The 228,789-nt window shown below is 64.8% G+C and carries 212 protein-coding genes, 1 tRNA gene, 2 pseudogenes and 1 riboswitch (2 of these 216 only partly in view); of the genes and pseudogenes, 113 read left to right on the forward strand and 102 right to left on the reverse strand.

Annotated features, from left to right (window positions below; translation table 11 throughout):
• Together JQ507_01555 and JQ507_01560 are read left to right on the forward strand one after the other, a co-directional pair.
• On the forward strand, positions 1–857 hold the 3' end of the coding sequence (locus tag JQ507_01555; GenBank protein ID QRI70257.1) for an acyl-CoA dehydrogenase family protein. Its footprint begins 925 nt before the window's first position; only the last 857 of its 1,782 coding nucleotides appear in the window; its start codon lies beyond the left edge, outside the window; it ends in the stop codon at positions 855–857.
• A 195-nt stretch (positions 858–1,052) separates the two neighbouring features.
• A complete protein-coding gene (locus JQ507_01560; GenBank protein QRI70258.1) occupies positions 1,053–2,141 on the forward strand; it encodes a Zn-dependent alcohol dehydrogenase in 1,089 nt (362 codons plus the stop codon).
• 139 nt (positions 2,142–2,280) lie between these two features.
• On the opposite strand, the gene JQ507_01565 is transcribed toward JQ507_01560, so the two are convergent.
• The 4 genes and pseudogenes from JQ507_01565 to JQ507_01580 form a co-directional block, all read right to left on the reverse strand.
• The gene (locus JQ507_01565; protein QRI70259.1) at positions 2,281–2,634 is read right to left on the reverse strand and encodes a nuclear transport factor 2 family protein; all 354 of its coding nucleotides are present in this window, start codon (positions 2,632–2,634) and stop codon (positions 2,281–2,283) included.
• 124 nt (positions 2,635–2,758) lie between these two features.
• Positions 2,759–4,231, reverse strand: coding sequence for an amidase (locus JQ507_01570; GenBank protein QRI70260.1), 1,473 nt, complete (start codon positions 4,229–4,231; stop codon positions 2,759–2,761).
• Positions 4,232–4,394: 163 nt separating this feature from the next.
• Positions 4,395–5,183, reverse strand: a pseudogene (locus JQ507_01575) (hypothetical protein).
• Between the two features lie 95 nt (positions 5,184–5,278).
• Positions 5,279–6,250 carry a rubrerythrin gene (locus JQ507_01580; GenBank protein QRI70261.1) on the reverse strand — a complete coding sequence of 324 codons (972 nt, stop codon included), beginning with the start codon at positions 6,248–6,250 and terminating at the stop codon, positions 5,279–5,281.
• A gap of 166 nt (positions 6,251–6,416) precedes the next feature.
• Here JQ507_01580 and JQ507_01585 point away from each other — a divergent pair, with 166 nt between their 5' ends.
• The gene (locus JQ507_01585) at positions 6,417–7,139 is read left to right on the forward strand and encodes a hypothetical protein (protein QRI70262.1); all 723 of its coding nucleotides are present in this window, start codon (positions 6,417–6,419) and stop codon (positions 7,137–7,139) included.
• A gap of 83 nt (positions 7,140–7,222) precedes the next feature.
• Here the strand turns inward: JQ507_01585 and JQ507_01590 are convergent, their stop codons facing one another.
• Both JQ507_01590 and JQ507_01595 read right to left on the reverse strand, forming a co-directional pair.
• Positions 7,223–7,600: a hypothetical protein gene (locus tag JQ507_01590; GenBank protein ID QRI70263.1), complete on the reverse strand. Its 378-nt coding sequence runs from the start codon at positions 7,598–7,600 to the stop codon at positions 7,223–7,225.
• 106 nt (positions 7,601–7,706) lie between these two features.
• Positions 7,707–8,855, reverse strand: coding sequence for an alpha/beta hydrolase (locus JQ507_01595; GenBank protein ID QRI70264.1), 1,149 nt, complete (start codon positions 8,853–8,855; stop codon positions 7,707–7,709).
• Between the two features lie 103 nt (positions 8,856–8,958).
• On the opposite strand from JQ507_01595, the gene JQ507_01600 reads away from it, so the two are divergent.
• Positions 8,959–9,465 carry a hypothetical protein gene (locus tag JQ507_01600; GenBank protein QRI70265.1) on the forward strand — a complete coding sequence of 169 codons (507 nt, stop codon included), beginning with the start codon at positions 8,959–8,961 and terminating at the stop codon, positions 9,463–9,465.
• Between the two features lie 230 nt (positions 9,466–9,695).
• Here JQ507_01600 and JQ507_01605 read toward each other — a convergent pair whose 3' ends face one another.
• Positions 9,696–11,240 (reverse strand): acyl-CoA synthetase, encoded by a 1,545-nt coding sequence (locus JQ507_01605; protein ID QRI70266.1) that lies wholly within the window; start codon positions 11,238–11,240, stop codon positions 9,696–9,698.
• A 171-nt stretch (positions 11,241–11,411) separates the two neighbouring features.
• Positions 11,412–12,584 (reverse strand): acetyl-CoA C-acetyltransferase, encoded by a 1,173-nt coding sequence (locus JQ507_01610; protein QRI70267.1) that lies wholly within the window; start codon positions 12,582–12,584, stop codon positions 11,412–11,414.
• 175 nt (positions 12,585–12,759) lie between these two features.
• Between JQ507_01610 and JQ507_01615 the strand changes: the two genes are divergently transcribed.
• From JQ507_01615 to JQ507_01655, 9 genes are all read left to right on the forward strand, one after another.
• Positions 12,760–13,425, forward strand: coding sequence for a TetR family transcriptional regulator (locus JQ507_01615; GenBank protein ID QRI70268.1), 666 nt, complete (start codon positions 12,760–12,762; stop codon positions 13,423–13,425).
• 46 nt (positions 13,426–13,471) lie between these two features.
• The gene (locus JQ507_01620) at positions 13,472–14,230 is read left to right on the forward strand and encodes an SDR family NAD(P)-dependent oxidoreductase (protein ID QRI70269.1); all 759 of its coding nucleotides are present in this window, start codon (positions 13,472–13,474) and stop codon (positions 14,228–14,230) included.
• A gap of 187 nt (positions 14,231–14,417) precedes the next feature.
• Positions 14,418–15,224 (forward strand): enoyl-CoA hydratase/isomerase family protein, encoded by an 807-nt coding sequence (locus JQ507_01625; protein ID QRI70270.1) that lies wholly within the window; start codon positions 14,418–14,420, stop codon positions 15,222–15,224.
• A gap of 41 nt (positions 15,225–15,265) precedes the next feature.
• Positions 15,266–17,134 carry an AMP-binding protein gene (locus tag JQ507_01630; GenBank protein ID QRI70271.1) on the forward strand — a complete coding sequence of 623 codons (1,869 nt, stop codon included), beginning with the start codon at positions 15,266–15,268 and terminating at the stop codon, positions 17,132–17,134.
• Positions 17,135–17,294: 160 nt separating this feature from the next.
• On the forward strand, positions 17,295–18,422 hold the full coding sequence (locus JQ507_01635) for an acyl-CoA/acyl-ACP dehydrogenase (protein QRI70272.1): 1,128 nt from the start codon (positions 17,295–17,297) through the stop codon (positions 18,420–18,422).
• A 12-nt stretch (positions 18,423–18,434) separates the two neighbouring features.
• Positions 18,435–19,682, forward strand: a complete 1,248-nt coding sequence (locus JQ507_01640) for an acyl-CoA dehydrogenase (protein ID QRI70273.1) — start codon at positions 18,435–18,437, stop codon at positions 19,680–19,682.
• A 29-nt stretch (positions 19,683–19,711) separates the two neighbouring features.
• The gene (locus JQ507_01645; protein QRI70274.1) at positions 19,712–20,956 is read left to right on the forward strand and encodes an acyl-CoA dehydrogenase; all 1,245 of its coding nucleotides are present in this window, start codon (positions 19,712–19,714) and stop codon (positions 20,954–20,956) included.
• A 2-nt stretch (positions 20,957–20,958) separates the two neighbouring features.
• Positions 20,959–21,672 carry a nitroreductase gene (locus JQ507_01650; protein QRI70275.1) on the forward strand — a complete coding sequence of 238 codons (714 nt, stop codon included), beginning with the start codon at positions 20,959–20,961 and terminating at the stop codon, positions 21,670–21,672.
• A gap of 70 nt (positions 21,673–21,742) precedes the next feature.
• On the forward strand, positions 21,743–22,153 hold the full coding sequence (locus tag JQ507_01655; protein QRI70276.1) for a hypothetical protein: 411 nt from the start codon (positions 21,743–21,745) through the stop codon (positions 22,151–22,153).
• Here JQ507_01655 and JQ507_01660 read toward each other — a convergent pair.
• Positions 22,150–23,151: a YafY family transcriptional regulator gene (locus JQ507_01660; protein ID QRI70277.1), complete on the reverse strand. Its 1,002-nt coding sequence runs from the start codon at positions 23,149–23,151 to the stop codon at positions 22,150–22,152. The genes JQ507_01655 and JQ507_01660 overlap by 4 nt on opposite strands.
• Before the next feature lie 82 nt (positions 23,152–23,233).
• Here JQ507_01660 and JQ507_01665 point away from each other — a divergent pair, with 82 nt between their 5' ends.
• The 3 genes from JQ507_01665 (at position 23,234) to JQ507_01675 (ending at position 25,894) form a co-directional block, all read left to right on the forward strand.
• The gene (locus tag JQ507_01665; GenBank protein ID QRI70278.1) at positions 23,234–23,887 is read left to right on the forward strand and encodes a glutathione S-transferase family protein; all 654 of its coding nucleotides are present in this window, start codon (positions 23,234–23,236) and stop codon (positions 23,885–23,887) included.
• Between the two features lie 14 nt (positions 23,888–23,901).
• Positions 23,902–24,336 carry a hypothetical protein gene (locus tag JQ507_01670; protein ID QRI70279.1) on the forward strand — a complete coding sequence of 145 codons (435 nt, stop codon included), beginning with the start codon at positions 23,902–23,904 and terminating at the stop codon, positions 24,334–24,336.
• 229 nt (positions 24,337–24,565) lie between these two features.
• Positions 24,566–25,894 (forward strand): IS1182 family transposase, encoded by a 1,329-nt coding sequence (locus tag JQ507_01675; protein QRI70280.1) that lies wholly within the window; start codon positions 24,566–24,568, stop codon positions 25,892–25,894.
• Between the two features lie 128 nt (positions 25,895–26,022).
• On the opposite strand, the gene JQ507_01680 is transcribed toward JQ507_01675, so the two are convergent.
• Positions 26,023–26,808 carry an enoyl-CoA hydratase/isomerase family protein gene (locus JQ507_01680; GenBank protein QRI70281.1) on the reverse strand — a complete coding sequence of 262 codons (786 nt, stop codon included), beginning with the start codon at positions 26,806–26,808 and terminating at the stop codon, positions 26,023–26,025.
• Positions 26,809–26,819: 11 nt separating this feature from the next.
• A complete protein-coding gene (locus tag JQ507_01685; GenBank protein ID QRI70282.1) occupies positions 26,820–27,932 on the reverse strand; it encodes an ion transporter in 1,113 nt (370 codons plus the stop codon).
• Positions 27,933–28,259: 327 nt separating this feature from the next.
• On the opposite strand from JQ507_01685, the gene JQ507_01690 reads away from it, so the two are divergent.
• Together JQ507_01690 and JQ507_01695 are read left to right on the forward strand one after the other, a co-directional pair.
• A complete protein-coding gene (locus tag JQ507_01690) occupies positions 28,260–28,928 on the forward strand; it encodes a cyclic nucleotide-binding domain-containing protein (GenBank protein QRI70283.1) in 669 nt (222 codons plus the stop codon).
• Positions 28,925–29,836, forward strand: coding sequence for a hypothetical protein (locus tag JQ507_01695; protein QRI70284.1), 912 nt, complete (start codon positions 28,925–28,927; stop codon positions 29,834–29,836). Before JQ507_01690 ends, JQ507_01695 begins: the two co-directional genes overlap by 4 nt.
• Before the next feature lie 13 nt (positions 29,837–29,849).
• Here the strand turns inward: JQ507_01695 and JQ507_01700 are convergent, their stop codons facing one another.
• Positions 29,850–30,065, reverse strand: a complete 216-nt coding sequence (locus tag JQ507_01700) for a hypothetical protein (protein ID QRI70285.1) — start codon at positions 30,063–30,065, stop codon at positions 29,850–29,852.
• A gap of 31 nt (positions 30,066–30,096) precedes the next feature.
• Complete coding sequence (locus JQ507_01705; GenBank protein ID QRI70286.1) at positions 30,097–30,288, reverse strand: hypothetical protein; 192 nt, start codon at positions 30,286–30,288, stop codon at positions 30,097–30,099.
• A gap of 397 nt (positions 30,289–30,685) precedes the next feature.
• On the opposite strand from JQ507_01705, the gene JQ507_01710 reads away from it, so the two are divergent.
• The 3 genes from JQ507_01710 (at position 30,686) to JQ507_01720 (ending at position 32,487) form a co-directional block, all read left to right on the forward strand.
• Positions 30,686–31,048 (forward strand): PRC-barrel domain-containing protein, encoded by a 363-nt coding sequence (locus tag JQ507_01710; protein QRI70287.1) that lies wholly within the window; start codon positions 30,686–30,688, stop codon positions 31,046–31,048.
• 251 nt (positions 31,049–31,299) lie between these two features.
• A complete protein-coding gene (locus JQ507_01715) occupies positions 31,300–32,061 on the forward strand; it encodes a Crp/Fnr family transcriptional regulator (GenBank protein ID QRI70288.1) in 762 nt (253 codons plus the stop codon).
• A gap of 168 nt (positions 32,062–32,229) precedes the next feature.
• The gene (locus tag JQ507_01720; protein QRI73137.1) at positions 32,230–32,487 is read left to right on the forward strand and encodes a hypothetical protein; all 258 of its coding nucleotides are present in this window, start codon (positions 32,230–32,232) and stop codon (positions 32,485–32,487) included.
• Positions 32,488–32,942: 455 nt separating this feature from the next.
• Here JQ507_01720 and JQ507_01725 read toward each other — a convergent pair whose 3' ends face one another.
• The gene (locus tag JQ507_01725; protein QRI70289.1) at positions 32,943–33,170 is read right to left on the reverse strand and encodes a hypothetical protein; all 228 of its coding nucleotides are present in this window, start codon (positions 33,168–33,170) and stop codon (positions 32,943–32,945) included.
• 413 nt (positions 33,171–33,583) lie between these two features.
• On the opposite strand from JQ507_01725, the gene JQ507_01730 reads away from it, so the two are divergent.
• On the forward strand, positions 33,584–33,937 hold the full coding sequence (locus JQ507_01730; GenBank protein QRI70290.1) for a DUF3307 domain-containing protein: 354 nt from the start codon (positions 33,584–33,586) through the stop codon (positions 33,935–33,937).
• A 247-nt stretch (positions 33,938–34,184) separates the two neighbouring features.
• Complete coding sequence (locus tag JQ507_01735; GenBank protein QRI70291.1) at positions 34,185–34,592, forward strand: hypothetical protein; 408 nt, start codon at positions 34,185–34,187, stop codon at positions 34,590–34,592.
• A 7-nt stretch (positions 34,593–34,599) separates the two neighbouring features.
• Here the strand turns inward: JQ507_01735 and JQ507_01740 are convergent, their stop codons facing one another.
• Complete coding sequence (locus JQ507_01740) at positions 34,600–34,935, reverse strand: YkgJ family cysteine cluster protein (GenBank protein QRI70292.1); 336 nt, start codon at positions 34,933–34,935, stop codon at positions 34,600–34,602.
• Positions 34,935–35,633: a YafY family transcriptional regulator gene (locus JQ507_01745; protein QRI70293.1), complete on the reverse strand. Its 699-nt coding sequence runs from the start codon at positions 35,631–35,633 to the stop codon at positions 34,935–34,937. Before JQ507_01745 ends, JQ507_01740 begins: the two co-directional genes overlap by 1 nt.
• A 168-nt stretch (positions 35,634–35,801) precedes the next feature.
• On the opposite strand from JQ507_01745, the gene JQ507_01750 reads away from it, so the two are divergent.
• Together JQ507_01750 and JQ507_01755 are read left to right on the forward strand one after the other, a co-directional pair.
• The gene (locus tag JQ507_01750; GenBank protein QRI70294.1) at positions 35,802–36,035 is read left to right on the forward strand and encodes a hypothetical protein; all 234 of its coding nucleotides are present in this window, start codon (positions 35,802–35,804) and stop codon (positions 36,033–36,035) included.
• Positions 36,036–36,099: 64 nt separating this feature from the next.
• Positions 36,100–36,831, forward strand: a complete 732-nt coding sequence (locus JQ507_01755) for a glutathione S-transferase family protein (GenBank protein ID QRI70295.1) — start codon at positions 36,100–36,102, stop codon at positions 36,829–36,831.
• Here the strand turns inward: JQ507_01755 and JQ507_01760 are convergent.
• Positions 36,828–37,460, reverse strand: coding sequence for a pyridoxamine 5'-phosphate oxidase family protein (locus tag JQ507_01760; protein QRI70296.1), 633 nt, complete (start codon positions 37,458–37,460; stop codon positions 36,828–36,830). The genes JQ507_01755 and JQ507_01760 overlap by 4 nt on opposite strands.
• 105 nt (positions 37,461–37,565) lie before the next feature.
• Between JQ507_01760 and JQ507_01765 the strand changes: the two genes are divergently transcribed.
• On the forward strand, positions 37,566–38,459 hold the full coding sequence (locus JQ507_01765; GenBank protein ID QRI70297.1) for a LysR family transcriptional regulator: 894 nt from the start codon (positions 37,566–37,568) through the stop codon (positions 38,457–38,459).
• Here the strand turns inward: JQ507_01765 and JQ507_01770 are convergent.
• Both JQ507_01770 and pobA read right to left on the reverse strand, forming a co-directional pair.
• Positions 38,456–38,899, reverse strand: coding sequence for a PaaI family thioesterase (locus tag JQ507_01770; GenBank protein ID QRI70298.1), 444 nt, complete (start codon positions 38,897–38,899; stop codon positions 38,456–38,458). The genes JQ507_01765 and JQ507_01770 overlap by 4 nt on opposite strands.
• A gap of 287 nt (positions 38,900–39,186) precedes the next feature.
• Positions 39,187–40,356: a 4-hydroxybenzoate 3-monooxygenase gene (gene pobA / locus JQ507_01775; protein ID QRI70299.1), complete on the reverse strand. Its 1,170-nt coding sequence runs from the start codon at positions 40,354–40,356 to the stop codon at positions 39,187–39,189.
• Between the two features lie 269 nt (positions 40,357–40,625).
• Here pobA and JQ507_01780 point away from each other — a divergent pair, with 269 nt between their 5' ends.
• The 12 genes from JQ507_01780 to JQ507_01835 all read left to right on the forward strand — a co-directional run bounded on the left by JQ507_01780 (position 40,626) and on the right by JQ507_01835 (position 54,500).
• Entirely contained in the window at positions 40,626–41,651 is a 1,026-nt protein-coding gene (locus JQ507_01780; GenBank protein QRI70300.1) for a TRAP transporter substrate-binding protein, read from the forward strand.
• Positions 41,652–41,877: 226 nt separating this feature from the next.
• Entirely contained in the window at positions 41,878–42,387 is a 510-nt protein-coding gene (locus JQ507_01785) for a TRAP transporter small permease (GenBank protein ID QRI73138.1), read from the forward strand.
• A gap of 18 nt (positions 42,388–42,405) precedes the next feature.
• Positions 42,406–43,710 carry a TRAP transporter permease gene (locus tag JQ507_01790; protein QRI73139.1) on the forward strand — a complete coding sequence of 435 codons (1,305 nt, stop codon included), beginning with the start codon at positions 42,406–42,408 and terminating at the stop codon, positions 43,708–43,710.
• 4 nt (positions 43,711–43,714) lie between these two features.
• Positions 43,715–44,176, forward strand: coding sequence for a DUF3237 domain-containing protein (locus tag JQ507_01795; GenBank protein QRI70301.1), 462 nt, complete (start codon positions 43,715–43,717; stop codon positions 44,174–44,176).
• Positions 44,177–44,477: 301 nt separating this feature from the next.
• Positions 44,478–45,272: a crotonase/enoyl-CoA hydratase family protein gene (locus JQ507_01800; GenBank protein ID QRI70302.1), complete on the forward strand. Its 795-nt coding sequence runs from the start codon at positions 44,478–44,480 to the stop codon at positions 45,270–45,272.
• Positions 45,269–47,137 (forward strand): feruloyl-CoA synthase, encoded by a 1,869-nt coding sequence (locus JQ507_01805; protein QRI70303.1) that lies wholly within the window; start codon positions 45,269–45,271, stop codon positions 47,135–47,137. The genes JQ507_01800 and JQ507_01805 overlap by 4 nt, the downstream gene beginning before the upstream one ends.
• A gap of 22 nt (positions 47,138–47,159) precedes the next feature.
• Positions 47,160–47,921 carry an SDR family NAD(P)-dependent oxidoreductase gene (locus JQ507_01810; protein ID QRI70304.1) on the forward strand — a complete coding sequence of 254 codons (762 nt, stop codon included), beginning with the start codon at positions 47,160–47,162 and terminating at the stop codon, positions 47,919–47,921.
• A gap of 61 nt (positions 47,922–47,982) precedes the next feature.
• Positions 47,983–48,402, forward strand: a complete 420-nt coding sequence (locus JQ507_01815; GenBank protein ID QRI70305.1) for an acyl-CoA thioesterase — start codon at positions 47,983–47,985, stop codon at positions 48,400–48,402.
• A gap of 145 nt (positions 48,403–48,547) precedes the next feature.
• Positions 48,548–49,699 (forward strand): ABC transporter substrate-binding protein, encoded by a 1,152-nt coding sequence (locus tag JQ507_01820; protein ID QRI70306.1) that lies wholly within the window; start codon positions 48,548–48,550, stop codon positions 49,697–49,699.
• Positions 49,700–50,153: 454 nt separating this feature from the next.
• Positions 50,154–52,739 carry a hypothetical protein gene (locus tag JQ507_01825; protein ID QRI70307.1) on the forward strand — a complete coding sequence of 862 codons (2,586 nt, stop codon included), beginning with the start codon at positions 50,154–50,156 and terminating at the stop codon, positions 52,737–52,739.
• Entirely contained in the window at positions 52,736–53,188 is a 453-nt protein-coding gene (locus JQ507_01830) for a response regulator (protein QRI70308.1), read from the forward strand. Before JQ507_01825 ends, JQ507_01830 begins: the two co-directional genes overlap by 4 nt.
• The gene (locus JQ507_01835; GenBank protein QRI70309.1) at positions 53,181–54,500 is read left to right on the forward strand and encodes a hypothetical protein; all 1,320 of its coding nucleotides are present in this window, start codon (positions 53,181–53,183) and stop codon (positions 54,498–54,500) included. Before JQ507_01830 ends, JQ507_01835 begins: the two co-directional genes overlap by 8 nt.
• Positions 54,501–54,557: 57 nt before the next feature.
• Here the strand turns inward: JQ507_01835 and JQ507_01840 are convergent, their stop codons facing one another.
• The 3 genes from JQ507_01840 to JQ507_01850 are packed head-to-tail and all read right to left on the reverse strand — an operon-like array spanning position 54,558 to position 58,089.
• A complete protein-coding gene (locus JQ507_01840; protein QRI70310.1) occupies positions 54,558–55,277 on the reverse strand; it encodes an ABC transporter ATP-binding protein in 720 nt (239 codons plus the stop codon).
• Positions 55,274–57,043: a branched-chain amino acid ABC transporter ATP-binding protein/permease gene (locus JQ507_01845; GenBank protein ID QRI70311.1), complete on the reverse strand. Its 1,770-nt coding sequence runs from the start codon at positions 57,041–57,043 to the stop codon at positions 55,274–55,276. The genes JQ507_01840 and JQ507_01845 overlap by 4 nt, the downstream gene beginning before the upstream one ends.
• 5 nt (positions 57,044–57,048) lie before the next feature.
• Positions 57,049–58,089 carry a branched-chain amino acid ABC transporter permease gene (locus tag JQ507_01850; protein ID QRI70312.1) on the reverse strand — a complete coding sequence of 347 codons (1,041 nt, stop codon included), beginning with the start codon at positions 58,087–58,089 and terminating at the stop codon, positions 57,049–57,051.
• A 178-nt stretch (positions 58,090–58,267) separates the two neighbouring features.
• Between JQ507_01850 and JQ507_01855 the strand changes: the two genes are divergently transcribed.
• Positions 58,268–58,786, forward strand: coding sequence for a MarR family transcriptional regulator (locus JQ507_01855; protein ID QRI70313.1), 519 nt, complete (start codon positions 58,268–58,270; stop codon positions 58,784–58,786).
• Between the two features lie 115 nt (positions 58,787–58,901).
• Here JQ507_01855 and JQ507_01860 read toward each other — a convergent pair whose 3' ends face one another.
• The 11 genes from JQ507_01860 to JQ507_01910 all read right to left on the reverse strand — a co-directional run bounded on the left by JQ507_01860 (position 58,902) and on the right by JQ507_01910 (position 71,466).
• A complete protein-coding gene (locus tag JQ507_01860) occupies positions 58,902–60,185 on the reverse strand; it encodes a glycerate kinase (GenBank protein ID QRI70314.1) in 1,284 nt (427 codons plus the stop codon).
• Between the two features lie 22 nt (positions 60,186–60,207).
• Entirely contained in the window at positions 60,208–61,440 is a 1,233-nt protein-coding gene (locus JQ507_01865) for an ABC transporter substrate-binding protein (protein QRI70315.1), read from the reverse strand.
• 227 nt (positions 61,441–61,667) lie between these two features.
• The gene (locus tag JQ507_01870) at positions 61,668–62,894 is read right to left on the reverse strand and encodes an ABC transporter substrate-binding protein (GenBank protein QRI70316.1); all 1,227 of its coding nucleotides are present in this window, start codon (positions 62,892–62,894) and stop codon (positions 61,668–61,670) included.
• 158 nt (positions 62,895–63,052) lie between these two features.
• On the reverse strand, positions 63,053–64,279 hold the full coding sequence (locus tag JQ507_01875; protein ID QRI70317.1) for an ABC transporter substrate-binding protein: 1,227 nt from the start codon (positions 64,277–64,279) through the stop codon (positions 63,053–63,055).
• 228 nt (positions 64,280–64,507) lie between these two features.
• Entirely contained in the window at positions 64,508–65,734 is a 1,227-nt protein-coding gene (locus JQ507_01880; GenBank protein ID QRI70318.1) for an ABC transporter substrate-binding protein, read from the reverse strand.
• Positions 65,735–65,852: 118 nt separating this feature from the next.
• Complete coding sequence (locus JQ507_01885) at positions 65,853–67,082, reverse strand: ABC transporter substrate-binding protein (GenBank protein ID QRI70319.1); 1,230 nt, start codon at positions 67,080–67,082, stop codon at positions 65,853–65,855.
• 29 nt (positions 67,083–67,111) lie between these two features.
• Positions 67,112–68,128, reverse strand: coding sequence for a branched-chain amino acid ABC transporter permease (locus tag JQ507_01890; GenBank protein ID QRI70320.1), 1,017 nt, complete (start codon positions 68,126–68,128; stop codon positions 67,112–67,114).
• Positions 68,129–68,130: 2 nt separating this feature from the next.
• Positions 68,131–69,009 (reverse strand): branched-chain amino acid ABC transporter permease, encoded by an 879-nt coding sequence (locus tag JQ507_01895; GenBank protein ID QRI70321.1) that lies wholly within the window; start codon positions 69,007–69,009, stop codon positions 68,131–68,133.
• 13 nt (positions 69,010–69,022) lie between these two features.
• On the reverse strand, positions 69,023–69,736 hold the full coding sequence (locus JQ507_01900; protein QRI70322.1) for an ABC transporter ATP-binding protein: 714 nt from the start codon (positions 69,734–69,736) through the stop codon (positions 69,023–69,025).
• Positions 69,733–70,530 (reverse strand): ABC transporter ATP-binding protein, encoded by a 798-nt coding sequence (locus JQ507_01905; protein ID QRI70323.1) that lies wholly within the window; start codon positions 70,528–70,530, stop codon positions 69,733–69,735. Before JQ507_01905 ends, JQ507_01900 begins: the two co-directional genes overlap by 4 nt.
• A gap of 69 nt (positions 70,531–70,599) precedes the next feature.
• Complete coding sequence (locus JQ507_01910) at positions 70,600–71,466, reverse strand: IclR family transcriptional regulator (GenBank protein ID QRI70324.1); 867 nt, start codon at positions 71,464–71,466, stop codon at positions 70,600–70,602.
• Positions 71,467–71,646: 180 nt separating this feature from the next.
• Here JQ507_01910 and JQ507_01915 point away from each other — a divergent pair, with 180 nt between their 5' ends.
• The 5 genes from JQ507_01915 to JQ507_01935 all read left to right on the forward strand — a co-directional run bounded on the left by JQ507_01915 (position 71,647) and on the right by JQ507_01935 (position 79,041).
• A complete protein-coding gene (locus JQ507_01915) occupies positions 71,647–73,743 on the forward strand; it encodes an enoyl-CoA hydratase/isomerase family protein (GenBank protein QRI70325.1) in 2,097 nt (698 codons plus the stop codon).
• 175 nt (positions 73,744–73,918) lie between these two features.
• Positions 73,919–75,589: a dicarboxylate--CoA ligase PimA gene (pimA, locus tag JQ507_01920; GenBank protein QRI70326.1), complete on the forward strand. Its 1,671-nt coding sequence runs from the start codon at positions 73,919–73,921 to the stop codon at positions 75,587–75,589.
• Between the two features lie 10 nt (positions 75,590–75,599).
• Positions 75,600–76,790: a pimeloyl-CoA dehydrogenase large subunit gene (pimC, locus tag JQ507_01925; GenBank protein QRI70327.1), complete on the forward strand. Its 1,191-nt coding sequence runs from the start codon at positions 75,600–75,602 to the stop codon at positions 76,788–76,790.
• Positions 76,791–76,985: 195 nt separating this feature from the next.
• Positions 76,986–78,131: a pimeloyl-CoA dehydrogenase small subunit gene (pimD, locus tag JQ507_01930; protein ID QRI70328.1), complete on the forward strand. Its 1,146-nt coding sequence runs from the start codon at positions 76,986–76,988 to the stop codon at positions 78,129–78,131.
• Positions 78,132–78,267: 136 nt separating this feature from the next.
• A complete protein-coding gene (locus tag JQ507_01935) occupies positions 78,268–79,041 on the forward strand; it encodes an SDR family oxidoreductase (GenBank protein ID QRI70329.1) in 774 nt (257 codons plus the stop codon).
• 182 nt (positions 79,042–79,223) lie between these two features.
• Here JQ507_01935 and JQ507_01940 read toward each other — a convergent pair whose 3' ends face one another.
• On the reverse strand, positions 79,224–80,417 hold the full coding sequence (locus tag JQ507_01940) for an O-succinylhomoserine sulfhydrylase (protein QRI70330.1): 1,194 nt from the start codon (positions 80,415–80,417) through the stop codon (positions 79,224–79,226).
• 76 nt (positions 80,418–80,493) lie between these two features.
• Positions 80,494–80,573: riboswitch (SAM riboswitch) on the reverse strand.
• 133 nt (positions 80,574–80,706) lie between these two features.
• On the opposite strand from JQ507_01940, the gene JQ507_01945 reads away from it, so the two are divergent.
• On the forward strand, positions 80,707–81,813 hold the full coding sequence (locus tag JQ507_01945) for a 2'-deoxycytidine 5'-triphosphate deaminase (protein QRI70331.1): 1,107 nt from the start codon (positions 80,707–80,709) through the stop codon (positions 81,811–81,813).
• Between the two features lie 66 nt (positions 81,814–81,879).
• Here JQ507_01945 and JQ507_01950 read toward each other — a convergent pair whose 3' ends face one another.
• Positions 81,880–82,794 (reverse strand): LysR family transcriptional regulator, encoded by a 915-nt coding sequence (locus JQ507_01950; GenBank protein QRI70332.1) that lies wholly within the window; start codon positions 82,792–82,794, stop codon positions 81,880–81,882.
• Between the two features lie 129 nt (positions 82,795–82,923).
• On the opposite strand from JQ507_01950, the gene JQ507_01955 reads away from it, so the two are divergent.
• From JQ507_01955 to JQ507_01970, 4 genes are all read left to right on the forward strand, one after another.
• On the forward strand, positions 82,924–83,475 hold the full coding sequence (locus JQ507_01955; protein ID QRI73140.1) for a peroxidase-related enzyme: 552 nt from the start codon (positions 82,924–82,926) through the stop codon (positions 83,473–83,475).
• 87 nt (positions 83,476–83,562) lie between these two features.
• A complete protein-coding gene (locus JQ507_01960; protein QRI70333.1) occupies positions 83,563–84,036 on the forward strand; it encodes a nuclear transport factor 2 family protein in 474 nt (157 codons plus the stop codon).
• A 200-nt stretch (positions 84,037–84,236) separates the two neighbouring features.
• Positions 84,237–85,289: a hypothetical protein gene (locus JQ507_01965; protein ID QRI70334.1), complete on the forward strand. Its 1,053-nt coding sequence runs from the start codon at positions 84,237–84,239 to the stop codon at positions 85,287–85,289.
• Positions 85,290–85,419: 130 nt separating this feature from the next.
• A complete protein-coding gene (locus JQ507_01970) occupies positions 85,420–86,862 on the forward strand; it encodes an MATE family efflux transporter (protein QRI70335.1) in 1,443 nt (480 codons plus the stop codon).
• 230 nt (positions 86,863–87,092) lie between these two features.
• Here JQ507_01970 and JQ507_01975 read toward each other — a convergent pair whose 3' ends face one another.
• Genes JQ507_01975 through JQ507_01990 form a run of 4 tightly spaced genes read right to left on the reverse strand, consistent with a single transcriptional unit; the run spans position 87,093 to position 89,381 of the window.
• The gene (locus tag JQ507_01975) at positions 87,093–87,509 is read right to left on the reverse strand and encodes an SRPBCC family protein (GenBank protein QRI70336.1); all 417 of its coding nucleotides are present in this window, start codon (positions 87,507–87,509) and stop codon (positions 87,093–87,095) included.
• A 28-nt stretch (positions 87,510–87,537) separates the two neighbouring features.
• Positions 87,538–87,897, reverse strand: a complete 360-nt coding sequence (locus JQ507_01980) for a VOC family protein (GenBank protein QRI70337.1) — start codon at positions 87,895–87,897, stop codon at positions 87,538–87,540.
• 56 nt (positions 87,898–87,953) lie between these two features.
• A complete protein-coding gene (locus JQ507_01985) occupies positions 87,954–88,793 on the reverse strand; it encodes a helix-turn-helix transcriptional regulator (GenBank protein ID QRI70338.1) in 840 nt (279 codons plus the stop codon).
• Positions 88,794–88,802: 9 nt separating this feature from the next.
• Positions 88,803–89,381 carry a methylated-DNA--[protein]-cysteine S-methyltransferase gene (locus JQ507_01990; GenBank protein ID QRI70339.1) on the reverse strand — a complete coding sequence of 193 codons (579 nt, stop codon included), beginning with the start codon at positions 89,379–89,381 and terminating at the stop codon, positions 88,803–88,805.
• Between the two features lie 169 nt (positions 89,382–89,550).
• On the opposite strand from JQ507_01990, the gene JQ507_01995 reads away from it, so the two are divergent.
• From JQ507_01995 to JQ507_02005, 3 genes are all read left to right on the forward strand, one after another.
• Positions 89,551–91,101, forward strand: a complete 1,551-nt coding sequence (locus JQ507_01995) for a 4-amino-4-deoxy-L-arabinose transferase (GenBank protein ID QRI70340.1) — start codon at positions 89,551–89,553, stop codon at positions 91,099–91,101.
• Between the two features lie 109 nt (positions 91,102–91,210).
• A tRNA-Gly gene (locus JQ507_02000) sits at positions 91,211–91,284 on the forward strand.
• Between the two features lie 96 nt (positions 91,285–91,380).
• Positions 91,381–91,611, forward strand: a complete 231-nt coding sequence (locus JQ507_02005; protein QRI70341.1) for a DUF3551 domain-containing protein — start codon at positions 91,381–91,383, stop codon at positions 91,609–91,611.
• A gap of 277 nt (positions 91,612–91,888) precedes the next feature.
• Here JQ507_02005 and JQ507_02010 read toward each other — a convergent pair whose 3' ends face one another.
• Positions 91,889–92,908, reverse strand: a complete 1,020-nt coding sequence (locus JQ507_02010) for an LLM class flavin-dependent oxidoreductase (GenBank protein ID QRI70342.1) — start codon at positions 92,906–92,908, stop codon at positions 91,889–91,891.
• Between the two features lie 288 nt (positions 92,909–93,196).
• On the opposite strand from JQ507_02010, the gene JQ507_02015 reads away from it, so the two are divergent.
• The 4 genes from JQ507_02015 (at position 93,197) to JQ507_02030 (ending at position 96,775) form a co-directional block, all read left to right on the forward strand.
• Positions 93,197–94,363 (forward strand): NADH:flavin oxidoreductase/NADH oxidase, encoded by a 1,167-nt coding sequence (locus JQ507_02015; protein ID QRI70343.1) that lies wholly within the window; start codon positions 93,197–93,199, stop codon positions 94,361–94,363.
• Between the two features lie 36 nt (positions 94,364–94,399).
• A complete protein-coding gene (locus tag JQ507_02020; protein QRI70344.1) occupies positions 94,400–95,329 on the forward strand; it encodes a dihydrodipicolinate synthase family protein in 930 nt (309 codons plus the stop codon).
• A 142-nt stretch (positions 95,330–95,471) separates the two neighbouring features.
• Entirely contained in the window at positions 95,472–96,575 is a 1,104-nt protein-coding gene (locus tag JQ507_02025) for a hypothetical protein (GenBank protein QRI70345.1), read from the forward strand.
• A complete protein-coding gene (locus JQ507_02030; protein ID QRI70346.1) occupies positions 96,575–96,775 on the forward strand; it encodes a hypothetical protein in 201 nt (66 codons plus the stop codon). The genes JQ507_02025 and JQ507_02030 overlap by 1 nt, the downstream gene beginning before the upstream one ends.
• 218 nt (positions 96,776–96,993) lie before the next feature.
• On the opposite strand, the gene JQ507_02035 is transcribed toward JQ507_02030, so the two are convergent.
• The 9 genes and pseudogenes from JQ507_02035 to JQ507_02075 form a co-directional block, all read right to left on the reverse strand.
• On the reverse strand, positions 96,994–98,226 hold the full coding sequence (locus tag JQ507_02035) for a DUF445 domain-containing protein (protein ID QRI70347.1): 1,233 nt from the start codon (positions 98,224–98,226) through the stop codon (positions 96,994–96,996).
• A 30-nt stretch (positions 98,227–98,256) separates the two neighbouring features.
• A complete protein-coding gene (locus tag JQ507_02040; protein ID QRI70348.1) occupies positions 98,257–99,096 on the reverse strand; it encodes an EcsC family protein in 840 nt (279 codons plus the stop codon).
• The gene (locus JQ507_02045) at positions 99,093–101,210 is read right to left on the reverse strand and encodes a heavy metal translocating P-type ATPase (protein ID QRI70349.1); all 2,118 of its coding nucleotides are present in this window, start codon (positions 101,208–101,210) and stop codon (positions 99,093–99,095) included. The genes JQ507_02040 and JQ507_02045 overlap by 4 nt, the downstream gene beginning before the upstream one ends.
• 25 nt (positions 101,211–101,235) lie before the next feature.
• Positions 101,236–101,793, reverse strand: coding sequence for a hypothetical protein (locus tag JQ507_02050; protein ID QRI70350.1), 558 nt, complete (start codon positions 101,791–101,793; stop codon positions 101,236–101,238).
• 134 nt (positions 101,794–101,927) lie between these two features.
• On the reverse strand, positions 101,928–102,323 hold the full coding sequence (locus JQ507_02055; protein ID QRI70351.1) for a DUF5132 domain-containing protein: 396 nt from the start codon (positions 102,321–102,323) through the stop codon (positions 101,928–101,930).
• 246 nt (positions 102,324–102,569) lie between these two features.
• Positions 102,570–103,739 (reverse strand): cytochrome P450, encoded by a 1,170-nt coding sequence (locus JQ507_02060; GenBank protein QRI70352.1) that lies wholly within the window; start codon positions 103,737–103,739, stop codon positions 102,570–102,572.
• A 250-nt stretch (positions 103,740–103,989) separates the two neighbouring features.
• Complete coding sequence (locus tag JQ507_02065) at positions 103,990–104,787, reverse strand: helix-turn-helix transcriptional regulator (GenBank protein QRI70353.1); 798 nt, start codon at positions 104,785–104,787, stop codon at positions 103,990–103,992.
• 204 nt (positions 104,788–104,991) lie between these two features.
• Complete coding sequence (locus JQ507_02070; protein ID QRI70354.1) at positions 104,992–105,354, reverse strand: nuclear transport factor 2 family protein; 363 nt, start codon at positions 105,352–105,354, stop codon at positions 104,992–104,994.
• A 110-nt stretch (positions 105,355–105,464) separates the two neighbouring features.
• Positions 105,465–106,374: pseudogene (locus JQ507_02075) on the reverse strand (LysR family transcriptional regulator).
• A gap of 106 nt (positions 106,375–106,480) precedes the next feature.
• On the opposite strand from JQ507_02075, the gene JQ507_02080 reads away from it, so the two are divergent.
• Complete coding sequence (locus JQ507_02080) at positions 106,481–107,548, forward strand: aromatic ring-hydroxylating dioxygenase subunit alpha (protein QRI70355.1); 1,068 nt, start codon at positions 106,481–106,483, stop codon at positions 107,546–107,548.
• 275 nt (positions 107,549–107,823) lie between these two features.
• The gene (locus JQ507_02085; GenBank protein ID QRI73141.1) at positions 107,824–108,891 is read left to right on the forward strand and encodes an alpha/beta fold hydrolase; all 1,068 of its coding nucleotides are present in this window, start codon (positions 107,824–107,826) and stop codon (positions 108,889–108,891) included.
• Between the two features lie 85 nt (positions 108,892–108,976).
• Here the strand turns inward: JQ507_02085 and JQ507_02090 are convergent, their stop codons facing one another.
• Positions 108,977–109,327 carry a RidA family protein gene (locus JQ507_02090; protein QRI70356.1) on the reverse strand — a complete coding sequence of 117 codons (351 nt, stop codon included), beginning with the start codon at positions 109,325–109,327 and terminating at the stop codon, positions 108,977–108,979.
• 128 nt (positions 109,328–109,455) lie between these two features.
• Complete coding sequence (locus JQ507_02095; GenBank protein QRI70357.1) at positions 109,456–110,901, reverse strand: CDGSH iron-sulfur domain-containing protein; 1,446 nt, start codon at positions 110,899–110,901, stop codon at positions 109,456–109,458.
• Between the two features lie 105 nt (positions 110,902–111,006).
• Here JQ507_02095 and JQ507_02100 point away from each other — a divergent pair, with 105 nt between their 5' ends.
• The gene (locus JQ507_02100) at positions 111,007–111,354 is read left to right on the forward strand and encodes a helix-turn-helix transcriptional regulator (GenBank protein QRI70358.1); all 348 of its coding nucleotides are present in this window, start codon (positions 111,007–111,009) and stop codon (positions 111,352–111,354) included.
• Positions 111,355–111,530: 176 nt separating this feature from the next.
• Here JQ507_02100 and JQ507_02105 read toward each other — a convergent pair whose 3' ends face one another.
• Entirely contained in the window at positions 111,531–113,189 is a 1,659-nt protein-coding gene (locus tag JQ507_02105; protein QRI70359.1) for an FAD-binding dehydrogenase, read from the reverse strand.
• A 274-nt stretch (positions 113,190–113,463) separates the two neighbouring features.
• Between JQ507_02105 and JQ507_02110 the strand changes: the two genes are divergently transcribed.
• The 6 genes from JQ507_02110 (at position 113,464) to JQ507_02135 (ending at position 118,700) form a co-directional block, all read left to right on the forward strand.
• Complete coding sequence (locus tag JQ507_02110; protein ID QRI70360.1) at positions 113,464–113,931, forward strand: hypothetical protein; 468 nt, start codon at positions 113,464–113,466, stop codon at positions 113,929–113,931.
• A gap of 149 nt (positions 113,932–114,080) precedes the next feature.
• Positions 114,081–114,269, forward strand: a complete 189-nt coding sequence (locus tag JQ507_02115; GenBank protein QRI70361.1) for a hypothetical protein — start codon at positions 114,081–114,083, stop codon at positions 114,267–114,269.
• Between the two features lie 18 nt (positions 114,270–114,287).
• Entirely contained in the window at positions 114,288–114,878 is a 591-nt protein-coding gene (locus tag JQ507_02120) for an SCO family protein (GenBank protein QRI70362.1), read from the forward strand.
• A gap of 92 nt (positions 114,879–114,970) precedes the next feature.
• Entirely contained in the window at positions 114,971–115,996 is a 1,026-nt protein-coding gene (locus JQ507_02125; GenBank protein ID QRI70363.1) for a transporter substrate-binding domain-containing protein, read from the forward strand.
• A gap of 117 nt (positions 115,997–116,113) precedes the next feature.
• A complete protein-coding gene (locus JQ507_02130) occupies positions 116,114–117,754 on the forward strand; it encodes a lysine--tRNA ligase (protein ID QRI70364.1) in 1,641 nt (546 codons plus the stop codon).
• A 160-nt stretch (positions 117,755–117,914) separates the two neighbouring features.
• Positions 117,915–118,700, forward strand: coding sequence for a class II aldolase/adducin family protein (locus tag JQ507_02135; protein QRI70365.1), 786 nt, complete (start codon positions 117,915–117,917; stop codon positions 118,698–118,700).
• A 166-nt stretch (positions 118,701–118,866) separates the two neighbouring features.
• Here the strand turns inward: JQ507_02135 and JQ507_02140 are convergent, their stop codons facing one another.
• Complete coding sequence (locus JQ507_02140; protein QRI70366.1) at positions 118,867–119,520, reverse strand: helix-turn-helix transcriptional regulator; 654 nt, start codon at positions 119,518–119,520, stop codon at positions 118,867–118,869.
• Positions 119,521–119,719: 199 nt separating this feature from the next.
• Between JQ507_02140 and JQ507_02145 the strand changes: the two genes are divergently transcribed.
• Both JQ507_02145 and JQ507_02150 read left to right on the forward strand, forming a co-directional pair.
• Entirely contained in the window at positions 119,720–120,064 is a 345-nt protein-coding gene (locus JQ507_02145) for a DUF952 domain-containing protein (GenBank protein QRI70367.1), read from the forward strand.
• Complete coding sequence (locus JQ507_02150) at positions 120,061–121,158, forward strand: quinone-dependent dihydroorotate dehydrogenase (protein ID QRI70368.1); 1,098 nt, start codon at positions 120,061–120,063, stop codon at positions 121,156–121,158. The genes JQ507_02145 and JQ507_02150 overlap by 4 nt, the downstream gene beginning before the upstream one ends.
• On the opposite strand, the gene JQ507_02155 is transcribed toward JQ507_02150, so the two are convergent.
• From JQ507_02155 to JQ507_02175, 5 genes are all read right to left on the reverse strand, one after another.
• On the reverse strand, positions 121,130–122,473 hold the full coding sequence (locus JQ507_02155; GenBank protein QRI70369.1) for an MATE family efflux transporter: 1,344 nt from the start codon (positions 122,471–122,473) through the stop codon (positions 121,130–121,132). The genes JQ507_02150 and JQ507_02155 overlap by 29 nt on opposite strands.
• Positions 122,474–122,593: 120 nt before the next feature.
• Positions 122,594–123,328: an MBL fold metallo-hydrolase gene (locus JQ507_02160; GenBank protein QRI70370.1), complete on the reverse strand. Its 735-nt coding sequence runs from the start codon at positions 123,326–123,328 to the stop codon at positions 122,594–122,596.
• A 22-nt stretch (positions 123,329–123,350) separates the two neighbouring features.
• Complete coding sequence (locus JQ507_02165; protein QRI70371.1) at positions 123,351–123,659, reverse strand: hypothetical protein; 309 nt, start codon at positions 123,657–123,659, stop codon at positions 123,351–123,353.
• A gap of 99 nt (positions 123,660–123,758) precedes the next feature.
• Positions 123,759–125,615 (reverse strand): cisplatin damage response ATP-dependent DNA ligase, encoded by a 1,857-nt coding sequence (locus JQ507_02170; GenBank protein ID QRI70372.1) that lies wholly within the window; start codon positions 125,613–125,615, stop codon positions 123,759–123,761.
• Positions 125,612–126,676 (reverse strand): ligase-associated DNA damage response exonuclease, encoded by a 1,065-nt coding sequence (locus JQ507_02175; protein ID QRI70373.1) that lies wholly within the window; start codon positions 126,674–126,676, stop codon positions 125,612–125,614. The genes JQ507_02170 and JQ507_02175 overlap by 4 nt, the downstream gene beginning before the upstream one ends.
• 137 nt (positions 126,677–126,813) lie before the next feature.
• Between JQ507_02175 and JQ507_02180 the strand changes: the two genes are divergently transcribed.
• From JQ507_02180 to pdeM, 4 genes are all read left to right on the forward strand, one after another.
• Positions 126,814–127,740, forward strand: a complete 927-nt coding sequence (locus JQ507_02180; protein QRI70374.1) for a methyltransferase domain-containing protein — start codon at positions 126,814–126,816, stop codon at positions 127,738–127,740.
• A gap of 288 nt (positions 127,741–128,028) precedes the next feature.
• Positions 128,029–129,255: an ABC transporter substrate-binding protein gene (locus JQ507_02185; protein QRI70375.1), complete on the forward strand. Its 1,227-nt coding sequence runs from the start codon at positions 128,029–128,031 to the stop codon at positions 129,253–129,255.
• A gap of 255 nt (positions 129,256–129,510) precedes the next feature.
• Positions 129,511–132,174, forward strand: a complete 2,664-nt coding sequence (locus JQ507_02190) for a ligase-associated DNA damage response DEXH box helicase (GenBank protein QRI73142.1) — start codon at positions 129,511–129,513, stop codon at positions 132,172–132,174.
• A gap of 63 nt (positions 132,175–132,237) precedes the next feature.
• Positions 132,238–132,909: a ligase-associated DNA damage response endonuclease PdeM gene (gene pdeM / locus JQ507_02195; GenBank protein ID QRI70376.1), complete on the forward strand. Its 672-nt coding sequence runs from the start codon at positions 132,238–132,240 to the stop codon at positions 132,907–132,909.
• A gap of 121 nt (positions 132,910–133,030) precedes the next feature.
• Here pdeM and JQ507_02200 read toward each other — a convergent pair whose 3' ends face one another.
• Positions 133,031–133,894, reverse strand: coding sequence for a LysR family transcriptional regulator (locus tag JQ507_02200; GenBank protein QRI73143.1), 864 nt, complete (start codon positions 133,892–133,894; stop codon positions 133,031–133,033).
• Between the two features lie 107 nt (positions 133,895–134,001).
• Between JQ507_02200 and JQ507_02205 the strand changes: the two genes are divergently transcribed.
• Positions 134,002–134,946 carry a DMT family transporter gene (locus JQ507_02205; protein ID QRI70377.1) on the forward strand — a complete coding sequence of 315 codons (945 nt, stop codon included), beginning with the start codon at positions 134,002–134,004 and terminating at the stop codon, positions 134,944–134,946.
• 65 nt (positions 134,947–135,011) lie between these two features.
• Complete coding sequence (locus JQ507_02210) at positions 135,012–136,343, forward strand: divalent metal cation transporter (protein QRI70378.1); 1,332 nt, start codon at positions 135,012–135,014, stop codon at positions 136,341–136,343.
• Here JQ507_02210 and JQ507_02215 read toward each other — a convergent pair.
• From JQ507_02215 to JQ507_02240, 6 genes are all read right to left on the reverse strand, one after another.
• On the reverse strand, positions 136,340–136,774 hold the full coding sequence (locus JQ507_02215) for an Lrp/AsnC ligand binding domain-containing protein (protein QRI70379.1): 435 nt from the start codon (positions 136,772–136,774) through the stop codon (positions 136,340–136,342). The two genes, JQ507_02210 and JQ507_02215, sit on opposite strands and share 4 nt — an antisense overlap.
• A 63-nt stretch (positions 136,775–136,837) precedes the next feature.
• The gene (locus tag JQ507_02220; GenBank protein QRI70380.1) at positions 136,838–137,620 is read right to left on the reverse strand and encodes a TIGR02186 family protein; all 783 of its coding nucleotides are present in this window, start codon (positions 137,618–137,620) and stop codon (positions 136,838–136,840) included.
• Positions 137,617–138,546: a sulfite exporter TauE/SafE family protein gene (locus tag JQ507_02225; GenBank protein ID QRI70381.1), complete on the reverse strand. Its 930-nt coding sequence runs from the start codon at positions 138,544–138,546 to the stop codon at positions 137,617–137,619. Before JQ507_02225 ends, JQ507_02220 begins: the two co-directional genes overlap by 4 nt.
• Before the next feature lie 267 nt (positions 138,547–138,813).
• Positions 138,814–139,662 carry a hypothetical protein gene (locus JQ507_02230; GenBank protein QRI70382.1) on the reverse strand — a complete coding sequence of 283 codons (849 nt, stop codon included), beginning with the start codon at positions 139,660–139,662 and terminating at the stop codon, positions 138,814–138,816.
• A 104-nt stretch (positions 139,663–139,766) separates the two neighbouring features.
• On the reverse strand, positions 139,767–143,321 hold the full coding sequence (locus tag JQ507_02235) for an SEL1-like repeat protein (GenBank protein ID QRI70383.1): 3,555 nt from the start codon (positions 143,319–143,321) through the stop codon (positions 139,767–139,769).
• 275 nt (positions 143,322–143,596) lie between these two features.
• A complete protein-coding gene (locus JQ507_02240; GenBank protein ID QRI70384.1) occupies positions 143,597–144,184 on the reverse strand; it encodes a PadR family transcriptional regulator in 588 nt (195 codons plus the stop codon).
• 162 nt (positions 144,185–144,346) lie between these two features.
• Here JQ507_02240 and JQ507_02245 point away from each other — a divergent pair, with 162 nt between their 5' ends.
• From JQ507_02245 to JQ507_02260, 4 genes are all read left to right on the forward strand, one after another.
• Complete coding sequence (locus JQ507_02245) at positions 144,347–144,763, forward strand: nuclear transport factor 2 family protein (protein ID QRI70385.1); 417 nt, start codon at positions 144,347–144,349, stop codon at positions 144,761–144,763.
• Positions 144,764–144,871: 108 nt separating this feature from the next.
• Positions 144,872–146,659, forward strand: coding sequence for an acyl-CoA dehydrogenase C-terminal domain-containing protein (locus JQ507_02250; protein QRI70386.1), 1,788 nt, complete (start codon positions 144,872–144,874; stop codon positions 146,657–146,659).
• A 73-nt stretch (positions 146,660–146,732) separates the two neighbouring features.
• Positions 146,733–147,941 carry an acetyl-CoA C-acetyltransferase gene (locus JQ507_02255; protein QRI70387.1) on the forward strand — a complete coding sequence of 403 codons (1,209 nt, stop codon included), beginning with the start codon at positions 146,733–146,735 and terminating at the stop codon, positions 147,939–147,941.
• 19 nt (positions 147,942–147,960) lie between these two features.
• The gene (locus JQ507_02260) at positions 147,961–150,174 is read left to right on the forward strand and encodes an enoyl-CoA hydratase/isomerase family protein (GenBank protein QRI70388.1); all 2,214 of its coding nucleotides are present in this window, start codon (positions 147,961–147,963) and stop codon (positions 150,172–150,174) included.
• A gap of 302 nt (positions 150,175–150,476) precedes the next feature.
• Here the strand turns inward: JQ507_02260 and JQ507_02265 are convergent, their stop codons facing one another.
• The 5 genes from JQ507_02265 to gstA all read right to left on the reverse strand — a co-directional run bounded on the left by JQ507_02265 (position 150,477) and on the right by gstA (position 156,085).
• The gene (locus JQ507_02265; GenBank protein QRI70389.1) at positions 150,477–150,704 is read right to left on the reverse strand and encodes a hypothetical protein; all 228 of its coding nucleotides are present in this window, start codon (positions 150,702–150,704) and stop codon (positions 150,477–150,479) included.
• A gap of 251 nt (positions 150,705–150,955) precedes the next feature.
• Positions 150,956–152,248: an HlyD family type I secretion periplasmic adaptor subunit gene (locus tag JQ507_02270; GenBank protein ID QRI70390.1), complete on the reverse strand. Its 1,293-nt coding sequence runs from the start codon at positions 152,246–152,248 to the stop codon at positions 150,956–150,958.
• Complete coding sequence (locus JQ507_02275) at positions 152,241–154,001, reverse strand: type I secretion system permease/ATPase (GenBank protein QRI70391.1); 1,761 nt, start codon at positions 153,999–154,001, stop codon at positions 152,241–152,243. The genes JQ507_02270 and JQ507_02275 overlap by 8 nt, the downstream gene beginning before the upstream one ends.
• 98 nt (positions 154,002–154,099) lie before the next feature.
• The gene (locus tag JQ507_02280) at positions 154,100–155,245 is read right to left on the reverse strand and encodes a hypothetical protein (GenBank protein ID QRI70392.1); all 1,146 of its coding nucleotides are present in this window, start codon (positions 155,243–155,245) and stop codon (positions 154,100–154,102) included.
• 222 nt (positions 155,246–155,467) lie between these two features.
• Positions 155,468–156,085 (reverse strand): glutathione transferase GstA, encoded by a 618-nt coding sequence (gene gstA, locus JQ507_02285; GenBank protein QRI70393.1) that lies wholly within the window; start codon positions 156,083–156,085, stop codon positions 155,468–155,470.
• A gap of 129 nt (positions 156,086–156,214) precedes the next feature.
• On the opposite strand from gstA, the gene JQ507_02290 reads away from it, so the two are divergent.
• The 3 genes from JQ507_02290 (at position 156,215) to JQ507_02300 (ending at position 158,883) form a co-directional block, all read left to right on the forward strand.
• Complete coding sequence (locus JQ507_02290) at positions 156,215–156,721, forward strand: winged helix-turn-helix transcriptional regulator (GenBank protein ID QRI70394.1); 507 nt, start codon at positions 156,215–156,217, stop codon at positions 156,719–156,721.
• A gap of 93 nt (positions 156,722–156,814) precedes the next feature.
• Positions 156,815–158,185, forward strand: a complete 1,371-nt coding sequence (locus JQ507_02295; protein QRI70395.1) for a glutamate--cysteine ligase — start codon at positions 156,815–156,817, stop codon at positions 158,183–158,185.
• A 179-nt stretch (positions 158,186–158,364) separates the two neighbouring features.
• Positions 158,365–158,883, forward strand: coding sequence for a PAN domain-containing protein (locus JQ507_02300; protein ID QRI70396.1), 519 nt, complete (start codon positions 158,365–158,367; stop codon positions 158,881–158,883).
• Between the two features lie 51 nt (positions 158,884–158,934).
• Here the strand turns inward: JQ507_02300 and JQ507_02305 are convergent, their stop codons facing one another.
• From JQ507_02305 to JQ507_02330, 6 genes are all read right to left on the reverse strand, one after another.
• Positions 158,935–159,501 carry a nucleotidyltransferase family protein gene (locus JQ507_02305; protein QRI70397.1) on the reverse strand — a complete coding sequence of 189 codons (567 nt, stop codon included), beginning with the start codon at positions 159,499–159,501 and terminating at the stop codon, positions 158,935–158,937.
• Positions 159,498–159,845 carry an MmcQ/YjbR family DNA-binding protein gene (locus tag JQ507_02310; GenBank protein ID QRI70398.1) on the reverse strand — a complete coding sequence of 116 codons (348 nt, stop codon included), beginning with the start codon at positions 159,843–159,845 and terminating at the stop codon, positions 159,498–159,500. The genes JQ507_02305 and JQ507_02310 overlap by 4 nt, the downstream gene beginning before the upstream one ends.
• A 10-nt stretch (positions 159,846–159,855) precedes the next feature.
• On the reverse strand, positions 159,856–160,626 hold the full coding sequence (lepB, locus tag JQ507_02315; GenBank protein ID QRI70399.1) for a signal peptidase I: 771 nt from the start codon (positions 160,624–160,626) through the stop codon (positions 159,856–159,858).
• Positions 160,626–162,050 carry a metalloprotease TldD gene (gene tldD, locus JQ507_02320; protein QRI70400.1) on the reverse strand — a complete coding sequence of 475 codons (1,425 nt, stop codon included), beginning with the start codon at positions 162,048–162,050 and terminating at the stop codon, positions 160,626–160,628. Before tldD ends, lepB begins: the two co-directional genes overlap by 1 nt.
• A 2-nt stretch (positions 162,051–162,052) precedes the next feature.
• Positions 162,053–162,517: a hypothetical protein gene (locus JQ507_02325; GenBank protein ID QRI70401.1), complete on the reverse strand. Its 465-nt coding sequence runs from the start codon at positions 162,515–162,517 to the stop codon at positions 162,053–162,055.
• Between the two features lie 75 nt (positions 162,518–162,592).
• The gene (locus tag JQ507_02330) at positions 162,593–163,066 is read right to left on the reverse strand and encodes an invasion associated locus B family protein (protein ID QRI73144.1); all 474 of its coding nucleotides are present in this window, start codon (positions 163,064–163,066) and stop codon (positions 162,593–162,595) included.
• A gap of 530 nt (positions 163,067–163,596) precedes the next feature.
• Here JQ507_02330 and coxB point away from each other — a divergent pair.
• From coxB to JQ507_02370, 8 genes are all read left to right on the forward strand, one after another.
• Positions 163,597–164,436: a cytochrome c oxidase subunit II gene (gene coxB, locus JQ507_02335; GenBank protein QRI70402.1), complete on the forward strand. Its 840-nt coding sequence runs from the start codon at positions 163,597–163,599 to the stop codon at positions 164,434–164,436.
• 81 nt (positions 164,437–164,517) lie between these two features.
• On the forward strand, positions 164,518–166,137 hold the full coding sequence (gene ctaD / locus JQ507_02340) for a cytochrome c oxidase subunit I (GenBank protein ID QRI70403.1): 1,620 nt from the start codon (positions 164,518–164,520) through the stop codon (positions 166,135–166,137).
• Between the two features lie 64 nt (positions 166,138–166,201).
• Entirely contained in the window at positions 166,202–167,140 is a 939-nt protein-coding gene (locus tag JQ507_02345; protein QRI70404.1) for a protoheme IX farnesyltransferase, read from the forward strand.
• Between the two features lie 38 nt (positions 167,141–167,178).
• Entirely contained in the window at positions 167,179–167,343 is a 165-nt protein-coding gene (locus tag JQ507_02350) for a CoxF protein (protein QRI70405.1), read from the forward strand.
• A gap of 5 nt (positions 167,344–167,348) precedes the next feature.
• Positions 167,349–167,987: a cytochrome c oxidase assembly protein gene (locus tag JQ507_02355; GenBank protein QRI70406.1), complete on the forward strand. Its 639-nt coding sequence runs from the start codon at positions 167,349–167,351 to the stop codon at positions 167,985–167,987.
• Positions 167,988–168,093: 106 nt separating this feature from the next.
• Complete coding sequence (locus JQ507_02360; protein ID QRI70407.1) at positions 168,094–168,990, forward strand: cytochrome c oxidase subunit 3; 897 nt, start codon at positions 168,094–168,096, stop codon at positions 168,988–168,990.
• 64 nt (positions 168,991–169,054) lie between these two features.
• Positions 169,055–169,441: a DUF983 domain-containing protein gene (locus JQ507_02365; GenBank protein QRI70408.1), complete on the forward strand. Its 387-nt coding sequence runs from the start codon at positions 169,055–169,057 to the stop codon at positions 169,439–169,441.
• The gene (locus JQ507_02370; GenBank protein ID QRI70409.1) at positions 169,438–170,199 is read left to right on the forward strand and encodes an SURF1 family protein; all 762 of its coding nucleotides are present in this window, start codon (positions 169,438–169,440) and stop codon (positions 170,197–170,199) included. Before JQ507_02365 ends, JQ507_02370 begins: the two co-directional genes overlap by 4 nt.
• Positions 170,200–170,208: 9 nt before the next feature.
• Here the strand turns inward: JQ507_02370 and JQ507_02375 are convergent, their stop codons facing one another.
• The 3 genes from JQ507_02375 to JQ507_02385 are packed head-to-tail and all read right to left on the reverse strand — an operon-like array spanning position 170,209 to position 175,054.
• A complete protein-coding gene (locus JQ507_02375; protein ID QRI70410.1) occupies positions 170,209–173,328 on the reverse strand; it encodes an efflux RND transporter permease subunit in 3,120 nt (1,039 codons plus the stop codon).
• A complete protein-coding gene (locus tag JQ507_02380; GenBank protein QRI73145.1) occupies positions 173,325–174,515 on the reverse strand; it encodes an efflux RND transporter periplasmic adaptor subunit in 1,191 nt (396 codons plus the stop codon). The genes JQ507_02375 and JQ507_02380 overlap by 4 nt, the downstream gene beginning before the upstream one ends.
• 2 nt (positions 174,516–174,517) lie before the next feature.
• Positions 174,518–175,054 carry a hypothetical protein gene (locus JQ507_02385; protein ID QRI73146.1) on the reverse strand — a complete coding sequence of 179 codons (537 nt, stop codon included), beginning with the start codon at positions 175,052–175,054 and terminating at the stop codon, positions 174,518–174,520.
• Between the two features lie 140 nt (positions 175,055–175,194).
• Here JQ507_02385 and JQ507_02390 point away from each other — a divergent pair, with 140 nt between their 5' ends.
• Positions 175,195–176,094 carry a LysR family transcriptional regulator gene (locus JQ507_02390; GenBank protein QRI70411.1) on the forward strand — a complete coding sequence of 300 codons (900 nt, stop codon included), beginning with the start codon at positions 175,195–175,197 and terminating at the stop codon, positions 176,092–176,094.
• A gap of 24 nt (positions 176,095–176,118) precedes the next feature.
• Here the strand turns inward: JQ507_02390 and JQ507_02395 are convergent, their stop codons facing one another.
• Together JQ507_02395 and JQ507_02400 are read right to left on the reverse strand one after the other, a co-directional pair.
• Complete coding sequence (locus tag JQ507_02395; protein QRI70412.1) at positions 176,119–177,708, reverse strand: DHA2 family efflux MFS transporter permease subunit; 1,590 nt, start codon at positions 177,706–177,708, stop codon at positions 176,119–176,121.
• Positions 177,709–177,723: 15 nt separating this feature from the next.
• Positions 177,724–178,974 (reverse strand): HlyD family secretion protein, encoded by a 1,251-nt coding sequence (locus JQ507_02400; protein ID QRI73147.1) that lies wholly within the window; start codon positions 178,972–178,974, stop codon positions 177,724–177,726.
• Between the two features lie 223 nt (positions 178,975–179,197).
• Between JQ507_02400 and JQ507_02405 the strand changes: the two genes are divergently transcribed.
• Both JQ507_02405 and JQ507_02410 read left to right on the forward strand, forming a co-directional pair.
• Positions 179,198–179,947, forward strand: coding sequence for a TetR/AcrR family transcriptional regulator (locus JQ507_02405; GenBank protein ID QRI70413.1), 750 nt, complete (start codon positions 179,198–179,200; stop codon positions 179,945–179,947).
• A 174-nt stretch (positions 179,948–180,121) separates the two neighbouring features.
• On the forward strand, positions 180,122–180,940 hold the full coding sequence (locus JQ507_02410; GenBank protein ID QRI70414.1) for a porin family protein: 819 nt from the start codon (positions 180,122–180,124) through the stop codon (positions 180,938–180,940).
• A 98-nt stretch (positions 180,941–181,038) separates the two neighbouring features.
• On the opposite strand, the gene JQ507_02415 is transcribed toward JQ507_02410, so the two are convergent.
• Positions 181,039–181,755, reverse strand: a complete 717-nt coding sequence (locus tag JQ507_02415; GenBank protein ID QRI70415.1) for a dihydrofolate reductase family protein — start codon at positions 181,753–181,755, stop codon at positions 181,039–181,041.
• A gap of 294 nt (positions 181,756–182,049) precedes the next feature.
• Here JQ507_02415 and JQ507_02420 point away from each other — a divergent pair, with 294 nt between their 5' ends.
• Entirely contained in the window at positions 182,050–183,117 is a 1,068-nt protein-coding gene (locus tag JQ507_02420; protein ID QRI70416.1) for a Cj0069 family protein, read from the forward strand.
• Positions 183,118–183,133: 16 nt separating this feature from the next.
• Here the strand turns inward: JQ507_02420 and maiA are convergent, their stop codons facing one another.
• The 3 genes from maiA to metF all read right to left on the reverse strand — a co-directional run bounded on the left by maiA (position 183,134) and on the right by metF (position 188,731).
• Complete coding sequence (gene maiA, locus JQ507_02425) at positions 183,134–183,793, reverse strand: maleylacetoacetate isomerase (protein ID QRI70417.1); 660 nt, start codon at positions 183,791–183,793, stop codon at positions 183,134–183,136.
• Positions 183,794–183,958: 165 nt separating this feature from the next.
• Complete coding sequence (metH, locus tag JQ507_02430; GenBank protein QRI70418.1) at positions 183,959–187,813, reverse strand: methionine synthase; 3,855 nt, start codon at positions 187,811–187,813, stop codon at positions 183,959–183,961.
• 3 nt (positions 187,814–187,816) lie between these two features.
• On the reverse strand, positions 187,817–188,731 hold the full coding sequence (metF, locus tag JQ507_02435) for a methylenetetrahydrofolate reductase [NAD(P)H] (protein ID QRI70419.1): 915 nt from the start codon (positions 188,729–188,731) through the stop codon (positions 187,817–187,819).
• Positions 188,732–189,119: 388 nt separating this feature from the next.
• Here metF and JQ507_02440 point away from each other — a divergent pair, with 388 nt between their 5' ends.
• Positions 189,120–190,142 carry an LLM class flavin-dependent oxidoreductase gene (locus tag JQ507_02440; protein ID QRI70420.1) on the forward strand — a complete coding sequence of 341 codons (1,023 nt, stop codon included), beginning with the start codon at positions 189,120–189,122 and terminating at the stop codon, positions 190,140–190,142.
• A 146-nt stretch (positions 190,143–190,288) separates the two neighbouring features.
• Here the strand turns inward: JQ507_02440 and JQ507_02445 are convergent, their stop codons facing one another.
• Complete coding sequence (locus JQ507_02445; protein ID QRI70421.1) at positions 190,289–191,149, reverse strand: prephenate dehydratase; 861 nt, start codon at positions 191,147–191,149, stop codon at positions 190,289–190,291.
• Between the two features lie 21 nt (positions 191,150–191,170).
• The gene (locus tag JQ507_02450; GenBank protein ID QRI70422.1) at positions 191,171–191,911 is read right to left on the reverse strand and encodes a 3-deoxy-manno-octulosonate cytidylyltransferase; all 741 of its coding nucleotides are present in this window, start codon (positions 191,909–191,911) and stop codon (positions 191,171–191,173) included.
• Between the two features lie 201 nt (positions 191,912–192,112).
• On the opposite strand from JQ507_02450, the gene JQ507_02455 reads away from it, so the two are divergent.
• The 6 genes from JQ507_02455 to JQ507_02480 all read left to right on the forward strand — a co-directional run bounded on the left by JQ507_02455 (position 192,113) and on the right by JQ507_02480 (position 200,596).
• On the forward strand, positions 192,113–192,661 hold the full coding sequence (locus JQ507_02455; protein QRI70423.1) for a cytochrome c family protein: 549 nt from the start codon (positions 192,113–192,115) through the stop codon (positions 192,659–192,661).
• Between the two features lie 223 nt (positions 192,662–192,884).
• The gene (locus JQ507_02460; GenBank protein QRI70424.1) at positions 192,885–194,783 is read left to right on the forward strand and encodes an ABC transporter substrate-binding protein; all 1,899 of its coding nucleotides are present in this window, start codon (positions 192,885–192,887) and stop codon (positions 194,781–194,783) included.
• Between the two features lie 12 nt (positions 194,784–194,795).
• The gene (locus JQ507_02465; GenBank protein ID QRI70425.1) at positions 194,796–196,667 is read left to right on the forward strand and encodes an ABC transporter substrate-binding protein; all 1,872 of its coding nucleotides are present in this window, start codon (positions 194,796–194,798) and stop codon (positions 196,665–196,667) included.
• Positions 196,668–196,670: 3 nt separating this feature from the next.
• Entirely contained in the window at positions 196,671–197,783 is a 1,113-nt protein-coding gene (locus JQ507_02470; protein QRI70426.1) for a microcin C ABC transporter permease YejB, read from the forward strand.
• Positions 197,783–198,967 carry an ABC transporter permease gene (locus JQ507_02475; protein ID QRI70427.1) on the forward strand — a complete coding sequence of 395 codons (1,185 nt, stop codon included), beginning with the start codon at positions 197,783–197,785 and terminating at the stop codon, positions 198,965–198,967. The genes JQ507_02470 and JQ507_02475 overlap by 1 nt, the downstream gene beginning before the upstream one ends.
• Before the next feature lie 3 nt (positions 198,968–198,970).
• Positions 198,971–200,596: an ABC transporter ATP-binding protein gene (locus JQ507_02480; GenBank protein ID QRI70428.1), complete on the forward strand. Its 1,626-nt coding sequence runs from the start codon at positions 198,971–198,973 to the stop codon at positions 200,594–200,596.
• Positions 200,597–200,711: 115 nt separating this feature from the next.
• On the opposite strand, the gene JQ507_02485 is transcribed toward JQ507_02480, so the two are convergent.
• Positions 200,712–201,554, reverse strand: coding sequence for a C40 family peptidase (locus JQ507_02485; protein QRI70429.1), 843 nt, complete (start codon positions 201,552–201,554; stop codon positions 200,712–200,714).
• Entirely contained in the window at positions 201,547–202,926 is a 1,380-nt protein-coding gene (locus JQ507_02490; protein QRI70430.1) for a leucyl aminopeptidase family protein, read from the reverse strand. The genes JQ507_02485 and JQ507_02490 overlap by 8 nt, the downstream gene beginning before the upstream one ends.
• Before the next feature lie 207 nt (positions 202,927–203,133).
• Here JQ507_02490 and JQ507_02495 point away from each other — a divergent pair, with 207 nt between their 5' ends.
• Entirely contained in the window at positions 203,134–203,940 is an 807-nt protein-coding gene (locus JQ507_02495) for a tetratricopeptide repeat protein (GenBank protein ID QRI70431.1), read from the forward strand.
• A 90-nt stretch (positions 203,941–204,030) separates the two neighbouring features.
• Here the strand turns inward: JQ507_02495 and JQ507_02500 are convergent, their stop codons facing one another.
• From JQ507_02500 to JQ507_02540, 9 genes are all read right to left on the reverse strand, one after another.
• Positions 204,031–205,005, reverse strand: a complete 975-nt coding sequence (locus JQ507_02500; GenBank protein QRI70432.1) for a type II secretion system F family protein — start codon at positions 205,003–205,005, stop codon at positions 204,031–204,033.
• Positions 205,006–205,014: 9 nt separating this feature from the next.
• Positions 205,015–205,992 carry a type II secretion system F family protein gene (locus JQ507_02505; GenBank protein QRI70433.1) on the reverse strand — a complete coding sequence of 326 codons (978 nt, stop codon included), beginning with the start codon at positions 205,990–205,992 and terminating at the stop codon, positions 205,015–205,017.
• A gap of 11 nt (positions 205,993–206,003) precedes the next feature.
• Entirely contained in the window at positions 206,004–207,467 is a 1,464-nt protein-coding gene (locus JQ507_02510) for a CpaF family protein (protein ID QRI70434.1), read from the reverse strand.
• A 24-nt stretch (positions 207,468–207,491) separates the two neighbouring features.
• Positions 207,492–208,760, reverse strand: coding sequence for an AAA family ATPase (locus JQ507_02515; GenBank protein QRI70435.1), 1,269 nt, complete (start codon positions 208,758–208,760; stop codon positions 207,492–207,494).
• Entirely contained in the window at positions 208,757–209,509 is a 753-nt protein-coding gene (locus tag JQ507_02520) for a CpaD family pilus assembly protein (GenBank protein QRI70436.1), read from the reverse strand. Before JQ507_02520 ends, JQ507_02515 begins: the two co-directional genes overlap by 4 nt.
• Before the next feature lie 8 nt (positions 209,510–209,517).
• The gene (locus tag JQ507_02525) at positions 209,518–210,987 is read right to left on the reverse strand and encodes a type II and III secretion system protein family protein (protein QRI73148.1); all 1,470 of its coding nucleotides are present in this window, start codon (positions 210,985–210,987) and stop codon (positions 209,518–209,520) included.
• Positions 210,988–211,004: 17 nt separating this feature from the next.
• A complete protein-coding gene (cpaB, locus tag JQ507_02530) occupies positions 211,005–211,799 on the reverse strand; it encodes a Flp pilus assembly protein CpaB (protein ID QRI70437.1) in 795 nt (264 codons plus the stop codon).
• Positions 211,800–211,926: 127 nt separating this feature from the next.
• Positions 211,927–212,451: a prepilin peptidase gene (locus JQ507_02535; protein QRI70438.1), complete on the reverse strand. Its 525-nt coding sequence runs from the start codon at positions 212,449–212,451 to the stop codon at positions 211,927–211,929.
• A 172-nt stretch (positions 212,452–212,623) separates the two neighbouring features.
• A complete protein-coding gene (locus JQ507_02540) occupies positions 212,624–212,788 on the reverse strand; it encodes a Flp family type IVb pilin (GenBank protein ID QRI70439.1) in 165 nt (54 codons plus the stop codon).
• Between the two features lie 279 nt (positions 212,789–213,067).
• On the opposite strand from JQ507_02540, the gene JQ507_02545 reads away from it, so the two are divergent.
• Together JQ507_02545 and JQ507_02550 are read left to right on the forward strand one after the other, a co-directional pair.
• The gene (locus tag JQ507_02545; GenBank protein QRI70440.1) at positions 213,068–213,898 is read left to right on the forward strand and encodes a sterol desaturase family protein; all 831 of its coding nucleotides are present in this window, start codon (positions 213,068–213,070) and stop codon (positions 213,896–213,898) included.
• 24 nt (positions 213,899–213,922) lie between these two features.
• Positions 213,923–215,368, forward strand: a complete 1,446-nt coding sequence (locus JQ507_02550) for a hypothetical protein (GenBank protein ID QRI70441.1) — start codon at positions 213,923–213,925, stop codon at positions 215,366–215,368.
• A 43-nt stretch (positions 215,369–215,411) separates the two neighbouring features.
• On the opposite strand, the gene JQ507_02555 is transcribed toward JQ507_02550, so the two are convergent.
• Positions 215,412–216,629 (reverse strand): phosphatase PAP2 family protein, encoded by a 1,218-nt coding sequence (locus tag JQ507_02555; GenBank protein QRI70442.1) that lies wholly within the window; start codon positions 216,627–216,629, stop codon positions 215,412–215,414.
• Positions 216,630–216,750: 121 nt separating this feature from the next.
• Between JQ507_02555 and JQ507_02560 the strand changes: the two genes are divergently transcribed.
• The 3 genes from JQ507_02560 (at position 216,751) to JQ507_02570 (ending at position 218,645) form a co-directional block, all read left to right on the forward strand.
• A complete protein-coding gene (locus JQ507_02560; GenBank protein QRI70443.1) occupies positions 216,751–217,254 on the forward strand; it encodes a pilus assembly protein N-terminal domain-containing protein in 504 nt (167 codons plus the stop codon).
• Positions 217,255–217,437: 183 nt separating this feature from the next.
• Positions 217,438–218,007, forward strand: coding sequence for a pilus assembly protein (locus JQ507_02565; protein QRI70444.1), 570 nt, complete (start codon positions 217,438–217,440; stop codon positions 218,005–218,007).
• Between the two features lie 8 nt (positions 218,008–218,015).
• Positions 218,016–218,645 (forward strand): pilus assembly protein, encoded by a 630-nt coding sequence (locus JQ507_02570; protein QRI73149.1) that lies wholly within the window; start codon positions 218,016–218,018, stop codon positions 218,643–218,645.
• A 277-nt stretch (positions 218,646–218,922) separates the two neighbouring features.
• Here JQ507_02570 and JQ507_02575 read toward each other — a convergent pair whose 3' ends face one another.
• The 3 genes from JQ507_02575 to JQ507_02585 all read right to left on the reverse strand — a co-directional run bounded on the left by JQ507_02575 (position 218,923) and on the right by JQ507_02585 (position 221,140).
• Positions 218,923–219,135 carry a cold-shock protein gene (locus tag JQ507_02575; protein QRI70445.1) on the reverse strand — a complete coding sequence of 71 codons (213 nt, stop codon included), beginning with the start codon at positions 219,133–219,135 and terminating at the stop codon, positions 218,923–218,925.
• A 268-nt stretch (positions 219,136–219,403) separates the two neighbouring features.
• On the reverse strand, positions 219,404–219,697 hold the full coding sequence (gene infA, locus JQ507_02580; GenBank protein QRI70446.1) for a translation initiation factor IF-1: 294 nt from the start codon (positions 219,695–219,697) through the stop codon (positions 219,404–219,406).
• 24 nt (positions 219,698–219,721) lie between these two features.
• Entirely contained in the window at positions 219,722–221,140 is a 1,419-nt protein-coding gene (locus tag JQ507_02585; GenBank protein QRI70447.1) for a DEAD/DEAH box helicase, read from the reverse strand.
• 534 nt (positions 221,141–221,674) lie between these two features.
• Here JQ507_02585 and urtA point away from each other — a divergent pair.
• From urtA to JQ507_02625, 8 genes are all read left to right on the forward strand, one after another.
• The gene (gene urtA, locus JQ507_02590) at positions 221,675–223,003 is read left to right on the forward strand and encodes an urea ABC transporter substrate-binding protein (protein QRI70448.1); all 1,329 of its coding nucleotides are present in this window, start codon (positions 221,675–221,677) and stop codon (positions 223,001–223,003) included.
• 153 nt (positions 223,004–223,156) lie between these two features.
• Positions 223,157–224,713: an urea ABC transporter permease subunit UrtB gene (gene urtB / locus JQ507_02595; protein QRI73150.1), complete on the forward strand. Its 1,557-nt coding sequence runs from the start codon at positions 223,157–223,159 to the stop codon at positions 224,711–224,713.
• Positions 224,710–225,879, forward strand: a complete 1,170-nt coding sequence (gene urtC, locus JQ507_02600; protein QRI70449.1) for an urea ABC transporter permease subunit UrtC — start codon at positions 224,710–224,712, stop codon at positions 225,877–225,879. Before urtB ends, urtC begins: the two co-directional genes overlap by 4 nt.
• 4 nt (positions 225,880–225,883) lie before the next feature.
• Entirely contained in the window at positions 225,884–226,645 is a 762-nt protein-coding gene (gene urtD / locus JQ507_02605) for an urea ABC transporter ATP-binding protein UrtD (GenBank protein ID QRI70450.1), read from the forward strand.
• Positions 226,646–226,648: 3 nt separating this feature from the next.
• On the forward strand, positions 226,649–227,344 hold the full coding sequence (gene urtE, locus JQ507_02610; GenBank protein QRI70451.1) for an urea ABC transporter ATP-binding subunit UrtE: 696 nt from the start codon (positions 226,649–226,651) through the stop codon (positions 227,342–227,344).
• Positions 227,345–227,394: 50 nt separating this feature from the next.
• Positions 227,395–228,231, forward strand: coding sequence for an urease accessory protein UreD (locus JQ507_02615; GenBank protein QRI70452.1), 837 nt, complete (start codon positions 227,395–227,397; stop codon positions 228,229–228,231).
• 46 nt (positions 228,232–228,277) lie between these two features.
• Positions 228,278–228,580 (forward strand): urease subunit gamma, encoded by a 303-nt coding sequence (locus tag JQ507_02620; GenBank protein ID QRI70453.1) that lies wholly within the window; start codon positions 228,278–228,280, stop codon positions 228,578–228,580.
• A 9-nt stretch (positions 228,581–228,589) separates the two neighbouring features.
• A protein-coding gene (locus tag JQ507_02625; protein QRI70454.1) for an urease subunit beta crosses the window boundary here: on the forward strand, positions 228,590–228,789 show its 5' portion. It continues 106 nt past the right edge of the window; 200 of the gene's 306 nt are visible here — the first part of the coding sequence; its start codon is at positions 228,590–228,592; its stop codon lies beyond the right edge, outside the window.

Raw genomic sequence — 228,789 nt, forward strand, 5'->3', positions numbered from 1 at the left:
ACTCGTCGCGACTGTCCAACGGCGTGAAATCGACCGCGCTGATGCGCCGTGCCTGGCACGACGCCATCACGGTGGCGCGGGGCCGCGTGGTGTTCGGCCAGCGTATCATCGATCTGCCGCTGGCGCGGCGTCAACTGATGAAGATCATGCTGCCGACCGAGCAGGCGCTGTCGATGAGCTTCCTCACCGCCGATGCGCTCGATCGTGCCGAGGCCGGCAGCCAGGACGCCGCGGCGCTGCTCCGCGTCCTGACCCCGACGTTGAAATTCCGCGCCACCCGCGATGCCCGAAAGGTCTGCGGCGATGCGATGGAGATGCGCGGCGGCATCGGCTACATCGAGGAATTCGTCACCCCGCGGTTGCTGCGCGATGCGCATCTCGGCTCGATCTGGGAGGGCACCGGCAACATCGTCGCGATCGATGCGCTGAAGCGCGCGGTCGGGCGCCATGGCGCCGACAATGCGCTCGCCGCCGATCTGCATGCGCGGCTCGACGACAGTCCCAACGTGCCGCAAGCCTGGCGCAATCGGCTGCGTGAGCTCAGCGATCGCGCGATCGGATTTGCGCGCGAAGTGGCTGGCCGCATCGACAACGAGGGCGACGCACGGCGCGCGACGAGCCTGCTCTATCATGTCGCGAGCGCGGTGGCGCTGGCCTGGGAAGGCGGTCGCATCCACGAGATGCGCGGCGATGCGCGACGGCTGTTGCTGTCGCGGATGGTGGTCGATCACCGCGTGATGCCGGGCGATCCGTTCCGGCTTGCGGAAAATACCGTTCAGCGCAGGATGACCGAGCATCTGCTCGGCGATCGCGCCATCGGCATGGCCGAGGTTGGCGAATTGCTTGTCGCAGCGTAGGCTCGCCGTGGTCGTTCGCGTAGTCTCACTTCTCCCAAAGGGAGCGGTCGGATCGCGCCTGCGATCCGGGTGAGGGGTTGCAATCTATCGATAGACCTGAACCCCTCCCCCGGACCGCATCTTCGATGCGCTCCGACCTCTCCCTTTGGGAGAGGTGGAGAGCGTACCCAACAAGAAACATGAGAGGAAATTCCGATGAAGGCCGCCGTCCTGCATGAAGTCAATCAGCCGCTGGTGATCGAGGATGTCAGCGTGCCCAATCCGGGGCCGCGCGAGGTCCTGATCCGCACCGCGGTCGCGGGGCTCTGTCATTCCGACCTGCATTTCATGGAAGGCCTTTATCCGCATCCGCTGCCTGCCGTGCTCGGCCATGAATCGGCCGGCGTGGTCGAGAAGGTCGGCTCCGACGTCAACTACGTGAAGCCCGGCGATCACGTCGTGACCTGCCTCTCGGTGTTCTGCGGCACCTGCGACAATTGCACCACCGGCCGCACCGTGCTGTGCACCGACACCACGGTGAAGATGCTGCCCGGCGCCTCCAACCGGCTGTCCTGGGGCCGGAAGGAGAAGCTCAACCAGTTCCTCAATCTGTCGTCGTTCGCCGAGCAGATGCTGGTGCACGAGAACGCCATCGTGAAGATCAAGAAGGAGATGCCGCTCGATCTCGCCGCGCTGATCGGCTGCGGCGTCATCACCGGTTACGGCGCCGTCGTGAACACCGCGAAGGTGACCGCCGGCGAAACCGTGGCCGTGATCGGCTGCGGCGGCGTCGGCATGGCCGCGATCAACGGCGCGCAAATCGCCGGCGCCGGCCGCATCATCGCGATCGACACCAATCCGGCCAAGCTGCAACTCGCGACCAAGTTAGGGGCTACCGACATCGTCGACCCGGCCCGCGGCGACGTGGTGCAGCAGGTGCGCGAACTCACCGGCGGCGGCGTGCAGCACTCCTTCGAGGTGCTCGGCCGCAAGGACACCGCCGAGCAGGCCTTCGCCATGCTGGCCGCGGGCGGCACCGCGACCATCGTCGGCATGATTCCGTTCGGCCAGAAGATCGAGCTGCACGGTTTCGACTTCCTGCGCGAGCGCCGCATCCAGGGCTCCTCGATGGGCTCGAACCACTTCCGCGTCGACATGCCGCGCCTGGTCGATTTCTACATGCGCGGCAGACTGCATCTGGAGGATTGGATCTCGGCCAAGCTGAAGCTCTCCGAGATCAACGAGGGTTTTGCCAACATGAAAGCCGGCAAGACGCTGCGCAGCGTGATCATGTTCGATAGCTGAGGTCGTCGTCCCGGCGAAAGCCGGGACCCATACGCCGCGACTTCGCTTCGGGCTCGTAATTGGACGACTTTCTTTGCTAACCACAAGCAACAGTGGTCCCGGCCTTCGCCGGGACGACAGTTGAGATTAGCGTCCGCCTTTACCGCGCCACATGCGCGGACACCGCGAGCCATTTCCCGTTCTGCCGCGCCCAGCAGTCGGTGTAGCGGCCATAGGCCTGCTCGCCGTCGGCGTCGAGATAGCTGGTCCGCGCGTGGATGATGGCGAAGTCGCCGAGGATGCGGATCTTGACGTCCTCGGCCTTCAGGCCCTTGATCTTCACCGGGATCGCGGTCTGCTTCAGGAAGGCGGCGCGGTCGACCAGGCTCTTGTCGGGATTGGTGCAGTAGAAATCCTGCGCCAGGATTTCATCGAAGCGCTTGACGTCGCAGTTCTGGACGGAATCGACGTAGTCCTTGTTGAGTTTCGTCAGCTCTTCGAGGTCGTTGCTCATTGGTTTTCCTCCCGTTTCGCTCCATCGTCATTGCGAGGAGCGCAAGCGACGAAGCAATCCATCGCTCCGCACACGTGGATATATGGATTGCTTCGCTTCGCTCGCAATGACGATGCGGCAGCTCTCAATCGTCGAACGCCTTCGGCGGCACGAAGCCGCCGAACTCGCGCTCGATCAGCTCGGCGAGCTTCAGCGGCGTGCGGTCTTCCAGCATGGGGCCGACGATCTGCACGCCGATCGGCAATCCGTCGGGGGCAAAGCCGGTCGGGATCGCGGTGGAGGGCAGGCCGGGCAGGGTCGCGATGCCGGGCCAGGCGAGCTGGTCGGTGTAGACGTGCGGCTCGCCATCGATCAGGATCTTGCGCTGCTCCTGATCGGGCGAATGATCGTGCGGATAGGCCGGCGTCGGCATGATCGGGCAGATCACCGCGTCGAATGATTTGAACAGCTCGCGCCATTGCGCGCGCAGCCGGGCTCGGCTGCCGTCGGCGATCACCCAGTCACGGTGGCTGAGCGCGATGCCGCGCAGCCGTTCGGCCTGCAGGCTGGTATTGCTGGCCGGCAGCGCAGCCGCCGCAGCGCAGGCCCCGGCATAGACCTCCGGCGGGAAGGTCGCGCCCAGGAACGACAGCAGGATCCGCATATAGAGCCGCGAGGAGGCGGCGAAGTCCGGCAGCAGCGGGCTCGCGCGCGACACTTTGGCGCCGGCCTTGTCGAGGTTGCTGGCGAGCTTGTCGATGCTGCCGCGGATCACCTTGTCGGTCGGCAGCACCGGATCGCTGTCGATCACCAGGATGCGGAAATCCTTCAAGGCGGTGTGGCGCGCCGCCGGCAGGTCCAGCCGGTAGGCCTTGCCGGCTTCAAGCGGATCGGGGCCCGCCATCACGTCGAGCACCAGCGCGAGGTCGGCCGCGCCGCGCGCCATCGGGCCGATCACGGACAGGTCGCGATCGAACGGCAGTGGCGGCAGCGGCGGCGGGGTGTGGCCGCGCGACGGCAGCAGCGCGAAGGTCGGCTTGTGCGCATAGATGCCGCAGTGGAAGCCGGGCACGCGCAGCGAGCCGCCGATGTCGGAGCCGAGTGACAGCGCGCCGTAGCCTGCGGCAAGCGCCGCCGACGATCCGCCGGAGGAGCCGCCCGGCGTGCGGCCGAGGTCGTAAGGGTTGTTGGTGGTGCCGTAGATCTCGTTGTAGCTCTGCCAGTCGGCGAGCCCGACCGGCACGTTGGTCTTGCCGAGGATCACGCCGCCGGCGTCTTTCACCCGCTGAATCGAGAGCGCGTCCTCGGTCGGAACGAAGTCCTTCTGCGGCAGGAAGCCCCAGGTCGTCGGCAATCCCGCGACGTTGAAGGATTCCTTCACCGTCATGGGGATGCCGAGCAGCGGCCGGTGCTCGCCGCGCGCGATCGCGGCGTCGGCAGCGCGGGCGGCAGCGAGGCCGCGCTCGAAATCGCGCACGCAGACCGCGTTGACCTTGCCGTCATGACGCTCGATGCGGCCGATCGCATCCTCGGCGAGCTCGACGGCGGAGACCTGCTTGTTGCGCAGCGCCTCCGACAGTTCGACGGCGGTCTTGAAACTCCATTGCGATTTGGCCACGGCGTGCTCCCTGATTTTGCGGCGATCATGCGCAGAATGGAGCAGCCGGGCAAGACCGGCTTGATCGCAATTGCGCTACTCGGCAACGTCGACGTCACACATCGCCTGATGCGAACGTGATCACCGGATTCGACGTGATGATGCCGAAGAGGCCGACGCGGATCTAATAGGGCGTGCTGCGCGCCGACAGATGCGCCATTGGATTGATGGCCCCGCTCGCGCTGGCGCGGTCGCTGTCCTGCTTGGTCCCTGGCACCGGGAAGGCATATCCGATGATGGTCTTGATGACGAAACGATCGGATGCCCGTGTCAGGCCGTAGCCGACGCCGAAGTCGATGTCGACATCGCCCACTTTGAAGTCGGTCACCGCGAATAAGGTGTGCTGCTGCTCGGCAAGCGGGCTGAAGTTGCCGATCTTGCCGAAATCGGCGTAATATTCCAGGCCGACATACACATCGTCCTTGATCTTGCGCGCTACGCGCGCGGCGGGCGCGAAATCGGCTTCGCCATATCTGCCGAAGCCGACGTCGACGATCGGGTTGACGATGAATTCATAGTCCGCATTGCGCACGCCGATGATCGGCCGGATCTCGAGGCCCCAGCGGGTCTGCGCGAATTTCGGCATCTCGTAGCTGAGCTCGAAGTTGATGCCGTAGAACAGATTGCGCTTGTCGGCGTTGGGCGAGACGAACAGCGTGCGCAGCTTGAAGGCATCGGACAGGAACTGCCGGTCCTGCACGGCAAACGGCAGATAGAGCCCGAGCTCCCACCAGTCGGTCATGCCATAGGCGAACTCCGGCGTGCCGTTGAGGCTGTGGTTGGACGGAAAGCCGCCGGGGAAAGGCGGGTCTTTCTGCCCGATGCCGACATAGTTGAGATGCTGCTGGATGGTGAACTGGCCGACTGCCGCGATGCCGGCGTTATAGACTTGGATCTCGTCGGTTGCCTGCGCGCGAGTGCCCCATCCGAGCAGCGCAGTAGCAAGCACGGCGCTGGCCAGGTGTCGGCGTTGACGGTCATACCGCATCTCTGCCTCCGATCAGTTTGCTACGCCGCACCGATCAATATGCCGACCGCGAGCACGATCGCGCCGCCCAGCACGATCTGGAACACCGCCTGCAGGAACGGCGTGTCCATGTAGCGCGAGCGGATGAAGGCGATCGCCCACAACTCGAAGAACACCACGATCCCGGCAATCGCGGTCGCGATCCAGAACGCGTTCGGCCAGGCATCGGGCACGAGATAGGGAATGGTGTGGCCGAGGCCGCCGAGCGTCGTCATCAATCCGCAGGTGATGCCGCGCAGCCAGGGCGAGCCGCGGCCGGTCAGCGAGCCGTCGTCGGACAATGCTTCGGCAAAGCCCATGCTGATGCCGGCGCCGATCGAGGCGGCGAGGCCGACCAGGAAGGTCTGCCAATTATGATGCGTGGCGAAGGCGGCGGCGAACAGCGGCGCCAAGGTCGAGACCGAGCCGTCCATCAATCCGGCAAGCCCCGGCTGCACATATTGCAGCACGAACATCCGCCGCCGGGTGCGGTCTTCCTCGGCGCGCACGTCGGGCTTGAGGATGTCGCCGGTCAGGCGGACCGCGAGTTTCTCATGGCTCTTTTCCTCCTCAGCGAGATCGCCGAGCAGGCGGCGCACGCCGGTATCCTCAGCCTTCTCGGCCGCCTTGGCGTAGAATCGCTCAGCCTCGAGCTCCATGGTTTCGACCTCCTTGCGGATGGTGTCGAGCGGTAGGTTCTTGGTCAGCCAGATCGGGCGCCGACGCAGGAAGCCTTTGACGTCGTCCCGCCGGATCGGCGGCAGATGCGGACCGAAGCGCTGTTCGTAGGTTTCCAGCAGCCGATGGCGATGGCCGCGCTCCTCTTCAGCCATTTCCTCGAATATCTTTGCGGTATCCGGATAGCGTTCGGCAAGATCCTCGGCGAAGCTCATATAGATTCGGCTGTCCTCCTCCTCGGAGGCAATCGCGACCGCAAGCACCTCGCGCTCGGTCAGATCGGCGAAATTCTTCACGGCAACGCCTTCTTCACTAAGTTTAGAATTAGAATAATTCTAATATTAGCTAAGCCGGCTCGGGTCAATCCGAACACCGTGTCGTCGTACTGTTTGTGATCACGATAACGGGAACCGGGCGATCCCACGCCCGTTCGAGTTCCAGTTGTTACGACCGGGGGATGACATGGATACCGTCAAATATCGCCTAAACGACGCGCGGCTGGCACCGCGACGGACCAAGCTCGAGATTCCTGGCTGGGCGGGCGCTCGCGAACCGCGCACCGACGGCTCACGCGAGCAGGTCTGGCATTGCGTACCGTTCTCGGAGGGGGCGCAGTACGGGATCGAGCTGTTCTACCCCTACGATTTCGAGCTGCGCGTCACCACGCAGGACGGGCGGTTGCGCCTCGATGCGGATTGGGGCGAGCCGCCGGACAGTGGGGTGCAGTGGCCACCCTTCCGGGATTTCGGCACCACTTTCTACACCTACCAGATCCTGCTCGACCTCAAGGTCGAACGCGGCATGGCGGTGCGCACCGAGCCGCATCCGCGTTTCTACACCGACCGCACCGACACCGTGCCGATCGCCGTTCCGGCGCTGATCCGCAACTGGTGGCCGATGATGTTCTTCTGCGTGTTCAAGGCGCCGGCGGAAGGACGCACCCACATCTTCCGCCCGAACGAGCCGTTCGCGCAGATCATCGTGATTCCGGAGGAGGCGGATTTCCAGCTCGAGCCGATGGGCGAAGAGGAGGCCGCGGAGCGCGAATTGCAGGCGCGCCGCATCTACAGCAATCGGCCCAAACTGGCTGCCGGCACCGAATGGACCTCGTCGACCGACACGGTGTTCGACGGCACCTATCGCCATCTCCACCGCGCCGCAAAGGAAAAGGCGCGCGGCACTTGAGCGGTCGCCGCCGTCATCGACCCACAAAATAGCAACGGGGCCCGCAGGGCCCCGTTGCCGCATCGTAAATGGCCTGCGGCCGCTCAGTAATCGCGCCGGTAGAAGCTGTGGTGATGATGGTGGTGGTGATGATGGTGATGGTAGCGCCGATAGCGCGGCACCACGATGACGGGAGGACCGTAGCCACGATCATAGCCGCGATAGTAGCCATGGTGGTGGTGATGGTGATGATGGTGGTGATGATAGAACTGCGCGAGTTGGACGTCCTCGCGCACCGGAGGAGGCGCAGCCTCGTCCAGAGCCTGCAGCTTTGCCGAGGCGTTAGTGATCGGCTCCAGCAGTTCTGCGTACGAGCTCGCTTGCAGCACGTCGGTCGGCGCGGGTGCCGGCGCAGCTTGGGCGGCCCCGAGCGCGCCCAGGGATGCGACCGCTCCCAACAATCCGGCAATCTTCTTTTCCATAGTCCTCCTCCAAATCGGTCCGCCGGACAAAACCGGCCGACTGCAACGCCAGGTTCCATGGAATGTTCCCGGAAATTTCCGGAACATATCCCCTAGCGCACGCGGTCTATTGCGCTGCACGCGCGAGGAACTGCAGCAGCAGCCGGCTCACTTCGTCCGGCTGTTCCTGCTGCACCCAGTGGCCTGCACCGTCGACCAGATGGCAGCCGATCATTTTGGTGCAGGCTTTCGTTTGCATCGCCTCGAATACGCCGGGCCGCTGATAGGTGCCCCAATCCTGCTTGCCGGAGATGAAGGCGGATGGTTGGTCGATGCTGCGGCCGCTCCAGGTTTGCAATTCCGCCGTGAATGCGCCTGATGTGCCGCAGCGATACCATTGCAGCCCGCCCTGGAATCCGGTGCGCTGATATTCCGCGCTGTAATAGGCAAGCTCGCGATCCGGCAGCCAGGTGTTGGCGGCGATCGCTTCGCGCGACGGCATCTCCTCGGCGACCGTCGCAGCCATGTCCTTGGCGAGATCCATCACGTAATAGGTCGGCAGTTTCGCCAGTTCGCCTGCGGACCAGGAATGCAATGGATACGGCGTGTTGTCTTTCCAGTCCGCGCTCTTGTGATGGTAGTAAGCGCGCAGGAAGTCGTGCACACCCTGCGGCGCGCGATGCATGTCGTCATTGGCCGGTCGTGTCGAATAGTACCATTGGTAATGTTTGCGCGGCCGCGGCAGCGCGGCGAGCTCGCGATGCACGGGGTCGTCAGTCGCGGGCTTCGCGGGTTCATTGGCGGTGTTGAACGGCAGCGACGGCGGACCCGAGAACGGTGCGCTCATCATCACCACGGTGCGGAACACGTCGGGGCGGATCAGCGCGCACCACGCCGCGACCGACGAGCCGAAATCGTGCCCGATCACGGCATCGACATGCGTGTAGCCGAACGCCGCGACCAGCCCGAGCGCGTCGCGCACCAGGTTGGGCAGGCGGAAGGCGGCGAGGTCGCCGTCATAATCCGCGCTCCAGCCCGTCGTGCGGCCATAGCCGCGCTGGTCCGGCGCGATGACGTGATAGCCGGCCGCGGCAAGCTTCGGCATCACCTTGCGCCAGGAAAACGCCAGCTCCGGAAAGCCGTGCAGCAGCAACAGGCAGGGCCGGCCCGACGTCTCGAAGCCGGCTTCGAGCACATGCATGCGCAGGCCGTTGATCCCGTCGACATAGCGCGAGCGGATGGTGGAGGGCAGCGGGACGTCGGAGAGGGCTTCCATCTGAGTTCACCTGTTGGGCATCGCCGTACAACCAGCGCATTTGGCTGTATGCTGGCAGTCGTTGTCGTGACGATAGCAACTTTGCCCAGGGGATGCCTACCGCATGCGCCACGCGAGGATTGCAGAGCTGCCCGGCTGGATGGTGCGTCTCGGTCTGACCATCATCGCCGCGAGCTTCGTGCTGATATCGGCCGTGCGCGCCGCCGACATCAAGCAACTTACCGAAAAACTGCCGCGTGCCTATATCGGCGAGTTCCTGTGGGACGGCGACACCACGGTGCAGAACGTCGTCGTTACCCTCGACAAGGTCAACGCTCTGAACGAGCAGAATGCGGAAGCGCGCGGCTGCGGCTCATATGAAGTTGGTCGTCACGTAACCAAGATCGGGGTGCGGATGTTCATCCGGCTGTCCGACCTCGAGGTCGAGATCTTCGAGCAATCGCCGGACGACGGCGGGGCGTTCGAGACCGACGGCAGCCATCGCGGCAAGCTGTCGGATGATTTGCAGCAGATCGACGCGCAGTGGACCACCACGGCGTCAGGCAAGCACGGCCAGCTGCATCTGCGTGCCGCGGCCTCTGCCGCCTGCGAGCCGGCGGCGGAGTTGTAGGCCGCCGGTTTGGGCGCAAGCGGCGTCCCGCGTGCGCTCTTCATCCTCCCCTGGAGGACGGCACGGATCAGTTGCACTATTTCGGAATATTGGAAATATCTCCCTGAGTTGCCCGACGTGTCAAGCTGTGTTGTCAAACGCCCGGCAGCCGCCAGCTCCTTTGCATGGGGTTGTTTTTCGATATTTTGGCCGCGCGCGGCGGCGGGGCCCTCCGGACGGGCGAGCCGCGGTTACGTCCTGGCAGGCGCCTTCGGCCAATAGCGGTCGCGCAGATGGCGCTTCACCAGCTTGCCGGTCGGCGTGCGCGGCAGCTCCTGCTCGAAGTCGATGCTCTTCGGGCATTTGATCGGCGACAGGTGCTGCCGGCAGAACGCGATCAGCTCGGCCTCGAGCGCCTTGCCGGCCTTGCCGATGTCATGCGGCTGCACCACGGCCTTGACCTCCTCGCCCATCTCCTCGTTCGGCACGCCGAACACCGCCACGTCGGACACCGCGGGATGTGTGATCAGCACGTCCTCGGTTTCCTGCGGATAGATGTTCACGCCGCCGGAGATGATCATGTAGCTCTTGCGGTCGGTCAGATAGAGGAAGCCTTCTTCATCCAGGTAGCCGACGTCGCCGAGCGTCGACCAGCCCTTGGCGTTGTAGGCCTTCTTCGTCTTCTCGGGATCATTGTGATAGCTGAACACGGGCGCGTCGGCGAAATAGACTTGGCCGATCTGCCCCGTGGGCGCCTCCTCCTCATTCTCGTCGAGGATCTTGACCTTGCCGACCACGGCACGGCCGACCGTGCCGCGATGGGTCAGCCATTGCTGCGAGGTCGAGACCGTGACGCCGTTGCCTTCGGAGCCGGCGTAATACTCGATCAGGATCGGTCCCCACCACTCGATCATCTTGGCCTTCACGTCGACCGGACAGGGCGCCGCGGCGTGGATCGCGCCCTTCAGCGAGGAGACGTTGTAGCGGGCGCGCACCTCGTCGGGCAGCTTCAGCATGCGCACGAACATGGTCGGCACCAGCTGCGACTGCGTCACCTTGTGCTTCTCGACCTGCTTCAGGAATTCCTCGGCGTCGAAATGCTCCATGATGACGGAGGTGCCGCCCAGCACCGTCGCCATCATGTTGAAGCGCAAGGGAGCCGCATGATAGAGCGGCGCCGGCGACAGATAAATGGAGTCGGCATTCATGCCGCACATGTCGGCGGTGAGAATCCGCAGGAACGGGTTCGGCACGTCGATCCGGTTGCCTTCGAATTCCTTCTTGATGCCCTTGGGCCGGCCGGTGGTGCCGGAGGAATACAGCATGTCGTAGCCCGCGACCTCGTCGGCAACCGGCGTGGTCGGCTGCGCGGCGGCCTCCTTGTCATAGGAGCGGAAGCCCGCTGCAGGCTCGTCCATCATATAGAACAGCGGTTCGCCGGGTTCGCCCTTGATCAGGCCCTTCACCTTGTCGGCACACTGCGGCGTGGTGATGAACACCTTGGCGCCGCAGTCTTTAATGATGTAGGCGATCTCCTCTTCCGTCAGGTAGCGGCTGATCGCCGTGTAATAGAGGCCCGAGCGCTGCGCGGCCCAGCAGATCTCCATGAAGGCGAGGCGGTTCTCCATCAGGAGCGCGATGTGGTCGCCCGCCTTCAGGCCGAGCGAACGGAACAGATGCGCGCCCTGGTTCGAGAGTTCGTCGAGCTCGCGATAGGTGATGGCTTTGCCTGACGCCGCCATCTGGTAGGCGATCTTGTCCGGATGGTTGCGCGCGTGGATGGAGGGATGGGTCATTGATACTCGCAAAAAACAAGGTGGTCGTCCCGGCGAAAGCCGGGACCCATAACCACCGATCTAAATTGTAGAAACGAGCTGGGGCTCCAGCCGCCGTAACCACGCACATTTGTGGTTATGGGTCCCGGCTTTCGCCGGGACGACACCATCAACGTGGAATCGCTCTGCCTCTTACAGCCGCTCGACGATCGTCACGTTGGCCATGCCGCCGCCTTCGCACATGGTCTGCAGGCCGTAGCGCTTGTTGCGCTGCTTCAGCGCATGCAGCAGCGTGGTCATCAGCTTGGTGCCGCTGCCGCCGAGCGGATGGCCGAGTGCGATCGCGCCGCCATTGACGTTGAGGCGGGCCGGATCGGCGCCGGTGGTCTTCAGCCAAGCGGTCGGCACCGAGGCGAAGGCCTCGTTGACCTCGAACAGGTCGATGTCGTCGATTGACATGCCCGCCTTTTGCAGCGCGCGCTGGGTCGCCGGCAGCGGCGCTTCCAGCATGATCACGGGATCGCCGCCCATCATGGTGAGATGGTGGATGCGCGCCATCGGCTTGACGCCGAGCGCCTTGAGGCCCTTCTCGTTGACGACCATCACGCCGGAGGCGCCGTCGCAGATCTGGCTGGCGCTGGCCGCGGTCAGCTTGCCGTTCTCGGCGATCAGCTTGACGCCCTTGATGCCGTCGAGGCTGACGTCGAAGCGGATGCCTTCGTCGATATGGTGGGTATCGGTCGAGCCGTCGGCGCGGGTAATCTTCACCGGCACGATCTCGTCCTTGAAGTGGCCGGCCTGCGTGGCCGCGATCGCGCGCTGGTGGCTGTTGTAGGAATATTCGTCGAGCTCATCCTTCGACAGCCCGTACTTCTCGGCCATCATCTCCGCGCCGGTGAACTGGCTGAAGACGATGTTGGGATACTTCGCCTCGATGCCCGGGCTCTTGTAGTGGCCGAAGCCGTTCTTGGCGGGCAGCGAGGAGGCGAGCCCCATCGGCACGCGGGTCATCGATTCCACGCCGGCCGCGATCACGCAGTCCATGGTGCCCGACATCACCGCCTGGGCCGCGAAGTGCAGCGCCTGCTGCGAGGAGCCGCACTGGCGGTCGATCGAGGTCGCGGGCACGCTCTCCGGCAGCTTCGAGGCCATCACCGCATTGCGCGCGATGTTGGTGGATTGCTCGCCGGTCTGCATCACGCAGCCCATGATGACGTCCTCGACCTGCGCAGGGTCGACGCCGGTGCGGTCGACCAAGGCATTGAGCACGGTCGCGGCCAGATCGGCCGGATGCCAGCCGGCGAGGCGCCCTCCCTTGCGGCCGCCTGCGGTGCGAGCGGCGGCGACGATATATGCCTCGGCCATGTCTGATCTCCCTGAGGTTTCTGGATTGGGTGGTCTTTAAAGTTGGGCCGGATTTAAGGGGCGGCTCAGCATTTAGTCAATCAATCAATTAACTCTTGAGTGCCGCCCCGCCATGGGCTTATGTGCGGCCTCGATTTACCGTCGTGTCCAGACACCAAGCGGGACCAGAGCGCAGTTGAATACCAGCGTACCGACGAAACTCGCCGCGGGCAGAAACGCCACTGCCGACAAGCTATTGGTCGCAGCCAGCGAGCTGATGATCGAACGCGCCTCGATCGAGGTCTCGCTGTCCGACATCGCCCAGAAGTCGGGCGTCAACGCTGCGCTGGTGAAATATCATTTCGGCAACAAGGACGGGCTGTTGCTGGCGCTATTGGCGCGCGACGCCGCCACCGAGATATCGCAGCTCGAATATTTGCTGGCGCAGCCGATCACGCCGTCGGAGAAATTGCGCCTGCATATCGGCGGCATCATCCGCGCCTATCACCAGTTCCCCTATATGAACCGGCTGATCCATTATCTGCTGCACGAGAGCTCGCCCTCTGCCGCGGACGAGGTGTCGAAATTCTTCGTCGCGCCGCTGCTGGATTTTCACCGCCGGCTGCTCGCAGAAGGCATCAAGGCCGGCCAATTCCGCAAGATCGATCCGGTGCTGTTCTACACCAGCCTGATCGGTGCCTGCGATCACCTGTTCTTCGGCCGCCACGCGATGTCGCGCGCGGTCGGCGTCGGTCCGGTCACCGACGAGGTCTGCCGCGAATACATCAAGCACATGGAAGCCTTGATCTTCGGCGGCGTGCTCAATCCCGACAAGGAAACGGCAGCGGTCGCCGCCGGATAAAAAAGTTCAAGTCTAGAGAAGAAACGCCCAAGGAAAGGTTGTTCTCATGCAGTTGAAAGACGTTGCCGTTCTCATCACCGGCGGTGGTTCCGGCCTCGGCGCCGCCACCGCGCGCGCCATGGCTGCCAAGGGCGCCAGGATCGGCGTGATCGACCAGAACAAGGAAAACGCCGAGAAGGTCGCTGCCGAAGTGAAGGGCGTCGCCCTGCACGCCGACGTCACCGACGAGGAAGCGATCAAGGCGGCGATCGCCAAGGCCGAGGCCGCGCACGGCATCGCGCGGGTCTTGATGAACTGCGCCGGCATCGGCGGCTCGCAGCGCATTATCGGCAAGGACGGAACGTACCCGCTGGCGAAATTCGTCCGCATCATCAACGTCAATCTGATCGGCACCTTCAACGTGCTGCGCCTGTTCGCCGAGCGCCTCGCCACCGCCGAGACGATCGGCGAGGAGCGCGGCGTCGTGATCAACACCGCGTCGGTTGCGGCCTATGAAGGCCAGATCGGCCAGATCGCCTATTCGGCCTCGAAGGGCGGCGTCGTCGGCCTCACGCTGCCGGCTGCGCGCGACCTCGCCAGCCTGAAGATCCGCGTCAACACCATCGCGCCCGGCCTGTTCCTGACGCCGCTGCTGATGGGTCTCAACGAAGAAGCGCGCAAGAGCCTCGGCGCCCAGGTGCCGCACCCGGCCCGCCTCGGCGATGCCTCGGAGTACGGCAACCTCGCGGTCCACATCGTCGAGAACCCGATGCTCAACGGCGAGACCATCCGTCTCGACGGCGCCATCCGCATGGCGCCGCGCTAGCGCGGGCTGCGCTCTCTTACCCTCCCCCCCTTGCCGGGGAGGGCGGCAGCGAAGGCTGCCGGGAGAGGGGTTCTCTCCGCGGCCACCCCTTTCCGTAGTGAGCATGCGGCATGGCCGCATATGCCCTCTCCCGCAAGGGGAGAGGGCGCATCGATTGTCACCGTATCCGCAGATGCAGGAGTGACGCGTGTCTCAACCGCTGCTGATCGAACATCGCGATGGAACAGATTGGGTCACGCTCAATCGTCCCGAGAGCCTCAACGCGCTCGATCCCTCGCTGATCGATGCGCTCAATGTCTATTTCCAGGGCCTGCAGCGCAATCGCGACACCCGCGTCGTGGTGCTGAAGGGTGCCGGCGCGAACTTTTGCGCCGGGCTCGACCTCAAGCACGCGATGGCGCGGCGCGGCGGCCAGACCGAGCCGCCGAGCGTCGCTGACTCCCTGGACTCGCAGCGCCGCATCGCCGACATCGTGATGCTGATGCGGCGCGCTCCGCAGCCGATCATCGCACTGGTGCAGGGCGCGGCTGCCGGCGGCGGCTTCGCGCTGGCGCTCGCGGCCGACATCCGCATCGCGGCGAAGAACGCGCGCATGAACTGCGCCTTCATCAAGCTCGGGCTCGGCGGCTGCGACATCGGCACCAGCTATTTCCTGCCGCGCCTCGTCGGCGTGTCAGTCGCCTCCGAATTGATCCTGACCGGGCGCTTCATCAATGCCGATCGCGCGCTTGCCGTCGGCCTCGTATCTGAAGTGGTCGAGCCCACCGATCTCGACGCTGCCGCCAATCCTTACGTCGATGCGATGATGACGGCCTCGCCGGTTGGCCTGCGCCTCTCGAAGGAATGCATCAACATGAGCGTCGATGCCGGCTCGATCGAGGCCGTGATTGCGATGGAGGATCGCAATCAGGTGCTGTGCAGCCGCTCGGAAGATTTTCAGGAAGGCATCAGGGCCTTCCTTGAGAAACGAAAGCCTGTCTATATCAGGCGCTGAGAACAGATCCTCAAAAGGACAAGAATTCCGGGAGACGCAAAATGGATGGAGACGCGGCGATGCTGACGAAACCCGCCTTCCGCAAGGTGGATTGGCTCGCGCGTGACATCGCGGTCGAACGGCGCGACGACGGCACCGTCGTCCTGAAGTCGCGGATTCCGCTCCAGGCTTATGAGACGCACATCCCGGCCTATCTCGCCAAATGGGCGGCGCAGGCCCCGGAGCGCATCTGGCTCGCGCAGCGCGGCGGCCCGGACCGGCGGTGGCGCAAGGTCTCCTATGGCGAAGCCAAGCGCACCGTCGATGCGCTGACCCAAGGCCTGCTCAATCTCGGCATTGCCGACGGCCGCCCCGTCGCGATCCTCTCGGGCAATTCGATCGAGCACGCGCTGATGACGCAGGCGGCGATGCAGGCGCGGCTGCCGGCCGCGCCGGTGTCGCCGGCCTATTCGCTGATGAGCCAGGATCATCTCAAGCTCAAATACCTGTTCAACCTGATCAAGCCTGCCGTCGTGATGGTGCAGGATGGCCCGAGCTTCGAGAAGGCGCTCAGGGCGATCGACCTCGCCGGCATCACCGTCGTCCACGTGCTGCGGCCCTGCGAGGGCATCAAGAGCGTGGCCTTTGCCGAGCTCGCGGCAACGAAGGTCACGGCTGATGTGGGCAATTCGATCGCGAAGATCACGCCCGAGACCGTCGGCAAGCTGCTGTTCACCTCGGGCTCGACCGGCATGCCGAAGGCCGTCATCAACACCCAGCAGATGATGTGCGCCAACGCGGCGATGATGATGCAGGTGCGCCCGCGCGAAGCCAACGGCCCGATCCCGACCGTGCTCGACTGGATGCCGTGGAATCACACCATGGGCGGCAACGCTGCGTTCAATCCGGTGCTGGTCGATGGCGGCACGCTCTATATCGATGACGGCCGGCCGATGCCGGGCCAACTCGAGGAGACCATCAGGAATCTGCGCGAGGTGTCGCCGACCTATTACGCCAACGTGCCGGCCGGCTATGCCGCCCTCGCGGCTGCGATGGAGAAGGACGAGGCGCTGTGCGAGAGTTTCTTCAAGAATCTCTCGATCATGGCCTATGGCGGCGCCCGGCTGCCCGACGATCTCTATGACCGCATGCAGGCACTGGCGGTGAAGACCACGGGTGAGCGCATCGTATTCTACACCGGTTGGGGTTCGACCGAGACCGCGCCGACCTCGACCGGCACCTATTGGGACACCGAGCGCGTCGGCTTGATCGGCCTGCCGTTCCCCGGCGTCGAGCTGAAGATGGTGCCGTGCGGCTCGAAATACGAGTTGCGGCTGCGCGGCGTCAATGTCACGCCGGGCTATTTCGGCCAGCCCGATCTCACGGCGAAGATGTTCGACGAGGAAGGCTTCTATTGCATCGGCGATGCCGGCGTGTTCGTGGACCCCACGGATCCGCTGCAAGGCATCATCTTCGCGGGCCGCGTGGTCGAGGACTTCAAGCTGACGACCGGCACTTTCGTCCATGTCGGCTCGCTGCGCACCGATGCGATCGCGGCCGCGACGCCGGTCGTGCATGACGCGCTGGTGGCGGGGCAGGATCGCGAATTCATCGGCCTGTTGTGCTGGCCGAACCTGCATGCCTGCCGCCAGCTCGTCGGCAATGCGGACGCGAGCTATGAGGACGTGATCCGGCATCCGGCCGTGATCGCCTGTCTCGAAAAGGGCTTGCAGGCCCACAACGCGTCCACCACCGGCAGCAGCATGCGGATCGCGCGCGCGATGCTGATGGTCGAGCCGCCATCGATCGACGGCAACGAGCTCACCGACAAGGGCTACATCAACCAGCGTGCCGGCCTCGAGCGCCGTGCCGAACTGGTCGAGAAGCTCTATGCCGAGCAGCCCTGCGGCGAGGTGATCGTGCTGTGCTGAAGCCCTCGCTCTCTCCATTCGTCATTCCGGGATGCGCCGAAGGCGCAGGCCCGGAATCCATCGTGCCGCACGGTCTGCGGTTCCATGGATTCCGGGCTCGCGCTTCGCGCGCCCCGGAATGACGGCCAATTGAAACGACAAGAACCAAGAAGGTAGCGCCATGAATTTCGATTTCTCCGACGAACAGAAGCAGATGCGCGACGAGGCGCGGAAATTCCTCAGCGAACAGTGCCCGCCGAAGGCCGTGCGCGAGGTGCTCGATGGCAAGGCGCCCTACGACAAGTCGCTGTGGAAGGGCCTCGCCGAGATGGGTTTCCTCGGTATCGCGATCCCTGAGCAGTTCGGCGGTGCGGGCGCCGGCCATCTCGAGCTCTGCGTGATTGCGGAGGAGATGGGTCGCGCGCTGGCGCCGGTGCCGTTCTCCTCGACCGTCTATCTCGCCGCCGAAGCGCTGCTGATCGCGGGCAGCGACGCACAGAAGCAGAAGTGGCTGCCGAAGATCGCCTCGGGCGATGCGATCGGCACGCTGGCGCTGTTCGAGGGCAAGGGCAATCCGTCGCCGAAGGCGGTCAAGGTCACGGCCAATGGCGGCGTGCTCAACGGCGTCAAGAAGCCGGTCGCGGACGGCGCGATCGCCGACTTCGCCGTGGTCGCCGCGCGCACCGGCTCCAGCGGCCGCGAGTCCGATATTTCCCTGTTCATCGTCGATCTCAAGGCCGCCGGCGTCGAGGTAAAGTCGCTGACCAACATCGATCTCACCCGTGGCCAGGCCGAGATCACCTTCAGGAATGCCAAGGCTGAACCGCTCGGCGCCGCCGGCGAGGGCTGGAGCGTCATCACCCAGGTGCTCGATCGTGCGGCCGTGCTGACGGCGTTTGAGCAGGTCGGCGGCGCCGACCGCGCGCTGGAAATGGGCCGCGACTACGCGCTCGACCGTATCGCGTTCGGCCGTCCGATCGGCTCGTTCCAGGCGGTCAAGCACATGCTGGCCGACATGTATGTCTCGGCGACGCTGGCGCGCTCGAACTGCTATTACGGCGCCTGGGCACTTTCGACCAACGCCGGCGAGTTGCCGGAGGCAGCGGCCGCCGCGCGCATCAGCGCGACGCAGGCGTTCCAGCACTGCGCCAAGAACAACATCCAGGTTCACGGCGGCATGGGCTTCACCTGGGAGTTCGACTGCCACATGTACTATCGCCGCGCCAATGCGGTGGCGCTCGGTCTCGGCAGCCTGTCCTATTGGGAAGACGCGCTGATCGATCGCATGCGCAAGAAGAACGCGGCGTAAGCGGGGACCGTCATGAATTTCGACGACACCCCGCAGGAGGCCGCATTCCGCGCCGAGGCGAAAGCCTGGATCGGAGCCAATGCGCCGAAGCAATATGAGGACGAACTGCGCAAGGCCTCGCTCGGCCGCGTTGCGCTCAAGGGCGCCAACATTCTCGAGGTCGCAAAAGCATGGCAGAAGAAGAAGGCCGATGCCGGCTGGGCCTGCCTGCACTGGCCGAAGGAGTATGGTGGCCGCGGCGCCTCGCCGATCGAGCGCGTGATCTGGCAGCAGGAAGAGGGACCGTTCGGCCGCCTCAGCTCGATGTTCATCATCGGCCATGGCATGTGCGGTCCGACCATGATGGCGTTCGCCGGCGAGGAGCAGAAACGCAAATACCTGCCGCCGCTCGCCTCCGGCGAGAAGATCTGGTGCCAGCTGTTCTCGGAGCCCGCCGGCGGCTCCGACGTTGCGGGCCTTCGGACCCGCGCCGAGAAGCACGGCGACGAATGGGTGATCAACGGCCAGAAGATCTGGACCTCGGGCGCGCATTATTCCGACTACGGCATCCTGCTGACCCGCACCGATCCAACGGTCGCGAAGCACAAGGGCCTCACCATGTTCTTCCTGGACATGAAGAGCCCGGGTGTCGAGATCAGGCCGATCAAGCAGGCGAGCGGGGCGTCGGACTTCAACGAAGTCTATTTCACCGACGTGCGCATTCCGGACTCGCAGCGGCTCGGCAACGTCAATGACGGCTGGAACGTGTCGCTGACCACGCTGATGAACGAGCGCATGTCGATCGGCGCCGGCGTGGCCACCGGCTTCCCCGAGCTGTTCGATTTCTGCAACAGCCTGATGCTGGAGGATGGCCCCGCGATCGAGAACCGCGCGGTCCGCTCCAAGCTTGCGAACTGGGCGGTGAAGGCGAGCGGGCTGAAATACACCAGCATGCGGGCGATCTCCGCGCTGTCACGCGGTGAGCGTCCGGGACCGGAGAACTCGATCGGGAAGCTGGTCGCCGGCTCGATGATCCAGGATGTCGCGACCTACGCTCTCGACCTGCAGGGCGCCGCCGGCGCCTTGAGCGGGCACGAGGATGCCGAGGTTGCCGGCAAATTCCAGGCCATGCTGCTGCGCGCGCCGGGCACCCGCGTCGAGGGCGGCACCGACGAGATCATGCGCAACATCATAGCCGAACGCGTGCTGGGCCTGCCCGGTGATATCCGGGTCGACAAGGATGTTCCCTTCAACAAGATCCCGACCAAGGGCCGCGCCTGATCGCGCGTGAAATCAAAAAGAGGTTCGCCATGAATTTCGATGACACGCCGCAGGAAGCCGAGTTCCGCGCCATTGCGCGCAAGTGGATCGCCGCCAACGCACCGAAGGAGTTCGAAGAAGAGCTCTCGAAGTCGTCGCTCGGCCGCATCAGGCTGGCCAAGCACGACATGGTCGAGGTCGGCAAGGCCTGGCAGAAGAAGAAGGCGGAAGGCGGCTGGGCCTGCCTGCACTGGCCGAAGGAATATGGCGGCCGTGGCGCCACCCCGATCGAGCGCGTGATCTGGCAGCAGGAAGAAGGCGTCTATGGCAAATTGACCCAGCCGTTCCAGATCGGCGAGGGCATGTGCGGGCCGACCGTGATGGCCTGGGGCAGCGAGGAGGCCAAGCGCCGCTATCTGCCGAAGCTCGCTGCGGGCGAGGAGATCTGGTGCCAGCTGTTCTCCGAGCCGTCGGCCGGCTCCGACGTCGCGGGACTTCGGACACGCGCCGAGAAGAAGGGCGACAGCTGGGTGGTCAACGGCCAGAAGATCTGGACCTCGGGTGCGCATTACTCCGACTACGGCCTGTTGATCGCGCGCACCGATCCGAATGTGCCCAAGCACAAGGGCCTCACGATGTTCTTCCTCGACATGAAGAGCCCGGGCGTCGAAGTGCGGCCGATCAAGCAGGCCAACGGCATGCAGGAATTCAACGAGGTCTATTTCACCGACGTCGTAATCCCGGACAGCCAGCGGCTTGGTGCGGTCGGCGAGGGCTGGAGCGTGTCGCTGACCACGCTGATGAATGAGCGCATGTCGATCGGCGCGCGGCTTGCGACCGGCGTGCCCGAGATGTTCGAGTTCTGCTCCAATCTGATGCTGGAAGATGGCCTTGCGATCGACGATCCGGCGGTGCGCTCGAAGCTGGCGAGCTGGGCGGTGAAGGCGAGCGGGCTGAAATACACCAGCTACCGCGCGATCTCGGCGCTGTCGAAGGGCGAGCGGCCAGGTCCGGAAAACTCCATCGGCAAGCTCGTCTCCGGCCTGATGCTGCAGGACATCGCGACCTATGCGATGGACCTCGAAGGCGCGGCGGGCAGCCTCACCGGCACCGATGAGGAGCAGGCCAACGGCCAGTTCCAGCAGATGCTGCTGTCATCGCCCTCGATGCGCATCGCCGGCGGCACCGATGAGATCCTGCGCAACATCATCGCCGAGCGCGTGCTGGGTCTGCCCGGCGACATCCGGGTCGACAAGGACGTGCCCTACAACAAGATCCCGACCAAGGGACGCTGAGCATGGATGCGAAAACACCCGGCGCGCGTTATGCGACCGAAGACCGCATCGGCGCGCTCGAGGAACTGCTCAACGAGCGCTACTCGGTGCGCGCATTCCTGCCGCGTGATGTGCCGCGCAACGTTATCGAAAACATCCTGACGACCGCGCAGCGCACCGCGTCCTGGTGCAACAGCCAGCCCTGGCAGGTACTGATCGTCTCGGGCGAGGCCAAGGAGCGGTTCCGCAAGGCGATCTATGCCGAGGCCTCGCGCGGTCTCGGCGAGGACTACGACTTCACGCCGCCGCGCGAATATGTCGGCGTGTATCTGGAACGCCGCCGCGAAAGCGGCTTCCAGCTCTACAACACGCTGGGTATCGCGCGCGGCGACAGAGCCGCCTATGCCAAACAGGCGCTGGAGAATTACAATTTCTTCGGCGCGCCGCACATTGCCGTGATCCACACCAACGAGCCGCTCGGCATCTATGGCGCGATTGACTGCGGCGGCTATGTCTCGAACTTCATGCTGGCCGCGCAGGCGCTCGGGCTCGGCACCATCCCGCAGGCCGCGCTCGCGCGCCATTCCGGCCTGATCCGCCGCCATTTCAGCCTGCCTGACGATCGCCGCGTGGTCTGCGGCATCTCGTTCGGCTATGCGGATCACGCACACAAGGTGAACAGCTACCGCACGTCACGCGCAACTGTGGCTGATACTGTCACATTCGTTGATGTATAGTTTCCTCAAGGCGGGACGTATCTTCCCGCCGAGGACAAGAAGAAGCGACAAGAAAAAGCCAATAAGAAAAATGGCGAACAACGCCGCTCCGACGCCGGCTGAGATCAGCTGGCAACTGCACCGGTTGCCTGCGCTCGGGCGCGATGCGTTCATCGCCGCTCATTATCTGGGACAGCCCGTTGCCTGGAAGACCCGCTTCTTCGACGCGATCGACTGGGGCGCGGGTTCGGTGCTGCAATTCAGCTTCCTGCAACGCGGCTGGCACCACCATGCGCGGCTCGACAATCCGATCTATGCCTATATCGACATCGAGCAACATCCGGAAACACGCGGCCTGCGCCGCGGTCGTCGGATCGATCTCCAGGGCACAATCAAGGGGATCGATTTCGTGACCGGGATTACGCTCGAGCTGGACAAGTTCGAGATTCTGCCGGTCAATTTCCTCGACCGCTTCGTGATCAGCTCCGACAGCCGCTATTAGCCCTTGCGTCCCGCCACGCGGCGCAGCGGCGCGTCGGCATAACGCGCGGCCATCGCGCCGATGAGTTCGGCCATCTTCCCGCGCAGCTCGTCGGGCGCGATCACCTCGGCCTCGGCGCCGAGCCGCAGCAGCTCGCTCGCGGCATGCCACACCGTCTTGCCGACCGGCATGGTGGCGATGTGCCAGCCGTCGGCGTCGGTACTGCCGACAAGCCGCATCCGCGCCTTCACGTAAGGATGCGCCAGCGCGTCGAACAGCTTCAGCCCGAGCGGCGACAGCCGCACCGTGGCCTCGTTCGGGTGCAACTCGGCCTCGAGCCGCTCGATCGAGGCACGCCAATACGTAGCGAGGTCGAAGTCCGCCGGCCGCGCGAACGGCGTGTCCAGAACAGTGCAATCCAGCACCCGCGCGACGCGGTAGGTGCGCGCATTGCCGTCGACGAGGCCCGCGAGATACCAGCTGCCGCCCTTCAGCACGAGGCCGAGCGGCGCCGCGCGCCGCCGCTTCTCGGCCTTCCAGCTCTGGTAGCGGATCTCGATCAGGTTCTCGCTCAGCACCGCGCCGGCAATCGCGCGCAGATGCTTCGGCTCCTCGGTCTCGCCGAACCAGTTGGGCGCGTCGAGGTGAAAGCGTTGCTGCAATCGGTTCGCGTTGGGGCGCAAATGTTCCGGCAGCGCCGCCATCAGCTTGGTCTGTGCCGCCATCATCGCGGCATCGAGGCCGAGCGCTGCGGCGGGCCCCGGAAGCCCGGCCATGAACAGCGCCTCGGCCTCGCCCTGCGACAGGCCATTGAGCCGCACGCGATAGCCGTCGAGCAGCCGATAGCCGCCCTCGGCGCCGCGATCGGCATAGACGGGCACGCCGGCGGCGGCGAGCGCATCGATGTCGCGATAGATCGTGCGCACCGAAACCTCGCAGGCTTCCGCCAGCTCGGGCGCGGTGACCTGTCCCCGCGCCTGCAGGGTGGTGAGGATGGAAAACAGCCGGCTCGCGCGCATGGCGAAATCATACCTGACACAAGATGTCAGGTATAGGTAGACATAAGGGGGCCATCCCCCGACGGCGCAAGGAGACCTGCCCATGACCACCGCTGCCCCCACCGATCGCGTCACGCTGTATTACTCGCCGCAGACCCGGGCCACCGGCGCCCGCGTGCTGCTGGAGGAACTTGGCGCGCCCTACGATCTGCACATCCTCAACATAAAGGCGGCTGAGCAGCGCAAGGCCGCCTACCTTGCGATCAATCCGCTCGGCAAGGTGCCGGCGATCCGCCACGGCGACGCGCTGGTGACCGAGCAGGTCGCGATCTTCATCTATCTCGCCGATCTGTTTCCGCAGGCCGGCCTGACGCCGGCGCTGAACGACCCGCGCCGCGGTCCCTATCTGCGCTGGATCGCCTACTACGGCTCCTCATTCGAGCCGGCCGTGATCGACCATTTCATGAAGCGCGCTCCGGCGCCTATCACGCAATCGCCCTATGCCGATTACGACACCATGCTGGCCGCACTCGAGGCGCAGCTCGCCAAGGGGCCTTATCTGTTCGGCGAAGAGATCACGGCGGCCGACATCCTTTGGGGCATCGCGTTCAACTGGACCATGATGTTCGGCATCGTGCCGAAAAGGGACGTGTTCGTCCGCTATGCCGAACGCATCGCCGCGCGTCCGGCGTTCCAGCGGATTGCGAAGGCCGACGACGAGTTGGCGGCGCAGCATGCCGCGGCCGCCGGCGTGTGATACGGATCGTGGCGATGGCGAAAGTCCTGCACAGCACCAACTGCTTCAACACCCTGATCCGCGTCGCGGAGGATTGCCCGGCGCAGCGCGGCGAGGAGCCGCAGCTGCGCGGCGGCCAGCCGACGGTCGCCGTGCTGCAATATCGGATGCTCGCCGGCGCGCCCTACAAATACACCTCCGACGATGTGGTGTTCGTCACATCGTCGGCCGGCCGCGCGCTTGATCCAAAGGCCGCGAAGAAGGAACGCAACGCGGCACGCGAGACGTTCTTCTCGCGCGGCCAGGCCTGCATGCGCGCCTCGCCGCTCGGCAAGCGTTTCGGCTGGGGTGTCCACGCCGACGACGAAGGCCGCATCGCGATCTACGCCGTCGACAGCCAGCGCTACCAGGCGTTGGCGCGCGACCCTGAGATCGCACAGACGCGCGCGATGCGGAGCAAGCGGGCGTGAGGGGATTCAGCGAAAGATCGTGCCGAATAGCATACTGTCAGCTCCGTCATCCTGAGGAGCGCGTAGCGCGTCTCGAAGGATGCACGGCCACAGTGGGGCCGTCGACCCTTCGAGACGCCGCTCCGCGGCTCCTCAGAGCGTGTGAATTTTTGTGGCTTGGGCGAAAGATGTAGCGGGAGGGATGGGGGATGTGATTCCCTGCAATCGCTGAATTGCGGGAGAGCGGGAGATGGCTGAAGACCAGCTGTTTGGAGAACTGCCGGAGCAGCCGAAGCCGCAAACTGATGCGGCGCCAGCGGGTTTGCCGCGTCTGCGCGAGCCGCAGCGCGATCAGATTGAACTGCGGGCGGTGGATATCGATAGCCTGATCGGGGAAGATCATCCGGCGCGGGTGATCTGGTGCTATGTCGACGGGCTCGAGCTGCGCGAGCTTGAAGATCGGATCAAGGCGCGGGGCGAGAGGCCGGGTCATCCGGCGACGTCGCCACGGCTTTTGCTGGCACTGTGGCTCTATGCGACCAGCGACGGGGTAGGAAGCGCTCGCGCCCTGGAGCGGCTGTGCGAGAGCCACGATGTCTATCGCTGGCTGTGTGGCGGGGTCTCGGTGAACTACCATACGCTGGCGGACTTCCGGGTCGGATGCGCCGATCTGCTCGATCGGCTGCTCGCCGAACATCTTGCGGCCTTGGCGGAGGTGGGCCTGGTCGACCTCAGCAAGCTGGCGCAGGACGGCGTGCGGATCCGGGCGAGCGCCGGGGCCGCCTCGTTCCGGCGAGAACAGACACTCGATCACCATTTGGAGACCGCGCAGACGATCGTGGCGGAGCTCAAACGCGAGGTCGAGGCGCGCTCCGATGCCAGCAACCAGCGCATCAAGGCGGCCAAGGAGCGAGCGGCGCGTGAGCGCACCGAACGCCTGAAGGCAGCGCAGGCCGCGCTCGCCGAGATCAAGCGGCAGCGCCAGGCGCGCGAAGACAAGCGCAACAACGGCAAGACGCCGAAGGAGCCGCGCGCCTCTACGACGGACCCCGACGCCCGCGTCATGAAGATGGCCGACGGCGGCTTCCGGCCAGGATACAATGTGCAGGTGGCGAGCGCGGCCGGCGAGCAGATCGTGGCCGGGCTCGACGTGACCAATATTGGTTCCGATCGCGGCCTCATGCAGCCAATGCTAGATCGCTTGCGCGCGCGGACCGGCCGCCTTCCGGGCCGCCATCTCGTTGATGGCGGCTTTGGCAGTGCCGAGGACATCGAGTGGGCGCATGATCAAGGGGTTGAGGTCTATTGTCCGCCCACGCAATCCAAGCACGGTACCGATCCCTACCTGCCGCGGCGCGGCGACGGCCCGGGCGTGTTGGCTTGGCGGGCACGGATGGCAAGCGAGCCGGGCAAGGCCCAGTACAAGCTCCGATCGATCTGCGAGTGCATCCACGCTCGATGGCGCAACTGGGGCCTGCGGCAACTCACCGTACGCGGCCTTGAAAAGGTCCGTGCCGTCGCGCTCTGGTTCGCCCTCACCAACAACGTCTTACAAGGGCATCGGCTCTACAGCGCTTAAACACCACATCGGCCACCCGGCCGCAGCTGCGCAAAAAACCAAACCCACCCGACCTACAGACGTAAAAGGCAAAACCCGAAAGCTTCACAAGCTGTCAGGGTGACGGTAGTTAGAGCGCGGGAGGTCAACTAAAACCTCGGCGCCCTCTTCTCGGCGAACGCCTTGATGCCTTCCTTGATCTCGTCGCCGCGCATGCTGTCGCGATGGCGCTGGTCGGCGTCGGCTTCGTCGAGCTGGCCGCGGGCGAATTCGTTGATCGCGCGCTTCATGCCGGCCATCGCCTTCGGCGCATTGCCGGCCAGGATCGTCGCCAGCCGGTCGACCTCCTCGTCGAGCACGTCGGGCGGCACCATTGCGGTGAGGTAGCCGATGCGCAGCATCTCCGGCGCCGTGATCTTCTGCGCGGTCAAGAACAGCATCTTGGCATTGTCGACGCCGAGCCGCGTGACGTAGCGCCGGATGCCGCTCTTGTAATAGTGCAGCCCGAGCCGCGCCGCCGGCATGAACATCTCGGCGGTATCGACGCCGATGCGAAAGTCGCAGGCGAGCGCAAGGTCGGTCGAGCCGCCATAGACGCCGCCATTGAGCCGGCAGATCGTCGGCACAGCGAGGTCCTCGAGCCGGTCGACCACGACCTCGAAGGCCGAACCCGCGCTCTGCTGCTCGTTGGCGCTCACCGCGCGCTCGGCCACCGAGTTGAGATCGTAGCCAGCGGAGAATGCGCGGCCGGTTCCGGTCAGCACCAGCACCCGGATCGCGGGATCGGCCTCGATCCGGTCGAACAGGCGGACGAGCTCGCCGAGATCCTCGGCCTGCAGGCGGTTGAGATGCTTCGGCCGGTTGAGACGGATCGTGGCGCGCGCGCCGGCAATCTCGAGCACGGGTCCGCTGGCGGTGTCGGCCGCGTCAGCCATCTTGGTCTCCATCATTGGTTCTCACGTTCGCGCCGCTTCGCCTCGGCGTCGATGGTCTCGGCGAGATCGGGATGCCTTGCCATCAACAGGCGGAAATCGACCAGGTCAAGCACCAACAGCCTCGTCACCTTGCTGGTCGAGACGCTGGCGCCGCGCTTGGCATTGCCGAGCAGCGCCATCTCGCCGAAGAACGCGCCTTCGCCGAGCTTGACCTTGCGTCCGGGCAGGTCGACCTCGACCTCGCCGGCGCCGACGAAATACATGCAGTCGCCATTGGTGTCCTTGCGGATGATCATGGTGCGCGGCGGCAAGTCGATGGTGCGCAGCACCTGGGTGACGTCGGCGATCGCGGCCGGGCCGAGATGCGCGAAGAACGGCACCTTGCTGACGGTCTCCCAGGTTCTCAGGAAGTTGTCGCGGCGGGTTTCGGCGGCAAAGCCGGTCGCCAGAATGCCGGTCCACAGCCCGAACACGCCGAGGCCCGAGATCATCACCATGGCGGCGACGATCCGGCCGAGCGGGGTGATCGGCACCACGTCGCCATAGCCGGTCGTGGTCAGCGTCACCACCGCCCACCACAGCGCCGCCGGCACGCTGCCGAAGGTCTGCGGCTGGACGTCCCGCTCCAGGAAGTATTCGGCGACCGAGGCCAGGAACACCACCATCAGGAAGATCACGAGCACGCTGAGCAGCGGGCCGGACTCCACCACCAGCACGCGGCGGAGCTGGCGCAGGCCGGGAATGCCGGGCACCACCTTGAGCACCCAGAGCACGCCGAGCAGCCATGCGGTTTTCGACGCGATGCCGCAGAGCAGCGCCAGCGGCACCGCCAGCGCGCCGATCGCATCGACCACGCCGGCGCTGGACAGCGCGTAGAACCAAAGCTTGTCCTGCCGCCGCATATGGCGCAGCCGCACCAGCCATTCGAATATGAAATAGGCAAGGCAGGCCCACAGCAGCGCGTCGACCCAGTGCGGGGCCGCGTCATAGGCCGGCTCGACCGTCAGCAGCGTCATCATGGCGACACCGACCATGACCGCGACATAGGCCACCGTGGTCATGTTGCGGCCGGCGGTGGCGGAAACGAAGCGCGTCAAGGCCGGAAGGACGAGCGGCTTGGACATCGGAACGGAGCTTGCCTGTCGCTGAACTGCTGGAATCGAGGCCCAGCGCGTGGCCGGGCCGAGCGCACAACGTGCCTCTCCCGGCCGAGGCCGTCAACGCGCCGGCTGCGGCGGCCTGATCGTGGCGAAGAGGCCGGCAGGTTGGGCGAATGGCCTAACCATGTTGGCCCGATTTTGCGCCCGCGAATGTGAGAAATCAGACAAATCGTCGCTTTTTCCCCGTATATCAGGGATGCTGGCCGCCGACGCGAGGGCAGGCAACCTCGGCAGGAATGAAGCGACTAATAAGGCGATCTTGTTCACTTCTTGAGAATTGGTTGGTTTCCGATGGATACCTCACATCTCGCGGAGCACGCCGGCGCCGCCGGCAGCTTCTTCGCATCGATCTTCGTGGTCGCCACGCTGTCGATGCGGACCATGATCCCGTTGCGCGTCTTCGCCATCCTGACCAACATCATCCTGATCGCGACCGCGATCCCGACCCACAATTACGCGACCCTGATCCTGCATTCCGTGCTGCTGCCGATGAACACCTACCGCCTGCACCAGATGCTGCAACTGGTCCGCAATGTGAAGAGGTCGGTCAACAGCGATTTGTCGATGGACTGGCTGCGGCCATTCACGACGGAGCGCAAATGCACTGCCGGCGAAGTCCTGTTCTACAAGGACGAGAAGGCCGACAGCATGTTCTATATCACCAGCGGCCGCTTCCGCCTGGTCGAGTCCGGCATCGAGTTGCCGGTCGGCGCCATCGTCGGCGAGTTCGGCATGCTGTCGCCGTCGAACACGCGAACCCAGACGCTGGAATGCGTCGAAGCCGGCGTGGTGCTGTCGGTGACCTACGATCAGGTCGAGCAGCTTTACGTCCAGAATCCGGCGTTCGGCTTCTACTTCCTGCGCCTGGCCTCTGCCCGCCTGTTCCAGAATATCTCGACGCTCGAGCAGCAGCTCGCGCAGCACACCACGCCGAAGGTCGCGGAGCCTAAGCCTGCATGAGCCCGGTGACCAGTTCTGGAGGCGCCGCAGTGCCGGATGACGACAGTCTGCTGGCCTCGCTCCGCTACCTGTTTGCCGACATCATCGGCGACGAGGACGAGGGGCCGCCGGTGCTGCCCGACGCCTGCCCGGATCATCTCGGGCCTGTTGTCACCGAGGCCATCCATCTGTTGATCGCCTATCAGAGCACGAGCTATGCCCAGCTCTATATCGACCGGCTCAATCGCTTCGTCGGCCGCCGCGGCGTCGACGACGCCCTGCTCGGCGACATCGCCCGCCTGATGGCGGAGCGCATGGCCTATGAGGATGCTATCCGGATCGCGCAGCTCAAGCTCGGCGAAGCCCATGCGGCGGGCGGCCTCGCCGCGCGCTCGGCCGACGACGTCAAGAAGCTCCGCCTTGACGAGTTGATCGACGCTTTGCCGGAGATGGTCGCCGATCCGATCCTTGCCGTGCTCGATCAGTTCGGCTGGCGGCGCCGCCGGGTCTCGATCCGCTTCAGCGCCAACAATCGCTTCAGCGTTCGCCGGCTCAGGATCGAGGCGGGCCTGAAGCGCTGGCGGCTGTTCTCGGGGCGCTACGCCAAGGAGCGGCTCTGGGTCGAGCGCTGGCTGCACATGATCGACCGCAGCCTGACCAAGCAGCCGGGCGCGGCTCGGGCGGTCGTGCAGACCGCGACCATGATCCAGGGCTACGGCGATCCCTATCGCCAGGGCATCGCGGACTGGCACCTGATCATCGACGGGCTCGTCAAGCCGACCTTCGATGGCGCGCTCGCGCTTCCCGACCTCGCCGGCGCCATCGCCGAGGCCCGCGCCGCCATCATGCCCGACCCGCGGCAAGCGGCGCTGAAGCGCAAGATCGCGGAGATTCGCGCGCGGGTGCCGGTAGCGTCCCAGGTGATCTAGCGCGCCAGCCGGTCTATGTTATTGCGACGACCTTGGCCAGCGCCTGCTGCCCGGCTTCGGTCAGCTCGGGGAGCGTCGTCCTGCCGCTCTTGGCGCACTTGATGATGTATCTGGCAACGCGCCTGCGGGTGGCATGTTCCTCGCCATGGAGCGCATCGGCGCAGACCTGGTCGAGCGCGAAGTTCATGGCGGCAAGCGTATGTGAGTCAAACCGTTCCTCGATCGTCATAGCTGTCCTGTCGGTCCTCTTCGAGGCGCCGCTATTTGCGGAGTGTCAGCCATTCGCTGACTTCCATCACGGTCTCGGTTTGCCTGGCTCTCTTCATCAGCGTTTCGCGTTCCCGTCCCGGTGGCAGCTTGCGCGCTGCAATGCGCGAATCTTCGGCGAATTTTTGCAGGCGGTCCTCCAACGATCCGGGAGGCCGCGACCTGTTACGCTTCTTTTTGATCATGCTGCCTCCGACGTGAGACCAAAAGCTTAGGCAGGTGCCAAATTCGCGTCGTTAACCCATGACATTCGACAATTGAAAAAATTGCGATCTCCAGTCTCGCAAGAGCAGGCCGAGGGATCGCAAGGGCGGCCCGGGCATCGCAAACGCGATGCTGAGACCACAGGAACGATCTTCGGCGTCATGCGTAACACCATTGTGTTCGCTGCCTTGCTCCCCGAAAGGTGGCGAAACGCTCCGGTGACGGGCCCCGGCGAATTGTATCGCCGGGGCCCGCATATCGTCTCAAATTCAATGACGCTCGCCGAATGGCGCTTTCGCTGGGCAGCAACTGCGGCAATGCGGCAGGAACGATCCTCTCGGACCGTCGTTGGCGCCGGGAGATCACAGGAGAAGTGACATGGCGATGGATGAAAAAGAGCTCGGAAACCTGATCGGCAGCGACAAGGTCGAGGGTACCGCGGTCTATGGATCGGATGAGCGCAAGATCGGCTCGATCGAGCGCGTGATGATCGACAAGAAGAGTGGCCGGGTGTCCTATGCCGTGCTCGGCTTCGGCGGCATTCTCGGCCTCGGCAACGACCACTATCCGCTGCCCTGGCAATCGCTCAAATACGACACGAAGCTTGGTGGCTATGTCACCGGCGTGACCGAGAGCCAGCTGCGCGGCGCGCCGAAATACGGCAGCGAACGGGACTGGAATTGGGCCGACATCGGCACCACCCGGGCTGTGAACGACTACTACGGTGTGCCGCTCGTCTGAGCGACGACGGCTTGCAGGGCTGGCTCTTTGTAAGGCTTGTTGCAAGGCTTGCCTGTTGCAAGGCTTTTGAAACGCCGACGGCGGCGATGCCCTGATAGTAACTGAACTGTACGGCGCTTGAGGACAGTAACCGTCGAGTCCTCCGGCGTCTGTACACTAGTGAACATACGTCAATAGCTGTGCAATGTAACATACGTTATTGAAAACGGCTTGGCGGTTACCCGATTAAGCATGCGGGGAGACCAATGTCGTTGGCATCGCTAGTCCGTAAATTGGAGCAGTTCGTAAGGCTTTCGCCGGTCGATCACGTCATTCTCAATCGTGCATCGACTGAGCGGGTCCGGCATTTTGCACCGCGCGTCGATATCGTCCGTGAAGGCGAGAAACCGAAGGATGTCCACCTGATCCTGTCCGGTTGGGCCTGTCGCTACAAGCAGCTCGAGGACGGAAGGCGCCAGGTGGTGTCGTTCTTCCTGCCCGGCGACATTTGCGACGTGAACGTCTTCATCCTGCGCGAGATGGATCATTCGATCGGCACCATCACCGCGGTGTCGATCGCGGATCTCTCGCGCGAGTTCTTCGACAAGGTCGCGGCCGGGCATCCGCGCATCGTCACCGCGTTCTGGTGGGAAACCCTGGTCAATGCGGCGATCCAGCGCGAATGGACCATGAGCCTCGGCCAGCGCACGGCGCTGGAGCGGATCGCTCATCTGCTCTGCGAGATCTGGCTGCGGCTGCGTCTTGCCGGTTTGACCCAGGGCGACAGCTGCGACTTCCCGTTGACGCAGGGCGACCTCGCCGACGCCACTGGACTCTCCAAGGTCCATGTCAATCGGACGCTACAGGAGCTGCGCGCCGACGGGCTGATCGTGCTCAAGGGCAAGACCCTGTCCGTCCCCAATCTCGACCGGCTGATGCGCGCAGGCCTGTTCAATCCGAACTATCTGCATATGGATCACGAAGGGCGGCAGCTCGACGCCGTCGGCACGCAATCGGACGCCGCTGCGGGATGACCGGCGCGCCCCCTCGGAGAGGCGCAACGCTTGGTCCTCCATGGATGCAAGCAGGACCGGGCGCACAGCGGTTCGCATGAGCGCGTTGCTGTCGTCGTCCGCTTAGAAACGATTTCCCTGTGCTTCGCGTTATTGACCATTGTCGCCGACAATGATGGAGGCGATTGGATGGTGCGCTATTTCTTCGATATCAGAGATGGCACTGGGCTCTATCCGGATGAAGAGGGGCTTGAGTTTGAGGATCAACGGGCCGCAGAACTGGAGGCCGCCCGTACTCTGGGCGAACTGGCCCGAGACCTTGCGTCACTGGACGACCGGCATGATTTTGCGATCGAAGTGCGGACCGAAGGCGGCCCCGTCTTCAAGGTCGTCTTCGTTTTCGAGGCAACCCATCTGAGACAACAAGGCAGCCTCAACTGGAGGTGATCACCTCACCGGGCGCCGCTGGCCGGTCGGAGCGGACTCGATTTTTGGCTGGGCGCGGTATGGTGCCGGCGGCGGTGCGTGTGGCGCACGCAATGTCGCGTCATTGTTGGGCTTGGTGATTGCCGGCGTCGCCGGATTGGCTGGCTCCGCTTCGACCGGAGCGGCGCAAAGTGTTGTAGCAAGAAATCCGAGCGCAATCTTCTTACCCATCGTCGATCCCTCCGCCAGGCAACCAGCCGCATGGGAGCGCCCAAGCGTGGCGGAGGTGAGACCAAGGCTTGCGGCGATCGCGCCGGAGTGTCTCGTTTCGTCGCGGATTCCATACATGAACCAGCCGACCAACGACCCCGGCACCGGAGGTTGGCGGCACCAGGGTCGCTACTCCCGATGCGCTTGGGGGCTGATGTCGGGAGCTATGAGTCGACTCCCGCTGTTCCGCTTCGTTCCAGACGGCGTCAGCCAATTCCTGATCGCGAGCGCGGATCAGTTGGCGCCCGCAAAGTGAAATCGCGAGCGGGTGATTCGACGCGGCGATGCACCGCGCCGCGCAGGATCGCCTCGGTGACCGCGCTGAGCAGCAGTGTCAGCAGGGTGAAGGTGATGATCTGCGCGCGGTTGCTCTTGGCGACCGGAGGGCGAGGCCGCGGCTGCATCGGCGAAGGCGCGGGGGCTTCGGCGCTCATGGTTGACTACCTGGCTGATCACCCGTCCGGAACGGTGTGTTGCCGCCGCGGCGCTGCCCGGTGAATCCGTAAATGACTATAAAAGAAAGAAAATTTCCTGTGCCGCCGACGGTATACCTCCGTGGGGGAATGCAATCCCCCCAACCGGCCGCCACCTTGGTCCGGCTGACCTGCGCCGCGATGGCGCATGACCATCGCCACTATCGAGGCCTGAACCCGGATGTGATTTTCGCGGGGCCGCAGGTGCATTCCGCCGCCGGAGATGTCATAAATGAGACAAGCTTCGGTTTGCGGAATTGTGCTGACGGCCTGACCCGGATTTCTTGCAATCACATTCATCGAAGTAAAAGGGCGTCAGCTTGTTGTTTCCTGCCATGTCATCGTCGGTGTCGGTTGGTGCCCTGGTGGGATGGATGTTGCTTCTCACCGCAAAGCACATCATCGCCGACTTCATGCTGCAGAACGCCTGGATGGCGATCGGCAAGGACCAGAAGACCGGCTGGGCCATGCCGCTGCTCGCGCATTGCCTGGTCCACCTTGCGGTCGCGCTGGCACTGATCCTGGTGGTGGCGCCGCGGTTCTGGTACGTCGCCTTCGTCGACTTCGTGATCCACATCATCGTCGATCGCTGCAAAGGCATCTGCGCCTCGCATTTCGGCGTGACGCTGGAATCGCACCATCCCTGGTTCTGGACCCTGATCGGGGTCGACCAGGCGCTGCATCACCTCACCGGCTTCGCGCTGTCGATCTACATGGCCGCGAACTGAGCGACTCGCGACGCCGCCTCCCACAGCCCTGACCACGACCCTCCCGCCGAAGCCCGTTCCGACGGGATCCTGGTTTTGACGCGTTTTCTTGACGCGAACCGGTATTCCCTTCGCTTGAAGACGCTTTTGGCCGGGGCGGATGTGATTCGCGTGCAACGGGCAAGCCTCTTCGGCGACGACCGGAGGCCGTGGTTAACCTTTCGTTAGAGGATTGCGCGGCATCTTCCCGATCGAGGGGGATTTGCAAATGTTTTCAAGCCGCGACGCCTTCGAGAACGATGCCTGCCCGGTTGCCGACGACCTGCTCGGCCAGATGTATCGCGCCAATCCGAACGGGCTTTCGTTGCTGGTCGCTAATGTCGCGCCCGATGTCCGGGCGAGGCTGGCGCTGTTCTGCTATCGGCGCAGCCATCTGCACGCACTCGCGGTGGCGATTGCGTCGAGCTGCAGCGAGTGGGAGCTGGTCAATTCCGGCGGCCGTGTCGGGTCGACGCTGTACGCGCTGTCGCGCGAGCCGGTCCGTGCCGCGGCCGTTTCGCATGGCGGCCGCAAGCCGATCACGCTGTCGACCAAGCCGCTGTCGAGCTTCGCGCCGGTTGTCGATGACGAGCTCGACGACGAGGACGTCAGCGAGACGGTGACTGTGACGGCCTAAGCCGCGCTCAATCCGGCTGCGCGCTCGCGATGAGCGGCAGCCCGTGCCGGCGCCGCGCCATCGCGCATTCCGCGTCGCCCGGCTGGCAGGTCCGGCACACGTCCGGCCGCACCGCATAGACCACGCAGCGCGTTGCCTCTCCGATCTTCCCCGACAGCGCCGAGCAGCGATCGCCCTCGCAGCGCATCCCTGATTGTCGTGCGTTGACGAATTGCGCCGGGATCAGGTCGAGTTGCGTGTCGTCCTCGATCGTGAAGCGCGGCCAGTTCTCCGAATAGCTGCAACAGGCGCCGCAGGACTGGCACGGGCTGTTGCCGGCCGCATCGATTGCGTCGTCGGCCATCAGGTGTCCCTCGGTGCTTCCCACACCAGGCTGCGTCGCCAGCGCGCCCTGAGCAGATCGCGCCGCTCCGGATACTTCTCGTCGTGGTAAACAGCGGTGACCACGCGGTCGGTGCGGAAGCTGCGGAAATCCTTGCGCAGCTCGCACCAGGCGGCAAGCAGCCGCACCGCCTCGTGATAGCCGACTGCGATCGGCCAGATCGTACGCTCGCTGTCGCGGCCGTGCTCGTCGCGATAGTTCAGCGTGATCTTCTTGCCCTCGTGGATCTGGCTGCGGGTCCTGACCATGTCGATGCGGTCGGGCTCCCGGTTCCAGGCGGAGCGGGCGCGGCTCGCCGGCTCCAGCACGAACGGCCGCAGCCGGTCGGGCACGGTCTCGGCAATCTTGGCCATCAGGTCCTCGGCGGCGCGCGCCAGCGCCGGATCGGCGTGGCCGATCACCCATTGCGCGCCGAGCACGCAGGCCTCGATCTCGTCGGGTGTCAGCATCAACGGCGGCAGGTCAAAACCCTTCTCCAGGATGTAGCCCATGCCGGCCTCGCCGCGGATCGGCACCCGCTGCTCGATCAGGCTGGCGATATCGCGATAGATGGTCCGCTTCGAGGTCTCGAGCTCGGCTGCGATCGCGTCCGCAGTCAAAGGCTTACGGGTGCGGCGGAGCACCTGGATGATCTGAAACAGCCGGTCGGCGCGTCTCATGGCAACTCTCTTGGCAATTCTCTTCAGCGTCTTGACGACCGTCTTGACGCATCTCGCGGTGTCTCGACGCGTCGGCTTTTCTGCGTCCCGTCCGGCTGCTGCTGACAGCATGTTGGCAGCAGGTGGGGGCTATATCAGGACAACACCTCAAGTGAAGGGAATTTGTCCATGGCGAATCTTGATGAACTCGGTTTCCGGCAAGCGCAGAGCTTCGCGCTGGAACAGCTGGTCACGGTCTACTCCACCTCCGGCGACCTGCGTTGGGCCCTGGTCGCGCTGATCGCACAGTCTGTCAGCACGGTCTGGTCCTACGGGCGGGCACGGCTGGTCAAGCGGGTTCGCGAGGCGGTTCGCCGCCTCGCACCCGCAACCCCGCTCGGCAGTGAATGCCACTACTGCTGACACCATGCTGGCAGCAGGGGACAGCTAGCCTCAATTCACGACTACAGGCGATCGGGAGCTTCATATGATTACGCTTTTTGGCTTTGGCACGGGCTTCGGTCTGCCGGAAATCAGTCCTTTCGTGACCAAGACCGAGGTCCAGCTCAAGATGGCCGGGCTTGCCTACACCAAGGAGAAGGCGATGCCGCCGGCCTCTCCGAAGGGCCAGCTGCCGTTCATTTCCGACGACGGCGAGACGATCGCCGATTCGACCTTCATCCGCGCCCATATCGAGGGCAAATACGGTTTCGATTTCGACGCGCCGCTGAGCCTGCAGGCGCGCGCTCAGGCCTGGGCCTTCGAGCGCATGATCGAGCATCACGTCTACTGGGCGCTGGTCGGCGCGCGCTGGGTCGACGATACCAATTTCGCCAAGGGGCCCGCGCATTTCTTCGACGGAGCGCCCGATCACATGCGCGACAAGCTGCGCGAGGACGCCCAGTTCCGGGTGGCCGAGAACTATCTGTTGAGCGGGCTCGGCCGCCACGGGCCCGACGAGGACGTCGACCTCGCGATGCGCTCGCTGTTTGCGCTGTCCGTGCAGCTCGGCGACAAGCCTTATCTGATGGGCAACGCGCCCTGCGGCACGGATGCCACTGCGTTCGGCGCGCTGGCGGGGATCCTGACGCCGTTCTTCGATTCGCCGCTGCGCGAGCGCACCGAGAAGTTCGACAATCTCACCGCCTATGTCGCCCGCATGATGCAGCAGTACTATCCGGAGTTCGCCTGGGCGCCGCTGCAGCAGCAGGCAGCTTAGCTGGCAGCAGGGGCGGGCTGGCCCTTCAATGCGGCGAGCTCCGCCTCGAGTTCGGCAATACGCTGGTCGCGTGAGGCGAGGGCTTGCGCCACGTCGGCCGCGTCGAACTTCTGCGGAATGTGCTGCGGGCAGTTGCTGTCCCACGCCGTGACCTTGAACAGGATCACCTGCTCAGGGCGCGCGCGATAGCCTTGGGGCATCAGCGAACGCGTCAGCGCCGGATCGTCTTCGACCACGCGCGCCTCGCCCCAGATCTTGACGCGCTGCCGGTGCGCATAATTCATCACGAAGATGTACGCCTTCGGGTTCTCCGAGAGATTGCCCTGCGTGATGAACTGCCGGTTGCCGCTGTAGTCGGCGAACGCGATGGTGTGCTTGTCGAGCACCTTGATGAAGCCCTTCGGTCCGCCACGGTGCTGGATATAGGGCTGACCGTCGGCTGATGCGGTCGCGAAGTAGAAGCTGTTGGTGTTGGCGAGGAGGGCCGCGAGGTTCTCGTCGATCTCGGTCTGCCAGCCGCCATGCGCCTCGACCTCGGCATAGGTGTCGCGCGAGCCCTTGCGGGTCTGGATCGCCTTGACCGCCGGGGTGAAGGCGACGTCGCTGGGATAGGTGTCAGCATCAAACATCTGGGCCTCCCGAAACGGCTGTCCTACCCGTACAAATGGGCGTTTCCGGATCGCAAGCAATCTTGTGAATTGACACTTCACTATTGCCGATTATGCAATAGTTCCATGGACCGGATCGATGCCATGCAGGCCTTCGTCGCGGTGGCGGACCTCGAGGGGTTTGCTCCCGCTGCCCGCAAGCTCGGTCTGTCGCCATCCGCCATCACCCGGCTGATCGCGGCACTGGAGGAGCGGCTGGGCGCGCGGCTGCTGCAGCGGACGACGCGGCAGGTGACGCTGACCGACGCCGGCTCGCGCTATCTGGAGCGGGCGCGGCGGATCCTCGCCGACGTCGAGGAGGCGGAGGACGCGGTGGAGAGCGAGCGCACTCGCCCCGAAGGCCGCCTGGTGATCTCCGCCCCGTTCGGCTTCGGGCGGCTGCATGTCAGTCCGGTCGTCTCCGCCTACCTGAAGCGCTATCCCGAGGTCGGCGTCGACCTGCGGCTGTCGGACCGCCGCATCAACCTCGTCGAGGATGGCGTCGACCTCGCGGTCAGGCTCGGGCACCTGCCGGATTCGACCCTGGTGGCGCGGCATGTCGGCCAGATGCGCCGCATCGTGGTGGCCTCGCACGGCTATCTCAAGCTCCGCGGCGAGCCGAAGCGGCCGGCGGACTTGACCTCCCATGACACCATCCAGTTCGGCGCCATGACCGCAACGCCCGACTGGCGCTTTGTGGAGGACGGCCAGGAGATCCGCATCACGCCGACGCCGCGCTTCACCAGCAACAGTTCGGATTCCGCCATCCAGTTCGCCGAGCAGGACGGCGGGCTGACCCGGGTGATGGCCTACCAGGCCGCCGAATCACTGAAGGCGAAGCGGGTCCGAATCGTGCTCGCCGCGTTCGAGCAGCCGCCGGTACCGATCCATGTCGTCTATCCGACATCCCGCCTGTTGTCGGCGAAGGTGCGGACCTTCATCGATCTCGTCACCGAGATCACCGACTGGCGCTTCAGCTAGCTCACCGGCGGCTTCTTCGGCACCACGCGGAACGTGCCGCTGGCGCGCGCGATCGTGACGCCGTCGGCCTTGATCAGGCTCTGCGCGAAGCAGATCGTGCTGCCGGTCTTGATCACGTCGCTCTCGATCGCGAGCCACTGCCCGATATTGGCCGAGCCGACGAAATCGACCGTGAGCGAGATCGTCACATATGAGGTGGTCCAGCCGGTCGCCTGGCCGCAGCTATAGCCCATCGCGTTGTCGGAAAGTGCCGCGATCAGCCCGCCATGGATCAGGCCGCGGCCGTTGGTGTGCGGCCGGGCCAGCCGCAGGCCGATGATGACGGATCGCTCGGTCTTTTTCTGGTAGAGCGGCTCCCAGGGCTCGGTGAGGGGGCTCTTGCGGAACAGCGGCTCGAAGCCGTCAGGAATGTCGGGGGCGATTTGTGTATCGGTGGTCATCTCAAATCTCGCTTATGACGTTGGATTGACGCCATTGAACGCGATGTCGAGGACGGTTTCACCGCCTACAAAGTTTTAAACGGGATTCACGTGGGTGTTTGAATGCGGCGCTGGCCTGTTGCCACGTCTTCAGCTGTCATCGCCCGCGAAAGCGGGCGATCCAGTATCCCAGAGACCGCACGGCATGAATCGAGAAGGCGCGGCGTACTGGATACCCCGCATACGCGGGGTATGACGGCCGAGATTGCGGAGAGGATGCTGTTTGACAAAAGCATCCGCGAGCACCCCTAGAACGGCAGCCCCACATAATTCTCCGACAGCGAGGTCGACGCCGCCTTCGAGCTGACGAGGTAGTCGAGCTCGGCGATCTGGATGCGCGCGGCGAATTCGCCTTCGTCGGGGAATTTATGCAGCATCGAGGTCATCCACCAGGAGAAGCGCACCGCCTTCCAGACCCGCGCCAGCGCCCTCGCCGAATAACCGTTGAGGCCGGCGGAGGATTTCTCGTCGTAAAATTCGCGCAGCGCCTGCGACAGATAATGCACGTCGCTGGCCGCAAGGTTCAGGCCCTTGGCGCCGGTCGGCGGCACGATATGCGAGGCGTCGCCTGCGAGGAACATCCGGCCGAACCGCATCGGTTCAGCGACGAAGCTGCGCAGCGGCGCGATGCTCTTCTCGATCGAGGGGCCGGTGATGATCTCGTCGGCCGCCTTCTGGTCGAGCCGCCGCTTTAACTCATCCCAGAACCGCTCGTCGGACCACTGGTCGACATGATCGTCGAGCGGGCACTGCACGTAGTAGCGGCTGCGGTGGGTCGAGCGCATCGTGCACAGCGCAAAGCCGCGCTCGTGCTTGTTGTAGATCAGCTCCGGCGAAACCGGCGGCGTCTCGGAGAGGATGCCGAGCCAGCCGAACGGATACACCCGCTCATAGCTGGTGATGGCCGAGGCCGGCACGCTGGCGCGGCTGATGCCGTGGAAGCCGTCGCAGCCGGCGATGAAATCGCAGGCGATTTCGTGGCTGACGCCGTCCTTGACGTAGCTGACGCGCGGACGATCGGTGCCGAAGTCGTGCGGCTTGACGTCGGCGGCGGAGTACACCGTGGTCAGGCCGGCCGCCTTGCGGGCATTCATCAGATCGAGCGTGACCTCGGTCTGGCCGTAGATGGTCACGGTCTTGCCGGTCGCCGCATGCATGTCGATGCGGTGCCGCGCGCCGCCGAACGCCAGCTCGACGCCGTGATGGACCAGGCCTTCCTGGCGCAGCCGGGCGCCGGCGCCGACGCGCTCGAGCAGTGACACCGTGCCTTCCTCGAGCAGGCCGGCGCGAATCCGGCCCAGCACGTAGTCCGGGGTCTGCCGCTCGAGAATGACGTTGTCTACGCCGAAAGTATGAAGTAGTTGCCCAAGCAACAGTCCGGCCGGACCTGCGCCTATGATTGCTACTTTTGTCCGCAATACCTGCTCCTCCCGATCGGATAGGCTTGAGTCGGGCGCCCCGCGCCGGGGGCTCACCGTCAACTTGCCTTGGCAACTATATCATATAACAGGTTTGGCAAGGTCGATTTGCCGCGGACAGCTTTCGCCGCAGCGCAAGATGCCGGAGGGCCGGGTGCGACGAGGCGTCCGCCCCGCGGATTTCGGCTTGAATATCTACGTGAATTAGATAACATGTTAAGTAATGAGACCGGGCACAAAGCCCGCCGTCCTGGAGAGGAGGAGACGTGATGAGGAGAAGTTTGTCGGCGCTGCTGATGGCAGCCGCCATCGTGCCGGCCGCAGCAGCCCCTGCCCTGGCGCAGGACAAGACCGTCAATCTCAAGGTGTCGCTCTGGGTGCCGCCGGCGCATCCGCTGGTGCCGGCGACGCAGGCCTGGGCCGCCGACATCGAGAAGGCATCGGGCGGCACCATCAAGGTCACCGTGTTTCCGTCCGAGCAGCTCGGCAAGGCGTTCGACCATTACGACATGGCGCGCGACGGCATTGCCGACGTCACCTACGTCAATCCCGGCTATCAGCCCGGCCGCTTCCCGATCGCGGCCGCGGGCCAGCTGCCGTTCGTATTCTCGGACGGCAAGAAGGGCACCCTGGCGCTGAACGAGTGGTACCACAAATACGCGGCCACCGAGATGAAGGATACCAAGCTCTGCTTCGCCTTCATCCACGATCCGGGCGCGCTGCACGGCAAGAAGAAGATCGTGCTGCCGGGCGACCTCTCCGGCGTCAAGGTGCGGCCGGCGCAGAGCACGATCGGCGAGATGGTGAAGATGTTCGGCGGCACCAATGTGCAGGCCTCCGCGCCGGAATCGCGCGACGCGATCGAGCGCGGCGTGGCCGACGAGATCACCTTCCCGTGGGGCTCGATCTTCCTGTTCGGCATCGACAAGGTCGTGAAGTACCACATGGACGTGCCGCTCTACACGACGGTTTTCACCTACAACATGAACCTCGCCAAATACAATGCGATGTCGGATGCCCAGAAGAAGGTGATCGACGACCACTGCTCGCCGGAATGGGCTTCCAAGGTCACCGATCCCTGGACCGATTTCGAAGCCAACGGCCGCACCAAGATGAAGGCGCTGCAAGGCCATGAGGTCTATCCGCTGACCCCTGATCAGCTCGCCGAATGGAAGAAGGCGGTCAAGCCGCTGCGCGACAGCTGGGCCGAGGCGGTGAAGAAGGCCGGCGGCGATGCCGAGAAGGTCGAGGCCGATCTGCAGGCCACGCTGAAGAAGTACGAGGCGGGGATCTAGGCGACTTCGTCATTCCGGGATGCGCCGCTTGGCGCAGGCCGCAGATGCGCATCGGGGAATCCATACTCACTGTGGTGGTTATGGATTCCGGGTTCGCGACTTTGTCGCGCCCCTCAGGTGCGCAATTGCGCACCGAGAATGACGAGCCACGGGAAGCGAAGATCAAATCATGGCCGCGAATTCCGAAGTCACCCAAGACGGCGCGATCACCGGTCCACCCGAGCCGGTGCGCAAGAATTTCATGGATCGTTTCATCGATTCGATCGAATGGGTGGCGGCCTTCTTCGTCGGCGTCGTCGCGCTCAACACCTTCACCGCGGTGTTCATGCGCAAGTTCTTCGCGGTGACGATCCCGGACTATTACAATTTCGGCCAGTTCCTGCTCGGCATCCTGATCTTCTGGGGCATTGCGGCGACGAGCTATCGCGGCACCCACATCACGGTGGATCTGGTCTGGGCCAATGCCTCGCCGCGTTACCAGCGCTGGATCGACATCTTCGCGACCCTGGTGCTGCTGTTCGTGGTGTCGGTGCAGACCTACACGCTGGTCGACAAGGTGATCGATACCAGGAACAGCCATATCGTGACGATGGACCTCGGCGTCCCGGTCTGGCCGTTCTTCCTGGTGTCGTGGATCGGCGACGTCTCCGCGGTGCTGCTGATCGCGATCCGCACCTACCGCCTGATCTTCCACCCGGAAGATATCCATGATGCCAAGATCAAGACCGCGGAGTAGACGGTAATGAGTCTCGACCTGAGTCCCGAGGCCGTCGCCGTCATCGGCTTTGTCAGCCTGTTCGTGCTGATGCTGCTCCGTGTTCCCGTCGGCATGGCGATGGGCCTCGTCGGCATCACTGGCTTTGGCTATCTCACCGGCTTTGCTCCCGCGCTGAAACTGGTCGGCCAGACCACGATGCGCACGGTGACCGACTATTCCTTCGGCGTGATCCCGATGTTCTTGTTGATGGGCGCTTTCGTGTCCGTCTCGGGCATCAGCCGCGAGCTGTTCCGCGCCGCCAACACCTTTGTCGGCCATTGGAAGGGCGGGCTGGGCATCGCGACCATTGCGGCCTGCGGCGGCTTCGCCGCGATCTCGGGCTCGTCGGTCGCCACCGCCGCCACCTTTTCAGCGGTCGCCTATCCCGAGATGCGCCGCTTCGGCTATCCGCAATCGTTCGCCACCGGCGTGATCGCGGTCGGCGGCACGCTGGGGGCGATGCTGCCACCGTCGACCGTGCTCGCGGTGTACGGCATCATCACCCAGCAGGATATCGGCAAGCTGTTCATCGCCGGCGTCGTGCCGGGCCTGCTCGCGATCCTGATGCACATGGTCACGATCGGCATCATCGGCGTGACGCGGCCGGGCTTCCTGCCGGCGGGCAAGAAGGCGTCGTGGCACGAGCGCCTGGTGGCGCTGCGCGACGTCTGGTCGCCGCTGCTGCTGTTCCTGTTCGTGATCGGCGGCCTCTATGGCGGCTTCTTCGTCCCGACCGAAGCCGGCGCGGTCGGCGCGGTCGGCGCCTTCATCATCGGCCTCCTCCGTGGCAAGCTCACCAAGGACGGCATCCTGCAATCGCTGCTGCAGGCGACCCGCACCGCGGCAGCGGTGTTCACCGTGCTGATTGGCGCGCTCTGCTTCGGCTATTTCCTCACCATCACCCAGACGCCGCAGCACGTCACCGAATTCCTCACCGGGCTCGGCATCGGGCCCTATGGCGTGCTGGCGCTGATCCTGTTGATGTATCTGGTGCTCGGCTGCCTGATGGACGCGATGGCGATGGTGATCCTTACCGTTCCGATCGTGTTTCCGGTGGTCACCGCGCTCGGCTTCGATCCGATCTGGTTCGGCATCATCATCGTGATGACGGTCGAGCTCGGGTTGATCCATCCGCCGGTCGGCATGAACGTGTTCGTGATCAAGAGCGTGATCAAGGACGTCAACATGTCGACGATCTTCGTCGGCGTGCTGCCGTTCGTGATCACCGACCTGATCCGGCTGGTGATCCTGATCCTGTTCCCGCTGCTCGCGACCTGGCTGCCGCAACGCATGATAGGTTAGACGGATGAGCCCAGAACTCCGCACCAGGTACGTCTTCACCATCACCGCAGCGATCGCCGAGGTGACGTCCGCCGGCGATATCGGCACCGGCGTCCGCCGCATCATTCCGATCATCGGCGGCGAGGTGAAAGGCGAGCGGATCAACGGCAAGGTGCTGCCCTTCGGCGCCGACTTCCAGATCATCCGGCCGAGCGAGCTGATCGAGCTGGAGGCGAAATACGCCTTCGAGACCGACGACGGCGCCGTCGTCTATGTCGAGAACAAGGGCATCCGGTTCGGGCCGGTCGAACTCTTGCACAAGCTCAAGCGCGGCGAGCCTGTCGATCCCAAGCTGATCTATTTCCGCACCGTGCCGAAATTCGAGACCGGCGCCGAGAAGTACCGCTGGCTGATGGAGCACATCTTCATAGGCTCCGCCGCCCGCCACGCCGACCGCGTCGTGATCGACGTGCACCAGGTGCTGTGAAGCTCCGGGCGGGCTCTGTTCGCCCGCACGAGCTGAAGAGCAAAGCTCGGACAGTTCACGGCGCAAAATGCGGGAGCATCAGTCACAGCTGGTGCAACACATCCCGCGTCGTCCTGGCGAAAGCCAGGACCCATTGCCCCAAATCTCAATTGTGCGCGACGTCGAGGCCACGATCCCGTTCATCATCAAATGCGGTGGTTATGGGTCCTGGCTTTCGCCAGGACGACGATCATGAACCCATATTGACTCCTGCGATGATAATTATAAAATATAACTATTCTGAACGGGAAACAATAACGCCATGGGAAACGCTGCCGACGCGGGTGACGCCGCGCTGCTCAGGATCGAGACGCGGGGGGCGGTGCTGACGGTCGGGCTCAATCGGCCCGCCAAGCGCAATGCGCTGAACGACGGCATCATCCTGGCGCTGCGGGACTGCTTTTCCGCCATCCCGGAAGAAATCGGCGCGGTGGTGATCCATGGCGTCGGCGATCATTTCTCGTCCGGCCTTGACCTCTCCGAACTGACCGAGCGCGACGCCACCGAGGGGCTGGTGCATTCCCAGATGTGGCACCGCGTATTCGACCGCATCCAGTATTGCCGCGTACCTGTGATCGCCGCGCTGAAGGGCGCTGTCATCGGCGGCGGGCTGGAGCTGGCCTGCGCCGCGCATATCCGCGTCGCCGAGCCGTCGGCCTATTTCGCGCTGCCCGAGGGCCAGCGCGGTATCTTCGTCGGCGGCGGCGGATCGGTGCGGCTGCCGCGCCTGATCGGCGTGCCCAGGATGGCCGACATGATGTTGACCGGACGGGTCTATTCGGCGACCGAGGGCTCAGCCTACGGCTTCTCGCAATATCTCACCGAAGCCGAGGGCGCGTTGCCCAAGGCGCTGGAGCTTGCCGAGCGCGTCGCCGCAAATGCGCCGCTGACCAACTTCGCGGTGTTGCAGGCGCTGCCGATGATCGCCGAGGCCAATCCGCAGACCGGCCTGCTGATGGAATCGCTGATGGCGACGGTGGCGCAGAGCGACAAGGAAGCCAAGAAGCGGATCCGCGCCTTCCTGGATCGCAAGACTGCCAAGGTGAAGCCGACATGAGCGCCACGATGTCTGCATCAGCAGCGAGTGTGCATCCGTTGCGCCCGATCTCGTTCGGCAATCCCGCCGTCACCGTCGAGCGCCGCGACGACGGCACGATCTATCTTCGTCCCAAGCTGAAGCTCGCCGACTTTCCGGTACGCCTCACCGACCGGCTGCATCACTGGGCGAACGCTGAGCCGAACCGCGTGTTCATGGCGGAGCGCGCCGGTAGCGACTGGCGGCGAATCAGCTACGCGCAGCTGTTCGAGGCCACACGGCGCATCGCCTCCGCGCTGATCGCGCGCGGATTGTCGGCAGAACGGCCGATCGTGATACTGTCGGGCAATTCGATCGATCACGCGCTGATCGCGCTCGGCGCGCTCTATGCCGGCATTCCGTTCTGTCCGGTCTCGCCGGCCTATTCGCTGGTGTCGCGCGACTACGGCAAGCTCGGTTACGTCATCAAGCTGCTGACGCCCGGTCTGGTCTTCGTCGATGACGCCGACAAATTCGCCGACGCGTTGCGCGCCAACGTGGCGCCCGAGGTCGAGATCGCGGCAAGCCGCGGCGCGGTGCCCGGCCGCGAGGTGACACGGCTCGCCGATCTGATGGCGACGCCGGAAGACGGCCGCCTCGACGCGATCCATGCGGCCGTCGGTCCGGACACGATCGCGAAATTCCTGCTGACGTCGGGTTCGACCGGCAACCCGAAGGCCGTGATCAATACCCAGCGGATGATCTGCGCCAACCAGGTGATGCTGCGCGAGACGCTGGCGTTCCTGAAGGACGAGCCGCCTGTGATCGTCGACTGGCTGCCATGGAATCACACCTTCGGCGGCAACCACAATGTCGGGCTGACGCTCTATAACGGCGGTTCGATGTATCTCGATGAGGGCAAGCCGATGCCCGGCGGCATCGAGGAGACCGTGCGAAACCTGCGCGAGATCTCGCCGACGGTCTATTTCAACGTACCCAAGGGCTATGAATCGCTGCTGCCCTATCTGCGTGACGACGCCGACTTGCGGTCGAAATTCTTCCACCGGCTCCACGCCATGTTCTTTTCCGGCGCCGCGCTGTCGCCGTTCGTCTGGAACAGCCTCGATGCGCTCGCCGTGCAGGAGAAGGGCTATCGCGTCCCCATGCTGACCGGGCTCGGCGCCACCGAGACCTCGCCGTTCTTCATGTCGGTACGTCCCGACACCAGCCGCTCCGGCCATGTCGGGCTTCCGGTGTCGGGCAATGACGCGAAGCTGGTGCCCAACAACGGCAAGCTCGAGGTCCGCGCCAGGGGCCCGAACGTGACGCCCGGCTACTGGCGGCAGCCCGAGTTGACCGCCAAGGCGTTCGACGAGGAAGGCTTCTACAAGTTCGGCGATGCGTTGAAGCCCGCCAACCCCGGCGATCTCGATGCCGGGTTCGATTTCGACGGCCGTATCGCCGAGGATTTCAAACTGGCGAGCGGCACCTGGGTCAGCGTCGGGCCGTTGCGGGCGCGCTTCGTCGGCATCTGCGCGCCGCTGGTCCGCGACGTCGTGATCGCGGGGATCAACCGCGACGAACTCACGGCGATCGTGATCCTCGATCTCGATGGCTGCCGCCTGATCAATCCGGCGCTTGCCTCTGGCGACATCGCGGCCGCAGCCAACGATCCGCTGGTGCGCGCTGCCTTCCGCGAGCGCTTCGCGCGTGTGCTTGCAAGCGCCACCGGCTCGTCGAACCGGATCGCGCGGGCAATCCTGCTCGACGCGCCGCTGTCGATCGATCGTGGCGAGGTCACCGACAAGGGCTCAATCAACCAGCGCGCGGTGCTTGAGCATCGCACCGACATCATCGATGCGCTCTATGCACCGGTGCCGCCGGCATCGGTGATCACGTCAATCTGATTCTCGAAGAGAGGAGAATGCCATGCAGTTGAAGGACCAGGCCGCCATCGTCACCGGCGGCGCATCGGGATTGGGCGCTGCGACGGCGCGGCGGCTGGCCGCGCAAGGCGCCAAGGTTGCGGTCTGCGATCTCAACGCCAAGCTCGCCGAGAGCGTCGCGGCGGAGATCGGCGGCATTTCCGTTGTCTGCGACGTCGCGGATGCCGCGGCAGCAGAAGCAGCGGTCGCGGCCGCCGCCAAGGCGCACGGTCCCGCGCGTGTGCTGGTGAATTGCGCCGGCATCGGCGTTGCAAAGCGCGTGATCGGCCGCGAAGGCCCGATGGCGCTTGCCGACTTCGACAAGGTGATCAAGGTCAATCTGATCGGCTCCTTCAACATGCTGCGGCTCGCGACCGCCGAGATGTCGAAGCTCGAACCGCTCGCGACCGGCGAGCGCGGCGTCGTGATCTCGACCGCCTCGGTCGCGGCCTATGACGGCCAGATCGGGCAGGCGGCCTATTCCGCCTCCAAGGGCGGTATCGTCGCGATGACGCTGCCGATCGCGCGCGAGCTCGCTCAGTTCGGCATCCGCGTGCTGACCATCGCGCCCGGCCTGTTCATGACGCCGTTGCTGGCCGGCCTGCCGCAGGAAGCCCAGGACTCGCTCGCTGCCGCGATCCCGTTCCCGCGCCGGCTCGGCCAGGCCGACGAGTTCGCTTCGCTGGCGCTGCACATGATCGACAATCCCTATCTGAACGGCGAAGTGGTGCGGCTCGATGCCGCGCTCCGGATGGCGCCGCGCTGACGCATGATCCGGAAGAGCGTGAACGCTCTTCCGGATCGCCATGCTCGATCGAGGAAAAACCATGTTCGTCAACCGGCGTGACGTGCAGATCCAGTGGGGCGATTGCGACCCCGCCAACATCGTTTACTACCCGCGCTACTTCGCGATGTTCGACGATTCGACCTCGATCATGTTCGAGGCCGCCGGCTGCTCGAAACAGGACCTGGTCCACAAATACGGTCTGGTCGGCATTCCCATGGTCGATACGCGGGCGAAATTCCACATCCCGTCGACCCATGGCGACTGGATCACCATCGAGAGCCGGATCGAGAGCATCAAGCGCTCGAGCTTCGAGGTGGTGCACCGCGTGTTCAAGGGCGAGCGGCTTGCGATCGAGGCATTCGAAACCAGGGTGCTGGTCGGCCGCCACCCGGACGATCCGGCCAAGCTCAAATCGGCACCGTTTCCGCAGGAGATCATCGACCGCTTCATGAAGGGCTGACTCGCGGTCTCTCATGACTCGACTTTCGGAGCATGATCCTCCCGGAAAACCGGTTTCCACTTTTCCGGATCATGCTCTAAAGAAGGGGCTGAATTGGCCCGCAAAACCGGTTTAAACCCAAAAACATATCCGCAGGGAGGAATGAATGAGGAAAGCCACTCTTGCCGCAGCAGTGCTCGCAGCAGGTTTTATGCTGCCGGGCATGACCGCGCAGGCGCAGACCAATGAAATCACCATCGGCATCTCGATCTCGACCACCGGCCCCGCCGCGGCGCTCGGCATCCCCGAGCGCAACGCGCTGGATTTCGTGCCGAAGGAGATCGGCGGCGTGCCGCTGAAGCTGATCGTGCTCGACGACGCCGGCGATCCGACGGCTGCCACCACAAATACCCGGCGCTTCGTCACCGAGTCCAAGGCCGACATCATCATGGGCTCCTGCATCACGCCGACGACGATCGCGGTGTCGACGGTCGCCAACGAGGCCGGCATCCCGCATTTCGGCCTCGCGCCGTTCCCGATCAACGACGCCCGCGCGAAATGGTCGGTCGACCTGCCGCAGTCGATTCCGATCATGGGCAAAGTGCTCTACGAGCACATGAAGGCGCACAACATCAAGACCGTCGGCTATATCGGCTATTCGGATTCCTACGGCGACCTCTGGGTCAACGACTTCAAGGCGCAGGCCGTGCCGATGGGCCTGACCATGACCGACGAGGAGCGCTTCGCGCGTCCGGATACGTCGGTCGCGGGCCAGGTGCTGAAGCTCGTCGCTGCCAACCCCGACGCCATCCTGGTCGGCGCCTCCGGTACCGCCGCAGCGCTGCCGCAGACCGCGCTGCGCGAGCGCGGCTACAAGGGCCTGATCTACCAGACCCACGGCGCCGCCACGATGGACTTCATCCGTATCGCTGGTGCCTCCGCGGAAGGCGTCATCATGTCGGCCGGCCCGATCATGTCGCCGGAGACCCAGCCCGACAGCGCGCTGACCAAGAAGCCGGGCCTTGCGCTGAACACGGCCTACGAAGCCAAGTACGGCGCCAACAGCCGCAGCCAGTTCGCCGGTCACTCCTACGATGCGTTCCAGGTGCTGAACCGCATCATCCCGGTGGCGCTGAAGACCGCCAAGCCCGGCACGGTGGAATTCCGCGAGGCGATCCGCCAGGCGCTGATCTCCGAGAAGGAGATCGTCGCGTCCCAGGGCGTCTACAACTGGACCGAAAAGGACCGCTACGGCCTCGACGACCGCTCGCGCATCCTGCTGACGGTCAAGGACGGCAAATACGTCCCGGCGCTGTGAGCCGGCCGCGATCTGCGAAACGAAAAGCCGGTCCCGATCCGGGGCCGGCTTTTTCTGCAGGCAGGATTGTAGCTGAGCGGGTGAGCGCGGGCGGTAGCTAACAGGCCGTCCAAAGCGCGCCGGAAGTTGGGTTGAGGTAAACGCCTTGCTATGTTGACTACCTTAGATAGATCGAATTAGATCGCATAATTTTGACGAGTTCTAGTCCGGTTTGATCATGATTGTTGTTAGGTCGGAATTTCGGGTAGTCCGGGGATTTTTGAACAGACTTGCGGTGTTCTGTCCGGGCGCGCCTCTCAACGGAGACCCTCCGGCACCCGAATCGATCGCGGCGAATTTCTACGCCAGGCAGGGGAGCGGCCCGAGACGCTCAGCTTCGCTTGGCATCGACTTGTCTGACGTTGAAATAATCAGTCTTGGCCTCCGCCTGAGACTACAATTAGATCAACACAGATTGTTCGACCATCTGAAAGGTACGTCAAAATTTGAAATACTTCGTGTGCTCGCATTGGGCGAACAGTTTTGCGGGGACCCTATTGATCGTCGGCAACTTGAAGCTCTCGACGATATCGACTACTCCATCGTAAATTCGCTTCTCCTCTCGAATATCGTTCGATCACCTGGCTACTCCAGACTGTCAGGGTTTCTGCTTCGTAAGATCGATCATCATTTAGATAGAGCGATCACTTCGAGCATTGACGACTGTACATCGCTCTCGGCCGCGATGAGCTCCTTTGGCTTAAGCACCGAGTTGCAATCGCTAGCTCAGCTAAGCGATGCTTTCTACGCTCTGAAGCAACTCAAGTGGCCGCTGTTCGGGTCCGACCTATTGGTGCTTTTGCAGGCGCTATCTGATTCAACTTGGTCCCTGAGCCTCAAGCAGCTAGAAATTTTGGTCCCTATTGCAGGGGTGTGGAGACTCAAGACCATTGTGAGTCGGCTGATCGTATTGAGGTCTGTGAACAACTTCAGCGGTGAAAGTGAATACTTTAAGCGTCACTCGGATGAGGTGTTGATCGAGTCAAAGCTGCCCAACCATTTGAAAGCCTACATTGCGCGGGGGTTAAGCGACGGAGATTTCTTCAGGAGAGCCAAGCGCTATATTACAGATCCAATAGAAGGATCTATCGTATTCTCACTTCAATTCTATTCGTATTTGGAAAGACAAGAATTCAACAAGCTTCTAATTTTGGTCCGGGATCAATATGAGCGTGATCCTGCTTCGCTGGCCTTCATAAACTGGGATATGTTTCATGAGCTAGCGCCCGTAGGCTGGGGACAGCAGTACTTACTGAACATCTTGTTGTCGGTGATTCTACTTTCTCCACAGATCATATCTCGGTTCGAGAGCGTCGAGTTTAGCTACGGAGAAGGCTTCGTTACTAACCAGCTGATCAACTACGTAAATTATCTCAAATCCCATAATCAAGGACTTGCCCAGTTCGCGCGTAGTATCTCCAATATGAGAGAGAAAGCGCGAGGCGTTGTAGCTGCTTTCGTTCTTCAGAAGAGCGTCATTGAAGTTTACGCTTACGCATTTCGGGACAAGCCAGTCGGTTCGAAGCTGAACATACCAATGGCTGATCTGGAGGTTTGTCATGCGCGAATGCGCTTGGCTTACCTCTTCCGCGAAAGCGAGACGCTGCCGGCCGACTATTGTGATCGGATAATCGCGGAGGAATCGGCCTTTCGAAAAATGTACCGATTTCAAGCAGTGTTTCGGAGCAGTCGGATTCGAATTGATTGGAAATATCTAGAGATGGAAATTGCCGATACGATTGATGCGGATTTCGGCTTCTTGTTCAGAACGATTCGTGTCGTCGGAGCGCCTGCGACAGGCTCAACGGCCGATATCATGGCGACGATCATCGCTCAACGTGTCTGTGAACTTACTCTATTCGAATCAGCAACAAGCCTAGAGAGGGCGCTCAGCAATAATTTAAGGCACGGCGTCGTGATACCTCGTTTTCTGAAGGTTTTTACGGATGCAATATCAAATCAGACTTCGTCGAAACCGCTCAGCGGGCAAACAAACCGGGCGTGGTATGAGGCAACTTTCGCTCTTGGGGGGAGTCGGCTTTTCAAGCTCGAAGATGAGATAATTTCACTCATCGGCGACTACCAAGAGGAATGGCTGAAGGTAAATCGAGATGGACGCTTCTATCAGGAATTGGTTCAAGCTGTTGCTACTCTTATTATCAAACACATTGCGAAGGGGCACAACTTCCGCTTCGACGATCTCGTCGGCCAACTGATCGAGCTTCAAAAGCGAGCAATTTCCGACATCTTGGGGGCCTCACGCAATCACCTGGTCGGAGAGATTAGGCCTCTTATCGAGAAGCTCGTTGGTGTGGCTAACGTCGACATCAGGCCGCTGAATGATATCGGCTCGAGTGAGTTTTTGGACAGCCTAACTATCAATCTGCACAACGCTTTCAATCAGGTTTCTGGATGGATCTCTCTCGTCGATTTCGAAGAAAGTAGATTGATCGAATTTGAGATAGGAGACCTTATCGACGAAGAGTCCAACACCTTCATTATCTCGGACCGATCAAAGGCTAGGATTAAGTTTGAGTGCGTCGATCGGCGTAGCAATCGCCCGATTCGCATTAAAGATATCAAGGTGTCGGGAAGAGCATTCGAACTGTTCGATCAAATCATTCACAATGGCCTTTCGAATGCGCGCAAGAGAAGCGTGCTTAGAAATGATACCGAGATTCTGATTAGAGTGACGCGGGATGTATCAGATTTAACTATCTGGATAGGAAACAACTTTGCGAAGGGGCAACTGGGCGCAATGCGAAAGCATCAAGCTCGAGCCAAAAAAATTGTCACGCGCGCCACTAGACCGCGGAAGTCGAAGGGCAAAAGACGAGTGAATAGCTACAAGGAGGGAGGGTATGGCTTTCTCAAGGTGATCGATGCTTGTGAACGGTTGCTTAAAGTTCCTCCCGTTTTTAACTTTCCGATCATTAGCGCCGAGGATGGCCAATTCATTGTCGAGATTAAGCTGCCCGGCGCCGAGGCTCTTTTGGTATGAGGCACGTTCTGATCGTTGAGGACAATGTTCTGAAGGAGGCCCGGATAAGGGATGTCCTCAGCTTGATTCCAGAGATTGAGTTCACTGTCTGTAGGTCGGTTAAGGCTGCATATCCGTTGCTTGAGGTGCAGCAATGGAATCTCATTTTGCTGGATATGAGCTTTCAAGTTAGTCCTGACAGCGGCACCGAGATTAAGAAGAAGCCATTGGCTGGCCGGCAGATACTCCAGTTTATGCGAGCTCGTAATTTGATGCTCCCGGTTATCGTCGTTACTCAACACGCGTCATTCTCAGAGGGACAGACTGTCATTGCAAGTATCAAGGATTTGGACACGAAGCTTCGACGTTATTTTCCGGGAATCTACCAAGCAACTGTCTACGTCGATCTAGCTACGGACGGCTGGCACGATGAGTTAATTAGCTATTCTAAGAGAGCGATCTATGGCTAGTAGGTTCAACATCCTAGTCATCGAGGATGCACACGAGAAAAGCGATGCGATTCGCCTTGGATTGCTCGATCGGGTTTCCGAGCCTGAGTTGACGATAGAGCTAGTGTCGAATTTGGTTGAGGCTCTGAAGCTCTTAGAGGTTAACTACTACGACTTGGTCATATTGGATATACTCATCCCGGCAACCGACCGTGGCTCTCCGCGAACTGAAAACTCGAGAGCGATCATTGAACAGCTCGCGTCTGGTAGCCTGGTCATGCCCGCTTGTGTCGTTGGGCTCACTGCGTACGAACAGGAGTATCAAGCTGAGCTTCGGTACTATGCGGAGAATCTATTTTCGATAGAGCAGTTTAGGCCTGACAGCGATGATTGGCTCAAAAGCATCGTCAGTAAGATCAAATTCATCGCAAAATGGAAGGCGGCTTATGGCCGAGCTCATAGTGCGAGTTATGACTATGACGTGGTCTTAGTTACGGCTCGTTTTCAGAATGAGTACAAGCCGATTGTGGATAGCATTCAATGGGCCAGCGGACCCAACGATGACATTCAGCTCTTTCGAGATAGGCGTCTCAAAACGGGGGCAATTCGGTTTGGAGAGCGTGTTTTGCGGGCTGCTGTGTATTGCATTGAGGGAATGGGGTTGGCGCCCGCCGCGGCTGTGGCCGAGCAGCTTATTGGTCAACTTAGACCGAAGCTTCTGGTTATGTTGGGCATGTGCTGCGGCTTTAGGCAGGAAAAGTGTCAAAATCGGAGTGCGTTGGGGGATGTTATCGTGGCTCGGCAGGCTGCATGCTGGGATGAGGGAAAGTACGGGGAGTTGGCTGAGGAAGGGTTCTTCTTTAACCGAGCGCTGCCGGTATCTGTTGATGGTCATCTGGACCGCCTAATTTCCTCACTGTTGGAGTCGGAAGGAGAAATCTTCAGATCTGCGGTTAGCGAGGTGTGGAACGAACGAGGGTCAAAGAATCTAAGAAAGAAATTTAAGGCGGACGTGGGTGACTATCCCGATGTGAAGTACGGACTATTGCTTTCTGGTAGTAGCGTCGTGGCGCACGACGTGAAGGGGGACGAGATAATCAACCGCTTCCCGAATGCTCTCGGGCTCGAGATGGAAATATTCGGCTTCTTCAAGGCCATAGAATTAGCGGTGGGTGCTAAGCCTGCAATGATGGCTGTAAAGGGCGTTGCTGACTTTGGTGATGGATCCAAGCACAAGCTATTTCAGCCACTAGCTAGTAGGCTTTCGTACTGTGTGGCGAGCGAGATCATCTCCAACTACTTTAATAGGATTGACGGGCAGTCCAAAAAGTAGGTATCGAACGGCTCGTTCCATGCTCCATGCCATCCGCAAATAGCTCTAAATCGCGCTTTAGCCTTCGTGCTGGAAGCCGAGATAGCTCGCGGCGACGCCCTTGTTGGCGGCGATGTCCTTTGCGGAGCCTGACAGCACGAACTCGCCGAGCTCCATCACATAGGCGCGGTCGGCGATCTGCAGCGCGGCCTGGGCGTTCTGCTCGACCAAGAGCACGGAGACGCCGGCTGCGCGGAGCTCGCCGACGATGCGGAAGATGTCGGCGACGATGATCGGGGCGAGGCCGAGGCTCGGCTCGTCCAACATCAGGAGTTTCGGCGCGCCCATCAGCGCACGGCCCATCGCGAGCATCTGCTGCTCGCCGCCGGATAGCGTGCCGGCAAGTTGCTTGCGGCGTTCCTTGAGCCGCGGAAACAGCGTGTAGACCCGCTCCAGCGAGGTGGCAGCGACGCCCTTCGCGATCCGGAACGCGCCGAGCTCCAGATTGTCCTCGACATTCATGGTGCCGAACAATTCGCGATGCTCCGGCACGAGGCTCAGGCCGGTTGCGACGCGGTCCTCGATATCCAGCGGCGCCATGTCGACGCCGGCGAAGGTGGTGCGGCCCCTCAGCGGCAGCACGCCCATGATGGCGTTGAGCAGCGTGGTCTTGCCGGCGCCGTTGGCGCCGATGATGGTGACGATCTCGTTGCCCGCGACCTCGAGCGAGACGCCGCGCACCGCCTCGACCTTGCCGTAGGAAATGTGGACGTCGGTGACCGACAGCAGCGCGGTCATGCGGCGGCTCCGAGATAGGCCTTGATCACGTCGGGATTGCGCTTGATCGTGGCCGGCGTGCCCTCGGCGATCTTGGTGCCGAAATCGAGCACCACGATGCGGTCGGCGAGATCCATCACGAAACCCATGTCGTGCTCGACCAGCAGCACCGACATGCCGCCGTCGCGCAACTGCCGGAGCAGCGCGGCCAGCCGCTGCTTCTCCATGTGGCGCAGTCCGGCGGCCGGCTCGTCGAGCAGCAGCAGCATCGGATCGACGCACAGCGCACGCGCGATCTCGACGATGCGCTGCTGGCCGAGCGACAGCGAACCCGCGAGCTGATCGATCTGGTCGGACAGCCCGACGCGCGCGATCTGCCGTGCGGCTTCCGCCAGCAGTTTCGCCTCGTCAGCGCGATCGAGCCGCAGCATGCTGGAGATCGCGCCGGAATTGCCGCGCAGATGCGCGCCGATCGCGACGTTCTCCAGCACGGTCATGTCGGGCACCAGCTTGACGTGCTGGAAGGTGCGTGCGACGCCGAGCTTGACCACTTCCTGTGGCGGCGCGTTCGCGACTTCGTTGCCGAGCACGGCGATCTTGCCACTGGTCGCGGTCAGCACGCCGGTGATCAGGTTGAAGGTCGTGCTCTTGCCGGCGCCGTTGGGGCCGATCAGCGCGACGATCTCGCGGGCGTTGACGTCGAACGAGACGTCGTTCACCGCGAGCACGCCGCCGAACTGCTTGCGTGCTTTATCGATATGCAGCAGCACCGGGGACGTTCCGGGCGCGCGCTCACGATGCTCCAATTTAACTGAAGTATCCGGCGTCTTGCGTCCCGGCTTGAACGGCAGCTTCGACATGAGCCAGGGCCAAACGCCCTGCGGCGCCAGTTGCAACAGGAGCACGAGCATGATGCCGAACACGATGGTCTCGAGCTGGCTCTGGCCGCCGAAGATGTAGGGCAGGTAACTCTGCAGCACCTCCTTCAGGATCACGACGATGGCGGCGCCGAGCACGCCGCCCCAGACGTAACCGGCGCCGCCGACCACGGCGATGAACAGATACTCGATGCCGGCCTGTGCGCCGAACGGCGTCGGGTTGGCGGCGCGTTGGAAATGCGCATAGAGCCAGCCGGACAGGCCGGCCAGAACAGCGGCATAGATGAACACCAGCAGCTTGGCGCGCGGCGTCTGCACGCCGAACGCTTCGGCCGCGACATGGCCGCGCCGCAACGCGCGGATGGCGCGCCCGGTGCGGGAGTCCAACAGGTTCATGGTGAGCAGCGCGGCGAGCAGCACCGCGATCCAGATCGCGTAGTAGATCGTATCCGGGCTCAGCATCTTGAACGCGCCGATCGAGAGCGGTGGAATGCCGGAGATGCCGTCGTTGCGGCCGAGGAATTCGAGTTTGCTGAACAGATAGAACAGGCCGATGCCCCAGGCGATGGTGCCGAGCGGCAGATAATGGCCTGACAGCCGCACCGTGACGAGGCCGAGCAGCACCGCGGCGATGCCGCTGACCACAAGCGAGGCGGGCAGCGTCAGCCACGGCGAGACGCCGTAGGCGGTGGTCAGCACCGCCGTGGTGTAGGCGCCGAAGCCGCAGAACGCGGCCTGTCCGAACGAGGTGAGACCGCCGACGCCGGTGAGCAGCACCAGCCCCATCGCGACCAGCGAGGCGAGGCCGATATTGTCGAGCAGCACGATCCAGAACGGCGGGATGCCCGGCAGCAGCGGGATCACCGCCAGCACGAGCGCGAAGATGATGAGAGGCAGCCGCTGCGCCATCGCGCTCAATCCTTCTCTTCTTCGACCTGGGGCGCCGCGAGCGAGCGCAGCACCAGGACGGGAAGGATCAGCGTGAACACGATGACTTCCTTGAAGTTGCTGGCGTAGAACGACGAGAAGGCCTCGACGATGCCGACCACGATGGCCGCGACCGCCGTGAGGGGATAGCTGACCAGGCCGCCGATGATGGCGGCGATGAAGCCCTTCAGGCCGATCAGGAAGCCGGTGTCGTAATAGAGCGTGGTGATCGGCACGATCAGGATGCCGGAGATCGCGCCGATGACGGAAGCGAGCAGGAATGCGATCTGGCCCGACAGCGTGGTGCGGATGCCGACCAGGCGGGCGCCGAGGCGATTGACCGCGGTGGCGCGCAGCGCCTTGCCGGTCTTGGTGTAGCCGAAGAACAGCCACAGCGCGATGATGAAGCCGACCGTCAGGCCATAGACCGCAAGGCTTTGTCCGGTGAAGCGCAGCGGACCCGCGGTCACCGCGGCATTCGACAGCGCCGGGCCGCGCAGGCCTTCGGCGCCGAAGAACACGAGGCCCAGGCCTTGCAGCGCCAGGTGGCAGCCGACCGAGGCGATCAGCAGCACCAGCACCGAGGTGTGCGCGATCGGCTGGAACGCGATGCGGTAGAGGAACAGCCCGATCGCCGCCACGATCAGCAGCGCCAGCGCGATGTTGACGGCGATCGGCGTGTGCGGACCGACCAGCGCATAGACGAGGCCGAGCAGCGCCATGGGAAAGGCGATGTTGAGCGCGACCGAGCGGATCACCAGCCGCGCATGCAGCGCCCTGCGGGCGAAGAACAGGTCGAGGGCAAAAGCGACCAAGCCCATCGCGACCGCAAGGCGCGCGGTGCCGGGCACCTGGCCGGTCGCCAGCATGGCGTAGCTCAGCGCGCCATAGGTGACGAATTCGCCCTGCGGGATCAGGATCACCCGCGTCACCGCGAACACCAGCACCAGGGCGAGCCCCAGCAGTGCGTAGATCGCGCCATTGGTGATGCCGTCCTGCAGCAGGAACAGCATGATCGTCGTGTTCAAGGCCGAGCGCTCCCCCTCAAGCGTCGGGCCGCCGCAGCCGGCTGTGCCGGTCCGGTCGGCCGATATCGGCTGTTGATAGCCGCCGATATTAGATATAGCGGATAACAATTATTAGATATAATCTCAAGGTCCCCGAGCGTCCCGCGGGGTTTTGTACCGGGATTGCGAGCCTGGAGCGATGACTGTTTCAAAGACCGCCTCCGATGCCGTCCGTTCGTCGCGCGCCCTGCGCCGGGAACCGGTCGATCCTGCCGGGGACGACAGCATGCTGCAACTGGGCGAACTGTCCGGGTTGCTCGGCTATTCGCTCAAACGCGCGCAGCTCAAGGTGTTCGAGGACTTCCTGCGCTGCGTCGCGCCGCTGCAGCTGACGCCGGCGCAGTTCTCGGTGCTGCTGCTGCTCGACAAGAATCCGGGCCGCAACCAGACCGAGATCGCCAACACGCTCGGCATCCTCAGGCCGAATTTCGTCGCGATGCTCGACGCGCTGGAGAGCCGCGACCTTTGCGCGCGGATGCGCTCGACCAACGACCGCCGCTCCCACATCCTGGTCCTGACCGACAAGGGCCGCGCGGTGCTGGCGCGCGCCAAGAAGCTGGTCGGCAACAAGCACGAGGCGCGGCTGATCGAGGTGCTTGGCCCGGCCAACCACGCCGCGCTGCTGGAGATGCTGGCGAAGCTGGCGCAGGAGTTTTGAGGTCTCGTCATTCCGGGGCTCGCGAAGCGAGAGCCCGGAATCCATTGCGCCGCAGGCGTCGTGGCTGAATGGATTCCGGGCTCAGCCCTTCGGGCTGCCCCGGAATGACGGTGAACTAATCCACCAGGATCACGCGCACATCGTTGACGTTGGTCAGCGTCGGCCCGGTCAGCAGCAAATCGCCGGTCTGCGCGAAGAAGCCGGTGGCGTCGTTGTTCTCGAGATAGGTCTTGGGATCGAGGCCGATCGCTTTCATCTTCGCAAACGTCACCTGGTCGATCACGGCCCCGGCCGGGTCGGTCGCGCTGCCGGCGCCGCCGTCGGCGCCGTCGGTGTCGGCGGCGAGCGCCGCGATGCCGGGCGTGTCCTTGAGCAGGCCGGCGAGCGCCAGCGCATATTCCTGGTTGGGTCCGCCGCGGCCGTTGCCGCGCACGGTCACCGTGAGCTCGCCGCCGGAGACGATCGCAACGCGCTTGCCCTCGCTGCGCGCCTTCAATGCAAGCCTCGCATGTTCGGCCGCGACCTCGCGGGCCTCGCCTTCGAGATCGGCGCCGAGCGCGATGGTCTCGTAGCCGGCGTCCTGCGCGACCTTCACCGCGGCGTCGATCGAGGCCTTCGGCTTCGCCAGCAATTCGAACGTCGCCCGCGCAAAGGCGGGATCGCCGGGCTTGCAGCTCTCGTTGCTGGGATCGTCGAGCGCGCGGCGCACCGCGTCATCGACGGAGAGATTGTATTTGGCGACCAGCGCGCGGGCATCCGCCAGCGTGGTCGGATCCGGCACTGTCGGCCCCGAGGCGATCGCGGAGGGGTCGTCATGCGGCACGTCCGAAATCGCCAGCGTGACGATCTCGGCGGCGCGCTGGCCGGCGCGCGCCAGCCGTCCGCCCTTGATCCGCGACAGATGCTTGCGGACGATGTTCATCTCGCCGATCGGCGCGCCGGAGCGCAGCAGCGCGCGGTTGACCTGCTGCTTCTGGGCAAAGCTCACCCCCGCGACCGGCGCGATCCAGTTCGCCGAGCCACCGCCGGTCAAGAGCACCAGCAGCAGATCGTCGGGTGTGGCTTCCGCCGCCAGCCGCAGCGTATCGTCGGCCGCGCGCAGGCCGGCTTCATCGGGCACCGGGTGGCCGGCCTCGACCACCTTGATGCGGCGGGTCGGCACGCCATGGCCGTGGCGGGTGGTGGCGATGCCGACCAGCCGCGACGGTTCGAGGCCGAGCGTGTCGAGATAGTGCCGTTCCGCCGCGGCGGCCATGGCGCCGGCGCCCTTGCCTGCGGCAAGGCAGATCACGCGGCCTTTCGGCGCCGGCCGCAGCCGCGACGCCAGCACGACATCGGGATGTGCAGCCGCCACTGCGGCATCGAAGATCGAACGCAGGAAGGGACGACGGTCGGTCATGGCTATGCCTTTGTGAGACGGATCAGTTGCCGCCAATTTCGCCGCTGATGACGTCGCCGAACAACTGCCAGCGCTCGCCCTTGAACTGCATCAGCTGCAATTGCTCGATCGGCTGGAAGTCGTTGGGCCCGGTCGACAGCGTCACGCCGGGCAGCAGGCCGCCTTGCGGAAACTGCTTCAGGCTCGCCGCCTGCTTCATCACATTGGCGCGGGTGAGGTCGTCCCCGCAGCGGCGCAGCACCTCGACCATCGTGGTCGCCATGTTGTAGCCGGTCATCGCCGAGGCATCGGCGCGATTGGTGTCGGGCAAATATTTGGCGAGCAGTTCGTCGAACGCCTTCATGCCGGCGTCGTCTTTCCACTGCGGATCGCTGGCGTCCTTGGCGTAGGCCGCCGAGATGACGCCCTGCGCATTGTCGAGCCCGGCCGGACGCATCACCGTCGCGGTGGAGGCCGAGACGTTGGAGACGATCGTCACCGGCTTCCAGTTCATCTCGCCGAGCTTCTTGATCGCCTGGGCGCCGAATTTCGGCGTGGTGAAGAAGATGATGACATCCGGACTGGAGGATTTCAGCCGCACCACGTGGGAATCGATGGTCGGCTCGGCGACCTCGTAGCTCTCCTTGGCGACGATCCGCGCGGGATCGCTGGCGAAGCCGTCTTCCAGGCCCTTGAGGTAGTCCTTGCCCATGTCGTCGTTCTGGTAGAGCACCGCGACCTTGGCGGCGGGTTTCTCCTTGAGCAGATATTTCGCGTAGATCCGCGACTCGCTCTGGTAGCTCGGCAGCCAGCCCATGGTCCAAGGGAAGGTCTTCGGATCGTTCCACTTGGTGGCGCCGGTGGCGACGAACAGCTGCGGCACCTTCTTGGCGTTGAGATATTTCTGGATCGCGGTGTTGGAGGCGGTGCCGAGCGTGCCGAACAGGAACAGCACCTCGTCGCTCTCGACCAGCTTGCGGGCCTGCTCGACGGCCTTCGGCGGCGAATAGGCGTCGTCATAGGAGATGAAGTTGATCTTGCGGCCGTTGATGCCGCCGTCGTCGTTGACCTTCTTGAACACCGCCGTCATCGCCTTGCCGACCACGCCATAGGCCGATGCCGGGCCGCTATAGGGCACGATGTTGCCGATCTTGATCTCGGTATCGCTCGCTCCGGTGTCGTATTTCTTCTGCGCCAGGGCGGCGCTGCCGCTTGTCGCGAGCAGGGCCAGGCCGAAAACGGCGGTTGCGGCACGGTGAAGGACGGGCGTGGACAATTTGCGGATCTCCTGTTCTTGCGCGCCCGGCGGGAGGCGCTCGGCTTCTTGTTGGCTCTGCCGTACCTAGAGCACGATGAGATTTGGTTGAATAGCGTATCGTCCGCTGAAGTGTAAACGGCCCGTGTCCTTCGGTTTTCCGGATAGAGCGATAGCAAACGAAAGGCAAAGAAAAACCCCTGCGATCGGGTCGCAGGGGGCAGATTTTTCACGATGCGGGAAAGTTCTCAGCCGCCGACGTCGGCGCTGATGACCTCGCCGAACAGTTCCCATTTGTCGCCCTTGAACTTCATCAGCTGCAACTGGCTGATCGGGGCGAAATCATTCGCGGCGGTATTGATCTTGATACCGGGCAGCAGCACTTCGGTGCGGAAGTCCTGCAGGCTCGCGGCCTGCTTCATGATGTTCTCGCGCGTCAGATTGTCGCCGCACTGCTTGAGCACCTGGACCAGGGTCTGCGCCACGCCGAAGCCGACCACGGTGCCGCCGTCGAGCTTGTCGCCCTCGGGGAAGTCCTTGGCCATGAAGGCGTAGAATTCCTTCATGCCGGGATCATTGTCCCATTGCTTGTCGGAAGCGTCCTTCAGATAGGCGGCGGAGATGATGTCCTGCGCGTTCTCGAAGCCGGCCGGCTTGATCACGCTGCCGACCGAGGCCGACACGTTGTTGAGGAAGTGGGTCGGCTTCCAGCCGATCTCGGCGACCTTCTTGATCGCCTGCGCCGCGAATTTCGGCGTCGCGATGTCGATGAATACGTCGGCGTTGCTGGCTTTCAGCTTGACGATGTTGCTGTCGATGGTCGGCTGGGAGGTCTCAAAGCTCTCCTCGGCAACGATCATGCTGGCGGCCTTCTGGCCGAGCCCGTCCTTCAGACCCTTCAGATAGTCCTTGCCGTAATCGTCGTTCTGGTAAAGCACCGCGATCTTGGCGTTCGGCATGTTCTTCAGGATGTACTTGGCGTAGATCTGGGTCTCGCTCTGGTAGTTGGGCTGCCAGCCCATGGTCCAGGGGAAGTCCTTCGGATCGTTCCACTTGGTGGCGCCGGTGGCGACGAACAGCTGCGGCACCTTCTTGGAGTTCATGTATTTCTGGATTGCCGAGTTCGACGGCGTGCCGAGCGAGTTGAAGATCAGCAGCACCTCGTCGCTTTCGACCAGCTTTCGGGCCTGCTCCACGGCCTTCGGCGGCGAGTAGGCGTCGTCATAGGAGATGAAGTTGATCTTGCGGCCGTTGATGCCGCCGGCGTCGTTGATCTTCTTGAAGTAGGCGGCCTCGGTGCGGCCGATGATGCCATAGGCGGAGGCGGGTCCGCTGTAGGGCATGATGTTGCCGATCTTGATCTCGGTATCGCTGGCGCCGGTGTCGTATTTCTTCTGGGCCAGCGCAGCGCTGCCGGATGTCGCGACGAGCGCGAGCGCGGCCCCAAGGACCGCAAATCTTGTGGTAGCGGACATCGATGTCTCTCTCCCTGTTGTCAGACGAATGTGTCGCGGCCCCCTGTTTCGAGAGCTCTGTTGTTATCAGGTGAAATTACCACCATACCCGGCTGGTCTCAATGAAAAGCCCCCGCGACAACGTCGCAGGGGCCGCGTCTTTAGTCGACAATTGCGGGTCAACCGCCGACATCGCCGCTCAAAATTTCACCAAAGCGATCCCAGGTCTCGCCCTTGAAGCGCATCAGTTGCAGTTGCGAAAGCGGCGCGAAGTCGGTTGCCGAGGTGTTGACCTTGATACCCGGCAATAAGCCGTCGAGCTCGAGGTCACGCAGGTTGGCGGCCTGCTTCATGATGTTCTGGCGCGTCAGATTGTCGCCGCACGCCCGCAGCACGTGCTCGAGGCCCTGCGCGACGGTGTAGGCGTACATCACGGACGCGTCGGCGCGGTTTGCTTCGGGATAGTACTTATCCAGGAATTGGTTCCAGGCGATCATTCCCTTGTCGGTCTTCCACTGCGGATCGGTCGGATCCTTGAGGTATTGCGACGAGACGATGCCCTGGGCGGCCTCGAAGCCCGCCGGCTTGATCACGCTGCCGATCGATGACGAGACGTTGTTGAGGAAGTGCAGCGGATGCCAGTCGAGCTCGGCGTTCTTCTTGATCGCCTGCGCCGCGAATTTCGGCGTCGTGATGTTGAAGAACACGTCGGCGCCGGAGGCCTTGAGCCTGACGATGTGGGAATCGATGGTCGGCTCCGTCACCTCATAGCTGTCCTCGGCGACGATCATCGACGCCGCCTTGGCGCCGAGCCCGTCCTTGAATCCCTTCAGATAGTCCTTGCCGTAATCGTCGTTCTGGTAGAGCACCGCGATCCTGGCGTCCGGCTTGTTCTTCAGAATGTACTTCGCATAGATGATCGACTCGCTCTGATAGTTGGGTTGCCAGCCCATCGTCCAGGGATATTCCTTCGGGTCGTTCCATTTGGTGGCGCCGGTGGCGACGAACAGTTGCGGCACCTTCTTCTGGTTCATGTATTTCTGGATCGCCGAGTTCGGCGGCGTGCCGAGCGAATTGAAGATCATCAGCACCTCGTCGCTCTCGACCAGCTTGCGCGCCTGCTCGACGGTCTTCGGCGGCGTGTAGGCGTCGTCGTAGCTGATGAAGGTGATCTTGCGGCCGTTGATGCCGCCCTCGGCATTGATCTTGCGGAAATAGGCGTCCTCGGTCTTGCCGATCACGCCATAGGCGGAAGCTGCTCCGCTATAGGGCATGATGTTGCCGATCTTGATTTCGGTGTCGGTGGCGCCGGTGTCGTAGTTCTTCTGGGCAAGCGCCGTGCTGCCGGATGCGGAGACGAGCGCGAACGCAACGGCGAATGCCGCCAGATGTCGTGTTGCAGACATGCGGGTTCTCTCCCTGATAGCAGATGATGTGTCGCGGCCCTCTGTTTCGAGGGCTCGTTATTGTCGGTGGAAACTATCATCTTACCGGGGGTGTCTCAATGACAAGCCCCCGCGGCGAGGCCGCGGAAGCTGCATCTTTAGTCGACAATATCGGGAGCTGACTTCTTCCCGGGTGCGCCGCAGAGATTGCGGTGAGTTCACCAAACGTCGTTGAGTTGAGTGCGACGATCAGTTGCTCAGATTGCTCGAAATGATGTCGCCGAACAGCTCCCACTTCTCGCCCTTGAATCGCATCAAGCGCAATTGCTTGATCGGCGCGAAGTCGGTGGCGGAGGTGTTGATGCTGATGCCCGGCAGCACCGTGTCGGGCACGTAGTCCTTCATGCTGGCGGCCTGCTTCATGACATTGGCGCGGGTCAGATCGTCGCCGCACATCTCCAGCACCTTCACCATGGTCTGTGCCGCGGCGTAACCGTAGGAGGTGGCGCCGTCGAGCTTGTTGGCCTCGGGATAGTCCTTCTTGAGGAAGGCGAGGAATTTCTCCATGCCGGGATCCTTGTCCCATTGCGGATCGGCGCCGTCCTTGAGATAGGACGCCGACAGGATGCCCTGCGAGTTCTCGAAGCCGGCCGGCTGCATCACGCCGCCGACCGAAGCGGAGACGTTGGCCACGATCTGCAACGGCGTCCACGCGATTTCGGCAGCCTTCTTGATCGCCTGCGCCGCGAATTTCGGTGACGTGACGCTGACGAACGTATCGGCGCCGGCGGCCTTCAGCTTGACGATATGATTGTCGATCGTGGGTTCGGAAGTTTCGTAAGCTTCCTCGGCGACGATCATCGAGGCCTTGCCGCCGAAAGCGTCCTTCAGGCCCTTGAGGTAGTCTTTGCCGAAATCGTCATTCTGGTAGAGCACGGCAACCTTGGCATCAGGCTTGTGCTTCATGATGTACTTTGCGTAGACCCGCGCCTCGTCCTGGTAGGACGGCTGCCAGCCCATGGTCCATGGATAGTTCTTGGGGTCATTCCACTTGGAGGCGCCGGAGGCGATGAACAGCTGCGGCACCTGCTTCTCGTTCATATACTTTCGAACCGCGGCGTTGCTCGCGGTGCCGACCGAGCCGAACACCAGCAGCACCTCGTCGTCCTCGATCAGCTTGCGGGCTTGCTCCACGGTCTTGGCCGGCGAGTAGCCGTCGTCATAGGAGATGAACGTGATCTTGCGGCCGCGGATGCCGCCGGCCTGGTTGATCATCTTGAAGTAGGCCGCCTCGGTCCTGCCGATCACCCCATAGGCCGAGGCCGGACCGCTGTAGGGCACGGTGTTGCCGATCCTGATCTCGGTGTCGCTGGCTCCGGTGTCGTAGGCCTTCTGCGCCAGCGCGACATTGCAGCTCGTCAGGATCAGAGCGAATGCGGACAACAGCGCCGTCAGGGACGGACGTGCGGCAGTCATGGTTTCCCCACCTCGGGTTCTTGGTTTGCGGTATTCAATACCATCGGAGCAGGGCGTCAACAAAAAGCCCCCGCGACTGATATCGCGGAGGCCCGTTGTTTATTCCCGCAGTGCAACGTCACTCGGAGGGAACGTCGCCGGAAATAATCTCGCCGAACAGTTCCCACTTCTGCCCCTTGAAGCGCTGCATCTGCAGCTGGGCGATCGGGGCGAAGTCGGTGGCCGAGGTGTTGATCTTGACGCCGGGCAGCAGGGTGTCGGGCGTGAAGTCTTTCAGGCTGGCGGCCTGCTTCATGACGTTGGCGCGGGTCAGATCGTCGCCGCACATTTCGAGCACCTTGGCGAGCGTCTGCGCGGCGCCGTAGCCGTAGACGTAGCCGCCGTCGGTCTTGTCGGCGCCCGGCATGTATTTGTCGAGAAACTCGGCCCACTTCTTCATGTTCGGATCGTTGGCCCATTGCGGATCGGCACCGTCCTTGGCATAGGCCGCCGACAGCACGCCCTGGGCGTTGTCGAAGCCGGCCGGCTGCATCACGCTGCCGACCGAGGCCGACACGTTGGTGATGATCTGCAGCGGCTTCCAGCCGAGCTCGGCGGTCTTCTTGATGGTCTGCGCGCCGAATTTCGGCGTCGTGTAGATCAGCAGCACGTCCGGATTGGCGGCCTTGATCTTGACGATGTGGCTGTCGATCGACGGCTCGGAGATCTCGTAGCTCTCCTCCATGATGATGCTCGTGGCGCCCTTGGCGCCAAAGCCGTCTTTGGTGCCCTTGAGGTAGTCTTTGCCGAAATCGTCGTTCTGATAGAGGATCGCGACCTTGGCGTCGGGCTTCTCCTTCATCAGCCACTTGGCGTAGATCTGCGCTTCGCTCTGGTAGCTAGGCTGCCAGCCCATGGTCCACGGGAAGTTCTTCGGGTCGTTCCACTTGGTGGCGCCGGTGGCGACGAACAGCTGCGGGATCTTCTTGGAGTTCAGGTACTTCTGGATCGCGGTGTTGGACGGCGTGCCGAGCGGATTGAACACCAGCAGCACCTCGTCGCTCTCGACCAGCTTGCGCACCTGCTCGACCGCCTTGGGCGGCGAATAGGCGTCGTCATAGCTGACGAAATTGACCTTGCGGCCGTTGATGCCGCCGCGGTCGTTGATCATCTTGAAATAGGCTTCTTCGGTCTTGCCGATCACGCCGTAGGCGGAGGCCGGTCCCGAATAGGGGATGATGTTGCCGATCTTGATCTCGGTATCGCTTGCGCCGGTGTCGTATTTCTTCTGGGCGAATGCGGCGGTGGACGTCACGGCGACAGCCGTGATCGCCGCGGAAATCGCGGCGATCCGAACGGTAGAAAGCATAATGTCTCCTGGTTTGGTTCTAAAGATTCTTAGTTCTTCTTGAGCTTTGCGGCCAGTTGCTGGGCAACGATCGCAACCTGCCTGGCGCCGTGCGGCACGAGGAAGATGACGAGGAACAGCAGCACGCCGAACACCGCGCCGGAGAGGCCCTTGGAAATGCCTTCGGCGATGTTGGGCACGAAGATGATGAAGGCGGAGCCGACGATCGAGCCGGGCAGCCAGCCGACGCCGCCGACCACCATGCCGAGGAACAGCGAGATCGCGAGCTGGATGGTGTAGCCGTCCGGCGCCACGAACTGCACCGCGATGGCGCCGAGACCGCCGGCGACGCCGGTGATGCCGGCCGAGACGCCGAATGCCAGCGTCTTGTACAGCGCGACGTCGACGCCCATTGCGGAGGCCGCGATCTCGTTGTCGCGGATCGCCATGAAGGCGCGGCCCGAGCGCGAGCGCAGCAGGTTCACCGAGGCGACATAGATCGCGATCGAGACCACCAGAGTGAAGTAGTAGAGCCACATGTCCTGCGACATCGGCAGGCCGAACGGCGCGTCCGGCTTGGTCACCACGAGGCCCTGCACGCCGCCGGTCCAGTGCTCGAAATAGCCGAGCTTGAGCAGCTGCGGCATCGCGGTCGCGAGCGCGAAGGTCGCAAGCGCCAGGTAGACGCCGGAAAGCCGTAGCGCCGGCTGGCCGAACAGGAAGCCGAAGCCGAAGCAGACGATGCCGGCGATCGGCAGCGTGAGGGCATAGTTCATGCCCGCATGCTCCATCAGGATCGCCGAGGTATAGGCGCCAACGGCGTAGAACGCGCTCTGGCCGAGCGAGAACTGGCCGCTGCCGCCGGTCAGGATGTTGAGCGCCATCACCGCCAGCGCGTAGATCAGAAGCATCGTCATCTGGAAGATGATGAAGTTCTTCACGAACAGCGGAATGATGATCAGCGCGGCGAGCACGGCGAGCGAGGTGCCATAGCCGAGCGTCATGGCACGCTTGGGCACGGCCTCGACGGCGGGGGCTTCTGTGACGATTTCTTCAGCGGCGCTCATGATCAAACTCGCTTGACGATGGCGCGGCCGAACAGGCCTGCCGGTTTCACGACCAGGACGACGATGATCAGCGCAAGCGCGATCGGAAGTTTCAGCTCATTGCCGACACCGGGGATATAGGTGCCGACCAGGTTCTCGAAGATGCCGACCAGGAAGCCGCCCATCACGGCGCCGAATGGCGAGGTCAGGCCGCCGAGCACGGCTGCGGCAAAGCCGTAGATCAGCACGCCGAGCATCATGTTCGGCTCGAGGAACACCACCGGGGCGATCATCATGCCGGCGATCGAGCCGATCGCGGACGCCATGCCCCAGCCGAGCGCGATCATCCACGAGGTGTTGATGCCGACGAGGCGGGCCGATTCAGGCAGCGAGGCGGCGGCGCGCATTGCAAGGCCGACCCGGGTGAAGCGGAAGAAGAAGAACAGCAGGAGCAGCATCAACAGCGTGATGCCGATCATGCCGGCCTGGTGGGTCGAGATCAGCTGGCTGCCGAGGAACGGCGAGGAGCCGAACGGCGTCGGATATTGCTTGATGGTGAAGTCCCAGATCAGGCCGGCGACCGAGTTGATGATCGCATACAGCGCGATGAACCCGGCGACGTTGGTCAGGATCGGCGCCTTCGCCAGCGGCTTGAACAGCAGCCGCTCGATGACGATGCCGGCGGCGAATGAAAAGGCGACCGTGAGTACGAAGGCGCCCCAGTAGGGCACGCCCCATTGCATCAGCTGCCAGGACACGAAGGTCGAGAACATCGCCATTTCGCCCTGGGCGAAATTCAGATGGTCGATGGCCTGGTAGATCATCACGACCGCAAGCGCCATGCATGCATAGATCGCGCCGGTGGCGATGCCGGCCAGGACCTGGTTGGCAAAAAGCTCCATTGAGCCAGCTCCCTCAGTAGCCGAGATAGGATTTGCGGACGTCTTCGTTGTTCGCGATGTCCTTGGCATTGCCCGACATCACGATCCGTCCGGTTTCGATCACATAGGCCTGGTCGGCGAGCTCGAGCGCGAGCTGCGCGTTCTGCTCGACCACCAGGATGGTCACCTTCTCTTCTCGATTGATCTTGCCGAGGATGCGGAACAGGTCGCGCACGATCAGCGGTGCGAGGCCGAACGACGGCTCGTCGAGCAGCATCAGGCGCGGCCGCAGCATCAGCGCGCGCGCCACCGCGAGCATCTGCTGCTCGCCGCCGGACAGCGTGCCGGCCTGCTGGGTGTAGCGCTGCTTCAGCACCGGGAAGTGCTCGTACATCCGCTCGATGTCGGAGCCGATCGCCTTGGTGTCGGAGCGGCTGATGGCCCCTAACTGCAAATTCTCCTCCACCGTCATGTTGGTGAAGGTGCCGCGGCCCTGCGGCACATGGGCGATGCCGAGGCGGACCACGTTTTCAGTGGAACGAGTGCCGATCGGCTTGCCCTCGAATTCGATCGCGCCGGTCGAGCGCACCATGTTGCAGATCGCCCGCAGCGTGGTGGTCTTGCCGGCGCCGTTGGCGCCGAGCAGCGTGGTCAGCGAACCCTCGTTGAGCGAGAAGCTGAGGCCGTGCAGGGCCTGGACCTGGCCGTAATAGGCGCGCAGGTCCTTGACGTTGAGCATCGTGGTCATTGGTCCTTGCTCCCCAGATAGGCCTTGATGACGTCGGGGTCGGCCTGGACCTGGGCCGGCGTGCCTTCGGCCAGCTTGCGGCCGAAATTGAGCGCGACGACGTGGTCGGCGATCGACATCACGAGACCCATGTGATGCTCGACCAGCAACACCGTAATTTTACGGTCATCGCGGATTTTGCGGATCAGATCGCCGAGCACGTAGACTTCCTCGTGATTGAGGCCGCCGGCCGGCTCGTCGAGCAGCAGGATCTTGGGGTCTGCGGCCAAAGCGCGCGCCAGTTCGACGCGCTTCTGGGTGCCGAACGGCAGTCCCGAGACCACGGTGTGGGCGACGCTCTCGAGATCGAGATAGCCCAGGATGTCGTGCACCTTCTTGTTCATGTCGTTCTCGCCGCGGCGGACCCAGGCAAGGCGCAGCGAGTCGCTGACGATGTCGCTCGAGGTGCGCGCATGCGCGCCGACGCGCACATTGTCGATCACGGATAGGTTGGGAAACAGCGCGACGTTCTGGAAGGTGCGGCCGATGCCGATCTCGGCGATCCGGTGCGGCGGCCGCGACAGGATGCTCTTGCCTTCCATCAGGATGTCGCCGGACGACGGCTGATAGAGCCGCGACAGGCAATTGAACAGCGTCGTCTTGCCGGCGCCGTTCGGCCCGATCAGTCCGAGGATCTGCCCATGGCGCATGTCGAACGACACGCCATTCAGTGCGATGATGCCGCCGAACACGACGCTGACGTCGCGAACCGCGAGCAAGGGATCATTCCCCTGCGCGAGCTGTGCCTGCGTCATCTCGTCTCGCCCGCCGTCTTCGAGCGGTGCGAGCGGTCCTGCGATGCGTTTCGCTGGACGTGATGGAGGCTATCTGATCCCCTCGGCCAAACGTGCAACTTTCCCTCCTACTCTGGTCTTTTTGCGTTCTTCTTTTTTGGATTGCGGCGCCATTCCACCGAGCGCCTGCTCGATGTTCCTTACCATCGCGACAAGACGAGGTCCAATGTCGTTGAGCAATCTGTCTTCCGTGAAGCGGAATGCCGGCGCGCCGCAATTGAAGGCGTAAGGACCGGTTCCGTCGTTCAATCTCAATGCAACGCCGACCGCGGCGACGTCGTTCTGCCAGTCGCCGGTCGACATGGTGAAGCCGTGCTTCGCCACCGTCTCGCCGGAACGCTCGATGCCGTCACGCATCTTGGCCCAGCGGCTGCCATAGTGATCCCGCAGCTCGCGCAATAATGCCGCACGATCGTCGGGTGGCAATGCCCAAATATAGGCACGTCCCATCGCGGTGGTTGCGATCGGCACCCGCGAGCCGACGTCGAGTTGCACGCCGAGCGCCAGGCCGTTTCGGCTCTGGCCGAAATAGATCATGCTGTGACGGTCGCGGCCGCCGACGGCGACGGCGCCGCCGGTCGCGCGCATCACTTCTTCTCGATAGGGTTCGGACAAATGCCGAACGCCGAGATTGGCGAGCGCGGCGTAGCCGAGCGCCATCGCCGACGGCGCGAGCTGATACTTCTCGAATTTCGGTACAGGTGTAAGGTATCCCAGCTTGGTCAGCGTGTAGGTCAGCCGGGAGATGGTTGGCTTCGGTAACTTGGTGCGGGCAGCAATCTCCTGATTGCCGAGCAGGCCGTCATTGGGTTGAAATGCGCGCAGGACGTCCAGTCCGCGGGAAAGCGCGACGACGAAATTGCGATCGGTCGCTGCTTTCTTGCTGGCGCGCTTCATGCCGATCCTTGTCCTGCCCTTGTCATGCTCGTTGACAAGGCTCGTGCTTCAAAATAACCCTCCGTGTCAAGATGTGGAATTAAATTTCGCAGTGCGAAATTGGTCTAATCGCAGCGGCTCGACGCAAGTCGTTCAGCTACTCAACGCAAGTTCAAGAACAAGCATCCAGGGAGAGTCCCGGTGAGTGAAGTCGTCAAGCTCGAACGTCATGACAATATTGCCGTCGTCACGGTTAACAGTCCGCCGGTGAATGCGCTCAGCGCCGCGGTGCGCGGTGGCATCTTCGATTGCGTCAAGGCTGCGATCGATGACGCGCAGGTCCAGGGCATCGTGCTGACCTGCGGCGGCCGTACCTTCATCGCCGGCGCCGACATCACCGAATTCGGCAAGCCGCCGAAGCCGCCCGGCCTCGCCGAAGTGCTGAGCCTGATGGAAAGCTCGCCGAAGCCGATCGTTGCCGCGATCCACGGCACCGCGCTCGGCGGCGGCCTCGAGGTCGCGCTGGCCTGCCACTATCGCGTCGCCACCAAGGACGCCAAGCTCGGCCTGCCCGAGGTGAAGCTCGGCCTGCTGCCGGGCGCCGGCGGCACCCAGCGCCTGCCGCGCGCGGTCGGCCCGGAGCTTGCGGTCAAGATGATCGTCGGCGGCGATCCGATCAGCGCCGATGCGGCGCTCAAGGCCGGCCTGATCGAGGAGATCGTGGAAGGTCCGGCCTCGGGTGGTGAGGCATTTGCGCGCAAGGTGGTCGCCGAGAAGCGTCCGCTGCGCAAGCTGCGCGATGACGACTCCAAGCTTGCCGCGGCCAAGGCCGACCGCTCGATCTTCACCAATGCGGTCGCTGCGTTGACCAAGAAGTCGCGCGGCCTCGAGGCGCCGTTCGCCGCTGCCGACGCCGTGGGCGCCGCGATCGACCTGCCGTTCGAGGAAGGTCTGAAGAAGGAGCGCGAGGGCTTCCTCAAGCTGATGAACGGCGAGCAGTCCAAGGCGCAGCGCTACGCGTTCTTCGCCGAGCGCGAAGCCGCCAAGATCTCCGGTGTCCCCGAAGGCACCAAGGGCCGCAACGTGGCGCGCGTCGCCATCCTCGGCGCCGGCACCATGGGTGGCGGCATCGCGATGTCGTTCGCCAATGCCGGCATCCCGGTCACCCTGATCGAGACCGGCGAGGAGCAGCTCAAGCGCGGCATGGGCATCATGCAGAAGAACTACGAGGCGACCGCCGCGCGTGGCGGCATCCCGGCGGATGCGCCCGCCAAGCGCATGGCGCTGATCAACGGTGTCGTCGGCATCGAGAACGTCGGCGACGCCGACCTCGTGATCGAGGCCGTGTTCGAGACCATGGCGGTCAAGAAGGAAGTGTTCGGCAAGCTCGATCAGTACGCCAAGCCGGGCGCGGTGCTGGCCTCCAACACCTCCTATCTCAACATCGACGAGATCGCGCAGTCGACCAAGCGGCCGCAGGACGTGCTCGGCATGCACTTCTTCTCGCCGGCCAACGTCATGAAGCTGTGCGAGATCGTCCGCGCCGACAAGACCGCGCCGGACGCGCTGGTGACCGCGGTGTCGATCGCCCGCAAGATCGCCAAGGTGCCGGCCGTGGTCGGCGTCTGCGACGGCTTCGTCGGCAACCGCATGCTGGCGCAGCGCGGCAAGCAGTCCGAGAAGCTGTTGTTCGAAGGCGCGCTGCCGCAGCAGGTCGACGCCGTCGTCACCAAGTTCGGCATGCCGATGGGCCCGTTCGCGATGGGCGATCTCGCCGGCCTCGATATCGGCTGGCGCTCGCGCAAGGATCGCGGCATCAAGTCGGAGATTGCCGACGCGCTGTGCGAGGCCGGCCGGTTCGGCCAGAAGACCGGCAAGGGCTACTACAAGTACGAGCCGGGCTCGCGCGCGGCGCTGCCCGATCCGGAGGTCGAGAAGCTGATCGACGAGACGCTGGCGCGCCTCGGCCGCAAGAAGCGCGTCGTCACCGACGACGAGATCCTCGAACGGATGATGTACCCGATGATCAACGAGGGCGCGAAGATCCTCGCCGAAGGCATCGCGGCGCGTCCGTCCGACATCGACGTGGTCTGGCTCTATGGCTATGGCTGGCCGATCTATCGCGGCGGCCCGATGTTTTGGGCCGACAGCGTCGGCCTCAAGCACATCGCCGATCGCCTGGCGTTCTATGCCAAGGAGACCAACGATCCCTCGCTCGAGCCGGCGCCGCTGCTCAGGAAGCTTGCGGACGAAGGCAAGACCTTCGCCTCGCTCGCCGCCGCGTCGAAGGCGGCGTGATCCGCTTTCTGGCCAAGGACTCGCTGGTAGGGTTCCCTCCCCCCTTGCGGGGGAGGGTTAGGGAGAGGGGTAGCCGCGTCGGGACTGCCCGTGTGGTACCCCTTCCCCCAACCCCTCCCCGCAAGGGGGAGGGGAGCCCGCGCAGCGGGGTCACCTCACAGATGCAAGACCTTTCATGACCTATCCCGGCGAACAATATTATCCTTCTGGCGTGAAGTGGAGCGACGAGATCACGCGCGGCACGCTGCCCGACCTGCTCTCCAACGCTGCCGCCGAGTTCGGTGTGCGCCCGGTGCTCGAATTCCGCGACCGGCAGATCAGCTATAGCGAACTTGAGTCCCTGGTCGAGACCGCCGCCGCCGCCTTCTTGCGGGCCGGCTACGGCAAGGGCACCTCGGTCGCGCTGTTCCTCGGCAATTCGCCCGATCATCCGATCAATTTCTTCGGCGCGCTGAAGGCCGGCGCCCGAATCGTGCATCTGTCGCCGCTCGACGGCGAGATCGCGCTGTCGCACAAGCTCTCCGATTCCGGTGCGCGCGTGCTGGTTACCAGCAATCTCTCGGCGCTGTTGCCGACCGCGCTGAAGTTTCTCGACAAAGGCCTGCTCGATCGTCTGATCGTCTGCGAGGACGACAATTGGGGCAAGGTCGGCACACAGCAGACCGCGCTGCCCGACAATCCCAAGATCATCACGCACCGCCAGTTCATCGAGGGCGTGACCAAGCCGTCGCAATGGCCCGCGGTCGATGTCGAGGACGTCGCGCTGCTGCAATATACCGGCGGCACCACCGGCCTGCCGAAGGGCGCCATGCTCAGCCACGGCAATCTCACCGCGGCGGTGTCGATCTACGACGTCTGGGGCAGGCCCGGGCGGCTCGAACGCAATGCGATTGAGCGCGTGATCTGCGTGCTGCCGCTGTTTCACATCTATGCGCTGACCGTCGTGCTGCTGTCAGTGATCCGGCGCGGCCATCTGATCTCGCTGCATCAGCGCTTCGACGTCGAGGCCGTGATGCGGGACATCGAGGTCAAGCGCGCGACGGTGTTTCCCGGCGTGCCGACGATGTGGATCGCGATCGCCTCGCTGCCTGATCTCGACAAGCGCGATCTCTCCTCGCTGGTGGTCGCGGGCTCCGGCGGCGCGCCGCTGCCGGTCGAGGTCGCCAAGATATTCGAGCGCCGCGTCGGCATGAAGCTGAAGAGCGGCTGGGGCATGACCGAGACCTGCTCGCCCGGCACCGGCCATCCCAAGGAAGGACCGGAGAAGCCGGGCTCGATCGGGCTGATGCTGCCCGGCATCGAGATGGACGTGGTGTCGCTGGAGGATTCCACGAAGGTGATGCCGGTCGGCGAGGTCGGCGAAATCCGCATCCGCGGCCCGAACGTCACCAAGGGCTACTGGAACAGGCCAGCGGAGACCGCGGAGGCTTTCGTCGGCGACCGCTTCCTCACCGGCGACATCGGCTACATGGACGCCGACGGCTATTTCTATCTGGTCGACCGCAAGAAGGACATGATCATCTCCGGCGGCTTCAACGTCTATCCGCAGATGATCGAGCAGGCGATCTACACCCATCCTGCCGTGCAGGAGGTGATCGTGATCGGCATTCCCGACGATTACCGCGGCGAAGCGGCCAAAGCCTTCATCAAGCTGCGCGACGGCGAGAAAGCGTTCACGATCGACGAGTTGCGCGCCTTCCTCACCGGCAAGTTGGGCAAGCACGAATTGCCGGCGGCGGTCGAATTCGTCGCCGAACTGCCGCGCACCCCGGTTGGAAAACTGTCGCGTCACGAATTGCGCCAGCAACAGCCCAAGACATCGCAAGCCAAATCAGTCGTTCAATAAGGAGGATCCGATGGATCTCGCTTTCACCAAGGAAGAGATAGCGTTTCGCGAGGAGGTACGGGAGTTCTTCAAGAACAACGTGCCGCCGGAGACAAGGCGCAAGCTGCAGGAAGGCCGTCATCTGTCGAAGGACGAGATGGTCACCTGGTGGCGCATCCTCAACAAGAAGGGCTGGGGCGTCACCCACTGGCCGAAGGAATTTGGCGGCACCGGCTGGACCACCGTGCAGCACTACATCTTCAACGAGGAACTGCAGTCCTATCCCGCGCCGCAGCCGCTCGCCTTCGGCGTCAGCATGGTCGGCCCTGTCATCTACACCTTCGGCAATGAGAAGCAGAAGAAGGAATATTTGCCGCGCATCGCCAATGTCGACGACTGGTGGTGCCAGGGCTTCTCGGAGCCGGGCTCGGGTTCGGACCTCGCTTCACTGAAGACCACGGCCGAGCGCCGTGGCGACAAGTGGATCATCAACGGCCAGAAGACCTGGACCACGCTCGCCCAGCACGCCGACATGATCTTCTGTCTCTGCCGCACCGACAAGAACGCGAAGAAGCAGATGGGCATCTCCTTCATCGTGTTCAGCATGAAGTCGAAGGGCGTCACCGTGCGTCCGATCCAGACCATCGACGGCGGCCACGAGGTCAACGAGGTGTTCTTCGACGACGTCGAGGTTCCCTACGAGAACCTGATCGGCGAGGAGAACAAGGGCTGGGATTACGCCAAATTCCTGCTCGGCAATGAGCGCACCGGCATCGCCCGGGTCGGCGTCTCGAAGGAGCGGCTGCGTCGCATCCGCGCGCTGGCCTCCAAGGTCGAGTCCGGCGGCCGTCCTGTGATCGAGGATCCGGCGTTCCGCGAGAAGCTCACCGCCTGCGAGATCGAGCTGAAGGCGCTCGAGCTGACCCAGCTCCGCGTCGTCGCCGACGAGGGCAAGCACGGCAAGGGCAAGCCCAATCCGGCATCCTCGGTGCTCAAGATCAAGGGCTCCGAAATCCAGCAGACCACCACCGAGTTGCTGATGGAGATCATCGGCCCGTTCGCCGCGCCCTATGACGAGCACGGCGATGCCGGTTCGAACGAGAGCATGGATTGGACCGCGCAGATCGCGCCGAGCTACTTCAACAACCGCAAGGTTTCGATCTACGGCGGCTCCAACGAGATCCAGCGCAACATCATCAGCAAGGCGGTGCTGGGGCTTTGATTTCTCTTCTCCCTCGCCCCGCTCTTGCGGGGAGAGGGTTGGGGTGAGGGGCCTCTCTCCGTGCAGGGAATGCCGAGAGACCTGTACCCCCTCACCCGGATCGCATCTGACGATGCGATCCGACCTCTCCCCGCAAGCGGGGCGAGGTGAAGAGACCCCGGCTTGAACAACGATCAGTTAGTTAAGGGAACGAACATGGATTTTGATCTGTCCGAGGAGCAGCGGCTTCTCAAGGAAAGCGTCGACGGGTTGCTGGCGGATGCCTACGACTTCGATGCGCGCAAGAAGTACATGAAGGAGAAGGGCGGCTGGAGCAAAGCGCTCTGGGGCAAGCTCGCCGAGCAGGGCCTGCTGGGTCTGCCCTTCGCCGAGACCGACGGCGGCTTCGGCGCCGGTGCGGTCGAGACCATGATCGTGATGGAAGCGCTCGGCAAGGCGCTGGTGGTCGAGCCCTATCTCGCGACCGTCGTCGTCGCCGGCGGCTTCCTGCGCCATGGCGGCTCGGCCGAGCAGAAGGCCAAGTACATCCCGGGCATCATCGACGGCAGCAAGACCTTCGGCTTTGCCCAGCTCGAGAAGAACTCGCGCTACGACCTGTTCGACGTCGTGACCACGGCGAAGAAGAAGGGCGACGGCTGGGTGATCGACGGCGAGAAGTTCGTCGTGCTCAACGGCGAGAACGCCGACACGCTGATCGTCACTGCGCGCACCAAGGGCGGCCAGCGCGACAAGGCCGGCATCGGCGTGTTCCTGGTCCCGGCGGATGCCAAGGGCATCACCAAAAAAGGCTATCCGACCCAGGACGGCCTGCACGCGGCCGACATCACCTTCACCAATGTCGAAGTCGGTGCGGATGCTGCGATCGGCGATCCCGAGAACGGCCTGCCGCTGATCGAGCGTGTCGCCGATGAGGCCCGCATTGCGCTGTGCGCGGAGGCGGTCGGCGCGATGGACCAGTCGCTGAAGGACACCGTCGAGTACATCAAGACCCGCAAGCAGTTCGGCGTCGCGATCGGCTCGTTCCAGAGCCTGCAGCACCGCGCCGCCGACATGTTCGTGGCGCTGGAGCAGGCCCGCAGCATGTCGATGTTCGCGACCATGGCGTCGGACTTCAGCGATGCCAAGGAGCGTTCGTCGGCGGTCGCGGCCGCCAAGGTGCAGGTCGGCAAGTCGCTGAAGTTCGTCGGCCAGCAGTCGATCCAGCTGCACGGCGGCATCGGCATGACCATGGAAGCCAAGATCGGCCACTACTTCAAGCGGCTGACCATGATCGAGAACACGCTCGGCGACACCGACTACCACCTCCGTCGCGTCAGTGAGGGCGGCGGGCTGTTGGCCTGATCGCACAAACGTCATTCCGGGGCGCCGCAACGCGGCGAACCCGGAATCCATTCCACGACAAATCATGCGGCCCAATGGATTCCGGGTTCTCGCTTCGCGAGCCCCGGAATGACGGCCGATCCGGGAGGCAACAACAATGAAGAACACCCCGTTCGATCTCACCGGTCAGGTCGCGGTCGTCACCGGCTCGAGCCGCGGCATCGGCCGCGCCTCGGCGGAGCTGCTCGCAAAACTCGGTGCCAAGGTCGTGATCTCCTCGCGCAAGGCGGATGCCTGCGAGGTCGTCGCCGACGGCATCAAGAAGGCCGGCGGTGATGCCCTCGTGATCCCCTGCAACATCGCGCGCCGCGCGGAGGTCGAGGCGCTGGTCTCCGGCACCATCAAGCATTACGGCAAGATCGACATCCTGGTCTGCAACGCCGCGGTGAATCCGTATTACGGCCCGCTGCTCGACATCACCGATGAGGCCTTCGACAAGATCATGGGCTCCAACGTCAAGAGCAACATCTGGCTCTCCGCGCTGGCGATCCCGCAGATGGCCGAACGCGGCAAGGGCTCGGTCATCATCATCTCGTCGATCGGCGGCTTGCGCGGCTCGACCGTGATCGGCGCCTACGGCATCTCCAAGGCGGCCGACTTCGCGCTGTGCCGCAGCCTCGCCGGCGAATGGGGCCCGAAGGGCGTGCGCGTCAATTGCGTCGCGCCGGGCCTGGTGAAGACCGATTTCGCCCGCGCGCTGTGGGAGGATCCGGACAATCTGAAGCGTCGCACCGCGTCGACGCCGCTCCGCCGCATTGGCGAGCCCGACGAGATCGCGGGCGCGGTGGCCTATCTCGCCTCCGACGCCTCGACCTTCATGACCGGCCAGACCATCGTGGTCGACGGCGGTGTTACGACGGCGGCGACGTAACGCATGATGATTGAATCGCTTTAGCCGCACGCTCGCTTCACCTCTCCCCATTGGGGAGAGGTCGATTTGCGAAGCAAATCGGGTGAGGGGCCGCAACTCTCACGAGGGACCGTAAGCCCTCACCCGGCGCTACGCGCCGACCTCTCCCGAGGGAGAGGTGAGCCTCCGCTTCCGATCCAAGTTTAGACCTGCTCCAGCGCGCGCTGGAAATCCTCGATCAGATCGTCGGGATGCTCGAGCCCGGCCGAGAAGCGAATAAAACCCTCGCTAATGCCGAGTTCGGCGCGCGCTTCCGGCGCCAGGCGCTGATGCGTCGTGGTGGCGGGATGCGTGACCAGGCTCTTGGCGTCGCCGAGATTGTTGGAGATGCGCGAGATCTTCAGCGCGTTGAGACAGCGGAACGCGCCGGCCTTGCCGTCCTTGACCTCGAAGCCGACCAGCGTCGAGCCGGCGCCCATCTGCTTCTTCACCGTCGCGGCCTGCGGATGATCCGCGCGGCCGGGATAGACCAGCCGGGTGACCTTCGGATGGCTCGCCAGCGCCTCGGCGATCTTCGCCGCGTTCTCGGTCTGCGCGCGGACGCGGACGCCGAGCGTCTCCAGTCCCTTCAGCAGCACCCAGGCGTTGAACGGCGATAGCGACGGGCCGGTCTGGCGCATGAAATTGTGGATGTGCTCGGCGATGAAGGCTTCCGACGACAGGATGATGCCGCCGAGGCAGCGGCCCTGGCCGTCGATATGCTTGGTCGCGGAATAGACCACGACGTCGGCGCCGAGCGACAGCGGGCTCTGCCAGATCGGCGTCGCGAACACGTTGTCGACGATCAGCCGGGCGCCGCCGCTGTGGGCGATCTTGGCGATCGCGCCGATATCGAGCACGTCGAGCGTCGGGTTGGTCGGGCTCTCCAGGAAGAAGGTCTTGGTGTTCGGCCGCAACGCGCGCTGCCATTGGTCGAGGTCAAGCCCGTCGACCAGCGTCGTCTCGATGCCGTAGCGCGGCAGCAGGTCCTGCACCACGTAGAGGCAGGAGCCGAACAGCGCCTTCGATGCCACCACGTGGTCGCCGGCCTTCAGGGGCGCGAGGATCGCGGTGGTCACCGCGGCCATGCCGGTCGCGGTCGAGCGCGCGGCTTCCGCGCCCTCGAGCTCGATCATGCGGCGCTCGAACATCGCAATCGTCGGGTTGGAATAGCGCGAATAGATGAAGCCGGGATCCTGGCCCTTGAAGCGCGCCTCGCATTGCTCAGCGGTGTCGTAGACGTAACCCTGGGTGAGAAACAGCCCTTCCGACGTCTCCCCGAATTGCGAGCGCAGCGTGCCGCCATGGACCAGGCGGGTTTCGGGACGGAAGCGGGCGGTACCTTCAGATTCAGACATGTGACCTCCGAGGTGGCCATTTCCTGGCGAAAATGGCCACAAAAAAACCGGCCTGGAGCAACCTCCACAGACCGGGATCACACTGTCCCCGGCCTGTTTAGCGACTTATTTAACGTGGCTGCAAGCCGGCCGGCTCAAATCACCACGGGATAAGTGCAGCTGATATTCCCTCGCGCCCTTTCCGTCAAGACGGTCATCGGATAACCCGTAAAAGCCCATATATGGGGGCTTGGTGGCCCGTCAGAGGTTGATTTTGGGCCATCTCGAGGGATCGCCGAGGGACCGCGCCGTGTCGTTCACGCTGGAAGATGAATCCAACGGAATCCTGCCCGACCGCATGATCGCGGAGATGGCGGAGGCTGGCCTCATTCTGCCCGCCTACGACTTTGTCGAGAGCCAGATCCAGCCGGCAAGCCTTGATCTCCGCCTCGGCGACATCGCCTACCGGGTCCGCGCCAGCTTCCTGCCGGGGCCCGATGCCACCGTCGCCGAGCGGATCGACCAGCTCAAGCTGCACGAGATCGATCTCTCCGACGGCGCCGTGCTGGAGACCAATTGCGTCTACATCGTGCCGCTGCTGGAGAGCCTGGCGCTGCCGCCGGAGATCGTGGCCGCGGCCAACCCGAAGAGCTCGACCGGACGGCTCGACGTCTTCACCCGCGTGATCGCCGACGGCACGCGCCGCTTCGACATGATCGGTGCCGGTTATCACGGCCCGCTCTATGCCGAGATCTCACCGAAGACGTTTCCGGTGCTGCTGCGGGAGGGCTCGCGGCTCAGCCAGGTCCGCTTCCGGATCGGCGAGGCGACCTTGACCGCCGACGAGCTGGACGAGCTGCATGCCGCCGAGCGGCTGGTCGATGCCGACAATGCCGATCTCACCCATGGTGTCGCGCTCTCGGTCGATCTCTCCGGCGAAAACTCGGGCGGCTTCGTTGGCTATCGCGCCAAGCGCCACACCGGCGTGGTCGATGTCGATCGCCGCGGCGGCTATGCCGTCGAGGAGTTCTGGGAGCCGATCAAGGCGCGCCCTGACGGCAGCCTGATCCTCGATCCCGGCGAATTCTACATCCTTGCGTCCAAGGAAGCCGTGCAGGTGCCGCCGGACTACGCCGCGGAGATGGTGCCGTTCGATCCCTTGGTCGGCGAATTCCGCGTCCACTATGCCGGCTTCTTCGATCCCGGCTTCGGCTATGCCGGCGCCGGCGGCAAGGGCGCGCGCGCCGTGCTCGAAGTGCGCTCGCGCGAGGTGCCGTTCATTCTCGAGCACGGCCAGATCGTCGGCCGCCTCGTCTATGAACGCATGCTGGAGCGTCCCGATGCGCTCTACGGCCAGCGCATCGGCTCGAACTATCAGGCGCAGGGCCTGAAGCTCTCCAAGCATTTTCGCGTGTAGCGATATTCCGCAGGGCAAACGCCGAGAGATCGCTCTGGGGCCAGCCAAGGCAGCGGCCTGTCCGGCTTACGCCTTGGCGCGATCAGCGAGTTGAGAAAGCCTTGCGCGAAGCCGCGGAGCCGCAAAATCGATGAAGCTGCGCATCTTCAGCGGAAGCATATTTTGACTTGCGTAGATGATGCTCACCGGCACCGGCGCAGGCTCAAAGGAGCTGAGCACGACCTGTAACTTGCCGCCAGCGACCGCTTGCGCGGCCTGATAGCACAGCACTCGGGTCACGCCCGTGCCCGCAATCGCCGCATCGATCGCGGCTTCTGCGGTATTGACGGACAGGCGCGAGCGGACTGGCAGCGCTTCGCTCTTCTTGCCTCCATAGGACCACGACGTCCCTGAATTCAGCGCCTCGAAGGTAATGACAGAAAGTTTTTGAAGGTCGCGCGGCACTTTCGGAATTCCGTTCGCCGCAAAGTAGTTTGGACTTCCGCAAGTGATCTGGCGCACCATCCCCACTTGCGTTGCAACCATGGAGCTGTCGCGCAGTCGGCCGATCCGCACGGCCAGATCGATGTCGTCGTCGAGCAGATGAGCGTTCCGGTCGGACAGGACGATCCGGATGTCGATATCAGGATGTTTCGCCAGAAACTCGCTGATGACAGGGATCACATGGAGCCTGCCAAACACGATGGGCGCGGATATGACCAACTCCCCCTTCGGAGCGACGTATTCGCCGGCAACCTTTCGCTCGGCGTCCCCGATCTCCTCGAGGATGCGCTTGCAAGCAGACAGGTAGTCCTGCCCCGCGTCGGTCAGCGCGATCCGTCGCGTCGACCTGTTCAGCAGCCGAGTGCCAAGATGCGATTCCAGCTCTGCCAGCTTTCGACTGACGGTGGGAAGAGGCAGACCCAACGCACGCGCCGCCGCGGTGAAGCCTCCGTTGTCCACCACGGCCACGAGGACCGTCATCGCCTCCAAACGATCCAATTGATTATCTCACTCACCAAGACAATGCCTCTCGAAATTACAGCATTATCATTCCTACTGGAAGGACCTATGTCCGTGGTCAGCCGACCCAACCGGCCTGTTACCGTTCAACCAACGATGGAGATCATCATGGCCCGCCTTCCCATTCCCGCGCTGGACGATGCGCCAGCAGCCTCCAAGCCGATCCTCGCTGCCGTCAACGCGCAGCTCGGCGTCGTACCCAACCTGTTTCGGGTGGTCTCCAGCAGCCCGGTGGCGCTCACGGCCTTAGCCGGCCTCAGCGGAACTCTTGCGAAGAGTCTGGATGTCAAGACTCGCGAGCGCATCGCGCTCGCCGTGGCCCAGGTGAACGGCTGCGACTATTGTCTGTCGGCTCACACTTACCTCGGACTGAATCTGGCCAAGATCAGCGCTGAAGAGATCGCCCTCAACCGGAAGGGAACTTCCGGCGATCCGAAGGCGGATGCCGCCGTCCGCTTCGCGGCGAAGGTCGCCGAAACGCGCGGCCACGTCGGCGACGAAGATATCGCTGCGGTTCGCAAGGCCGGGTACAGCGATGCTCAAGTGCTCGAAATTGTCGCCCTCGTTGTGGAGAACGTCTTCACTAATTTCGTCAACGAGGTCGCCAAGACCGATATCGATTTCCCTGTCGTGCAAGCGAACGATCTCAAGGCCGCCTGACCGGTGTCTCCCGAGCCGACGACTTCGCCGTCGGCTCGGGTCCTCTCCAGCTTACGAAACAGAGCTCGCCACAACAGGAGATTGGCAATGGAAGCCGAACGTCCGCCCGTGCCGCCCTTTACGACCACTGAAGGCGCTGCGCTGAAGGTCCGACTTGCCGAGGACGGGTGGAATAGCCGCGATCCTGCCCGGGTATCGCTGGCGTATACGCCAGATAGCCGCTGGCGAAACCGTTCCGAGTTCGTCGAGGGTCGCGATCAAATTCAGGCGTTCCTGACTCGAAAGTGGGCCCGCGAACTCGACTATCGCCTGATAAAAGAGTTGTGGGCCTACACGGGTGACCGGATTGCGGTGCGGTTCGCTTATGAATGGCACGATGACAGTGGAAACTGGTTCAGGTCGTATGGCAACGAGAATTGGGAGTTCGAGCCGAATGGCCTGATGTGCCGCCGTCATGCGTGCATCAACGACCTACCGATCAAGCCCGAGGATCGTCTATTCCATTGGCCTCTTGGCCGGCGCCCCGACGATCACCCGTCATTGAGCGATCTCGGGTTGTGAAGGGGTCTGTTCGGCCCCCATTTTCGGCTTCGTGCTCAATGGCGAGGTGAAAGATTCAGCCGCGAGACGAAGCATGAATCGAGATCGCGGGCTCCGGATCATTTCATCGCCCGATCGAGTGGGGCGATGACGCCGGGTGTGTGGTTGCGTCGCCTCGCTGGCGGTGACACATTCCGGCAAACAACAGATCGGGAGTGAACATGAGCGCCGCAACGGAGTCCGCACAAGAAGCGCAGTGGCGGAAGTGGCGCAGCGTCGCCGATCTCTATCACGCCTTCTTCACCGGGCTGATCCTCACCGTGGTGACGCGGCGCGGCACCGCCGATGCCGCCGAGTTCGTCTTCCGCGTGTTTCGCCGCCAGCAGCAGGAGCGCTTCCTGCCCGGTCTGAAGAAGCTCGGCCTCGACGGCCTGCCGCCGGCGGTCGCGGCCGCGCAGTATCATTATCTCTCCAACTGGATCGGCGGCGTGCATGTCCAATACGTGTACGAGAACGACCGCAAGGCCTGGATCCGCTATCCGCCGCCGCGCTGGATCTGGAAGGGCACCGCGATCTGCGGTGTGCCGGGCGAGGTCTCGCGCGCGATGCTGCGCGGCTGGCACGCCAACAACGGTGTCGCGCTCGGCGATCTCAGGCTCGGCTTCGTCTGCACCAAGCAGAGCGTCGACGGCCAGGACGGCCTCGAGGGCTATTACTGCGAATATGACCATCCGCTTGAGCTCGACCAGCGCCTGGTGTTCGCGCGCCATCTCGAGGCGCCGCCGTTTGATCCGAACACTGCGCCGGCGCTGCCGGTCGACAGCTGGCCAAAGCCGCGGCTGGAGAAGGCCTATCGCAACTACGCGATGGAATATGTGAAGACGGCCGCGCCCGTCATCGTGCAGGTGTTCGGCCCGGAGGATGCGAGCTATCTGCTGCATCTCACCGGCAAGCTGATCGGCATGCAGTATTTCGACGAGGTCGCGCAGGCGCTCGGCGGCAGCCGTGGCCGTGCCACGGAATTTGCCGCATTCCTGCGCACGCTGTTCGAGTCGCAGGATGATGTTGCCGAGATCACCGAATCCGAAGGCCAGTTCGAGATCCGCCAGCAGGGCTGGAAGCTGATGGCCGATGTGGCCGATTATCACCCGGCCTGCGCCAGCGTGCTGACCGGGCTGTTCGAGGGGCTGGCGGCCGGCTGTGGACGGCACATTCCGCTGCATTTGAAGCCGAACAGCACCGCCGGCGCGCCGTTCGTGTGGTCGATCGGCTAGATCAGAGGTTCATCAAGGTTCACCTGCAATCGCGCAGGCCCCCCTTGCGTCCCGCGCACGTGGATTTCGCCGCCACCATGGTAGGGAAACACCATGGCGCGGCTCCCAGACTGCGCGCGTGGGAGTGGAAATGTCCGACCTCGGCCTCGCCGAAATACCTGTCGACGACCAGGAGCGGCCGCTGCCGCCGCCGGTGACCAAGCCCGCGCGCAACGCGCTGCTCGACGGCCCGATCCTGCGCACGCTGTTGTGGCTGGCCTGGCCGAATGTGATCGCGCTCTCCGCGGGCACCTGCGTGGTGATCGCGGAGACCTCCTATATCGGCCGGCTCGGCGTCGAGTCGCTGGCGGCGATGGCATTGGTGTTTCCCTGCGTGATCCTGACCATGACGATGTCGGGCGGCGCGATGGGCGGCGGCGTCGCATCCGCGATCGCGCGCGCACTCGGCGCCGGCGAGATCGAGCGCGCGTCGACGCTGGCGATGCATGCGCTGCTGATCGGCCTCACCTTCGGCGTCACCTTCATGCTGGGCATGCTGATCTTCGGCCCGCATCTGCTCGAACTGCTCGGCGGCCGCGGCAATGTGCTGGCGCAGGCGATCGCCTATACGCAGATCTTCTTCGGCGGCGCGATCCTGCCCTGGCTGATGAACACGATGGCCGGCATCCTGCGCGGCACCGGCAACATGAAGCTGCCGTCGACCATGATCCTGTCCTCGGCGGTGTGGCAGATCATGCTCGGCGGCACGCTCGGGCTCGGCCTCGGCCCGGTGCCGCAATTCGGCATGCGCGGCGTCGCCGCGGGCTCGCTGATCGCCTATTCGATCAGCATCAGCGTGATGGGCTGGTACCTGTTCTCGGGCCGCGCCCGGGTCAAGCCGAAGCTCAGGGGGTTGCGCGTGCAATGGGCGATGTTCATCGACATCCTCAGGGTCGGTGCGGTCTCCTGCTTCTCGCCGCTGCAATCGGTGCTGACGATCTCGATCTTCACCCACATGCTGGCGCAATTCGGCACCGCGGTGCTCGCCGGCTACGGCATCGGCGCGCGGCTCGAATTCATGCTGACCTCGGTCGCGTTTGCCGTCGGCATCGCCTCGGTGCCGATGATCGGCATGGCGGTCGGCGCCGAGCGCATCGCGCGCGCCCGGCGCATCGCCTGGACCGCGGGCACGGTGTCGTTCCTGTCGGTCGGCGTGGTCGGCAGCTTCATCGCTGTGTTCCCCGATCTCTGGGTCAACCTATTCACCAGCGATCCGCATGTGCGGGCGACCAGCCATCAATATCTGTCGACCGCGGCGCCCATGTACGCCTTCATCGGCCTTGCGATGTCGATGTATTTCTCCTCGCAGGGCGCCGCCAAGGTGCTGGGCCCGGTGCTGGCGCAGACCGCGCGGCTGATCTTCATCGGCACCGGCGGCTGGTGGCTGTCGACGCATGAGGCGAGTGCGCAGAACTTCTTCGCACTCGCCGCCGCCTCGATGGGCGTGCTCGGCGTGCTCTCCTGCCTCAGCGTGATCCTGACGCGCTGGGGCAAGTCCGCGCAGGTTGCCGAGGCGCAGCCGGCGTTGTCGTAGCGCTCTGCGCTGTTATCCCCGGCTCTCACACCGTCGGCGTCGTCCTGGCGAAAGCCAGGACCCATTACCCCGACCGCTTGTTGTCGAGCGACGCTGGGGCCACTATCGCACTCTCAATCGAATTCGGTGGCTATGGGTCCTGGCTTTCGCCAGGACGACGATGTAGGGAGAGCCGCTCGCTACAATTCTCACACCGTTACGGTGATAAGATCTTCTGGCCGCCAGCGCCGCTACGCCGCGTTCTTTTCTTTGGCCGATTTCGCCAGCGCCGCCTGCATCGCCGCCGCGCCAAGGTCCATCTGCGCCGACATATAGGGCGCGATCTCGTGCGGCAGCACGTCGGCGATCCACACCACAAGGCAGTGCGCGTCGTCCTCGGCAAGCACCTGCACCGAGGCGGAATGCTGCTTCAGCCGTTCGCTCGTGATCGCATAGACCAGCCGCTGCCGCTCGTCGTCGCAATCGACCAGCGTCTCGCGCGCCACGGTGCCGTTGCTGAAGCTCACGGTGCGAACGTCACCGTCGAGCCGGGTGTCGGTGACGAAGCCCGGCACCAGCCGGGTATGCAGCGCGCCGAAATCGCGCAGCGCGTCCCAGACGTGGTCCGCCGGCGCGTCGATTGGAATGTCCTTTTGAATCGAAGCCATGGGGATTGGGTCCTTTTATGAGCTGATCTCAGGTCGACACCGCCTCGACATTGTTGCCGTCGGGGTCGAGCAGGAAGGCTGCATAGTAGGTCGGGCTGTAGTCCTTGCGGTGGCCTGCCGCGCCGTTGTCCTTGCCGCCGGCCTTCAGGCCCGCGCTGTGGAATGTCTTGATCGCCTCGTGGCTCGGTGCGCGGAACGCGATATGGGCGCCGCCCTGTGCCTTGCCCTTGTGCAGATGCAGCCAGAGCGCGGGCTCGCCCTTCGGGCCGAAGCCGGCGCCGCTGTCGTCGCGCGAGCACAGCACGAAGCCGAGCGGCGCCAGCGCCGCGGTGTAGAAGCGCACGCTGGCGTCGAGGTCGGCGACGCGCAATCCGATATGGTCGTACATGGTGAGATCTCCAGTCGTTGGGCGCGTCGGTGACGCGCGGACCGGAGCAAACCTAGCTATTGCAGCGCCAGGCGTTCTTGGAAAATCTTGCGGTCGCCGCGGGAGGCCTGGCGAAACTTCAGCGGCGAGGCGCCGGCGGCGCGGTGGAAGCTGCGCACGAAATTGGAGAGATCGCCGAAGCCGACGTCATAGGCGATGTCGGTGACCGGGCTGTCGTCGTCGACCAGCCGTCGCGCCGCATGGCGCAGCCGCGAGCGCACCAGATATTGATGCGGCGTGACGCCGAGCACCGCGGAGAACAACCGCAGGAAATGAAAGCTGCTCAAGCCGGCCTGCTCGGCGGCATCGTCGAGATCGATCCGGTGATGCGAGTTGGCGTCGATCCACAGCGCCGCCTCGACGGCGCGGCGGCGATCGCGCAGGCCGGCGGTGAGCGGCTTTGCCTTGCGGTCGGACACCAGCTCGACAAGGCGGCTGGCGAGGAGGTGACCGACCTCGTCGAGGCCGACATCGCTGTTGCCAGCTGCCGCCGTTTGGGCGAGCTCACCGATCACCATCAATTCCGGCAGCGGCGGCACCGAGCCGACCTGCCAGACGTCCGCGCGGTCACCGATCGTCTCGACCAGCTCCGGGTCGAGGAAGAACGACAGGCATTCGTCGCCGACCACATGGTCGTGCGTGCAGGTGTATTCGTCGCCGGGATGGCCGACCAGGATCGCGCCTGCCACCAGTTCATGGAAGCGGCCGCGGCAATGGCAGCCGAAGCTGCCGCTGCGCACATAGGACACCGAGTGGCAGGCGAATTGCTCGACGAACGGCTTGTCGCCGGGCTCCGCCGTGCAGCGAAACTCGTTCACCGTGATGCGGTCGCGCTGCAGCAGCGTGGTTCGGTTCATTCCCGAGATTTAGGCTTGCGGCCGGGGCCGCGCAACGGGCAGCAGCACGTCGAACAGGGTCTTGCTGGTGGTCGGCTGGGCGCCTTCGATCGAGAGCAGCCGCCGCTTCGAGACGCTGCCGCCGTTCGCCGAAATCCGGTCCGGATAGTGGCCGGCCTCGAGCACGCGGTGGCAGGGCACGATGATCATGAAGGGATTGCGGCCGAGCGCCTGCGCCACCGCATAGACCGCGCCGGTCGCGCGCAGGGCGCTGGCGACCTCGTCATAGGTCCGGGTTTCGCCGCGGGGAATGTCGCGGACGGCATGGTAGACGCGCTGGTCGAAGGCCGCGATGTCGGTCATGTCGAGCGCCACGCCCGTGAGGTCACCATCGCCGCCGCGCAAGGTCGCGACGATGCCCTCGATGGCAAGCTCGATCTCCTCGGGCGGCCGCATCTCGCGTGCATCGGGATAGAGCTGGAACAGCCGCTTGCGGGTTTCGATCTCGCGGAGCTCCGGAAGCTGGATACCCGCCACGCCGGCGTCGCCCCATGCGATGCCGCATCGGCCGACTGCCGTGTCGAAAATGGTGTACCCACGCCCCGCCATGACGCCACCAACCCCCACGAGAGCATAACATCGTCGCGGTCCGGCGCATCCGGAATCTTAAGGTTTGGTTAAGCATGTTGCGGCCGCCGCTGTGTGACCTCGGCAACGTCCGGTCACGCATCACCCGGTCACGCATCTTAAAGGCTTTGCCCGCTATCTGGTCGCCGGCATGCTGCTCCAGAAGACAATCGGCGGAACGATGACCAGCACGAGCGCCGAAGCCGCGCCCGGCCGAGCAGGCATGGTCGGGCGCGCGAGCGGGCGCTTGCATCCGTTGTTTGCATTGCTGCTCCTGGCGCTGGCGATCCGCGTTGCGGCCGCGGTCTGGCCCAACGTGATCTATCCCGACGAAGTGTTTCAGTATCTCGAGCCGGCGTGGCGGATGCTCGGCCACGACGGCGTTTTGACGTGGGAATGGCGCGAGGGCATTCGCGGCTGGTTCCTGCCGACATTGCTGGCCGGGCCGGTTGCGCTGGGTGATGCGATCGCGCCTGGCGGCGCAGGCGCCTTCCTGCTGCCGCGTCTGATCGCCGCATCCGCGTCGCTGGCGATCGTGGCCAGCGCCTGGTGCCTCGGTGCGCGGGTCTCGCGAACCCATGCCGTCGTCGCAGCGTTTGCCGCCGCGACCTGGTTCGAATTGATCATGCTCGCGCCACACACATTGGGCGAGCCGTTGGCGACGGCGCTGATCGTGCCGGCGGCGCTGCTGATCACCGATCATCCGTCACAGCGGCGGCTTGCGATCGGCGGTGCCTTGCTCGCATTCGCCTTCGTCTGCCGCTTCCAATATGCGCCGGCGATCGCCGTGCTGGCTTTCGGGGCGTGCTGGCCACGCTGGCGAAACCTCGTTCCGATGGTCGCCGGCGGGCTCGTTGCGCTGCTGCTTGCCGCCGCGATCGACCTTGCGCATGGCGCCGTGCCGTTCGCCTGGCTGATCGCGAACATCAAGGAGAACCTCGTCCACGATCGCGCCATCGAATTCGGCGTGTCGCCGCCCTCGGCCTATCTGATCGACTTCCTGACCGTTTGGTCGGTGGCGATCCTGCTCCCGCTCGCCGCGATCTGGCGCGGCTCGCGCCACGCACCGTTGCTGCTGGCAGTCGCGCTGGTCAACCTCGTCTTCCACAGCCTGATCGCGCACAAGGAATACCGCTTCGTGTTCCTGTCGCTGGTGCTGTTCACCATCGTCGCGGCGCTGGGATCGGCCGATTGGGTGCAATGGCTGCGCACGAAAGCCACGTGGCGCCGCTTGGCATTGCCGATCGTCCTCGGCGGCTGGGCGCTGCTGTCCGTCGCGCTGGCCGGTGCCAACGAAGGGATGCGCGAGTACTGGACGCGCGGCGTCGGCGCGGCGCGGCTCGCCGCCGAACTGCGCAGCGATCCGCAGATGTGCGGACTTGCGCTTTACAACGTTCGCTTCCAGCAGTTGCCGGGGCGGGAACGCTTGGTCGGCCCGGTGCCGCTCTATGCGCTGCAGCCCGCCGATCCCCTTGCCGAGATGATCCTGCCGCCGCTGCTGTTGCAGGCGACCCGGCCGGCCTTCAATCGCATCCTTGCGCGGCCCGAGGCGGCAAGCGACCTGCCGGTGGATTTTTCACGGCAAAGCTGCGCCCGCGTCGGCTTCAGCGATGCCTGCATCTATGCCCGCGGGGGGAGCTGCGACGCATCGGTCGCTGCGCCCTTTGTCATCAATGACGTGCTCGTGAGGATGGGCCAGTAGCAGGCGGCGCCGCGGCGATCGGCGTCAATGCGCGCTTGATCCGCCACCTCGGCCCGGGCTATGGTCCGGCTAGTCGCCCCCATGGGGTCGACCTCAAGCAATTGAGATCGCGGGCGTAGTTCAATGGTAGAACGGCAGCTTCCCAAGCTGCATACGAGGGTTCGATTCCCTTCGCCCGCTCCAGCCCTCAGGCGAAATTGCACGAGACGGTTTTGTCGGCGAGGCGATATATTTCGCGGCCATAGCGGGAGATTTTACGTGAGGTTGCCTGGAGCGCTGTTGCTCGCGCTGAGCGCGCTTTGCATGACGAAGCCGGCATCGGCACAAACCTATGATCCTCGCTATCCCGTCTGCATGCATGTGTACGGCGAGCTGATCGGCGAACGAATGGACTGCATCTTCACGTCGCTGGAGCAGTGCCAGGCGGCAGCCGTAGGGAATCCGGCAACTTGCCTGATCAATCCGTTTTACGCGCCAAGGCCAACGCGTCCGGGCAGGCCTGAACGCTGACCTTTCCATTCATGCACGCGGGCTTGCCGATCTCCGCGCCGCAATCGCGATCCGGATTCCTGACCCGGCAGTTCCGCAAGACGCGCCACGCACGACGGTCCCGGGATATTGCGGCGATCTGTTCACGCAACGTGCGCGCCTAACGCATTGTACCCGACCTGTTCTTCTCACAACGCGCAGTTATGTTTCCGTAGTTCTCCGTCTTTGAGAACGGAGTTCCGCCGGAACTCGGGAGCGGCCGGCAAGTGCCCGCGGTTGCGTCGTTCTTTGGCGGCGATCAGCGCCAGCCCATCGCCGGCGCGACGTGAGTCAGGATGCTCTCGATCACATGCGCGTTGTAGGCGACGCCGAGTTGATTGGGGACGGTCAGCAGCAACGTGTCGGCCTCTGCGATCGCCTCATCCGTCTTGAGCTGCTCGATCAGTTTGTCCGGCTCGGCGGCGTAGCCGCGGCCGAAGATCGCGCGCGTCCGCTCGTCGATGAAGCCGATCTGGTCTTCCTCCTGCCCGTTGCCGAAATAGGCGCGGTCGCGATCGTCGACCAGCGCGAAGATGCTGCGGCTCACCGAGACCCGCGGCTCGCTTGTGTGGCCGGCCTCTTTCCAGGCAGCACGGTACGCCCGGATCTGTGCAGCCTGCTGGATGTGGAAGGCCTCTCCGGTCTCGTCGCTCTTCAGCGTCGAGCTCTGCAGGTTCATGCGGAGCTTCGCGGCCCAGACCGCGGTCGCGTTCGAGCCGGCGCCCCACCAGATGCGTTCGCGCAGGCCTTGCGAGAGCGGTTCGAGCCGCAGCAGGCCGGGCGGATTGGGAAACATCGGCCGCGGATTCGGCTGCGCAAAGCCTTCACCGCGCAACAGGTCGAGGAAGATCTCGGCATGGCGCCGGCCCATGTCGGCGTCGGTCTGGCCCTCGCCCGGCTGGTAGCCGAAATAGCGCCAGCCATCGATCACCTGTTCGGGCGAGCCGCGGCTAATGCCGAGCTGCAGGCGCCCGCCCGCGATCAGGTCGGCCGCGCCGGCGTCCTCGATCATGTACATCGGATTTTCGTAGCGCATATCGATCACGGCGGTGCCGATCTCGATCCGGCTGGTCTTGGCGCCGACCGCCGCCAGCAGCGGGAAGGGCGAGGCGAGCTGCCGGGCGAAGTGATGGACGCGAAAATACGCGCCGTCAGCGCCGAGCTGTTCGGCGGCCACCGCAAGGTCGATGGATTGCAGGAGCACGTCCGCGGCCGAGCGGGCCTGGGATTGCGGCGAGGGCGTCCAGTGCCCGAACGAAAGGAATCCGATTTTCTTCATGTCGGCAATGTAGGCATGTCCGGCGCGAATTGCGATCCGTGGCGCGATCCCGGCATGACTGAAAGTCAGCCGGGCATGACTGAAACTCATCCAAGGATAGTGGAATGTGTTTACCAGCCGCGCGAATATCCGCGGCAGATGCTGCGGGTTTTGCGGATCGTGCCATTGCCCGGGTGCTGCATGCGTGCAGGTCCTGCCGCCTGCGCTGTTGTGCGGCTTGCGATTGCGGGACGCGCTGCCTAGCTTTCGGCCGCCATTCTCCCCGCCACCACGCGTCCGCAGGTCCCGATGTCGCAGCCGTTTCTGTTTCAGCCGATCACGCTTCGCGGCGTGACCTCCCGAAACCGCATCCTGATTTCACCGATGTGCCAGTATTCGGCGACCGACGGCCTCGCCAATGACTGGCACCTTGTTCATCTTGGCAAGTTTGCCCAGGGCGGCGCCGGGCTCGTGATGGTCGAGGCCGCGGCGGTCGCGGCCGAGGGCCGCATCACCCATGGCGATGTCGGTATCTGGAACGACGAGCAGATCGCGCCGCTCGAGCGCATCGCGGCCTTCCTGAAGGACAACGGCGCCGTGCCCGCGATCCAGCTCGCGCATGCCGGCCGCAAGGCCAGCATGCAGCGTCCCTGGTACGGCAATGCCGCGCTCGACGAGGCCGATCGCGCCCGCGGCGATCTGCCGTGGCGGACAGTGGCGCCGAGCGCGATCCCGATGGAGGAGGGCTGGCTGATGCCGCGCGCGCTCGATGTGGCCGAGCTCGCCGCGTTGCGCGAACAATGGCGGCGCGCCACCTTGCGCGCGGTGGAGGCCGGCTTCGAATTCGTCGAGGTGCATTGCGCGCATGGTTATCTGCTGCACGAATTCCTTTCGCCCTTGTCGAACCGCCGCAGCGACGCCTATGGCGGCGACCGCGCCGGGCGGATGCGCTATCCGCTCGAGGTCATCGAGACCGTGCGCGCCGCCTGGCCCGCGGAGCGGCCGCTGGCGGTGCGGATCTCCTCGGTCGATGGCGTCGAGGGCGGCCTGACGCTCGAGGACCAGATCGCGTTCGCGCGCGAAGCCAAGGCGCGCGGCGCCGATCTGATCGATTGTTCGTCGGGCGGCCTGCTCGGTTCGGCGACGGCGGCGCGGATTCCGCGCGGCTATGGCTTCCAGGTGCCCTATGCGGACGAGATCCGGCGCGCCGCCGAAATCGCCACCATCGCGGTCGGACTGATCCTGCATCCGCAGCAGGCGGAAGACGTGCTGGCCAATGGCCAGGCCGATCTGGTCGCGATCGGCCGCGAGGCGCTGTTCGATCCGAACTGGCCGCTGCACGCCGAGCTTGCGCTGGGCGGCGGAGGCGGCGAGGTGTTCGCGTCCTGGCCCAGGCAGTATGGTTGGTGGCTGGAGCGGCGCGAGCCCGGCCTGCGCAGGCTCGAAGGTCCGCCGCTGCCATACCGCGGCGTTTGACGAGAACAGCTGACAACAAACTTGGGAGGTCGTCTTATGCCAACAATCGCAAAGCGTCCCTATCGCGGCGTCTTCCCGGTGGCGCCGACCATCTTCGATGTCAACGGCAACCTCGACCTCGACGGACAGCGGCGCTGCATCGATTTCATGATCGATGCCGGCTCGCACGGCATCTGCATCCTCGCCAACTTCTCCGAGCAGTTCGTGCTCACCGATGCCGAGCGCGAGACCGTGATGCATACGGTGCTCGAGCACGTCGCGGGCCGCATCCCCGTCATCGTCACCACCACGCATTTCTCCTCGGCGGTGTGCGCCGCGCGCAGCCGCGAGGCGGAGACCGCCGGTGCCGCGATGGTGATGATCATGCCGCCCTATCATGGCGCGACCTTCCGCGTCGGCGAGCCGGCGATCTATGAGTTCTATCGGGTGGTCTCGGATGCGATCGGCATCCCGATCATGATCCAGGACGCGCCGGTCGCGGGCACGCCGCTCTCGGTCGATTTCCTGGCGCGGATGGCGAAGGAGCTCGCCAATGTCAGATACTTCAAGATCGAGGTGCCGATGGCTGCCAACAAGCTGCGCGGCCTGATCGAGAAGGGCGGCAGCGTGATCGAGGGGCCGTGGGACGGCGAGGAGGCGATCACGCTGATGGCCGATCTCGATGCCGGCGCGACCGGCGCGATGACCGGCGGCGGCTATCCCGACGGCATCCGCCAGATCATGGATCCGTTCCTCGCCGGCCGCCGCGACGAGGCGGTGCAGGCCTATGCGCGCTGGCTGCCGCTGATCAATTACGAGAACCGGCAATGCGGGTTGCAGGCTTGCAAGGTGCTGATGCGCGAGGGCGGCGTCATCAAGTCGGACGCGGTCCGGCACCCGCTGCAACCGCTGCATCCGGCCACCCGCGCCGGACTGATTGAGATCGCGCGCACGCTCGATCCGGTCGTGCTGCGCTGGGGGCGCTGAGCCGCACCGGCTGTTGCGTCCGGGTCGTCGCTCCGGCTGCATTCACATAACCGTCAACAACGGTATCTACCGTTCCGATCCGGTACGGGGGAGCGGGGAATTCTCCCTCGCGGGTGGTTACGTCTGACCGGTCAGGCAGCGGATGATCGAAACCTTCCGGGTTGGCCGTTATGCGATGCGCTACGGCCATTTCGTGCCGCGGCTTTACAACTATTGCCGGTCGCTCGGCTTTGAGCGGCAGCGTATGCTGCCGTCACGCGCCTTCTGCTCCGACGAGAGCCAGGGCTATCCGGTCATGCTGCTGGCCCAGCATTTCGGGACGTTTCCGTTCGACCACGGGCGGGTCGGCGGCAAGGTCGCGATCAACCGCCACGGGCCCTATGCCCATCACGGCGAGGACCTGGTGCTGATCCAGGCCAGCCATGTCGGCTACAATCCCGATGACGGCCGCTTCGGCGTCTATCAGCGCCATCGCACCGAAGGCTGCCGGTTCGGAGATTGCTGCGGCAAGCTCTGCGGCGTGCTGCGCTGGTACGAGGACGAATACGCGCATGCCTGCCGGCAGGTGCAGTGCGGCCGGCTCGATGGCGAGCCGGTGTTCCAGATCGACAATCAATATCTCGACGACAGCCGCAGCGAAGGCGTCTTTCTGCGGCTCGACCGCATGGTCGAGACGCCGCCGCAACCGTTGACCGTGCTGAGCACGTCCAAGGTCTTTCGCGCAGGCCATTCGATCCGCGAACGGTTGGGCGAAGCCTGCTTTGGCGAGACGCCGGCGCCGATCGGGACGGCGCTGTCACCCGAACTGTTTCACTTCCGCCGTGCGCTGGCCGAAGGTCCCGAGGGCCATGACCTTCTCGAGGCGGCGCTCGCGCCGGTCATGCCGGCCCTGGTGACGTCGCCGCATCCTGCGCTGGATGCCGCCCGCTTCGTCACCCAGGCCGAGTTCGACCGCACCTATCGGAGCATCCTGCGCGAGCCGGCGTTTGCCACCAAGAACGTCCTGTTTGTCTCCGGCCTGAACATCGACGTCTCGCCGCGCGAGGGATTCCCGTTCCCGTTCACCAAATTCGTGCCCTGGGCGGCCTATGCCCGGCTGTGCGACGGCCGCTCGTTCCTGCTCGAGCAGGAGCAGCTGGTCGAGACGCTCCGCCGGATGCCCGGCGAAAATCCGGATTGCCTGTCGTTCGACGGCACGATCGAGCAGATGACCACCGCGCCGGAAATCCGCATTCCGATCGGCTGATGGATATGACGACGCTTCCCGCCCTGCGTACCCCCGCTCCCCTCAGGCCACGCCTCGAGCGTCTTGAATTCGCAGACCGTGAGCGGGGTCTGACCCGACGTCACTTCATGCTCGGCTGTCTCGGTCTGGCGGCAAGCCAAATGGTTCGCCTGATCGACAGGCTGCAGCAACTGCCGCTGCTGCGCATTCGCTTCCCCTGACGGCATCGCGGCGAGCGCATCTTATTGAATCGCTTTGGCCGTGCGCTCGGTTCACCTCTCCCCATTTGGGGAGAGGTCGATTTGCGAAGCAAATCGGGTGAGGGGCCGCAGCTCCCACGAGGGACCGTAGACCCTCACCCGGCGCTACGCGCCGACCTCTCCCAAGGGAGAGGTGAACCTCCGCCGTCGATCCAGGTTCAACTTAATCCCGTCATGCGCTACAGCCAGCGCGAGACCGAGAAGATCAGCAGCCCGACGAGCCCTCCGACGACGGTGCCGTTGATCCGGATGAATTGCAGATCGCGCCCGACCTGCATTTCGATCCGCATGATCAGCGTTTCGGTGTCCCAGTTTTCGACCACCTTGCGGATGAAGGCCGCGATCTCCTGGCGCCGCGATGCGACGGCGCGCAGCGCGGCGACGCGAAGCCAGCGGTTGATACGGTCGCGCATCTCGGCATCGTCCCGGACCCGGGCGGCAACCGACGTGAGGGCGGTTTCGATCGCGTCCGCAATCGCGGCCGAGGTCGCTGCGGAATTCAGCCGCATCTCGATGGCGTGCCACATCGCGTCGATCTGTCCGATCACGGCGGGATTGTCGAGCATCTGCTGCTTCAGCTCCTCGCCCCTGGCGAGGTATTCGGGATCGGTGGCGAGCCGGTCGATCAGGCGCTCGATCTCGGCCTTGAGCTCGACGCGCCAGGGATGGTTCGGCTCGCGCATCTCGTCGAGCGTCTGGCTGACGCCGGAGATGACGCGGTCGGCCACCATGCCGTCGACCCATTTCGGAACGAACCGGTACGAGCGCTGCGAGACCTTCTTGCGGATCGTCTCCTTGTTGTTGGCGAGCGCCACGCTCGCCGATGTGATCAATCGCTCCACCAGCGCCTGGGCGTTGCCATGCGCCCATAATAGCGCCAGCACCCGCGAAGCGAGCGGGGCCGCCGGAACCGCCGCGATGCCCTGCCGAGTGCGGCGGGTCAGAAAGGCGTTGATCTCGGCGCTCGGCGTCGCCTGCAGGGCCTGATGGACCGCCGAGACCGTGCGTTGGGCCGCGCTGCGGGCATGCGTCGGCCGCTCGATCCATTGCGCCGTCCAGCCGGCGATGTCGACGTCTCGGATGCGATCGCCGACCACGCGGGGCGACAGGAAATTGTTGGCGATGAAGCGGCCGAGCGCGACCGCGATGCGTTGCTTGCTCTGCGGAACGATCGCGGTGTGCGGGATCGGGATGCCGAGCGGATGACGGAACAGCGCGACGACGGCGAACCAGTCGGCGCAGGCGCCGATCATGCCGGCTTCGGCGAAAGCGCGCGGATAGGCCAGCCACGGCCAGTGCGGCTGCGCCATCGAGGTCGCCAGAAATACCAGCAGCATGAACACGAGCAAACCCGTGGCCAGCGTGCGCATGCGGCGAAGGTCGCGCAGCCTGGTGTCCTCAGGCGGAAGCACGGCGCCGATGTCCAATTGCTGCCAAACGCCTCATACCGTCGCGACGCCGCGCCGCGGCCCGAGCCCGGCTGCGATCGCCGCATAGTGTTGTCGAACGCCCGCGCTGCCGTGCAGCCGCTCCAGCCGGCGCACGGTGAAGTGACCTTTCGCGATCTTCTGGAAATGGTCCATGAAGATGACGTTGACGGTTGCGCCGAACGCTGCGCCGATGATCGGCACCGCGCCGGCCGCCGCCTTGTCCGAGACCACCAGCCCGAACCGGGAGACGATTTCGCTGACCAGGTTGGAGATCACCGGGGCGGAGGCATCCACCGCGCCGCGCTCCAGGATGTAGGCGGCGGCGTCGCTGGTGTATTTGCTGATCAGCGCGCGGGCGGCGTAGTAGCCGATGTCGAGATTCTCGTCGGTTCGCTTGGTGCCGTAGGCGAACACTTCGAGGCAGGCGAGCCTGGCCTCGATCCGGGAGAGGTCCTCGCCCTGGTGCCGCGCGATCTCGGCGATCGCGCGCAGCATCAACGTCGTGGTCAGAGGCAGCTCGACCGCGAGCGCACCGAAGCCGAGCAGGCCGCTCACGCCACCGGTCACGCCGGCGAGAAACGATGAAAAGGTGACCGCGGGTGCGGGCGGCGGCTTCTCGTCGAGCGTATCGACGGCGACTTCCAGCCCCTTCATCACCGCCGTGCGCACCAGTCCGCTGAGCTGGCGGTTGGCGGCTTTCGGCAGCAGGCCCAGGACCCGGTTGACGGGGATGCCGGCATAGTCGGCGATCCTTGCCGCGAGGTTGGAGCTCTCCAGCGTCCTGACTGCGGCTTGTAGTGCGGCGTGATCGCCGGGAGGAAGCAGGACGAGCTGGGTGACATCCTGGCTCATTGATAGCGCAGAATTGGCCGGATGCCGTTGAGGCTCGCCAGGATCGCCGAGCCGTTGCTGATGATGGCGGTCACCTCGGGCGTGATCAGGCCGCCCGGCAGGGCCAGTCCGAGCGCCAGCGTGTTGAGCGCGGCGACGATCGCGTAGTTCTGCTTGATGAGGCTGACCGCGCCTTGCGAGATCTCGACCGCCTTGACGAGCTTCCACAGCGAATCTTCCATCAGGATGACGTCGGCGGATTCGTGCGTGACTTCGGCGCCGTGCTTCATGGCGATTCCGACATCGGCGAAGCTGAGCGCCGGCGAATCGTTGATGCCGTCGCCGACCATGGCGACCCGGCGGCCCTGGCGCTGCAGCTCCTGGATGACGCCGGCCTTGTCGGCCGGCAGCATGTCCGCGAAGTGCTCGGTGAGCCCCAGCCGGTTGCAGACGGCCCGCGCCACGACGGCATTGTCGCCGGTCAGCATGATGCTGTTCTTGACGCCCAGCTCATGCAGCCGCTGGATCACCGGACGGCTCTCCTCGCGGATCTCGTCAGAGTAAGGCACGAGGCCCGCGAGCTTGCCGTCCACGGCGATGTAGAGGCTCGAATAGCCGCGCTCGTCGAGCGCCGCGCGATCATGCACCGCGGCGTCGACGATGATCTCGCTCTGGCGCATGAAGCGCTGATTGCCGACATGGACATAGTAGCCGTTGACCTGGCCCTCGACGCCGAGGCCGAGACGGTAGGTGGTCTCGTTGCACGGCGGGATGTTGACGGCGAGCTGGCGGGCGCGGCTGCGCAACGCCTCGGCGACCGGATGTTGCAGCTTGGTCTCGGCCGCCGCGGCGAGCCCGAGCAGGTGGTTCGGCGTGATGTACTTCTGATAGGAGATCACATCGATGACCGCCGGCGTGCCGTGGGTCAGTGTGCCGGTCTTGTCGAACACCATGGTGTCGATCCCGGCGAGCTTCTCCATGTGGCCGCCGCTCTTGATGATCATGCCGGTGCGGGCGGCCAGCGTCATCGAGGACAGCACGGATGTAGGGGCGGCGACGCGAATGCCGGTGCCGTAGTCGACGATGACGAGCGAGAGGAAGCGATTGAAGTCGCCGGAGACCATGGCGGTGCCGGTGGCGAGCGCCAGGGTCGGGGTGACGAGCCGGTCGGCGAAGCGTTCGGCATGGTTCTGCATGCGGGTGTCGCCGATCGGCGCGGATTCGATCAACCGCACGATCTGGCCGGCGGTGGTCGCCGTCCCGACGCGCAAGGCACGCAACGTGATCTGGCCCTCGCGGATGACGGTAGCGGCGAAGGCCGCTTCGCCCTTGCCGCGATGCACCGGCAGGCCCTCGCCGGTGATCGTCTTCTGGTCGATGGTGGCGGAGCCGTCGATGATCTCGCCGTCGACCGGGATCATCTCGCCGGGATACACCACGACGATGTCGCCGTTCTTGAGCTCGGCGGCGGGAATCGACACCACCTCGCCGTCGCGCAGCAGCCAGGCCGTCTTCGACTGGAATTCGAGCAGCTCGTTGATCGCCCGTCGCGAGCCCGCAGCGGTCAGGTCGCGGATCCAGTCGCCGAGCTTGATCAGCCAGGTGACGATGCAGCCGGCCAGCGGGTTGCCCTGGAGCACCGACGCGCTGATCGCGAGCGTATCGAGCACGTCGATGTTCAGCCGGCTCTCGTTCGCCCAGACCTTCCAGGCGCGCTTGGCGATCGGGATCGCATTCCAGAGCATCAGCGGCATGTTGATCGCCGTGATCACCGGATTGGCGCTCAAAGCCATGAACAGGGACAGCGTCGGCAACGCCAGGGGCGAACGCTTCGAGACCTCCGGGACGCTGGCGCGTTGCGCGCCCGCATCCTGCGCGGCGCCGGCGCCCAGCGCCTTGAGGTCGGCCAGGCTCATGCGCTTGAAGCTGTTCAGCAGCAACAGCAGTCTTTGCTCGTGAGCCGGATCGTATTCCAGCACGAGGCTCGCGCAGTCGTAGTTGATCCGCGCGGTCCTGATGCCGTCCTGCGCCCGCAGCCAGCCGAGGCAGATCTCGCCCAGCTTGCGATTTTGGCCGAGCGCGGGAATGCTCAGACGGATGCGCCCTGGCATGGAGTGGCAGAAGCGGAAGTCCATGGATTACGCTCTCGCCCCTGGCGGATCAGGCCGTCGCGCCTGCCGGCTCCGCCTGCTCGGCGTCACGCATGTTGGCCTGGATCATGTGGTTGAGGGCAAACACTGCCAGCGTGACCCAAACCGGCGTCGCCGCGGTGGCGCCGACCTCGAAGATGGTGAAGCCGGCGATGCCGGCTGCCAGCACGATCTTCAGATCGATCACGTTCCCGGTGGAGACCTTGATCCCGTTGTCGAAGTCCTTGAAGAAGTCGACAATGACCCTGGCCGTGTGCGAATGCTCGGCGAGATACTCGGCTTCCTGTTCGATCTTGTTCGCCAGCGCGTCAATTTCATTGGTCGGCGGCTTGTAGTGACCGCCGGTGTGATGCTGCAGCCGGCCGTGAAACTCGTCATGCCGGTCGGTGTCGTAGTGCAGCACGATGCTGCCGGTCGCCGGGTTGACCAGGACTTCCTCGATGCCGGGAATGACGCTGAAGGTCTGCTTGATCTGTTCAAGAAGCTCGGGGTTCTCCTTGGCCGACGGCACCTTCATGCGAATCCGGCCCGGAACCTGATGCGCAATCTGCAGCTTCATCTTGGTCATCGCATTCCTCTCACAGCGTTCCAACGCCGGCGCGGGGACGCGAATGATGCCGTCGTCAAATTGCCTGCAGCGCCGGCGTCGCAAGGTTGATCACCGGCGCGCTTCGCCGTCTTGTGTCTGCCCGTCCGGCCCGTTCAGGCCGCAGGCGACGCCCGGCCGTCTGCCGCCGTCTTGCTTTCCGGCGCCTTGCTCTCGGCCTTCACTTCGGCAACGATGTCGTTGACCTGCTCATGGGCCTCGGCAAACATCTCGCGCGACTTCTGGGCGAACTTGTAGGTGCCGCGAACGGTGGACTTGAACAGCGGATTGAGTGCGCCCGCCAGCTTCGGCAGGTACTTCGGCGCCGCGACTGCGGCAACGCCGAGTGCAAGTCCCGGCAGCAAGGCAGCTTCGAACACCGCAGCACCGACAGCCACCACCGCGACGACCGCAACCGTCTTGTTGATGCCGCCACCCTCCTCGGACTCCTGCTCGGGGGCCTCGTTGTGGAAGGCGGTATCGTGACTGCTACCATTGTGGTTCGGGTTCATCGGAAATCCCTTGTGACCGCTCAACTAACTGCAGTTTCACCAATAACGGCGGATTGAAATGGATTCATGACAGTTTGATTACAGTCGTCCGACCGGCTGCGGCGGCACGGTGTCGCAGCGCAGCAAGACGCGCAATTGCGGGTCGAGAGAGCATCCAAAGCGGCCGCCCAAGCCGCGTGTTTCTGTGTCTTTGTTTATCTATGCTGCTGTTTTGAAACAATAAATGGCTGGTGCTTTCGGCGCGCTCTACCGGTCCCACGTCACCGGCAGATCCAGCAGGCCGCGGAACGCCCAGCCGCCGATCCGCGGCGGCCGGTCCTCGATCAGGCGCAGGTTCGTCAGCCTGGTGAAGATCGCGGGCAGCGCGACGTCGGCGACCATGGCGCGCGAGGCCCAGGCGCCGGCGCAGAAATGCGGGCCGGCGCCGAACGCGATGCTCTTGCTGGCGTCGCGGCGGATGTCGAAGCGGTCGGGCTCGCTGAAATGCTTCTCGTCGCGGTTCGCCGAGCCGAACATCAGGAATACGCGTTCGTTGGTTTCGAATGCGACATCCCGGATCGTCCAGGGTTTGGCGATCCGCCGCGGCGACATCCCGATCGGCGAGATCCAGCGCGCATATTCCTCGAACACCTGCAGCCACGGGATCGCGCCATCAGTCGCCAGCGCCAGCTGATCGGGATGGGTCAGCAGCGCCCACACGGTGCCTGCGATCGCATCACGCGGCTCGTTCTGGCCGCCCGAGATCGCAAGCTTGATGTTGGCGCGCACGCTCGCCATCGGCATGTCGGTCTGCAGCAGCACGCCGAGCAGGCTGAGGTCGGGGGCCTTGCGCAGCCTTGGAGCCATCTCGTCGATCGCGGCGTCGATGCCCGAGGTCGCGGCATGGCAGCGCGCCTCGATCGCGGGATCGCCGACGTAGTTCGCGATGCCGTCGATCATGCCCTGCGACCACGCGTTCATGTCCTGGAAGCGCATGTTGGTGAGGCCGGTGATCGATTTCAGGCACTCAGCCGAGAACGGCAGCGCGAAGGCCTGCACGAAATCGACGACGCCGTCCGGCTTCAGTTCGTCGAGGATGCGCGTCGCGTGTCCGGCGAACTGCGCGGTCCAGTGCGATTTGACGGTCTTCGGTGAGATCGTCGGGAAGATCGCCTTGCGCTCGTTCATGTGCGCGTCGCCGTCCTTGCGCATCATGTTATGGCCCATCAGCCTGTTCATCAGCCCCTCGGGCTGGTGCGACGAGAACACGTCGATCTGCTTCTCGCAGATGAAGATGTCGTCGCGGTTGCACAGCAGCGTGCTGCCGAGCTGCGGCACGAACGCGATCGGCGCTTGTTTGCGCATGCGCGCCAAGGTCGGATAGGGGTCCTGCCAGAAGGCGGGGACGTCGATGTCGAAATGGGGAGCGGTGCTCACGGTGTATGGCCTCAGGTTCTCAACGAGCATAATCCGCCATGCCCATCCGGTCTGTCCCCATGATTTGGGACACACACCGTCATCGCCCGACTTGATCGGGCGATCCAGTATTCCAGAGGCAGTCATTGTCGATTGAGAGGCCGCGGCGTACTGGATTCCCCGCTTTCGCGGGGAATGACAGCAGAGAATAATGGCGGCATGGTCGCGCAAGACGACGCAACCGGCGCAGCGGCAACTTTAGCGCGGGGCGTCAGTTCAGCTGGCGTACTGAGGCCGTCAGCCGCAGCGCGATCGCGAACAGCTCGTTTTGCGAGGAGATGCCGAGCTTGTCATAGGCGCGCTTGCGATAGGTGAGGGCGGAGTGCAGCCCGATGCCGAGGCTGGCTGCGATCGCCTCCGAGCTGAGGCCCGAGAGGATGCGAAGGCAGACCTCCTGCTCGCGCCCGGTCAGCCGGGCGAGCGGCTCTGTGGTCGCAAACAGGGTCTTCAACCGCTCAATGGGATCGACATCCGCTGCCGCGTCGCGCTGGAAGTGCCGTGCCACGGCAGCGGTCAACGCGGGCGCCACTGCGGCGAGGCGCGCGATCTGCGCGCGGCTGAAGCGCCCTTGCGCGGTGATCTGGTAGAAATTGACGTAGAAGCAGGTGTCGCCGGTCCAGATCGCGGAAGCGAACTTGTCGACGATGTCGGAATCGTCGAAGAAGATCTTGCGATAACCGTCGCTGTACATGCGGCGGGCGAAGGTCGGCAGCATGATCGGCGTGGCCTGTGCCTGCCCCTCGAACACCGCGTCACGATTCGGATCGGCCTGGTGGAAATGCTCGGAATAGGCGATCCCGAGGTCGCGCCCGGTCGGGATGTTGCCGACGTCGAGCAGGCACGCGGCGGACCGCGGGCCCGTGAACGAGAACACCATGCAGTGACCGACCCCGGCGACCCGGCGTAGCGTGTCGATCAGGGCCTCCGCAAAGCTGTCGCGGCCAATCGCCAGCAGCGCCGGCGTGATGTCGCTGACGACCGACGTGTTGAAGGCGTGATCGGCCTTCATGGTGGTCCTCCCTGTGTTTCGGGAAGACTAGCAGCGGGATTGCGGGGGTGGAAGCGGTCCCCCCCGTCATTCCGGAGCTCGCGAAGCGAGAGCCCGGAATCCATTTCGCCGCAGGCCTTGTGGCCCGATGGATTCCGGGCTCGACGCTGCGCGTCGCCCCGGAATGACGAGAGGATGTAGGTCGCGGTTTACCTGAAGAAGCCGTTAGGCCCCCGGCACCTGGTCGAGGAAGCCGGTGATGCTCCTGATCCGGCCGTCCTTCAGCAGGGCGAAGTCGGTGCCCTTGATCGGGCTGTCGACGCCGTCGGGCCCGAGGCCCCAGGAGAAGCGGACGTGGTCGCCGAAGCCGTTCGGCTCGCCGATCAGCTTGAAGGTGAAGTCCGGAAACTTCTGCTGCACGCCGGCGATCAGCGCATCGACGCCCTCATGGCCGTCGCCGCTCATCAGCGGATCGACATAGCGCGCATCACTGGTCCAGTTTGTGCTCAGCATCTCGCGGCGCCGGCTCGGCGTCCGCTCGTTCCAGAGCGCGATGTAGTTGCGGGCGACGGTGGCATGGTCGGTCATGGTGCTCTCCTTCTCAAGTGCCGTCCTTAAGCGGCTGTCCGGACTATCGAAGGTTTGCAGGCGTCGATCGATTACCTCTGACGTCATCGCGCGCGTGACGGCGGCGCGGCCTATGGCCTGATATAGGCCTCGGGATCGCCGCGCGCGTGCGCCTCCATCGCATCGAGGAAGCAGCGCACCTTGGCCGGGACGAATTGCCGCGCCGGCAGCAGCGCGTGCACGTTGAGCGGCTCGCAGGCGTGGTCCGGCAACAGCCGCCGCAACTGGCCGGCCGCGACTGCGGCGCGGGTGTAGCTCGCGGTCACCCGCAGCACGCCATGGCCGGCGAGCGCGGCTTGCAGGCGGACATGAGCATTCGAAGAGGTGAGACGCGCGCGATCGACCGCGAGATGCTCGACGGCGCCGCCGGGTGCGGTGATCGCCCATCGCGGATCGCTGGGACCCGTCAGAAGTGGCAGCTGTCTCAGCTCGTCCAGTGTGCGCGGCTCGCCGAACTTCTCCAGCAGCGCCGGCGCCGCGAACAGGCCGCGCTCGAGGGTGAAGACGCGCCGGATCACGATGCCGGCCGACGGCAGCGGCGCCTCCAGCATCGCGAACACGATGTCGTAGTTCTCCGCGATCGGGTTGACGATATCGTGCTCGACATCGATCGCGGATCGCGAGCTCCGGATAGCGGCCCATCACCGCGCAGGCGACCGGCCCCGCGTGATGCGCGCCGAATTCGTACGGCGCCTTGATGCGCAGCGTGCCGGCGACCGCGCTCGACATCGCCAGCGCCTCGCTGTGGGTGTCGTGCAGCGCCGCGAACAGCGGACGCACCTTGCGATAGATCGTCTCGCCGGAATCGGTCAGCCGCAAATGCCGCGTGGTCCGCTCGATCAGCCGCAGCCCGAGATTGGCCTCGAGCCGTTGCACCGCAGCACTAAGGCTCGACTTGGGGTGACCGAGCACGCGCGCAGCCGCACTGAAGCCGCCATGCTCGACAACTTCGCAAAACAGCTCCCAGTCACGCCACTCCATGGCCGATTGTCCATCCACCGGTACAGTGTGTCCAGCCAAATCGGATTATCCCGGCGGCCGCAATCCCCTAACCTCGTTGCAAGCAATATTGCATCGGGAGGGTGAATTGGCTGACGACGACGGGATTTTCCTGCGCAACGCCTGGTACGTGGCGGCGCTGAACCACGAGCTGATCGACGGCAAGAAGCTGGCGCGCACCATCCTGGAGCGGCCGATCGTGATCTATCGCGGCGCCAGCGGAAAGGTCGTCGCGCTCGACGACCGTTGCTGCCATCGCGCGGCGCCGCTCTCGATGGGACGGGTCGAGGGCGACGACATCAGGTGCATGTATCACGGCATGAAGTTCGCGGCCGACGGCAAGTGCATCCAGATCCCCGGCCAGGACGCGATCCCCGCCAAGCTCGGCGTGCGCAGCTATCCCGTGGTCGAGCGCTACAACATGATCTTCATCTGGACCGGCGATCCGGAGAAGGCCGATCCGAAGCTGATCCTCGACTATCCGCCGCTCGAAGATCCCAAATGGCGCGGCCTGCCGGGCTATATGCACTACAAGGCCAACTGGCTCCTGATCGTCGACAACCTCAGCGACTTCGCGCATCTCGCTTTCGTGCACACCAACACGCTCGGCGGTTCCGAGGAATATGCCTACAAGACCAAGCCGGTCGCGATCGAGAAGCTGGAGGACGGTTTCCGCGTCGAGCGCTGGCACATGGGCGCCGATGCGCCGCCCTACCACAAGAAGGTGATCCCGAACAAAGCCGACATGGTCGATCGCCGCAATGTCGGCCGCATGATCGTGCCGGGTATCTTCACGCTCGACACGATGTTCGCGCCGGCCGGGCAGGGCGCGGAGAAGGGCGTTCAGGTGCCGGGCACCCGGCAATACCGCAACGCGCAGTTCATGACCCCGGAGACGCGCTCCTCAACGCACTTCTTCTGGAACTATCTGCACGATTTCGACACCGACAACGCGAACATCGCGCTGTCGCTGCGGCATTCGCTCGAGGAGGCCTTCAACGAGGACAAGGACTTCATCGAGGCGCAGCAGAAGGTGCTCGATGCCGATCCGGATTATCAGTTGCTGGCGATCGGCGCCGACGCGCCGTTGACCTATTTCCGCTGGCTGTTCGCGCGCCGGCTCGATACGGAGAAGGCAACGGCACGGGCCGCATGATCGCGGCGGCGCCGGCTGTCCGCGCCCCGCCAAAGTCGCGCCGGGATCGCGAGATCGTGACTTCCCGGCATGGCTTCCGTTCCGGCTGGTTGACGTAAGGTGTTCGACCTTAATTCGTCGGTTCTTGATCGGGGTCAAGGTTTAGACCTGCGCCGGCCTGACCATCTTGGTCGGCGATCAATCGGTGAATGAGCTTGCGCGAAAAAGCAGACCCCTCTGAACGGAGTGGCAGCACCAACTGGGTGCAGCACGCTTGGCTATGGCCGTTTGAGGCCATGCGATTGGCGCTGGACATCTCCTCACAATGGTACCCGGATCGCCCGGCCGAGCCCACAGATGCGTCAGACGAACAGGAACTGCCCTGGACGACGGCCAATTCCGTCGCGCTGCAATTGCCGACGATGCGCCTGCTCGACTTCTCGAGCGCGGTCGAGGGCCCGCCGCTGCTGGTCTGCGCGCCCTACGCGCTGCACCGCGCGAAGATCGCGGATCTTGCACACGGCCACAGCCTGATGGCGGCGTTGCAGGAGGCCGGTACTGCACGTCTCTATCTCACCGATTGGCGCTCGGCGACGCCGGAGATGCGGTATTTCTCGATTGACACCTTTCTGTCCGATCTCAACGTCGCCGTTGACACCATCGGACCACCCGTCGACCTCGCAGGTCTCTGTCAGGGAGGATGGCTGTCACTGCTCTATGCGGCGCGCTTTCCCGACAAGGTGCGGCGGCTGGTGCTTGCGGGCAGCCCGGTTGACGTGTCGGTGCCGTCGGAGCTTTCCAGGATGGTCGCCTCGCTCCCGCAGCAATCCTTCGAGGCAATGGTGCGGCAGGGTGAAGGGATCGTCAGCGGCGAGCACATGCTTCAGGTCTGGAGCCTCCCGTTCAACCTGCTTGACGTGGAGGCTGCGCTGCAGCGGCGGCTCGACGGCAAGTCGGAGGATGCGCGGGTCCTGCTCGATCGCTTTACGCGCTGGAACGACGAGACGCTTGATCTGCCCGGCACCTACTACCTCGAAGTGACCGACTGGATCTTTCGCCAGAACCGGATCGCGGCCGGAGACTTCGTTGCGCTCGGTCGCAAGATCGATCTTGCCGCAGTGACCTTGCCCGTCTTCCTGCTCGCTGCGGAGAAGGACATCGTTGTTCCGCCTGATCAGGCATTCGCGACAATGCGGCTCCTGGGCACGCCGCCCGCATGGTTGCAATGCGACACCGAGCCGTGCGGCCATCTCGGCCTGTTCGTCGGCTGCATGGCCCTGACCGGCCCGTGGCGCCGGATTGCACGCTGGCTTCAGTCCGATCTCGACGAGGCCACAGGCGGGCGAGCGCGGATCAGCGCGTGAGGCGCCAAATGAAAATGCCCCGAACTGCGGTTTCGCAATCCGGGGCATCGAACGTCCATCGCGATGTCGCGCTTACTTGTCGCGCTTACTTGGCCGCGACGACCATGATCTCGACATTGTACTGGGGCGCCGCAAGCTTGGCCTCGACGGTGGCACGGGCCGGGGTGTTGCCCGCGGAGACCCAGCCATCCCACACCGCGTTCATCTCCGGGAAGGTCTTCATGTCGGTGATGTAGATGGTCGCGCTGAGGAGCTTCGACTTGTCGGTGCCGGCCTTGGCGAGATGGCCGTCGATGATCGACAGGATGTCCTTGGTCTGGTCGGTGACGCTGCCGCCCGCCGCCTTGCCGGCGACGACGCCGGCCAGATAGACGGTGTTGCCGTGTACGACAGCCTGGCTCATGCGCGGGCCGGTTTCGAAACGCTGAATGCTCATTTGGGTCTCCACTTGAATGGCGGAAACTCTCTAGCCTGCCGGCGCGTCCGCCGCCACTGCGCAATTTGCAGCACGGCTCACGGAAATCGCCTGAATTGCACCGAGATCACCTCGGCGCAATCGCGTTGTCACGAATGCGGCTGGAACGCCCAGCGCGCGAACAGGGCGATCCGCTCGGCCGGCCACGCGCCATCGCACGGCATCGTGCCGGCCTCGAGGCGAGCCAGAATCTGCCGACTGTGCTTGCTGACGTCTTCCTCCTTCCAGAGATCGAAAGCGAACAGCATCGAATTGCGGTCCATCGGCCGGAACAGCGGCCGGATGTGCTGTTCGAATTGCACCTCTTCATCGGGACCCGGCAGCACGACGCTGACCTCGTTCGCGCCCTGCGCATCGTCTGCGATGGCGGATGGTCGCGCCGCGGGCGTCGCGTTGCAGACCCACCACCAGCGCGGCACCGGCATGTTCGGCGGCGGTGTCGCGTCGGCGCCGGAATTCTCCACCGCGATCCGCGAGCCCCATTCGATATAGGCGACGAAGGCGGCGCGGAATTCCGGATCGGATGGCAAGCCGGCGTCGTCGGCGCTCTGCACCATGTAGGTGGCCCACAGCGCGCGCTGCTCCGGCCGGATCTCCTTGCCGATATGTTGCGACACCATCCGCCGATAGCCGCCATAGCGTTCGGTATAGAAGCGCGGGCCACCGAACACTTCGCTCAGCCAGGCCGCGACCCGTTCCGGATGGTCCGGCGACATCTCGGCGAACAGCGGGCCGAGCAGCGGATCCTCCGGCACGTAGCGGCTGTAGAAGATGCGCGTCATGTCGAGCAGCGCCGGATAGCCGCCAGCCCATTCGAACAGCGTCGGCTCGCGCAAGGGATCGGGGACGGGATCGTGAAAATCGACATTCCAGTGCATGCCGCTGCAGAACGGTTTGTTCAGCGATGAACCGCAGCGGCACAGGCTGGCATGTTCCTGCGACGCACCTTCGTTTCGTGCGATCGGCGCGCCATCCTCACCGACCAGTTCGACATGGCCGGTGAGCCGATAGGGGCCGTCCTTCGACACTTCGATCTGCGGCGGCCGGTCGACGTCGGACAGGTTGGTGTCCCGCGCGGGACCAATGCCGATGCCGAGTGCGCCCGACGGACACCTGCGCACCGCGTTGATGAGATCATCCAGACGCGCCCCGCTTGGCGCGATGAAAGGCTCCTCGCCGAGATGAAACACGGAATTGAGCCGGTCGGTGCAAAAGCCGGAATGCGCGCAGGTGCCGCGATTGTCGAACACATAGGCTTGTTGTCCCGCATGGACGTCGAGCTTGTCGGGCACCCGCCGCGGATCCCTGCCGTCGGTGAAGCCGCGCGCGACGTGGCTGTCGTCGCAGAACGGCTTTGTCTGCGATTGTCCGCAGCGGCACAGCCGCACCGGCGCCTCGGCTGCAACAGGCACACCGAGATGATCGACGATCGCAATGCCGGGCTCGGCTTCGTAGGGACCGTTGCTTCTGACGACGATGCGCTTGCGCGGCTTCTGCTTGTCGTTCGCACGCTCGACGGAACTGTCTTCTGTCATGCCTTGCAGTATTCCCTGAACTCGCCCAACCCGCGCAAAGCGTGCTTAGATGGATCGATGGCGGCGCTCAACGAACCAGATGGAAAGTGCCGCAGGAGAGTTGCGATGATCCGCAAGACCAAGCGCAAATATGGTTGCCCGGTCGAGTTCTCGATCGACCAGCTCAGCGGCAAATGGAAGACCGTGATCCTGAGCCGCCTCAAGGTCCGCCCGATGCGCTACGGCGAGTTGCGCCACGACATTCCGCAGCTCAGTGACAAGGTCTTGACCGAGCGCCTGCGCGATCTCTGCAACTCGGGGTTCGTCAAGCAGGAGCGCGGCGGCGGCGCCTCGCGCTATTGCCTCACCAGGCGCGGCGAGATGCTGAAGCCGATGCTGCAGGCGCTGTACGATTGGGGCGAGGCGAATGCGGACACGTTCGGGGTGCGCTTCGCCAGCGTGGAGGTGGAGTAGGGCAAGATGAGATCGGGCTGTGGCCGCGGGGCGAGGGACACTTTGCGCAATTTCTGAATATTAGAAGAATGCACCTGAGTTGCCCGACGTGTCAAGTCGCTCGGTCGCTCGGTGCCTGACCGAACGCCAGCGGCTCCTTTGCATGGGGTTGTTTTCGATATTTTAAGCCCGCGTGCCTAACCCACCGCCTTCGCCGCCGCGCGCCCGGCGTTGCGGCCGGAGAACAGGCAGCCGCCGAGGAACGTCCCCTCCAGCGAGCGATAGCCGTGCACGCCACCGCCGCCGAAGCCGGCGGCTTCACCGGCGGCATAGAGCCCGCTTATGATCTGGTGATCGTTGCCGAATACGCGTGAATCGAGATCCGTCTCGAAGCCGCCGAGCGTCTTGCGGGTCAGGATGTTGAGCTTCACTGCGATCAGCGGGCCGTGCTCGGGATCGAGGATGCGGTGCGGCTTGGCGGTCCGGATCAGCCGGTCGCCGATATAGCGCCGCGCATTGTGCAGGTTCATCACCTGCGCATCCTTGACATAGGGGTTGGTGATCTCGCGGTCGCGCGCCTCGATCTGCGCCTTGATAGCGTCGGGCTGCAACAGGTCATTGCCGGCGAGCTTGTTCATGGCAGCGACGAGGTCGGCGAGGTTGTCGCGCACGATGAAGTCGGCGCCATGCTGCTTGAAGGCTTCGACCGGCGCCGGCGCGCCCTTGTTGGTGGCGCGCTTGATCGTCATGCGCCAGCTCTTGCCGGTCAGATCAGGGTTCTGTTCGGAGCCTGACAGCGCGAACTCCTTCTTGATGATGCTCTGGGTCAGGATGAACCACGAATAATCGTAGCCGGTGCCCATGATGTAATGCAGCTGCCCGAGCGTGTCGGAGCCCGGGAACAGCGGCGCCGGCAGCCGCTTGCCTGATGCGTCGAACCACATCGACGACGGCCCGGGCAGAATCCGGATGCCGTGACGCGGCCAGATCGGGTTCCAGTTCTGGATGCCCTCGACATAGTGCCACATGCGGTCGCGGTTGATCAGCCGCCCGCCCGCGGCCTCGGTGATCCCGATCATGCGGCCGTCGACATGTTCGGGCACGCCGGAGATCATGAACTTCGGCGGTTCGCCGAGCCGCCGCGGCCAGTTTTGCCGCACCAGGTCGTGATTGCCGCCGATGCCGCCGGAGGCGACGATGACAGCCTGCGCGCGCAGCGTGAAATCGCCGACCACATTGCGCGAGGAGCTCTTGCCGCGCTCGACCGAACTCGGTTCCAGGATGGCGCCGCTGACGCCGTCGACCGTGCCGTTGCTGACGCTGAGCGCATCGACGCGATGGCGGAACTTGAACACCAGCAGTCCGCTCCTGGCGGCCTCGCGCGCGCGGCGCTCGAACGGCTCGACGATGCCGGGGCCGGTGCCCCAGGTGACGTGAAAGCGCGGCACCGAATTGCCGTGGCCCATGGCGTCGTAGCCGCCGCGCTCGGCCCAGCCGACGACGGGGAAGATGCGATGGCCCATCGCGCGCAGCCAGTCGCGTTTCTCGCCCGCCGCGAATGCGACATAGGCCTCCGCCCATTTGCGCGGCCAGTGATCCTCGTCACGATCAAAACCCGCGGTGCCCATCCAGTCCTGCAGCGCGAGGTCGATCGAATCCTTGATGCCGAGCCGGCGCTGTTCCGGCGAATCGACCAGGAACAATCCGCCGAACGACCAGAAAGCCTGGCCGCCGATGCTCTGTTCCCCTTCCTGATCGAGCACGATGACGCGCTTGCCTGCGTCGGCGATCTCGGTTGCGGCGACCAGGCCGGCAAGTCCGGCGCCGATCACGATCACATCTGCATCGTCAGCCATTTTGGTGTCCCCCGTCCCGCCGCGATTCAAGACCGCGTCACTGTTCGCGGTCAACGCCAAATGGACCTTGCCTGTGGCGGCAAGGCATCAAATGGTTGCGGCAAGTTGTTCCGGTTTGGGACCTTTTCCACGCGCCACTGCAGCGTGCGCGCAACACCCAATTTGATTTTGTTTTGACCGGCTTCGCTCGTCTGGACAAAAATCCAGTCTCGCAACACGCTCACGCCGTCTGCATCACAAGACCAACAGATTCGGTTTGGACTGGGGCTGGCCAATGAAGTTGATGACGGGGTTGCTCGCGGCGGTTCTCCTGCTGGCGGGAATGGGGGCGTCACAAGCAGTGGTCAGGATCGCCGACGATCGCGGCGGCAAGATCGGGGTCTATGTCGACAAGTACCAGGACCTGCGCACGTCGGGTGAGACCGTGATCATCGACGGGCTGTGCGCCTCGGCCTGCACCATCGTGCTCGGCAAGGTTCCTCATGACCGGATCTGTGTGACCTCGCACGCCAGTCTCGGCTTCCATGCCGCCTGGGATTACGGCGACAACGGCCGGCCGGTGCCCAACCCCGAAGCCACCCATATGCTGTACCTGATGTACCCGCCGGCGGTGCGCAAATGGATCAACGATCGCGGCGGCCTGACCCGGCGGATGATCTTCCTGCAAGGCAAGCAGCTGCAGGCGCTGTACAAGCCGTGCTATCTCAACGCCCAGGCTTCGGCGCCCAAACCCGCGCACTGAGCGGCCGATCTCGGCCTAACGTCCTTTCGCGCATGGCCGGTAACCTGGGGCATGATGGGACAGGCAGCGGAAATCGGCTCGCTATCATTTGACGGCCCGCGACCGCCATAGCGCTTGCTGCCTTGGGGAACCCGGCTTATCTGAACCGGATGGTTCAGCCGATCTCCACCCGATCCGAGCACGTGACGGCTCTGCAGGGCCGGGTGGCGTCGATGATCCTGTGGGGCGCTGCCGGCATCGGCGGATTGGCCTTGCTCGCCGCTGCCGCGCTCTGGTTCCACTACGGGACCGCGGTGTTTTTCGAAATGATCACGGCCGGCATCTCCGCCTGCTTCTGACAAGGACGCCCTCACACCATGACCCGGACCACGCGCCCATTGGTGATCTTCGCTGCCTTCGCGGGCAGTCTGGCGGTCGGCCTGTTCCTCATGCTGTGGGCAGTCGGCGGCTTGCGCACCGTCGCAGCGCCGGCCGCGATCGGCGGGCCGTTCCAGCTCACCGATCAGTCCGGCCAGACCGTCACCGACAAGAACCTCCAGGGCAAGCCGACGCTGATCTTCTTCGGCTTCACCCATTGCCCGGACATCTGCCCGACCTCGTTGTTCGAGATTTCCGAGGTCCTGAAGGCGATGGGCAAGGACGCCGACCGCGTGAACGCCTATTTCGTTTCGGTCGATCCGGAACGCGACACCGCTGCGGCGATGAAGGACTATCTGTCGAGCTTCGATCCGCACCTCAAGGGCCTGACCGGCGATCCCACAGCGATCGCCAAGGTGCTGTCGAGCTATCGCGTCTACGCCAAGAAGGTGCCGCTGAAGGATGGCGACTACACGATGGATCACACCGCGCTGATCTATCTGATGGACCGCGACGGCCATTTCGTCGCGCCGTTCAATCTGAAACGGACGCCCGAAGAGGCGGCGGTCGATCTCAAACGGTATCTCTGACCGCCCTTTCCGGTTCGGGATTCGCCCAATCGGCGCTCGCATCACGCGCCGGATGGTCTATAAGCCGTTCAATTCCCTGATTATTGCCGGTTATGCCCAATCCGTCCGCCCAGCCTTTTGCCGTCCGCTCGCGCCAGCTTCGCCTGGCCGCGGGGATGATTGCCGCCGTCGTGCTGGTGATGGCGGAGCCCGCGGTCGCACAGACACCACCGGCACAGCCACCGCAGGCGCCAGCGGCCAAGCCGGCCGCTGCGCCGCCTCCGCCCGCAAGGCCTGCCCCGGCACCAGCGGCGCCCCCGGCGGCAGCTGCCCCGTCGCAGCCGAATCAGCCGCCCAAGGCCGCCGAGGCTGCGCCGCAGGCGGTGCCGGGCTTCTGGGACCCGCGGCGCCGGCCGGATCGGCCGGACCTGTCGCGGCTCACCGTGATCCGCTTCCTGACCGAGACCGATTATCCGCCGTTCAACTTCACCGGTCCGGACGGCAATCCGGCCGGCTTCAACGTCGATCTGGCGCGCGCGCTCTGCGACGAGATCAAGGTCACCTGCACTATCCAGATGCGCCGCTTCGAGACCCTGATCGATGCGCTCGCCACCAACCGGGGCGACGCCATCATCGCCTCGATGGCGGTGACGCCGCAGCTGCGCGCCAAGGTCGATTTCACCGATCCCTATTACCGCGCGCCGGCGCGCTTCGTGTCGCGCCGCGACAATGTGATGCCGGAAATCCGCCCGGAATATCTCGAGGGCAAGAAGGTCGGCGTCATCGGAGGCACTTCGCACGAGGCCTACCTCAAGGCGATGTTCACCGACGCCGAGATCCATTCCTATCCGGATAACGATGCGCTGCGCGCGGCGCTGCGCCGCGGCGAGGTCGACTTCATCTTCGGCGATGCGATCTCGCTGGCGTTCTGGATCAACGGCACCGATTCCGCCGAATGCTGCGCGTTCTCCGGCGGCCCCTTTGTCGAGAGCCGCTATTTCGGCGAGGGCGTCGGCATCGCCGTGCGCAAGGGCAACGACCTGCTGCGGCAGTCGCTGAACTGGGCGCTGTTCCGGATCTGGGAAAAAGGCCGCTTCACCGACCTGTGGCTGCGCTATTTCTCGATCAGCCCGTTCTAGCTCCGTCATTCCGGGGCGAAGCGAAGCATCGAACCCGGAATCTCGAGACTCCCGTCGTTTTGCATTTTGCCGCGAAAGCGTTAGGTTTCGCGGCCTTTTTGGAGAAAGCTCGAAGAAATGTCCGTGATTGATCTTGCCGCCAGCCCGAGCGACCTGCGGGCGCTCGCCGAACAATCCAACGCCTGGCCGTTCGAGCAGGCGAAAGCGATTGTGGCGCGGCTGAAGAAAAATCCGAAGGACGAAGTGCTGTTCGAGACCGGCTACGGCCCCTCGGGCCTGCCGCATATCGGCACCTTCGGCGAGGTCGCGCGCACCACGATGGTGCGCCATGCCTTCCGCGTGCTCACCGAGGACAAGATCAAGACGCGGCTGCTTGCCTTCTCCGACGACATGGACGGCCTGCGCAAGGTGCCGGACAACGTGCCGAACAAGGAGCTGCTGCAACAGCATCTCGGCAAGCCGCTGACCAAGGTGCCCGATCCGTTCGGCACCCACCCGAGCTTCGGCCAGCACAACAATGCGCGTCTGCGCGCCTTCCTCGATCAGTTCGGCTTCGACTACGAGTTCGCGAGCTCGACCGAATACTACACCTCGGGCCGGTTCGATGCCGCGTTGCTGCGGATGCTGGAGCGGATCGAGAAGGTGATGGCGATCATGCTACCCTCGCTGCGTGAGGAGCGCGCCGCGAGCTATTCGCCGTTCCTGCCGATCTGTCCGCGCACCGGTCTCGTGCTCTACGTGCCGGTGACCGCGCACGACGCCAAGGCCGGCACGATCTCCTATGAAGATCCCGACACCAAGGAGAGCGTCACCGTCCCGGTCACCGGCGGCCGCTGCAAGCTGCAATGGAAGCCGGACTGGGCGATGCGCTGGTACGCGCTCGGCGTCGACTATGAAATGGCCGGCAAGGACCTGATCGACTCGGTGAAGCTGTCGGCGAAGATCTGCGCGGCGCTCGGCGGCACGCCGCCGGAAGGCTTCAACTATGAACTGTTCCTCGACGAGAAGGGCCAGAAGATCTCGAAGTCGAAGGGCAATGGCCTGACCATCGACGAGTGGCTGCGCTATGCCTCGCCGGAATCGCTGTCGCTGTTCATGTATCGCGAGCCCAAGGCGGCGAAGCGGCTCTATTTCGACGTCATCCCGCGCAATGTCGACGACTACCAGCAGTTCCTCGATGGCTTCACGCGCCAGGAACCGCGACAGCAGCTGCAGAATCCGGTCTGGCACATCCATTCCGGCAAGCCGCCGCAGGCCGACATGCCGGTCACCTTCCAGCTGCTGCTGACGCTGGTGTCGTCGTCGAATGCGGAAAATGCCGAGACGCTGTGGGGCTTCATCGGCCGCTATCGGCCGGGTGTGACGCCCGAGACCCATCCGAAGCTCGATGCAATGGTCGGCTACGCCATCAACTATTATCGCGACTTCGTGGCGCCGACCAAGCAGTTCCGCGAACCGACCGAGGGTGAACGCGCCGCGTTGCAGGACCTGCGCGATGCGCTCGCCAACATGCAAGCTGATGCGACCGCGGAAGATATCCAGAACGTGGTCTACGAGATCGGCCGCCGCGAGCCGTTCCTCGACATGGTCAAGAAGGGCAAGGACGGCCGTCCGGGCGTGTCGCTCGACTGGTTCAACATGCTCTACCAGGTGCTGCTCGGCCAGGAGAAGGGCCCGCGCTTCGGCTCCTTCGTCGCGGTCTATGGTGTGCAGAACGCGGTCAACATGATCGACGGTGCGCTGGCGCGGTCGTCGTAAACTTCCGTTCCTCCCCGCGAGGGGAGGGACAAAGAGCCGCAAAATGCGGATGGCTGATCCCCGGCAATTTCACCGGAGGTCTGCGGCGGACTGCGCTACACTGGCTCCATAAAATCAGCACGGCCTCCGCAGAGCGGCCGGCACAGATGGGAGCGCGCGCATGCAGTTCAGGGTTTCGCCGACATCGCTGCAGGACAGTACGAGCGCCGAGGAATGGCAGGCGCGGGTCGATCTCGCCGCGGCGCATCGGCTCGCCTACATCCACGGCTTTTCGGAAGGCATCTTCAACCATCTCACCTTCGTAGTGCCCGGCCGCAGCGACCGCTACTACCAGATCCCGTTCGGCATGCACTGGTCGGAGGTGACTGCGTCGTCCTTCATGGAGGTCGGTATCGACGATGCCGAGGTGAAGCGCGGCGAGGGTGAGGTCGAGCGCTCCTGCTATTGCATCCACGCGCCGATCCACAAGGCGCTGCCGCAAGCCAAGGCGGTGTTCCACACCCACATGCCGTATGCGAGCGCGCTGACGCGGCTCGAGGATCCTCGCATCAAGGAGATCGGCCAGACCGAGGTCGGACTGTCGGAGGCGATCGCCTATGACGACCTCTATACCGGCCCTGCGCTCGACCCTGCGGAAGGTGCGCGGCTCGCCAAGGTGATCGGCAACAAGACCATCCTGTTCATGGCCAATCACGGCATCTCGACCGTCGGCGCGACCGTCGCCGATGCCTATGATCGGCTCTACTACATCGAGCGCGCCGCGCAGGTGCAGATCTACGCGATGTGGACCCAGCAGCCGCTCAAGCAATTGCCGCAGCATGTGGTGGAAAAGACCAAGCGCGATTTCCGCGACGATCACCTCTACAGGGGCCCAAGCCCGTCGCAGCGGCATTTCGATGCGCTGAAGCGGATGCTGGACCGCAAGGAGCCGGACTACGCGACGTAGTTCGCGTCAAACTCCGCCGTCGTCCCGGCGAAAGCCGGGACCCAACCACAGGGCTGGGTTGGTTGGGCAGGTTGCGGCCTCAGCGTGCGTAAGCAGTGCTATGCGGTGGTTATGGGTCCCGGCCTGCGCCGGGACGACACCGATTGTGTGGTGACTGCATCGCCTGCTACTGGCTCGCCCACACCACCCGCGCGATCCACGCGACCTCCTCGGCATCGAGCATGCGGTCGGGGTGCTCCGGATTGAGCGAGGCGAGCTCCAGCACCTTGCCGGTGCGGCGCTTCAACTCCTTCACCATCACCTCGCCGCCGGTGGTGCGCACCACGACGCGGTCGCCGCGGCGGATCGCGGTTGCCGGCGACACCACGATGATGTCGCCTTCGCGATAGGCCGGCTTCATCGAGTCGCCGTCGATCTCGAGCGCATAGGCGTGCTCGTCTGACGTTGCCGGCAGCGCCACCTCGTCCCAGCCCTTGCCGGCGGGAAAACCTGAGTCGTCGAAATAGCCGCCGGCGCCGGCCTGCGCGAAGCCGAGCAGCGGCACCGACTGGCCGCCGCGCGGGCCGTCGCCGAGCAGCTGCACGAAGGTCTCCATGCTGGCGTTGCTCGCGGCCAGCGCCTTGGAGAGCGATTCGGTCGATGGCCAGCGCTCGCGGCCGTCGCCGGTCACGCGCTTGGACTTGTTGAACGTGGTGGGATCGAGGCCGGACTGCTTGGCAAGTCCGGACGGTGACAGGCCGGCGCGTTCGGCGAGCCGGTCGAGCGCGGCCCAGACCTGAGCGTGGGTCAGCGGTCGGGCGGCTTTGGACTGTTTGGCCATCGAGGATATCCCGGATGGTAGGAATTATTGCCTGAAACTTCGATTTTCGCAAATCTGCCGCCGGATCTGGCGCGGCACCGCTTGAGTTGCGCCGCTACCGCCGATACGGTCCCTCGCTCGCCAGTTGGCGTCTGGGGCATTTCCCCTCAAATCCGGATAAAACCCCAAGAGACTCAAGGACAAAAGGGAAGGCCGGGCCGTGCCCATGATCTATAAAATCACCCCCGCTTCGGCCTGGCGCGAAGCCGAGCGGCAGGGCGTGTACCGGGGCAGTGCGGACGACAATCGCGACGGCTTCATCCATTTTTCCACGGCCTCGCAGGTCGCCGAGACCGCGCGCAAGCATTACCACGGACAAACCGGCCTGTTCCTGGTCGCGGTCGACGCCGATGCGCTCGGCGATGCCCTGCGTTGGGAGCGGTCGCGCAATGACGAACTGTTTCCACATCTCTATGGCGAACTCGACCTCGGCGCGGTCACCGAAATCCTGAGCCTGCGCGCGCGCTCCGACGGCGGCCACGACGTTCCGGAGCTCAAGCCGTGATCCGTGCCTTCGACGCCTTCTCGCTGCCGCTGCTGCGCTGGTTCGATCCCGAGGATGCCCATCGCATGGCGATCCAGGGCCTGAAACTGCTGCCGCCGGTCCGGCTGCGGCCGGATGATCCCAAGCTCGCGGTGCGCGCCTTCGGGCTGAACTTTCCGAATCCGATCGGCATGGCGGCGGGGTTCGACAAGAGCGCCGAGGTGCCTGACGCGCTGTTGCGGCTCGGCTTCGGCTTTGTCGAGATCGGCTCGGTGACACCGAAACCGCAGGCCGGCAATCCGCGGCCGCGGCTGTTTCGCCTCGAGCGCGACGAAGCCGTCATCAACCGCATGGGCTTCAACAATGACGGCGCGGAAGCCGTGCTGCGGCGGCTCGCCGCGCGCGCCGGCGGTGGCGGCATCGTCGGCGTCAATGTCGGGGCCAACAAGGATTCAGAGGACCGCATTGCCGACTACGTGAAGCTGATCGAGACCTTCGCGCCGGTCGCGAGCTATTTCACCGTCAACGTCTCCTCGCCGAATACGCCGGGCCTGCGCAATCTGCAGCAATCGGCGGCGCTCGACGATTTGCTGGCGCGGGTGATCGATACCCGCGAGCGCGTGCGCAAGAACGCCGGCGATTCACCGGTGCTGCTGAAGATCGCCCCGGATCTGAGCCTCGCCGAGCTCGACGACGTCGTGCACATCGCTCGCTCGCGCGGCGTCGACGGCATGATCGTCGCCAACACCACGCTGGCGCGTCCCTCGACCTTGCGCGAGGAAACCCGTGCCAAGGAGCAGGGCGGCCTGTCGGGCCGTCCGTTGTTTCGCCTCTCGACGCGGATGGTGGCCGAGACCTATGTGCGTGTCGAAGGCGCCTTTCCCTTGATCGGCGTCGGCGGCATCGATTCCGGCGGCGCCGCGCTGACCAAGATCCGCGCTGGCGCCAGCCTGATCCAGCTCTATTCCTCGCTGGTCTACAAGGGCATCGGCCTGGTCGAGGACATCAAGCGCGATCTGTCCTCGACCCTGCTGCGCACGGGGCGCGACTCTTTGTCGGAAATCGTCGGCGCCGACGCCGCGGCCATCACGGCCGAGGACTGGCCGGTGAGGTAGCGAACGTCTTCCGCAGCATCGCCGGATAGCGCAGGCCCTGCAGGCCGCCGCGGGCGACGTAGAAGCCGATCAGAGCGATCCACAGGCCGGTGTTGCCGTATGCGCTGAGCGCCCACCAGGTGGCGAGGAAGATCGCGAGCGAGGCCAGCATCAGATTGCGCATCTCGCGCGCCCAGGTTGCGCCGACATAGATGCCGTCGAAGCCGAACGCGAACACGCCGGGCAGGGGCGCCATGACCACGAACGGCAGGAAGTCGCGCGCATAGCGGCGCACGTCGTCGCTGGTCGTCATCAGCTTGATCAGCGCCGGTCCGAACAGTGCGAACAGCACCGACACCACCAGCGCAAAGCCGATGCCCCACAGCAGCACCAGCCGGGTCGAATCGGCAAAGCCGCGTCCGTCGCGCGCGCCGAAGGCGCGGCCGCACAGCTGCTGGGCGGCGTTGGCGAGGCCGTCGAGAAAGAAGGCGCTGACCAGCAGGAAGTTGTTCAGCACCGAATTCGCCGCCAGCGTGACGTCGCCCTCGCGCGCGCCCTTGGCGGTGAAGAACAGGAACACGACGATCAGCGCCGCGGTACGGACCATGATGTCGCGGTTGACGGCCAGCATGCGCATCAGCTTGGTGCGATCGAACAGCGTGGCCGCGGGAACCGCGAAGCCTGTTTGCGAGATCCGCCACGCCACGACGATGCCGACAACGAAACCAGCGGTCTCGGCGAGCACGGCGGCGATCGCGGCTCCGGCAATGCCGGCGCCATAGGCCTGCACCAGCAGCACGGTCGCAATCATGTTGATCAGGTTGATCACGATCTGCAGCGCCAGCGCCAGATTGGCGCGCGCCTGGCCGACCAGCCAGCCCAGGATGACGTAATTGGCGAGCGCCAGCGGCGCCGACCAGATCCGGATCATGAAATAGGTTTTCGCCGCACGCGTGACGCCTTCGCTGCCGCCCATCAGCTGGAACGTGATTGCGGCGAGCGGCAGCTGCAGCGCGATCAGCGCGGCGCCGATCAGGCCGGCGACGATGAAGCCGCGCACCAGGATCGCGGCGTATTCCTGCGGCTCGCCGGCGCCTTGCGCCTGCGCGGTGAAGGCCAGTGTGCTCATGCGCAGGAAAGCGAACAGCCAGAACAGGCAATCGAAGATCACCGAGGCCATCGCCACCCCGCCGAGCTGCGCAGCATCGTCGAGGCGGCCGATCGCGGTGGTCGAGACGATGCCGATCAGCGGCGTGGTCAAATTGGCGACCATCGCGGGGCCGGCGATGGCGAACACCTGGCGGGTGGAGATCTTCGGGTGGATGGGTGCGTGCATGGCTACGGTTGCAAGGAATGTATGCTTCTAGCGCGTCGTCCGTCGCGCGACCATGCCGGAATTGTGCTCAGAGCAATGCGGCGGCGAGGGGGGTGGGCAGCCGGCAACGCAATTGCGTCGTCAGAACACCACGACCAAGCCGTCGCTCGCGGCCGCATAGGGTAGCTCGTCGATGCGAGCGAGCACGTCGTCGCTCATATGGGTCAGCACCACTCGCCTTGCGTTGATGACCGGCAAATGCGCTTCCAGCGTTTTCAGGCTGAGATGGTTCTTGACCGTTCTGTCGTAGGTGTAGGCTTCGGCGATGAAGAGGTCTGCGTTCTGCGCGGCCGGGATCAGCGCGTCGGTCCACTCGGTGTCGGCGCTATAGCAGACGGTGCGGCCTTCCGCCTCGACGCGATAGGCGAGAAACGGCCCGCCGGATTCGCCATGCACCACAGGGTAGGGCGTCACGGTCACGTCGCCGAAGCTGCGCCGTTCCCTTGGCGCGAGCGTGACGACGGACAGGTCGAAGCGCTGCCTGGTTTTGGAGGAATGCTCGAACATCACCTCCATCACTTCGGGCAATTTCGTCTCGATGCCTTGCGGCCCCGCGATCACCAGCGGCCGGGTGCGGCGGGAGAACTGCGCATCGAGCAGGAAGAACGGCAATCCGGCAAAATGGTCGCCGTGGAAATGCGTGATCAGGATCAGGTCGATCGCGTCGCGGTCGATCTCGAGCCGCTTCAGCGCCGGCAGCGAGGAGGCGCCGCAATCGATCAGGAAATTGACGCGCTCGCTGCTGACGTGGAAGCAGGTGTTGAAGCGGCCGCCGGAGCCGAACGCATCGCCGCAGCCGACAAATCGCAATTGCATCGGCTGCGGGCCTTCCCTTGGATCACCGGCCGCGCGGCGCACCGAACAGCCGCGACAGCAGCCAGATCGGGATCACGATCACGGCGCCGAGCAGGAAGTAGCGCCAGGCCCAGTTGATCGCGTCGAAGCCGAAATCCCAGATGGTCTGGAACAGCCTGCGGACGCTGTAGAGGATGTTCCATGGGTCGAGGCCGATCGCGGCGAGCACGACGCCGACCAGGATCGAGAGCAGGATCAGCCGGAACGCCACCGAGAGCGGCGAGCCGCCGAGAAAGCGGTACAGGCCGTCGCTCTGGCCTCCGGCCGGCAAGTCCCTGACGTCGTTCGGCATCTGTATCTCCTGGCGGAATTGTCCGCGCATTATAGGTCACGGCGGAGCACATGGGAAATCCGTGAGCGGCGATCAATGGCTGCCATGCGGCTTGCGGGTTTAACTTCCTGTCATGGAGATTAACATCCGTTCAAGTGTCTCCAGCCGGTCGGCCTCGCGCGGCGGCTTGTCCCAGCGCAGCCGGCTGATCCGGGGAAAGCGCATCGCGACGCCGGATTTGTGACGCGACGAGCGCTGCAGGCCCTCGAACGCGACCTCCAGCACCAGCCCCTGATCCGGCTCATGCACGACATGCCGCACCGGGCCGAACTTCTCGGTGGTGTTGCGGCGGACGAAGCGGTCGATCTGCAAAAGCTCCTCGTCGGTGAAGCCGAAATAGGCCTTGCCGACCGGCACCAGCTCGTCGCCCGCATCGCCGCGGGTCCAGACCCCGAACGTGTAGTCGGAGTAGTATGACGAGCGTTTGCCGTGGCCCCGCTGGGCATACATCAGCACCGCGTCGATGATGTGCGGATCGCGCTTCCATTTCCACCATGGGCCCTTCGGCCGTCCCGGCAGATAGGGCGCGTCGCGCCGCTTCAGCATGACGCCCTCGACGGCGTCGGCATCGTCGCCGGCGCCGGCGCTTTTCGGATCGGCGCGCGCCGCGGCCAGTTCCTCCCAGCTCGCGAACGGAACCGTCGGCGACAGGTCGATGCGCGGATCGCCGAGCCTGGCGACGAAGGCTTCGAGATGCGCGCGCCGTTCAGTGAATGGGAGCTCGCGCAGATCGTTCTCGTCGTCGCCGAGCAGGTCGTAGGCGCGCAGATGGATCGGGAATTCCTTGATCAGCTTCGGCGAGACGACTTTGCGGTTCAGCCGCTGCTGCAAGACGTTGAAGGTCTGCACGCGGCCGTCGCGCAGCACCAGCAATTCGCCGTCGACCGCGCCGGGCAGATGCAGCGAGGGCACGAGGTCGGGGAAGCTGCCGGTGATGTCCTCGCCGGTGCGCGAATAGAGCCGCGCCTGGATGTGACCGCGCGCGTCGCGGCCGGCGACCGCCTGCACGCGGATGCCGTCCCACTTCCATTCCGCGCTGAACTCGGCGGCGTCGAGATTGGCGAAGTCGCTATCCTCGATCGGATGCGCCAGCATCACCGGGCGGAACGGGGTCGGATCGCGGTTGACCGGCTTGTCGCCGCGGCCTTCGAGCCATGCGAACAAGTCGAGATAGGGCGGTGACAGCCCGGGCCACATCAGCTCGATCTCGTGCGGGTCCTTGTCGCCGAGTGCCGCCGCAGCGGTCTTCGCCAGCCGAGCCGAGATCCCGATCCGCATCGCGCCGGTGACGAGCTTCAGCAGCGCCCAGCGCCCGGTCTCGTCGAGCTCGTCCAGCCAGCGCGCCAGTTGCGCCGGCAGCTCCGCCTTGCCGAGCGTGCGCAGCGTCGTGACGACGTCGGTCAGCGTCGGGGGAGGTGGGTTGTTGTGCGTGCGTGGAGTCTCGGCGACATCTCGCCCGCGGTACCCCTCTCCCTCACCCTCCCCCGCAAGGGGGGAGGGAACCCATCCAACAGTGCGTCCCTCACTCATGTCGGTCACAACGTTGCTGTGAGGTGAGCACGACGGTTGGGCTCCCTCCCCCCTTGCGGGGGAGGGTTGGGGAGAGGGGTAGCCCAGCAAAGACTCGTTGTGAGATGCGCCAGTCGCCTTCGGCCACATCAACGCGACGGTCTCGGAGAGATCGCCGACGTAATCATAGGAATAGCCGAACAGCACCGGATCGGTGCGTTCGGTGATCAGGTCACGGATCAAGCCCGGCTTGGCGTGCTTGAACGACAATGCACCGGTCAGCGCCGCCAGCGCGTAGCCGCGGTCCGGATCTTCGGTTTCGCGGAAATAGCCGACCAGCAGCCTGATCTTGTTGTTGCGGCCGGGCTCGTAGGCGAGCCGGTCGAGCAGTTCGGCAAAGCGGTTCACGATGTCGCCTCGCCGTCGGGCTTGGCCTCGCCTTCGCCGGTGACTGCCGCGGTCTCACCCTCGTCCTCGTCGCCATAGCCGACCAGATCGAGCGGCCGCGCGGCAAGGCCCTTGCTCTTGCACCAATGCACCAGCGCGTCTTCCTGGCCGTGGGTGACCCAGATTTCGCCGGCGCCGGTGGCCGCAATCGTCGCCGTCAGCCCGTCCCAGTCGGCGTGATCCGAGATCACCAGCGGCAGCTCGATGCCGCCTTGTCGCGCGCGTGCGCGCACCCGCATCCAGCCCGAGGCGAAGGCGGTGACCGGATCGGGGAAGCGACGCGTCCACACGTCCGATGTCGCGCTGGGTGGCGCCAGCGTGATGGTGCCGGCAAGCTCGGCCTTCTTCATGCCGCGCGCAGGCCGGAGCTCGCCGAGCGGAATGCCGCGCTCCTGATAATAATACGTGATCTTCTCCATCGCGCCATGCAGATAGATCGGCGCGTCGTAGCCGGCCTCGCGCAGCAGCGCGATCACCCGCTGCGCCTTGCCGAGCGAATAGGCGCCGACCAGATGCGCACGCTCCGGAAACAGTTTGACGGACGCGAGCAGCTTGTTCACCTCGCCGGCGGCATCGCCATGGCGGAACACAGGCAATCCAAACGTCGCCTCAGTGACGAAGACGTCGCAGGGCACGAGCTCGAACGGCGCGCAGGTCGGGTCCCGCGCGTCCTTGTAGTCGCCGGAGGCGACGATGCGCCTGTCCTTGCAGGTGACCGAGATCTGGGCGGAGCCCAGCACGTGGCCGGCGGGATGAAACGACACCGTGACGTCGCCGAGCCTGATCTCCTCGCCATAGGCGACCGCCTGCACGGAGCCGGCGAAATTCTCGCCATAGCGCAGCCGCATCATGTCGAGCGTTTCCTGGGTCGCAAGCACCGCGCCGTGGCCCGTCCGCGCGTGGTCGGAATGGCCATGGGTGATCAGCGCCCGTTCGACCGGCCTGACAGGATCGATGTGGAAGCCGCCGGGCTTGCAGCAAAGCCCGGCCGGGACGGGCATCAGGATGTCTTGCGAGCGCATTGGTCCTATATAGGCGGTCAAACCGCGATGTTTAGCCGTCATGCCCGGGCTTGACCCGCGCCTCCATCTCCGGAAAAAGTCCGTGCCTTGATGGATGGCCCGACCGGGGCTGTCGCAACATCGGTTCCTTGAAGAGAATGGCGCCCCGCCTGTTCCTGTCCTCCGGCGACCTCGTTGCCGACCGCCGCTACGAGTTTGCGCGCGACCTGCAATTGAAGGGCGACCTGCCGGCCGCTGCCGAGCTGCTCGAACAGGCGATCGAGCTGGTGCCGAAATTTCCGTCGGCCTGGTACACGCTGGGCAAGATCCGCCTCGAGCTCGGGCAACGCGAGGCCGCGATTGCGGCCTTCCGCGCCGCGCGCGACGCCGATCCCGAGGACCGCCACGGCGCCGGCCTGCATTTGATGCAGCTCGGCATCGAGCCGGTCAGTTCGATGCCGCCCGGCTATGTGCGGACGCTGTTCGATCAATATGCGCCGCGCTTCGAGGCGGCACTGGTCGGCGATCTCGGCTATCGCGGCCCGGCGCTGCTGTTCAAGGCGGTGCTGTCGGTGCGCGCTGCCGCGAAGAAGCCGGCGTTCTTCAAGCGCGCGATCGATCTTGGCTGCGGCACCGGGCTCGCGGCCGGCGCATTCGCGCGGCATGTCGATCGCTTCATCGGGATCGACCTGTCGCCCCGCATGATCGACAAGGCGCGCGCCACCGGCCTCTACGCCGAGCTCGAGGTCGACGACATGCTCAACGGCATTGCCGGCAAGCCGGATGCCAGCGCCGAATTGATTCTCGCCGCGGATGCGATGGTCTATATCGCCGATCTCGCGCCCGTGCTCGCCGAGGCGAGGCGCGTGCTGGTCGCGGGCGGCGTGTTCGCGTTTACGACCGAGACCCATGACGGAGAGGGTGTCATCCTCGGCGAGGGGCTGCGCTACGCCCACAGCGCAGCCCATGTGCGGGCAACCGTTGCGGCCGCCGGGCTGACACTGGCGCTGCTCGACGATCTCTCCGCGCGCAACGAGGACAACATCCCGGCACCTGGGCTTGTCGCAGTTGCCGTCAAGCCGTGACGTTCTTGACCTTCTCCCCTTGTGGGAGAAGGTGGCGCGGATGCAATCCGCGCCGGATGAGGGGTCTCTATCCGCGGAGACAGACCCCTCACCCGGCTTCGATGCTCTCGCATCGAAGCCACCCTCTCCCACAAGGGGAGAGGGTGCATGTTCATGCATCTCGCTCCCGAACTTGAGTCTACACGCTACGCATTTGCCGTGACGCGGCATTGCGTCGCGAAGCCGTGACTTCGTGCTTGCCCGGCGCTGGGCGGAATGCGAGAGCTTTGCGCCTCAGGGAGAGACACAATGAAAAAACATACGCGGCGCGAATTCGGCGCCACCGCATTGTCCGTGATCGCAGCGTCCGTGCTGCCGGCGCCGTTCGTCCGGGCCGCGGACAAGAAGTACGATCCGGGTGCAAGCGACACCGAGATCAAGCTCGGCCAGACCGTGCCGCATTCCGGCCCCGGCTCGCTCTATGGCGTGCTCGGCCGCGTCGGCGAAGCCTATTTCCAGATGCTGAACGACAAGGGCGGCATCAACGGCCGCAAAGTGAAGTTCCTCACCATGGACGACGCCTACAGCGCGCCGAAATGCGTCGAGGCGACGCGCCGCCTGGTCGAGCAGGAGGAGGTGCTGGCGCTCTATGGCTCGCTCGGCACCGCGCCGCAGACCTCCGTGCACAAATATCTCAATTCCAAGGGCGTGCCGCAGTTGCTGCTCAATACCGGCGCCTCGAAGTGGAACGACCCGAAGAACTTCAAATGGACCATGGCGGGCCTGCCGCTCTATCCGACCGAGGCGCGCATCCTCGCCAAGCATGTCGTCAGTGTGAAGCCGAACGCCAAGATCGGCATCCTCTACCAGAACGACGATTTCGGCCGTGACTTCCTCGGTCCGTTCAAGAAGGTGCTGACTGACGCCGGCGGCAAGGCCCAGGTGATCATGGAGCAGACCTACGATCTCACCGATCCGACGGTCGATTCCCAGCTGATCAATCTGTCGAAGTCGGGCGCCGACGTGTTCTACAACATCACCACAGGCAAGGCGACGTCGCAGTCGATCCGCAAGGTGGCCGAGCTCGGCTGGAAGCCGTTGCAGCTGTTGTCGGCGGGCTCGACCGGCCGCTCGATCCTGAGCGCCGCGGGGCTGGAGAACGCCAAGGACATCGTCGCCATCCGCTACAACAAGGAAGTCGGCGTGCCGCGTTACGAGAAGGATGCTGATGTGATGGCGTTCGAGGAGCTGCGCAAGAAGTACCTGCCGAACGTCGATCCTGACAACACCATCGCCTTCGCCGGCTACGGCCAGGCGGCGACGATGGGCGAAATCCTGCGCCGCTGCGGCGACGATCTGACCCGCGCCAACGTGCTGAAGCACGCCACCACGCTGGCCGGCTTCCACTCGCCCTATTTCCTCGATGGCATCAATTACAGCTACACGCCCGACGACTACACGCCGATGAAGACGCTCTACATCTCGATCTTCAACGGCAAGGACTGGGACCTCGCCGGCGAGCCGATGACGGAGTAGGGGGCGCAGACGCCCCCATCCCGTCATTGCGAGCGAAGCGAAGCAATCCATCGATCCATTCGGGGAAAGATGGATTGCTTCGTCGCTTTGCTCCTCGCAATGACGGTCGAGTTGGGGGTGGCGGAGGCGAACATCCCCCTTGCCATCTGCTGCCATTTCCGTCCCGCCCTCGACGAAGCCGCCTGAACCGCCTACCTCTTGGGCGTGTCGACGCTCGATCTCTTTTCCGTCCCGCCGTCGGAAACGGCCGATCTCTTGCCGCGCCAGTTTCGCGACTGGTTCGCCTCACGCGGCTGGTCGCCGCGCGAGCATCAGCTTGCGCTGCTGGCGAAAGCACGCGAGGAGCGTTCGGCGCTGCTGATCGCGCCCACGGGTGCCGGCAAGACGCTGGCGGGGTTCTTGCCGACGCTGGTGGAGCTGAGCGGTGAAGCGAGCGCAACGACTCTACACGCACAAACTCGATCGCCACCTCCCCCCTTGCGGGAGAGGGGTATGCCGCTTGTTCCGAACGATACGGCTTACCCCTCTCCCCAACCCTCCCCCGCAAGGAGGGAGGGAGCCCTACCAGCGAGCGCTGCGGAGCCAAGAAGAAGCCTCGTCTCCACCGGCCGCGGGGTTCGCCGCAGCGGCGGGCTGCACACGCTCTACATCTCGCCGCTGAAGGCGCTTGCGGTCGATATCGCGCGCAATCTGGAGACGCCGGTTGCCGAGATGGGCCTGCCGATCCGGATCGAGACCCGCACCGGCGATACGCCGGTGTCGCGACGGCAGCGGCAGCGGCGCTATCCGCCTGATATCCTGCTCACCACGCCGGAGCAGTTGGCGCTGCTGCTGGCGTCCGACGACGCGCCGTTCCTGTTCTCGTCGCTGAAGCGCATCGTGCTCGACGAGCTGCACGCGCTGGTCACCTCCAAGCGCGGCGATCTGCTGTCGCTCGGCCTGGCGCGGCTCTGGACCATCGCGCCACAGGCGCGTGCCATCGGCCTCTCGGCAACCGTAGCCGAGCCCGAGCAACTCGCGCGCTTCCTGGTGCCGCAGCCGGGCGGCGCGAGCGCATCCGCCGACGTCGTCACTGCCGGCGGTGCCGCGCCGCCGGTGGTCGAGATGCTCGACACGCGCGAGCGGCTGCCGTGGTCCGGCCACAGCGCGCGGCACGCGCTGCCCGAGGTCTATGAGCTGATCAAGCGCAACAAGACCACGCTGGTGTTCGTCAACACCCGCAGCCAGGCCGAGATGCTGTTCCAGGACCTCTGGCGGATGAACGACGATGGGCTCGCGATCGCGCTGCATCACGGCTCGCTCGACGTCGCGCAGCGCCGCAAGGTCGAAGACGCGATGGCTGCGGGAAAACTGCGCGGCGTGGTCTGTACCTCCTCGCTGGATCTCGGCGTCGACTGGGGCGATGTCGACCTCGTCATCAATATCGGCGCGCCCAAGGGATCGTCGCGGCTGATGCAGCGGATCGGTCGCGCCAACCACCGCTTCGACGAGGCTTCGCGCGCCGTGCTGGTGCCGGCCAACCGGTTCGAGGTGCTGGAATGTCGTGTCGCGATCGATGCCATCGCCGAGAATGCGCAGGACACGCCGCCGTTGCGCCTAGGTGCGCTCGACGTGCTGGCCCAGCACGTGCTCGGCTGCGCCTGCGGCAAGCCGTTCCTGTCCGACGAACTCTACGATGAGGTCAGGACCGCGGCACCCTACGCATCGCTGTCGCGGACCGATTTTGACGACGTCGTCGATTTCGTCGCGACCGGAGGCTACGCGCTGAAGACCTATGAGCGTTTCGCGCGGATCAAGCAGGACAAGCAGGGCCGCTGGCGCGTCACCAATCCCAAGGTACGGCAGAGCTACCGCCTTAACGTCGGCACCATCGTCGAGGAGACGATGCTGAAGGTGCGGCTAGTGCGCTCGCGCGCCGGCGGAACCGGGTCGACCGGCGCGATCGCGCGCGGCGGCCGGATGCTCGGTGAGATCGAGGAGGTCTTCATCGAGGGCCTGGTGCCCGGCGACACTTTTGTCTTTGGCGGTGAGGTGGTGCGCTACGAGGCCTTGGTCGAGGATCAGGTCTACGTCTCTCGCGCCAATGACAAGGACGCAAAAGTGCCGTCCTATATGGGCGGCAAGTTCCCGCTCTCGACCTATCTCGCCGAACGCGTGCGCAAGCTGCTCGACAACAGCCGGGCGTGGAACGGATTGCCGGACCAGGTGCATGACTGGCTGTCGCTGCAGCGGAAATTCTCCCGCGTGCCCGCGGTGCGCGAGCTGCTGGTGGAAACCTTTCCGCGCGGCGGCAGTCATTATCTCGTCTGCTATCCGTTCGAGGGGCGGCTCGCGCACCAGACGCTCGGCATGCTGCTGACGCGCAGGCTGGAGCGCGCCCGCGCCCGTCCACTCGGCTTCGTCGCCAACGAATACGCGCTCGCGGTCTGGGGTGTCGGTGATCTCTCCTTCATGATCCGGCATGGCAAGCTCGACCTCAACGCGCTGTTCGATCCCGACATGCTCGGCGACGACCTCGAGGCGTGGCTTGCGGAATCCGCCTTGATGAAGCGCACCTTCCGCAACTGCGCGATCATCTCCGGCCTGATCGCGCGCCGCTTCACCGACGAGGAGAAGTCGCGCCGCCAGGTGCTATTCTCGACCGATTTGATCTACGACGTGCTGCGCAAGCACCAGGCCGACCACGTGCTGCTGCGTGCCGCGCGTGGCGATGCCGCCACGGGATTGCTCGACCTTCGCCGTCTTGGCGACATGCTGTCGCGCATCCAGGGCCGAATCACCCACAAGGATCTCGACCACGTTTCCCCGCTTGCCGTCCCCGCGCTGCTGGAAATCGGCCGCGAGTCAGTTTATGGCGAAGCATCCGACGAGCTTCTGGCCGAGGCGGCCGAGGAACTCGTGCGGGAGGCGACAACCTAACGCTGATGCTGTGAGGAACAGGACGTGACGGCAAGCGCGCCAGCTTTGCGAGACGGTGACGACATGCGCGCTTCGAGGGTCATGGTGGCGGATGTCGGCTTTGTGGCGGATTTTTCCGGCGCGCTGTTCTGGGAAGAACAGCGCCTGCTCGTGGTGTCAGACCTGCATTTGGAAAAAGGCTCGAGCTTCGCTGCCCGCGGCGTTTTGCTGCCGCCCTACGACACGGTGGCGACGCTGAGCCGGCTTGCCGCCGTGATCGCGCGGCACGATCCACGGCAGGTGATCGCGCTCGGTGACAGTTTTCACGATCGCGAGGCGCATGAACGTCTCTCCGGGGCCGACCGCGAGGCGCTCGCGGCATTGCAAATGCGGCGCAACTGGATCTGGATCGCCGGCAATCACGATCCGGCGCTGCCGTCCAATCTCGGCGGCGTGGTCGCGACCGAAGTCGCAATCGGCCCGATCGTGTTCCGCCACGAGCCGACCGGCGCGAGCGGCGAGATCGCCGGGCACCTGCATCCCAAGGCGCGGGTGCCGACCCGCGGTCGCTCGATCGAGCGGCGCTGTTTTGCCAGCGACGGCGAGCGCGCGGTGATGCCGGCGTTCGGCGCCTACACCGGGGGCCTCAGCATCCGCGACGCGGCGTTCGCACGGATTTTCGGATCGCCCGGCTTCATGGCCCATGTGCTGGGCGACAATCGCGTCCACGCATTCGCAGCGTCGCGGTGCTCCTAGATTCGCATCGTCATTCCGGGGCTCGCGAAGCGAGAGCCCGGAATCCATTGAGCCGCATCATTCGTGAATGAATGGATTCCGGGCTCGTGCTTCGCACGCCCCGGAATGACGGATAAATACCCTAAGCCGCCTTTGCCTGCACACTCTCGCAATACTCGGCGAGCCGGTCGGCCAGCCGCAACGTCGCGGGGCGGGCCTCGGGGGCGGCGACGAGGGCGACTTCGGTGCGCTCGATCGGCGCAAAACCGTCCTTGGCGGTCAGCACGCGGTGCTCGGCCTGGATCGACATTTCCGAGAGAATGCTCAAGCCCAGCCCCGCAGCGACCGCGGCCTGGATGCCGGCCAGGCTGGAGGAGGTGTAGGCCATGTGCCAGTTGCGGCCGGCGCGCTCTAGCGCATGGATGGCGTGGGCGCGGTACAGGCAGCCCGAGCCGAAGCCGATCAGCGGCACCGAGCCGGCCGTGGTGTCGCGCGGATGGCTCTTGCTGGTGACCCAATGCACGCGTTCCGGCCACACCGCGATGCCGGCTTTCTCGCTGGCAGCGCGCTTGATCAGCGCCAGATCGAGATCGCCGCGCTCGAGATCGCGGTAGAGATACAGGCTCTGGCCGGAGCGCACGTCGAGCCGCAAATTCGGATGGCTGCGCGCGAACGTCGCAAGCAGTCTCGTCAAGCGGTAGGCGGCAAAGTCCTCGGTGATGCCGATCCGGATCGCGCCCTCGCTGCCGGGGCGCGAGAGCACGTCGCGGGCCTCCTCCGCGAGCGACAGCAGTCGCCGCGCATAGGTCAACAGCCGTTCGCCGGCCTCGGTCGGGGTGACGTCCTTGCCGCTGCGGATCAACAGCGGCTGGCCGACGTCCTCCTCCAGGCGCTTGATCTGCTGGCTCACCGTCGATTGCGTGCGGTGGACGCGCTCACCGGCGCGGGTGAAGCCGCCGGCATCGACCACCGAGACGAAACTGCGCAACAGCTCCAGGTCGAGCATCGCAGGCTCCATTCATAAATCCACTGGAAGCCAGTCTATCATTTAATTTCCAAATATCAACGCGACGGCCTAGATCATGGGCGATGGAGAAATTCCAGGAGAAATCCATGTCCGCCGCATCTTCGATCGCCGTCCCTCGCGTCCGCTTCAACACCCTGCCGCTGCTGATCGCGCTGTTCTGCCTGCTCTGGAGCTTCGCCTTCGTCGCCGGCAAGGTCGGCGTCACCGATTGCCCGCCGCTGATCCTGCTCGCCGCGCGATTTTCGCTGGCCGGCATCCTGATCTTGGCGGTCTCGCTGCTGCGCCGGGACGCATGGGATCTGACGTGGCGCGATGCCGTCGTGTTCGCCGTGCTCGGCGTCGCCAACAACGCGCTCTATCTCGGTCTCGGCTACACTGGTCTGAAGACGGTCTCTGCCGGTCTCGGCACGCTGATCGTGTCGGCCAATCCGGTGTTCACCGCGGTGCTGGCGGCGCTGTTACTCGGCGAGGCGCTGACCTGGCGCAAGGTCGCCGGCCTGCTGCTCGGAATCGCCGGCGTCGCCTTCATCGTCTGGCATCGCATGTCGATCGGATCAGACAGTCCGCACGGCGTCCTGTTCACGCTGGCTTCGCTCGCCTCGATCGTCGCGGGCACTATCCTGTTCAAGCTGCTCGCGCCCAAGGGCAATTTGTGGATCGGCAACGGCATCCAGAACATTGCCGGGGGCCTTGCGGTGATGCCGTTCGCCTTCGCGTTTTCCAGCGTAGGTGACATCGTGCCGAGCGCCCGGCTCGCCGGCGCCTTCGCCTTCCTGGTGCTCGGCGGCTCGATCCTCGGCTACGTGATCTGGTTTCATCTGCTGAAGGTGTGCGGCGCCACCGCTGCCAGCGCCTATCACTTCCTGATGCCGCCGCTCGGCATGCTGTTCGCCTACCTCGTGCTCGGCGAGCATGTCGAATTCCGCGATCTGCTCGGCATCGTTCCGGTCGCGCTCGGCATCTATCTGGTGACCCGCCCCGCCGCGGCTGTCCCCAGCGCCTCCTTCAAGTCGGGGTCGCCACGGCCATAGAGGCTTGGGTTTCGCCGCAGGAACCAGGCGGTATCCGGCTCGTTGTCAGACGCTGGAACTGGGACATGACGCGGCAAGGGACGATCTCGCACCACGACCAAGATGACGATGCGCCGGCGGAAAAGCCTCGGCGCCAGCCGTCCAGCTTCAGCCGCATCTTCAAGGCGCTCGGCCCCGGCCTGATCACCGGGGCCTCCGATGACGACCCGTCCGGTATCGGCACCTACAGCCAGGCCGGCGCGCAGCTCGGCTATGGCATCGGCTGGACCATGCTGCTGACCTTCCCGCTGATGAGCGCGATCCAGGAGATTTCGGCGCGGCTCGGCCGTGTCAGCGGGCACGGAATTGCGGGCAATGTCTGCAGGCACTATCCCGGCTGGCTCCTCGCTATGGTGGTGACGCTGCTGTTCATCGCCAACACCGTCAACATCGCCGCCGACCTGTCGGCGATGGCGGACGCAACCAGGTTACTGATCGGCGGTCCGGCCATCCTCTATGTCGTGCTGTTCGGCGTGACGTCGGTGGTCGCTCAGATATTCATGAATTACCACCGCTACGTCGGCGTCCTGAAATGGCTGACGCTCAGTCTGTTCGCCTATGTCGCGGCGCTCGCCTTTGCCCAGGTGTCGTGGACACAGGTGCTGGCCGGCGTGGTGCTGCCGCGCGTCACCTGGAGCGCGGACTATTTCACGACCATCGTCGCGATCCTCGGCACCACGATCTCGCCCTATCTGTTTTTCTGGCAGGCTTCGCAGGAGGCCGAGGAGCAGCGGGTCGATCCCGACAAGCATCCGCTGATCAAGCGGCACTACGGCGCGCAGCGCGAATTCTCGCGCATCCGCGCCGACACCATCACTGGCATGGCATTTTCCAACCTGATCGCGCTGTCGATCATCGTCACTGCCGCGGCCACGCTGCATGTGGCCGGCAAGACCGACATCCAGACCTCGGCGCAGGCCGCCGAGGCGTTACGCCCGATCGCCGGACCCTTTGCCGAGGTGATCTTCGCGCTCGGCATCGTTGGCACTGGCCTGCTGGCGATCCCGGTGCTTGCGGGAGCGACGGCCTATGCGGTCAGCGAGGGACGTCGATGGCCGGTCGGGCTGGCACGCAAGCCGAAGGAGGCGATCGCGTTCTATTCGGTGCTGGCGCTGTCGGGCGGCATCGGCATCGCGCTCAACTTCACACCGATCGATCCGATCTCGGCGCTGTACTGGAGCGCAGTCGTCAACGGCGTGCTCGCCGTGCCCGTGATGGTGCTACTGATGGTCATGGCACGCCGCAGGGAAGTGATGGGAGGCTTCGTGATCGGCGGGTGGCTGTACTGGCTCGGCTGGCTCTCCACGGCTGCGATGGCGCTCAGCGTGATCGCGATGGGGATCGGGTTTCTCCTCTAGTCCCTGCGAAACAGCGAGCTGTCGATCCTGGTCGTCGATTTGACCTTCCGCAGGATGATGGTGGTGCGATAGCTCGCGATATCGGTGTCCGGATGCATCAGGCGGTCGAGGATGAACGACTGATAGCTTGCGAGGTCGGAGGACACGACCCGCAGCGAATAATCCCAGTCGCCGGCGATCATGCAGCACTCGACGACCTCCGGAAGGCCGATCACCTTCTTCTCGAAACGTTCGAAGGATTCCCTGGTTTGCTGCTTGGGGCGGATGTCGACGACATCGGCCGAAATCGAGGAGCGCTGCCACGAACGCGGCTTCACGCATGTGTCCGATCCGATGCCGGCCGCGGTCGGGCTCAAGGTCATCGAGATCATCCTGCGCGACAGGCTGGTCGAGCGTGCCAGGATTGCGGGCGTGCATCCTCGGCGACGCATTCGAGAGCACGTTGCAGAGACCGTAGGATGGGTGGCGCTGCGCTCCACCCAAACCTACGCCCTTTAGTCCTTGCGGAACACGATCGAGGCCATCCAGCCGGTCATCAGCGCCATGAAGGCGGTGACGAAGCCATAGACCAGGCCGTTCTGCCGCGCGGTGGTGGCGACGAACTGTTCGAAGCCGACCTTGACGATCTCGAAGGCGGTCTCGGTCTTGGTCACCACCGCGCCGTCGGAAAACAGCTTGATCTCGACATTGTAGGTGCCGATCGGCACCTCGGCCGGCAGCGGGATGCCGGTGCGGAACAAGGTCGGGGTCAGGAACGTCACTGCCGAGGTCGCCTCGCGGTACAGGCCGTGCTCGGATCGCAGCCGGACGAAGGCGCTGCGGAACGGATCGTTCGGCACCACGTCGGCAAAGTCCGGCCCGACCCGCTGCACCAGCGTAACGTTGTTGAGCCCGAGCTGCTGCCGCCGCTGCACCTCCGGTGCGGCGATCTGGTCGAACGGGCGATTGGAGAACAGCGCGAGATAGCCCGGCACCTGCAGGAATTGCCGCGAGTCGGTGTTGATCCAGATGCCGAATTTGCGCTCCTTGCGCCGTGTCACCATGTCGGCGCGCGGGCCCGACACGGTGACCACGAGATCGTAATTGCCGCGATTGGGCGGCGTCTTGTCGTCCTTCTCGACCGAGCCGAACAGCACGAGCTCGCCGCCGGAATAGTTCGGCGTCACCGTGACACGGTGGTTGGAGACCGACACGATCAGCCGCTCCGCACGAGCGGGCACGGCTGCGAGGCCGGCGGCGACGAGGCCCGCGATGGCCAGTGGTGCACACAGCCTCATGGCGGCGCTCCGCCGGTTTCGCGGATGCTGAACAGGTCCTGCGGCTGGATCACCAGCTCGACCGCAAAACGGATGCCGACCGCGAGCACCAGCAGGCCGAGCAGGAGGCGCAGGTGCTCGCCGCGGATCTTCTGGCCGGCGCGGGCGCCGAACTGCGCGCCGGTGACGCCGCCGATCATCAGGATCAGCGCCAGCACGGCGTCGACCAGATGGTTGGTCACCGCGTGCAGCATGGTGGCGAACACCATCGTCACGAGGGTCAGCACCATCGAGGTGCCGATCACGGTCGAGGTCGGCACCCGCAGCACATAGATCATCAGCGGCACCAGGATGAAGCCGCCGCCGATGCCCATGACCGCCCCGATGAAGCCGATCACGAGCCCGACCACGACGACCGGAATGACCGAGAGATAGATCTTGGAGCGCTTGAAGCGCAGCTTCAGCGGGAGGCCGTGGATCCAGCCATGGCTGCCCGGCTTGCGCAGCGCGACCGGGCGTCCGCCGCGGGCGCGCAGCATCGCGCGCAGGCCTTCCCAGAACATCAGCCCGCCGACCGTCGTCAGCAGGATGACGTAGGACAGCGCGATCATCAGGTCGAGCTGGCCGAGCGAGCGCAGGAAGGTGAAGGTCCACACCCCGAGCGCGGTGCCGAGTGTGCCTCCGACCAGCAGCACTGCCGCCAGCAACGGGTCGATCGCGCGCCTGCGCCAATAGGAGATCGCGCCGGAGAACGAGGAGGCTGCGATGTGGCTGGCGACCGAGGCCACCGCGACCGCGGGCGCGATGCCGACGAAGATCAGGAGCGGCGTCATCAGGAAGCCGCCGCCGATCCCGAACATGCCGGAGACGAATCCCACCGCCGCGCCCATCGCCAGGATGAGGAAGACATTGACCGGAATGTCGGCGATCGGGAGGTAGAGCTGCACGCGCGTCGCTTCTTGTCGGTTCGCCGCATGCTGGGGCGCAAGGCCGCATCACGGCGTGATGTCGTTCGGGTCGGGCATTCTCCGGCTGAACGAATCCGGTCGGCGCGCGAGGCGCAGGCGAACGCGGGTCGATTGCCGCGTTCTTGCATAACCGAATTCGGCGGGAGGAGGGACTAAAGATTCCGCTCCGGGTGGCATTTTTCGCCGCACGTTGCCGCTCGGTTGCGCACGTGGTTGATAATTCAGATTAATGACATCTGTATCGGCTCAGGGCTGATCGACCGGCGTCGTGATCAGGTTCAGCGCGAGCGCTTCCTTCGGGCTCAGCCAGCGGATATCCGAGGTCTGCGACATCGCCTCGACGATCCCGGAAGAGACGCCCATCTTGGTCATGTAGCCAAGCACCATGCCCTGGATGCGTTGGGCCTCGGCAAGCGGATCGCTGACCGGTGCGCTGGTCGTGAAGCGATGTACGCCGAGCCGCGAGCCGGCGATGCCGTAGCGGGTCGCGCCGCCGGCATAGACCAGGACGCAGGCACTGGCGCAGGCCGCGGGGCGCAGCTTGCCCGAGGCGTCTGCGGTGGCGACCGCGGTGACGAGCCCGTGTGTGCGGATGACCTCGCCCATGATCGCGGCCTGGTTCAGCGCGCCGCCCTGCGACGACAGCAGCACGGCATCGCCGGCGGCGAGACGCGCCTCGCTGAGGCGGTCGCGGAACCAGCTCGCACTGGCCGAGCCGATCTTGCCGCTGATCGCCAGCGCGCGCCGGCCGCGGCCCGACCCGTCGATGTCGACGTCTGATATCACCGCCGACGTCATGCTCGCCGCGATGTAGGTCTCGCGCCAAAAATCCCAGGCACCCGGCCGCGACAGGTCGCGATAGGCCTGAATGGCGACGCTCGACAACAGCAGCACGAAGATGACGACGGACCACAGCGAGAACCGGAAGGTGCGCGGCGGCGATGCCGCGTTGACCTGCGCGGGTGGAGGCGGCGAAGGCGGAGTGTTGGGACGCGCAGCAAATGGAGACGGCGTCTGACGCGGCGGCGCGACGCGGGGACCGGTCGGCGACGAACGATGGCCCGTTCCATCATCCTGACGATCGTCGACGGACAAGCCTGACCCTCCGGAACGCAGGCGCGATTGGCGCGCGACTACGCGCCTGTCTACACGGCAGGAGGGCGGAGGTACAGGACAGCGGCGCCGCAGCTAGCCTCGCTTTAATGAGCCGGTGCGGCCAGCGCCGCGGTCCGCTTCGACGGCTGCCTGACCGGCTTCGCCGCCGCAGGCTGCGCGGGGGCGCCGTCCCAGCCGCCGGCCGGGGCCGGCACGTTGACCGCATCGCTCGGCTGCGGTTCGGGAGTAAAGGTCTGGATCGCAAGCTTGGCGGCGGCCAGTGACTGCGGGTCGAGCCGCTTGGCAATATCGTCGCGCTTGTGGCCGGCGTCGGCGTCGCCCTGTGCGGCCGCGAGGCTGAACCATTTGAAGGACTCGGCGAGGTTCTGTTCGACCCCGATGCCGCGGGCATAGAGGATGCCGAGATTGACCTGGCTGTCGGCGACGCCGCGATCGGCCGCCTTGCGGAACCATTGCGCGGCGCTCTTGTAGTCGGCGCCCTTGCCGCCGCCATCGGCGTCGAGCACGGCGAGGTTATGCATCGCCTTGGCGTTGCCGCGCTCGGCGGCCTGCACATAGAAGCGCCGTGCGGTATCGAAGTCGCGCTTCACGCTGAGGCCCTTCTCGTAGAAGGTGCCGAGCCGGAACATCGCGGGCACCACACCGGCCTGTGCCGCGCGGCCATACCATTTGGCGGCCTCGTCGACGTTGGCGGTCACGCCCTTGCCCTCGGCAAAGCGGACGCCGACTTCATAGGCCGCGGCCGCATCGCCCTTGATCGCGGCCGTGCGCAGCGCCGGACCGCCGATCGCGTCGGGCAGCTTTTCGCCCGCCGGAATCTGGATCGTTGCGAGCTTGCCGCCGAGCGGTGGCGCGGTTGGAATGCTGCCGGTGACGTCGTTGGCGGCGGCCGCGGGCGTCGCCACGGCCGGGTCCGGCGCGGCGGCGGGTGCCGGCGCAGGGGCCTGAGGGATCGTCACCTGCGCGGCGTCGAGCGTGTTCGGCGCCGGCGTGTTGTTGGACTGGCGGCCGAGCGGGGTCGGCGAGGTCATCGATGGGCCCGGCGCGGCGGGCGCCGACGGCGCAGGGGTGACGGGAATGTCGGCGGGCGGCTGCACGGCGGGCGCCGCCGGCTCGCGCTGCTCGATCGCCGGCGCCTGTGGCGCGGAGCTGCTGTCGAGCAGGTTCATCGCCATCTTGGCAGTGGAGAGCAGGATCACGACCACGCTGGCACCGACCAGCAGCGAGCGGATCTTGGAGGTGATGGTCGACGGCTGGGCCTCCGCCGCGCCGGTCGCCGGTGCGTCGGCCTTGGCGCCGGATTTGGCGGCAGCCTTCGCCGCCTTGTCGGCCTTCTCCTTGGCCTTGGCGGCGGCCTTGCTCGCTGCGCGCGCCGCCTTCTCGTTGACGGGCTGTGCGGCGGCGGCCTGCGCGGCGCGGCGCGCGGCGGCGATGAAGCTCGAGGTCGAGACCGGCTCCTTCTTGCCCGCAGGAAGATCAGAGATCGCGCGCTCGGAATCCGCGATCCGCTCCGACGGCGACGACACCCGGCCCGACGGGCGCGTACCCGGCTCGAGCGGATGATCCGGCGGCAGTTCCGGTGCGATCACAGCGCGCGCGGACGCCGCGTGCGGCTCAAGGATCTCGCTGATCGCGCGCGGCGGCAGCGGCGGCGGCGGGCTCTCGACCGGCTGCGCGGCATGGAATTCGCGCGGCGCGGACATGAAGTGCTCCTGCGCCAGCGCAGGATTGGGTAGTTCGGGCCGGTACGAGTCCGGCCTGTACGATTCAGGTTGGGGATGTGCGACCGGCTGCGGCATCGCCGCGCGCGGCATCTCCATCCGCGGTGCGTCCATCCGCAGCTCGGCCGGCGCGGGGGCGGGCGGAGCCGGCGGCGGCGCGCTGCGCACCGTGCGCAGATCGTTCTCGATCATCGCCAGCCGGTCGACGACATGGCCGAGCGTGTTGTGAACCGTCTCCAGCGAATCCTGGGTGCGGCGATCGGTTTCCGACTGGCTGAAGCGGATGTCGGACAGCTCGCGCTTCACCAGATCGACGATGCCGCTGTCCATCATCGGCTGCGGCGCCGATGTGTTGACGGTGTTGCGGGTGGCGTCGGCGAGCGAGGCGAGATGGGCGTGCTGCGCCTCGAGGTGCCGCATGATGTCATGCAGCCCCTCCTCGACCCGGCCGAGATTGCCGGAGCGCTGGTCGGCCGATTCAAGGCGTTCGAGCAGATAGGAGACGCGCTGTTCGAGATGGGTGAAGGCCGACGAGCTGTCATTGCCGACCTGGAGACGGTCGATCCGCTCCGACAGCGAGCGCAGGGCGCCCTCGATCGCGTCGGTGTTGTCGTAGCCGGCCGGCCGCTCGCGGCCTTCCAGCGACGAGGCCAGCGCCGCGATGCGCTGCTCGATCCCGGCGAAAGCGTCGCCGTAGGAGTCGCCGCGCGACATCTGCGACAGCTGGTCGACCTTCGCCGCCAGCGCGTGCACGTCCCCGGAGAGCTGCAGCAGCGCGTCGTTGGAGGCGACATTGGAGACGATGGCGCGCAGCGCCGCGATCGCGCTCTCGAGCTGGTGCACCGTCGACGGATCGTCGTTGGCGCGCAGGATCATGTCGAGCTTGGCGCCGAGATTGCGGATCGCCTCGTCGTAGCCGGTGAGCTGCTCGGCGGGCGTCAGCGTGCGCAGCGCCTCGCGGATCTCCGACAGCGCGCGCTCGATGCCGGCAATCGCCTGGCCCTGGCCGTTGTTGCTGTCCTGACGGATCTCGTCGATCCGGTGGTGCAGCGAGCGGATCTCGTTCTCGATCGACTCGATCGCGCGGCGCGGCATCGCCTCGGTGATCGCCTGGCGGATTTCCGCGAGCTCGCCGCGGAACGACGCGATCGACTGCTCGATGTGGTCGGGCCGTTGCAGCGCCTCGATCTGGCTCGTGATCTTGAGCAGGTGACGCTCGAGCGAGGAGAAGTCCGGGCCGGCGGGCGCTGCCAGCGGCGGCGCGTAGGCGGCCATCGGCGGGGCCGGCTCCTGCATCGGCGGCGCGCTGCGCTGTGGCATCTGCCGCGTTGCCGGGCCATCGAGCTCGTTCTGGCGCGCGGCGATTTCCGCGATCGCGGAATCGAACGACGCCGGGCTTAGCGGCGGCGAGGGGCGGTAGACCTGGGCTGCTGCGCGCTCGACCGCTTCCGCCTGGCGCAGCCTTTCCTCCAGTTGCCGGTCCTGCATCTGCGGCTCCCGCTGCATCTGCGCTTCACGCATCGGCTGGGGCTGCGGCTCGCGCGCCGGCTGCGGCCGCGAGATTTGCGACAGCCGCGCATCGAGGCGCGAAATCGCGTCGTTCAGCTGTCGCGCCACCGCGGGCTGGCCGCGCGGCACCTCGGCGCGCACGGCTTCGCCGCGCGACAGCGGCTTTGCAATCTGCTCGATCTGGCGGGTGATCGCGTCGAGCCGCTGATGGATATCGGCGACGTCGCGGCTCTCCCGGCTCGGCATCGGCTGCCGTTGCTCCATGCGCCAATCCGGCGGGCTCGGTTCGCCGACGGTCGAATTGAGCCAGTCGTTCAGCGACATGCCGGCGCGGCGCGCAGCCGCTTCGGCCCTGTCGCGGACGGAGGGATCGATGCCGTCAACACTCCACGATACGCGCGAATTCATGATTCCGTCCGGTCCCGACTCCGGCGCCATACTCTGCGCCCGCAGCCTCCCCGCGCATTCCCGTTAAGAGACAATCGAATTCTGCGCTGGTCGTCTGCTTCAGCTGCTGACTTTTTCCCGTCACGGTAAATAACGGGTTAAGGAATGCAGCCGGCGGGCTTTAAAGTTAGGGATTCCGGGAACCTGTTGCGCCGGATCAGGACAGGCCTATCGTTTTCAGGCAAAGCGGATTCCGCTTGGCGTGACGAACACGGCAAGCCGTGACGAGTTTGCTTCTAGCCGTTGTTCTCGCGCTTGCCGTCGGCGAGCGGCGTGACGTTGCCGCGGCCGGACATCGCCGACAGCGCATCGAGCGCTTCCTCGCACCACTCCACCACGACGCGCTCGTGGCGCATCCCGAGCCGCAGACTGAGCATCTTGCCGACATCGGCCGCAGGCGCGGTGCCGTCGGGGAAGCGCTTGTTGAGCAGGCGCTCGTAGCGCTCATAGCGGTCGCGGTGATGTTCCAGCCGCGCCATCAGGTCGGTGCGCAGCGGCTCGATGTCGACGCAGTCGAGCGCATAGAGCCGGACCAGCAAATCGTCCTTGATCGAGGGCGGAACGCTCGGCCGCGCCGCCCAATGCTTCAGCGCTGCGCGGCCCTCGGCCGTCAGCGTGTAGACCAGCTTGTTGGGCTTGCCCGACTGCACCACCTCGCGGCCCTGGACATGGCCCTTGTCGCGCAGCCGGGAGAGCTCCCGGTAGATCTGCTGATGGTCGGCCTTCCAGAAGAAGCCGATCGAGGCGTCGAACGTCTTGGCGAGCTCGTAGCCCGTCATCGGACGTTCCGTGAGGCAGGCGAGGATTGCGTCACCGAGTGCCAACGCCCACCTCCATCTGAGTTCCCAAATCGACCATTCACAAGTTCGCTTGACTTTATGCGTTACTGTGCATATGCGTCAATATGCATATGATGATCGGCGTGCCGCCTTCTCGTGCGCAGCCGATGTTCAGGCTTCTACAACCCAGCCGCAGGAGACGTCCGAATGAGCAAGCCGGGCCTCGACAAGTGGTACGCCTACATGAAGTCCCACGACACCGCCGCTTTGTGGGATCTGCTGCATCCCGACGCGGTGTTCGAAAGCCCGGTCGTGCACACGCCGCAGCGCGGCCGCGACATCACCTTCAAATACCTGACCAGCGCCGCCAAGGTGCTCGGCGGCCCGACCTTCAAATATCTGGGCGAATGGAAGAGCGACAGCGGCGCGGTGCTCGAATTCGAGAACGAGATCGACGGCATCAAGCTCAACGGCGTCGACATCATCACCTTCGACGGTGACGGCCGGATCACGCATTTCAAGGTGATGGTGCGCCCGCTCAAGGCGATCAACCTGCTGCATCGCATGATGGGCGAGGAGTTGATGAATCAGAGCGGCGCAACGTCGCAATCACAGTCTCGCTAGCACCTGCCGCGGACCTCCGGAACCGGATAAGGTCCGTTCCAACAAACCCAAGGACAAGCTGCGCAGCATCGGCCGCACATGCGGCCACGAGCCAGCCGGGAGATCAGCATGCCGACCTACAAAGCCCCCGTCGAAGACGTCAGCTTCCTGCTCAACGACGTTTTCCAGATCGACCGCTACGGCAATCTTCCCGGCTTCACCGACGCGTCGGCCGACGTGCGCGAGGCGATCCTCGGCGAGGCCGCCAAGCTCAGCGAAGAGGTGCTGCAACCGCTCAACCGCACCGGCGATCTCGAAGGCTGCAAGCGCAATGACGACGGCAGCGTCACCACGCCGAAGGGCTTCAAGGACGCCTACAAGCAGGTCGCCGAGGGTGGCTGGCTCGGCCTCTCGGCGCCGACCGAATTCGGTGGCCAAGGCTTGCCGGTGACGCTGTCGCAGGCGGTCAACGAATTCCAGATCTCCGCCAACATGGCGTTCTCGATGTATGGCGGCCTGACCATGGGCGCGACCGCGGCGCTGCTGGTGCACGGCACGCCCGAGCAGAAGAAGACCTATGTGCCGAAGATGGTTGCGGGCGAGTGGACCGGCACCATGAACCTGACCGAGCCGCAATGCGGCACCGATCTCGGCCTGCTTCGCACCAAGGCCGTGCGTCAGCCGGACGGCAGCTTCAAGATCACGGGCACCAAGATCTTCATCTCCGCCGGCGAGCATGACCTTGCCGAGAACATCATCCATCTCGTGCTGGCGCGGATCGAAGGCGCGCCGGCCGGCATCAAGGGCGTCTCGCTGTTCGTCGTTCCCAAGGTGCTGGTCAACGCCGACGGCTCGCTCGGCCAGCGCAACGGCGTCACCTGCGGCTCGATCGAGCACAAGATGGGCATCCACGGCAATTCCACCTGTGTGATGAACTACGACAACGCCACCGGCTGGCTGATCGGCGAAGAGAACAAGGGCATGCAAGGCATGTTCGTGATGATGAACGAGGCCCGCCTCGGCGTCGCCGTGCAGGGCCTCGCGCAGTCCGAGGTCGCCTATCAGAACGCGGTCGCCTATGCCCGCGAGCGCCTGCAGGGCCGCTCGCTGACCGGCGTCAAGGAGGCCGACAAGCCCGCGGATCCGATCATCGTGCATCCCGACGTGCGCCGCACGCTGCTCACCATCCGCGCCTTCAACGAGGCGGCGCGCGCCATGGTGGTGTGGACCGCACTGAAGAGCGACGTCGCGCACCGTTCCAACGACCCGAAGGATCGTCAGGCCGCCGACGACCACATGGGCCTGATGACGCCGGTGCTGAAGGGTGTCCTGACCGACACCGGCTTTGCCAACACGGTCTCCGCGCAGCAGATGTTCGGCGGCCACGGCTATATCGCCGAGCACGGCATGGAGCAGTTCGTCCGCGATGCCCGCATCGCGATGATCTATGAGGGCGCCAACGGCATCCAGGCGCTCGACCTGGTCGGCCGCAAGCTGCCGCGCGACGGCGGCCGCGCCGTGATGGCGTTCTTCGGTGAGGTCGGCGCCTTTGCCAAGGAGCATGGTGGCGACGAGGCGATGAAGCCGTTCGTGACCCCGCTTTCGGCCGCTCTCGGCCATCTGCAGCAGGCCACCGGCTGGCTGATGCAGAACGCGCTGACCAAGCCCGACAATGCCGGCGCGGCCGCGACCGATTACATGAAATTGTTCGGCCTGGTCGCGCTCGGCTACATGTGGGCGAAGATGGCCAAGGTCGCGCAGGACAAGGCTGCGGCCGGCGCCACGCCTTACCTCAACACCAAGCTCGTCACCGGCCGCTTCTTCATGGAGCGGCTGCTGCCGGAGACCGCCGTGCATCTGGCCAGGATCCAGAGCGGCAGCGCCACCACGATGGAACTGGCCGCGGAAGCGTTCTGAATAATTGCCGCCGCAGTGCTGCGGCGGCGCTTCCTTCCGTATATATTATGATCCTCATATCAAGGAGGGCGTCATGCCTGAGGCATACATCTACGATCACGTTCGTACCCCGCGCGGCCGCGGCAAGGCCGATGGCGCGCTCCACGAGGTCACCGCGCTGGCGCTCGCCACGGTGCCGCTGAAGGCGCTCAAGGAGCGCAACAATCTGCCTGAGGATTCCGTCGACGACGTGGTGCTCGGCGTGGTCGATCCAGTCGGCGAGGCCGGGTCCGACATCGCCCGTTTCGCGGCGCTGAACGCCGGCCTCGGCGAGAAGGTGCCGGGCGTGCAGATCAGCCGCTTCTGCGCCTCCGGCCTCGATGCCGTGAACTTCGCCGCGGCCCAGATCATGGCCGGCCAGCATGAGCTCGTGATCGGCGGCGGCGCGGAATCGATGAGCCGCGTCGGCATCGGCGCGTCCGGCGGCGCCTGGCCGATGGATCCCTCGATGGCGGTGCCCGCCTATTTCATGCCGCAGGGCATCTCGGCCGATCTGATCGCGACCAAATACGGCTTCTCGCGCGACGACGTCGACGCCTATGCGGTGCAGAGCCAGCAGCGCGCGGCGAAGTCCTGGGACGAGGGCCGGTTCAACAAGTCGGTGGTGCCGGTCAAGGACATCAACGGCCTGACCATCCTTGCCAAGGACGAGCATATGCGCCCGACCACGACGATGCAGTCGCTGGCGCAGCTGCAACCGTCATTCGCGGCGATGGCCGCGATGGCCGGCTTCGACGCCGTGGCGATCCAGTCGCATCCGGAGGTCGAGAAGGTCAATTACGTGCATCACGCGGGCAACTCCTCCGGCATCGTCGACGGCGCCGGCGCCGTGCTGCTCGGCAGCAAGGAGGCAGGAGCGAAGCATGGCCTGAAGCCGCGGGCGAAGATCCGTGCCTTCGCCAATATCGGCTCGGAGCCCGCGATGATGCTGACCGGCCCCGTCGACGTCACCGAAAAGCTGTTCGAGCGCTCCGGCATGAAGAAGTCGGACATCGACCTGTTCGAGCTCAACGAGGCGTTCGCCTCGGTGGTGCTGCGCTACATCCAGGCCTTCGACATCGACAATGCCAAGATCAACGTCAACGGCGGCGCGATCGCGCTCGGCCATCCGCTCGGGGCGACCGGCGCGATGATCCTCGGCACCGTGCTCGACGAGCTCGAGCGCACCAACAAGGAGACGGCGCTGGTCACGCTGTGCATCGGCGGCGGCATGGGCACCGCCACCATCATCGAGCGCGTCTGAGGCGAGGGGAGCGAGCAACATGGCTTACAAGAATTTCAAGTTCGACGTCGACGCCGACGGCATTGCTCTCGTCACCTGGGACATCCCGGGCCGTTCGATGAACGTGTTCGACGAGGTCTCCACCCAGGAGATCGGCGAGATCATCAAGCAGACCACCAGCGATCCCGCGATCAAGGGCGTCGTGATCACCTCGGCGAAGGAGGCGTTCTGCGCCGGGGCCGACCTCTCCATGCTCGAGGGCATGAACCGCGCTTACGCACAGCTCTTCAAGGAGAAGGGCGAGGAAGCCGCGAACCAGATGCTGTTCGAGCAGAGCCGCCAGATGTCGCTGTCGTTCCGCGCGATCGAGACCTCGGGCAAGCCGTGGGTCGCCGCGATCAACGGGCTTGCGCTTGGCGGCGGCTTCGAGATCACGCTGGCCTGCCACTACCGCGTCGCGGCCGAAAACCCGAAGACCCGGCTCGGCCTGCCCGAGATGAAGGTCGGCCTGTTCCCCGGCGCCGGCGGTACCCAGCGCGTGCCGCGTCTCGTGCAGCCGGCTGATGCGATGCAACTGCTGCTCAAGGGCGAGGCCGTCAATCTCACCCGCGCGAAGGCGCTCAATCTGATTCACGCCGTGGTGCCCGCGGCCGATCTGATCAAGGCGGCGAAGGACTGGATCAAGGGTGGCGGCAAGGCCGTCGCGCCGTGGGACGAGAAGGGCTTCAAGCTGCCCGGCGGCCCCGTTTTCTCGAAGGCCGGCATGCAGATGTTCCCGGCCGGAAACGCGATCTATCGTCGCGAGACCTACGACAATTATCCGGCCGCGCGCGCCATCATGAGCTGCGTCTATGAGGGCCTGCAGCTGCCGATCGACGCTGCGCTGCGCGTCGAGTCGCGCTACTTCGCCAAAGTGCTGCGCTCGAAGGAAGCGGCGGCGATGATCCGCTCGCTGTTCCTGTCGATGCAGGAGCTGAACAAGGGCGCCCGCCGCCCGGCCGGCGTGCCGCCGACCAAGGTCAAGAAGCTTGCCGTGATCGGCGCCGGCTTCATGGGCGCCAGCGTCGGTTATGTCTCGGCGCAGGCCGGCATCGACGTCGTGCTGGTCGATCGCGACCAGGAGAGCGCCGACAAGGGCAAGGGCCACGCCAAGACCGTTGTCGACGGGCTGATCGCGAAGGGTCGGATGAAGCAGGAGGCGGCCGACGCCATCCTGGCGCGGATCTCGGCGACATCAGACTACAACGTGATCTCGGACTGCGACCTTGTCATCGAGGCGGTGTTCGAGGACCGCAAGGTCAAGGCCGACACCTATGCCAAGGCGCAGCCGCTGCTGAAGCCGGGTGCGATCTTCGCCTCCAACACCTCGACCTTGCCGATCAACTCGCTGGCCGAGGAGTTCAAGGACCAGGGCAAGTTCATCGGCATCCACTTCTTCTCGCCGGTCGAGAAGATGATGCTGGTCGAGATCATCCTCGGCAAGAACACCGGCGATGTCGCGCTGGCGACCGCGCTCGACTATGTCCGCGCGATTGGTAAGACGCCCATCGTGGTCAACGATAGCCGCGGCTTCTTCGCCAACCGCTGCGTGATGCGTTATATCTCCGAGGGCAACGAGATGCTGCTCGAAGGCGTGCCGCCGGCGATGATCGAGAACACCGCCAGGATGGCCGGCATGCCAGTTGGGCCGCTGTCGCTGCAGGACGAGGTCGCGCTCGATCTCGGCCTCAAGATCACCAAGGCGACCGAGGCCGATCTCGGTCCCAACGCGATCGACCAGGCGCAGAAGAAGCTGATCGTCGAGATGGTCGAGAAGCAGGGCCGCTTCGGCCGCAAGAACGGCAAGGGCTTCTACGACTATCCCGAGAAGGGCAAGGGTCAGAAGAGCCTGTGGCCGGGGCTCGCCGATCTGCAGCCGAAGCAGCTCGATCCGGATACGCTCAGCGTCGAGGAGTTGAAGCAGCGCTTCCTGGTGGTGCAGGCGGTGGAAGCCGCGCGCACCGTCGAGGATCACGTCATCACCGACGTGCGCGAGGCCGATGTCGGCTCGATCCTCGGCTTCGGCTTCGCGCCGTTCACTGGCGGGGCGCTGTCCTACATTGACTTCATGGGCACGAAGAACTTCGTCGCGCTCTGCCACGCCTTCGAGAAGAAATACGGCTCGCGCTTCACGCCGCCGAAGCTGCTCGAGGAGATGGCCGCCAAGGGCGAAACCTTCTACGGCCGCTTCCCGCCGAAGAAGCAGGCGGCGTAAGCGCCGTCTCTCTCCGGGACACATCGTACAGGATCAAGCCGGTCATCGATCCGACTTGATCCTGTTGTGCGACGGTCACGGCGGTCAAAGTCCCGCCACGCCTGCTCCCAACTGGCACCACGCTGCTGGCATCACTCTTGCTGGTTGATCGCCAGAGACGATCAGGCTCGGGTGTCGTGCAAATGGGTGTTGTGCTCAAGCATGGGGTCACTGAAACCGCGGGCAAGCGTTCGTGGCCGGCGCCGCGACGATGGAATCCGCTGCGACTGCGCGGCAAGGGCCCGTCATGGACAGGCCTTGCACTACTGGTTCTGGCCGTTGATCTTGTGCTCGCGGCCGCGGCGTGGAACGCCGTCGATTTCTTCCGCCATTGAGCCGTCATTGTCCGGCAACAGCAAGGCGCCGGCGAGATAGGCGATCTGGCTGAATGCGAGGCAGGCGACCAGGATCGGGGCGCCGGTGGCAAATGCATAGCCGTCGGACTGGAGCACGATTGCCGCGAGCACCGCGATCAGCGGCGACACCAGCATCAATGTCCAAACCCGAAAGTACAAACTGGTTGCCAGCCCGACGAGCGTGCTGGTCAATAAAAGCGTGGAGACGATCGTCACATTTTCAGACCAGTTGGAGCCGAGGGCGCGCCGCAGGTCATAGTCGGTCAGTTGGATCGCACGAACAAGGACGGCAACGCCCTCAGCCGGAAGTACGCCGACTTAGTCTTAACCGGTAGAATGCGGATTAAATTTGATTTGATCCACGGCGCGCCGAAAGTTTGCACCGCTCATTTCTCCCTGAAGGCGCGGTGCACCTGGTCCGCCAGCGGCTTCATCAGATACGACAGCACCGTGCGCTCGCTGGTCGGGATGAACACCTCGAGCGGCATGCCCGGCAGCAGATGCGCGGTCGCGAGCTTGTTCAGCTCCGGCGCTGGAATCGCAATGCGGACAAGGAAGTAGGTCGGGGTCGTCTTGTCGTCCCGCGACACATCGGCGCCGATCCGGCTGACCTCGCCCTCGATCTCCGGCGTGGTGCGCTGGTTGAAATTGGTGAAGCGCAGCACCGCGGATGCGCCGAGCTTGACCTGATCGATATCCTGCGGTGCAACATGAGTTTCCACGATCAGATTGTCCTGGTCGGGCACGATGGTCATGATCGTTTCGCCGGCCGCGATGACGCCGCCCTGGGTGTGGATGGTGAGATCGTGCACGACGCCGGCCTGCGGCGCGCGGATCTCGAGCTTCTCGGTCTGGTCCTTCGCGGTGACCTGCTTCTCGATCGCGTCGGCATATTTGGCCCTGATGTCGGCGAGCTCCTTGGCGACGCCGGAGCGGAAATCCTGATCGACCTGCAGGATCTTCAGCTCGGTCTCCGAGATCTTGCCCTTGGCCTGCGCGATCGATGCGGTGAGCTGGCCGCGCTCGCCGAGCAGCCGCGCCGAATCGCGCTGCAGCGCGCTTAGACGAGACAGCGAGACTAGGCGCTGTTCCCAGAGCTGCTGCACGCCGGTCAGCTCGTTGGCGATCAAATCGGCTTCCTGCTTCTTGGCGCTCAACTGGTCCTGCATGCCGCCGATCTGCTCCTTGAGCTGCGCGATCTGCTCCTTCAACTGCTGCTTCTGCCCGTCATTGGCGTCCTTGCGCAGCTGGAAGAACCGACGCTCGCCCGAGACGACGGCCTGCGCCGCGGGGTCGCTGAGCGATGCCACGCTGTCGGGAAATACGATCTCGGCGTCACCGTCGCGTTCGGCCTGTAGCCGCGCGCGGCGCGCCTCGAGCTCCCACAGGCTCTTGGTCACGGCGGTGAGGTTGGCTTGTGCCACCGTCTCGTCCATCAGGATCAGCAAATCGTCCTTGGCGACGCGGGCGCCGTCCTCGACCAGCAGCTTCTTGGCGACACCGCCGGAGGGGTGCTGCACCTTCTTGACGCTGGATTCGACCACCAGCGATCCCTGCGAGATGATCGCGCCCGACATCCTGGTGGCCGCGCCCATGATGCCGATGCTGGCGACGAGGAACGCCGCGGCCATCGCGACCGCCAGGATGTGGTGATGGACCGATTGCCGGGCGCTAGGCATTTTGCCGGGGCTCCGCGTCCTTCTTGCGCTTGCGGCGCGCCGGTGCCGGCTGCGCAGCCTTCGGCACCAGCAGCGGCAGCACTGCAGCCGTGGTGCCGAACGCCTGCATGCGTCCTTCGTTCAGCACCAGCATGTGATCGACCGCCTGCAGCACCGCGGGCCGATGCGCGATCACGACCACGATGCCGCCGCGAGCACGGACGCGCGCGATAGCATGGATCAGCGCGCGCTCGCCCTCGGAGTCCAGATTCGAGTTCGGCTCGTCGAGCACCACCAGGAACGGATCGCCATAGAGCGCGCGGGCCAGCGCAATGCGCTGCCGCTGGCCGCCCGACAGCATCAGGCCGCCGTCGCCGACCTCGGTCTCATAACCGTCAGGCAGCCGGAGGATCAGCTCGTGTACGCCGGCCTCGCGCGCGGCGGCCAGCAACCTGCCGGCGTCCGGGCTAGCTGCGAAGCGGGAGATGTTCTCGGCGACGGTCCCGCGGAACAATGCGACGTCCTGCGGCAGGTAGCCGATCGACGGGCCCAGCGCGAGCGGATCCCATTGCGCCAGCGTCGCGCCGTCGATCCGGATCACTCCACGCACCGGTGCGCCGATGCCGACCAGCGCGCGCGCCAGGGTCGACTTGCCGGAGCCGCTGGGGCCGACCACCGCGACCGCATTGCCGGCGCGCAGTGCAAAGCTCACCTCGTGCAGCACCACGGCATCGGAGGCCGGTGCGGTCAGGCTGATCGAGGTGACACGGACCTCGTTCTTCGGCGCGGGCAAAGGCGTGAACGCCGACCGCGACGGCACCGCCGCCAGGGCTTCGGCAAGCTGGCCGACGCTGGCGCGGACCGCGATGAAGCTGCGCCAATTGGCGATCGCAAGCTCGATCGGCGCCAGCGCGCGGATCGAGAGAATGGTTGCGGCCAGCATCACGCCGGCGGTGGCCTGCTGATTGATAACGAGCCAGGCGCCGAGTGCCAGCACGCCGGATTGCAGGATCATGCGCAGGAAGCGCGAGGCGCTGCCGAACGTGCCGGTCAAATCGGAGGTCACGCGCTGCATGTTGAGATAGGCCTGCGTGCGGTCCGACCACAGCTCGGCCATCCGCTGCTGCATGCCGAGCGCGTGCACCACGGGCGCGTGGTAGAATGCGGTCTCCGCCATCTGCCGCCGCGACGAGGCGAGCGCGACCAGCGCGCGCGTCGGCGCGCGCGTGAACAGCTCGGCGGCGACCGTGATCAGTGCCAGCGCGATCGCGCCGCCGGCGACTGCGAGCCCCATCAGCGGATGAAACAGCGTGCAGACGATGATGTAGAGCGGGGTCCATGGCAGGTCGAAGATCGCGACCAGGCCGCTGCCGGCGATGAAGCCTCGAATGCTGTCGAGGTCGCGCATGATCTGCAGGCCGTCGCCGTTCGGCCGGCTCAGCGAAGCATGCTGCACGCTGTCGAACACGGCGCCGCGAATGCTCTCGTCGAAGATTTCGGCGATGCGCGCCAACAGCCGGCTGCGCAGCACATCGACGCCGGCCTGCACGACGAGCAGCACCAGCGCGATCACGAGCAGGCCGACCAGGGTTGGGATGCTGCGGCTCGGCAGCACGCGGTCATAGGTCTGCAGCATGAACACCGGGCCGACCAGCATCAACAGATTGACGAGGCCGCTCGCCATCGCCACGGCAACCAGCGCGCCGCGCACGGCCGTGATCGCATCCCGGATTTCAACCGGCAGTGAGGAGAAGCGTTTGCCCTGACCGATCATCGCGCCCCGCGGATGTTCAAGCCTGTGATGCCCAATGGACATGGAGAGGGAGTTGCGGAAGCGCGGCGATCGCGCGCATCCGCCGATTTGCGGCAATCTCAGAGGATGTGTGTGCCGTGCGCATCAAGGATGCCGTGACCATGTGTGAGCGGCGAGAGCAGGTCATGCCCGATCGTGCCGAGATCGACCGGTGTGGAGGCCGGCGCGCTCGCGGCGTGTCCGGCGGCGCTGCTGTCGCCGAGCAGACTGAGGTTGAGACTGCCGAGCAGATTGCCGGCCAACCCGTCGGCGCCGACGCCGCCGAGACTCGGAATGTTGAGACTCGGAATGTTGAGCTCGTGCGTGCCGGTGAGAGCGCCGAGGTCGAGCAGATGCGGGCCGATCGTGACGCCGGCCAAATGGCCGCTGCCGGAGCCAATGAGGCCGCCAAGCAAGCCGCCGAGCGGTCCGTTGCCTGCGGTGTCGCCGCCGAGATTGAGCAGGCCGCCATCGAGCAAGCCGTGCGTCAGCTGGCTGACCAGTCCGGTGACCGGGCTCAGCAGACCGCTGACATCGGAGACTGCCGTATCAACCAGCCCCGAGACGGCATGAATCACGCCGCTGATATCGGCGCCGAGATGCGCGACCGTCTCGCCGAGATTGCCGGCAAGGATTTGTCCCGGCACGACCAGAATGTCGGCGACCAGATTGGCATGGCCGCCATTGCTGGTCCCGATGGTGCTGATGTTGCCGAGATCGATCGCCTGTCCGAGATTGGTGAGGCCATGAAGCATGTCGGGCAGTGCGGTCGCCTGGGACAGGACACCGGCTGAGGAATGGACGCCGCCTTGAACCGCGGTCGTGGCGGTGTCGAGCACCGGTTGCAGCGCTCCGCCCGATGCTGCGAGCGCTGTCGAATCCGGCTCGACGGGCAATGCGGCGTTCAACACAATGCCGATCACCGGCAGCTCGCTCGTGTTCAGCAAGCTCCCGACCAGGGGCAGGTCGGAACCGGCCGCGGCTGCGGCGCCGTCGCCGAGCAGGGACGTCGCGCCGTCCAGCGCATTTGCCGCCGGTACCGGATCGATCAGGCTGTGGGCCGGCGGGCCGGCAGCCGTATCGGCCGTGCCGTCGTCAGGCAGCACAGATGTCACCGGGAGTGGCAGGTCGGAGAGTCCGTCGCTGGAATTTGCCAGCAGCGCCGTCGAGCCCGCCAGGACCTCGACCATCCGGTCGGCGGCGTTGCTGGATAGAGAGCTACTCATGCGCATCTCCCGCTGGATGAGGCAGCAATCCGGCTACGTCCGATCGGGCAAATGGTTGCCGAATCCCGGCTGCGGTATTCGCGGGATAGCGAAGGCGCGCTTACGTGGAAGCGGACAAACTGCTGAAAATTGCAGATTTGGGGCTGACCCGATCGGGCGGCCCAAACAAAAGGGCCGGATGCTATCCGGCCCTTTCACGTCCGATGAAGCAGCTTCGAGAGCTCAGGCCGCTTTCAGCAGGCCTTCCTTCTTCAGCGCTTCCTGCACCTTCGGGCGCGCCGCGACGCGGGCCTTGTAGGCCGTCACGTTCGGCAGGCCGGAGAGATCGAAGCCGAGCCGGTCTTGCGCCCACATGATCATGGTGAAGAGGTAGCCGTCGGCGACCGTGAACTGGCTGCCCATCAGATATTCGCGGCCGGCGAGCTGGCTGTCGACATATTTGAACTTGCCCATGGCGCGGTCCTTGAAAAACGCCTTGGCGTCGTCGGCGAGCACCGGCGAGAACATCGGGCCGAGATTCTTGTGCAGCTCGGTCGTGATGTAGTTCAGCCATTCGAGCAGCTTGTAGCGTTCGTTGGAATCCCGGGCGGGCGCCAGCTTCTTGTCGGCGACCTTGTCGGCGATCATCTGGATGATGATCGGGCCTTCGGTGACCATCTCGCCGGTATCCAGCGCCAGCGCCGGCACCTGGCCCTTGGGGTTCACTTGCAGGAAATCGTCGCCGTTTTCGAGCTTCTTGGCCCGAAGATCGACCTTGACCAGGTCATAGGGCAGGCCGGCTTCAAGCAGGGCGATGTGGGGGGAGAGGGAGCAGGCACCGGGGGAGTAATAAAGCTTCATGGGGGTATTCCTTCCCTTGTTCTTGGCGTCCGGAGAGGGATTGCCTACATGCGCCTGCATGAATTAGTCAAGATTGATGCAGATGCATTCAGTGCGGTACACTGGGTTCCGGGAACTTAGGGCCAGACGATGAAACGCAAGCTATCGAGCGAGGCGACGGCCGCCTGGATCCGCCTGATGCGGGTGCCGAGCCGGGTGCTGGACTGCGTCGAGCAGGATCTGAAGAAGGCCGGCTTTCCGCCGCTCGCCTGGTATGACGCCCTGCTCGAGCTGTCGCGCGCGCCGTCCGGCGAGCTGCGCCCGGTCGAGCTCGAGCGGCAGATGCTGATCCCGCAATATTCGACCTCGCGGCTGATCGACAAGCTGGTCGACGAGGGGCTCGCCGCCCGGCGCGAATGCAAGATCGACAAGCGCGGCCAGTTCGTCGAGATCACCGAGGCCGGGCGCGAGCTGCAGAAGAAGATGTGGAACGCCTATTCGGCGGCGATCGACAAGCATGTCGGCTCGAAATTGTCCGACGCCGACGCCGAACGGCTGTGCGGTCTGCTCGACCGTCTCGGCTGCTCCTGCGGCGAGACCGATGCAAAGAGCGATACCAAGGCCGCACCCGCGCGAGACGGCGTGCCCGCCCGATGATAGTCCTGATCCCATCATCCGCGGCCGGCATGGCCCGCGGATGTCCCTGCCACCGCGCGCCTTCGATCGAAGCGCCCTTGAGTTGGATTTTTTATGGCGCGTGACCAGATCGACATGACGCCGCTGCAGTCGCGCGACGAACTCGTGGCGTGGATTGAAGCCGGCGTGAAGCCCGAGTCCGAATTCCGGATCGGCACCGAGCACGAGAAGACCCCGTTCACGCTCGAGGGCCACCAGCCCGTGCCCTATGAGGGCGTCAAGGGTATCGGCGCGTTGCTCGAGGGCATGAAGCTCCTGCTCGGCTGGGAGCCGATCGTGGAGCGCGGCAACATCATCGGGCTTTATGACGTCACCGGCGGCGGCGCGATTTCGCTCGAGCCGGGCGGGCAGTTCGAATTGTCGGGCGCGCCGGTCGAGACCGTGCACCAGACGCAGTCGGAGTTGATGGCACATCTGGCGCAGGTGCGGGAGGTCGCAACCCCGCTCGGCATCGGCTTCCTCGGCCTCGGCATGACGCCGTCCTGGTCGCGCGCGCAGATCCCGGTGATGCCGAAGGGCCGCTACAAGATCATGCGCAACTACATGCCGAAGGTCGGCCAATACGGCCTCGACATGATGTTCCGGACCTGCACGGTGCAGACCAATCTCGACTTCTCCTCCGAAGCCGACATGGTGAAGAAGCTGCGGGTGTCGCTGGCGTTGCAGCCGATCGCGACCGCTCTGTTCGCCAATTCGCCGTTCACCGAAGGCAAACCGAACGGCTTCCTGTCGTTCCGCTCCGAAATCTGGCGCGACACCGACAATGCGCGCTCGGGCATGATTCCGTTCGCGTTCGAGGACGGCATGGGGTTCGAGCGCTATGTCGATTACGCGCTCGACGTGCCGATGTATTTCGTCAAGCGCGGCGAGGAATATATCGACGTCTCCGGCTCGTCGTTCCGCGATTTCTTCGCCGGCAACAACAAGATTCTCCCCGGCGAGCGGCCGACGCTGTCGGACTGGGCCAACCACCTCTCGACGATCTTCCCCGAGGTGCGGCTGAAGCGTTATCTCGAAATGCGCGGCGCCGACGGCGTGCCGTGGGGCCGGCTGCCGGCGCTGCCGGCGTTCTGGGTCGGGCTGCTCTACGATAATGACAGCCTCGATGCCGCCTGGGATATCGTCCGGCACTGGACCGCGGCGGAGCGGCAGGCGCTGCGCGATGACGTGCCGCGCTTCGGCTTCAAGGCACGGATCAAGGACCGCTATCTGTTCGAGATCGCCAAGGAGTGCCTGGTCCTGTCGCATGCCGGATTGCGCCGGCGCGGCCGGATCGACCATCTCGGACGCGACGAGAGCCGCTTCCTCGAACCGCTTGAGCGCATCATCGAGACCGGCCGCTCGCCGGCCGAGGAGATGCTGGAGAAGTTCAACGGGCCCTGGAAGGGCTCCGTGGAACCGGCCTATCAGGAATACGCCTTCTAATCCCGGCCCGCGCCCCGAACGCGTGCGGACGGCGGTGTTGTCGCACCCGCCGCTGCCGCGCCGTTCATCAGCCGTACAGGTTCATGGCGTTCAAATGACGCCCCGCGGGATGCGCGGGGCTGTACGAATTTGAAAGCAATGTCATGGGGATAGGCCGCCTCTTTAGGGCGTGTGTGGTGATGTTCGCGGTCTTGTCGGCCGTTGCCGTCACGCGCCCGGCATTGGCGCAAACCAATTTCGACCGTCCCGGCGGAGACTATCTGAACGCGCCGGTGACGTCGGGTGACCCCGCCGATTGCGCGCTGACCTGCGAGCGCGACCGCCGCTGTCGCGCCTGGAGCTTCAACTATCCGACCGATTCCAACAACGGCGCGGTGTGCTGGCTGAAGAACAGCGTGCCGCCGCGGGTGCAGGACGTTTGCTGCGTCTCCGGGGTGCGCGGCGCCGGCGTGGTCGAACCGCGCAACGGCGCCATCGAAACCTCGATCGACCGCCTCGGCGGCGACTACAAGAATTTCGAACTGAAGAGCAGCGACGGCGACGAGGCCTGCCAGGCCGCCTGCACCGCTGACAACAAGTGCCGCGCCTGGACCTACGCCCGGCCCGGCTATGCCGGCCGCGACGCGCACTGCTTCCTCAAGAAGGAGATCAAGCCGCCGCGCCGCAAGGCGGGGTTCACGTCGGGCGTGGTGCGGTAACGGCCGCACACAAAGCGTCGTCCCTGCGAACCTGTTCGCAGGAACGACAGGCTACTCCGCCGCGATCACCGTGATCTCCGGCCACAGCGTCTTCCATCGCGCTGCCTTCTTGGCGTAATTCGCCGCGGAAAAATTCGCGGTCCGGTTCGGCCGCACGATCATGTCGGCGACATCGTCGAAACCGCTCGGCGCATAAACGTCGTAACCGCTCGCACTACGCCGGATGCCGACCTGCACGTTCGCGCTGAGGAAGCGATCGATGCCGTCGGTCGAACGTGACAGCGCAGGGTAGGGCACGCCGTGCTTGCCGGGATACCAGAGATGGACGCGGGCCTGGTTGCGCACCTCGATCGCGGCGCCGAGATGGCCGAGTCGCGCCGTGAGGTCGCGGATGACGGCGTCCTCGGCCTCCCATGACGTGTCGGAATCGAAATAGAAGACGTCGTAGTCGCTGATACCATGATCGAGCGGCCGCGTTGTCAGCACGTTCCACACGCTCTGCACCAGGCAGCCGGCCACCAGCCAGGCATCAGGCAGACCGAGGCGGTCAAGCTCGCCTGTGATCGCTGGATTGACTGGGTTGCGCAGTGCCGCGGCGAGGAATTCGTCTTGCGTCACGACGTTGCCGTCGCATCGTAATCCCGAACCGCCTTCTTCGAGGCCAGCGTGCGCCAGTGCCGGCGCAGCAGCGGCTCGACGGTCGCACGTTTGGCTTTCGACAGGCGGATCAGCACGGTCGGATAATCGCGATAGTGATCGGTGAAATAGAAGAGCCTGGGCTGGCTCTCGACCAGCATGTCGCGCTCATCCGGCGGCACGCCCGGCATCACCAGGCTGTCGCCGTCCTCCTTGAGCCGCACCAGCATCTTCTTGCGCACCTTCAGCGCCGGTGTTCCGTAGGACGTGCCGTCCTCGACCTCCGGCCACGCCAGCACCAGGGTCCTGACGTCGTCGAAGGTCACGTTGACCTACTCACTGCACCGAGGTGAAGAAACGCGCGAGGCGGAAGCCGGAGAGCCAGGTCCAGACCGGCTGGCTGCGGATGCCCATGTCCCAGGAGCCGACCACCGCGTCCGCGCGGCCGATCAGATTGTCGATCGGCAACAGGCCGACGCCGCCGTCGCGCACCGGCACGCGGCTGTCGGCGGAATTGTCCCGGTTGTCGCCGAGCACGAACAGATTGCCGGGCGGCACCGTCACCTCGGGCGTGTTGTCGAGCCGGCCATTGTCGCGGATCTTGAAGATCGCGTGGCTGACACCGTTCGGCAGCGTCTCGACATAGCGATTGGCGTCCTCGCCGCCGCCGCGATCGTCTTCAGCAAAGCCGGTGCCGTCGGGCTTCAGCGCCGCAGCATGATCGTTGATGAAGAGCTGTCCCTGCCGCATCTGGATGCGATCGCCGGGCAGCCCGACCACGCGCTTGACCCAGGCCTGCGAGCGGTCGCCCGGCCAGCGGAACACGACGACGTCGCCGCGCTTCGGCGTCTCGCCGAACACCCGGCCGGTCTCCGGCAGCGTGATCTGGATCGGCAGCGACGCCGCGCCGTAGCCATAGGGATATTTCGAGGCGACCAGCGCGTCGCCGATCAGCAGCGTCGGCTCCATTGAGCCCGACGGCACGTAGAACGGCTCGGCGATCGCGCCCTTGGCGAGGAACACGACGGCCACGATCGCGGCCAGCTGTACGGCCTGTCCGCGCCAGCTGGTCGGCTTGGCCGCCACGACTTCGTTTCCGCTGCTCACTAGCCCGTTCCTCCGACCGTAATCCGTTCCATCCTGAGCGTCGGCTGGCCGACGCCGACCGGCACGCCCTGGCCGTTCTTGCCGCAGGTGCCGATTCCCGTATCCAGCTCAAGATCGTTGCCGATCATGGTGATCCTGTGGAGATCGGTCGGCCCGTTGCCGATCAGCATGGCGCCCTTCAGCGGCGCGCCGAGCTTGCCGTTCTCGATCTTGTAGGCCTCGGTGCACTGGAACACGTATTTGCCCGAGGTGATGTCGACCTGGCCGCCGCCGAAATTGGCGGCATACATGCCGTTCTTCACCGAGGCGATGATCTCGGCCGGGTCGCGGTCGCCCGCCAGCATGTAGGTGTTGGTCATGCGCGGCATCGGCACGTGGGCATAGCTCTGCCGCCGGCCGTTGCCGGTCGGCTTCATGCCCATCAGGCGTGCGTTCTGGCGGTCCTGCATGTAGCCGACCAGGATGCCGTCCTCGATCAGCATGGTGCGGTTGGTCGGCGTGCCCTCGTCGTCGATCGACAGCGAGCCGCGGCGCGAGGCCATGGTGCCGTCGTCGACCACGGTGACGCCCTTGGCTGCGACCTGCTGGCCCATCAGGCCGGCGAAGGCGGAAGTCTGCTTGCGGTTGAAGTCACCCTCGAGCCCATGGCCGACGGCCTCATGCAGCATCACGCCGGGCCAGCCGGCCCCGAGCACCACGTCCATCTCGCCGGCAGGCGCCGGCATCGATTCGAGATTGACCAGCGCCTCGCGCAGCGCGCCGTCGGCAGCGTCGCGCCAGGCCTTGGTCTCGATGAAGCGCGCATAGCCCTCGCGGCCGCCATAACCCTTGCTGCCGCTCTCCTGGCGGTCCCCTTGGCCTGCGACCACGGAGATGTTGACGCGCACCAGCGGGCGGATGTCGCGATAGCTCTCGCCGTCGGGCCGCAGGATCTCCACCACCTGCCAGGTCGCGGTGAGGCTGGCCGAGACCTGCCGCACCCGCGGGTCCTTGTCCCTGACATAGGCGTCGATCTCGCCGAGCAGTTTGACCTTGGCCTCGAACGCAGGTCCGTCGAGCGGGTTCTCGTCGCCATACAGCCTGACATTGGTGTGGGCCGGCGCCGCGGCGAACGTGCCGGCATAGCCGCCGCGCACCGCGGCAACCGCATCGGCCGCGCGGATCAGCGCCGGGATCGAGACGTCGGAGGAATGCGCATAGCCGACCGCATCGTCCTTGACGGCACGCAGGCCGAAGCCCTGCGAGGTGTCGTAGGTCGCCTGCTTGAGCCGGCCGTTGTCGAACACCAGCGCCTCGGTCTGCCCGAACTCCAGGAACAGCTCGCCGTCGTCGGCGCCTTCAAGGCCGCGTGCCACCTCGCGGCGAACGGCATCGCGGTCCAGATTGGCGCGGTCGAGCAGGGAGGTCGTGGCGGGATTGGTCATGGTCACTCCGACGCAGTGCGATTCTTTGGGCGTTCCGTGTCATCCTTGCCTGAAGCGCAACTGATTGCCAGTGGGGAACCCGGACGCAGGGATTTCGGGGCGATTGAAGCAGAGACGAGCGGAAAACGCATCTTACAACCCGGAAAGCTGCGCCGGTCCTGGTTCAGGGCCGGATGGCGACCGTCAAACATAGTGTTTTGGGTGGCAAACCGGGAGGGGCTGGGACAGTGACGGCGATCACGGCAGCCCCGCGCGATCCTCACCTTGTCGTCATCAGCGCGCGCGCCGGTCCGCCCTCCGCGGCTGGTCTTCCGGCTCGGGCTCATCGCTCGACGGCGCCGACTGCGCGGCGCTCCCGGTCGAGGTCGGAAAGCCATGCTCCTGCGCCCATCGGTGCAACTCGTCGAACATACAGGCCTGAGCGCCTTCGCCGACGGCGTCATCTCATACTCAATCCGCGGCGGCACCTCGGGATAGACCGTGCGCTTGACGCGGCCATTGGCTCCATCCGGGGTACGTGCTTCCGCAGCTAAGGGAGCGCCCTAGGGCAATTTGTCATAGCCCTCCGCCAGGCCGTTCAGGCTGAGCGGAAAGCCGATGCCCTCTTCCGGGGTTTCGAAAATGATGAAGGTCGCGGTCTTGGCGTTCTTGAGCTGGCCGAGCAGCTTGTCGTCCATCACGACCTCGGCGACGCAGCCATTGGGCAGGCAGCGGACGAAGCCGGCGCGGCCGACGTCCTGGTTGTCGAGTTTCAGGCCGAGGCCGGACGGCAGCAGCACGCCGAGCGGGGCGACCACGCGCATCAGGCGGCTCTTCTGGTCGGCGGTCTTCAGCACGATCACGGTCAGGCCGGCATTGGAGCGGTCTTCCGCTACCACGCTCTGGATCAGCGCGCATTGCTCGGCCTGGGCGCCGGGCGGGGTGTCGCAGCGGATCTGCCAGTCGCCATGGACCGAGCGCACCGCGCCCTGCGCGTTGGCCGCCTGGCTCAGGCCGAGCGAAAATGCGGCCGCCAAGAGGGCGCCGAGCCAGCGCGGCAGCGCCCGTCCTGCCTGAATGTTCGAAGCGCCCATCCGGGTCGATCCTCTAAAATGTTGGGTCCGGCCGTTCCGGCCGCCGGTAGCGCGCAACAGCCGACTGATACCGCAATGACGGCGCCTTGAAGGCGATCTTGGAGCCATTCCCGCGCCGGATTGGGGCAGCCCGCAGCGAATCAGGTTCCTGTGGGCTACCGCGCCTGTGCCTACATCCGGTAATCCGCCTGTCAACTGCGTGCGGCCGCCTTTCGCTTGATTTTGCGGGAAAAATCGCAAGCGGCAGCTTCATCGCAGGCGCATGGCTTTCGGCCCTACTACTGCATTGCGAGCGCCTGAGAATTATGGTTTGAGAGGCTGGATTTCGACGCGTTCTAGCGATCTGGCTCCCGTACCCACCTTGACTCAGAGACGGGTATGTCCGGAAGGCCGTTTGTCAGGGCGGATCGTGCTGCATTTTCGGCCACATGCCGGAGGTGCTTTGGGGAATAATGCAAGGGAGCGCGAGCGGCATGAAGATGTCGATTGGCCGGTTGGGCAGGCAATTGCTGGGGTTGACGGTAGCGGGTGTGGCGTCTGTCGCCGCGGGATCGGCCTTCGCCGAGATGGGGCAGCCGGCGCCGTGGGAGCACACGCTCCAGGAAGCCGCGACCCCGGTGATGGAAAACATCATCTGGTTCCACAATTTCCTGCTGGTGCTGATCACCGTCATTACGCTGTTCGTCCTGGCGCTGCTCGTCATCGTGGTGGTGAAGTTCAACGCCCGCGCCAACCCGGTCCCCTCCAAGACCACCCACAACACCCTGATCGAGGTGGCCTGGACGCTGATCCCGGTCCTGATCCTGGTCGGCATCGCGGTGCCGTCGTTCCGCCTGCTGTTCCTGGAGCTCGACGTGCCGAAGCCGGACCTCACCGTGAAGGTCACCGGCAAGCAGTGGTACTGGTCCTACGCCTACCCGGATAACGGCAAGTTCGAGTTCGACTCGCTGCTCGACAAGGACAAGCAGCCCCGTCTGCTCGGCGTCGACAACGAGATGGTGGTGCCGGTCAACAAGGTGGTGCGGATCCAGACCACCGGCGCCGACGTGATCCACTCCTTCGCGGTGCCGGCGTTCGGCGTGAAGATCGATTCGGTCCCCGGCCGCCTCAACGAGAGCTGGTTCAAGGCGACCAAGACCGGCGTGTTCTACGGTCAGTGCTCGGAACTGTGCGGCAAGGACCATGCCTTCATGCCGATCGCGGTGCGGGTCGTCAGCGACCAGGAATTCGCGACCTGGGTTGAAGGCGCGAAGAAGAAGTTTGCGACCAACCCGGCGAATTCCTACGCCTCGGCTGGTCAGGCGGCGCAGTAAGCCGGACGGCTTACGGCGCGGACGGAATAAGGGCGACGGGACCGCAAGGTCCGAGAGGGACTGCAAGGCAGGATTTTGAACATGGCGACAGGCGCAGCGACACACGACGATCACGCCCATGATGATCACGCCCACCATCCGACCGGATGGCGGCGCTATCTCTACTCCACGAACCACAAGGACATCGGTACGATGTACCTGGTCTTTGCGGTGATCGCGGGCGTCATCGGCGCTGCGATGTCGATCGCGATCCGTGCCGAGTTGATGTACCCGGGCGTCCAGATATTCCACGAGACGCACACCTATAACGTGTTCGTGACCTCGCACGGCCTGATCATGATCTTCTTCATGGTCATGCCGGCGATGATCGGCGGGTTCGGCAACTGGATGGTGCCGCTGATGATCGGCGCGCCCGACATGGCGTTCCCGCGCATGAACAACATCTCGTTCTGGCTGCTGCCGGCCTCGTTCGCGCTGCTGCTGCTGCTGTCGACCTTCGTCGAGGGTGAGCCGGGCGCCAACGGCGTCGGCGCCGGCTGGACCATGTACGCGCCGCTGTCGACCTCGGGTCATCCGGGTCCGGCGGTCGATTTCGCGATCCTGTCGCTGCATCTCGCCGGTGCCTCGTCGATCCTCGGCGCCATCAACTTCATCACCACGATCTTCAACATGCGCGCGCCGGGCATGACCCTGCACAAGATGCCGCTGTTCGTGTGGTCGATCCTGGTGACGGTGTTCCTGCTGCTGTTGTCGCTGCCGGTGCTTGCCGGCGCGATCACCATGCTGCTGACCGACCGCAATTTCGGCACCACCTTCTTTGCGGCCGACGGCGGCGGCGACCCGGTGCTGTTCCAGCATCTGTTCTGGTTCTTCGGCCACCCCGAAGTGTACATCCTGATCCTGCCCGCCTTCGGCATGATCAGCCAGATCGTCTCCACCTTCTCGCGCAAGCCCGTGTTCGGCTATCTCGGCATGGCCTACGCCATGGTCGCGATCGGCGGCATCGGCTTCGTGGTGTGGGCGCACCACATGTACACCGTGGGCATGTCGTCGGCGACGCAGGCCTATTTCGTCGCCGCCACGATGGTGATCGCGGTGCCGACCGGCGTGAAGATCTTCTCCTGGATCGCCACGATGTGGGGCGGCTCGATCGAGTTCAAGGCGCCGATGATCTGGGCGATCGGCTTCATCTTCCTGTTCACCGTCGGCGGCGTCACCGGCGTCGTGCTGGCCAATGCCGGCGTCGACCGCGTGCTGCAGGACACCTACTACGTGGTGGCGCACTTCCACTACGTGCTGTCGCTCGGCGCCGTGTTCGGCATCTTCGCCGGCTGGTACTACTGGTTCCCGAAGATGTTCGGCTACATGTACTCGGAGAAGATCGCCAAGGCGCACTTCTGGTTCACCTTCGTCGGCGTCAACCTGGTGTTCTTCCCGCAGCACTTCCTCGGCCTGTCGGGCATGCCGCGCCGCTATGTCGACTATCCGGATGCGTTCGCCGGCTGGAACCTGATCTCCTCCTGGGGCTCGTACATCTCCGGCGTCGGCGTCCTGATCTTCATCTACGGCGTGATCGATGCCTTCGTCCGCAAGGAGCAGGCCGCGAACAATCCGTGGGGTGCGGGTGCCACTACGCTTGAGTGGACGCTGACCTCGCCGCCGCCGTTCCACCAGTTCGAAGTGCTGCCGCGCGTGCAGTAAGTCCACGACAACGCGGCGCACCTGCGGGTGCGCCGCGCCTTTTGCAGAGAAGTGAGACCTGATCTTGTCGGTTGTCGATCACAACGCCATTGAATTGCCCCGGATCTCGGAGGCTGAAGTGGGCGACTACATCGCGCTGCTGAAGCCGCGCGTGATGTCGCTGGTGATCTTCACCGCGCTGGTCGGGCTGATGATCGCGCCGGTTCATGTGCATCCGGTGCTGGCGTTCACCTCAATCCTCTGCATCGCGGTCGGTGCCGGTGCCTCCGGCGCTCTCAACATGGCCTATGAGAGCGACGTCGACGCCTTGATGACGCGCACCGCCAACCGGCCGATTCCGCGCGGCCGGATCACCCAGGCCGAGGCGGCCGCCTTCGGCCTGACGCTCGCCTTCTTCTCGGTGATGACGCTCGGCATCCTGGTCAACTGGGTGGCGGGCGCGCTGCTCGCCTTCACCATCTTCTTCTATGCCGTGATCTACACGATGCTGCTGAAGCGCTGGACCGCGCAGAACATCGTGATCGGCGGCGCCGCCGGCGCGCTGCCGCCGGTGGTGGCTTGGGCCGCCGCGACCGGCTCGCTCTCGGTCGAGCCGATCCTGCTGTTCATGATCATCTTCTTCTGGACCCCGCCGCACTTCTGGGCGCTGGCGCTGTTCCGCAGCGACGACTATGCGCGCGCCGGCATCCCGATGCTGCCGGTGGTCGCCGGTCCCGACGCCACCCGCCTGCAGATCCTGCTCTACACCGTCGTGCTGGTCGCGATCGCGCTGGCGCCATGGCCGCTCGGCTATTTCGACGCGATCTACGGCGTCACCTCGCTGGTGCTGGGCGCCGGCATGCTGTGGCTCGCCATCGAGGTTTACCGTCGCCGCGAGGGCACGGTTGCCAACCGCGCCACGCGGCGGCTGTTCGCGTTCTCGATCCTTTATCTGTTCGCGCTGTTCGCCGTCCTCCTTGCCGAGGTCGTGGTCCGCGCGATCCTGCCTGCCTTCATCGGATAGGGACGCCGGGGGGCGAGATGGGGGCACACGGGACAGCAATGGACGACAAGAACGAACCAGACGGCATCGTCCTCACCGAGGCGCAACTCAAGAGCCGCCGCCAGCGTTCGATCGCGATTGCGCTCGCGCTCGGCGTCATGGTGGTGCTGTTCTTCGCCGTCACCCTGGTGAAGGGGCCGGCCGTGCTGGTGCGACCGCTGTGAGCGAGATGGCGAACCAGGGTGTGCAGCAGGCTCCGCAAGGCGAGGGTGCCAAGGTCACGCGCCGCATGCTGACCCGCGACGCCCTGGTGGCGTCGATCTGCGGCTTCGTCGTGGTGCTGATGGTCGGCGCGTCCTACGCGGCCGTGCCGTTCTACAACTGGTTCTGCCGCACCACCGGCTTCAACGGCACCACCCAGGTCGCGACGTCGGCGCCTTCTGATGCACCGCTCGAGCGCACCATTGCGGTCAGCTTCGATTCCAACGTCGCGCCGGGCCTGCCCTGGAAGTTCGAGGCCGAGCAGACCACGATCGACGTCAAGATCGGCCAGGTCGTCACGGTCTACTACACCGTGACCAACCAGTCGGCGCGCACCACGACCGGCCAGGCAGCCTACAACGTCGCGCCGCTGACGGTCGGCGCCTATTTCCAGAAGATCAACTGCTTCTGCTTCACTGAACAGACCATGGCGCCGGGCGAGAAGCGCGAGATGGCCGTGGTGTTCTATGTCGATCCGGCGCTGGCCAAGGACAGCGAGAACGACACGCTGAAGACGATCACTTTGTCCTACACCTTCTTTCCCGTGCGCGACGCTACGCCGAAGCCCGTGGCGGCCGGCGAGGCGGAGCAGCGCAAGGGCGGCTAGAGCATGATCCGGAAAAGTGGGGTCCGGTTTTCCGAGAAGATCATGCTGAAGAGATTGGAATTTAAGATTAAGACGTGCCTTGCGGCACGCGAATGGAGAGACGGCAATGGCTGAGGCGCAAGTCAAGCATCACGACTATCATCTCGTCGACCCGAGCCCGTGGCCGGTGGTCGGCTCGGTCTCGGCCTTCATCATGGCGCTCGGTGCGATCGGCTGGATGCACCACATGTTCTCCGCCGCGCCGATCGTGTTCGGCGTCGGCACCATCGGCGTGCTCTACACCATGGCAAGCTGGTGGGGCGATGTGATCAAGGAAGCCCAGTACAAGGGCGACCACACCCGCGTGGTGCAGATCAGCCATCGCTACGGCATGATCCTGTTCATCGCCTCCGAGGTGATGTTCTTCGTCGCCTGGTTCTGGGCCTTTTTCAACTCGGCGCTGTTCCCGGCCGATGCGGTGCACGCCACGCGCGATGCGGTGTTCGGCTGCGGCGCCGGCACGGCGATGGGCGCATGCTCCGTCCCCGGCACCTGGCCGCCCCACGGCATCGAGACCTTCGATCCCTGGCATCTGCCGCTGCTCAACACGCTGCTGCTGCTGACCTCGGGCACCACGGTCACCTGGGCGCACCATGCGCTGCTGGAGAACGACCGCCAGGGCCTCAAGCAGGGCCTGATCCTCACCGTGATCCTCGGCGCCTGTTTCACCTGCGTGCAGGCCTATGAGTACGCCCATGCGACGTTCTCGTTCGGCGGCAACGTCTATGGCGCGACCTTCTTCATGGCGACCGGGTTCCACGGCTTCCACGTGCTGGTCGGCACCATCTTCCTGCTGGTCTGCCTGATCCGCGCCTATGCCGGCCACTTCACGCCGAAGCAGCATCTCGGCTTCGAGTTCGCCGCCTGGTACTGGCACTTCGTCGACGTGGTCTGGCTGTTCCTGTTCATCTGCATCTATGTCTGGGGCCACGGCGCCGAGTCGATGGCGCACGGCGCCCACTGACTTCGCCGACGTGCTAAGAGGGGGCGGCCTGATGGCCGCCCCCTTTGCTTTTGATAGAGAGCCGATGACCGATATCCCGCCCACTGTGACCGAAAGCGCGATCCGCGGCATCGCCTGCCGCTGCCCACGCTGCGGCAAGGGCAAGCTCTATTCCGGCTTTCTGACGCTGGCGCCGCGCTGTCAGGCCTGTGGCCTCGACTACGCCTTCATCGATGCCGGCGACGGGCCGGCGGTCTTCATCATCATGCTGGCCGGCGCCATCGTGGTCGCGGCGGCGCTGATCGTCGAGGTCAAGTACCAGCCGCCATTCTGGGTGCATGCCGCGCTATGGCTGCCGTTGATCGTGGTGACCACGATCCTGCCGCTGCGTTCGATGAAGGCGCTGCTGATCGCGCTGCAATTCCACCACAAGGCCGCCGAAGGCCAACTGATCGAGCGCGACCCGAAATGAATGACGTCTCTACGCGCCGACCGAGCGCGGCCGGCTTCGGCCTTTTCACGCTGATCCTGATCGCGGTGTTCATCGCGCTCGGCGTCTGGCAGTTGCAGCGCCGGGTCGAGAAGCATGCGCTGATCGCAGCGCTCGACGCGCGGCTGGCCGCGCCGACCGAGGCGCTGCCGCCGCCATCGGCATGGCCCACGCTGACCTCGGCGAAGGATGAATTCCGCCGCGTCACTTTGACCGCGACTTACGCAAAGCTGCCCGACGCGATGGTGTTCAGCTCCGGCTCCGCGGTGCGCGACGACATTTCGGGGCCCGGCACCTGGGCGTTCCTGCCGGCCAAGCTTGCCAGTGGCGAGACCGTCGTGATCAACACCGGGTTCGTCCAGAACACGATGCAGGACCGCGCTTTCGAGGATCGCGTCACAGGTCGCCTCGTCACCGGCGCGCCGGTCGAACTCACAGGCTATATCCGTTATCCCGAGCCGCCGGGCCGGCTGACGCCGAAGGAAGATGCATCGAAGCGGCTGTGGTTCGTGCGCGACCATCGCGCCATGGCGCAGGCGCTCGGCTGGGGCGAGGTCGCGCCGTTCTATATCGACCTCGAAGCGCCGGTGCCCGATAGCGGCACGCCGAAGCCCGGGCCTTTGAAGGTGCATCTCAAGGACGACCACATGCAGTACGCCATCACCTGGTTCTCGCTGGCGGCCGCGGTCACGATCGCCTTCGGCCTGTGGTGGCGCGGCCAGCGGCGCCGCGCGGGCTGAGCGAGCAGGTCACGAGGCCGCCTCGGCTTCGTGCGGCGCGTCCTTCCGCGCAACTGCGCGCAGGTTGGCCAACGACCGGCTGATCCTGTCGAGGTAGATGTACACGACCGGCGTCGTGAACAGCGTCATCAATTGCGAGACGATCAAGCCGCCGACGATGGCAAAGCCGAGCGGCTGACGCAGCTCCGATCCGGTGCCGGTGCCGATCATCAGCGGAACGCCGCCGAGCATCGCGCACATTGTCGTCATCAGGATCGGGCGGAACCGCGCCCGGCAGGCCATGTAGATCGACTGTTCGGCGGAGACATGCTGGTGGCGCTCGGCCTGTAGCGCGAAATCGATCAGCATGATGCCGTTCTTCTGTACGATGCCGATCAAGAGGATGATGCCGATCAGCCCGATCACGTCGAGCCCGAGGCCGAACGCCCACAGTGCGACCAGCGCGCCGAGCCCGGCGGACGGCAAGGTCGAGAGGATCGTGATCGGGTGGATCGTGCTCTCATAAAGCATGCCGAGGATCAGATAGACGGCGACCAAGGCGGCGAGGATCAGGATCGGCGTCGACGCGAGCGCCGCCTGGAACGCCTGCGCATTGCCCTGGAAGCTGGTGACGACGGTCGACGGCACGTGCAGCTCGGCGGTCGCCTTCTGCACCGCCGCGACCGCGGTCCCCACCGCCGTGCCCGGCGCCAGGTTGAAGCTCAGCGTCACCGACGGGAACTGGCTCTGATGGTTCACGGAAAGCGGCGCGGTGCCGTAGTCGATGCTCGCGATCTGGCTGAGCGGCACCATGGTCCCCGCGGACGAACGGATATAGATGCGGTTGAGTGCATAGGGGCCGAGCTGGAACGACGGATCGACCTCCAGGATCACGTAATAGGTGTTGAGCGTCGTGAACAGCTGGGCGACATGCCGCTGGCCGAATGAATCATAGAGCGTGTTGTCCACGGCAGCCGGATCGATGCCGAGGCGGGAGGCCGCGTCGCGGTCGATCTGCAGCTTGAGCTGACGCGCGGCGTTGGCCTGGTCGGTCGCGACGTCGGCCAATTCGGGCAGCGTCTTCAGCTTCTGATACAGCTTGCCGGCCCACAGATTGAGCTCATCCTGGTTCACGTCGGTGAGGGTGAACTGGTACTGCGTCTTGGACAGGCGGCTCGCGAGATTGATGTCCTGCGTTGCCTGCATGAACACCGACATGCCCTTGATCTTCTGCAACGCGGTGTCGAGCTGGCGGATCACCTGATCGGCGGATGCGTTGCGTTCGGCCCGCGGCTTCAGCAGCACGAACAGGCGGCCGTTGTTCTCGGTCACGGTCGGGCCGCCCGGCCCGATATAACCGGTCGCATTGGCAACCGAGGGATTCCTCGAAATGACATCGATGACGCTGCGTTGCAGTGTCGCCATTTGCGCCGGAGAGATGTCGGCCGAGGCCTCCGTGATGCCGGTGATCATGCCGGTGTCCTGCTGCGGAAAGAAGCCCTTCGGGATGCCCACGAACAGCAAGCCGGTCACCGCGACGCTCGCCAGCATGATCGACAGCGTCGCGGCCTTGTAGCGCAGCGCTGCGGCAAGCACGGCTTCATAGCCCGTCTGGATCGCGACGAAGCCGCGTTCCAGCGTGCGCGAGATGATCCCGGCCTCGGCGCCCTGGTGCGGCGATAGCAAATAGGCGCACATCATCGGCGTCAGCGTCACTGAGACGATCACCGACACCACGATGGCAACGCATACCGTGACGGCGAACTCCTGGAACATGCGGCCGATCACCCCGCCCATCAGCAGCAGCGGAATGAAAACCGCGATCAGCGAGACCGAGATCGAGATGATGGTGAAGCCGATCTCGCCCGCGCCTTTCAGCGCAGCCTGCATCGGAGAGAGGCCTTCCTCGATATGCCGGGAGATATTCTCGATCATCACGATGGCATCGTCGACGACGAAGCCGACCGCGATCGACAGGCCCATCAGCGACAGATTGTCGAGGCTGTAGTTGAGCAGATACATCACGCCGAAGGTGCCGATCAGTGAGATCGGGACCGAGACCGCGGGGATGATGGTCGCCCACAGATTGCGCAGGAACAGGAAGATCACCCCGACCACCAGCGCGATGGTCAGCACCAGGGTGAGCTGAACGTCGGCGACGCTGGCGCGGATGGTCTGCGTTCGGTCCGAGGCGATCGTGACCTTGATGTCGGACGGCAGGCTCGACACCAGCTGTGGCAGCAGCTTCTTGATGCCGTCCACCGTGCTGATCACGTTGGCGCCGGGCTGGCGCTGGATCGCGAGAATGACGGCGGGCTTGTCGTTGTACCAGCCGTGCAGCGTGACGTCCTCGGCCGCCACGATGGCCTGCCCGACGTCGCGCAGGCGCACCGGCGCGCCGTTGCGATAGGCGATGATCAGATCGTCATACTTGTTCGCGACCAGCACCTGGTCGTTGGTGGCGAGCGTATAGGCCTGCTGACTGCCGTAGAGCACCCCCTTGGGCTGGTTCACGGTGATGTTGCCGAGCGTGGCGCGTAATTGCTCGAGATCGAGCCCTGCGGCAGCGAGCTTGGCCGGATTGACCTGCACCCGGATCGACGGCTTCTGCATGCCGCCGATGGTGACGAGCGAGACACCCGGCACCTGCGACAATTTCTGCGCCAGGATGCTGTCGGCATAGTCGTCGACCTTGGTCAGCGGCTCGGTGTCCGACGTGAGCGCGATCAGCAGCACCGGCACGTCGGCCGGATTGACCTTGTGGAAGGTCGGCGGCGACGGCATCGTCTTGGGCAATTGCCCCGATGCCGCATCGATCGCGGTCTGCACGTCCTGCGCCGCCGCATCGACGCTGCGGTTCAGCGCGAATTGCAGCGTGATCTGGGTGTTGCCGAGCCCGCTGCTCGAGCTCATGCCGGTCAAGCCGGCGATCTGACCGAACTGCCGTTCCAGCGGGGTTGCGACCGACGAGGCCATGGTCTGCGGGTCGGCGCCGGGGAATTGCGCGGTGACCTGGATGGTCGGGGTATCTACCGTCGGCAACGCCGAGACCGGCAGGCGCACGAAGGCGATGATGCCGACCAGCACGATGGCGACGGCCAGGAACGCGGTGGCGACGGGCTTGCGGATGAAACCTGCGGAGACGTTCATGGCAGCATCCCTGCGCTTGCGGTGGTTGCGTCCTGGACCTGGTCTTTCTTGTCGTCGGGCACGATCTCGACCGTGGTCCCGGGATTGAGCCGGTACTGCCCCGCGGTGACCACGGTCTCGTTGGCCGCGAGGCCCTGCTCGATCAGGACCTGCCCGTCGCGCGATTGGCCGGTCGTGACATTGCGGATGCCGACGACGTTGTTCGGGCCGACCGTATAGGCGAAGGCGCCGTCCGGCCCCTGGCGAACCGCCGTCAGCGGCACGGTGAGCGCGTTGTGCCGAACGGCGATCGTCAGATGAACGTTGACGAAGGTGCCTGGCCACAGCGTGTTGCCGGCATTGGGGAAGGATGCCTTCAGCTGCACGGTGCCGGTCGAGCTGTCGACCTGGTTGTTGATCAGCATCAGGCTGCCGTGGTCGAGCTTGTGCTTGTTCTGGGCATCATAGACGTCGACCGATGCGTCGCCGGATGCCAGCGCCTGCTGGACACCGGGGATGTCGCCGGATGGCAGCGTGAAGATCACCGCGATCGGCTGCAGCTGGGTGAGGACCACAAGCCCGTTGGTATCGGTCGGGTGCACGACGTTGCCGGGATCGATGCGGCGGATGCCGGTGACGCCGTTGAACGGCGCCGTGATCGTGGCGTAGCTCAGCTGGGTCTGTGCGGCCTCAAGCGCGGCCTTGTCGAGCGCGACGGTGCCTTCGCCCTGCGCGACCTGCGAATCCTGGGTATCGAGCAGTTGCTGGGTCGCAAAGCCGCGAGTGGCGAGCGGCTGGGTACGCGCCAGATTGGTCCTGGCGTTCTTCAGACTCGCCTGGTCGCGTGCCAGCGCGGCCTCGGCCTGGTCGACCTGGGCCTCGTAGACCCGCGGGTCGATCCTGGCGAGTACATCGCCGCGCTTCACCTGCTTGCCTTCGACAAAATCGACGCTGTCGAGCGTGCCCTGCACCTGGGTGCGGATGGTGGCCGTGTTGATCGGCGTCACCGTGCCCAATCCTTCGAGCACGATCGGCACATCATGCTGCAGGACCTTTGCCGCCGTCACCGGAACGACTGATGTGGTCGTCTTCGACTGGGCCGCGGCCGGAGCCCTGTCGGCCGCGCGATCCGGCCGATCCACGGCATACAAGCCGACGCTGATTGCGGCGGCCGCCAGGCACACGCCCGCGATCGTGATGGTCTTCATTGTCATGGTTCACCAGCTCCATCGGTGGTCCGGCGGCCGATCGTCGCGACCAGCTCCAGGACAAAGGTTTCGGTTGCGCTCGCCGCGGCAGCTTCCGTCGCGCGGCCGGCGGCGAGGTCGAGATTGATGATGCGGGCGTCGAGATCGGCGGCGCGCAACGCGCCGATCAGACTGCCTTGCGGCTCTTCGTCATTGTGATGAATCACGAGCCGGATCGCGGTCACCGTCGGCACCACGGGAAACGACAGTGCGTCGGAGGCAACGTCGATCGCGACGATGCCGCCGCAGGGCAGCTCGCCGCGCAGCGTCAGTTCGAGCATGCGCCGCGCGATGGGCCCTTCGCCGAGCAGGATCAGCTGCCGCGGCGCCATCCCGACGCGGTCGAGCGCGGCCGCAACGCCGCTCAGGATGCCGGCATAGCTGGTTTCGCGCAGCGCAATCGGCAGCCATGTCGCAAGCGGGGTGAGCCGTCGCCAGCGCGCGAAGGTTTCCGGTACGGCGATATCAGCAGCATCGGGGGCGACCAGGACGCCGACCAGCACGCGCGCGGTGGCGCGATGGGGCCGGGTTGCGATGGCGCTGTGCGGGCTCTCGGGCATGCCCGGAAGCTGGGCCTTGGTCCGATATTATTCAAATGAATTGTCTTTATTTGCCTATTCACATTGTGCATGATGAATGCATGCGGCTGCGCAATCTCGATCTCAATCTTCTGCTGGTGTTCGACGCCGTCATGCGCGAGCGCAGCGTGGTGCGTGCAGCCGGCGCACTTGCCATCAGCCAGCCCGCCGTGAGCCACGCGCTGAACCGGCTGCGTCATGCGCTGAAGGACCAGCTGTTCGTCCGCACGCCGTCCGGCATGCTGCCGACGCCGCGGGCCGAAGCACTGGCGCTGCCGGTCCGCAAGGCGCTGAGCGACCTGCAACTGGCGGTCGAAGGCGATCGTTTCGATCCGGCGCAGGCGGATCGGCGCTTCGCCATTGCCGTCAATAATTATGCTGCGGTGGTTGCCGCCGGCGCGATCATCGCGGCGGTGCGCGCGCAGGCGCCCCGGGTGCGGCTGACGCTGGTGCCGAGCGGGACCTTGAATCTCGCCGACCGGCTCGATCGCGGCGAGCTCGATCTTGCGATCTCCGCCGGCGCGCTGGAGGGCGAGCGCTTCGCCTCCCGTCGGTTGATCGAGGATCGCTTCGTCGCTGTGCTGCGGGCCGGTCATCCGGCCCTGCGCAAGAAGCTGACCGGCGAGGCGCTGATCGAGCTGCCGCATCTTGCGATCACCTCCAGCGGCGAGAATCTGGATTTCATCGACGCCTGGCTGCGGGCACGCAAGGCGGGCCGCATCATTGCATCAGATGTGCCCTATCTGTCGGCCGGCGCGGTTCTGGTGCAATCCAACATGGTTGCGATCCTCGGGCGCAAGCTCGCGCTCGAATTCCGCCGCGCCTATCCGATCGAGATGCGGGAGTTGCCGTTCGACGCGTCGAAGCTGCACAGTGTCATGTGCTGGCACCGCCGCTTCGACGATCTGCCGGCGCACCGCTGGCTCAGGGACACGATCGTCGCCGCCACCGGCGGCATTTGATCCGGGTCGAGACGATGCGCCTGATCAATGACCCGCGGGGGCGGGGCCGCCGAGTTTGATGTTGCGCAAGGTCAGCGCCAGTGGGATCGCCGAGAGCGCGATCAGCATCAGGACCCAGAATGCGTCCATGTAGGAAAGGAACGAGGCCTGGGTCTGCACCTGCTGACCGATCCACTGCACCGCCTGCTGCTGCGCCTGCAGCAGCGAACTGCCCTGGGCAATGAAGAAGTCGGTCATTCGATGCATGGTGTCCTGATATTGCGGACTTGACGGCGTCACCTGCTCGACCAGCCGGCTCTGGTGGAACTGCTCGCGATGCGTCAGCACGTTGGAGACCAGCGAGACGCCGATCGAGCCGCCGGTGTTGCGCGCGGCATTGATCAGCGCCGAGGCCTGGTCGGTCTTGCCGGCCGGAATGCCGTCATAGGATGCCGCCATGATCGGAATGAAGATCAAGGGCAGGCCGACGCCGATCAGCATGCGCGAGCGCGCCATGTACCAGAAGCCGAGGTCGCCATAGACATTGGTCATGCTGTACATCGACGCCGCGATCACCAGCGCGCCGGCGATGATCAAATATTTCGGCTGCACCCTGGCGGCGAGACGGCCGACCGCGAACATCATCACCATGGTCACCACGCCGCCGGGCGACAGCACGAGGCCGGCCCAGGTCGCGGTGTAGCCGAAATCCTGCTGCACCAGTTGCGGCAGGAACTGGGTGGTCGCGAGCAGGATCGCGCCGGTCGCGAGCATCACGAGGAAGCTCGCGCCGAACTGCCGGGTCGCGACCATCCGCAGATCGATCATCGGATTGCGGCGGGTCATCTCCCACGGGATCATCAGCACGAAGGCGATGGCGCAGATCGCCGCCGACGCGATGATGAAGGACGATCCGAACCAGTCGTCCTCCAGGCCACGGTCCAGCGTCACCTCGAGCGCGCCGAGGAAGGTCGCGACCAGCGCGAAGCCGATGAAATCGAACGAATTGTCCTGCTTCTGGTCCTTGGGCCTGGCGGGCTCCTGCAGTACCGCGGCGATCAGCGCGATCGCGAAGGCGCCGACCGGCGCGTTGATCAGGAAGCACCAGTGCCAGGACAGATTGTCGGAGAGCCAGCCGCCCAGCGTCGGGCCGACCACCGGCGCCACCACGACGGCGATGCCGAACACCGCAAACGCCTGGCCGCGCTTGGCCGGCGGAAACGCGTCGGCAAGGATCGACTGCGCCACCGGCACCATGCCGCCGCCGCCGAGGCCCTGCAGGATGCGGAACAGCAGCAGCGCGTTGAGGTTCGGCGCGAAGCCGCACAGGATCGAGCTCACCGTGAAGATGCCGAGGCAGATCAGGAAGAAGGTCTTCCGCCCCAGCATCTTGGCGAGGAAGCTCGAGGCGGTGAGGATGATGGCGTTGGAGACCAGATAGCTCGTCACCACCCAGGAGGCTTCGTCCTCACTGACGCCCATGCCGCCCGCGATATAGGGCAGCGCGACGTTGGCGATGGTGGTGTCGAGCACCTCCATGAAGCTCGCGAGCGCGACCACGATGGCGATCAGCCACGGATTGACGGTGACGCGCGGGACAGGGAGGCTTTTGGGATCGATTGCTGCTGCACTCATGACAGCCTCCCGGGATCAGAGCTTGCCAAGCCGCTCGACCAGCGACGGAGCGGGATTGATGCGCACGGTGGGCACCACCGACATGCCCGGGCCGAGCGCGACGTCGGTCGGCGGGTCGTCCATCACGATCTTGACCGGCACGCGCTGCACGATCTTGACGTAGTTGCCGGTGGCGTTCTGCGCCGGTAGCAGCGAGAACGCGGTGCCGGAGCCGGGCTGTACGCTCTCGACATGGCCGTTGATGGTGCGGCCGGGATAGGCGTCGATCTTCAGCGTCACCTTCTCGCCGGGGCGCATCTTGTCGAGCTGGATTTCCTTGAAGTTCGCAGTGACCCAGGTCTGGTCGGGCACGAACATCGTGAGGTTGGTGCCGGCCTGCGCGAACTGGCCGACCGCGGCCGACAGGTTGACGACGCGGCCGGGCTGCGCGGCGGTGACCATCGTATAGGACAGGTTGAGCTTGGCCTGGTCGCGCTGCGCGTCGGCCTGCGCCAGATTGGCGAGCGCGCTCTTGCGCTGCGCCATCAACGATTCCACCTGGCGCTGCGCCAGGTTCAGCTGCGCCTGCGCGCTCAGGACAGCGGACTGCTGCTGATGCAGTTGCGAGGTGTACTGCTCGGAATTCTGCACCGTGCCGTAGCCGGTCTGCTCGAGATGCTGGTAGCGCGTCGCCTGCTGCTGGGCGAAGGTCAGCGCCGCCTGCGCCTGGTCGACCTGGGCCTGACTGGCCGCGATCTGCGCCTGCTGCACGTCGAGCTGCGCATCGACATTCTCGATGCTGGCCTGCGCGGCGGCGACCTGCGCCTCAGCCTGCGCCAGGGCGACGCGATAGTCGCGGTCATCGAGACGGGCGATCACGTCGCCGGCTGCGACATGCTGGTTGTCGGTGACCGGAACCGCGGTGATGTAGCCGGACACTTTCGGGGCCAGCGCCGACTGCCGCGCCGCGATGAAGGCGTCGTCGGTGGATTCGAAATGCCCGGTGTAGTCCATGTAGAGATAGCCGCCGCCGAGCGTGGCGGCGAGCAGCACGGCACCGATCGCGGAGACCACCGGACGGCGGCGCAGCAGGCCGCGCCGCAGCACCGGGCCGGTGGCCTCCGGCGGAACCGTTGCCGGTGGGGCGGGGTCCTTGGCCGCGGGACGCCCCTCGGCGGGCGCCTTTGCGGTGACCTCCGGCCGCTCCGACGTGATGATGGGCTCGTGAGAGGCCGGAGCCGAGGGCGCGCCCTCGGTGGCCTCGTGCCCCGGCTGGTCGCGCTCCAGAACTGTGTCTTCGAACATGATGGCTGCTCTTGGCTGGTGAGCGAGGTCGGCACGGCCTTCGCAAAAGGGAACGATACCGTTCCGTTCTGTGCGGCAAATAGTCTCGATTGCAGAGTGCGTCAATAGGAACGGAACCGTACCGTTCTATTTACAACTAGATGTGATAGGCTTATATTGCCCGACATTGCCGGCTTGGCCGGCTCATGGAACCCGGGTCAAGGCGATGACCACCAGCACTCTGAAGATGCCGCGGGGGCCCAAAACCAGACTGGCAACCAAACTGGCAACAAGACCGGCGGCGGGCCCGGTCGAGGTACGCGCCGGCCGACCGCCGAAGGAATTGGCCGGCGAGGTCGATGCGCGCATCCTCGATGCTGCGCGCGGGGTGTTCCTGCAGCGCGGGTTCGAAGGCGCGAGCATCGACGAGATCGCCGAAGTCGCGCGCTCCGGCAAGCGCACGATCTACGCGCGCTTCCGCGACAAGCGGGCGCTGTTCACCGAGGTGGTGACGCGGGACATCCTGTCGCGCATTGCCGAGTTCAAGGCCGATCCGCCGGTTGGCGTGACCATCGAGGAGCGTCTCACCAGCGTCGCCTCGACCTTGCTGCATTGGGGGTTCGACGCCGACCGGATCGGCCTGATGCGGCTCGCCATTGCGGAGGCGCACCGCTTCCCGGACCTCGCCGCCACCGTTAACCGCCGGGCGCGTGCACTCAGCACCGAGCTCGGGATTCACCTGCTGCACGAGCTAACGCAATCCGACGAGCTCGGCAAGCTGCCGGCCTTCGCGCCGGAGCACCTGCCGACCACGGCGCGCCTGTTCCTCGACATCATCGCGGTGCCGATGCTGCTCCGGGCGCTGTTCGAGGTGGACCTGAAAGCGCTCGGCCCCGAGATCGATGAGCATGTCGCGCACGGCGTCGCGTTCTTCGTCGCGGCGTGCAGATCCGGATACCGGCCTGGGACCAATTGATCCGCGCGATCCGAGACAAATCCGCTCGTTGGGTTGCGAGCAAGGATCGTTGCAACTTCGCCACACGGCGCACAAAAGAATCAAATTCGAATGAGACAAGCTGTCGCAAGCCTCCCGTTCGTGCCACAACCTTAAGTAAGGCGGTTTCGCCGAGTGCAAGGAATGGGAATGGGAATGCGTGGTTTTGCAATTGTCGGGGCTGGCCTGATTTCATTTGTGGGGTTTGCAAGCGCGGTATCGGCGGCTGACCTGTCGGAGCGCAGCTGGACCAAGGCTCCGCCCTTGGTGGCTCCCGCGTTCAACTGGTCCGGCTTCTATGCCGGCGTGAATGTGGGCGGTGGCTGGTATGATGGCGGGAATATCACGACGAGGAGCAATGTCGCTTCGATCGTCCCGCCGGCCAACATCATCCGCGTTCCCCTTTCGAGCAGCAACCAGGCGGGTGTGACCGCGGGTGGATTGGTCGGGTACAATTCCCAGATCGACAGGGTCGTCCTCGGCGTCGAAGCCGATTTCAACTATGTCGACCTGAAGTCTACCCGGAACGGCAGCGCCATCGTCGCTCTCCCGGGTGGCGTGACGGGAAGCTTCAATCCTCAATACACCAGCAAGGTCGATTGGTTCGGCACCGTGCGGGGGCGCATCGGCTTTGTGCCCACTGAGCGCCTGCTGATCTATGCGACAGGCGGCCTCGCCTACGGCGAGGTGAAGACCAATATCGCCAATTCGTCGGCGTTCTCCACGGGCCTGTCGCGGCTTTGGCTTGGCAACAACTCCGACGTCCGCGTCGGTTGGACCGCCGGCGGCGGCGCCGAATATGCCTTCACCAACAACTGGACGCTGCGCGGCGAATATCTCTACGTCGATCTCGGCTCGAGCGGCACCACGGCGACGTTCCAGGGCACCGATCCGTTGCAGAGCCAGATCCGCTACAACGCCAGCCGCGAGAACAGATTCAGCGTGGCTCGCGCTGCGCTGAGTTACAAGTTCTGACACCGGCTTGAACAAATCACCGTCCCGTCATGCCCGGCATCCAGCCGCGCCTGCCGGACGTGGTTCGCCCGCGCTTTGCGCCGCTCTCCGAGGCAACTTCAGCCCGGCGCCCGCTCCACGGCGTGGCGCAGCCAGACCATGCCGCCTTCCAGCGTCTCGCAATGCGTCAGCCGCAGCGATTGTCCGGCGCCGGGACGATCGCCTTCGGGGCCGCGATAGTCGACGATGCTTTGCGATCCCGCAACGCCGTCGACCGCCGGAAAGATCAAGGTGCTGAATTCGTCGATCAGCCCGTGCTTGAGAAATGCGCCGTTGATCCCGCCGCCGCCCTCGAGCAACAGCCTCCCGGCGCCGAACAGCGAGGCCAGCTGCGCCATCGCGCCCGGCAGATCGTCGCCCTTGGGGCCGGCAAAGATGTAGGACGCGCCGTCCTCGCGCAGCTCGGCGAGATGGCTGTCGGAGACCTGTTCGCCGAGCACCGCAACGGCATGATCGCCGCCGACATTGTCCTTGCCGAAATGCACGCGGCCCGACGGATCGATGCCGATCGCAAGCTTGCGGCCGTCGCGGTTGGCAAGATGCGGCTCGCGCGGCAGCCTCGGTGGATTGGCGATGTGCCGCGCCGTGCCCTTGGCCATCTCGTTCATGGTGACGCGGCCGATGATCCACCCGTCGGCATCGAAGCCGTCATGGATTCGTTCATAGTGGGAGCGCAGCACTTCGGCGGGAATGCCGCTAGCTGCCTTGGTGAAGCGGCTGGGGTGAAGCCGGCCGTCGATCGACGTGCCCATGTGGCAGATGATGTGAGGTCGCATCGGCTGAACTCTTCGGTGGCGAATGACGGCGCCGCGGGGGCGGGTGGGCACGCCCTGATTTAGAAAGCCGCAGGCATGTTCTCAACGCCGGTAACGCAGCGGTGTTTCAACTTCGGCGGCGCGCTTGCTCTCACCTGGGTTCGGCCTGCACGGGATCACGCCGTGATCCGCTTCAGTTCACTTCCAGCTTGAAACCTGCGCGCCGTCGTCTAGAGTCTCTCTGACGGGGAAAGGCAGACTCCCCGTGAGACCTTTGGTCCAAGCTCTGCGCGACAATCCGTCGTGGAGCTTGCTATGGACATCCAACCGCAATCAATTCGTCGTTCCAAGGTCGCCATCCTGTGGCGTGGAGATGCCGCGTCGCGCCGCGAGGCGACGCCAGAGAACAGTCGTTTCGTTCGCGTCTTCGAAGCGCTCGCTGCTTCCGGCATCGAGGCCAATCCCGTCGTCTATGACGAGACATTCGCCGATCTCGTCCGCGACCAGCTGCTGACCATGGACGGCGTTCTGGTCTGGGTCGATCCGATCCATCAGGGCAAGACGCGCGCGGCGCTCGATCTGCTGCTGCGCGAGGTCGCGGCGAAGCGTCCGTGGGTCAGCGCCCATCCCGATGTCATCCTCAAGATGGGCGTCAAGGAGGTGCTCCACCGCACGCGGCATCTGGGCTGGGGCGCCGACACGCATCGCTACGCCACCGCCGATTCTTTCAGCGCCGAATTCCCGCCGCGGCTTCGCGCAGCCGGCCCGCGTGTCCTCAAACAGAATCGCGGAAATGGCGGGCAGGGCGTCTGGAAGGTGGAGGCCCTGCCCGATGCGACGGTGCGTGTGCTGCACGCGCTGCGCGGCAGCCAGCCCGAGGAGATGCCGCTGGAAGATTTCATGGCGCGCTGCGAGCCGTATTTCGGCTGGGGCGGCTGCATCATCGATCAGCCATTCCAGCCGCGGCTGCCCGAGGGCATGATCCGTTGCTATGTCAGCGGCGCGAAGGTCGCAGGGTTCGGGCATCAGCTGATCAAGGCCTTGATCCCGCCGCCCCCGGAAGGCCCGGATTCCCCGCAAGCCCAGCCCGGCCCGCGCATCATGCACGGCCCGGATGCGCCGCAATTCCAGGCGCTGCGCCGTTCGATGGAGGACGAATGGATTCCGCAGCTGATGAAGACGCTGGCGATCGACGACGCGTCGTTGCCGGTGATCTGGGATGCGGACTTCCTCTACGGCCCGCGCGATGCGGATGGCGCCGACACCTACGTGCTGTGTGAGATCAACGCCAGTTCATGCTTTGCGATCCCCGACGAGGCGCCGGCGGCGATCGCGCGGACGGTCCGGGATCGCATTGCCCGGAGCGCGGAGAGCGGTGGATAGAGCAGGCGCCGCACGCTCACTTCGCCCGCATTGCCTCCGGCGTATCGGGCTGCGCGGAGGGATGCGCCTTGGCGAACGCCGGCAGCGCCATCGCTGTCTCGTGGATCCGCTTCACGGTCGGCCAGGGCGACAGGCTGATCTGCTGGTTGATCGCCGCCGTGACGTGGCCGACCAGGCAGATGTCGGCGATGGTCGGCGCGTCGCCGTGACAGAACAGGCCGGTCGCCTTGCGGCCGGCGAGATGACCTTCGAGCGCCGCCAGCGTCTCGACCGTCCAGTGCCGCCGCCAGGCGTTCTGCTGGCTGTCGCGCAGGTCGAGCTCGCGGTCGAGATAGCGGCGCACCCGTGGCGTGATCAGCGGATGGCCCTCGCAGGCGACCATCAGCGCCAGTCCACGCACCCGGGCGCGGCCGAGCGCATCGGCCGGCAGCAGCGGCGGGTCGGGATAGGTCTCGTCGAGATAGTCGATGATCGCGAGCGACTGGAACAGCACGGTGCCGTCGTCGATCACCAGCGCCGGCAGCGCCATTTGCGGATTGATCTTGCGATAGGCGTCAGCGCGATGCGCGTCCGCATCGAGATCGACGAATACGATTTCGGCCGGCACGCCCTTGAGGTTGAGCGCGATCCGCACCCGGAAGCTCGCCAGCGATCGCCAGAAGGAGAAGAACTGCATGGAGTGCACTCCTCATTCTTCCCCTCTCCCCTTGTGGGAAAGGGTGGGGGCGATGCGACAGCATCGCGGACGGGTGAGGGGTCTGTGTCCGCGGATAGAGACCCTCATCCGTCTCGGACTGCGTCCGCGACACCCTCTCCCACAAGGGGAGAAGGGAAGGAAGAGCTAGCCCGCGCCCACCTTCTTCTTGCGCCAGGCAAGGTGCACGGCGCAGGTGCAGCCCTGCGGATGCGAGGCCAGTTCCTCGTCGTTGGCGGGCGTCGCGGCCGGCGCGATCGCCTGGCCTTTGGCGCCGTCCTGCGAGGGGATGTAGTTCAAGACCGGCGCGAGCCAGCGTTCGACCTCGGCGACCGTCATGGCCTTGCGCGCCGCATAGTCCTCGACCTGGTCGCGCTCGATCTTGCCGACGCCGAAATAGAAGCTCTCGGGATGCGAGAAATACAGCCCCGAGACCGACGATCCCGGCCACATCGCAAAGCTCTCGGTCAGCTTCACGCCGGCGGTGTTCTCGGCATCGAGCAGCGCGAACAGCGTCCGCTTCTCGGTGTGGTCGGGTTGCGCCGGATAGCCGGGTGCCGGACGGATGCCGTCATACTTCTCGAGGATCAGTTCGTCGGCGGAGAACGTCTCGCCGGGCGCGTAGGCCCAGAATTCCTTGCGCACGCGCTGGTGCATGCGCTCGGCAAAGGCCTCGGCCAGGCGATCGGCCAGTGCCTTGCACAGGATCGAGGAGTAGTCGTCATTGGCGTTCTTGAAGCGGTCCGCGACCGCGTCCTCGCCGATCCCCGCCGTGACGACGAAGCCGCCGATATAGTCAGGCACGCCGGTGTCCTTCGGCGCGACGAAGTCTGACAGCGCGGCGTTGAAGCGGCCCTCGCGCTTCTCGAGCTGCTGGCGCAGAGTATGGAAGGTCGCGATCTTTTGCTTCCGCGTCTCGTCGGCATAGACCTCGACGTCGTCGCCGACGGCGTTCGCCGGCCAGAAGCCGATGGTGGCGCGAGCGGTGAACCACTTCTCCGCGATGATCTTGTCGAGCATCTTGCGCGCGTCGGCATAGAGCGAGCGCGCGACCTCGCCGACCTTGGGGTCGTCGAGGATCGCCGGGAAGCGGCCGGTCAGCTCCCAGGTCTGGAAGAACGGCGTCCAGTCGATGTAGTCGGCAAGCTCGGCGAGATCGTAGGCGTCAAAACTCTTCAGCCCGAAGAACGCCGGCTTCTTCGGCGGCACTGCCGCAAAGTCGATCGCAACCTTGTTGGCGCGGGCGTCCGGCAGCTTCAGCCGCTTCTTGTCGGCTTGGGCGCGGAAATGCGCGGTCGAGATTTTCGCATATTCGGCGCGCACCTCGGCGGCATAGGCCTGCTTCTTCTCGGCCGACAGCAGCGAGGAGGCGACGCCGACGGCGCGGCTCGCGTCATTGACATGCACGACCGGGCCGCCCGGATAGTTCGGGTCGATCTTGACGGCGGTATGCACGCGGCTCGTGGTCGCGCCGCCGATCAAAAGCGGCACGTTCATGCCCTGGCGTTCCAGTTCGCCGGCAAGGAAGCTCATCTCGTCGAGCGAGGGCGTGATCAGGCCGGACAGGCCGATGATGTCGGCGCCCTCGGCCTTCGCGGTCTCGATGATCTTGCTCGCGGGCACCATCACGCCGAGATCGATGACCTCGAAATTGTTGCACTGGAGCACGATGCCGACGATGTTCTTGCCGATGTCGTGGACGTCGCCCTTCACGGTCGCGAGCACGATCTTGCCCGCGGCATTGCGGCCGCCGGTGATGCCGTTGGCGAGGTTGCGTGCCTTCTCCTCCTCCATGAACGGCATCAGATAGGCGACCGCCTGCTTCATCACGCGTGCCGACTTCACGACCTGCGGCAGGAACATCTTGCCGTCGCCGAACAGGTCGCCGACCACGTTCATGCCGGCCATCAGCGGGCCTTCGATGACGTCGAGCGGGCGCGACGCGTTCTGGCGGGCGGCTTCGGTGTCAGCCTCGATGAACTCGGTGATGCCGTGCACCAGCGCGTGGCTGAGCCGCTTCTCGACCGGCCATTCGCGCCAGGCGAGATCCTGCTCCTTGGTCTGCTTCTCCTTGCCGCGGAATTTCTCGGCTAGCGCCAGCAGCCGTTCCGACGCGCCGGGATCGCGGTTGAGGATGACGTCCTCGCAGGTCTGGCGCAGTTCGGGATCGATGTCGTCATAGACGATCATCTGGCCGGCATTGACGATGCCCATGTCCATGCCGGCATGGATGGCGTGATACAGGAACACCGAGTGCATCGCCTCGCGTACCGGCTCGTTGCCACGGAACGAGAACGACAAATTGGAGACGCCGCCGGAGATGTGGGCGCCGGGCAGATTCTGCCGGATCCAGCGCGTCGCCTCGATGAAGTCGACGCCGTAATTGTTGTGCTCCTCGAGGCCGGTCGCGATCGCGAAGATGTTCGGATCGAAGATGATGTCCTCGGGCGGGAAGTCGAGCCGGTTGACCAGGATGTCATAGGCGCGCTTGCAGATCTCGGTCTTGCGCGCGAACGTGTCGGCCTGGCCGGTCTCGTCGAACGCCATTACTACCACGGCGGCGCCGTGACGCTTGGCCACCGTCGCCTCGTGCAGGAACTTCTCCTCGCCTTCCTTCATCGAGATCGAGTTGACGATCGGCTTGCCCTGGATGCATTTCAGGCCGGCTTCGATGACGTGGAATTTCGAGGAGTCGACCATCACGGGCACCCGCGCGATGTCGGGCTCGGCGGCGACGAGGTTGAGGAACGTCACCATCGCATTCTCGGAATCGAGCAGGCCCTCGTCCATGTTGACGTCGATGACCTGGGCGCCGTTCTCGACCTGGTCGCGCGCGACCTGAAGCGCCGCGGTGTAGTCGCCGGCGGTGATCAGCTTGCGGAAGCGCGCCGAGCCGGTGACGTTGGTGCGCTCGCCGACGTTCACGAACGGGATCGCATCGGTCAGCGTGAACGGCTCGAGGCCGGACAATCTGAGGCGCGGCGCGATCTCGGGCACCACACGCGGCTTGTGCGGGGCGACGGCCCTGGCGATCGCCGCGATATGGTCGGGCGTGGTGCCGCAGCAGCCGCCGACGATGTTGACGAGGCCGGCGGCGGCGAATTCGCCGATCAGCCGCGCCATGTAGTCTGGCGTCTCGTCATACTGGCCGAATTCGTTGGGCAGGCCGGCGTTCGGATAGGCACACACCAGCGTGTCGGCGACGCGGCCGATATCGGCGATGTGCGCGCGCAGATCCTCGGCGCCGAGCGCGCAGTTGAAGCCGATCGTGATCGGCCGCGCGTGCCGCACCGAATGCCAGAACGCCTCCGGCAATTGTCCGGAGAGCAGGCGGCCGGACTTGTCGGTGATGGTGCCGGAAATCATCACGGGCACGTCGATGCCGCGCTCCTCGATGATCTCGGCGATCGCATACAGCGCCGCCTTGGCGTTCAGCGTGTCGAAGATGGTCTCGACCAGCAGCAGGTCGGCGCCGCCGTCGAGCAGGCCCTTGGCCTGTTCGCCGTAGGCCGTGCGCAGATCGTCGAAGGTGACAGCGCGATAGCCGGGATTGGAGACGTCGGGCGAGATCGAGGCGGTGCGGTTGGTCGGGCCGAGCGCGCCGGCGACGAAGCGCTCCTTGCCGTCTTCGGCCGACACCCGCTCGGCGGCGGCGCGCGCGAGGCGGGCGCCTTGCAGGTTCATCTCATAGGCGAGGTCCGACATGTCGTAGTCGGCCTGCGCGATCGAGGTCGAGGAGAAGGTGTTGGTCGCGACGATGTCGGCGCCGGCGCGCAAGTAAGCGGCGTGGATGTCCGTGATCGCGTCGGGCTGGGTCAGGATCAGGAGATCGTTGTTGCCCTTGATGTCACGGTGGAAATCCGCAAAGCGTTCGCCACGGAAGGCGGCTTCGTCGAACTGCAGGCCCTGGATCATCGTGCCCATGGCGCCGTCGAGCACCAGGATGCGCTCGCGGGCAGCCGCGAGCAAAGCGCTACGCTTGGGGGAAACCGGTACGGACATGATTCAGGCAGCTTTCTGGGCACCGTTCGGCCTGATGCCGAGCAGATGGCTGATCGCGAACACGAGGTCCGCGCGGTTCATGGTGTAGAAGTGGAAGGTGTCGACGCCGTGCTTGAACAGCTTCTGCACCTGGCCGGCGGCGACGGTGGCCGCCACCAGCTTGCGGGTCTCGGCGTCGTTGTCGAGGCCCTCGAACTTCTCGGCGAGCCAATCCGGCACGCTGGTGCCGGCCCGGGTGACGAAATTGCGGGCCTGCTTGAAATTGTGCATCGGCATGATGCCCGGCACCACCGGGATCTCGATGCCGCGCGCACGCACCCTGTCGACGTAGCGATGGTAGAGGTCGTTGTCGAAGAACACTTGGGTGATCGCGCGGGTCGCGCCGGCGTCGACCTTGGCCTTCAGCGTGTCGATGTCGGCATCGAAATCCTTCGCTTCCGGATGCTTCTCGGGATAGGCGGACACCGAGATCTCGATGTCGGCGTGGCGCCGCTTGATGCCGGCGACGAGCTCGGCCGAGCTCTGGTAGCCGTCGGGATGGGTGAAGTAGGGCGTGCCGATGCCGCCGGGCGGATCGCCGCGCAGCGCCACGATGTGGCGGACGCCGACCTCATGATAGCGATCGACGATCTCGTCGATCTCGCCGCGCGAGGCGCTGACGCAGGTCAGATGCGCGGCCGGCAGCAGATCGGTCTCGCGCAGGATGCGGCTGATGGTCGAATGGGTGCGCTCGCGGGTCGAACCGCCGGCGCCGTAGGTGACCGAGACGAAGTTCGGCGTCAGCGGCGCCAGCCGGTTGATGGTCTCCCAGAGATTGCGCTCCATCTCCTCGGTCTTCGGTGGGAAGAACTCGAAGGAGATTTTCGGCGCCTTCGGCGCGCGCTGGCCATTCGGCACGGAGGAAATGGTCTGGGTCATGATACGCAAGGGCTCCGCAACTGGAGGGCAGACATCCGGCCTGGATATGGAGCCCCAAGATAATCGAAACGGGTGGGCTGAGACAGCCCATCGTATATGGGAAATTGCCCATTATTTGCGGTGAAGCGAGAAAAATCGACTGCGGGGCACATATGGTGGGCGACGAGCTGACGGCCAAAACCGTTTCTTACTGCATTGATATATTTATATTAAATCATGCTCCGGCGATATACGTGCCACCAAAGTACAATGTGGGCCATGGGCTATATCAATGAGTCGTCTCGTTTCGTCCCAAAGCCTATGCAACCTCTTCCAGCTTTCCGCTGCGGGACTGCCCTGCGCGGCCGGGGTCTTTGTCGCCTCGTGACGTCACACTAGGCTGTCGGCCATGATCCCGCTTTCCGTCCTCGACCTGTCCGTCGTCACGACAGGCACCAAGCCCGCCGCCGCGCTCCGCAACAGCATCGATCTGGCGCGCCATGTCGATGGCCTCGGCTATGTCAGATACTGGCTCGCCGAGCACCACAACCTCGCCTCGGTCGCAAGCCCGGCGCCCGACCTGATGATCGGGCAGATCGCGGCGGTGACGCAGCATATCCGTGTCGGCTCAGGCGGCGTGATGCTGCCCAACCATGCGCCGCTCGTGGTCGCCGAGCGGTTCAAGATGCTGGAGGCGCTGTTTCCCGGACGCATCGATCTCGGCCTCGGCCGCGCGCCCGGCACCGACGGTGCCACCGCCTACGCGCTGCGCAGCCGGCTCGATCGCCGCGAGGGCGATGATTTCCTCGAGCGGCTGCATGAGCTGACCTTGTGGGAGACGCGCGATTTCCCGGCCGGCCATCCCTACCACAATGTGGTGGCGATGCCGGACGATTCGCCGCTGCCGCCGATCTGGCTGCTCGGCTCGAGCGATTATTCCGCCGAGCTCGCAGCCCAGGTCGGGATGGGCTTTGCGTTCGCGCACCATTTTGCCACCCACGACGCGATCGCGGCGATGACGAATTATCGGGCGCATTTCAAGCCGTCAGGCTGGCGCGCGACGCCGCAATCGATCCTGGCGGTCGCCGTCGTTGCCGCGGACACCGATGCGGAGGCCGAGCAGCTTGCGCTATCGATGGATCTCAACCGGCTGCGCCGCGACCGCGGCCAGTATCTGCCGCTGCCGAGCGTCGAGGAGGCGGAGGCCTATCCCTACACCGACGCCGAGCGGGCCTCGATCGCGCGCAATCGGGCGCGGCTGTTCGTCGGCAGCCCGGCAACCGTGATGGCCAAACTCGAGCCGCTGATCGCGGCGAGTCAGGCCGACGAGTTGATGGTGATCACCGCGGTCTACGATCACGCGGCGCGGAAGAAGTCCTACAGCCTGCTTGCCGAGGCGTTCGGGCTTGCGAAGAGGGTGGCCGCATCGTAGTCGTCGTCCCGGCGAAGGCCGGGACCCATACGCCGCGGCCCCATTTGTCGCGCAAACTGGTTGTCGCCTTGCTGCCTACGAACGTCGGTGGTTATGGGTCCCGGCCTTCGCCGGGACGACGCTGAAACGGATTGCGTTTGCGCGACTCAGTCCTGCGTCTCGCTGAACGTCGCGCGGAACGGGTTGCCTGGATAGACGCCGAGGATGCGGAATTCGCGCGAGAAGAATTTCAGTTCCTCGAGCGCAAAGGCGAGCCCGCGGTCGTCGGGATGGCCGTCGACGTCGGCATAGAATTGTGTGGCGAAGAAATTGCCGTCGACCATGTAGCTCTCGAGCTTGGTCATGTTGACGCCGTTGGTGGCAAAGCCGCCCAGCGCCTTGTAGAGCGCGGCCGGCAAATTGCGCACCCGGAACACAAAGCTCGTGACCAGCGGCCCGGAGCCTTGCGCTGCCCATTTGGCCTCGCGCGCCAGCACCACGAAGCGGGTGGTGTTGTGGGCCTCGTCCTCGATGTCCTCGGCGAGAATGTCGAGGCCATAGATCTCGGCGGCAAGGCGCGAGGCGATCGCGGCCACGGTCCTGTCGCCGCGTTCGGAGACGTCGCGGGCGCTGCCGGCGGTGTCGCCGGCGACGATCGGCTTGATGCCGAGCTTGCGGATGGTGCGCCGGCACTGGCCGAGCGCCTGGACGTGGCTCTCCACGCTCTTGATGTCGGCGAGCTTGACGCCTTTGAGCGCCATCAGCTGGTGGCGGATCGGCAGGAACCATTCGCCGACGATGAACAGGCCGGACGCGGGCAAGAGGTGATGGATATCGGCGACGCGGCCGGCGACCGAGTTCTCGATCGGGATCATGCCGAGATCGGCCTCGCCGGAGGAAATCGCGGCCAGCGCGTCCTCGAAGGTCGGGCAGGGCATCGGCTCGGCGTCGGGATAGGCCTCGGCGATCGCGATGTGGGAATTAGCGCCAGGCTCGCCCTGGAACGCGATTTTCAGCTTTTTGTTCATGCGGGGCTTTTTATCAGTGGCTCAGGCTTTTGCCAGTATTCTGCGGGCAGTTTCGAGGTCGGCCGGGGTGTCGACCCCACGTGGGACGGTGTCGACGATCGTGACGTCGATCCGCATCCCGGCCTCCAGCGCACGCAATTGCTCGAGCTTCTCCTGCTGCTCCAGCGGCGAGGGCGGCAGCGCCACGAACCGCTCCAGCGCGGCACGGCGGTAGGCGTAGAGGCCGATATGGTGGTAGCGCGGCCCGTCGCCATAAGGCGCGGTGGCGCGGGTGAAGTACAGCGCGCGCAACCGGTTGGCGCCGATCGGAGACCCGACCGCCTTGACGACGCTCGGGGCCTGATCCTCTTCTTCGCTATGGATCCGCGAAGCCAGCGTCGAGATATCGACGGCGGGGTCGGCCAGCGGCGGCATCACGCTGCGGATGGTGTCCGGAGTGATGGTCGGGAAATCGCCCTGCAGATTGACCACGATCTCGGCATTGCCGCCGGGGTCGAGGATCGTCATCGCTTCATGAATCCGGTCCGAGCCCGAGGGATGGCCGGAGCGGGTCATCACCACCTCACCGCCCGCGGCCTTCACCACGGCGGCGATCTCGGTCGTATCGGTGGCGACTGCGACCCGGCCGATCCCGGCCTCCTCGGCCCGCCGCAGCACGTGGACGATCATCGGCGCGCCCGCGATATCGAGCAGTGGCTTGCCGGGGAGGCGCGTGGCGGCCATGCGGGCCGGAATCAGCACCAAGGTACGGGATTGGGTCATTCGTGTCAGGGCCCGTCCGGGCTGCGGAAATTGCCGGGGAGGCGGTTGAATTCGGCGCGTTTATACGGGTTGCCAGAGCGCGGGCAAACCGATATCTCAACCCTGCCTGGGGGGAGGCACGAAAGGTCGATTCCCGGGTCTTTCCCCGCGGCCGTATTCCCGGCCTGAAGTCGACATTCAAGGCCCGGAGCCTGACCGAAAATGGACTCCTTCGAACTCAACAAAATCCTCGGTGCGGTTCTTGGCACCTGCATCGTCGTCCTGGTGATGAGCTTTACCGCCGGATCGGTGTTTTCTGCGAAGCAGCCGGAGAAGCCGGGTTTTGAGATCGCGGTGAAGGAAGAGTCCCATGGCGGTGGCGGCGAGGCCGCTGCGGCCGCCTCCGAGCCGATCGAGAAGCTGTTGCAGACCGCCTCCGCCGAGAAGGGCGCGGCGGCCGCCAAGAAGTGCCAGGCCTGCCATACCTTCGAAAAGGGTGGCCCCAACCGCGTCGGTCCGAACCTCTACGGTGTCGTCGGCGAGAAGAAGGGCGAGGGCCGCGGGTTCAATTTCTCGGCTGCGATGAAGGGCAAGGGCGGCGACTGGTCGTTCGACGACCTCAACAAGTTCCTGACCAACCCGAAGGCCTTCGTCCCGGGCACCGCGATGGGCTTCGCCGGCGTGCCGAAGGACAGCGAGCGCGCCGACATCATCGCCTATCTGAATTCGAACTCAGAGCACCCGGCTCCGATCCCGACCGCTTCGAAGTAGGGATTTGTCCTGCGATCATATGCAGATGGACGGCCAGGCAATGCCTGGCCGTTTTCGTATGGGAGAAACCGTTTGGCGGTCGCGGGCTTGTTATCGGGGCGTTTCGCCGCAGCGGAATTGTTCCCCAGCAGCTATCATGAGGAAAAAGCAACGTAATTTGTCGAACCGTTGCCTTATAGTGAGTCCCATGTAGCGAGGCGTGCACAGCAACAGGAATTCCGCATTGGCGATCACCCGACGACATCTTCTCCAGGCTAGCGCCTGCGCCGCGATGGCTCCGGCGCTCGGTCTTGCTCCCGCCGCATCGGTCATCACTCCGGCCCACGCGCAGGACGCCCCCGGCGGGCTGAAATGGCGTCACGCTCTCTCGACGTTTGGCGACGTCAAATATCCCGCCGACTTCAAGCGCTACGACTACGTCAATCCCGATGCCCCGAAAGGCGGGGTCATCAGGACGTTCGAACTCGGCACGTTCGACAACTTCAATCTCGTCATCCAGGGCGTGAAGGGCTCGCTTGCCGGCGCCGTCGGGCAGATCGTCGAAACGCTGACCACGCGGTCGCTGGACGAGCCTTCGACCGCCTACGGGTTGCTGGCGGAGGCCGCGGCCTATCCCGATGATTATTCCTACGTCATCTACCGTCTGCGCGCGGCGGCGCGCTGGCATGACGGCAAGCCGGTCACGCCCGAAGACGTGATCTTCTCGTTCGACGCGTTCAAGGCCAACAGCCCGATGTACAACGCGTACTATCGGCACATCGTCAAATGCGAGAAGATCGGTGAGCGCGACCTCAAATTCGTGTTTGATGCGCCTGGAAACCGTGAGCTTCCCAGTATTGCCGGTGAAGTCCCGGTGCTGGCCAAGCACTGGTGGGAAGGCAAGGATGCGCAAGGCAACAAGCGCGACGTGACGGCGACCACGCTGGAGATCCCGCTGGGATCCGGACCCTATCGCATCAAGGAGTTCGTGGCCGGCCGCTCGGTGGTGCTGGAGCGCGTTGCCGACTATTGGGGCAAGGACATCCCGGTCAACGTCGGACAGAACAATTTCGATCAGGTTCGGTCCGAATTCTTCCGCGACGACACCGTCGGACGGGAAGCCTTCAAGGCGGATCAGCTGGATTGGTTCAACGAGCGTAGCGGCAAGCAATGGTCGACCGCCTATGATTTTCCGGCGGTGGCCGAGAAGCGCGTCCTCAAGGAGAAGTTCACCAATTCGAGTTCGGGGCGGATGCAGGGCTACGCGTTCAACCTGCGCCGTCCGCTATTCACCGATATCAGGGTCCGCCGCGCCTTCAACCTCGCCTATGATTGGGAGACGTCGGACCGGCTGCTCTCGAACGGCGACTACCATCGCGACAACAGCTATTTTGACGGCATTCCGGAGTTCATGGCGACCGGTCTGCCGGAAGGCGCCGAGCTGCAGATCCTCGAAGCGCTGCGCGACAAGGTCCCTGCAGAGCTGTTCACGACGCCGTACAAGAACCCGGTGGGCGGCAATGAGGAGGCGGCGCGCAGCAACCTTCGCGAAGCCGCGCGCCTGCTCAAGGAAGCAGGGTTCGAGAATCGCGACCGCAAGCTGGTCGATCCCACGGGCAAGCCGGTCAGTGTCGAATTTCTGTCCGGTGACCCCGGCGACGAGCGCGGCGTGCTGTTCTACAAGCCCTACCTTGAGCGCCTCGGCATGACGGTGTCGATCCGCACCGTCGACAGCGTGCAGTACCAGAACCGCATCCGCAATTTCGACTTCGACATCACGACTGCGGTATGGGGACAGTCGCTGTCGCCCGGCAACGAACAGCGCGACTTCTTCGGATCGGATGCCGCCGATCGGCCGGGCTCGCGCAATCGCCCGGGCATCAAGAATCCGGCGGTCGATGCCCTGATCGAGCGCATCATCTTCGCCAAGGACCGCGCCGACCTGGTCGCGAGCTGCAAGGCGCTGGACCGCGTCCTGCTCTGGAATTGCTATCTGGTCCCGCAATTCGCCGCAGGATTCGAGCGCGCCGCCCGCTGGGACCGCTTCAGTCGGCCCGATCCGCTGCCGAAATATGGCGTGACGGGTTTTCCGAGCCTCTGGTGGTACGACGCCGACAAGGCTGCAAAGATCAAGCGCTCTTAGAAGGAAACGCGCATGGCGCTATTGACCCGCCGGCATGCACTCGGTCTCGGCATAGGTGCGTTGAGTGCTGCAGGCTTGCGTGTCGCACCGGCAGTGGCCGACGACGGAGCCGAGATGCACGGCATGTCTGTGTTCGGCGACCTGAAATATCCGGCGGACTTCCAGATCTTCGACTACGTCAATCCGAAAGCGCCGAAGGGCGGTGCCTTCTCGGTGATCCCGTGGGTGCGCGCCTACAACCAGTCCTACTACACCTTCAACTCGCTGAACGCCTATGTCCTGAAGGGTGAAGGCGCGCAGGGCATGGACATGACGTTCGCGACGCTGATGTCGCGCGCCAACGACGAGCCCGACGCGATGTACGGCTTTGCCGCCAAATCGGTCCAGATCTCGCCGGATAAGCTGATCTATCGTTTCGCCTTGCGCCCAGAGGCGCGCTTCCATGACGGCTCGAAGCTGACCGCGCAGGACGTGGTCTTCTCGCTCAACACGCTGAAGGAAAAAGGTCACCCGCTGATCCAGGTGCAGCTGCGCGACTTCGTCAAGGCCGAGGCGCCCGATGACGCGACCGTGGTGGTGACCTTCGCGGCAGGGCGTGCGCGCGACGTGCCGCTGTTTGTCGCGAGCCTGCCGATCTTCTCCAAGGCCTATTACGCGACCAGGTCGTTCGAGGACTCGACGCTCGATGCGCCGCTCGGCTCGGGGCCGTACAAGGTCGGCCGGTACGAGGTCAATCGCTATGTCGAGTACGACCGCGTCAAGGATTGGTGGGGCGCGGACCTTCCGGTCAACCGCGGCAGCTATAATTTCGACACCGTGCGTTACGAATTCTATCGCGACCGCGATGTGGCCTTCGAGGGCTTCACCTCGAAGAGCTATTTGTTCCGTGAAGAGTTCACGGCGCGCGTCTGGGCGACACGCTACGATTTCCCCGCGGTGAAGGATGGCCGCGTCAAGCGCGAGACGCTGCCCGACGACACCCCGTCCGGCGCGCAGGGCTGGTTCATCAACATGCGCCGCGACAAGTTCAAGGACCCGCGCGTGCGCGAGGCGCTGATCTGCGCCTTCGACTTCGAGTGGACCAACAAGACCATCATGTACGATGCGTATGCGCGCACCGTCTCGCCGTTCCAGAACTCGGACATGGTCGCGGAGGGCCCGCCCTCGCCTGAGGAGCTTGCGTTGATCGAGCCGTTCCGCGGCCAGATACCCGATGAGGTGTTCGGCCTGCCGTTCGTGCCGCCGATGTCTGATGGCTCCGGGCAGGACCGTGCGCTGCTGCGCAAGGCGGTGCAACTGCTCAACGAAGCCGGCTGTGTCGTCAAGGACGGCAAGCGCGTGCTGCCGAACGGCGAGCCCATCACCATCGAATTCCTCAACGACGAGCCCTCGCTGCAACCGCACCACGGGCCTTACATCAAGAATCTCGGAACGCTCGGCATCGATGCGACGTTCCGCCTGGTCGACGCGGTACAGTACCGCGCCCGGGTAGAAGATTTCGATTTCGACATGACCATGCAGCGCTTCAGCTTCTCGGCGACGCCCGGCGACAGCATGCGGCCGTTCTTCTCCTCGCAGGCGGCGAAGACCAAGGGCTCCTACAATCTCGCAGGCATCTCCAACCCGGCGATCGATGCGTTGATCGAGAAAATCATCGGCGCGAACGGCCGCCATGAGCTGACGGTCGCGTGCCGCGCCTTCGACCGGGTGTTCCGCGCCGGCCGTTACTGGGTGCCGCAGTGGTACCGCAACACGCATCCGATCGCCTATTGGGATCAGTTCGGTCATACCGAGAAGCTGGCGAAATATACCCAGGGCGTCGGTGCGCCGGAGAATTGGTGGTACGATGCGGCCAAGGCCGCCAAGCTCGAACAGGCGAAGTAGCCGATGAGCGCCTATATCGCCCGACGTATCTTCCTGATGCTGCCGACGCTGCTCGGCATCCTGTTCGTGTCGTTCGTGGTGGTGCAGTTCGCACCCGGCGGGCCGGTCGAGCGGGTCATCGCGCAGCTCAACGGTGCCGACACCGGCGGCACCTCGCGCGTCTCGGGCGGCGGCGGCGATTTTGCCGCGCAGCGCAGCCAGGGCGGCGGCGGGGCAGGCGGTGCGATCAATTCGAAATACCGCGGCGCGCAGGGGCTCGACCCCGATTTCATCAAGAAGCTCGAAGTTCAATTCGGCTTCGACAAGCCGGCGCCGGAGCGGTTCGCGCTGATGGTCTGGAATTTCGCGCGGTTCGACTTCGGCGAGAGCTATTTCCGCAGTGTCAGCGTGCTGCAGCTGATCAAGGAGAAGCTGCCGGTCTCGATGTCGCTCGGCATCTGGATGACGCTGCTGACCTATCTGATCTCGATCCCGCTCGGCATTCGCAAGGCGGTCAAGGACGGGTCTCGGTTCGACACCTGGACCTCGGCCGTGATCATCGTGGGCTTCGCGATCCCCGGCTTCCTGTTCGCGATCCTGCTAATCATCCTGTTCGCCGGCGGCTCGTTCTTCAACATCTTCCCGCTGCGCGGCCTGACTTCGGACGGCTGGGCGCAATTTCCCTGGTACTGGAAGATCATCGACTATTTCTGGCATCTGGCCCTGCCGCTGGTGTCGATGGCGCTCGGCGCGTTCGCTACCATGACGCTGCTGACCAAGAACTCGTTTCTCGACGAGATCCGCAAGCAATACGTGATGACCGCGCGTGCCAAGGGCTGCAGTGAGCACCAGGTGCTGTACGGCCACATCTTCCGCAATGCGATGCTGATCGTGATCGCGGGCTTCCCCGGCGCGTTCATCCACGCCTTCTTCTCCGGTTCGCTGCTGATCGAAACCATCTTCTCGCTCGACGGGCTCGGCCTGCTCGGCTTCGAGAGCGTGTTGAACCGCGATTACCCGGTGGTGTTCGGAACGCTGTTCATCTTTTCGCTGGTCGGACTGGTGGTCAATCTGATCTCCGATCTCGCCTATATGTGGATCGATCCACGGATCGACTTCGAGGCGCGGGAGGTCTGATGACGATGCTCGCGCCCCAGCCGGTCGAGACCACGACGCAATCGCCGCTGGGCGAGGCGGTGCCTGCCACCCGCCACGCCTTCGCGCCGTCGCCGCTCAACCAGCGGCGCTGGCAGAACTTCAAGGCGAACCGCCGCGGTTATTGGTCGTTCTGGATCTTCCTTGTCCTGTTCGTGGTTTCGCTGTTCGCCAATTTCATTGCCAACGACAAGCCGCTGCTCGTCAAGTATGACGGCCATCTCTACTGGCCGGTGGTGGCGAGCTATGCCGAGACCACCTTCGGCGGTGATTTCGAGACCGCCGCCGACTATCGCGATCCCTATTTGCAGAAACAGATCGCCGCCAAGGGCGGCAGCATGATCTGGCCGCCGATCCGATATTCCTACGATACCCACAATCTGGATCTGCCGACGCCGGCGCCGTCGAAGCCGACCTGGATGCTGACCGAGGCCGAATGCAAGGACGTGGTGCAGAAGAAGGGCCTCACCGGCTGCCGCGACCTCGAATACAACTGGCTCGGCACCGACGATCAGGGCCGTGACGTGGTCGCGCGGCTGATCTACGGCTTCCGCATCTCGGTGCTGTTCGGTCTGACGCTGACCATCCTGTCGTCGATCATCGGCATCGCCGCCGGCGGCGTGCAGGGCTATTTCGGCGGCTGGACCGATCTGATCTTCCAGCGGCTGATCGAGATCTGGACCGCGATTCCCTCGCTCTATCTGCTGCTGATCATTTCGGCGGTGCTGCCGCCGGGCTTCTTCATCCTGCTCGGCATCCTCCTGCTGTTCTCATGGGTTTCGCTGGTGGGCCTCGTGCGCGCCGAATTCCTGCGCGGCCGCAATTTCGAATACATCCAGGCGGCGCGCGCGCTCGGCGTCTCCAACGGCGTGATCATGTTCCGCCATCTCTTGCCGAACGCGATGGTCGCGACCATGACGTTCCTGCCCTTCATCGTCTCGTCCTCGGTGATGACGCTGACGGCGCTGGATTTCCTCGGCTTCGGCCTGCCGCCCGGCTCGCCCTCGCTCGGTGAATTGCTGTCGCAGGGCAAGGCCAATGTGCAGGCGCCGTGGCTCGGCCTCACCGGCTTCTTCTCGGTCGCGATCATGTTGTCGCTCCTGATCTTCATCGGCGAAGCCGCGCGCGACGCCTTCGATCCGCGCAAGACGTTCTCGAAGGGCTGACGCATGGACGCGACCAACCAGCCTTTGCTCGATGTCCGCGACCTCTCGGTCGCCTTCGGCCGTTCGGTTGCGGTCGACGGCATCTCGTTCTCGATCAAGCGCGGCGAGTGCGTCGCACTGGTCGGCGAATCCGGTTCGGGAAAATCCGTCAGCGCGCTGTCGGTATTGAAGCTGTTGCCGTATCCGACGGCCTCGCATCCTTCCGGTGCGATCCGTTTCCGCGGCCGCGATCTCTTGACCGCGTCCGACCAGGAGATGCGCGAGGTCCGCGGCAACGACATCTCGATCATCTTCCAGGAGCCGATGACCTCGCTCAATCCGCTGCAGACCATCGAGACCCAGATCGGCGAGATCCTGTCGCTGCATCGGGGCATCGGTGGTGCGGCGGCCCGGGCGCGGACGCTGGAACTGCTCGGCCAGGTCGGCATCCCCGAGCCGGAGACGCGGCTCAAGAGCTATCCGCACCAATTGTCGGGCGGCCAGCGCCAGCGCGTGATGATCGCGATGGCGCTCGCCAACGAGCCCGATTTGTTGATAGCGGACGAGCCGACCACCGCGCTCGACGTCACCGTGCAGGCGCAAATCCTGGCGCTACTGGCCGAGATCCGCGCCCGGCTCGGCATGAGCCTACTGTTCATCACCCACGATCTCGGCATCGTCCGCCGCATCGCCGACACGGTCTGCGTGATGAACAACGGCAAGATCGTCGAGCAGGGCCCGGTCGAGCAAGTCTTCACCGCGCCGCAGCACGCCTATACCAAGGCGCTGCTGGCGGCCGAGCCGAAGCCCGATCCGGCGCCGCCGCAACCCGGCGCGCCGGTCGTGATGTCGGCGGACAATCTCAAGGTCTGGTTTCCGATCAAGCGCGGGCTGTTGCGCTCGACCGTCGGCCACATCAAGGCCGTCGATGGCGTCAGCCTCGCGGTGCGCAAGGGCGAGACGCTCGGTGTGGTCGGCGAGTCCGGCTCCGGCAAGACCACGCTCGGGCTCGCGCTGCTCAGGCTGATTTCGTCCGATGGCCCGATCGTGTTCCTTGGCAAGGACATCCAGGGCCTGCGCTTCAAGCAGATGCGGCCGTTCCGCCGCGACATGCAGATCGTGTTCCAGGACCCCTTCGGCTCGCTCAGCCCGCGCATGTCGATTGCTGATATCATCGCCGAGGGGCTCGAGGTGCACCAGAAGCAGCTGTCGCGCGAGGAGCGCGAGGTGCGGGTGATCAAGGCTCTGAAGGATGTCGGCCTCGATCCCGACTGGCGCTTCCGCTATCCGCACGAATTCTCCGGCGGCCAGCGCCAGCGCATCTCGATCGCGCGCGCGGTCGTGCTGGAGCCGAACTTCGTCGTGCTGGACGAGCCGACCAGTGCGCTCGACATGTTGCTGCAGGCCCAGATGGTCGATCTGCTGCGCGACCTGCAGCGCAAGCGCGACCTCACCTACATGTTCATCTCGCACGATCTGCGCGTGGTCGCCTCGCTCGCGAGCCATCTGATCGTGATGAAATCCGGCAAGGTCGAGGAGGAGGGGCCGGCCTCCGAGCTGTTCAAGAACCCGAAGAGCGACTACACCCGCGCGCTGTTCGCGGCGGCGTTCCGGATCGAGGCGGCGGGCGATGGGTCGGTGGCGACGTAGCTTCCCGTGTCGTTCCGGGGCGCGCGAAGCGCGAGCCCGGAATCCATCGGGCCGCATATTCGGTGGATGAATGGATTCCGGGTTCGGCGCTCCGCGCCGCCCCGGAATGACGAAATCAAAGCCGCTTGATCGCGGCGACCTCGCTTCCCGCCGCCTTGATCCGCGCGATCGCAGCGTGCGTGTTTTCTAGGACCGTCGCCATGTGATGCGCATTGGCGTGTACGATCGTCGTCGCGTCGCGCACGATGGCGACATGGCCCTTCCAGAAGATCAGGTCACCGCGCTGCAGGTGCTTCGCCTCCGCAGCCGTCAATTCGCGGCCGAGCCCGTCCTGCTGCATGTCGCTGTCGCGCGGGCAGCCGGTGCCGGCGGCGGTCAAGGCGATCTGCACCAGGCCGGAGCAGTCGATGCCGAGACCGGACTTGCCGCCCCAGAGATAGGGCGTGCCGACGAATTGCTCGGCGATGGCGACGAAATCTGGCGCCATCGCGTCGAGCGGTACGAGATGCCGGCGTGGCAGGTGCCAGCCTTCGCGTGTCACGGCGAAAGCTCCGTCCTCGCGGAGGATCGCAAGCTTGGTCCCCATCGCCAGCGCCTCGGCCGGCGGCAGCTTGATCGACGGTCCCGGAAACGCCAGCGTGCGCAGCGCAGTCACCTTGTGCGTCGGTGCTGCGCCGGGCGTCGTCAGCGCAGCCTCGGCAATCCAGCCGACATAGCCGTCATCGGCGAGCTGGCCCCAGGCCCAGCCTTCGCCGTTGCGATCATACACCGTGACGCGCTCGCCTTTCAGCGCCTGGGTCATCTGTTCGGCATCGGCCGCCGGCGCCCGCCGCAGCGGCGCGATGGCGTCAACCACCTCGAAGGTCTCGCCTTCGACAAAGCGCGCAGCCTTGACCTTTCCCTCGAGATATTTCGCGGCGACGTCGTCGCGGGCGGGAGTGAGGCGCGGATCATGCATAGCGCTGGCTCAGCAGTTTGTAGATCGCACGTGCGGCCTGGCACTCGCCGCCTTCGGGGCGGCCGGGCTTTGCGGATGGCGTCCAGCCGTAGATGTCGACATGCAGCCAGCTCCTGGCGTGCTCGACGAAACGCTGCAGGAACAGCGCGCAGGTGATCGAGCCCGCGAAGCCGCCTGACGGCGCGTTGGTGATGTCGGCGGTCTTGGAGTCGAGCCAGGCATCGTAGGCCGGCCATAGCGGCATCCGCCACAACGGATCGTTCTCGCTCTTCGCGCAGGCTGCGATGTCGCCGGCGAGCGCCTCGTCATTGGTGTAGAACGGCGGCAAATCCGGGCCCAGCGCCACGCGCGCCGCGCCGGTCAGCGTGCCGAGATCGACCAGGAGATCCGGCGTCTCCTCGTCGGCCAGCGCCAGCGCGTCGGCGAGCACCAGCCGTCCTTCGGCGTCGGTGTTGCCGATCTCGACGGTGATGCCCTTGCGCGACTTGAAGATGTCGAGCGGGCGGAACGCATTGCCGGCAACCGCGTTCTCGACCGCCGGGATCAGGACCCGCAGCCGCACCTTCAGCTTCGCGTCCATCACCATCTGGGCGAGCGCCAGCACGTTGGCGGCGCCGCCCATGTCCTTCTTCATGATCAGCATGCCGCTCGACGGCTTGAGATCGAGCCCGCCGGTGTCGAAGCAGACGCCCTTGCCGACCAGCGTCACCTTTGGATGGGCCGGATCGCCCCAGCTGAGATCGATCAGAAGCGGCGCGCGCGTCGACGCCATGCCGACGGCGTGGATCAGCGGGAAGTTCTGCGCAAGCTCCTCGCCGTCGATGCAGTTGAAGGCGGCCCCGAACCTGGCTGCGAGGTCGCGCGCCGCCTCGGCGAGCTCGGCCGGTCCCATGTCGTTGGACGGCGTGTTGATGAGGTCGCGCGCCAACGCCGCGGCATCCGCGATCCGCGCGATCTCGGCGGCGTCGATGCCGTCAGGCGGCACGAGGCGGACCTCGGGCGCCTTGTTCTTGCGATAGCGGCCGAAACGGTAGCAGCCGAGCGCGAAGGCGAGCGCGGCAAGCCGTGTGTCATGCGGCGCATTGCCGAAGCGGTAGACGCCCGGCGGCAGCAGGCCGGGCAGTGCGCCGGGCCGGAACGGATCGCGCGCCTTGGCGTCGGCATCCTCGAGGCCGAACAGCACCTCTGCGATGCCGCCGTCAGCCGCCGGCAGGGCGAGCGATTTGCCCGGTTTGGCTTCGAAGCCGTTGGCCTCGGCGAACTGGCGCGCCGGCGCCGGCAACGCGCTGCGGATCGCATCCCATGTCGCCTTGGTGACGAAGGTGATCGGCGTGACGGCGGTCGTGGGTGCGGTCTCGAACACGGATGGCATGCGACTCTCGGCTGTTCTGGCGTCGTTGCTGGTGACTAACACGGCTTTCGCGGCGGATGGTAGCGCGCGCCGTGGCCGACGCGAGCTGCGACTGGAACCCGGCGTGCCGATCGCTGACCATGCCAGTTAACCAGACGTTAGGGTTAACAGTCTATTGCTGGCACGCTCAGTTGGATCCATTCGCCCGATTTCGTGAGTCACAGTGCCATGCGTCGACAGTCCAATTTGACCCCGCATCTCGCTTCCGCAGCCCTCGTGGCGCTTTTGGCCGCAGGACTTGGCGGTTGCCAGACCATGTCGGATGTCACCGGATCGATCGCGTCCCGGTCCGATCCTGCGCCCGACGATCCGCGCCGTGCTGTCGAGGTTTATGGCGAGCGCTACCGCAAGAATGCCAAGGATGCCGAGGCCGCAATCGCCTACGGCCAGGCCTTGCGCGCAACCGGACAGCGTTCGCAGGCCTGCGCCGTGCTGGAGCAGGCGACGATCGCCAACCCCGGCAACAAGGCGCTGCTCGCCGCTTATGGCCGCGCGCTGGCCGACAACGGCAATTCGCAGGCCGCGTTCGACGTGCTGAGCCGCGCGCACAGCCCTGACAATCCGGATTGGCGGATCCTGTCGGTGCAGGGCACCACGCTCGACAAGCTGAACCGGCACGAGGAAGCGCGGCGCTATTATGCGAGCGCGCTGCGACTGGCTCCGGACGAGCCGTCGGTGCTGTCCAATCTCGGCCTGTCCTACATGCTGACCAAGGAATTGCCGAAGGCGGAAGAGACGCTCCGCCAGGCCTATGCCAGCGCCCGCGCCGACACCCGCATCCGGCAGAACCTTGCGCTGGTGGTCGGCCTGCAGGGCCGCTTCGCGGAGGCGGAAACCATCGTCAAGGCCGACCTGCCGGCGGATGAAGCGGCAGCCAACGTCGCCTATCTCCGTGACATGCTGAACCGCAAGGACGGGCCGCGGACCGCATCGCGCGCCGCACCCACCGCGCCGGTCGTCGCCAGGGACGATTGATCTCCGGGCTCTGCGACGCTTCCAACTTCACGCACACAAAAGCAAACGCCCGGCATTGCCGGGCGTTTTCGAAAGCCGCCGCTGCGCAGCTCAGTGCATCGTGGCGATCTTGATGTAGGACGGCCCGAGGATCACGATGAACAGGCAGGGCAGGAAGAACAGGATCATCGGCACGGTCAGCTTGGGCGGCAGCGCTGCCGCCTTCTTCTCGGCCTCGTTCATGCGCATGTCGCGGTTCTCCTGCGCCATCACGCGGAGGCTCTGGCCGAGCGGCGTGCCGTAGCGTTCGGATTGCTGCAGGGCCATGCAGACCGACTTCACGCCTTCGAGGCCGGTGCGGCGGGCCAGATTCTCGTAGGCGGACTTGCGGTCCTGCAGGTAGGACAGTTCCGCGGTCGTCAGCGCGAACTCCTCCGACAGCGCGACCGATTGTCCGACGATCTCGTTGGCCACCTTGCGGAACGCGACCTCGACCGACATGCCCGACTCGATGCAGATCAGCAGCAGGTCGAGCGAATCCGGGAAGGCGCGCTTGATCTGGAGCTGGCGCTTGGAGATCGCGTTCTTCAGGAACAGCATCGGCGCCTGCAGGCCGGCATAGGCCGCGACGACGCAGATGCCGATCTTGATCGTAAGCGACCAGGCCGCGCCGGCGATGAAGAACGTGTAGATGATGGCGCCGATCAGCATCACGATCGGCGTCACGGCGCGGGCGAACAGGAAGGTGACGTAGGGGGCGTGGCCGCGATAGCCCGCCATCACGAGCTTCTCGAGCGCCGCTTCCTGGGCGAGCCATTTCGTCAGGTTGAGGTCGTCCACCACCCTCGAGACGACCTGCTTCGGCGTCTGCCGCAGCGCCACCTTCTCCGTCTTGGCGAGGCGTTCGCGTTCGCGTTGCCGGAGGCGTTCGCGCTCGCTGGCGACGGCCTTCATGCGCTTGTTGAGGTCGCCGCCGGCGAGCAGCGGCATCACCAGGGTATAGACCGTCGCGCTTGCCGCGAAGAAGGCAAGCAGCATGGTCATGAACCTGACGTCGTGGAGCTTGGCGATCAGAATATCAATCATGCTGCACCGTCAGAAATCGAAGTTGATCATCTTCTTCATCACCAGCACGCCGCATGTCATCCAGAGCGCGCAACCAACCAGCATGAGCTGGCCCAGCGAGTTGGTCCACAGCAGGGCGATGTAGTCGGGTGTCGTCAGGAACACGAGGATCATCACGATCGGCGGCAACGAGCCGATGATGGCGGCGGAGGCTTTCGCTTCCATCGACATCGCCTGGATCTTCTCGGCCATCTTCTTGCGGTCACGCAGCACCCGCGACAGGTTGCCGAGCGCTTCCGACAGATTGCCGCCGGACTTCTGCTGGATCGAGATCACGATGCCGAAGAAGTTCGCCTCCGGCAGCGGCATGCGTTCGTAGAGCCGGGAGCAGGCCTCGCCGAGCGGCATGCCGATCGCCTGGGTCTCGATGATCGCGAGGAACTCGCTGCGCAGCGGCTCCGGCGCGTCGTTGACGACCGCCTTGAGCGATTCGAACAGCGGCAGGCCGGCCTTGATGCCGCGCACGATGACGTCGACGGCGTCGGGCAGCGCCTTCAGGAAGGCCTTTTCCCGCCGCTTCTTCAGGAAGCCGAGCAGCCAGCGCGGCAGGCCGAGACCCATGGCGAAGCCGATGCCGGCCGCACCCAGCAAGCCTCCGCCGATCAGGAATGCAACGACGAACCCGAACAGGCCGAGGGCGCCGGAGATCACCCAGAACTTTTGCTCCGACCACTCGAGCCCGGCCTGCGAGATGCGGATGCCGAGCGAGACTTTCTTGTCCTTCTGGCGCCGCGCCTCGAGCTCCTTCAGCGATCCCTCGACCTGTTCGCGGCGGGAGCGCTGCGTGCGCTCGCTGCTTCGTGCCGTCGACGGTTCGCTGCGCGCCACCGATGCGCGGCGTGATTCGGCCTTCTTTTCCCCCGAGAGGTACGGGTACAGGAAGACCCAGGCGATGCCGCCCACGGTGGTGGCGGCGAGGAACGCCAGAGCGAGCGTTTGCGTCTGCATCCTGCGCTCCCCTAGGCCGGCGCCGGCGAGTCGGAGGCATCCAACGCCGCCGCAAGCCGCTTCTCTTCATTGTAGTAGCGGGCACGCTCCCAGAAGCGCGGCCGGCCGATGCCGGTCGAGCGGTGCTTGCCGATGATCTTGCCGTTGGCGTCTTCGCCGACCACGTCGTAGAGGAAGATGTCCTGGGTGATGATGGTGTCGCCTTCCATGCCCATCACCTCGGTGATGTGGGTGATGCGGCGTGAGCCGTCGCGCAGGCGCGCGGCCTGCACGATGATATCGACCGAGGCGCAGATCATCTCGCGGATGGTGCGTGAGGGAAGCGAAAAGCCGCCCATGGTGATCATGGATTCGCAGCGCGACAGCGCTTCGCGCGGATTGTTGGCGTGCAGCGTGCCCATCGAGCCGTCGTGGCCGGTGTTCATCGCCTGCAACAGGTCGAACGCTTCGGGGCCGCGGACTTCGCCGACGATGATGCGCTCGGGGCGCATACGCAGGCAGTTGCGGACCAGCTCGCGCATGGTGACCTGGCCCTCGCCCTCGATGTTCGGCGGCCGGGTTTCCAGCCGCACCACATGCGGCTGCTGCAGCTGGAGTTCGGCGGCGTCTTCGCAGGTGATGATGCGCTCGTCGTGCTCGATATAGTTGGTCAGGCAGTTCAGCAGCGTGGTCTTGCCGGAGCCGGTGCCGCCCGAGATGATCACGTTGCAGCGGACGCGGCCGATGATCTGCAGGATGGTCGCGCCTTCCGGCGTGATCGCGCCGAACTTGACGAGCTGCTCCAGCGTCAGCTTGTCCTTCTTGAATTTGCGGATGGTGAGCGCGGGCCCGTCGATCGCCAGCGGCGGCACGATGGCGTTGACGCGCGAGCCGTCGGCGAGGCGAGCGTCGCAGATCGGCGAGGATTCGTCGACGCGCCGGCCGACCTGGCTGACGATGCGCTGGCAGATGTTGAGAAGCTGCTGGTTGTCGCGAAAGCGGATGCCGGTGCGCTGGATCTTGCCGGCGACTTCGATGAACACGGTGCCCGCGCCGTTGACCATGATGTCGGCGATGTCGTCGCGCGACAGCAACGGCTCGAGCGGCCCGTAGCCGAGCACGTCGTTGCAGATGTCGTCGAGCAGCTCTTCCTGCTCGGCGATCGACATCACGATGTTCTTGATCGCGATGATCTCGTTGACGATGTCGCGGATTTCCTCGCGCGCCGACTCGCTGTCCAGCTTGGCGAGCTGGGCGAGGTCGATCGCCTCGATCAGGGCGCCGAAGATCGTCGCCTTGACCTGGTAATAATTGTCCGAGCGGCGCGCTTCGACGGTGGGAGCAGGCGGCGGCTTGGCCGGAGCCAGCGGCGGCGACGATACCGTCGGGGCGGCGGACTCGCGCGACATCGGCGACGAGCCGGCGGGTTCCGGCGCCTGAAAAGCGGGCTTGGGTGCCCGCACGTCCCCATCGTTTCCGCTACGCTTACCAAACACGACGTCTTGACTCCACGCGGACCACTATTTGGACCGCAGCTTTTCGAGCAGGGGCGACAGGAAGGACCCCCTCGGCTTCTTGGTTTCGCCGCGGCCTGTCAGCCGCTGCGCCATCTGTAGAAACATCTCGACTGCGCGGTGATTGGCGGAGATTTCCGCGATCATCTGGCCGTTGTTGGCGGCCGAACCGAAAATCTGCGGATCGAACGGGATGGCGGCGATCGGCTGGCTTTCGATCGCCTTGGCGAATTCGCCCGCCGCGATCTCCGGACGCTTCGGCACGCCGACCTGGTTCAGGCAGTACAGCGGCGCGCGGTCATTGGGCCGGGACGCCTTCAGCAGGTCGAACATGTTCTTGGCGTTGCGCAGATTGGCGAGGTCTGGCGCCGCCACGATCAGGATGTCGTCGGCCGCGATCAGCGCGCGCTTGGTCCAGCCGGACCATTGATGCGGCACGTCGAGCACGATGCAGGGCATCGTGGTGCGCAGCGTATCGAAGATCGCATCGAACGCTTCGGCGCCGAAATCGTAGACCTTGTCGAGCGTGGCCGGCGCCGCCAGCAGGCTCAGATGGTCGGTGCATTTCGACAGCAGGCGGTCGACGAAGGCGGTATCGACGCGGTCCGGGGAGAAGACGGCATCCGCGATGCCCTGCGCCGGATCCTGGTTGTAGTTGAGGCCGGCGGTGCCGAACGCAAGGTCGAGATCGGCGACCACCGAATCGAGCGCCAGATCGCGGGCGATCGCCCAGGCGACATTGTGCGCGATCGTCGAGGCGCCGACGCCGCCCTTGGCGCCGACGACGGCGACGACGCGTCCGACCGCCTTGGCTTCCGGCGCGGAGAACAGGTTGCAGACCGCGCGCACCACGTCGATCGCATGCGCCGGCGCAATCACGTAGTCGCTGACGCCGCGGCGCACCAGCTCGCGGTACAGCGTGACGTCGTTGACCCGGCCGATCACGACCACCCTTGTGCCGGCATCGCACACCGTGGCGAGCTGGTCGAGGCCGGCCAGGATATCGCTGCGGCCCTCGGTCTCGAGGATGATGACGTTGGGCGTCGGCGCCGAGCGATAGGCCTCGATGGCGGCCGCCATGCCGCCCATCTGGATCTTGAGGTGGGCCTTGGCGAGCCGGCGGTCCTCGCCTGCCGACTGCACGGCTGCGGCGGTCTCGACCGTTTCGCAGAACGCCTGAACCGAAACCCGGGGCGCCGGAGCAATATGGTCGTCCACGGCCTGCGGCGGGGCGTCCGTCTGCTCTTCGGAGTTTTGCTGCGCGTAGGTGATCATTTTCCTGTGTCGCTTAGCTTGGCCCTGTCGGCCTCGGGATACGTCGTGGCAGTGCTGGTGCCCTTGCGATATTTGTCGAACGCGATGTTGCGACGCGCCGTGTAGGCAGGGGTCTCCGCGCGCGGCTGGACGAGGTCGGTCGGGTCTTCGATCATGGCTGCGAGGTTGCGCTGATTGGCGCAGCCGAAATTGTAATACTGCTTGTTCTCGATATAGGACCCGTTGTGGATCGACGGGCCGAGATCCTCCGGCCAGAGACCGCACGGACCGGCGACCGCTTTCATCTTCGGGTAGTTCACGCGGATCGCGGGCATCTGCCGCGGATCCTCGGGATGGTATTTCCGCACGAGGATTCCGCGCGGCGGCACGCCGGCGGCGGTAAAGGTCGCCTGGATCTCGCGCAGCGATTCCTGCGCGGTCCGTGCGTTCGGCGTGTCGGCAGGAACGTCGATGGTGACGGCGCCGGTGCCCTCGCGAATCCAGTCCTGCGCCATTCCCATCACTTCGGCGCGCTGCTCCGCGGTCAGGCCGCCGCGGCTGCGGCCGACAAAGACCACGATCGAGCGATCAGCCTCGGTGACCGCGATCGGGTGACGCTGGCGATAATCGGCCGGCGCGTTCACCATCGCGAAACTGTTGTCGGCGGCGTGCTGGCAGGCGCCGAGCGTCATGGCGAGGCCGACGAGTGCGCCGGCGAGACTGACGGCGCGCCTGGGATCGGCGGATGTTCTGGGTGTCGTCTGTGTCATCGTCCGCCTCAGTCGGTAATAAAGCCGTAGGTGCCGCGGTAATTCCGCGCCGGCTCGGTGCGGCCAGGCACGCCGTAGACGCGATTGATGCTGCCGAGCAGGTCGGCCTGCGGATCGGACGCGTTGGCGAAGCCGTCATCCGGACGCGCGAGATCCTTCTGCGCCACCGCGCGAACCACATAGGGCGTCACCAGCACCATCATTTCGGTCTGGTTGTTGACGAAGTCGCGGCTGCGGAACAGCGTGCCGAGCACGGGCAGCGACCCGAGGCCGGGAAGGCCGTTGATCGCCTGCTTGGTCTGGTCCTGGATCAGGCCGGCCATTGCCATCGAGCCGCCCGACGGAATCTCCAGCGTGGTCTCGGCGCGGCGGGTCTTGATCGACGGGATCGTCGTTCCACCGGCGCCGCCGGTCAACGAGTTCTCGGTCGAGACTTCCGACACTTCGGTCATCACACGCAGGCTGATCCGGCCCTCGGTCAGCACCACCGGCGTGAAGTTGAGCGAAATGCCGAACTTCTTGAAGCTGACGGTCTGAACGCACTGTCCGATCGCGCCTCCCGTCGTCGTCTGACAGGTCACGCCGGTCGGGATCGGAAACTCGCCACCGGAAATAAAGGTCGCCGATTCGCCGGAGATCGCGGTCAGGTTCGGCTCGGCGAGCGTTCGCACCACGCCGGCGCTTTCCATGGCGCGGATGGTTGCCGACACCGACGATCCGAACGATGTGGTGATGGCGTTGTTGGGCACCAGCGGTGCGTTGTTCGCCGTGAACGGGTTGGCGTTGTTGAATTTCACTACGGCCGTGCCGTAGTTGAGGTTCGCGGTGAGGTCGATGCCGAGCTGCTTGATCAGGCTGCGCGAGACTTCGGCGACCGTGACTTTCAGCATCACCTGGTCGCGGCCGCGAACCGCGATGGAGTTCACGACCTTCTCGGCGCCGCTGACCAGCCGCGCGGCGATCTCGCCGGCCTGCTGCGCGTCGATCGGGCTCGCCGCACTCCCGGTCAGCATCACGCCGTCGCCGACGCCCTCGATCTGGATATCGGAATTCGGCAGCGCCGCCCGCAGCGCCTGACGTACGCCATTGAGGTCGCGCTTGACCGCGATGTCATAGGCCGCGATCTGCTGACCGGCGGCATCGAAGAACACGATGTTGGTCTGGCCGACCGTCGCGCCGATGATGTAGGCGCGCTGCGCCGAGCGGACCACCGCATTGGCGATCTTGGGATCGGCCACCAGTACGTCCTTGATGTCCCTCGGCAGATCGATCACGATCGATTTGCCGATGCCGAGCGAGAGGAAGCGGGCATTCATCTGGCCGCCGTCGGTCGATGCGGCAGGGGCGGGCGCGGCGCGGTAATCGCTCGCCGTCACCGGCGTCAGCGCCGGGTTGAGCGAGAGCGCCGTGACGGCCGAGAACGACAATGCGCGGACCATGAAGGCCCGCATCGTCCGTTGAGTTGCCCCGCCCTTCATCACCTGTATCCTCATGGTCACTTCTGCATCGTTGCCTGGTTGGCAACGCCGAAGCGGATGACGTTGATCGTCTCACCGCGCTTCTGGTGGTTGTCGTCGGTCCGGACTTCGGGCGCGTTGTTGTCGGCGATGCTGCGCAGTGCCAGCGACAGGACGCCGCTCTGGCGCGCGCGCGCCAGCGTTTCGGTCTGTTCGGGCTTCAGCTCCAGCGTCACCGTCTTGCCGATCAGTGCGTTGGTGCCGTCCTTTTCCTTCGGCGCCTGGTCGATCGCGAGCACGCGGATATTGGTCAGAATCACCTCGGAGTTGACGATGTCGGCGCCGTTGCGGTCCGGATTCTTGTCGCGCTTCGACAGCAGGACGTCGACCCGGTCGTTCGGCAGGATGAAGCCGCCGGCGCCGGTCTCGGGCGAGATCTCGGTTGAGACCGCCCGCATGCCGGTCGGCAGGATCGCAGCCATGAAGCCGCTTCCGTCGGCCTTGACGAGCTTCTGCTCGCGAATCGGCTCGCCCTGGATGAACGGGGCGCGCGCGATCGAGCCGGTGACGTCCTTGATCGCTTCGGCGTTGCTGTCCCTGCGCATGAAGCTGGCGCTGGCGGTCGCCGCCGGCCAGGTCTGCCACTGCAGATCTTCAGGCTTCACGGCCTGGCCAAGGCCGATGTCGGTTCTCGCGACCAGGATGTCGACGGTAGGCAGCTGGGCGACCGGCGGAGGCGGCGCCGGCTTGTCGTCGCTGCCGCTCGCCAAATAGAGCGCCGTGAGGCCGGCGCAGCCTGCGATAGCCAGGACCAGAATGCGGGCCTTATCCATTACGCTTCACTTTCCACATGACGCCGCGACGCTGCCGCCGCCGTGATGGGAGTTGACCAGCTATTCGTCAAAGCATGGTTAATGAGGCGTATCTAAATCGCCTTAACGGGCGGTTACCGCTGCTTTCTCAGCGCATGGCGAAGTGCGCGAGATCGATCGTCTTGATCCAGTCGGTCTCCGGATAGATCAACAGGGCGCCGAGGGCGAGCGCGATGCCGTAGGGAATGCCGGTCTGCTTGTCGTGCAGGCGGCTGAGCCAGGCCTGGGACGCCAGCGGATAGGGTAGCGGCCATTGCCGGAGCTGCAGCAACAGGACGGTCAGCGCGCCGCCGAACAGCGAAGCAAGCACCAGATAGGGGAGCAGATGCTCAAACCCGAACCAAAGGGCGGCCGCGGCCACCACCTTGGCGTCTCCGCCGCCGACCCAGCCCATCGCGAACATGCCGAACGCCACCACCAGGACCAGCGCGCCCGCGCCGGCATGGTTGAGGATTTCATGGACGCCCATCCCGGTCAGGGGCGCCAGGACGAAGAAGCCGGCCACCAGCGCCAGCGAGATCCGGTTCGGGATCGTCATGGTGAAGAGATCGCTCGCCGCCGCAAAGGCCATCAGGGCCGGAAACAGCATCAAGCGTGCGATGTCGAGGATCATGGAGTCATGCCGTCAAGCTGGAGCTGCGGTCGAGAGCGGACGCTAGCGGCCAATGGTGAACAATCGGGAAAGGACCGCCGGCGACCGCAACGGAGGCCGCCGAGCGGCCACCGACAAATAGCAAAGGCCCCGGGGGTGCCGGGACCTTTGATGCGAGTTCGTCGGAACCGGCTTACTTCAGCGAACCGGCGATCGTGCTGAAAGTGCCCGAGAGGTTCTTGCCGACGCCGTTGACCGCAGCGATGATCGCGATCGCGATACCGGTGGCAATCAGGCCGTATTCGATGGCGGTCGCGCCCGATTCGTCCTTCACGAAGCGCGAAACGAGGTTCTTCATAAATAACTCCTGTGTACACGTGGCTGGTCGAACTAGGTTTGGTCTCGCCGGCGTTCTCAGCACCGTGACCATTGCGGCACCCTACGGTTCGACAATTGCGGCGCAGTTAATTTGATTGAACAAACACAGCGGGAACCCGCACTTGTTGCGCAGAGTAAATTTGGAATTAAGCGGCCTGCTCAAATTGCAGCTTTGTGCTGAGGACCGCTATGGGCACCTGTTCACGGCTCCTTAAGTGCACATCTGTACCCATGGGGCATCCGTCGAATGAGGCCGTTCATGCCCAGCTTTCCCTTTGAAGTCATCGAGATGATCGGCCAGACGATGATGAAGGTGGTGCCGATCACCATCGCGCTGGCGCTGTGCTTTACGGTGCTCGCCCATTTCTGGGCCTGCAATCCCGGCAAGCCATGGTGGCAGAAGCGTGAGCTGGTCACCGACATCTGCTATTGGTTCTTCGTGCCGGTGTTTGCCCGCGTGCTGCGCATCGGGCTCTTGGTGGTGGGCGCGGCCGTGGTGTTCAACGTTCACGGCGCCGACGATCTGATCGCGTTCTACGAGAACGGGCATGGCCCGCTGGCGCAGCTTCCGCTCTGGCTGCAGTCCATCATCTTCCTGGTCGGCTCCGATTTCATGCTGTACTGGCTGCACCGGATGTTCCACCGCGGCGATTTCTGGAAGTACCACGCCATTCATCACTCTTCCGAGGATCTGGAATGGATCTCGGCGGCGCGCTTCCATCCGGTCAATCTTCTGGTCGGCACGATCACCGTCGATGTGATCCTGCTGATGGCGGGCATCTCGCCGAACATCATGCTGTGGGTCGGGCCGTTCACCACTTTCCACTCGGCATTCGTGCACGCCAATCTGAACTGGACGCTCGGCCCGTTCAAATATGTGATCGCGACGCCGGTGTTTCACCGCTGGCATCACACCGGGCTCGAGGACGGCGGCGACACCAATTTCGCGGGCACGTTTCCACTCTGGGACATTCTGTTCGGAACGTTCCGGATGCCCGAAGGCAAGCTTCCGGAAGATTACGGCGTCGATGCCGGGCAGGGCGTACCGTCCGAGATCGGCGGGCAGCTGGCCTATCCGTTCCGGCAATGACGCCGTAGCCCGGCCGGTGTCACCATGAGTCTCGAGGCCGCGACCCTCCCACGGACCAAAGCCTCCCTGTTCGCCGGCGTCCCGGCCTGGTTCTGGATGGCGTGCGGCGTCTATGCGCTGCTGCTGCTCGTTGGCGACAGGCTGCTGGCCGATTCCGACACCTACTGGCAGATTGCCGTCGGCCGCTGGATCCTCGACCATCGCACGCTGCCGTCGGTCGACATCTATTCGTTCACCAAGGCCGGTGCGCCGTGGGCGTCGTCGTCGTGGCTGGCACAGGTCCTGTTGGCGAAGGCCTATGACCTCGCCGGGTGGACCGGCCCGGCAGCGCTGGCCGCGGCCTGCGCCGCCGCCAGCTTCGCGCTGCTGACCGCCATCCTCAACCGCGCGCTGCCGACGATCCACGCGAGCATGATCGCCCTTGCGGCGCTGGTGCTGACCTGCGGGCATCTGCTGGCCCGTCCGCATGTGCTGGCGATGCCCATCATGCTGGTCTGGGCGGACGGCCTGATGACCGCCAGCGAGCGCCGTGAGGCGCCCTCGTTCTGGCTGCTGCCGCTGATCGCGCTGTGGGCCAACCTGCACGGCGGCTTTCTGTTTGGCCTGGTGCTGGCCGGCGCATTCGCGCTCGATGCGCTTTGGAATGCCTTGCCGGCTCAAAGATTGGCGCTGGCGCTGCGCTGGGGAGCGTTCGGCATCGGCGCGTTGGCTGCGTGCTGTGTGACCCCCTATGGATGGGGTTCGATCCTCGCCTCGCTGAGGATTCTCGGCCTCGGCGAATTGCTGCATCTCATCCAGGAATGGAGGCCGGCGACTTTCAGCGAGATCGATCCGTTCGCGCTGTCCATCCTCGGCCTGCTCGGCGCCGCACTCCATTACGGAGCGAGGTTGCCGGCACCGCGAATCGTCCTGGTACTGGGTTTGCTGCACATGGCGCTGTCCCATGTCAGAAATCTCGAGCTGTTCGCGCTGCTGCTGCCGCTTGCCGTGCTCACGCCGGTCGCAACCCAGTTTGAGTTGCGTGCCGTGAGCGCCGTTCGCCTGAGGGCCGTTCCGGCTGCGATCCTGATCGCCGGGCTTGCCGCGTGGACCTCCGTCGCCGCGGCACGTCAGATCATCTCGCCGCCACCCGTTTATGAGCGGGCTGCCGCCGTTGACGCCATGAAGGCGCACAACGTCAAGCGCGTGCTCAACGATCTGCAGTTCGGCGGTTACCTGATCTGGCGCCAGATGCCGGTGTTCATCGACGGGCGCGCCGAGCTCTACGGCGAGACGTTCGGGATGGCCATGGCCCGCGCGGTTCAGCTCAAGGACGTCAACGGTTTCCTCGGCCTGCTCGAGAGCCATGAGATCGATGCGGTGATGCTCGACCCGACCACGCCGGCGTCGAAGCTGCTGGATCACATCGAAGGATGGCAGCGCCTCTACGCCGACGACCGTGTGGTCGTTCATGTCCGCGCCGCGAATTGAAGCCATCGCGGCCGCGTAAGCCCAGAGCTCCGATTGCGGCGGCTCAAGTCTTGCTGACGGACGGCCTGGCAGAGCAGCGAGCCACGAGGATGGCGGCAATGGTCAAGCCACCGCCAGCCAGGACGTCGGCGAGGTGATGGCCACCCACGGGCATCGTCGCGACGATCATCGTCGCATTCACAACGAATACCGGGATGACGAGCCAACGCGTGTCACGCGCAGCATAGATCGTCATGACGCCGAGCATCGTGTGGAACGAGGGAAAGCTGACGATGCCGTCGACCTTCGACATGTCGATGACCGAGAGCGATCCGTCGCGCAGCATCGAAAAGGTTTGCCCGAACGTCCACATTTCGCCGCGTGCCGCAAAGTGCTCGTAACTGTCCGCGGCGGGATGGAAATAGGCGAACGCGCCGGCCGCAAGGATCAGCGACATGCCGATGCACAGCGCGACTGCGCTGAGGCTGAGAACGGCGATGAATTCCGCGAGCCTGTCGCCGCGCCGTTGCAGGATCAGCCAGCCAAGAACCACTTGCGACAGCAGGCCGGTGCTTTGATAGGCGGTCGTCAGCAGCGTCGCGACGAACGCGTTCGAGTTCGTCGCGGCCAGGAACGTCGGCCAGTCGAACCCCAGCAGATGATCGAAGCCTGCCAGAAGGTCGTCTCCAAGCGGCAGCGTCGATGCTGCGATCAGATAGCTGAGCGTGCTCCCCGCGGTCAGCAGCGCGCTGATCGGCAGCAGCGCGCGCCAGAACAGCTCGGTCATCAACAGGCCGCGCCGCAACAGGACGGCCGGGCGTCGCTGGTCGGCGGCAAGGCGGTTGGAGGCAATCGCAATGAATGCGGCCGCTATCGCGCAAAATACAATGCCTTGCAGGATCGTGATCCAATTCGACGACGCAAACGAAAGCCCGGAGTTCGGCAGCCAGATCGCGTCGGCAAGGATGCATGCGAAGATGCAGGACCATGCGATCGCCATGCGGCGCTGCGCAGCGTCGCCGAAGTCACTGAACATCAGCCAGCGCGCCGCAGCGTCGCGAATCCGGGCAGGGTCGACAATCAGGCCGCGCGCGGCGGAACCGGCGGCGCGCTTTTCGATTCGTGATACGGAAGACACGTGACACGCCCTGAGGTTGTGGCTGGCAGAGATGGCTTGGAGACTCTTAAGATTGCTATAACCGCGGACTATGGAGCCCGATGGCGGGGCGTTCCCGCGCGGGATGGCGGACGCTGCGCAGCTCGGCTCCGGAAGTTGTGACATCCGCGCAATTCGGCGGTCGATTTTTGCTCTTCTTAAATGAATTGCCGTCAGATTTGCCCGCGTCGGGCGCCGGTCCGCTGCGTATCGCCTTTGCCGGCTTGTTAACGTCCCGGGGTAGAGTATGTCGTTTCAGTCCCAACGTATTCGCGCCGTCACGCGCATTGGCTTCATCTCGCTGGCCGCAGCCATGCTGCTGGGGCTCGCGCCTGCATCGGCTGCGCCGGATCCGGATCGGATTGCGGTCAATGTCGACCAGGCCAAGCTCGTCAAGCTGCCCGGCGGTATCGCCACGATCGTGGTCGGCAATCCCCTGATCGCCGACGTCACCTTACAGAATGGCGGGGTCGTTGTCGTGACCGGCAAGGGCTACGGCGCGACCAATTTCATCGCACTCGACCGCACCGGCCAGGTGCTGGTGGATCGCCAGATCCAGGTCGAGGGTCCGACCGACCAGCTTGTTACGGTCTATCGCGGCATCGATCGCGAGACCTATAGCTGCATGCCGGTCTGCCAGCGCCGCATCACGCTCGGCGACGGCGAGACCTATTTCAAGGCGACCATGGACCAGGCCGGTTTCCTCAATAGCCAGGCCACCGGATCAGGTACCGCGAAGCCGCAGAACTAGCGCGCGCTCGCTCCGGCGCATCACACGCCGGAGGCCGCGTGCCGATCCCAAGCCTTTCACCGACAAGCCACCGATATGGTTAATGAAGGTCTAACGGATCGGGTCGATCTGTCGCGATCCGGCGAAATAGTTCGACAATGAGTCTTGGGTAGTTGTGGTCGTCATGTTGATCTGGGGTCGTTGATGCCACCACCCGCTCATTCTTATGCGCGCCTCCTCCGTCGCTTTCGCCGAAACCACCGTGGTGCAACTGCCGTCGAATTCGCGATGGTGGCGCCGCTGTTCTTCGCGCTGCTTTTTGCGATCATCGAAGTGGCGATGATCTTCTTTGCCAGCCAGGTGCTCGAGACGGTGACGCAGGATTCCGCCCGCTTCATCATGACCGGACAGGCTCAGGGCGCAAGCTATACCCAGCAGCAGTTCAAGGACTTCGTCTGCGGCCGGGTCAGCACGCTGTTCGACTGCACCAATGGCATCTATGTCGACGTACGCAGCTATCCGGCTGCGACCGGCTTCAGCAGCGTCAACATTACGCCTCCGATCGACGGCGCCAATGCATTCGTTCCGACCATGAAATGGTGCCCCGGCAAGGACGGCGACGTCGTGGTGGTCCGCCTGTTCTACCAATGGCCGCTGTTCGTCACCAAGCTTGGCTTCAACACCGCCAACCTCGCCAATGGCAAGCGGCTCTTGACCGCGACCGCGACGTTCAAGAACGAACCGTCCGGTACCGCGGGGACCACCTGCTCATGAGCAAAGTCATGAAATGCCTGCCTGCGGCCCTGCTGCGCTCGGTTGCCGCTCTCGGCCGTGACCGCAGGGGTCTCGCCGCGGTCGAGTTCGCCTTCGTGTTGCCGTTGATGCTCGTGATGTTCCTCGGCACCGTCGAGTTTTCATCCGGTGTCGCGGTCGACCGCAAGGTCACGCTGATGGCACGAGCCGCGTCGGATCTGACCTCGCAGGCGACGCAGGTGGTGGATGCCGACCTGCAGAATTTCTTCAGTGCCAGCGTCGGCATCATGACGCCTTACGACGCGTCGCCGACCAAGGTCACGCTGTCGGAAATCTACGTCGATAATTCGAACATCGCGCACATCCAGTGGAGCAAGTCCGGGACGATCGCCTCGGGTGCGACGCAGGCCACGGTGACGGCCTCGAGCCGCAGCCAGGGTGACATCGTGACAAGCATCGTTCCGCCGGCGCTGCTGGTTGCGGGCACCTATCTGATATTCAGTGAGGTGAGCTACAGATACGTTCCGGCGATCGGCTATGTGATGGCCAAGAGCGGCATCAATCTCAGCGACGTCGCCTTTACGCGGCCGCGGCAATCGATTTGCGTGTTCTATGCCCCGACGTCCGCGACCATGCCGACGACCTGCTCGACCTATTAAAGCGGGATGAGTTTTAGCTGAATCGGCCTGGCGCGGTCTTGCTTCACCTCTCCCAAGGGAGAGGTGATCTTTTGATGCCGTTCCAGCTCAACCCAATCTCATCGCGCTTTAGAGCGCAACCACGATCTCTTTCGGAAATCCGCCGCGCAGTTTGCGACTCATGCTTTGGGTCACGGCGGCGGACCAGCGATCCAGACAAAAAGGGCCGCCCCCGAAGGTGCGGCCCTTGATGCTTTAACGACAATTTCCTGGAGCTTCGCGCTCCCGGGAAATCGGCTTATCCGGCGGCGCGCAGATTGTCGGCCGAGGATTTGCCGGAACGGCGGTCAGCAACGATCTCGTAGGAGATCTTCTGGCCTTCACGCAGAGTGCCAAGGCCGGCGCGCTCGACTGCACTGATGTGCACGAACACGTCGTTCCCGCCTTCATCCGGCTGGATGAAGCCGTAGCCCTTGGTCGCGTTAAACCACTTCACGGTTCCCATGCTCACGTGGGTAGTCCCTTCTCAGATATACAAGTTCAAGACCCGCTGATCGGCGGGGTGGTGAGATCGAATTTTTGGAAGGGTCGTCAGCGTCTGAACCGGCTGTACCGGTATTGGCTAATGTCGTCCGGCCGAAAATCGATGGGCAGGATATTATTCGATAGAGGGCTTCAAAACAATCCTGACGTGCGCGCTTTTTTTGGCCGGCGCGACCGCCGGCCAATTGTTGCGCAAGACGTCAGAATATCATGCGCGCAACGGTTGCATGCCTGCCTTATCGGCGGCGGAACTGGCCGCCGCGCTGGGCCCCGCCCCGCGGCGGGCCGCCGGGCGCGCCGCTCGGACGTTCGTCCTTGTGGCGGAAGATCAGGCGGCCCTTTTCCAGATCGTAGGGCGACATTTCGATCGTGACGCGGTCGCCGGCCAGCGTCTTGATGCGGTTTTTCTTCATCTTGCCGGCGGTGTAGGCGACGATCTCGTGTCCGGCATCGAGTTGCACCCGGTAGCGAGCGTCGGGGAGGATTTCGGTCACCAGTCCTTCGAACTGGATCAGCTCTTCCTTAGCCATATGGTTCTCCAGATCGAGCGACGGCTAGTGCTTCGGTCGGTTGTTGCGGTTGTGTTGCGGATTCGGCCGGCTCTCGCGATGCAAGAAGGCGACGCCCTGGATGCCTTCGCTGTTGCCGGCCTGCGACGGACGCGGCGACTCGCCCCGGCTCGTCTGCGGCGCGCCTTTATTACCACCCGGACGGCGGCGGCGGCGAGGGCCTTTTGCACCCGGAGCAGCCTCATTCCCACGGACATTATGCGCGCGGGGCGCAGAGCGGCCGCCCCGATGCGGGTGGGGCGCCTGGGCCGGTGCAGCCGCCTCGCGGCCACCCTGCGTGCGGCGGTCTTCCCGCGGCACGGTAATCCGGATCAGGCGCTCGATATCGCGCAGATAGCCCATCTCCTCGGCGCCGGCGATCAGCGAGATCGCGACCCCGTCCGCGCCGGCGCGCGCGGTGCGGCCGATGCGGTGGACGTAGGTTTCCGGGATGTTGGGCAGGTCGAAGTTCACGACGTGGCTGACGCCGTCGACGTCGATGCCGCGGGCGGCGATATCGGTCGCCACCAGCGTGCGGATCTCGCCGGAACGGAACGCTGCCAGCGTGCGCTCGCGGTGGTTCTGCGATTTGTTGCCGTGGATCGCGTTGGCCTCGATGCCGGCCTTGGCAAGGCTCTTCACCACCTTGTCGGCACCGTGCTTGGTGCGGGTGAAGACCAGGGCGCGATTGACCGGTTCCTTCTTCAGGAGCTGGGCGAGAACCGCAGGCTTAGCCGCGAAATCGACCTGGATCGCGCGCTGGGCGATCCGATCCACCGTCGAGGCCACCGGCGTCACCGCCACGCGGGCGGGGTCGCGCAGCATCGCTTCGGCGAGTTCGGCGATGTCCTTAGGCATGGTGGCCGAGAAGAACAGCGTCTGGCGCCGGATCGGCAGCTTGGCGACGATCTTCCGGATGTCGTTGATGAAGCCCATGTCGAGCATGCGGTCGGCCTCATCGAGCACCAGGAACTCGACCTGGTTGAGCTTCAGGCCGTTGCTCTGCACAAGATCGAGCAGGCGGCCGGGGGTGGCGACCAGCACCTCGACACCCTGCATCAAGGAGCGCACCTGGCGGCCCATCGGCACGCCGCCGATGGCGAGCGTCGAGGACAGCCGGATGTGGCGGCCATAGGTGTTGAAGCTGTCGAGGATCTGCCCGGACAGTTCGCGGGTCGGCGAGAGCACCAGCACCCGGCAGCTCTTGGGCTGCGGGCGGACGCGGTTCTCCAGCAGTCGGTGCAGGATCGGCAGCGCGAAGGATGCCGTCTTGCCGGTTCCGGTCTGGGCGATGCCGACCACGTCGCGGCCGGCAAGTGCGAGCGGGATGGTCTGGGCCTGGATGGGGGTCGGCGTCAGATAATTTTCTTCTCGGAGCGCGCGGGCGATGGGATCGGCGAGGCCGAAATCCTGAAAGGAGGTCAAAAGGTGGTTCTTTCCATAAAAGCCGTCATCGTCCCGGGCAAAATCGCCTGGAATCGCATGAAGGCATTCGGGGACACCCGCGTGTCTGGGGCGTCAAGCTGGGTTAGCTGAAAGGCGAGCCAGAAGCCGCTTGGGGCGGCATAAGAACACGCAGCTCGCGAAGGCACCGCGATGTCGCGGGCATGGCGAGGATATGGACCAGGAACTGGGCGGTTTCAAGATGATATCGCCGGGAACTGCTCTCAACGTGCGCCGAACCATCGCGCAATCTGTCACAAATCGATGCCGGAAATTTAGCCATAAGGGCAATTTTGCCTACAAAATAACCTGATTGCTCTTTCGGCAGCCAATTTATCGGCTCAATGTTTAAGCAGTCATTCTCCGTATTTTCCCGGAACTCATGAAATTATCCAGTTGGTTCATCGGCTTACGGTGCCCACGCACCGTGGCACAGTTCTTGCGATTCCCTTAACCGCAGGCGGCCATGCGGCCGTTTCGCAAGCGTTCACGCCTGCGTCAGGGAGACGACATTTCATGCTTACTCAGCTTACTCAAGGAATAGCGACGATGACCCGCCGCCGCGCACTCGCGGCGACGGCCGGCCTGGTTTTGGGCCTGGCAGCGTCCTCGCCCTTCGCGCCCGCGCAAGCGGCCGACGACACCATCAAGGTTGGTATCCTTCACTCGCTGTCGGGCACCATGGCGATCAGCGAAACCACGCTGAAGGACACCATCCTTTTCCTGATCGACGAGCAGAACAAGAAGGGCGGCGTGCTCGGCAAGAAGCTCGAGCCCGTCGTGGTCGACCCCGCATCGAACTGGCCTCTGTTCGCCGAAAAGGCCCGCGAGCTGATCACCAAGGACAAGGTTGCGGTCGTGTTCGGCTGCTGGACCTCGGTGTCGCGCAAGTCCGTGCTGCCGGTGTTCAAGGAGCTGAACAACATCCTGTTCTACCCGGTGCAGTATGAGGGCGAGGAGTCCGAGCGCAACGTGTTCTACACGGGCGCGGCGCCGAACCAGCAGGCAATCCCCGCCGTCGATTATCTGATGAAGGAAGAGAAGGTGAAGCGCTGGGTGCTGGCCGGCACCGACTACGTCTATCCGCGCACCACCAACAAGATCCTGGAAGCCTATCTGAAGTCGAAGGGCGTCGCCCAGGACGACATCATGATCAACTACACGCCGTTCGGTCACTCCGACTGGCAGACGATCGTGGCCGACATCAAGAAGTTCGGTTCGGCCGGCAAGAAGACCGCGGTGGTCTCGACCATCAACGGCGACGCCAACGTTCCGTTCTACAAGGAGCTCGGTAACCAGGGCATCAAGGCGACCGACATCCCGGTGGTCGCGTTCTCGGTCGGCGAAGAAGAGCTCGCCGGCATCGACACCAAGCCGCTGCTCGGCCATCTCGCCGCCTGGAACTACTTCGAGTCGATCAAGACCCCGGCGAACGAGAAGTTCATCAAGGAGTGGCAGGCCTACACCAAGAATCCGAAGCGCGTGACCAACGATCCGATGGAAGCGCACTACATCGGCTTCAACATGTGGGTGAAGGCGGTCGAGAAGGTGAAGTCGACCGATCCGGACAAGGTGATCGACGCGCTTCCCGGCACCGAGGCGCCGAACCTGACTGGCGGCACCTCGAAGATGCTGCCGAACCACCACATCACCAAGCCGGTGTTCATCGGCGAGATCAAGGGCAACGGCCAGTTCGACGTGGTCTGGAAGACCCCGGGCCTGGTGGCCGGCGACGCCTGGTCGAAGGAACTCGAGGGCTCCAAGGACCTGATCGGCGACTGGGTCGGCAAGAAGTGCGGCAATTACAACACCAAGACCAACAAGTGCGGCGGCCAGGGCTCGTAATCGAGCGCTGCTGACCTAACGACACAACACAACCTTCCAACATTGGAGAAGGCGGCGTCGCTCGCCGCCTTCTCCTCCCACTCCTGCCGGGGTCCTGACGTGTTTGCCATTTGTATTGATCGTTTTCGTACGCTTTGTCTCTGGATCCTGCTGCTGAGCTGCCTTGCTGTGCCGGCGCTGGCCGGCCCGTTCGAGGATTCGGTCGCCAAATTCGCAAATGACGAGTTCTCCGACACTGAAGCCGCGGTCGGCGAGATCGCCGCATCGGGCAATGCGTTGGCGTCGCCCATTATCAGCGCGCTGCAGGACGGCCGGCTGTCGGCCGATCCGGACAGCAAGAAGGTCTTCATCACGCAGGCCGACGGCAAGATCGTCGACGCCACCACGGGCGCTGCCGTCGACAAGCTGCCCGACAACGCCGCAGCCGTGCGGCTCAACAACCGCCTGCGCCGCACCGTGGAGGCCGCGCTCGGCGGCCTGACGCTGCTGTCGCCGGATCCGGCCAAGCGCCTCGCCGCGGCGCAGTCGGTGTTCAAGAGCCACGAAGAGAATCTGCTGCCGACGGTCGAGAGCGCGCTCGCCAAGGAGAGCGTCAAGCCGATCAAGCAGGCCTTCGCCGAGGCGCGCGCCGCCATCGTCCTGTTCAAGTCGGATGCATCCGACAGCGACAAGCTCGATGCGGTTGCCGTGGTCAAGGCGCGCGGCGACCAGGAGGCGCTGGCGCTGCTCACCGGGCTTGGCGATCAGCCGCCGCCGGTCGCCAAGGCGGCGGCGGGCGCGGTGTCCTCGATCCAGAGCAATCTGGCGATGTGGTCGATGGTGCAGAATGCCTGGTACGGCCTGTCGCTCGGCTCGGTGCTGCTGCTCGCGGCGATCGGGCTTGCCATCACCTTCGGCGTGATGGGCGTCATCAACATGGCGCATGGCGAGATGGTGATGCTCGGGGCCTACACCACCTTCGTGGTGCAGGAGGTGATCCGCACCCGTTATCCCGCGCTGTTCGATTACTCGCTGCTGATCGCGGTGCCGCTCGCGTTCCTGGTCGCGGGCTTCATCGGCGTGCTGATCGAGCGCACCATCATCCGCTTCCTCTACGGCCGCCCGCTGGAGACGCTGCTCGCGACCTGGGGCCTGTCGCTGGTGCTGCAGCAGGCGGTGCGCACCGCGTTCGGCCCGACCAACCGCGAGGTCGGCAATCCCTCCTGGATGAGCGGCGCCTTCGAGCTCGGCCAGATCACCATCACCTATAACCGGCTCTGGATCCTCTGCTTCACGCTCGCGGTGTTCGCGATCCTGCTCGCGATGCTGCGCTACACCGCGCTCGGCCTCGAGATGCGCGCGGTGACGCAGAACCGCCGCATGGCGGCCTCGATGGGGATCGCCACCTCGCGGGTCGACGCGCTGACCTTCGGCCTCGGCTCGGGAATTGCCGGCATCGCCGGCGTGGCGCTGTCGCAGATCGACAATGTCAGCCCGAATCTAGGCCAGAGCTACATCATCGATTCATTCATGGTCGTGGTGTTCGGCGGCGTCGGCAATCTCTGGGGCACGCTGGTCGGCGCCTTCACGCTCGGCATCGCCAACAAGTTCCTCGAGCCGGTGGCGGGCGCGGTGCTCGGCAAGATCGCGATCCTGGTGCTGATCATCCTGTTCATCCAGAAGCGGCCGCGCGGCCTGTTCGCGCTCAAGGGCCGGGCGGTGGAAGCATGACGCCGCACATCCTGACGCGTTCGCTCGACCGCGCCGCGATCGCCTTCGTGCTGATCGTCGCCGCGGTCGGCGTGCTGATCCCGCTGTCGAACCTGCTGCTGCCGCAGGGCTCGATGTTCCAGGTGCCGACCTATCTGGTGGCGCTGTGGGGCAAATATGTCTGCTACGCCATCCTCGCGCTCTCGATCGATCTGATCTGGGGCTATTGCGGGATTCTCTCGCTTGGTCACGGCGCATTCTTCGCGCTCGGCGGCTATGCGATGGGCATGTATCTGATGCGGCAGATCGGCAGCCGCGGCGTCTACGGCAACCCGATCCTGCCTGACTTCATGGTGTTCCTGAACTGGGACAAACTGCCGTGGTACTGGTACGGCTTCGACAAGTTCGCCTTCGCGGCGCTGATGGTGCTGTTGGTGCCGGGCCTGCTCGCCTTCTGCTTCGGCTGGCTCGCCTTCCGCTCGCGGGTCACCGGCGTCTATCTGTCGATCATCACCCAGGCGATGACCTATGCGCTGCTGCTGGCGTTCTTCCGCAACGATTTCGGCTTCGGCGGCAACAACGGCCTGACCGACTTCAAGGACATCCTCGGCTTCAACGTGCAGGCCGAAGGAACGCGGGCCGCGCTGTTCCTGCTGAGCTGCCTGGCGCTGATCGTCGCGTTCCTGATCTGTCGCGCGATCGTGACCTCGAAGCTCGGCAAGGTGCTGATCGCGGTGCGCGACGCCGAAAGCCGCACGCGCTTCCTCGGCTATCGCGTCGAATCCTACAAGCTGTTCGTGTTCACGCTGTCGGCCTGCATGGCCGGCGTCGCCGGCGCGCTCTATGTGCCGCAGGTCGGCATCATCAATCCGAGCGAGTTCGCGCCGGGCAATTCGATCGAGGCGGTAATCTGGGTCGCGGTCGGCGGCCGCGGCACGTTGATCGGTGCCGCGCTCGGCGCCGTTGTGGTCAACTACGCCAAGACGTTCTTCACCTCGGGGCCGCTCGCGCCATACTGGCTGTTCATGCTGGGCGCACTGTTCATCCTGGTGACGCTGCTGTTGCCGAAGGGCATCGTCGGCACGATCAATTCCTGGTGGGAGACGACAAAGTCAAGGAACGGCTCTCCCGACGCCGACAGCGCTGCGCGCGAAGACGGCGTCGGCGCGCCGAACCCGGCGGAGTAGGCAGATGAACGTGATGGATACCCGCGCCACCTCGGCCATGCTCTATCTCGACGGCGTGCATGTCTCGTTCGACGGCTTCCACGCCATCAACAATCTGTCGCTGACGCTCGCGCCGGGCGAGATGCGCGCCATCATCGGCCCGAACGGCGCCGGCAAGACCACGATGATGGACATCATCACCGGCAAGACCAAGCCGGACCAGGGCACCGTGCTGTTCGACGGCATCGTCGATTTGACCCGGCTCGACGAAACTCGCATCGCCGAGCTCGGCATCGGGCGCAAATTCCAGAAACCGACGGTGTTCGAGAGCCAGACCGTGCAGGACAATCTGCTGCTCGCGCTCAATGTCGATCATTCGGTGCGCGGCACGCTGTTCTGGCGCGGCAGCAAGGCCGAAGCCGAGCGGATCGACAAGGTGCTCGAGACCATCCGCCTGACCGATGCGCGCAACCGCCTCGCCGGCAGCCTGTCGCACGGCCAGAAGCAGTGGCTCGAGATCGGCATGCTGCTGGCGCAGGACCCCAAGGTGCTGCTGGTCGACGAGCCGGTCGCCGGCATGACCGATGTCGAGACCCATCTGACCGCTGAGCTTCTCAAGGAGATCAACAAGAACCACACCATCATGGTGGTCGAGCACGACATGACCTTCGTCCGCGAGCTCGGCGTCAAGGTGACCTGCCTGCACGAGGGCACGGTGCTCGCCGAAGGCTCGATCGACCAGGTGTCGTCGAACGAGCGGGTGGTCGAAGTGTATCTGGGGCGCTAGGCGATGCTGAAGGTCGACAACATCAATCTCTATTACGGCGCGGCGCAGGCGCTGCGCGGCGTCTCGCTGACCGCCGAGCCGGGCAAGGTCACCTGCGTGCTCGGCCGCAACGGCGTCGGCAAGACCTCGCTGCTGCGCGCCATGGTCGGGCAGTATCCGATCGCGTCAGGCGCGATCAATTTCGACGGCAAGGACATCACCGCGCTGAAGCCTTATGAGCGGGCGCGGCGCGGCATCGGCTTCGTGCCGCAGGGCCGCGAGATCTTCCCGCTGCTGACGGTGGAAGAGAATCTGAAGACCGGCTTCGGCCCGCTGAAGCGCGAGGACCGCAACATCCCCGATGACGTGTTCTCGCTGTTTCCGGTGCTGCAGACCATGCTGGGCCGCCGCGGCGGCGACCTCTCCGGCGGCCAGCAGCAGCAGCTCGCAATCGGCCGCGCGCTGGTGATGCGGCCAAAACTCCTGCTGCTCGACGAGCCGACCGAGGGCATCCAGCCCTCGATCATCAAGGATATCGGCCGCGCCATCTCCTATCTGCGCAACCTCGGCAACATCGCCATCGTGCTGGTCGAACAATATCTCGACTTTGCCTGCGAACTCGGCGACAGTTTTGCCGTGATGGACCGGGGTGCGGTGAAATATGCCTGCGACCGCGCAAGCCTCGATCCCGCCGAGATCAGCCGCCAGATGGCGCTGTGAAGACAATGTGACGCCGCCTTTCATGGCGCGCGTGAGGGAGCGTCGGGGGAATGCGGAGCGGGATCGCAGGCGCGGCGGCGGCGACGTTTGCGGCAAACCGCGCCCAGGGCGCAGTGCGGTTCGGCGTGCATCGCAAGGACGGCGCGACCCGGCGGGGCGACCTGCATGAGTCGGGCTCGCTGCGCGTCCGCTTCCCGTCGCCGGAGGACGACGGCCTCTCGGCCATGTTCGTCAATACGGCCGGCGGTATCGCCGGCGGAGACCGCTTCGAGATTGGCATCTCGGCCGGCGAGGGCGCACGCTTGACGCTGACCACGGCAGCCGCTGAGAAGGTCTATCGCGCGCCCGGCGCCGCTGCCCAGCTTGATATCTCGCTCAGCGTCGCGGACGGCGCGCATCTCTCCTGGCTGCCGCAGGAGACTATCCTGTTCGACCGCGCGCGCATCGTCAGGAGCTTCGACATCGACCTTGCCGAGGGGGCCTCGCTCCTGCTCTGCGAGATCGTGGTGTTCGGCCGCGCTGCGATGGGCGAGATCATGCGCCATGGTGAATTCGTCGACCGCTGGCGGATGCGCCGTGGCGGCCGGCTTGCGTTTGCCGAGACCGTCAGGCTCGACGGCGAGATCGGCGAGAAGCTGGCAAGGCCCGCGATTGCAGGCGGCGGCTGCGCGATCGGCACGGCGCTGATCGTGCCGGGCGACGAGGCGCTGGTCGAGCGCATCCGCGAGGCGTCGGAAAGCTTCGGAGGTGAAGTCGGCATCTCGGCCTGGAATGGCTTTGCAATGGCGCGCTTCTGTGCCCAAGATGCGGCCCGGTTGCGCGCCGACATGATGGCGGTGCTCGGCCGCGCCTCCATCGTCCCGCTGCCAAGACTCTGGCTTAACTAAAGGCCTGTGGCTCAACTCATCCTTTCAACGCTTGCAGAGTGCTCGCATGAATTTGTCTCCCCGCGAAAAGGACAAGCTGCTGGTTTCGATGGCGGCCATGGTGGCGCGCCGCCGGCTCGAGCGCGGCGTCAAGCTGAACCATCCCGAGGCGATCGCGCTGATCACCGATTTCATCGTCGAGGGCGCGCGCGACGGCCGCACCGTCGCCGAGCTGATGCAGGCCGGCGCCAAGGTGCTGACCCGCGACCAGGTGATGACCGGCATTCCGGAGATGATCCACGACATCCAGGTCGAGGCGACCTTCCCCGACGGCACCAAGCTCGTCACCGTCCACGAGCCGATCCGATAGGAGCGCGACATGATCCCCGGCGAACTCTTCATCAAGGACGGCGAGATCGAGCTCAATGCCGGCCGCAAGACCGTGACGCTGTCGGTCGCCAACAGCGGCGACCGCCCGATCCAGGTCGGCTCGCACTATCATTTCTTCGAGACCAATCCGGCGCTGAAATTCGACCGCAAGAAGGCCCGCGGCATGCGCCTCGACATCGCCGCCGGCAC

It is taken from the genome of Bradyrhizobium sp. PSBB068, assembly GCA_016839165.1.
Taxonomy (GTDB): Bacteria; Pseudomonadota; Alphaproteobacteria; order Rhizobiales; family Xanthobacteraceae; genus Bradyrhizobium.

Bases quoted from the DNA above. Each gene is read 5' to 3' on its own strand.
- JQ507_02105 (QRI70359.1), bottom strand. From the start codon at position 113,189: ATGGCTGACGATGCAGATGTGATCGTGATCGGCGCCGGACTTGCCGGC.
- JQ507_02205 (QRI70377.1), top strand. From the start codon at position 134,002: ATGTCCGCCGCATCTTCGATCGCCGTCCCTCGCGTCCGCTTCAACACC.
- JQ507_02295 (QRI70395.1), top strand. From the start codon at position 156,815: ATGGCGCGTGACCAGATCGACATGACGCCGCTGCAGTCGCGCGACGAA.
- JQ507_02140 (QRI70366.1), bottom strand. From the start codon at position 119,520: ATGGCCAAACAGTCCAAAGCCGCCCGACCGCTGACCCACGCTCAGGTC.
- JQ507_01675 (QRI70280.1), top strand. From the start codon at position 24,566: ATGGCTGAAGACCAGCTGTTTGGAGAACTGCCGGAGCAGCCGAAGCCG.
- JQ507_02160 (QRI70370.1), bottom strand. From the start codon at position 123,328: ATGCAATTGCGATTTGTCGGCTGCGGCGATGCGTTCGGCTCCGGCGGC.
- JQ507_02120 (QRI70362.1), top strand. From the start codon at position 114,288: ATGACCCGGACCACGCGCCCATTGGTGATCTTCGCTGCCTTCGCGGGC.
- JQ507_01710 (QRI70287.1), top strand. From the start codon at position 30,686: ATGGCGATGGATGAAAAAGAGCTCGGAAACCTGATCGGCAGCGACAAG.
- JQ507_01705 (QRI70286.1), bottom strand. From the start codon at position 30,288: ATGATCAAAAAGAAGCGTAACAGGTCGCGGCCTCCCGGATCGTTGGAG.
- cpaB (QRI70437.1), bottom strand. From the start codon at position 211,799: ATGGATAAGGCCCGCATTCTGGTCCTGGCTATCGCAGGCTGCGCCGGC.
- urtE (QRI70451.1), top strand. From the start codon at position 226,649: ATGCTGAAGGTCGACAACATCAATCTCTATTACGGCGCGGCGCAGGCG.
- JQ507_01995 (QRI70340.1), top strand. From the start codon at position 89,551: ATGCTGCTCCAGAAGACAATCGGCGGAACGATGACCAGCACGAGCGCC.
- JQ507_01735 (QRI70291.1), top strand. From the start codon at position 34,185: ATGTTTTCAAGCCGCGACGCCTTCGAGAACGATGCCTGCCCGGTTGCC.
- JQ507_02350 (QRI70405.1), top strand. From the start codon at position 167,179: ATGGACGACAAGAACGAACCAGACGGCATCGTCCTCACCGAGGCGCAA.
- JQ507_02355 (QRI70406.1), top strand. From the start codon at position 167,349: ATGGCGAACCAGGGTGTGCAGCAGGCTCCGCAAGGCGAGGGTGCCAAG.
- JQ507_01820 (QRI70306.1), top strand. From the start codon at position 48,548: ATGAGGAAAGCCACTCTTGCCGCAGCAGTGCTCGCAGCAGGTTTTATG.
- JQ507_01885 (QRI70319.1), bottom strand. From the start codon at position 67,082: ATGCTTTCTACCGTTCGGATCGCCGCGATTTCCGCGGCGATCACGGCT.
- JQ507_01635 (QRI70272.1), top strand. From the start codon at position 17,295: ATGAATTTCGATTTCTCCGACGAACAGAAGCAGATGCGCGACGAGGCG.
- JQ507_01940 (QRI70330.1), bottom strand. From the start codon at position 80,417: ATGTCTGAATCTGAAGGTACCGCCCGCTTCCGTCCCGAAACCCGCCTG.
- JQ507_02065 (QRI70353.1), bottom strand. From the start codon at position 104,787: ATGAAGGCCGATCACGCCTTCAACACGTCGGTCGTCAGCGACATCACG.
- JQ507_02505 (QRI70433.1), bottom strand. From the start codon at position 205,992: ATGCAGACGCAAACGCTCGCTCTGGCGTTCCTCGCCGCCACCACCGTG.
- urtC (QRI70449.1), top strand. From the start codon at position 224,710: ATGACGCCGCACATCCTGACGCGTTCGCTCGACCGCGCCGCGATCGCC.
- JQ507_01810 (QRI70304.1), top strand. From the start codon at position 47,160: ATGCAGTTGAAGGACCAGGCCGCCATCGTCACCGGCGGCGCATCGGGA.
- JQ507_02370 (QRI70409.1), top strand. From the start codon at position 169,438: ATGAATGACGTCTCTACGCGCCGACCGAGCGCGGCCGGCTTCGGCCTT.
- pimA (QRI70326.1), top strand. From the start codon at position 73,919: ATGACCTATCCCGGCGAACAATATTATCCTTCTGGCGTGAAGTGGAGC.
- JQ507_02475 (QRI70427.1), top strand. From the start codon at position 197,783: ATGACGATGCTCGCGCCCCAGCCGGTCGAGACCACGACGCAATCGCCG.
- JQ507_01760 (QRI70296.1), bottom strand. From the start codon at position 37,460: ATGTTTGATGCTGACACCTATCCCAGCGACGTCGCCTTCACCCCGGCG.
- JQ507_01725 (QRI70289.1), bottom strand. From the start codon at position 33,170: ATGAGCGCCGAAGCCCCCGCGCCTTCGCCGATGCAGCCGCGGCCTCGC.
- JQ507_01840 (QRI70310.1), bottom strand. From the start codon at position 55,277: ATGACCGCGCTGCTGTCGGTCACCGACGTCCACATTTCCTACGGCAAG.
- JQ507_01835 (QRI70309.1), top strand. From the start codon at position 53,181: ATGGCTAGTAGGTTCAACATCCTAGTCATCGAGGATGCACACGAGAAA.
- JQ507_01845 (QRI70311.1), bottom strand. From the start codon at position 57,043: ATGGCGCAGCGGCTGCCTCTCATCATCTTCGCGCTCGTGCTGGCGGTG.
- JQ507_02200 (QRI73143.1), bottom strand. From the start codon at position 133,894: ATGCTCGACCTGGAGCTGTTGCGCAGTTTCGTCTCGGTGGTCGATGCC.
- JQ507_02410 (QRI70414.1), top strand. From the start codon at position 180,122: ATGCGTGGTTTTGCAATTGTCGGGGCTGGCCTGATTTCATTTGTGGGG.
- JQ507_01665 (QRI70278.1), top strand. From the start codon at position 23,234: ATGACCACCGCTGCCCCCACCGATCGCGTCACGCTGTATTACTCGCCG.
- JQ507_01905 (QRI70323.1), bottom strand. From the start codon at position 70,530: ATGACGCAGGCACAGCTCGCGCAGGGGAATGATCCCTTGCTCGCGGTT.
- JQ507_01645 (QRI70274.1), top strand. From the start codon at position 19,712: ATGAATTTCGATGACACGCCGCAGGAAGCCGAGTTCCGCGCCATTGCG.
- tldD (QRI70400.1), bottom strand. From the start codon at position 162,050: ATGACCAATCCCGCCACGACCTCCCTGCTCGACCGCGCCAATCTGGAC.
- JQ507_02135 (QRI70365.1), top strand. From the start codon at position 117,915: ATGCAGTTCAGGGTTTCGCCGACATCGCTGCAGGACAGTACGAGCGCC.
- JQ507_02515 (QRI70435.1), bottom strand. From the start codon at position 208,760: ATGATCACCTACGCGCAGCAAAACTCCGAAGAGCAGACGGACGCCCCG.
- JQ507_01680 (QRI70281.1), bottom strand. From the start codon at position 26,808: ATGGCTGACGCGGCCGACACCGCCAGCGGACCCGTGCTCGAGATTGCC.
- JQ507_02130 (QRI70364.1), top strand. From the start codon at position 116,114: ATGTCCGTGATTGATCTTGCCGCCAGCCCGAGCGACCTGCGGGCGCTC.
- JQ507_01585 (QRI70262.1), top strand. From the start codon at position 6,417: ATGGATACCGTCAAATATCGCCTAAACGACGCGCGGCTGGCACCGCGA.
- JQ507_01875 (QRI70317.1), bottom strand. From the start codon at position 64,279: ATGTCTGCAACACGACATCTGGCGGCATTCGCCGTTGCGTTCGCGCTC.
- JQ507_02265 (QRI70389.1), bottom strand. From the start codon at position 150,704: ATGCTGGTGTCGCCGCTGATCGCGGTGCTCGCGGCAATCGTGCTCCAG.
- JQ507_02015 (QRI70343.1), top strand. From the start codon at position 93,197: ATGTCGCAGCCGTTTCTGTTTCAGCCGATCACGCTTCGCGGCGTGACC.
- JQ507_02620 (QRI70453.1), top strand. From the start codon at position 228,278: ATGAATTTGTCTCCCCGCGAAAAGGACAAGCTGCTGGTTTCGATGGCG.
- JQ507_01805 (QRI70303.1), top strand. From the start codon at position 45,269: ATGAGCGCCACGATGTCTGCATCAGCAGCGAGTGTGCATCCGTTGCGC.
- JQ507_02465 (QRI70425.1), top strand. From the start codon at position 194,796: ATGGCGCTATTGACCCGCCGGCATGCACTCGGTCTCGGCATAGGTGCG.
- JQ507_02030 (QRI70346.1), top strand. From the start codon at position 96,575: ATGGATATGACGACGCTTCCCGCCCTGCGTACCCCCGCTCCCCTCAGG.
- JQ507_01980 (QRI70337.1), bottom strand. From the start codon at position 87,897: ATGTACGACCATATCGGATTGCGCGTCGCCGACCTCGACGCCAGCGTG.
- JQ507_02055 (QRI70351.1), bottom strand. From the start codon at position 102,323: ATGAACCCGAACCACAATGGTAGCAGTCACGATACCGCCTTCCACAAC.
- JQ507_01560 (QRI70258.1), top strand. From the start codon at position 1,053: ATGAAGGCCGCCGTCCTGCATGAAGTCAATCAGCCGCTGGTGATCGAG.
- JQ507_02545 (QRI70440.1), top strand. From the start codon at position 213,068: ATGCCCAGCTTTCCCTTTGAAGTCATCGAGATGATCGGCCAGACGATG.
- JQ507_01960 (QRI70333.1), top strand. From the start codon at position 83,563: ATGGAAGCCGAACGTCCGCCCGTGCCGCCCTTTACGACCACTGAAGGC.
- JQ507_02560 (QRI70443.1), top strand. From the start codon at position 216,751: ATGTCGTTTCAGTCCCAACGTATTCGCGCCGTCACGCGCATTGGCTTC.
- coxB (QRI70402.1), top strand. From the start codon at position 163,597: ATGAAGATGTCGATTGGCCGGTTGGGCAGGCAATTGCTGGGGTTGACG.
- JQ507_02165 (QRI70371.1), bottom strand. From the start codon at position 123,659: ATGCCGAACGACGTCAGGGACTTGCCGGCCGGAGGCCAGAGCGACGGC.
- JQ507_01640 (QRI70273.1), top strand. From the start codon at position 18,435: ATGAATTTCGACGACACCCCGCAGGAGGCCGCATTCCGCGCCGAGGCG.
- JQ507_02405 (QRI70413.1), top strand. From the start codon at position 179,198: ATGACCACCAGCACTCTGAAGATGCCGCGGGGGCCCAAAACCAGACTG.
- JQ507_02050 (QRI70350.1), bottom strand. From the start codon at position 101,793: ATGACCAAGATGAAGCTGCAGATTGCGCATCAGGTTCCGGGCCGGATT.
- JQ507_02090 (QRI70356.1), bottom strand. From the start codon at position 109,327: ATGAGCATTCAGCGTTTCGAAACCGGCCCGCGCATGAGCCAGGCTGTC.
- JQ507_01895 (QRI70321.1), bottom strand. From the start codon at position 69,009: ATGGAGCTTTTTGCCAACCAGGTCCTGGCCGGCATCGCCACCGGCGCG.
- JQ507_02490 (QRI70430.1), bottom strand. From the start codon at position 202,926: ATGCCATCCGTGTTCGAGACCGCACCCACGACCGCCGTCACGCCGATC.
- JQ507_02570 (QRI73149.1), top strand. From the start codon at position 218,016: ATGAAATGCCTGCCTGCGGCCCTGCTGCGCTCGGTTGCCGCTCTCGGC.
- JQ507_01860 (QRI70314.1), bottom strand. From the start codon at position 60,185: ATGACCGACCGTCGTCCCTTCCTGCGTTCGATCTTCGATGCCGCAGTG.
- JQ507_02500 (QRI70432.1), bottom strand. From the start codon at position 205,005: ATGATTGATATTCTGATCGCCAAGCTCCACGACGTCAGGTTCATGACC.
- JQ507_01970 (QRI70335.1), top strand. From the start codon at position 85,420: ATGTCCGACCTCGGCCTCGCCGAAATACCTGTCGACGACCAGGAGCGG.
- JQ507_01815 (QRI70305.1), top strand. From the start codon at position 47,983: ATGTTCGTCAACCGGCGTGACGTGCAGATCCAGTGGGGCGATTGCGAC.
- JQ507_02040 (QRI70348.1), bottom strand. From the start codon at position 99,096: ATGAGCCAGGATGTCACCCAGCTCGTCCTGCTTCCTCCCGGCGATCAC.
- JQ507_02210 (QRI70378.1), top strand. From the start codon at position 135,012: ATGACGCGGCAAGGGACGATCTCGCACCACGACCAAGATGACGATGCG.
- JQ507_02280 (QRI70392.1), bottom strand. From the start codon at position 155,245: ATGAGTAGCTCTCTATCCAGCAACGCCGCCGACCGGATGGTCGAGGTC.
- JQ507_02100 (QRI70358.1), top strand. From the start codon at position 111,007: ATGATCCGCAAGACCAAGCGCAAATATGGTTGCCCGGTCGAGTTCTCG.
- JQ507_01900 (QRI70322.1), bottom strand. From the start codon at position 69,736: ATGACCACGATGCTCAACGTCAAGGACCTGCGCGCCTATTACGGCCAG.
- JQ507_02470 (QRI70426.1), top strand. From the start codon at position 196,671: ATGAGCGCCTATATCGCCCGACGTATCTTCCTGATGCTGCCGACGCTG.
- JQ507_02485 (QRI70429.1), bottom strand. From the start codon at position 201,554: ATGCATGATCCGCGCCTCACTCCCGCCCGCGACGACGTCGCCGCGAAA.
- metF (QRI70419.1), bottom strand. From the start codon at position 188,731: ATGACCCAGACCATTTCCTCCGTGCCGAATGGCCAGCGCGCGCCGAAG.
- JQ507_02085 (QRI73141.1), top strand. From the start codon at position 107,824: ATGCGATTGGCGCTGGACATCTCCTCACAATGGTACCCGGATCGCCCG.
- JQ507_02395 (QRI70412.1), bottom strand. From the start codon at position 177,708: ATGAGTGCAGCAGCAATCGATCCCAAAAGCCTCCCTGTCCCGCGCGTC.
- JQ507_02215 (QRI70379.1), bottom strand. From the start codon at position 136,774: ATGCGTCGCCGAGGATGCACGCCCGCAATCCTGGCACGCTCGACCAGC.
- JQ507_02450 (QRI70422.1), bottom strand. From the start codon at position 191,911: ATGACCCAATCCCGTACCTTGGTGCTGATTCCGGCCCGCATGGCCGCC.
- JQ507_01700 (QRI70285.1), bottom strand. From the start codon at position 30,065: ATGACGATCGAGGAACGGTTTGACTCACATACGCTTGCCGCCATGAAC.
- JQ507_02525 (QRI73148.1), bottom strand. From the start codon at position 210,987: ATGAAGGGCGGGGCAACTCAACGGACGATGCGGGCCTTCATGGTCCGC.
- JQ507_01565 (QRI70259.1), bottom strand. From the start codon at position 2,634: ATGAGCAACGACCTCGAAGAGCTGACGAAACTCAACAAGGACTACGTC.
- JQ507_02615 (QRI70452.1), top strand. From the start codon at position 227,395: ATGCGGAGCGGGATCGCAGGCGCGGCGGCGGCGACGTTTGCGGCAAAC.
- JQ507_01660 (QRI70277.1), bottom strand. From the start codon at position 23,151: ATGCGCGCGAGCCGGCTGTTTTCCATCCTCACCACCCTGCAGGCGCGG.
- JQ507_01655 (QRI70276.1), top strand. From the start codon at position 21,743: ATGGCGAACAACGCCGCTCCGACGCCGGCTGAGATCAGCTGGCAACTG.
- urtD (QRI70450.1), top strand. From the start codon at position 225,884: ATGAACGTGATGGATACCCGCGCCACCTCGGCCATGCTCTATCTCGAC.
- JQ507_02550 (QRI70441.1), top strand. From the start codon at position 213,923: ATGAGTCTCGAGGCCGCGACCCTCCCACGGACCAAAGCCTCCCTGTTC.
- JQ507_01690 (QRI70283.1), top strand. From the start codon at position 28,260: ATGGATACCTCACATCTCGCGGAGCACGCCGGCGCCGCCGGCAGCTTC.
- JQ507_02250 (QRI70386.1), top strand. From the start codon at position 144,872: ATGCCGACCTACAAAGCCCCCGTCGAAGACGTCAGCTTCCTGCTCAAC.
- JQ507_02540 (QRI70439.1), bottom strand. From the start codon at position 212,788: ATGAAGAACCTCGTTTCGCGCTTCGTGAAGGACGAATCGGGCGCGACC.
- JQ507_01780 (QRI70300.1), top strand. From the start codon at position 40,626: ATGAGGAGAAGTTTGTCGGCGCTGCTGATGGCAGCCGCCATCGTGCCG.
- JQ507_01755 (QRI70295.1), top strand. From the start codon at position 36,100: ATGATTACGCTTTTTGGCTTTGGCACGGGCTTCGGTCTGCCGGAAATC.
- JQ507_02070 (QRI70354.1), bottom strand. From the start codon at position 105,354: ATGACCGACCATGCCACCGTCGCCCGCAACTACATCGCGCTCTGGAAC.
- JQ507_01855 (QRI70313.1), top strand. From the start codon at position 58,268: ATGACTGTTTCAAAGACCGCCTCCGATGCCGTCCGTTCGTCGCGCGCC.
- JQ507_01795 (QRI70301.1), top strand. From the start codon at position 43,715: ATGAGCCCAGAACTCCGCACCAGGTACGTCTTCACCATCACCGCAGCG.
- pimD (QRI70328.1), top strand. From the start codon at position 76,986: ATGGATTTTGATCTGTCCGAGGAGCAGCGGCTTCTCAAGGAAAGCGTC.
- JQ507_02025 (QRI70345.1), top strand. From the start codon at position 95,472: ATGATCGAAACCTTCCGGGTTGGCCGTTATGCGATGCGCTACGGCCAT.
- JQ507_01605 (QRI70266.1), bottom strand. From the start codon at position 11,240: ATGACCCATCCCTCCATCCACGCGCGCAACCATCCGGACAAGATCGCC.
- JQ507_02555 (QRI70442.1), bottom strand. From the start codon at position 216,629: ATGTCACAACTTCCGGAGCCGAGCTGCGCAGCGTCCGCCATCCCGCGC.
- JQ507_02365 (QRI70408.1), top strand. From the start codon at position 169,055: ATGACCGATATCCCGCCCACTGTGACCGAAAGCGCGATCCGCGGCATC.
- JQ507_02185 (QRI70375.1), top strand. From the start codon at position 128,029: ATGAAAAAACATACGCGGCGCGAATTCGGCGCCACCGCATTGTCCGTG.
- pdeM (QRI70376.1), top strand. From the start codon at position 132,238: ATGCGCGCTTCGAGGGTCATGGTGGCGGATGTCGGCTTTGTGGCGGAT.
- JQ507_02455 (QRI70423.1), top strand. From the start codon at position 192,113: ATGGACTCCTTCGAACTCAACAAAATCCTCGGTGCGGTTCTTGGCACC.
- JQ507_02045 (QRI70349.1), bottom strand. From the start codon at position 101,210: ATGGACTTCCGCTTCTGCCACTCCATGCCAGGGCGCATCCGTCTGAGC.
- JQ507_02020 (QRI70344.1), top strand. From the start codon at position 94,400: ATGCCAACAATCGCAAAGCGTCCCTATCGCGGCGTCTTCCCGGTGGCG.
- JQ507_02255 (QRI70387.1), top strand. From the start codon at position 146,733: ATGCCTGAGGCATACATCTACGATCACGTTCGTACCCCGCGCGGCCGC.
- JQ507_02275 (QRI70391.1), bottom strand. From the start codon at position 154,001: ATGATCGGTCAGGGCAAACGCTTCTCCTCACTGCCGGTTGAAATCCGG.
- JQ507_02415 (QRI70415.1), bottom strand. From the start codon at position 181,755: ATGCGACCTCACATCATCTGCCACATGGGCACGTCGATCGACGGCCGG.
- gstA (QRI70393.1), bottom strand. From the start codon at position 156,085: ATGAAGCTTTATTACTCCCCCGGTGCCTGCTCCCTCTCCCCCCACATC.
- JQ507_02565 (QRI70444.1), top strand. From the start codon at position 217,438: ATGCCACCACCCGCTCATTCTTATGCGCGCCTCCTCCGTCGCTTTCGC.
- JQ507_02300 (QRI70396.1), top strand. From the start codon at position 158,365: ATGTTCGCGGTCTTGTCGGCCGTTGCCGTCACGCGCCCGGCATTGGCG.
- JQ507_01610 (QRI70267.1), bottom strand. From the start codon at position 12,584: ATGGCCGAGGCATATATCGTCGCCGCCGCTCGCACCGCAGGCGGCCGC.
- JQ507_01730 (QRI70290.1), top strand. From the start codon at position 33,584: ATGTTGCTTCTCACCGCAAAGCACATCATCGCCGACTTCATGCTGCAG.
- JQ507_01955 (QRI73140.1), top strand. From the start codon at position 82,924: ATGGCCCGCCTTCCCATTCCCGCGCTGGACGATGCGCCAGCAGCCTCC.
- JQ507_01630 (QRI70271.1), top strand. From the start codon at position 15,266: ATGGATGGAGACGCGGCGATGCTGACGAAACCCGCCTTCCGCAAGGTG.
- JQ507_02175 (QRI70373.1), bottom strand. From the start codon at position 126,676: ATGCGCTCGCAAGACATCCTGATGCCCGTCCCGGCCGGGCTTTGCTGC.
- JQ507_01975 (QRI70336.1), bottom strand. From the start codon at position 87,509: ATGGCTTCGATTCAAAAGGACATTCCAATCGACGCGCCGGCGGACCAC.
- JQ507_02260 (QRI70388.1), top strand. From the start codon at position 147,961: ATGGCTTACAAGAATTTCAAGTTCGACGTCGACGCCGACGGCATTGCT.
- JQ507_01990 (QRI70339.1), bottom strand. From the start codon at position 89,381: ATGGCGGGGCGTGGGTACACCATTTTCGACACGGCAGTCGGCCGATGC.
- JQ507_02125 (QRI70363.1), top strand. From the start codon at position 114,971: ATGCCCAATCCGTCCGCCCAGCCTTTTGCCGTCCGCTCGCGCCAGCTT.
- JQ507_02360 (QRI70407.1), top strand. From the start codon at position 168,094: ATGGCTGAGGCGCAAGTCAAGCATCACGACTATCATCTCGTCGACCCG.
- JQ507_01890 (QRI70320.1), bottom strand. From the start codon at position 68,128: ATGAGCGCCGCTGAAGAAATCGTCACAGAAGCCCCCGCCGTCGAGGCC.
- JQ507_01870 (QRI70316.1), bottom strand. From the start codon at position 62,894: ATGTCCGCTACCACAAGATTTGCGGTCCTTGGGGCCGCGCTCGCGCTC.
- JQ507_01985 (QRI70338.1), bottom strand. From the start codon at position 88,793: ATGAACCGAACCACGCTGCTGCAGCGCGACCGCATCACGGTGAACGAG.
- JQ507_02520 (QRI70436.1), bottom strand. From the start codon at position 209,509: ATGACACAGACGACACCCAGAACATCCGCCGATCCCAGGCGCGCCGTC.
- JQ507_01965 (QRI70334.1), top strand. From the start codon at position 84,237: ATGAGCGCCGCAACGGAGTCCGCACAAGAAGCGCAGTGGCGGAAGTGG.
- JQ507_02095 (QRI70357.1), bottom strand. From the start codon at position 110,901: ATGACAGAAGACAGTTCCGTCGAGCGTGCGAACGACAAGCAGAAGCCG.
- JQ507_01830 (QRI70308.1), top strand. From the start codon at position 52,736: ATGAGGCACGTTCTGATCGTTGAGGACAATGTTCTGAAGGAGGCCCGG.
- JQ507_02270 (QRI70390.1), bottom strand. From the start codon at position 152,248: ATGCCTAGCGCCCGGCAATCGGTCCATCACCACATCCTGGCGGTCGCG.
- JQ507_01670 (QRI70279.1), top strand. From the start codon at position 23,902: ATGGCGAAAGTCCTGCACAGCACCAACTGCTTCAACACCCTGATCCGC.
- JQ507_01770 (QRI70298.1), bottom strand. From the start codon at position 38,899: ATGACCACCGATACACAAATCGCCCCCGACATTCCTGACGGCTTCGAG.
- JQ507_01695 (QRI70284.1), top strand. From the start codon at position 28,925: ATGAGCCCGGTGACCAGTTCTGGAGGCGCCGCAGTGCCGGATGACGAC.
- JQ507_02420 (QRI70416.1), top strand. From the start codon at position 182,050: ATGGACATCCAACCGCAATCAATTCGTCGTTCCAAGGTCGCCATCCTG.
- JQ507_02495 (QRI70431.1), top strand. From the start codon at position 203,134: ATGCGTCGACAGTCCAATTTGACCCCGCATCTCGCTTCCGCAGCCCTC.
- JQ507_01880 (QRI70318.1), bottom strand. From the start codon at position 65,734: ATGACTGCCGCACGTCCGTCCCTGACGGCGCTGTTGTCCGCATTCGCT.
- JQ507_02010 (QRI70342.1), bottom strand. From the start codon at position 92,908: ATGAAGAAAATCGGATTCCTTTCGTTCGGGCACTGGACGCCCTCGCCG.
- JQ507_02480 (QRI70428.1), top strand. From the start codon at position 198,971: ATGGACGCGACCAACCAGCCTTTGCTCGATGTCCGCGACCTCTCGGTC.
- JQ507_02115 (QRI70361.1), top strand. From the start codon at position 114,081: ATGGTTCAGCCGATCTCCACCCGATCCGAGCACGTGACGGCTCTGCAG.
- JQ507_02380 (QRI73145.1), bottom strand. From the start codon at position 174,515: ATGAAGACCATCACGATCGCGGGCGTGTGCCTGGCGGCCGCCGCAATC.
- JQ507_02375 (QRI70410.1), bottom strand. From the start codon at position 173,328: ATGAACGTCTCCGCAGGTTTCATCCGCAAGCCCGTCGCCACCGCGTTC.
- metH (QRI70418.1), bottom strand. From the start codon at position 187,813: ATGTCCGTACCGGTTTCCCCCAAGCGTAGCGCTTTGCTCGCGGCTGCC.
- JQ507_02180 (QRI70374.1), top strand. From the start codon at position 126,814: ATGGCGCCCCGCCTGTTCCTGTCCTCCGGCGACCTCGTTGCCGACCGC.
- JQ507_01765 (QRI70297.1), top strand. From the start codon at position 37,566: ATGGACCGGATCGATGCCATGCAGGCCTTCGTCGCGGTGGCGGACCTC.
- JQ507_02440 (QRI70420.1), top strand. From the start codon at position 189,120: ATGATCCCGCTTTCCGTCCTCGACCTGTCCGTCGTCACGACAGGCACC.
- JQ507_01600 (QRI70265.1), top strand. From the start codon at position 8,959: ATGCGCCACGCGAGGATTGCAGAGCTGCCCGGCTGGATGGTGCGTCTC.
- JQ507_01720 (QRI73137.1), top strand. From the start codon at position 32,230: ATGGTGCGCTATTTCTTCGATATCAGAGATGGCACTGGGCTCTATCCG.
- JQ507_02535 (QRI70438.1), bottom strand. From the start codon at position 212,451: ATGATCCTCGACATCGCACGCTTGATGCTGTTTCCGGCCCTGATGGCC.
- JQ507_02155 (QRI70369.1), bottom strand. From the start codon at position 122,473: ATGCACGCACCCATCCACCCGAAGATCTCCACCCGCCAGGTGTTCGCC.
- JQ507_01910 (QRI70324.1), bottom strand. From the start codon at position 71,466: ATGAAGCGCGCCAGCAAGAAAGCAGCGACCGATCGCAATTTCGTCGTC.
- JQ507_01650 (QRI70275.1), top strand. From the start codon at position 20,959: ATGGATGCGAAAACACCCGGCGCGCGTTATGCGACCGAAGACCGCATC.
- JQ507_01740 (QRI70292.1), bottom strand. From the start codon at position 34,935: ATGGCCGACGACGCAATCGATGCGGCCGGCAACAGCCCGTGCCAGTCC.
- JQ507_02220 (QRI70380.1), bottom strand. From the start codon at position 137,620: ATGAGGCTGTGTGCACCACTGGCCATCGCGGGCCTCGTCGCCGCCGGC.
- infA (QRI70446.1), bottom strand. From the start codon at position 219,697: ATGGCTAAGGAAGAGCTGATCCAGTTCGAAGGACTGGTGACCGAAATC.
- JQ507_02390 (QRI70411.1), top strand. From the start codon at position 175,195: ATGCGGCTGCGCAATCTCGATCTCAATCTTCTGCTGGTGTTCGACGCC.
- JQ507_02110 (QRI70360.1), top strand. From the start codon at position 113,464: ATGAAGTTGATGACGGGGTTGCTCGCGGCGGTTCTCCTGCTGGCGGGA.
- maiA (QRI70417.1), bottom strand. From the start codon at position 183,793: ATGCAGTTCTTCTCCTTCTGGCGATCGCTGGCGAGCTTCCGGGTGCGG.
- JQ507_01595 (QRI70264.1), bottom strand. From the start codon at position 8,855: ATGGAAGCCCTCTCCGACGTCCCGCTGCCCTCCACCATCCGCTCGCGC.
- JQ507_02445 (QRI70421.1), bottom strand. From the start codon at position 191,149: ATGAACAAAAAGCTGAAAATCGCGTTCCAGGGCGAGCCTGGCGCTAAT.
- JQ507_01590 (QRI70263.1), bottom strand. From the start codon at position 7,600: ATGGAAAAGAAGATTGCCGGATTGTTGGGAGCGGTCGCATCCCTGGGC.
- JQ507_01750 (QRI70294.1), top strand. From the start codon at position 35,802: ATGGCGAATCTTGATGAACTCGGTTTCCGGCAAGCGCAGAGCTTCGCG.
- JQ507_01745 (QRI70293.1), bottom strand. From the start codon at position 35,633: ATGAGACGCGCCGACCGGCTGTTTCAGATCATCCAGGTGCTCCGCCGC.
- urtA (QRI70448.1), top strand. From the start codon at position 221,675: ATGCTTACTCAGCTTACTCAAGGAATAGCGACGATGACCCGCCGCCGC.
- JQ507_01685 (QRI70282.1), bottom strand. From the start codon at position 27,932: ATGTCCAAGCCGCTCGTCCTTCCGGCCTTGACGCGCTTCGTTTCCGCC.
- JQ507_01800 (QRI70302.1), top strand. From the start codon at position 44,478: ATGGGAAACGCTGCCGACGCGGGTGACGCCGCGCTGCTCAGGATCGAG.
- pimC (QRI70327.1), top strand. From the start codon at position 75,600: ATGGATCTCGCTTTCACCAAGGAAGAGATAGCGTTTCGCGAGGAGGTA.
- JQ507_01620 (QRI70269.1), top strand. From the start codon at position 13,472: ATGCAGTTGAAAGACGTTGCCGTTCTCATCACCGGCGGTGGTTCCGGC.
- JQ507_02245 (QRI70385.1), top strand. From the start codon at position 144,347: ATGAGCAAGCCGGGCCTCGACAAGTGGTACGCCTACATGAAGTCCCAC.
- JQ507_01935 (QRI70329.1), top strand. From the start codon at position 78,268: ATGAAGAACACCCCGTTCGATCTCACCGGTCAGGTCGCGGTCGTCACC.
- ctaD (QRI70403.1), top strand. From the start codon at position 164,518: ATGGCGACAGGCGCAGCGACACACGACGATCACGCCCATGATGATCAC.
- JQ507_02290 (QRI70394.1), top strand. From the start codon at position 156,215: ATGAAACGCAAGCTATCGAGCGAGGCGACGGCCGCCTGGATCCGCCTG.
- JQ507_02235 (QRI70383.1), bottom strand. From the start codon at position 143,321: ATGAATTCGCGCGTATCGTGGAGTGTTGACGGCATCGATCCCTCCGTC.